This window comes from Pseudomonas sp. R5-89-07, from assembly GCF_003851685.1.
GTDB lineage: Bacteria > Pseudomonadota > Gammaproteobacteria > Pseudomonadales > Pseudomonadaceae > Aquipseudomonas.
In genome coordinates this window covers 515,859-746,544 of the sequence record NZ_CP027727.1, presented here as the reverse complement: position 1 = coordinate 746,544, position 230,686 = coordinate 515,859, and the positions used below count along the sequence as shown (strand labels likewise).

At 62.1% G+C, this 230,686-nt stretch carries 190 protein-coding genes, 2 tRNA genes, 3 pseudogenes and 1 riboswitch (2 of these 196 only partly in view); of the genes and pseudogenes, 92 read left to right on the top strand and 103 right to left on the bottom strand.

Annotation, left to right across the window (positions count from 1 at the left end):
• Positions 1-1,924: the 3' portion of a PAS domain-containing sensor histidine kinase gene (locus C4J94_RS03200; protein ID WP_124384943.1), read on the top strand. The gene continues 809 nt to the left of window position 1, outside the view; 1,924 of the gene's 2,733 nt are visible here — the last part of the coding sequence; the start codon falls outside the window, past its left edge; the stop codon is at positions 1,922-1,924.
• Here C4J94_RS03200 and C4J94_RS03195 read toward each other — a convergent pair.
• The 7 genes from C4J94_RS03195 to pbpC all read right to left on the bottom strand — a co-directional run bounded on the left by C4J94_RS03195 (position 1,921) and on the right by pbpC (position 10,050).
• The gene (locus tag C4J94_RS03195) at positions 1,921-3,903 is read right to left on the bottom strand and encodes a pilus assembly protein TadG-related protein (RefSeq protein ID WP_124384942.1); all 1,983 of its coding nucleotides are present in this window, start codon (positions 3,901-3,903) and stop codon (positions 1,921-1,923) included. The two genes, C4J94_RS03200 and C4J94_RS03195, sit on opposite strands and share 4 nt — an antisense overlap.
• Positions 3,904-4,001: 98 nt before the next feature.
• Positions 4,002-4,559, bottom strand: coding sequence for a DUF4136 domain-containing protein (locus tag C4J94_RS03190; RefSeq protein WP_124384941.1), 558 nt, complete (start codon positions 4,557-4,559; stop codon positions 4,002-4,004).
• A 45-nt stretch (positions 4,560-4,604) separates the two neighbouring features.
• Complete coding sequence (locus C4J94_RS03185; RefSeq protein WP_124384940.1) at positions 4,605-5,207, bottom strand: DUF4136 domain-containing protein; 603 nt, start codon at positions 5,205-5,207, stop codon at positions 4,605-4,607.
• Between the two features lie 24 nt (positions 5,208-5,231).
• The gene (locus C4J94_RS03180) at positions 5,232-5,981 is read right to left on the bottom strand and encodes a methyltransferase domain-containing protein (RefSeq protein ID WP_124384939.1); all 750 of its coding nucleotides are present in this window, start codon (positions 5,979-5,981) and stop codon (positions 5,232-5,234) included.
• Positions 5,974-6,282 (bottom strand): MazG-like family protein, encoded by a 309-nt coding sequence (locus C4J94_RS03175; RefSeq protein ID WP_058423592.1) that lies wholly within the window; start codon positions 6,280-6,282, stop codon positions 5,974-5,976. The genes C4J94_RS03180 and C4J94_RS03175 overlap by 8 nt, the downstream gene beginning before the upstream one ends.
• A gap of 132 nt (positions 6,283-6,414) precedes the next feature.
• Positions 6,415-7,563: an integrase core domain-containing protein gene (locus C4J94_RS03170; protein ID WP_124384938.1), complete on the bottom strand. Its 1,149-nt coding sequence runs from the start codon at positions 7,561-7,563 to the stop codon at positions 6,415-6,417.
• Between the two features lie 156 nt (positions 7,564-7,719).
• Complete coding sequence (gene pbpC / locus C4J94_RS03165; RefSeq protein ID WP_124384937.1) at positions 7,720-10,050, bottom strand: peptidoglycan glycosyltransferase PbpC; 2,331 nt, start codon at positions 10,048-10,050, stop codon at positions 7,720-7,722.
• Positions 10,051-10,140: 90 nt separating this feature from the next.
• Between pbpC and C4J94_RS03160 the strand changes: the two genes are divergently transcribed.
• Positions 10,141-10,434, top strand: a complete 294-nt coding sequence (locus C4J94_RS03160) for a hypothetical protein (RefSeq protein ID WP_124384936.1) — start codon at positions 10,141-10,143, stop codon at positions 10,432-10,434.
• Between the two features lie 121 nt (positions 10,435-10,555).
• On the opposite strand, the gene C4J94_RS03155 is transcribed toward C4J94_RS03160, so the two are convergent.
• Positions 10,556-15,454, bottom strand: a complete 4,899-nt coding sequence (locus C4J94_RS03155; protein ID WP_124384935.1) for an alpha-2-macroglobulin — start codon at positions 15,452-15,454, stop codon at positions 10,556-10,558.
• Between the two features lie 289 nt (positions 15,455-15,743).
• On the opposite strand from C4J94_RS03155, the gene C4J94_RS03150 reads away from it, so the two are divergent.
• Positions 15,744-17,087, top strand: coding sequence for an MATE family efflux transporter (locus tag C4J94_RS03150; protein ID WP_124384934.1), 1,344 nt, complete (start codon positions 15,744-15,746; stop codon positions 17,085-17,087).
• Positions 17,088-17,217: 130 nt separating this feature from the next.
• Here the strand turns inward: C4J94_RS03150 and speA are convergent, their stop codons facing one another.
• From speA to C4J94_RS03130, 4 genes are all read right to left on the bottom strand, one after another.
• Complete coding sequence (gene speA / locus C4J94_RS03145) at positions 17,218-19,131, bottom strand: arginine decarboxylase (protein ID WP_124384933.1); 1,914 nt, start codon at positions 19,129-19,131, stop codon at positions 17,218-17,220.
• 142 nt (positions 19,132-19,273) lie between these two features.
• The gene (locus C4J94_RS03140; RefSeq protein ID WP_049710213.1) at positions 19,274-19,645 is read right to left on the bottom strand and encodes a translation initiation factor Sui1; all 372 of its coding nucleotides are present in this window, start codon (positions 19,643-19,645) and stop codon (positions 19,274-19,276) included.
• A gap of 182 nt (positions 19,646-19,827) precedes the next feature.
• Entirely contained in the window at positions 19,828-20,364 is a 537-nt protein-coding gene (locus tag C4J94_RS03135) for an NUDIX hydrolase (RefSeq protein WP_124384932.1), read from the bottom strand.
• 2 nt (positions 20,365-20,366) lie between these two features.
• Positions 20,367-21,434, bottom strand: a complete 1,068-nt coding sequence (locus C4J94_RS03130) for a DUF2333 family protein (RefSeq protein ID WP_124384931.1) — start codon at positions 21,432-21,434, stop codon at positions 20,367-20,369.
• A gap of 299 nt (positions 21,435-21,733) precedes the next feature.
• On the opposite strand from C4J94_RS03130, the gene C4J94_RS03125 reads away from it, so the two are divergent.
• From C4J94_RS03125 to C4J94_RS03060, 13 genes are all read left to right on the top strand, one after another.
• On the top strand, positions 21,734-23,404 hold the full coding sequence (locus C4J94_RS03125; protein ID WP_124384930.1) for a PleD family two-component system response regulator: 1,671 nt from the start codon (positions 21,734-21,736) through the stop codon (positions 23,402-23,404).
• Positions 23,405-23,457: 53 nt separating this feature from the next.
• Positions 23,458-25,419, top strand: a complete 1,962-nt coding sequence (locus tag C4J94_RS03120; RefSeq protein ID WP_124384929.1) for a methyl-accepting chemotaxis protein — start codon at positions 23,458-23,460, stop codon at positions 25,417-25,419.
• A gap of 268 nt (positions 25,420-25,687) precedes the next feature.
• Positions 25,688-26,143, top strand: coding sequence for a type II 3-dehydroquinate dehydratase (gene aroQ / locus C4J94_RS03115; protein ID WP_065951442.1), 456 nt, complete (start codon positions 25,688-25,690; stop codon positions 26,141-26,143).
• Between the two features lie 24 nt (positions 26,144-26,167).
• On the top strand, positions 26,168-26,626 hold the full coding sequence (accB, locus tag C4J94_RS03110) for an acetyl-CoA carboxylase biotin carboxyl carrier protein (RefSeq protein ID WP_057724122.1): 459 nt from the start codon (positions 26,168-26,170) through the stop codon (positions 26,624-26,626).
• Between the two features lie 17 nt (positions 26,627-26,643).
• On the top strand, positions 26,644-28,005 hold the full coding sequence (accC, locus tag C4J94_RS03105) for an acetyl-CoA carboxylase biotin carboxylase subunit (protein WP_003188188.1): 1,362 nt from the start codon (positions 26,644-26,646) through the stop codon (positions 28,003-28,005).
• A gap of 279 nt (positions 28,006-28,284) precedes the next feature.
• A complete protein-coding gene (gene prmA / locus C4J94_RS03100; protein ID WP_124384928.1) occupies positions 28,285-29,163 on the top strand; it encodes a 50S ribosomal protein L11 methyltransferase in 879 nt (292 codons plus the stop codon).
• Positions 29,164-29,193: 30 nt separating this feature from the next.
• Positions 29,194-30,411 carry a DUF3426 domain-containing protein gene (locus C4J94_RS03095; protein ID WP_124384927.1) on the top strand — a complete coding sequence of 406 codons (1,218 nt, stop codon included), beginning with the start codon at positions 29,194-29,196 and terminating at the stop codon, positions 30,409-30,411.
• Between the two features lie 185 nt (positions 30,412-30,596).
• Complete coding sequence (gene dusB / locus C4J94_RS03090) at positions 30,597-31,610, top strand: tRNA dihydrouridine synthase DusB (protein ID WP_124384926.1); 1,014 nt, start codon at positions 30,597-30,599, stop codon at positions 31,608-31,610.
• Positions 31,607-31,927 (top strand): DNA-binding transcriptional regulator Fis, encoded by a 321-nt coding sequence (fis, locus tag C4J94_RS03085; RefSeq protein ID WP_002555375.1) that lies wholly within the window; start codon positions 31,607-31,609, stop codon positions 31,925-31,927. The genes dusB and fis overlap by 4 nt, the downstream gene beginning before the upstream one ends.
• Before the next feature lie 81 nt (positions 31,928-32,008).
• Positions 32,009-33,616, top strand: coding sequence for a bifunctional phosphoribosylaminoimidazolecarboxamide formyltransferase/IMP cyclohydrolase (gene purH / locus C4J94_RS03080; protein ID WP_124384925.1), 1,608 nt, complete (start codon positions 32,009-32,011; stop codon positions 33,614-33,616).
• Between the two features lie 150 nt (positions 33,617-33,766).
• On the top strand, positions 33,767-35,059 hold the full coding sequence (gene purD, locus C4J94_RS03070) for a phosphoribosylamine--glycine ligase (RefSeq protein ID WP_124384924.1): 1,293 nt from the start codon (positions 33,767-33,769) through the stop codon (positions 35,057-35,059).
• A gap of 101 nt (positions 35,060-35,160) precedes the next feature.
• The gene (locus C4J94_RS03065; protein WP_124384923.1) at positions 35,161-37,932 is read left to right on the top strand and encodes a hybrid sensor histidine kinase/response regulator; all 2,772 of its coding nucleotides are present in this window, start codon (positions 35,161-35,163) and stop codon (positions 37,930-37,932) included.
• A gap of 165 nt (positions 37,933-38,097) precedes the next feature.
• Positions 38,098-38,694 (top strand): MarC family protein, encoded by a 597-nt coding sequence (locus C4J94_RS03060; protein ID WP_003171467.1) that lies wholly within the window; start codon positions 38,098-38,100, stop codon positions 38,692-38,694.
• Here C4J94_RS03060 and C4J94_RS03055 read toward each other — a convergent pair.
• From C4J94_RS03055 to cobG, 5 genes are all read right to left on the bottom strand, one after another.
• Positions 38,691-39,470 carry a hypothetical protein gene (locus C4J94_RS03055; RefSeq protein ID WP_124384922.1) on the bottom strand — a complete coding sequence of 260 codons (780 nt, stop codon included), beginning with the start codon at positions 39,468-39,470 and terminating at the stop codon, positions 38,691-38,693. The two genes, C4J94_RS03060 and C4J94_RS03055, sit on opposite strands and share 4 nt — an antisense overlap.
• A gap of 237 nt (positions 39,471-39,707) precedes the next feature.
• Positions 39,708-41,345, bottom strand: coding sequence for a precorrin-3B C(17)-methyltransferase (cobJ, locus tag C4J94_RS03050; RefSeq protein ID WP_124384921.1), 1,638 nt, complete (start codon positions 41,343-41,345; stop codon positions 39,708-39,710).
• The gene (locus tag C4J94_RS03045; RefSeq protein WP_124384920.1) at positions 41,345-42,076 is read right to left on the bottom strand and encodes a precorrin-2 C(20)-methyltransferase; all 732 of its coding nucleotides are present in this window, start codon (positions 42,074-42,076) and stop codon (positions 41,345-41,347) included. The genes cobJ and C4J94_RS03045 overlap by 1 nt, the downstream gene beginning before the upstream one ends.
• Entirely contained in the window at positions 42,076-42,702 is a 627-nt protein-coding gene (locus tag C4J94_RS03040) for a precorrin-8X methylmutase (RefSeq protein WP_124384919.1), read from the bottom strand. The genes C4J94_RS03045 and C4J94_RS03040 overlap by 1 nt, the downstream gene beginning before the upstream one ends.
• Positions 42,695-44,041: a precorrin-3B synthase gene (gene cobG / locus C4J94_RS03035; RefSeq protein ID WP_124384918.1), complete on the bottom strand. Its 1,347-nt coding sequence runs from the start codon at positions 44,039-44,041 to the stop codon at positions 42,695-42,697. Before cobG ends, C4J94_RS03040 begins: the two co-directional genes overlap by 8 nt.
• Before the next feature lie 38 nt (positions 44,042-44,079).
• Between cobG and cbiE the strand changes: the two genes are divergently transcribed.
• Positions 44,080-45,285: a precorrin-6y C5,15-methyltransferase (decarboxylating) subunit CbiE gene (cbiE, locus tag C4J94_RS03030; RefSeq protein ID WP_124384917.1), complete on the top strand. Its 1,206-nt coding sequence runs from the start codon at positions 44,080-44,082 to the stop codon at positions 45,283-45,285.
• Positions 45,282-46,001, top strand: a complete 720-nt coding sequence (locus C4J94_RS03025; RefSeq protein ID WP_124384916.1) for a cobalt-precorrin-6A reductase — start codon at positions 45,282-45,284, stop codon at positions 45,999-46,001. Before cbiE ends, C4J94_RS03025 begins: the two co-directional genes overlap by 4 nt.
• A 133-nt stretch (positions 46,002-46,134) precedes the next feature.
• Here the strand turns inward: C4J94_RS03025 and C4J94_RS03020 are convergent, their stop codons facing one another.
• A complete protein-coding gene (locus C4J94_RS03020; RefSeq protein ID WP_124384915.1) occupies positions 46,135-46,386 on the bottom strand; it encodes a DUF6124 family protein in 252 nt (83 codons plus the stop codon).
• 433 nt (positions 46,387-46,819) lie between these two features.
• Here C4J94_RS03020 and C4J94_RS27750 point away from each other — a divergent pair, with 433 nt between their 5' ends.
• The 18 genes and pseudogenes from C4J94_RS27750 to ureC all read left to right on the top strand — a co-directional run bounded on the left by C4J94_RS27750 (position 46,820) and on the right by ureC (position 62,750).
• Positions 46,820-47,176, top strand: coding sequence for a DNA-binding protein (locus tag C4J94_RS27750; protein WP_256657742.1), 357 nt, complete (start codon positions 46,820-46,822; stop codon positions 47,174-47,176).
• A 261-nt stretch (positions 47,177-47,437) separates the two neighbouring features.
• Complete coding sequence (locus C4J94_RS03010) at positions 47,438-47,830, top strand: DUF2946 domain-containing protein (RefSeq protein WP_124384914.1); 393 nt, start codon at positions 47,438-47,440, stop codon at positions 47,828-47,830.
• A gap of 48 nt (positions 47,831-47,878) precedes the next feature.
• Positions 47,879-48,361, top strand: a complete 483-nt coding sequence (locus C4J94_RS03005) for a copper chaperone PCu(A)C (protein WP_124384913.1) — start codon at positions 47,879-47,881, stop codon at positions 48,359-48,361.
• A gap of 10 nt (positions 48,362-48,371) precedes the next feature.
• Positions 48,372-48,761, top strand: a complete 390-nt coding sequence (locus tag C4J94_RS03000) for a DUF2946 domain-containing protein (protein WP_124384912.1) — start codon at positions 48,372-48,374, stop codon at positions 48,759-48,761.
• A gap of 93 nt (positions 48,762-48,854) precedes the next feature.
• Positions 48,855-50,915: a TonB-dependent copper receptor gene (locus tag C4J94_RS02995; protein WP_124384911.1), complete on the top strand. Its 2,061-nt coding sequence runs from the start codon at positions 48,855-48,857 to the stop codon at positions 50,913-50,915.
• Positions 50,916-51,056: 141 nt separating this feature from the next.
• The gene (locus C4J94_RS02990; protein ID WP_124384910.1) at positions 51,057-52,418 is read left to right on the top strand and encodes a PepSY domain-containing protein; all 1,362 of its coding nucleotides are present in this window, start codon (positions 51,057-51,059) and stop codon (positions 52,416-52,418) included.
• 219 nt (positions 52,419-52,637) lie between these two features.
• Positions 52,638-53,903, top strand: a complete 1,266-nt coding sequence (gene urtA / locus C4J94_RS02985; protein WP_124384909.1) for an urea ABC transporter substrate-binding protein — start codon at positions 52,638-52,640, stop codon at positions 53,901-53,903.
• Positions 53,904-54,037: 134 nt separating this feature from the next.
• Positions 54,038-55,540 (top strand): urea ABC transporter permease subunit UrtB, encoded by a 1,503-nt coding sequence (gene urtB / locus C4J94_RS02980; RefSeq protein WP_124384908.1) that lies wholly within the window; start codon positions 54,038-54,040, stop codon positions 55,538-55,540.
• Positions 55,540-56,607, top strand: a complete 1,068-nt coding sequence (gene urtC, locus C4J94_RS02975) for an urea ABC transporter permease subunit UrtC (protein ID WP_124384907.1) — start codon at positions 55,540-55,542, stop codon at positions 56,605-56,607. Before urtB ends, urtC begins: the two co-directional genes overlap by 1 nt.
• Positions 56,604-57,437 (top strand): urea ABC transporter ATP-binding protein UrtD, encoded by an 834-nt coding sequence (gene urtD / locus C4J94_RS02970; RefSeq protein WP_164485548.1) that lies wholly within the window; start codon positions 56,604-56,606, stop codon positions 57,435-57,437. The genes urtC and urtD overlap by 4 nt, the downstream gene beginning before the upstream one ends.
• A 24-nt stretch (positions 57,438-57,461) precedes the next feature.
• Positions 57,462-57,548: pseudogene (locus C4J94_RS27745) on the top strand (outer membrane lipoprotein carrier protein LolA); the annotation flags it as partial.
• Between the two features lie 22 nt (positions 57,549-57,570).
• Positions 57,571-58,269, top strand: a complete 699-nt coding sequence (gene urtE / locus C4J94_RS02965; protein ID WP_124384905.1) for an urea ABC transporter ATP-binding subunit UrtE — start codon at positions 57,571-57,573, stop codon at positions 58,267-58,269.
• Between the two features lie 30 nt (positions 58,270-58,299).
• A complete protein-coding gene (locus C4J94_RS02960; RefSeq protein ID WP_124384904.1) occupies positions 58,300-59,139 on the top strand; it encodes an urease accessory protein UreD in 840 nt (279 codons plus the stop codon).
• Positions 59,140-59,282: 143 nt separating this feature from the next.
• The gene (gene ureA / locus C4J94_RS02955) at positions 59,283-59,585 is read left to right on the top strand and encodes an urease subunit gamma (protein ID WP_104501479.1); all 303 of its coding nucleotides are present in this window, start codon (positions 59,283-59,285) and stop codon (positions 59,583-59,585) included.
• 9 nt (positions 59,586-59,594) lie between these two features.
• Positions 59,595-60,107 carry a GNAT family N-acetyltransferase gene (locus tag C4J94_RS02950; RefSeq protein ID WP_124384903.1) on the top strand — a complete coding sequence of 171 codons (513 nt, stop codon included), beginning with the start codon at positions 59,595-59,597 and terminating at the stop codon, positions 60,105-60,107.
• 5 nt (positions 60,108-60,112) lie between these two features.
• A complete protein-coding gene (locus C4J94_RS02945) occupies positions 60,113-60,646 on the top strand; it encodes a GNAT family N-acetyltransferase (protein ID WP_124384902.1) in 534 nt (177 codons plus the stop codon).
• The gene (locus C4J94_RS02940) at positions 60,643-60,948 is read left to right on the top strand and encodes an urease subunit beta (RefSeq protein WP_124384901.1); all 306 of its coding nucleotides are present in this window, start codon (positions 60,643-60,645) and stop codon (positions 60,946-60,948) included. The genes C4J94_RS02945 and C4J94_RS02940 overlap by 4 nt, the downstream gene beginning before the upstream one ends.
• A 101-nt stretch (positions 60,949-61,049) precedes the next feature.
• Positions 61,050-62,750 (top strand): urease subunit alpha, encoded by a 1,701-nt coding sequence (gene ureC / locus C4J94_RS02935; protein ID WP_124384900.1) that lies wholly within the window; start codon positions 61,050-61,052, stop codon positions 62,748-62,750.
• A gap of 122 nt (positions 62,751-62,872) precedes the next feature.
• Here the strand turns inward: ureC and C4J94_RS02930 are convergent, their stop codons facing one another.
• Entirely contained in the window at positions 62,873-63,811 is a 939-nt protein-coding gene (locus tag C4J94_RS02930; protein WP_124384899.1) for a DnaJ C-terminal domain-containing protein, read from the bottom strand.
• A 236-nt stretch (positions 63,812-64,047) separates the two neighbouring features.
• On the opposite strand from C4J94_RS02930, the gene C4J94_RS02925 reads away from it, so the two are divergent.
• The gene (locus C4J94_RS02925) at positions 64,048-65,316 is read left to right on the top strand and encodes an Hsp70 family protein (protein WP_124384898.1); all 1,269 of its coding nucleotides are present in this window, start codon (positions 64,048-64,050) and stop codon (positions 65,314-65,316) included.
• Between the two features lie 141 nt (positions 65,317-65,457).
• On the opposite strand, the gene C4J94_RS02920 is transcribed toward C4J94_RS02925, so the two are convergent.
• The 3 genes from C4J94_RS02920 to C4J94_RS02910 form a co-directional block, all read right to left on the bottom strand.
• Entirely contained in the window at positions 65,458-66,471 is a 1,014-nt protein-coding gene (locus tag C4J94_RS02920; RefSeq protein ID WP_124384897.1) for an AI-2E family transporter, read from the bottom strand.
• Between the two features lie 174 nt (positions 66,472-66,645).
• Positions 66,646-66,945, bottom strand: a complete 300-nt coding sequence (locus C4J94_RS02915) for a PsiF family protein (RefSeq protein ID WP_124384896.1) — start codon at positions 66,943-66,945, stop codon at positions 66,646-66,648.
• Between the two features lie 71 nt (positions 66,946-67,016).
• Positions 67,017-67,805, bottom strand: coding sequence for a helix-turn-helix transcriptional regulator (locus tag C4J94_RS02910; RefSeq protein ID WP_124384895.1), 789 nt, complete (start codon positions 67,803-67,805; stop codon positions 67,017-67,019).
• 97 nt (positions 67,806-67,902) lie between these two features.
• On the opposite strand from C4J94_RS02910, the gene C4J94_RS02905 reads away from it, so the two are divergent.
• On the top strand, positions 67,903-68,793 hold the full coding sequence (locus C4J94_RS02905; protein ID WP_124384894.1) for a DMT family transporter: 891 nt from the start codon (positions 67,903-67,905) through the stop codon (positions 68,791-68,793).
• A gap of 97 nt (positions 68,794-68,890) precedes the next feature.
• Positions 68,891-69,421, top strand: coding sequence for a bacterioferritin (locus tag C4J94_RS02900; RefSeq protein WP_124384893.1), 531 nt, complete (start codon positions 68,891-68,893; stop codon positions 69,419-69,421).
• A gap of 132 nt (positions 69,422-69,553) precedes the next feature.
• On the opposite strand, the gene C4J94_RS02895 is transcribed toward C4J94_RS02900, so the two are convergent.
• On the bottom strand, positions 69,554-71,623 hold the full coding sequence (locus C4J94_RS02895) for an AsmA family protein (RefSeq protein ID WP_124384892.1): 2,070 nt from the start codon (positions 71,621-71,623) through the stop codon (positions 69,554-69,556).
• Between the two features lie 357 nt (positions 71,624-71,980).
• On the opposite strand from C4J94_RS02895, the gene C4J94_RS02890 reads away from it, so the two are divergent.
• From C4J94_RS02890 to C4J94_RS02860, 7 genes are all read left to right on the top strand, one after another.
• Positions 71,981-72,352, top strand: a complete 372-nt coding sequence (locus C4J94_RS02890) for a hypothetical protein (RefSeq protein ID WP_124384891.1) — start codon at positions 71,981-71,983, stop codon at positions 72,350-72,352.
• Between the two features lie 151 nt (positions 72,353-72,503).
• The gene (locus C4J94_RS02885; RefSeq protein ID WP_124384890.1) at positions 72,504-73,136 is read left to right on the top strand and encodes a TetR family transcriptional regulator; all 633 of its coding nucleotides are present in this window, start codon (positions 72,504-72,506) and stop codon (positions 73,134-73,136) included.
• A 297-nt stretch (positions 73,137-73,433) separates the two neighbouring features.
• A complete protein-coding gene (ureE, locus tag C4J94_RS02880) occupies positions 73,434-73,934 on the top strand; it encodes an urease accessory protein UreE (protein ID WP_124384889.1) in 501 nt (166 codons plus the stop codon).
• Complete coding sequence (locus tag C4J94_RS02875) at positions 73,931-74,605, top strand: urease accessory protein UreF (RefSeq protein WP_124384888.1); 675 nt, start codon at positions 73,931-73,933, stop codon at positions 74,603-74,605. Before ureE ends, C4J94_RS02875 begins: the two co-directional genes overlap by 4 nt.
• Positions 74,606-74,626: 21 nt before the next feature.
• Entirely contained in the window at positions 74,627-75,241 is a 615-nt protein-coding gene (gene ureG / locus C4J94_RS02870) for an urease accessory protein UreG (protein ID WP_003188109.1), read from the top strand.
• Positions 75,242-75,261: 20 nt separating this feature from the next.
• Positions 75,262-75,834, top strand: a complete 573-nt coding sequence (locus C4J94_RS02865; protein ID WP_124384887.1) for a HupE/UreJ family protein — start codon at positions 75,262-75,264, stop codon at positions 75,832-75,834.
• 169 nt (positions 75,835-76,003) lie between these two features.
• Complete coding sequence (locus C4J94_RS02860) at positions 76,004-77,101, top strand: AGE family epimerase/isomerase (protein ID WP_124384886.1); 1,098 nt, start codon at positions 76,004-76,006, stop codon at positions 77,099-77,101.
• A gap of 99 nt (positions 77,102-77,200) precedes the next feature.
• On the opposite strand, the gene C4J94_RS02855 is transcribed toward C4J94_RS02860, so the two are convergent.
• The 9 genes from C4J94_RS02855 to C4J94_RS02810 form a co-directional block, all read right to left on the bottom strand.
• On the bottom strand, positions 77,201-78,106 hold the full coding sequence (locus C4J94_RS02855; protein ID WP_124384885.1) for a cation diffusion facilitator family transporter: 906 nt from the start codon (positions 78,104-78,106) through the stop codon (positions 77,201-77,203).
• Between the two features lie 187 nt (positions 78,107-78,293).
• A complete protein-coding gene (locus C4J94_RS02850; RefSeq protein WP_124384884.1) occupies positions 78,294-79,058 on the bottom strand; it encodes an SDR family oxidoreductase in 765 nt (254 codons plus the stop codon).
• 773 nt (positions 79,059-79,831) lie between these two features.
• Positions 79,832-80,548, bottom strand: a complete 717-nt coding sequence (locus tag C4J94_RS02840; RefSeq protein ID WP_124365647.1) for an ABC transporter ATP-binding protein — start codon at positions 80,546-80,548, stop codon at positions 79,832-79,834.
• Positions 80,545-81,420 carry an ABC transporter ATP-binding protein gene (locus C4J94_RS02835; RefSeq protein WP_124384883.1) on the bottom strand — a complete coding sequence of 292 codons (876 nt, stop codon included), beginning with the start codon at positions 81,418-81,420 and terminating at the stop codon, positions 80,545-80,547. The genes C4J94_RS02840 and C4J94_RS02835 overlap by 4 nt, the downstream gene beginning before the upstream one ends.
• Positions 81,417-82,694, bottom strand: a complete 1,278-nt coding sequence (gene livM, locus C4J94_RS02830; protein ID WP_124384882.1) for a high-affinity branched-chain amino acid ABC transporter permease LivM — start codon at positions 82,692-82,694, stop codon at positions 81,417-81,419. The genes C4J94_RS02835 and livM overlap by 4 nt, the downstream gene beginning before the upstream one ends.
• Positions 82,695-82,696: 2 nt before the next feature.
• Complete coding sequence (locus C4J94_RS02825) at positions 82,697-83,611, bottom strand: branched-chain amino acid ABC transporter permease (RefSeq protein WP_003236186.1); 915 nt, start codon at positions 83,609-83,611, stop codon at positions 82,697-82,699.
• A 183-nt stretch (positions 83,612-83,794) separates the two neighbouring features.
• Entirely contained in the window at positions 83,795-84,931 is a 1,137-nt protein-coding gene (locus tag C4J94_RS02820) for a branched-chain amino acid ABC transporter substrate-binding protein (protein WP_124384881.1), read from the bottom strand.
• Between the two features lie 374 nt (positions 84,932-85,305).
• Positions 85,306-86,589, bottom strand: a complete 1,284-nt coding sequence (locus C4J94_RS02815) for an FAD-binding oxidoreductase (RefSeq protein ID WP_124384880.1) — start codon at positions 86,587-86,589, stop codon at positions 85,306-85,308.
• Positions 86,590-86,813: 224 nt separating this feature from the next.
• Positions 86,814-88,304 (bottom strand): aldehyde dehydrogenase family protein, encoded by a 1,491-nt coding sequence (locus C4J94_RS02810; protein ID WP_124384879.1) that lies wholly within the window; start codon positions 88,302-88,304, stop codon positions 86,814-86,816.
• A 154-nt stretch (positions 88,305-88,458) separates the two neighbouring features.
• Here C4J94_RS02810 and C4J94_RS02805 point away from each other — a divergent pair, with 154 nt between their 5' ends.
• The 3 genes from C4J94_RS02805 (at position 88,459) to nadE (ending at position 91,603) form a co-directional block, all read left to right on the top strand.
• On the top strand, positions 88,459-89,349 hold the full coding sequence (locus tag C4J94_RS02805; RefSeq protein WP_124384878.1) for a LysR family transcriptional regulator: 891 nt from the start codon (positions 88,459-88,461) through the stop codon (positions 89,347-89,349).
• 208 nt (positions 89,350-89,557) lie between these two features.
• Positions 89,558-90,772, top strand: a complete 1,215-nt coding sequence (pncB, locus tag C4J94_RS02800; RefSeq protein ID WP_124361042.1) for a nicotinate phosphoribosyltransferase — start codon at positions 89,558-89,560, stop codon at positions 90,770-90,772.
• Positions 90,773-90,775: 3 nt separating this feature from the next.
• Positions 90,776-91,603, top strand: a complete 828-nt coding sequence (gene nadE / locus C4J94_RS02795; protein WP_124384877.1) for an ammonia-dependent NAD(+) synthetase — start codon at positions 90,776-90,778, stop codon at positions 91,601-91,603.
• 136 nt (positions 91,604-91,739) lie between these two features.
• Here the strand turns inward: nadE and azu are convergent, their stop codons facing one another.
• Positions 91,740-92,186, bottom strand: coding sequence for an azurin (gene azu / locus C4J94_RS02790; RefSeq protein ID WP_124384876.1), 447 nt, complete (start codon positions 92,184-92,186; stop codon positions 91,740-91,742).
• Positions 92,187-92,518: 332 nt separating this feature from the next.
• On the opposite strand from azu, the gene C4J94_RS02785 reads away from it, so the two are divergent.
• The gene (locus C4J94_RS02785) at positions 92,519-92,701 is read left to right on the top strand and encodes a hypothetical protein (RefSeq protein WP_057724239.1); all 183 of its coding nucleotides are present in this window, start codon (positions 92,519-92,521) and stop codon (positions 92,699-92,701) included.
• 101 nt (positions 92,702-92,802) lie between these two features.
• Here C4J94_RS02785 and C4J94_RS02780 read toward each other — a convergent pair whose 3' ends face one another.
• The 15 genes and pseudogenes from C4J94_RS02780 to rnr all read right to left on the bottom strand — a co-directional run bounded on the left by C4J94_RS02780 (position 92,803) and on the right by rnr (position 111,678).
• Positions 92,803-93,693 (bottom strand): transglutaminase family protein, encoded by an 891-nt coding sequence (locus C4J94_RS02780; protein ID WP_124384875.1) that lies wholly within the window; start codon positions 93,691-93,693, stop codon positions 92,803-92,805.
• Entirely contained in the window at positions 93,693-96,179 is a 2,487-nt protein-coding gene (locus C4J94_RS02775; RefSeq protein WP_124384874.1) for a circularly permuted type 2 ATP-grasp protein, read from the bottom strand. The genes C4J94_RS02780 and C4J94_RS02775 overlap by 1 nt, the downstream gene beginning before the upstream one ends.
• 160 nt (positions 96,180-96,339) lie before the next feature.
• A complete protein-coding gene (locus C4J94_RS02770; RefSeq protein ID WP_124384873.1) occupies positions 96,340-99,630 on the bottom strand; it encodes a DUF2126 domain-containing protein in 3,291 nt (1,096 codons plus the stop codon).
• A gap of 187 nt (positions 99,631-99,817) precedes the next feature.
• Entirely contained in the window at positions 99,818-100,267 is a 450-nt protein-coding gene (locus C4J94_RS02765; RefSeq protein ID WP_124384872.1) for a hypothetical protein, read from the bottom strand.
• A pseudogene (locus C4J94_RS27740) lies at positions 100,264-100,410 on the bottom strand (NAD synthetase); the annotation flags it as partial. The pseudogene C4J94_RS27740 and the gene C4J94_RS02765, both read right to left, overlap by 4 nt.
• Before the next feature lie 11 nt (positions 100,411-100,421).
• On the bottom strand, positions 100,422-100,871 hold the full coding sequence (locus C4J94_RS02755; protein ID WP_124384871.1) for a hypothetical protein: 450 nt from the start codon (positions 100,869-100,871) through the stop codon (positions 100,422-100,424).
• A complete protein-coding gene (locus C4J94_RS02750; protein WP_124384870.1) occupies positions 100,859-101,788 on the bottom strand; it encodes an NAD synthetase in 930 nt (309 codons plus the stop codon). Before C4J94_RS02750 ends, C4J94_RS02755 begins: the two co-directional genes overlap by 13 nt.
• Positions 101,789-101,995: 207 nt before the next feature.
• Positions 101,996-104,299: a YgiQ family radical SAM protein gene (locus C4J94_RS02745; protein ID WP_124384869.1), complete on the bottom strand. Its 2,304-nt coding sequence runs from the start codon at positions 104,297-104,299 to the stop codon at positions 101,996-101,998.
• A gap of 96 nt (positions 104,300-104,395) precedes the next feature.
• Positions 104,396-105,793 carry a replicative DNA helicase gene (dnaB, locus tag C4J94_RS02740; RefSeq protein ID WP_003188079.1) on the bottom strand — a complete coding sequence of 466 codons (1,398 nt, stop codon included), beginning with the start codon at positions 105,791-105,793 and terminating at the stop codon, positions 104,396-104,398.
• 110 nt (positions 105,794-105,903) lie between these two features.
• A complete protein-coding gene (gene rplI, locus C4J94_RS02735; protein WP_003171376.1) occupies positions 105,904-106,350 on the bottom strand; it encodes a 50S ribosomal protein L9 in 447 nt (148 codons plus the stop codon).
• Positions 106,351-106,368: 18 nt separating this feature from the next.
• A complete protein-coding gene (locus tag C4J94_RS02730) occupies positions 106,369-107,262 on the bottom strand; it encodes a hypothetical protein (RefSeq protein ID WP_124384868.1) in 894 nt (297 codons plus the stop codon).
• Between the two features lie 36 nt (positions 107,263-107,298).
• Complete coding sequence (gene rpsR, locus C4J94_RS02725) at positions 107,299-107,529, bottom strand: 30S ribosomal protein S18 (RefSeq protein ID WP_002551829.1); 231 nt, start codon at positions 107,527-107,529, stop codon at positions 107,299-107,301.
• A gap of 28 nt (positions 107,530-107,557) precedes the next feature.
• Positions 107,558-107,980: a 30S ribosomal protein S6 gene (rpsF, locus tag C4J94_RS02720; protein WP_003236224.1), complete on the bottom strand. Its 423-nt coding sequence runs from the start codon at positions 107,978-107,980 to the stop codon at positions 107,558-107,560.
• Between the two features lie 306 nt (positions 107,981-108,286).
• Positions 108,287-109,048, bottom strand: coding sequence for a 23S rRNA (guanosine(2251)-2'-O)-methyltransferase RlmB (gene rlmB / locus C4J94_RS02715; protein WP_124365632.1), 762 nt, complete (start codon positions 109,046-109,048; stop codon positions 108,287-108,289).
• On the bottom strand, positions 109,045-111,678 hold the full coding sequence (rnr, locus tag C4J94_RS02710) for a ribonuclease R (protein WP_124384867.1): 2,634 nt from the start codon (positions 111,676-111,678) through the stop codon (positions 109,045-109,047). The genes rlmB and rnr overlap by 4 nt, the downstream gene beginning before the upstream one ends.
• A 224-nt stretch (positions 111,679-111,902) precedes the next feature.
• Between rnr and C4J94_RS02705 the strand changes: the two genes are divergently transcribed.
• From C4J94_RS02705 to C4J94_RS02690, 4 genes are all read left to right on the top strand, one after another.
• Positions 111,903-111,989, top strand: a tRNA-Leu gene (locus C4J94_RS02705).
• A 153-nt stretch (positions 111,990-112,142) separates the two neighbouring features.
• A tRNA-Leu gene (locus C4J94_RS02700) sits at positions 112,143-112,229 on the top strand.
• A 141-nt stretch (positions 112,230-112,370) separates the two neighbouring features.
• Entirely contained in the window at positions 112,371-113,396 is a 1,026-nt protein-coding gene (locus C4J94_RS02695; RefSeq protein ID WP_124384866.1) for an iron ABC transporter substrate-binding protein, read from the top strand.
• Positions 113,396-114,949, top strand: coding sequence for an iron ABC transporter permease (locus tag C4J94_RS02690; protein WP_124384865.1), 1,554 nt, complete (start codon positions 113,396-113,398; stop codon positions 114,947-114,949). Before C4J94_RS02695 ends, C4J94_RS02690 begins: the two co-directional genes overlap by 1 nt.
• Positions 114,950-115,046: 97 nt before the next feature.
• Here the strand turns inward: C4J94_RS02690 and C4J94_RS02685 are convergent, their stop codons facing one another.
• The 12 genes from C4J94_RS02685 to C4J94_RS02630 all read right to left on the bottom strand — a co-directional run bounded on the left by C4J94_RS02685 (position 115,047) and on the right by C4J94_RS02630 (position 129,392).
• Positions 115,047-116,981, bottom strand: a complete 1,935-nt coding sequence (locus C4J94_RS02685; RefSeq protein ID WP_124384864.1) for a methyl-accepting chemotaxis protein — start codon at positions 116,979-116,981, stop codon at positions 115,047-115,049.
• A gap of 139 nt (positions 116,982-117,120) precedes the next feature.
• A complete protein-coding gene (locus tag C4J94_RS02680) occupies positions 117,121-118,410 on the bottom strand; it encodes an adenylosuccinate synthase (protein WP_124384863.1) in 1,290 nt (429 codons plus the stop codon).
• 54 nt (positions 118,411-118,464) lie between these two features.
• Positions 118,465-119,652 (bottom strand): ATP phosphoribosyltransferase regulatory subunit, encoded by a 1,188-nt coding sequence (locus C4J94_RS02675; protein WP_124384862.1) that lies wholly within the window; start codon positions 119,650-119,652, stop codon positions 118,465-118,467.
• A gap of 293 nt (positions 119,653-119,945) precedes the next feature.
• Positions 119,946-120,812, bottom strand: coding sequence for a protease modulator HflC (hflC, locus tag C4J94_RS02670; RefSeq protein WP_003188064.1), 867 nt, complete (start codon positions 120,810-120,812; stop codon positions 119,946-119,948).
• Entirely contained in the window at positions 120,812-121,987 is a 1,176-nt protein-coding gene (hflK, locus tag C4J94_RS02665) for an FtsH protease activity modulator HflK (RefSeq protein WP_124384861.1), read from the bottom strand. The genes hflC and hflK overlap by 1 nt, the downstream gene beginning before the upstream one ends.
• 96 nt (positions 121,988-122,083) lie before the next feature.
• Positions 122,084-123,385 carry a ribosome rescue GTPase HflX gene (gene hflX / locus C4J94_RS02660; protein WP_124384860.1) on the bottom strand — a complete coding sequence of 434 codons (1,302 nt, stop codon included), beginning with the start codon at positions 123,383-123,385 and terminating at the stop codon, positions 122,084-122,086.
• A 12-nt stretch (positions 123,386-123,397) separates the two neighbouring features.
• Positions 123,398-123,658, bottom strand: a complete 261-nt coding sequence (gene hfq / locus C4J94_RS02655; protein ID WP_016976904.1) for an RNA chaperone Hfq — start codon at positions 123,656-123,658, stop codon at positions 123,398-123,400.
• A gap of 94 nt (positions 123,659-123,752) precedes the next feature.
• Positions 123,753-124,724, bottom strand: a complete 972-nt coding sequence (miaA, locus tag C4J94_RS02650) for a tRNA (adenosine(37)-N6)-dimethylallyltransferase MiaA (protein ID WP_124384859.1) — start codon at positions 124,722-124,724, stop codon at positions 123,753-123,755.
• A complete protein-coding gene (gene mutL / locus C4J94_RS02645) occupies positions 124,724-126,637 on the bottom strand; it encodes a DNA mismatch repair endonuclease MutL (RefSeq protein WP_124384858.1) in 1,914 nt (637 codons plus the stop codon). The genes miaA and mutL overlap by 1 nt, the downstream gene beginning before the upstream one ends.
• Positions 126,637-128,058, bottom strand: coding sequence for an N-acetylmuramoyl-L-alanine amidase (locus tag C4J94_RS02640; protein ID WP_124384857.1), 1,422 nt, complete (start codon positions 128,056-128,058; stop codon positions 126,637-126,639). Before C4J94_RS02640 ends, mutL begins: the two co-directional genes overlap by 1 nt.
• Before the next feature lie 15 nt (positions 128,059-128,073).
• Entirely contained in the window at positions 128,074-128,544 is a 471-nt protein-coding gene (gene tsaE / locus C4J94_RS02635; RefSeq protein ID WP_124384856.1) for a tRNA (adenosine(37)-N6)-threonylcarbamoyltransferase complex ATPase subunit type 1 TsaE, read from the bottom strand.
• Entirely contained in the window at positions 128,532-129,392 is an 861-nt protein-coding gene (locus tag C4J94_RS02630; RefSeq protein WP_124384855.1) for an NAD(P)H-hydrate dehydratase, read from the bottom strand. Before C4J94_RS02630 ends, tsaE begins: the two co-directional genes overlap by 13 nt.
• Positions 129,393-129,455: 63 nt before the next feature.
• Between C4J94_RS02630 and queG the strand changes: the two genes are divergently transcribed.
• Entirely contained in the window at positions 129,456-130,520 is a 1,065-nt protein-coding gene (gene queG / locus C4J94_RS02625) for a tRNA epoxyqueuosine(34) reductase QueG (RefSeq protein WP_124384854.1), read from the top strand.
• On the opposite strand, the gene C4J94_RS02620 is transcribed toward queG, so the two are convergent.
• Positions 130,517-131,134 carry a trimeric intracellular cation channel family protein gene (locus C4J94_RS02620; protein ID WP_177413468.1) on the bottom strand — a complete coding sequence of 206 codons (618 nt, stop codon included), beginning with the start codon at positions 131,132-131,134 and terminating at the stop codon, positions 130,517-130,519. The two genes, queG and C4J94_RS02620, sit on opposite strands and share 4 nt — an antisense overlap.
• A 192-nt stretch (positions 131,135-131,326) precedes the next feature.
• Positions 131,327-131,869 (bottom strand): oligoribonuclease, encoded by a 543-nt coding sequence (gene orn / locus C4J94_RS02615; protein ID WP_003171343.1) that lies wholly within the window; start codon positions 131,867-131,869, stop codon positions 131,327-131,329.
• 108 nt (positions 131,870-131,977) lie between these two features.
• On the opposite strand from orn, the gene rsgA reads away from it, so the two are divergent.
• Positions 131,978-133,009, top strand: coding sequence for a small ribosomal subunit biogenesis GTPase RsgA (rsgA, locus tag C4J94_RS02610; protein WP_124384852.1), 1,032 nt, complete (start codon positions 131,978-131,980; stop codon positions 133,007-133,009).
• A gap of 157 nt (positions 133,010-133,166) precedes the next feature.
• Here rsgA and motB read toward each other — a convergent pair whose 3' ends face one another.
• Positions 133,167-134,180, bottom strand: coding sequence for a flagellar motor protein MotB (motB, locus tag C4J94_RS02605; protein ID WP_124384851.1), 1,014 nt, complete (start codon positions 134,178-134,180; stop codon positions 133,167-133,169).
• 3 nt (positions 134,181-134,183) lie between these two features.
• A complete protein-coding gene (motA, locus tag C4J94_RS02600) occupies positions 134,184-135,035 on the bottom strand; it encodes a flagellar motor stator protein MotA (protein ID WP_124384850.1) in 852 nt (283 codons plus the stop codon).
• A 167-nt stretch (positions 135,036-135,202) separates the two neighbouring features.
• On the opposite strand from motA, the gene C4J94_RS02595 reads away from it, so the two are divergent.
• The 3 genes from C4J94_RS02595 to asd are packed head-to-tail and all read left to right on the top strand — an operon-like array spanning position 135,203 to position 138,488.
• Positions 135,203-136,738 (top strand): HDOD domain-containing protein, encoded by a 1,536-nt coding sequence (locus C4J94_RS02595; protein WP_124384849.1) that lies wholly within the window; start codon positions 135,203-135,205, stop codon positions 136,736-136,738.
• Positions 136,739-136,795: 57 nt separating this feature from the next.
• Complete coding sequence (rhdA, locus tag C4J94_RS02590; protein WP_124384848.1) at positions 136,796-137,611, top strand: thiosulfate sulfurtransferase; 816 nt, start codon at positions 136,796-136,798, stop codon at positions 137,609-137,611.
• A 16-nt stretch (positions 137,612-137,627) separates the two neighbouring features.
• Positions 137,628-138,488: an archaetidylserine decarboxylase gene (gene asd / locus C4J94_RS02585; RefSeq protein ID WP_124365614.1), complete on the top strand. Its 861-nt coding sequence runs from the start codon at positions 137,628-137,630 to the stop codon at positions 138,486-138,488.
• A 128-nt stretch (positions 138,489-138,616) separates the two neighbouring features.
• On the opposite strand, the gene serB is transcribed toward asd, so the two are convergent.
• Entirely contained in the window at positions 138,617-139,831 is a 1,215-nt protein-coding gene (serB, locus tag C4J94_RS02580; RefSeq protein WP_065951525.1) for a phosphoserine phosphatase SerB, read from the bottom strand.
• Between the two features lie 133 nt (positions 139,832-139,964).
• Between serB and C4J94_RS02575 the strand changes: the two genes are divergently transcribed.
• Positions 139,965-141,500 (top strand): AhpA/YtjB family protein, encoded by a 1,536-nt coding sequence (locus C4J94_RS02575; RefSeq protein WP_124384847.1) that lies wholly within the window; start codon positions 139,965-139,967, stop codon positions 141,498-141,500.
• Between the two features lie 188 nt (positions 141,501-141,688).
• Here C4J94_RS02575 and C4J94_RS02570 read toward each other — a convergent pair whose 3' ends face one another.
• The 8 genes from C4J94_RS02570 to C4J94_RS02535 all read right to left on the bottom strand — a co-directional run bounded on the left by C4J94_RS02570 (position 141,689) and on the right by C4J94_RS02535 (position 150,608).
• Entirely contained in the window at positions 141,689-142,399 is a 711-nt protein-coding gene (locus C4J94_RS02570; RefSeq protein ID WP_124384846.1) for a membrane integrity-associated transporter subunit PqiC, read from the bottom strand.
• 173 nt (positions 142,400-142,572) lie between these two features.
• Positions 142,573-144,837: a DNA topoisomerase IV subunit A gene (gene parC, locus C4J94_RS02565; protein ID WP_124384845.1), complete on the bottom strand. Its 2,265-nt coding sequence runs from the start codon at positions 144,835-144,837 to the stop codon at positions 142,573-142,575.
• 70 nt (positions 144,838-144,907) lie between these two features.
• A complete protein-coding gene (locus C4J94_RS02560) occupies positions 144,908-145,903 on the bottom strand; it encodes an esterase-like activity of phytase family protein (protein WP_124384844.1) in 996 nt (331 codons plus the stop codon).
• Entirely contained in the window at positions 145,903-147,807 is a 1,905-nt protein-coding gene (parE, locus tag C4J94_RS02555; RefSeq protein ID WP_124384843.1) for a DNA topoisomerase IV subunit B, read from the bottom strand. The genes C4J94_RS02560 and parE overlap by 1 nt, the downstream gene beginning before the upstream one ends.
• Positions 147,808-147,852: 45 nt before the next feature.
• Complete coding sequence (locus C4J94_RS02550; RefSeq protein WP_124384842.1) at positions 147,853-148,461, bottom strand: YqiA/YcfP family alpha/beta fold hydrolase; 609 nt, start codon at positions 148,459-148,461, stop codon at positions 147,853-147,855.
• A gap of 180 nt (positions 148,462-148,641) precedes the next feature.
• Positions 148,642-149,454, bottom strand: a complete 813-nt coding sequence (cpdA, locus tag C4J94_RS02545) for a 3',5'-cyclic-AMP phosphodiesterase (RefSeq protein ID WP_124384841.1) — start codon at positions 149,452-149,454, stop codon at positions 148,642-148,644.
• A gap of 96 nt (positions 149,455-149,550) precedes the next feature.
• Entirely contained in the window at positions 149,551-150,000 is a 450-nt protein-coding gene (locus C4J94_RS02540; protein ID WP_124384840.1) for a DUF1249 domain-containing protein, read from the bottom strand.
• The gene (locus tag C4J94_RS02535; protein ID WP_124384839.1) at positions 149,991-150,608 is read right to left on the bottom strand and encodes an NUDIX domain-containing protein; all 618 of its coding nucleotides are present in this window, start codon (positions 150,606-150,608) and stop codon (positions 149,991-149,993) included. The genes C4J94_RS02540 and C4J94_RS02535 overlap by 10 nt, the downstream gene beginning before the upstream one ends.
• Positions 150,609-150,802: 194 nt before the next feature.
• Here C4J94_RS02535 and C4J94_RS02530 point away from each other — a divergent pair, with 194 nt between their 5' ends.
• A complete protein-coding gene (locus C4J94_RS02530) occupies positions 150,803-151,549 on the top strand; it encodes an RsiV family protein (protein ID WP_124384838.1) in 747 nt (248 codons plus the stop codon).
• Here C4J94_RS02530 and cytX read toward each other — a convergent pair.
• Positions 151,518-152,807 (bottom strand): putative hydroxymethylpyrimidine transporter CytX, encoded by a 1,290-nt coding sequence (gene cytX / locus C4J94_RS02525; RefSeq protein WP_124384837.1) that lies wholly within the window; start codon positions 152,805-152,807, stop codon positions 151,518-151,520. The two genes, C4J94_RS02530 and cytX, sit on opposite strands and share 32 nt — an antisense overlap.
• A 143-nt stretch (positions 152,808-152,950) precedes the next feature.
• Positions 152,951-154,855: a phosphomethylpyrimidine synthase ThiC gene (thiC, locus tag C4J94_RS02520; protein ID WP_124384836.1), complete on the bottom strand. Its 1,905-nt coding sequence runs from the start codon at positions 154,853-154,855 to the stop codon at positions 152,951-152,953.
• 147 nt (positions 154,856-155,002) lie between these two features.
• Positions 155,003-155,108: riboswitch (TPP riboswitch) on the bottom strand.
• A gap of 194 nt (positions 155,109-155,302) precedes the next feature.
• Between thiC and C4J94_RS02515 the strand changes: the two genes are divergently transcribed.
• Complete coding sequence (locus C4J94_RS02515; protein ID WP_124384835.1) at positions 155,303-156,742, top strand: TolC family outer membrane protein; 1,440 nt, start codon at positions 155,303-155,305, stop codon at positions 156,740-156,742.
• A gap of 121 nt (positions 156,743-156,863) precedes the next feature.
• Here the strand turns inward: C4J94_RS02515 and waaA are convergent, their stop codons facing one another.
• Positions 156,864-158,141, bottom strand: coding sequence for a lipid IV(A) 3-deoxy-D-manno-octulosonic acid transferase (gene waaA, locus C4J94_RS02510; protein ID WP_124384834.1), 1,278 nt, complete (start codon positions 158,139-158,141; stop codon positions 156,864-156,866).
• A 23-nt stretch (positions 158,142-158,164) separates the two neighbouring features.
• Entirely contained in the window at positions 158,165-159,055 is an 891-nt protein-coding gene (locus tag C4J94_RS02505; RefSeq protein ID WP_124384833.1) for a LysR family transcriptional regulator, read from the bottom strand.
• 103 nt (positions 159,056-159,158) lie between these two features.
• Between C4J94_RS02505 and C4J94_RS02500 the strand changes: the two genes are divergently transcribed.
• The 4 genes from C4J94_RS02500 to C4J94_RS02485 are packed head-to-tail and all read left to right on the top strand — an operon-like array spanning position 159,159 to position 162,542.
• Entirely contained in the window at positions 159,159-159,494 is a 336-nt protein-coding gene (locus C4J94_RS02500) for a multidrug efflux SMR transporter (protein ID WP_124384832.1), read from the top strand.
• A gap of 55 nt (positions 159,495-159,549) precedes the next feature.
• A complete protein-coding gene (locus C4J94_RS02495) occupies positions 159,550-160,725 on the top strand; it encodes an FAD-binding oxidoreductase (RefSeq protein ID WP_124384831.1) in 1,176 nt (391 codons plus the stop codon).
• Positions 160,722-161,534, top strand: coding sequence for an aldo/keto reductase (locus tag C4J94_RS02490; protein WP_124384830.1), 813 nt, complete (start codon positions 160,722-160,724; stop codon positions 161,532-161,534). Before C4J94_RS02495 ends, C4J94_RS02490 begins: the two co-directional genes overlap by 4 nt.
• Before the next feature lie 42 nt (positions 161,535-161,576).
• Positions 161,577-162,542: a metal ABC transporter ATPase gene (locus C4J94_RS02485; protein ID WP_124384829.1), complete on the top strand. Its 966-nt coding sequence runs from the start codon at positions 161,577-161,579 to the stop codon at positions 162,540-162,542.
• A gap of 24 nt (positions 162,543-162,566) precedes the next feature.
• Here C4J94_RS02485 and hldE read toward each other — a convergent pair whose 3' ends face one another.
• Positions 162,567-163,991: a bifunctional D-glycero-beta-D-manno-heptose-7-phosphate kinase/D-glycero-beta-D-manno-heptose 1-phosphate adenylyltransferase HldE gene (hldE, locus tag C4J94_RS02480; RefSeq protein WP_124384828.1), complete on the bottom strand. Its 1,425-nt coding sequence runs from the start codon at positions 163,989-163,991 to the stop codon at positions 162,567-162,569.
• A gap of 210 nt (positions 163,992-164,201) precedes the next feature.
• Positions 164,202-166,007, bottom strand: coding sequence for a lipid A export permease/ATP-binding protein MsbA (gene msbA, locus C4J94_RS02470; RefSeq protein WP_124384826.1), 1,806 nt, complete (start codon positions 166,005-166,007; stop codon positions 164,202-164,204).
• 158 nt (positions 166,008-166,165) lie between these two features.
• Between msbA and C4J94_RS02465 the strand changes: the two genes are divergently transcribed.
• Positions 166,166-168,019, top strand: coding sequence for a bifunctional O-antigen ligase/aminoglycoside phosphotransferase family protein (locus C4J94_RS02465; protein WP_124384825.1), 1,854 nt, complete (start codon positions 166,166-166,168; stop codon positions 168,017-168,019).
• Positions 168,020-168,138: 119 nt separating this feature from the next.
• Here the strand turns inward: C4J94_RS02465 and C4J94_RS02460 are convergent, their stop codons facing one another.
• The 6 genes from C4J94_RS02460 to C4J94_RS02435 form a co-directional block, all read right to left on the bottom strand.
• Entirely contained in the window at positions 168,139-169,020 is an 882-nt protein-coding gene (locus tag C4J94_RS02460; RefSeq protein WP_124384824.1) for a glycosyltransferase, read from the bottom strand.
• On the bottom strand, positions 169,017-170,165 hold the full coding sequence (locus tag C4J94_RS02455) for a glycosyltransferase family 4 protein (protein WP_124384823.1): 1,149 nt from the start codon (positions 170,163-170,165) through the stop codon (positions 169,017-169,019). Before C4J94_RS02455 ends, C4J94_RS02460 begins: the two co-directional genes overlap by 4 nt.
• An 87-nt stretch (positions 170,166-170,252) precedes the next feature.
• Positions 170,253-171,659, bottom strand: a complete 1,407-nt coding sequence (locus tag C4J94_RS02450; protein ID WP_124384822.1) for a PIG-L deacetylase family protein — start codon at positions 171,657-171,659, stop codon at positions 170,253-170,255.
• A complete protein-coding gene (locus C4J94_RS02445; RefSeq protein WP_124384821.1) occupies positions 171,656-172,552 on the bottom strand; it encodes a GNAT family N-acetyltransferase in 897 nt (298 codons plus the stop codon). Before C4J94_RS02445 ends, C4J94_RS02450 begins: the two co-directional genes overlap by 4 nt.
• Positions 172,553-174,310 carry a carbamoyltransferase gene (locus C4J94_RS02440; protein WP_003187998.1) on the bottom strand — a complete coding sequence of 586 codons (1,758 nt, stop codon included), beginning with the start codon at positions 174,308-174,310 and terminating at the stop codon, positions 172,553-172,555. It abuts the gene before it with no gap.
• A gap of 132 nt (positions 174,311-174,442) precedes the next feature.
• The gene (locus C4J94_RS02435; protein WP_124388915.1) at positions 174,443-174,778 is read right to left on the bottom strand and encodes a YceK/YidQ family lipoprotein; all 336 of its coding nucleotides are present in this window, start codon (positions 174,776-174,778) and stop codon (positions 174,443-174,445) included.
• Positions 174,779-174,991: 213 nt separating this feature from the next.
• On the opposite strand from C4J94_RS02435, the gene C4J94_RS02430 reads away from it, so the two are divergent.
• On the top strand, positions 174,992-177,070 hold the full coding sequence (locus tag C4J94_RS02430) for a TonB-dependent receptor (protein WP_124384820.1): 2,079 nt from the start codon (positions 174,992-174,994) through the stop codon (positions 177,068-177,070).
• Between the two features lie 128 nt (positions 177,071-177,198).
• On the opposite strand, the gene C4J94_RS02425 is transcribed toward C4J94_RS02430, so the two are convergent.
• Genes C4J94_RS02425 through glnE form a run of 8 tightly spaced genes read right to left on the bottom strand, consistent with a single transcriptional unit; the run spans position 177,199 to position 187,151 of the window.
• Positions 177,199-178,650 carry a lipopolysaccharide kinase InaA family protein gene (locus C4J94_RS02425; protein WP_124384819.1) on the bottom strand — a complete coding sequence of 484 codons (1,452 nt, stop codon included), beginning with the start codon at positions 178,648-178,650 and terminating at the stop codon, positions 177,199-177,201.
• Positions 178,650-179,402, bottom strand: a complete 753-nt coding sequence (locus C4J94_RS02420) for a lipopolysaccharide kinase InaA family protein (RefSeq protein WP_124384818.1) — start codon at positions 179,400-179,402, stop codon at positions 178,650-178,652. The genes C4J94_RS02425 and C4J94_RS02420 overlap by 1 nt, the downstream gene beginning before the upstream one ends.
• Complete coding sequence (locus C4J94_RS02415) at positions 179,399-180,133, bottom strand: lipopolysaccharide kinase InaA family protein (protein ID WP_124384817.1); 735 nt, start codon at positions 180,131-180,133, stop codon at positions 179,399-179,401. The genes C4J94_RS02420 and C4J94_RS02415 overlap by 4 nt, the downstream gene beginning before the upstream one ends.
• Positions 180,133-180,939, bottom strand: a complete 807-nt coding sequence (gene rfaP, locus C4J94_RS02410) for a lipopolysaccharide core heptose(I) kinase RfaP (RefSeq protein ID WP_124384816.1) — start codon at positions 180,937-180,939, stop codon at positions 180,133-180,135. Before rfaP ends, C4J94_RS02415 begins: the two co-directional genes overlap by 1 nt.
• Positions 180,936-182,060, bottom strand: coding sequence for a glycosyltransferase family 4 protein (locus C4J94_RS02405; protein ID WP_124384815.1), 1,125 nt, complete (start codon positions 182,058-182,060; stop codon positions 180,936-180,938). The genes rfaP and C4J94_RS02405 overlap by 4 nt, the downstream gene beginning before the upstream one ends.
• A 5-nt stretch (positions 182,061-182,065) precedes the next feature.
• On the bottom strand, positions 182,066-183,121 hold the full coding sequence (gene waaC, locus C4J94_RS02400; protein ID WP_124384814.1) for a lipopolysaccharide heptosyltransferase I: 1,056 nt from the start codon (positions 183,119-183,121) through the stop codon (positions 182,066-182,068).
• Position 183,122: 1 nt separating this feature from the next.
• Positions 183,123-184,157: a lipopolysaccharide heptosyltransferase II gene (gene waaF, locus C4J94_RS02395; protein ID WP_124384813.1), complete on the bottom strand. Its 1,035-nt coding sequence runs from the start codon at positions 184,155-184,157 to the stop codon at positions 183,123-183,125.
• 54 nt (positions 184,158-184,211) lie between these two features.
• Positions 184,212-187,151: a bifunctional [glutamate--ammonia ligase]-adenylyl-L-tyrosine phosphorylase/[glutamate--ammonia-ligase] adenylyltransferase gene (glnE, locus tag C4J94_RS02390; protein ID WP_124384812.1), complete on the bottom strand. Its 2,940-nt coding sequence runs from the start codon at positions 187,149-187,151 to the stop codon at positions 184,212-184,214.
• A gap of 383 nt (positions 187,152-187,534) precedes the next feature.
• On the opposite strand from glnE, the gene aceE reads away from it, so the two are divergent.
• The 4 genes from aceE (at position 187,535) to msrA (ending at position 195,618) form a co-directional block, all read left to right on the top strand.
• Positions 187,535-190,180 carry a pyruvate dehydrogenase (acetyl-transferring), homodimeric type gene (gene aceE / locus C4J94_RS02385; protein WP_124384811.1) on the top strand — a complete coding sequence of 882 codons (2,646 nt, stop codon included), beginning with the start codon at positions 187,535-187,537 and terminating at the stop codon, positions 190,178-190,180.
• Positions 190,181-190,191: 11 nt separating this feature from the next.
• Positions 190,192-191,847 (top strand): dihydrolipoyllysine-residue acetyltransferase, encoded by a 1,656-nt coding sequence (gene aceF, locus C4J94_RS02380; protein ID WP_124384810.1) that lies wholly within the window; start codon positions 190,192-190,194, stop codon positions 191,845-191,847.
• A 357-nt stretch (positions 191,848-192,204) separates the two neighbouring features.
• Entirely contained in the window at positions 192,205-194,898 is a 2,694-nt protein-coding gene (locus C4J94_RS02370) for a bifunctional diguanylate cyclase/phosphodiesterase (RefSeq protein WP_124384808.1), read from the top strand.
• A gap of 72 nt (positions 194,899-194,970) precedes the next feature.
• Positions 194,971-195,618 (top strand): peptide-methionine (S)-S-oxide reductase MsrA, encoded by a 648-nt coding sequence (msrA, locus tag C4J94_RS02365; protein ID WP_124384807.1) that lies wholly within the window; start codon positions 194,971-194,973, stop codon positions 195,616-195,618.
• Between the two features lie 134 nt (positions 195,619-195,752).
• Here msrA and C4J94_RS02360 read toward each other — a convergent pair whose 3' ends face one another.
• The 4 genes from C4J94_RS02360 to putP all read right to left on the bottom strand — a co-directional run bounded on the left by C4J94_RS02360 (position 195,753) and on the right by putP (position 201,106).
• On the bottom strand, positions 195,753-196,589 hold the full coding sequence (locus tag C4J94_RS02360) for a 23S rRNA (adenine(2030)-N(6))-methyltransferase RlmJ (RefSeq protein ID WP_124384806.1): 837 nt from the start codon (positions 196,587-196,589) through the stop codon (positions 195,753-195,755).
• Between the two features lie 79 nt (positions 196,590-196,668).
• Positions 196,669-197,394, bottom strand: coding sequence for a DUF4123 domain-containing protein (locus C4J94_RS02355; protein ID WP_124384805.1), 726 nt, complete (start codon positions 197,392-197,394; stop codon positions 196,669-196,671).
• Positions 197,394-199,412: a type VI secretion system tip protein TssI/VgrG gene (gene tssI / locus C4J94_RS02350; protein WP_124384804.1), complete on the bottom strand. Its 2,019-nt coding sequence runs from the start codon at positions 199,410-199,412 to the stop codon at positions 197,394-197,396. Before tssI ends, C4J94_RS02355 begins: the two co-directional genes overlap by 1 nt.
• A gap of 209 nt (positions 199,413-199,621) precedes the next feature.
• Positions 199,622-201,106, bottom strand: a complete 1,485-nt coding sequence (gene putP, locus C4J94_RS02345) for a sodium/proline symporter PutP (RefSeq protein WP_124384803.1) — start codon at positions 201,104-201,106, stop codon at positions 199,622-199,624.
• A gap of 461 nt (positions 201,107-201,567) precedes the next feature.
• Between putP and putA the strand changes: the two genes are divergently transcribed.
• Together putA and C4J94_RS02330 are read left to right on the top strand one after the other, a co-directional pair.
• Complete coding sequence (gene putA / locus C4J94_RS02335) at positions 201,568-205,521, top strand: trifunctional transcriptional regulator/proline dehydrogenase/L-glutamate gamma-semialdehyde dehydrogenase (RefSeq protein ID WP_124384802.1); 3,954 nt, start codon at positions 201,568-201,570, stop codon at positions 205,519-205,521.
• A gap of 226 nt (positions 205,522-205,747) precedes the next feature.
• Positions 205,748-207,550, top strand: a complete 1,803-nt coding sequence (locus tag C4J94_RS02330; RefSeq protein WP_124384801.1) for an acyl-CoA dehydrogenase — start codon at positions 205,748-205,750, stop codon at positions 207,548-207,550.
• Here the strand turns inward: C4J94_RS02330 and C4J94_RS02325 are convergent.
• Together C4J94_RS02325 and C4J94_RS02320 are read right to left on the bottom strand one after the other, a co-directional pair.
• The gene (locus C4J94_RS02325; RefSeq protein WP_124384800.1) at positions 207,547-207,837 is read right to left on the bottom strand and encodes a cell division protein ZapA; all 291 of its coding nucleotides are present in this window, start codon (positions 207,835-207,837) and stop codon (positions 207,547-207,549) included. The genes C4J94_RS02330 and C4J94_RS02325 overlap by 4 nt on opposite strands.
• Positions 207,834-208,064: a hypothetical protein gene (locus tag C4J94_RS02320; protein WP_124384799.1), complete on the bottom strand. Its 231-nt coding sequence runs from the start codon at positions 208,062-208,064 to the stop codon at positions 207,834-207,836. The genes C4J94_RS02325 and C4J94_RS02320 overlap by 4 nt, the downstream gene beginning before the upstream one ends.
• A gap of 275 nt (positions 208,065-208,339) precedes the next feature.
• On the opposite strand from C4J94_RS02320, the pseudogene C4J94_RS28050 reads away from it, so the two are divergent.
• The 5 genes and pseudogenes from C4J94_RS28050 to selO form a co-directional block, all read left to right on the top strand.
• Positions 208,340-209,110, top strand: a pseudogene (locus tag C4J94_RS28050) (MCP four helix bundle domain-containing protein); the annotation flags it as partial.
• On the top strand, positions 209,093-209,965 hold the full coding sequence (locus tag C4J94_RS28045; RefSeq protein ID WP_372240889.1) for a methyl-accepting chemotaxis protein: 873 nt from the start codon (positions 209,093-209,095) through the stop codon (positions 209,963-209,965). The pseudogene C4J94_RS28050 and the gene C4J94_RS28045, both read left to right, overlap by 18 nt.
• 397 nt (positions 209,966-210,362) lie before the next feature.
• The gene (locus tag C4J94_RS02310; RefSeq protein WP_124384797.1) at positions 210,363-212,105 is read left to right on the top strand and encodes a potassium/proton antiporter; all 1,743 of its coding nucleotides are present in this window, start codon (positions 210,363-210,365) and stop codon (positions 212,103-212,105) included.
• A gap of 49 nt (positions 212,106-212,154) precedes the next feature.
• Positions 212,155-215,532, top strand: a complete 3,378-nt coding sequence (gene mscK, locus C4J94_RS02305) for a mechanosensitive channel MscK (protein WP_124384796.1) — start codon at positions 212,155-212,157, stop codon at positions 215,530-215,532.
• A gap of 48 nt (positions 215,533-215,580) precedes the next feature.
• A complete protein-coding gene (gene selO / locus C4J94_RS02300; protein WP_124384795.1) occupies positions 215,581-217,044 on the top strand; it encodes a protein adenylyltransferase SelO in 1,464 nt (487 codons plus the stop codon).
• 4 nt (positions 217,045-217,048) lie between these two features.
• Here selO and C4J94_RS02295 read toward each other — a convergent pair whose 3' ends face one another.
• Together C4J94_RS02295 and C4J94_RS02290 are read right to left on the bottom strand one after the other, a co-directional pair.
• Positions 217,049-217,450, bottom strand: coding sequence for a type II toxin-antitoxin system HigA family antitoxin (locus C4J94_RS02295; RefSeq protein ID WP_034125602.1), 402 nt, complete (start codon positions 217,448-217,450; stop codon positions 217,049-217,051).
• Positions 217,447-217,743, bottom strand: coding sequence for a type II toxin-antitoxin system HigB family toxin (locus tag C4J94_RS02290; RefSeq protein ID WP_043047206.1), 297 nt, complete (start codon positions 217,741-217,743; stop codon positions 217,447-217,449). The genes C4J94_RS02295 and C4J94_RS02290 overlap by 4 nt, the downstream gene beginning before the upstream one ends.
• A 223-nt stretch (positions 217,744-217,966) precedes the next feature.
• Here C4J94_RS02290 and trxC point away from each other — a divergent pair, with 223 nt between their 5' ends.
• On the top strand, positions 217,967-218,401 hold the full coding sequence (trxC, locus tag C4J94_RS02285; protein ID WP_124384794.1) for a thioredoxin TrxC: 435 nt from the start codon (positions 217,967-217,969) through the stop codon (positions 218,399-218,401).
• A 64-nt stretch (positions 218,402-218,465) separates the two neighbouring features.
• On the opposite strand, the gene C4J94_RS02280 is transcribed toward trxC, so the two are convergent.
• A complete protein-coding gene (locus C4J94_RS02280; RefSeq protein WP_177413439.1) occupies positions 218,466-218,684 on the bottom strand; it encodes a DUF6124 family protein in 219 nt (72 codons plus the stop codon).
• A gap of 464 nt (positions 218,685-219,148) precedes the next feature.
• A complete protein-coding gene (locus tag C4J94_RS02275; protein WP_124384793.1) occupies positions 219,149-219,919 on the bottom strand; it encodes a ParA family protein in 771 nt (256 codons plus the stop codon).
• Positions 219,920-220,234: 315 nt separating this feature from the next.
• Here C4J94_RS02275 and C4J94_RS02270 point away from each other — a divergent pair, with 315 nt between their 5' ends.
• The 12 genes from C4J94_RS02270 to C4J94_RS02215 form a co-directional block, all read left to right on the top strand.
• Positions 220,235-220,954, top strand: a complete 720-nt coding sequence (locus tag C4J94_RS02270) for a beta-ketoacyl synthase chain length factor (protein WP_124384792.1) — start codon at positions 220,235-220,237, stop codon at positions 220,952-220,954.
• On the top strand, positions 220,930-221,742 hold the full coding sequence (locus C4J94_RS02265) for a 1-acyl-sn-glycerol-3-phosphate acyltransferase (protein WP_124384791.1): 813 nt from the start codon (positions 220,930-220,932) through the stop codon (positions 221,740-221,742). The genes C4J94_RS02270 and C4J94_RS02265 overlap by 25 nt, the downstream gene beginning before the upstream one ends.
• On the top strand, positions 221,720-221,989 hold the full coding sequence (locus C4J94_RS02260) for a phosphopantetheine-binding protein (RefSeq protein WP_124384790.1): 270 nt from the start codon (positions 221,720-221,722) through the stop codon (positions 221,987-221,989). The genes C4J94_RS02265 and C4J94_RS02260 overlap by 23 nt, the downstream gene beginning before the upstream one ends.
• Positions 221,990-221,998: 9 nt before the next feature.
• Complete coding sequence (locus tag C4J94_RS02255; RefSeq protein WP_003209389.1) at positions 221,999-222,253, top strand: acyl carrier protein; 255 nt, start codon at positions 221,999-222,001, stop codon at positions 222,251-222,253.
• Positions 222,250-222,795 carry a hypothetical protein gene (locus C4J94_RS02250; protein WP_124384789.1) on the top strand — a complete coding sequence of 182 codons (546 nt, stop codon included), beginning with the start codon at positions 222,250-222,252 and terminating at the stop codon, positions 222,793-222,795. Before C4J94_RS02255 ends, C4J94_RS02250 begins: the two co-directional genes overlap by 4 nt.
• The gene (locus C4J94_RS02245; protein ID WP_124384788.1) at positions 222,792-224,462 is read left to right on the top strand and encodes an acyl-CoA synthetase family protein; all 1,671 of its coding nucleotides are present in this window, start codon (positions 222,792-222,794) and stop codon (positions 224,460-224,462) included. Before C4J94_RS02250 ends, C4J94_RS02245 begins: the two co-directional genes overlap by 4 nt.
• 158 nt (positions 224,463-224,620) lie before the next feature.
• The gene (locus C4J94_RS02240; RefSeq protein WP_124388912.1) at positions 224,621-225,355 is read left to right on the top strand and encodes a glycosyltransferase family 2 protein; all 735 of its coding nucleotides are present in this window, start codon (positions 224,621-224,623) and stop codon (positions 225,353-225,355) included.
• A complete protein-coding gene (locus C4J94_RS02235; protein ID WP_124384787.1) occupies positions 225,352-226,287 on the top strand; it encodes a glycosyl transferase in 936 nt (311 codons plus the stop codon). Before C4J94_RS02240 ends, C4J94_RS02235 begins: the two co-directional genes overlap by 4 nt.
• The gene (gene hutH, locus C4J94_RS02230; RefSeq protein ID WP_124384786.1) at positions 226,271-227,812 is read left to right on the top strand and encodes a histidine ammonia-lyase; all 1,542 of its coding nucleotides are present in this window, start codon (positions 226,271-226,273) and stop codon (positions 227,810-227,812) included. The genes C4J94_RS02235 and hutH overlap by 17 nt, the downstream gene beginning before the upstream one ends.
• Positions 227,805-228,230: a thioesterase family protein gene (locus C4J94_RS02225; RefSeq protein ID WP_124384785.1), complete on the top strand. Its 426-nt coding sequence runs from the start codon at positions 227,805-227,807 to the stop codon at positions 228,228-228,230. The genes hutH and C4J94_RS02225 overlap by 8 nt, the downstream gene beginning before the upstream one ends.
• 29 nt (positions 228,231-228,259) lie before the next feature.
• On the top strand, positions 228,260-228,910 hold the full coding sequence (locus C4J94_RS02220; RefSeq protein ID WP_124384784.1) for an outer membrane lipoprotein carrier protein LolA: 651 nt from the start codon (positions 228,260-228,262) through the stop codon (positions 228,908-228,910).
• A protein-coding gene (locus tag C4J94_RS02215) for an MMPL family transporter (RefSeq protein ID WP_124384783.1) crosses the window boundary here: on the top strand, positions 228,882-230,686 show its 5' portion. It continues 526 nt past the right edge of the window; the window shows 1,805 of its 2,331 coding nt (coding positions 1-1,805); it begins with the start codon at positions 228,882-228,884; its stop codon lies beyond the right edge, outside the window. Before C4J94_RS02220 ends, C4J94_RS02215 begins: the two co-directional genes overlap by 29 nt.

The following is a 230,686-nucleotide window of genomic DNA, read 5'->3' as shown; positions in this document are numbered from 1 at the left end:
CTGGCTGAACCTCGCCGCCGCCCTCGCCGCCCCGCTGCTCAGTCGCCTGCGCGAACACCGCCATCACTTGCAGCTGGAACGCCAGGAAGCCCTGCAGGGCTTGCTCGGCACCGGCTGGTGGGAGTTGCTGCCCGACAGCGGCGAGATCCAGCTCGCGCCGCAATTGATGCGCAACCTGGACCCCGAAGAAGGTCCGACCCGGCAAGCCCTGGACTCCTGGCTGAACCTCATCCACCCCGCTGATCGCCAGGAATTGCACAGCCGCCTGCGCGACCTGCAAGCCCTCGGCAAACCCTTGCTGACCAGCGTGCGCCTCAACCGTGGCGACAGCGACCAGCCGCCCACCTGGTACCGCGTGCAGGGCCAGGTGCTGGGCGCGGGTGAGCAGCGCCGCTGGATCGGCTTCATGCTCGATATCAGCGATATCAAGAACCAGCAACTGCAAGCCGACGCCGCCCGCGCCCGGCTGGACAACCTGATCGCCAGCTCACCGGCGGTGATCTACGTGCAGCGCTACGTCAACGGCGCCCTGCAACCGGTGTTTTTCAGCGACAGCCTGCTGCCGCTGCTGGGCCGCACGCTTGCCGAATGCAACCACGACAGCCTGGTGCAATGGGTCCACCCGCACGACCGTGACCTGTACTTCCAGCGCACGCGCCAGCTGTTGCGCGAAGGCAGCGTGCGCAGCCGCTATCGGGTGCAGGATAAACAGGGCGATTACCACTGGCTGCTCGACGAGGCCAAGCTGCTGCGCGACGACCTCGGCCTGCCGGTGGAGGCGGTCGGGCTGTGGCTGGACGTCACCGACGCCACGCTGGCCGCGCAGCAGGTCAAGGACAGCGAGGAGCGCTACCGCATTCTCGTGGAAGACTCGCCGGCGATGATCTGCCGCTACCGCCCGGACCTGACCCTGACCTTCGGCAACACGCCCCTGGCCAATTACCTGGAGTGCCTGCCCGGCCAATTGCCCGGACTGAACCTGGGCCACTGGCTGTCGGCCGAGCAACGCGCAGCCTTTGTGCTGCGCATCGAGCAACTGACGCCCGAGTTTCCCGTGAGCACGGCGGAAATCAGCCTGCAACTGCCCGGACGCGAGCATGCCTGGTGGGTGTGGTCAGACCGTGGCGTGTTCGATGAACGCGGCAATCTGCTCGAAGTGCAGGCCGTGGGCCGCGACAACACCGAAGTGCGCCGCTCCCAGCAACAGCTGACACAAAGCGCGAAAATGGCCACCCTCGGCGAAATGGCCACTGGTCTCGCCCATGAGATCAACCAGCCGCTGAACGTGATGCGCATGGCCATCGTCAACGTACTCAAGCGCCTGGGCAATGGCGACGCGCAAATCGACTACCTGACGGAGAAACTCCAGCGCATCGACGCCCAGGTACAACGCGCCGCGCGGGTGGTGGACCATATGCGCGTCTTCGGCCGCCGCTCGGAAGTCGAGCAGCAGCCCTTCGACCCGGCGCAGGCGGTGGAAGGCACCTTGTCACTGCTCAGCGAAGGCCTGCGCGGCAAGGGCGTGGAGGTCAAACTGACCCAGGCGGATATTCCCGTGCAGGTCACAGGCTACGCCGACCAGTTGGAGCAAGTGCTGATCAACCTGATGGTCAACGCCCGCGATGCGCTGTTGAGCCTGAAGGAACGGCACCCAGACCTGCGTCCGTGGATTGCCGTGCATACCGAACACGACAGCCGTCACGTACGCATCTGGGTCGAAGACAACGGCGGCGGGATTGACCCGCGCCTGCTGGAACGCGTCTTCGAGCCGTTCTTCACCACCAAGCCGATTGGCGTGGGCACCGGGCTGGGCCTGTCGGTGAGCTACGGCATCGTCGAGAACATGGGCGGCCGCCTCAGCGTCAACAACGGTGAGCATGGCGCGCGGTTTTGCGTGGAACTGCCCAGGGCTACCGAGGTTTAAATCACCAGATAGGCCTCGCCGCTCTGGCCGCAGCTCAGGTTGGCGCCCACCGTCACGTTTGCCAGGCTGATGCCGAGGCTGTTCAGCAGGTTGTTGAGGATTGGGTTGAGCAATGGGCTCAGGGCGTTATTCAACACGGGCGTTATCAGGGCGCTGACGCCGCTGAGCAACGACACCGTGTTGCCGACCAGGCTGCCCAATGGGTTGTTGCCCACCGGTTGATAGGCGCTAATGCCGACGCCATTGAGCGCAGCAGAAAGGCCACTCACCAGATCAGTAGCCGGCACGGCCGCCTGATAACTGGGCGCAAGCCCCACATTAGGCGGAGTGGCGAAGGGCGTGGAGCTGGAAAACACCAGGTTCTGCTCACTGTTGCTTCCTGCGATCGTGCTTTGCACGTTGATCGCTATACCGCCGCCGGCAAACGCCACACGAGTATCGCAACTGCCGACACCGAGGATCTTATGGCAGGTCTTGACGCCGATATCCACCAGCGGCAGGGGTGCCACGCTCATTGGCTGAGTGGAGGAAAACGCGTTGCTGATGTTGCCGACATTCAGCGACGCGATGGAGCTGATGGTATGAGCAGTCAGGCTCTTGGTGCCCGCGCTGCCTGTCGGGCAGGTGTAGCCAGTGACATAAGTGCTGGCGCCGCCGGCATCCAGCACGATCTTGAGCGGCACATTACCCGGCAGCGCAATGATGTCCAGTTGTTGGCAACCGGCGCCCAGCAGGCAAAAAGCCGAGTTGATCGTAGTGACCAGGTTCAAGCTCAGCAGGCCGTTGAGCACCGGCGTCAGCGGCCCCACCAAGTCGTTAACCGCAGTGGTCAAGCCGGACACACTGCTCAGCACCGGCAAACTCAGCGTTACCTGAGTGCGCAATTGCGCGGTACGCACATAGATTTTATTCGGGCCCAACGGGTTCGCTGCCGCGAGCATCGGATTGCCAATCGCGGACAGCTGCGGCGGCTCGATCACTTTGATCTGGGTGGTGATATTGGCCAGCCCTAACACGCTGATGGGCAAGGTCGCCGCCGCCGCGCTCTGGCTGCCGGATAGCAGCACCACGCCTTGAATCAATTGGAAGACTTGCAGGTTGGCATTCAGCGCAGCGGCGGTGGTGCCGGTCTGCACCTGCAGGATTTTGCCGAGGGTCAGCGGCACCGGGCTGGTCGCCCCTGCTTTGATAGTGCCCAGCGCGGTCACCGCATCGACCGTCAGCGGGTTGCTGCCCAGCACGGTAATCGCCGCTTGCAGCAGTTGCGAGGCGGTCGCCGTGGTGTTGAGCAACTGGGTGTAATCACCCGCGGTCACGTGCAGGTCCAGGGCCAGTTGGTCGAGGTAGCTGAGCAGGTTGATGTTGCTGTTGAGCAAGCCATTCCAGCCGAGCACCGACACATTCACCGCGCCGCCGAGCAGCCCGCTGAACACCGCGTTCAGCATGCCGGCACTGGCGCTATCGACGCTGACCAGGGTGCTCTTGATACTCAACTGAGCCATCGGCGGCGTAGGTTTGGCCGCCACTGCCTTGGCGGTCAAAAGGGTATTGAGACTGATCGGGTTACCGGACACCAGTGACCAGACGCCACCGGCGACGCTGGTGGTGACGGTTTTGCCGACCACCACCTCGATCGCCGATGACACGGCGGGGTTGGCCGTGAACAGGCGCTGGCCGGACGCACCGGTGGTGACGGCACCGCAACGGGTGGCCAGGGTGTTGCCGCTGCCCACGACAAACTGGTTACGTGCCACGCTTTGCGCCGCAAACGCCGCCGCGCTCAAGCCGGCTGCACAGCTACCGCCACGGCTGACCGCTTCCAGCGCCGCCGTGTCCGCCACCCCTTGCAGCCTGCGCTTTTCCAGGTAAAGCCGACCGCTGTCTACCGCCAGCAAGGTGAACGCCAATACCAGCGCCAACACACTGGCCGCCATCAAGCCGACGGCGCCGCGCTGCTTGCCATGAAGTCGGGGAGACATCGAGCACTCCTGTGCCGGCGAGTTGCCGAGCGCTTACTCTCCTGAGGGTATCGATGAGTGTAGACGCGCTGCCTGCGCAGCGCTTTTACAGAGCACGATCAGTGCGGCGGGTAGTTCGAGAGGATTTTGCTAACAGTGCTACGAATGGCGTTGCTGCGGTCCTGCGGGTTCGGCGAGCTGGCCATGATCTGCTCGTCGCTGCCGCGCCACACCAGCTTGCCGTCCTTGCCGTCGAGCAGGTCGATCTGGAGGGTCGCCACCTTGTAGGTGATGTTGCGCGTTTCGTTGTACATCGGCGCGCCCCAATAGCCATTCCACGGCCCGCCCCAGGCGCCGCCGTAGTTGGTGGTGACTTGCTGCTGGCGGTCTTCGACGATCAGGTAGGCCTGCACGTTCAGGTCGGCACGGGTGCCGGGCTCTGCGGGGCGCAGGCCGCGCTGGTCAAGCTGCTCGCCCACGGCCTGGCGGATACGTTGCTCGGTGAGGTCGCTCTTGATGCGCGGGTCATCCGGGCGGTATTGCAGCGCCGGGTCTTTCCAGGCCCAGTGACGGTAGGCGCCAAAGTCGCGGCTGGCGTCGAAGTCATGGTTGACCTGGTTGCTCTGGCAACCGCCCAGCAGCAGGACAAATGCAAGCGTAGCGATACGACGAAACATGGTGGCTCTCCAACGATCGATCCGGGCTTTAGATGAGAATAGCTGTTAACGCGCAGGATACGCCGCCATTGCCTTCTGCACCGCCTGGCGCAATGCATCCGCCCGTTCACTCAGGCTGCCCTGGCTGCCCGTTTCCGCGCTGGCGCTCCACACCGGCTGGCCGGTACGGGCGTCGAACAGATTGACCCGCACCACCACTACCTGCACTTCGTAGGTACGCACCACCGGCACCGAGTTGTACATGCCGTAGCCATTGCCATAGCGGTTGTAGCCGCCATAACCGTAGCCATAGTCGTCCTGCACTTGCCGCAAACGCTTCTCCAGACGCACATCGGCGCTGACCAGCAGGTCGGGCGCGCGATTGTCATGCAGCGGCCGCAGACCGCGCTGGTCCAGTGCACCGCTGACCGCTTCGGCCACCTGGGCCGAGTCCGCCCAGGCGGTGCCGGCCGGCAGTTGGCCGTTGCGCCACGCCCAGTTGCGATAGGCGCCGTAGTCGCGCACCGGCGCCGGGTACGCACTGGCATCAAAGGTGCTCGCCGCCTGGGCCGGGGCCGGCGGCATCGGCGCCGAAGCAGCCACATAAGGGTTGGGGCTGGAACAGGCCCCCAGCCCGAGAGACAACAGGATCAAACAGAGACGACGCATTTCGACCTCCGCAGGCTGGGCCGCTTAAACCGGACGGCATATCCAGTGCAAATAACGCCCAAGTCCGGCAAAGCTTGGGTGACGACGGTGAGCGAGCTCCATCTCCAGCAAATCCTGCAGGTCGGCGCGCGCCTGGAATTCCACCGGCATATAGTCGTGGAACACGCGCACGCCGCTTTGGCTTTCGACCTGCCAGAGCCCGTCGAGTTGCGCCGCCAGTTCGCGAGGGTCCAGCGGCTGTTGCGGCGTGAGGCTCTGCTTTTCGCCGGCCATGTCGTTCTTGCGCATCTTGCGAAAGTGGCCCTTGAGCAGGTTGCGGTAGATCAGCGCATCGCGGTTGTAGAACGCCAGGGACAACCAGCCGCCGGGCCGCGTCAACTGGTGCAGCACCGGCAGGATCGCATGGGGTTCGGCCAGCCATTCCAGCACGGCATGGCACAGCACCAGGTCGTAGGGTTCGGTGAGCTGGCCGAGCAGGTCTTGCCAGGGCGCATGGATGAACGTGGCGCTCTGACCGGCTTCGGCAAAACGCTGGCGTGCGCCTTCGAGCATGGGCTCGGCGGGCTCGGCCAGGGTCACCTGATGGCCACGTTCGGCCAGCCACAACGACATATGCCCCAACCCCGCGCCGATATCCAGCACGCGCAGCGGGCGGTCGGGCAAGGCTTCGGTAAGGTCGGCCTGCAACACGGCCAGGCGAATCGCGCCCTTGGCGCCGCCATAGATCTTTTCGGCGAAACGCGTGGCCAACTGGTCGAAATGCCGGTCACTCATGGGCAAACCGCCGTTCGCTGTCGGCCAGTTTGGCGCGCACGACTTCGTTCATGTCCAGGCCCAGCTCGCTGCACAGCAACAGCAGGTACAGCACGATATCGCCGACTTCCTGGCCGGCGTGCGCCAGCTTATCGGCGGGCAATTGGCGTGACTGGTCTTCGGTCAGCCATTGGAAGATCTCCACCAGCTCGGCCATTTCCACACTGGCGGCCATGGCCAGGTTTTTCGGGCTGTGGAACGGCTTCCAGTCGTTGGTATCGCGGATGCGGTGCAGGCGTTCGGTGAGGTGTTCGAGGTTCATTGGGGGCTCCTGAATGGGTATAGCTTCAGGGGGATGGGGATTGAAGGCAAGTGAATAGCGGTGGGGGTCTTGAGGACGCCATCGGGGTGTAGAACCGTAGACATCGTTTACATCTGAAACCGGGGACATCGTTTACACATTTGAGGCCTGGACGCGGGTCATACCTCGCCCAAGCCTCCCCAGGGGATAATCACACAGGTACAAATCCCAAACATCATCTTCAACTTCTTTGAGTCCTATCCTTTCCCCAGATAGTGCCTCGCTGACAAATAACAACTTGCCGTTCCATTTGATCGATCCGTCCTGTCTGACGCTGCGAACCCTCATTTCTGCGGGATACTCCACATCGGGCAAACAACCTGGGTAAAGTCGGGTAGACGGCACATATAGGTCTCCCGGACGTTTCATGCCGAGGGCTTCATGAGGGCGTACGTAATTGAACTCATGCCTGAAATGCTCCAGCAAAAGCTGCTGCTCGACTAAGTTTTTCCCTATGGGCAGCTCAAGTTTCAAACTACGGTGCATTCGCTCATGGCGACCATTCTGGGCGGGTCTTCCTGGCATGGTGCGCTCCGGATAGATGCCCAGACGAATCCACCAAACTGCCAATGTGGACATTCTTGCCAGACCCGGAGAGGCGAACGGAACCCCGTTGTCCGAACGGATAACTTCCGGCATGCCGTACTCCTGAAAAAGCCTTTCAAATGCTTGTTTTACTGGCTGGGTCTTGATCTGGGGATGGGCCCTGCACGCCAGAATCATCCGGGACGCGTGGTCTGTAACGGTCAAAGGGAAGCACATCTGCGCGTCAAGCATCTTGAATTGCCCTTTGTAATCAGCGCACCAAGTCTTGTTAGGTTCGTTGGCCTCTCGCATTTCTGCCTGGGAAATACTGTGCCGGCGCTTGAAACGTCGTTTGTTGACGAGCCCAAGTCGATCAAGCCACTGGCCCGCTGTACTTGGAGAAGGCCAGGCGACGGAAGGATCTTCAAGCCGTAATAGTTCGAGAAGCTTCTTAGGCCCCCATTTATCGTGGGCCTCCTTCATCGCCACCACACGAGCCAAAATCTCGTCGTCGGTTTTATTTGGGCTGTTGTGAGGTCGTCGGGACAGCTCGGATAAGGACTTTAAATCACCGTTGTGCCGGGCAATCCATTTGTCGACCGTAGGCCGACTAACGTCAAAGCGACGTGCCAACTGGCTTTTGGTGTAGTTGCCGGAAAGCCAGTCGGCGACCAGTCTGATTCGTTGATTCATCGGAGACTCTTGGTTCCAGGGCATGATCAGTTACCTCCTGATCATGCGTATTAACCTGTAAACCATGTCCCCGGTTAGAAATGTAAACGATGTCCCCGGTTTGTACCGGGGCAAGCCCCCTCCCACATTTGATTTGTGAACACAATCCACTGTGGGAGGGGGCTTGCCCCCGATAAGGCCCTAATCGACAACACTGAACTCAAGCCTGGCCGTCTGCCCCGCCTCATCCAGCACACTCAGTTGATAGCGCCCCAATCGCTCGAAACTGGCGTTGATGAAATCCTGATTGGCACTGTCCCCCAGCGGCGCCCCATTGAGAAACCACCAGCGCCGCCCGCTGCCGCCCAGGGCGGAAATTTTCAAACGCAGGGCTTGTTGGCTGGCGGCGGGCAAGCGCAGTTGGTCGCCCTCACGCACGCCAACGATGGACAGCGGCGATGACGCGGCCAGTGCCGGCGGCGGGCACTGCGGGTCGGCTGCCGGAATGCGCGCTTCACGGCGCTCCACCCTGGGCAGCCACGGCTCCAGCGGCGCCGGCCACAGCGCAATATTTTTCGGTTCGGCGCCAGGGCAATGGGCATCGACCCGCAACCCCTTGGCGTTGATCCAGATACTTTCCATCAACCCCACGCTCAGCGGTTGATCCAACGCCTGCAAGGTCGGCGGCGTGGTGTTGTCCAGGGTCCAGGCAAAGCGCTGGCGACGACAGTTGGGATCGCTGCGGCTCATCGGCTGGCCCAGCGGCCAACAGATCGCCGCCACGCCCACGTTGGCCGGCACCGGCTTGACCGCTGCGCTGATGCCGCGCTGGCTGTCGCGGTTGGTCAGCACGTCATGCACCTGCAACATCAATGGCGCCGCCGACGCCAGGCCGAACTGCCCTGGCACCGGCGTGCCGTCCGGTCGGCCGATCCACACACCGATCAGATAGCGAGGGCCCACGCCAATCGCCCAGGCATCGCGAAAGCCATAGCTGGTGCCGGTCTTCCAGGCCAGCGTCGGACGTTGCACCAGTTCGGCCCGCGGGTCCCGGTCGGGGCGCGCCTGGCCGCTGAGGATACGCCGCACGATCCAGGCCGCCCCCGGCGACAGTAACGGCCGCTCCCTCAGCGCGTCATCCGGCTGCAAACGCAGAGTGGCGCTCTTGCCCTCGCGGGCGAACGCACTGTAGCCGCTCACCAGATCTTCCAGGCGGCTGCCCGCACCGCCCAGGATCAACGCCAGGTTCGGTTCGGCCAGCGCCGGCAACGCCAGCGGCATGCCGCCGATGCGCATCTGCGCGGCAAAGCGTTTCGGCCCGTAGGCTTCCAGCAATTGCACCGCCGGCAGGTTCAGCGAGCTGGAGAGTGCCGTGCTCGCCGGCACCGCGCCGGTAAAACCCATGGAAAAATTGCCCGGCCGGTAATCGCCATAGCGTCGCGGCACGTCCTGCAGCAGGGATTCTGAATGAATCAGGCCATCGTCCAGGGCCATGCCATACAGGAAGGGTTTCAAGGTGGACCCGGGCGAGCGCAGCGCGCTGATCATGTCCACATGCCCGTAACGCTTGGCATCGTTGATATCGACCGAGCCGAGGTAGGCGCGCACGGCCATGGTCTCTTCCTCGACCACCAGGATGGCGGCGGAAGTGTGCTCGGGCAAACGCGCGCGCCAACCCAGCAGCAGGTCTTCCAGACGGCGCTGCAACGTGGCATCCACCGTGGTGCGGATCAGCGGCGGGCTGTCTGGGCGGTTCAAGCGGCGCGCCAGCAACGGTGCCAGGCTCGGTTCCAGGCGCGGTGCCAGCAGCAGCGGTTCTTCCAGCGCCTCATCCACCGCCGCCTGCGGCCAGACCTGGAACTCGGCGAGGCGGCGCAGCACTTTGTCCCGGGCCTGCTGGGCGCGCTGCGGGTGACGATCCGGGCGCAAGCGGCTCGGCGCCTGGGGCAATACCGCGAGCAGGGCCGCTTCAGCGTGGGTCAATTGAGCCGGGGGTTTGCCCAGGTACGCCCAACTGGCTGCCGCCACGCCCTGCAATGTGCCGCCGAACGGCGCGCGGTTCAGGTACAGGTTGAGAATCTGCTCCTTGGACAGGTGCCACTCCAACTGCGCGGTACGCCACAACTGACGCAACTTGCCGAGGAAGGTACGCGAATGCGGATCGAGCAAGCGCGCCACTTGCATCGACAAGGTACTGCCGCCCGACACCACCCGTGCACCGGTCAGGTTCTGCCACGTCGCCCGCGCCAGGGCCAGCGGGTTGACGCCGGGGTGGCGGTAGAACCAGCGGTCCTCGTAGGTCAGCAGCGCGTCCAGGTAATACGGTGATACTTCGCTGGTTTGCACCGGGTAGCGCCATACGCCGTTGGCATCGGCAAAGCGCCATAACGGCGTGCCGTCCTCGGCTAACACCACCCGGGCCAGGTCGTCCTGGGGCAACGGCAAGGGCCAGATGCGGTCGGCCAGCCATAGCAGGGCAATGACCAACAGCAGGCTCAGCAGTGTCGAGCGGGCAACAAAACGCAAATTCAACCGGGCAAACCTCTATGCTTGTAGGGAACTCGCCTGTCGCAACAACGACCAAAGGCACAGTTACGCCCACCTTCTTATCAGGACACGCACATGCAGGTAGAAAGCTTTTTCGAGTGGCTGGGCCAGGCGCTCGGCTCCGTCATCCGCTTTATCGTCGACGGTCTGAGCGGCTTGTTCGGAGCCCTGACCCACGCCGGCGGCAACTTTATCGATGGCTTGTCGCGCACCCTGGGCATGGACACCTCGATCATCAGCATCATCACCCTGATCGTCGGGCTGATGCTGCTGTATTCGGCCGTGCGTGCGTTCATGCGGGCGTCGATCATCATGGGAATTATCTGGTTGCTCCTGGGATTGTGGCTGCTCAGTTGGGTTGTGCACTAGGCCCAAGAATGTCCCCAACCCCATGTGAGAGGGGGCTTGCTCCCGATAGCAGTGTGTCAGTCAATGCATCCGGCAACTGACCCACCGCCATCGGGGGCAAGCCCCCTCCCACATTGGTTTTTCAGCGGCCCTTGATCACCATGTCCGCCGGGGTTTCGCCCACCGCCTGCCAGTTCGGCCGGTACATCGACTCCACCTGCGGCGGCGGCACACGGTAGGTGCCCGGCGTTACAGCCCGCGCCAGATACAGCAAGTGCGTGGTGCCGCCGTAGCCTTCCAGGTTCATCGCCGCCACGTAGCGGTCATCACGAAACTCCTGATGCTTGAGCGAGGCATTCTGCATCGACTCGCGCCATTCCTTCACCTGGCTGCTGGCGTTCTCCAGACTGGCCGCGCTTTGCGCCAGGTTCTGGTTTTCCAGTTCCAGGCCGGCGGGCAGCAGGTCGACCACCAGGGCGTCCGGCACCCGTTGCTTGGCGCTGACCGCCAGGTGCACCAACACCAGGTCGCCGCTGTTGAGGCTGTGCAGATTCAACGGCTGGCCGTTCATGCCCAGGTACTCGCGACGGATGCTCAGGTTCTCGCCGCCCGCTGCCGGTGGCATCTGCGGGTAACCGGAGATGGTCAGTTGCTGGTACACAGGGGTGTCACCCTGGTTGCTCAGGCTCAAGTCGCTGGACAGCAGCTTGCCGTCCAGTTGCAGGGTAGATTGCTGGTTGTTCAGCTCGTGCACCCCGCCACTGCCGGTCAGCGACACCTGCCAGCTCGCCTCCGGCCGGGCAAGCCCAAGCCGACCGGCGAGGAACAGCGAATTACGCTCCTGGGTCGACAGGTACGGGCTGGCCGCCAACTGGTCCGCCAACGTGAACAAGCGCTCCTCGCGCTTACCCTTGGCCAGGTCGTTTTCTTCCAGCAGGGCCAGGATCATCGCCTGGTCGCGCAACGGGCTGCCGTAGTCGGCCAACCACTCCTTGGCGCTGCGCTGCGCCGCCAGGCCTGCAAGCAATGCCTGGTCCGCCCGCGGTTGGTCACCCATCTTCTGCAGGGCGATGGCCAGTTGCACCAACGGCAAGCCGGACCGCGCATCGCTGCGACGCTCGAAGATACTGCGCAAGGCCCCCAACGGCGCCTGCTGGCTGCGCGCCAGGACCATGCCGGCGTAGGCCTGCACGGCAAAGCGGGTGTGCTCGGCGTTGTCGCTGTAATCGACTTCGATCAGGTTGCGCTCCTGCACATAGCGCAGCAGGCGTTCACTGGCTTTCTTCAGTGCCTCGGCCGGTACGGCAAAGCCCTGGTCGCGGGCGCGCAGCAGGAAGTCAGTGACATAGGCGGTCAGCCAGTATTCTTCCTCGCCATCCGCGCCCCACAAACCGAAACTGCCGTTGTAGCGCTGCATGCCCAGCAGGCGTTCGATACCCAGCTCGATCTTGCGTTTACGCTCGGCATCTGGCTCGCCCTTGATGCTCAGGCGTTTAAGCAACGCGTCATCGGCATACAACGAGGGGTAAAGCCCGCTGGTGGTTTGCTCCAGGCAGCCATAGGGATAAGCCTTGAGCGCACTGATTTGCGCACCGAGGTTCAACGGTGGCCGGCTGGACAGGCTCAGCAACGCCTCGCGCCCTGAGCTGTCGAACTGATCCAGCGTGCCCGCAGGCAAGCTCCACGGCTGATCCTTGAGCACGGCGCGGTAGTGCTTGAGCAGCGCCGGGTACGCAGGGCGCACGCCCAGGGTCCATTCACGGCTGAACGGCGGCAGGTTTTCACCGGGCAGGTCCAGGCCGTTGACGGTCACCCTGACTTTGCCCTGCCCCAGGCCGCCCCAGGCTTTGACCGGGATGCGCAAGGTGGTGCGCTGGCCCTGTTTCAGTTCTACGGTCTGCGCGCCATTGGCGGCCAGTTCCAGTTGCCCTTCGGCAGCCAGTTGTACGTCGAGTTTCTGCGCCTTGCCCGACAAGTTGGACAGGTCCAGCGCGAGGGTGGTTTGGTCCCCCCCGGCCAGGAAGCGCGGCGCCGACAGCTCGGCAATCAGCGGTGCGGCGATGACCGTCTTGGCTTCGGCCATGCCATAGCGATCATCGCTCCAGGCCTGGGCCATCAGGCGCAGTTCACCGTTGAAGTCCGGAATATTGACGCTGACTTCGCCCTCGCCCTTTTCGTTGAGGGTCACCGGTGCGCTTTGCAGGGCGACGATGGTCACGCTGGTGTCCGGGCGCTTGCCGCCCTTGGCCAGCGCCGCATCGCCACCGAACGCCAGGCTGGCCAGACGGCCTTGCCCGGCTTCGATCAACTGGCCGTAGATGTCGAACTGGTCGACGCCATAGCCCTTGCGGCCGAACAGGCTGGAGTACGGGTCCGGCGTCGGGTATTCGGTGATATTGAGAATCCCCACGTCGACCGCAGCCACCAGCACATGCACTTGCTTGGGCACACTGCCGTCGGCATTTTTCGCCGCGATTTTCACCGTGAGCGGCTGTTTGGGGCGCATTTTTTCCGGCGCGGTCAGCGTGACGCCAAGCTTGCGCTGGGTCCGATCCAACGGCAGGTGCAGCAAGCCCACCGCACGTTTGGGAGTGATATTGGCTTTGCGCTCGCCGGGACGGATCACCAGCGCGCTCACGTACAGGTCATGCCGCGACCATTTCGGGTCGAGCTTCACCGCGAAGCGCTTGCCTTCGGCCGGCACGTCGATTTCCTGCCACCACAGCGGCCCCTCGGCGGACTCCACCAGCAGGTAGCCCTTACCGGCAGCCGGCGGTGTGACGGTGACGTTGGCGGTGTCGCCATCGCCATAGGCGGGTTTGTCCAGCGCCAGCTTGACCTGGTCGGGGCGCACGGCGCCGCCTTCGGTGTTGTCCTGGGCCTGGTAGCCGGCCCAGAAGCGCAGGCTGCTGATCAGGCCGGTTTGCGGGTCTTCGACCTCGACGCGGTAAGGGCCCCACTCCACCTGGAAGCTGACCTTGGCGGTGTCGCCGGCCTTGATGTTCAGGGTCTGTTCGTCGAGGTTGAGGAATTTCTCGTTGTAGTGATAGCTCCAGCCGTCACTGTCGGAGTAGTTCCAGTAGTAGTCACGGCGCTCGCGCACCAGGCGCACCTTGAGGTTTTGCGCGGCGAGTTTCTGCCCGTCCTGGTTGGCGACCAGCACTTCGAATTCCGCCGGGCCGTCGCCGTTGGTTTCAGTGCCGTCGAACAGTCCGCGCAGGCCTGGCAATTGCTCGGCCGGCCAGATCGGCTGCACCAGGCGCCGGGTGATCGGCCGCCCGCCCGACTCTTGCAGGCTGGCCTGCACGATCAGTTGCAGCGGCGAGCGGGCCTCGGCCCACTTGCTTTCCAGGGTCAGTTCTTCCTGGCCCTTGGCGTCGAGCGTGCTTTCGTCCAGTTCGAAATCCTGGCTCAGCTCTTCTTCGGTAACCGAGCCAAATTGGTAGCCCGGCAGGGCCTTGACCGCCTCGCGCAGCGGGCGCACATAGACCTGCCCGCTGACCCGATTGCCGGAGGCCGGCGCGCCGTACAGATAGCGGCCGTTGACCTGGATCACCGGATTGTCCGCCGGGCTCAGCGCGGTATCGCTGCCCTTGAGTTCCAGCGCCAGGCGCTCCGGCAGGAAGTCTTCGACGAGAAACTCATACAGCTGCGGCTTGCCGTCGCCCAGGTCGAATACCAGCTGCCAACGCCCGGTCGGTGCTTCGCCGGCCAGTTGCAGTGAATATTGATAGAGGCCGGAAGCGTCGGCGTCCCACACGAATTTGCGGCTGACCTGTTCATCGGGGCGGCGCACTTCGACGCTCACCGGTTGCGGCTTGACGGTGTTGCCGTCCTTGTCGCGCAACAGGGCGTTGAGCAGAACGGTTTCACCGGGGCGATACAAGTCGCGCGGGCCGAACACAAAGAACTGCAGCGGGTGGGACGGCTGGCCACCAATGTCGAACTCGGCCAGGTCCAGCGCGGCGCTGTCCAGACGCAACAGGCTGGTCTGCTCACCTTGTTTGGCCAGCAGCACTTGGGCTTTTTTCGGCAACGGCAACTCGGCGTGGCCACCGTCTTCGGTCTTGCCCTGACCGAGCACGCGGCCTTCGGCATCGAGAATTTCCAGCTCGACGCCATTCAACGCCTTGCCGCCTTCCAGCGCCTGGGTAAACACATCCAGGCGATTGGCGTAGCGGTGCACCGACAGGCCGATGTCACTCAAGGTGAACAAGGTGGCCGGTTGCGAGTAGTTGTAGGTACCCGAGGCACGCATCACCGCCAGGTACACACCGGGCTGCTGCAACTGCTTGAGGCCGGCGATCGGCAGCAACAGGGTTTCGCGGGTATTGCGCGCCGGGTTCAAGTCAAAGCGCCCGCCGTAGACCAGGTCGGCCATCGGCAGCAACTCGCGGGACTCGTAACTTTGCAGGCTGGTGTTGCGCCCCCATTGCGCCAGGAACGACGGCAGGGACTCGGCCTTGATACGGAAGAATTCGACGTCGATCTTGTCGACGTTCAGCGCGATCACCGGCAAGCCTTCGGCCAGGCGCGTGGGCAGCAACGTGCCGCGGCTGGCGAAGCCGACGGTGGCTTGCAGGTCACGGGTTTCCAGGCGGGCGATGTACTCGGCGGGCAGCAGGGCGTTATTCACCGCCTTGACGCCAGGGTCCACCGTGAGCACCAGCTTGCGCTGTGGCTCCAGGTGACGCAGACGCAATTCCATCAGGTTGTCCGAAAGCTCCCAGGCGCCATCGACCTTGCCCGACTTGCTGTCCACCAGATGGACCTTGTCGGCGAACTTCTGATCGGGATCCAGAGGAATGGAAAAACTCACCGACAAGGTGCTGGCCCCGTCCAACTGCACCTCGGACACGTCCACCACGCTCAACTCGCGCCCGGCGTAACGCTGCTTCAACGCCGCCACATCCACCGCCGCCTTGGCCGGCTTGGGTGCCACGCTCGCCGCCGGAGCGGAGGGTGCGGACGGTTTATCGGAAGAATCGCAGGCGCTCAGCAGGGCCAGCGCGCAGGCCAGGAACAATCCTTTGTTAAGCATGGGGCACTCGTCGTCAGAGGAAACCGGGGGTGAACTATATATCAGCGCAAGCCAAGCCGCTGTGGCGGCGATCACATTGACCGACAGAGGGTGAGCGGGCCTGAATCCAAGCCCCGATGCCACAGCCACCGGAGATCAAAATGTGGGAGGGGGCTTGCCCCCGATAGCAGTCTTCCAGTCAATGCATCCAGCAACTGACCCACCGCCATCGGGGGCAAGCCCCCTCCCACATTGGATCTGCGGCGCGGTGGGTGGCCGGTTACAATGCGCCACCCTCGAAGGAGCCCGCATGCCCACCTTACTCACCGACTGGCGCCACCGCCCCACCCATCGTCGCGTCTGGGCCCTGGCCGCGCCGATGATCTTGTCGAATATCTCCGTGCCGCTGGTAGCCCTGGTCGACAGCATGGTCATCGGCCACCTGCCCCACGCCCACCAACTGGGCGCCGTGGCCGTCGGCGCCAGCCTGTATACGTTCCTCGCCTGGGCCATGGGCTTTCTGCGCATGGGCTCCACCGGTTTTGCCGCCCAGGCCGCCGGGCGCAATGACGGCGCGGCCTTGCGCCAGATCCTGCTGCAGGGCCTGCTGCTGGCGCTGGGGCTGGCGATGCTGCTGGGTACCGTGGGTATTCCGCTCAGCCATCTGGCGCTGGCGTGGATGCAGCCTTCCGCCGAACTGAACCAACTGACCCGTGAATTCTTCCATACACGCCTGTTCGGCCTGCCTGCCGCACTTGCCAGTTATGCGCTGGTCGGGTGGTTTCTCGGGACCCAGAACGCCCGCGCGCCGCTGGCGATCCTGCTGACCACCAACCTGGTCAACATCGCGCTGAACCTGTGGTTCGTGCTCGGCCTGGACTGGGGCGTGGTCGGTTCGGCCCGAGCCTCGGTGATTGCCGAGTGGACCGGCGCCCTGCTCGGCCTGGCCCTCACGCAAAAAGCCCTGCGCGCCTACCCTGGGCATATCGCCTGGGCGGCGCTGAAGATGTGGCAAAGCTGGCGCCCGCTGTTGGCGGTGAACCGCGACATCTTTATTCGCAGCCTGGCACTGCAGTCGGTGTTTTTGATGATCACCGTGCAAGGTGCGCGGCTGGGGGATGCGACCGTGGCTGCCAATGCGCTGCTGCTCAACGGCCTGCTGCTGACCGCCCACGCGCTGGACGGCCTGGCCCATGCAGTCGAAGCCCTGTGCGGCCACGCCATCGGCGCGCGCGATCGCCAGGCGTTAAGACGCTCGTTAGTGGTTGCCTGTGGCTGGTCACTGATCGCAAGCGTTGGTTTCGCGTTGCTGTTCACCTTCGCCGGCCATTTGTTCATCGCGATGCAAACCGATATCCCGAGCGTGCGCGAAACCGCCGACCGCTACCTGCCCTACCTTGCGGTATTGCCGTTGATTGCGGTGTGGAGTTATTTGCTCGATGGGCTGTTTATCGGCGCAACGCGGGCGCGGGAGATGCGCAACGGGATGTTGCTGACGGTGCTGTTGGTACTGCCGGTGGCGTGGGCGCTGCAGGGGTTGGGCAACCACGGGTTGTGGATCACCTTCCTGTTGTTCATGGCAGTGCGCAGCCTGACGCTGTGGGCGATTGCCTGGCGCTTGAATCGGCAAGGGCTGTGGCTGGGCGGTAGCTGAAGAAACCCGATCCAAATGTGGGAGGGGGCTTGCCCCCGATAGCGGTATATCAGCAACAAATCTGTTGCCTGACACTCTGCTATCGGGGGCAAGCCCCCTCCCACATTTTTTAGAGCTGTATCAGTTGCTATTACGAGGACAGGTACGAAGAACGGGTCAGGCCCAGACGCAAGGCGTCGAGGAACTGGGTACGCTCGGACGCCGAGATCTTCGCGCTGGCGCACTTGTCGCGGTAGTGCGTCATCAACTCCTCCGGCGACAAGTGCACATAGCGCAGCATGTCTTCGATGGTGTCGTGGGTCTCGATACCGGCGCTGTACACTGAACCGTCTTCACGCTGGTAGATGTTCACCGAGTCGGTGTCACCGAACAGGTTGTGCATGTCACCGAGGATTTCCTGGTAAGCACCGACCAGGAAAATACCCAGCAGGTAGTCTTCACCCTCGTTCAAGCCATGTACCGGCAGGCTGGTCTCGATGCTCTGCTCGTCGACGTACTGCTTGATCTTGCCGTCGGAGTCGCAAGTCAGGTCTTGCAGCACGGCGCGGCGCAGCGGCTCTTCGTCGAGGCGATGCAGCGGCAGGATCGGCAGGACCTGGCCGATGGCCCAGGTATCCGGCAGGCTCTGGAACACCGAGAAGTTGCAGATGTACTTGTCGGCCAGCTTGTCGTTGAGTTCGTCCAGCACCTGGCGGTGCGAGCGCTGGCGGGCTTTCAACGAGTTGTGCAGGCGACGGCACACGGCGAAGTAGCACTGCTCGGCCAGGGCTTTCTCGGCCAGGGTCAGTTTGCCATCGGCGTACTGGGTGGCCACGTCGCTCATGTAGTGAGTGGCGCGCCAGTAGGTTTCGGTGACCATCTCGATATCGGTCGGGCCGAGCAGGTCCACCAGCCATTGCACGGTTTCCGGCAGGCTTTCCTTGTTTTCGATGGTCGGGATTTCGTCGTTGTGTTTCTCGACGTCGGTCACCTGCACCACCAGCATGGCGTGGTGGGCGGTCAGCGAGCGGCCGCTTTCGGAGAAGATGTGCGGGTGTGGCAGGCTCTGCGCGTCGCAGAATTCCTTGAGCATGCCCACCACCACGCCAGCGTAGTCGTCCATGTCGTAGTTGATCGAGCTGGCGTTACGCGAGTGGGTACCGTCGTAGTCCACGCCCAGGCCGCCGCCCACGTCGATGTGGTCCACCGGCAGGCCGAGGTTGCGCAGCTCGCCGTAGTAACGAATGGCTTCCTTGAACCCGTGCTGGTAGTCGGCCAGGTTGGCGATCTGCGAGCCCATGTGGAAGTGCAGCAGGCGGATGCCCTGGTCCAGGCCGGCCGCGCGGAAACGCTCGACCACCGACAACAGCTGCGCCGCCGACAACCCGAACTTGGACTTCTCACCGCCGGTGTCCGCCCATTTGCTCGAAGCCAGCGACGACAAGCGCACACGCAAGCCCACCTGCGGCTTGACCTTGAGGCTGGCGGCTTCTTCGATCACCAGCCCCACTTCGGATTCTTTCTCGATCACGATAAACACGTTGTGGCCGAGCTTCTGGCCCATCAGCGCCAGGCGGATGAACTCACGGTCCTTGTAACCGTTGCAGACGATGGTGCCGCCTTTTGGCGCCAGGGCCAGCACAGCCAGCAGCTCGGGCTTGGAGCCGGCTTCCAGGCCGATGGAGACGTTCTGGGTAGCAATGATGTTTTCGATCACCGCTTCCTGCTGGTTCACCTTGATCGGGTACAGCGCGGTGTACTTGCTCTGGTATTCCAGGCGTTCGATGTTCGAATCGAAAGCGCCGGTCAGCTGGCGTACACGGTCTTGCAGGATATCGGGGAAGCGCACCAGCAAGGGCAACGACAGGCCGCTTTTGCGCAGCTCGTCAACTTGCTCGTACAGGTCGACGGGCGTGCTGTTCGGACCGTTCGGACGGACTTCTACGCGACCGGCTTCATTGATCGCGAAATAACCGGCCCCCCAATGGCGAATCCCGTAAACACTGCGGCTGTCCGCAACTGTCCATTGGCTGCCATCGTCTTTGCGTGTGCGTCGTACGGACATCGAAGTCCCCTATATATGAAGGCGAAGGCGCCACCTCAAGCGGAGGCTGGCGCAGTCTAAAGAATGAAAATGACGATTTGCCTGTAAGGGAGGTAGACCTCGCCAGCAGGACAGAGTTTAGACACAGGTTGGGAAGAGGCTTTCAGCCGCCGGACTTCTTGGCCTTGTAACCGAGCTTGATCAGCTCGGCCAACAGCAGTTCGACATGCTCGCCCTGGATCTCGATGACCCCGTCTTTCAACGCGCCACCGGTGCCGCAACGCTTTTTCAGCGTGGTGGCAAGCTCCTTGAGCGCATCTTCGGCCAGCGGCACGCCGGTGATGGTGGTCACCGTCTTGCCGCCACGGCCTTTGCTCTCGCGGCGCACGCGGGCAATGCCGTCGCCTTCGGGGATCAGGGTCTGTTTGCAGGTGCACGCGTCCACGGGCTGACGACAGTCCGGGCAGTGTCGACCTGCGTCGGTGGAAAATACCAGGCCACCAAGGGCGGCGAAGGATGCGGCTTTTTTGGCCACCGGCAATCCTCTTGGGAGGATGAAGACAGATCGGCGCCGCACAGGGCGGTGACCGACCGCGAAGCCCCACTCAGGCAGGGGCAGCGCTACCGAACCGCTCATGTGGTTCGGGTGAAAAGGCGCGCAGTGTAACGGCAAAAAGCGCCGTTGCTAAGAGCCAAATGGCGTCAATTTATGCAACTTTAACGACGCGAGGCGAGATAGCGCCGCAAGCCTTCCTGGGCGTCCGGGCAATAGGGCTTTTGCCCAGCCTGCGCGAGAATCGCTTCGATGGGCATGAAGCGCGCTTCCATCACCTCTTCAGGCTGCAGACACAGGGGTCCATCCCACACCGCCGAGTAGGATTTGCACCAGAGTCGGCTGTCCCCGTCTTCGAAGTAAAAGTGGTCGTGCTCGGTCAGTTCCACCCCGCTCACCCCCAGCTCTTCTTCCAGTTCGCGGGCCGCCGAAACCGCATAACTCTCGCCCGCCGCCACCATGCCGCCGGCCGCCGTGTCCCAGAACCCCGGGTACAGGGCTTTGCTCAGGGTGCGCCGATGCACGCACAACTCACCCTTGGTGTTGAACAGGAATATGAAGGTGCAGCGGCCGATCAGGCCGCGCTGGCGAAGGTCGGACCTGATCAGGTGGCCGAGCAGGTTGTCCTGCTCGTCGACCCAGCAGATCAGTTCAGCATCGGAGGCCGCGCGGTGAGCGGCCTCCCGTTGAGTAGCGTCCATCATCAACCCTGGTTGAGGAGCTGACGCAAGTCGATCACTGCAGCGTTGGCCCGGGAAATGTAGTTGGCCATCACCAGCGAATGGTTCGCCAGTACACCGAAGCCACTGCCATTGAGAATCATAGGACTCCAAACCGGTTCCTGCGAGGCCTCCAGCTCACGAATGATCTGGCGCACGCTGACGGTGGCGTTCTTCTTGGCCAGCACGTCGGCGAAATCGACCTCGATGGCGCGCAGCAGATGGGACAAGGCCCAGGCCTGGCCGCGGGCTTCGTAGAACACGTTGTCGATCTGCATCCACGGGGTTTCCACCACTTCTTCATCGACCTGCGGCACTTCACCCGGCGCCAGCGCTTCGGTTTTCAACGCGGTGTTCAGCTTGACCCGGCCCACGCTGGCCGACAGGCGTTGCGACAGCGAACCCAGACGGGTGGCGACGTCGCCCAGCCAGTTGTTCAGGTTGTCGGCGCGGGCATAAAACAGCGCTCCCTTCTGGTTAGGGTCGGACAGGCGTGCTTCGTAGCGGCTCAGGGAATTGATGCCTTCCTGATACTCCGACTCACTGGACGGCAGCACCCAGCTCCGGTTGTCGAAGTTGAAACGCGGCTCGGCCTTGGCCAGGTCAGCGTCTTCAGCCGACTGCGACTGGGAGCGGGCGAAGTCTTTACGCAGGGCGCGGGTCAGGTCACGCACCTGCACCAGCACGCCGTACTCCCAGCTCGGCATGTTGTCCATCCACAGGCCTGGCGGGAAACAGTCGTTGGAAATGTAGCCACCGGGCTTGTTCAGCAAGGTGCCAACCACGGTCTTGACGGTTTCGACGGTGGTGTAGCCGATCACCATTTGCTTGCCTTCCTTCTCGGCGGCAAGCTGGGCGTTTTGCTGGACCGGGAACAGCGCCGGCTCCTGGCTCCAGTACCAACCCAGGCCACCGGTGACCAGCAGGTACAAGCAGATCACGCTGAGCAAGGCTCGGCTCATCAGCAGGTTGCGCAGGTAGCTGCGGTTGGCCGACTTAGGCTCAGGGGCGGGGCCTTTGGCACTGCCTTCGCGGTTTTTCCAGTCCAGCATGGCGATATCCTTTCAATCACTTGAGTTCATGCACATCAATTGTCCGGGTGCGGTCAAACACTCCGACCACAACCCTACCCCATCGTGCCCGTCGCTGCGGGCTTTTAAACCAAATTGGCGCATACCAAAGGTTGGACTATAAAGGATGCACGCGTTTTACACAGCGCGACCATGAGGTCAGAAAATGAATGACACAGACACGTACTTAATTGACGTATGACACTCATGCAACAGAAAAAGAGGTGCTAGCATAAGGCCACCAGCCAACCTCAGCACGCACCCCTCACAGTAGTCAAGATATGACCGAGCCAGAAGACCCCAGCCGCGAGCGTCTCAAGCAGCACTTTGCCCAGCGGGTAATTCATCAGGCACGTCAAATTCTTGAGATCTGGCAGCGCCTGCAGCGTAGCGAATGGTCGAACGCCGACTTCTCCGAACTCAGTGAAGCCAATCTGCGCCTGCTGCGCTTTGCCGAGCGTTTTGAACAGCCCGAACACAGCCAACTGGCCCGGCACATTGGCGACTCCCTCAAGGCAGTGGACGAAAACCGTGGCCGCCTGAGCAGTCAACTGATCAGCGAGCTCAACCGCTTGATGCAGCGCCTGTCGCGCACGGGGCTGCGCCAGGGCGACCAGCTTGAGCAAACCCTGCTGCCGCCAATGCGCAAGCCGATCTACGTGATGTTGGCCGACCACGACCGCGCCGAGCGCCTGGCCAAGCAGTTGGAGTTCTTTGGCCTGAGCGCCCAGTCCCTGGACAGCGTGGCGGCCTTTCGCGCCTCCATGGCCGAACGCCTGCCGTCGGCCATCGTGATGGACGTGGATTTCTGCGGCACCGGGCAGGGGTTGAAACTCGCCGCCGAAGCCCAGCAGGGCCTGGAGCAAAAGCTGCCGCTGCTGTTTTTCAGCCTGCATGAAACCGACACCCCGACCCGCCTGGCCGCCGTGCGCGCTGGCGGCGAAGAATTCCTGACCGGCACGCTGGAAGCCTCAAGCCTCTTGGAAAAGATCGAAGTGCTGACCTGCGTCGCTCAATATGAGCCGTATAAAGTACTGATCATTGACGATTCCCGTGCCCAGGCGTTGCACACCGAGCGCCTGCTCAACAGCGCAGGCATTGTCACCCGCACGTTGATCGAGCCGATCCAGGCCATGGCCGAGCTGGCGGACTTCCAGCCCGACCTGATCATCCTCGACATGTACATGCCCGCCTGTACCGGAACCGAGCTGGCCAAGGTGATCCGCCACAATGATCGCTATGTCAGCGTGCCGATCATCTACCTGTCGGCCGAAGACGACCTGGACAAACAGCTGGATGCGATGAGCGAAGGCGGTGACGACTTCCTGACCAAGCCGATCAAGCCGCGCCATCTGATCACCACCGTGCGCAACCGCGCCGCGCGTGCGCGCAACTTGAAGGCGCGCATGGTGCGCGACAGCCTGACCGGGCTGTACAACCACACGCACATTTTGCAATTGCTCGAAGACTGCAGCTTCCGCGCCCGTCGCGAAAACAAGCCGCTGAGCTTTGCCATGCTCGATATCGACCACTTCAAGCGGGTCAATGACAGCCACGGGCATCCCATGGGCGACCGCGTGATCAAAAGCCTGGCGTTGTTTCTCAAGCAGCGCTTGCGCAAGACCGACTACATCGGCCGCTATGGCGGCGAAGAGTTCGCCATCGTGATGCCCGACACCGACCTCGAATCGGCCTGCAAAGTACTGGACGACATTCGTGGGCGCTTTGCGGAAATTCACTACCCGGCTCAGCCGCAGGATTTATGGTGCACCTTCAGCGCCGGGCTGGTGGAGCTGTGCGACGGCTCCGACAGCCTGATGATGGCCGCCCAGGCCGACGAGGCGCTGTACCGTGCCAAGGATGCCGGACGTAACCGCGTGCAAGCCGCGCGCACATCAAAGCAAAGTGCCATCTTTTCACCAGAATCCACTGAATCGGTCATAACTTTGTAACGCAAGCGCAATAAATTCAGGCACTTATCTCTTGCTGTCGGTTGAACCCACGCATGCGCCTGAAGCTGCTGACCAATTTCAATACCCTTCTACTGGTGGCCGTGTGCCTGGCCCTCGGGGCGACGCTGTGGTGGTCGCAACGGGCGCTGGAGCGCCCGTACCTGTTGATGGAACGCTATCTGGGGCTGTCCCAGGCCTTCGAAAACCAGGCTGCACGCAATATCGACGACTACCTGGCCAGCGGCGATGCCCTGCGCTTGAGCAGCGCCGGCCAGAGCCTGGAAAGCCTGTTGCAGCAGCTCGACGCCTTGCCACCCGAGCTGGCGCAGAACCTGCGCCCCAGCCTTGCGGACCTGGATGCCTTCAGCAAAACCGAGCTGCTCGCCGCCGGCAAACTGGCCGGCGACCCGCAAGCCCTGTTACTGCAAGCCGAACGCGAACTGGGGGCGAACCTGGAGCAACTGAGCCAGTACGCCGGCGCCGTCGATTCGGCGGACGCGGCGCGCTATCTGCCGCCACTGCTGGCCGCCGCGCAACACCTGGGCAAGCTGTCCCTGGCCCGGGACAAACTGGTCAGCAGCGGACGCGCCGAGCTGGCCGATGAGGTCGAACGTGAAATCGCCAGCATCCGTAGCCAGGCCGACCGGTTGGCGCAGCTGCCTTTGTTGGGGGTCAAAGCCAGCGCCGAATCCAGCACCGACGATTTTTCCGCCTTGATGGGCCTGGAAAACGGTGAAAAAACCGAAGCCCAGGACACCGGCGTCGACCTCAAGCGTGAACTCAACAGCCTGCTGACCCGCTACCCCGCTGAGCTCAAGCGCACCCGCGAACAGATCCAGCAACGCGCCGACCTTGCCGCCGCCACCCACATCAAGATCGCCCAGGTGAGGCAAGCCATCGCCGGCCTGGAGCCGGTGGTGCGCGCGCAACACGCCAGGATCCAGGGCGAAGTGCGCCTGATGCAAGGGCTGATGATTGGCCTGATCCTGCTGATTGCCCTATTGATCGATACCCTGCAGCGCCGCCTGGCGCGGGTGCTGACCAACCTCGCGCCGGCGCTGTCCACCTGGGCAGAAGGCAACTTCAGCCAGCCAATCACCTTGGGCAAGACCAACCGCGAACTGCACGATATCGAAGCCTCGCTCAACCGCCTGCGCGCCTACCTGGTGGACCTTGTCGGCACGATCCGCGGCAATGCCGAAGCCGTCGCTGGCAGCAGCCGCGCCCTCGCCGAACTGAGCAGCGGCTTGCACGACGGCGCCGAACGTCAGGCCGGGGACACCGCGCAGATCCGTGATTCCCTGGGCGAACTGGAGGCGACCATTCAGCAAGTGGCGGGCGATGCCAGCCAGGCCGCAGGCGCCAGTCGCAGCGCGGGCGTAGCCGTAGAACAAGGCCAGCGCGTCATTGGCCTGAGCTTGACCGGCCTGCATGCCCTGGTAGGTGAAGTGCAGCAAAATGCGCAGATGATCGAGAAACTTGCCGAAGAGTCCGCCACCATCGGCGGCGTACTCACGGTGATCCGCTCGATCGCCGACCAGACCAACCTACTGGCGCTCAACGCTGCCATCGAGGCGGCCCGCGCCGGTGAAGCCGGACGCGGTTTTGCCGTGGTCGCCGACGAAGTGCGCTCCCTGGCCCAACGCACCGCGGGCGCCACCGCCGAAATCCAGGGCCTGATCGCCGGCCTGCAAACCGCCGCCCACCAATCGGTGCACGGCATGCGCGCACAGGTCGAACACGCCGAAGCCACCGCCGCACAAGCGCAAGCTGCCGATGGCGCGCTGGATGAAATCGTCGGGGCGATCCAGACCATCTCCGAAACCGCCGTACGCATCGCGGATGTGACTGCCCAGCAAAGCGGGGCGGTGAGCGAGATCCGCGACAACAGCGAGCGGATTCACCAGTTGGGCGAGGACAACCTGCTGCGTATCGGCCAAGGCCGCCGCCAGGGCGAACACCTGCTGGTGCTGGGCGGGCAGCTCGATACGGCGGTGCAGGCCTTCCGCGTCTGATCTTCCATCCAGTGAAGATCAAAATGTGGGAGGGGGCTTGCCCCCGATTGCAGTGTGTCAGTCCCAGCATTTGTAACTGATGCACCGCTATCGGGGGCAAGCCCCCTCCCACACTTGATCTCCATGACCAGATCCAAGGCCACAGTCACAAATTTTTCGCTATCCTCGTTAATCGTGTTGGCTACTGCATAGAACTGGACAGTCACAAAGGCTTTGCGGCATAGTCGCCGGGTTCTGGCGTACCCCACCCAATAACAAGGAACAGCCGATGGCGACCTTACTGGTTCTTCACGGACCCAACCTGAACCTGCTCGGCACCCGTGAACCGGGCGTCTACGGGGCAGTGACCCTGGACCAGATCAACCTCGATCTGGAACAGCGGGCCCGTGTTGCCGGCCACCATTTGCTCTACCTGCAAAGCAATGCCGAGTATGAGTTGATTGATCGCATCCATGCCGCGCGTGGCGAAGGTGTGGACTTTATTCTGATCAATCCCGCCGCTTTCACGCACACAAGCGTTGCATTACGTGACGCGCTGCTGGCGGTGAGCATCCCATTCATCGAAGTGCATTTATCGAACGTGCACAAACGCGAAGCTTTCCGCCATCACTCTTACTTCTCCGACGTAGCGGTAGGAGTGATCTGCGGCCTTGGCGCCAGCGGTTACCGACTGGCCCTGGAGGCCGCCCTGGAACACGTTGAAGAACAGGCTAAACGCCCCTGACCGACCCTTGGGAGTTGATGATTCATGGATATCCGTAAAGTTAAGAAACTGATCGAACTGCTGGAAGAATCCGGTATCGACGAGCTGGAAATCAAGGAAGGCGAAGAGTCCGTACGGATCAGCCGCCACAGCAAGACCCCGGCTCAACAGTTCTATGCGCCACAGATGCAAGCACCGGCTCCAGCCGCTGCTGCCCCTGCCGCCGCTCCAGCGGCCGCGCCTGCCGCACCGGCAGCCCCTGCGCTGAACGGTTTCGTGGTCAAGTCGCCAATGGTGGGTACTTTCTACCGCACCCCGGCACCGACCTCGCCAGCCTTCGTTGAAGTGGGCAAGACCGTGAAAGTGGGCGACACCATCTGCATCGTTGAGGCGATGAAGATGATGAACCACATCACCGCTGAAAAAGCCGGCGTCATCGAATCCATCCTGGTAGAAAACGGTCAGCCGGTTGAGTACGACCAGCCGCTGTTCACCATCGTTTGAACCGCGGAGCGCCTTCGATGTTGAAACCTGCGAAGAAACTGCAAAAAGTCCTGATCGCCAACCGCGGCGAGATCGCGCTGCGTATCCTGCGCGCCTGTAAGGAAGAGGGCATCAAGACCGTCGCTGTTTACTCGACGGCCGATACCGAATTGATGCACGTGAAACTGGCGGACGAAAGCATCTGCATCGGCCCGCCACTGGCCACGAACTCGTACCTGAAAGTCTCGAACATCATCGCTGCGGCCGAAGTGACCGGCGCTGATGGCATTCACCCAGGCTACGGCTTCCTTGCGGAAAACGCCGATTTCGCCGAACAGGTGGAAAAATCCGGGTTTGCCTTCATCGGCCCGAAAGCCGAAACCATTCGCCTGATGGGCGACAAGGTATCGGCCAAGGACGCCATGATCGCGGCCGGCGTGCCAACCGTTCCTGGCTCCGACGGCCCGTTGCCTGAAGACGAGGAAACCGCTCTGCGCATTGGTCGCGAAGTCGGCTACCCGGTGATCATCAAGGCCGCCGGTGGTGGTGGTGGTCGCGGCATGCGCGTGGTGCACAAGGAAGAAGACCTGATCGAAGCCGCCAAGCAGACCCGCTCCGAAGCGGGCGCCTGGTTCGGCAACCCGATGGTCTACCTGGAAAAGTACCTGACCAACCCACGTCACGTGGAAGTGCAGGTACTGTCCGACGGCCAGGGCCACGCCATCCATCTGGGCGACCGCGATTGCTCCCTGCAGCGTCGTCATCAGAAGGTGTTGGAAGAAGCACCGGCACCCGGCCTGGACGAAAAAGCGCGCCAGGAAGTCCTGGCACGCTGCGTCAAGGCGTGCATCGACATCAACTACCGTGGCGCCGGTACCTTTGAGTTCCTCTACGAGAACGGCCGTTTCTACTTCATCGAGATGAACACTCGCGTGCAGGTAGAACACCCGGTTTCGGAGATGGTCACCGGTATCGATATCGTTAAGGAGATGCTCAGCATCGCCGCTGGCAACGTGCTGTCCTTCACCCAGGACGACGTGAAGATGCACGGCCACTCCCTGGAGTGCCGGATCAACGCCGAAGACCCGAAAACCTTTATCCCAAGCCCTGGCCTGGTCAAGCATTTCCACGCGCCCGGCGGCAACGGCGTACGTGTGGATTCGCACCTGTACAGCGGCTACAAGGTTCCGTCCAACTACGACTCGCTGATCGGCAAGCTGATCACCTGGGGCGCGACCCGCGACGAGGCCATGGCCCGTATGCGCAACGCCCTGGACGAAATCGTGGTCGACGGCATCAAGACCAACATCCCGCTGCACCGGGACCTGGTTCGTGATGAAGGCTTCTGCGAGGGTGGTGTGAACATTCACTACCTGGAACACAAGCTGGCCAACCAGTAAGTGCTCCACCCAACAAGGCCGCCTTCGGGCGGCTTTGTTGTTTCTGGAACCGCGATGTCCAAGATGTACACCGTTCAAATGTAGGAGGGGGCTTGCCCCCGATGGCGGTGGATCAGTTACAGATACTGAGACTGACGCACTGCAATCGGGGGCAAGCCCCCTCCCACATTTGGTCCGCATTCATTCAGTAATGTCGTCTTCTGCTGTTCGCTCGCGTAAACTTGCGCGCTTTCGCAGCCCCACCCCGGCTGCACACTCATTTTTTCAAAGGTGCCCGCCATGCCTTGGCTGCAAGTCCGTCTCGCCATCAGCCCAGAACAAGCCGAAACCTACGAAGACGCGTTCCTCGAAGTCGGCGCCGTGTCGGTGACCTTCATGGACGCCGAAGACCAGCCGATCTTCGAACCCGAACTCAACACCACCCCGCTGTGGTCCCACACCCATCTGCTGGCCCTGTTCGAAGACGGCACCGATGCCGCCAGCGTACTGGCCCATATGGAACTGCTCACCGGCGGCCCACTGCCGGAGCATCACAGCGAAGTGATCGAAGACCAGGATTGGGAACGCAGCTGGATGGATAACTTCCAGCCCATGCGGTTCGGTCAGCGCCTGTGGATCGTCCCGAGCTGGCACGCCGCCCCGGAGCCGGATGCGGTCAACCTGCTGCTGGACCCGGGCCTGGCGTTCGGCACCGGCACTCACCCCACCACCGCGCTGTGCCTGGAATGGCTGGACGGCCAGGACCTGACCGACAGCAACGTGCTCGACTTCGGCTGCGGCTCGGGGATCCTGGCCATCGCCGCTCTGCTGCTGGGCGCCAAGGAGGCCGTGGGCACCGATATCGACGTGCAAGCGTTGGAAGCCTCCCGCGATAACGCCGGGCGCAACCACATCCCTGAAGCCAAATTCCCACTTTATCTGCCTGAAGACCTGCCCCAGGTACAGGCCGATGTGCTGGTCGCCAACATTCTCGCCGGGCCGCTGGTGTCGCTGGCGCCGCAACTGTCGAGCCTGGTCAAGCCTGGCGGGCGCCTGGCGCTGTCGGGCATTCTCGCCGAGCAGGGTGAAGACGTCGCTGCGGCCTACGCCAAGGATTTCGAGCTGGACCCTATCGCCAACCGTGACGGCTGGGTACGCATCAGCGGTCGTCGGCGCTAGAATGAGCGCTTGTCTGAATCGGATGGCCGCATGACCGACAGTTTCGTCACCCAGTGCCCGCACTGCCAAGCACGCTTTCGCGTCAACCACGCTCAGTTGAGCGTGGCCCGTGGCGTGGTGCGCTGCGGCTCGTGCCTGCAGGTGTTCAATGCCGCTCGCCAGTTGCTGGAGCAACGGGCTCAGGCGTCGACGACGGAACCTGAGCAGCCCACCACGATTGAGCCAACGCCTGCGCCGCCGCGTGCAATAAGCCAGAAACAGTGGACCGCCGAAGAGCTGGATCTGGACAACCTGGACTTGGACGAGGAACTGGCCAAGCTCGAGCGCCGCGAGATTCAGCACACCCAGCCCGTCGGCGCAGAACGCCGCCAGCCCGGGGCCGACCGTCGGCACAAGGAAGAAACGCTCAGCGCCAGCCGCAACACGATCAAAGCCGAGGAAGAAAAGTGGGCCGCCAGCCTGTTCAGCGAGCCGCCGCAAGAGCGCGTGCAGCCTGATGAAGCCGAGCCGGAGCCAAGCGAGCGCACCGAACCGTCGTTGTCGTTTCACAGCGACGGCATCGACGACGAACCGCCACTGCGCTCGACCCCGCACGACGACGAGCCAGACCCACCGTTCACGCCCCTGACGCCATCGGCGGACGCACTCGATGACCGCCCGCCATCACGGCGCAAGCGACCCCGCGCCGAGTCCGGTGCCCATGACGACGTGTTCCAGGACCTGGAGGACGACCCGCTGCACCTGTATACGCAGAAACGCCCGTCCGGCTGGGGTCGGCGCCTGACCTGGATCATCCTCGTATTGCTCGCCGCCGCCGGCCTGGCGGGCCAGTACATCGCCTATCAATTCGACGAGCTGGCCCGGCAGGACGCCTACCGCCCATGGTTCCAGCAACTGTGCCCGAAACTGGGCTGCAGCGTGCCATCACGGGTCGATATCGCCCATATCAAGAGCAGCAACCTGGTGGTGCGCAGCCACCCGGAATTCGCCGGCGCGCTGGTGGTGGACGCGATCATCTACAACCGCGCCACCTTCTCCCAGCCCTTCCCGCTGCTGGAACTGCGCTTTGCCGACCTCAACGGCGGCCTGATCGCCAGTCGGCGCTTCAAGCCCGCCGAGTACCTCAGCGGCGAGCTGGCCGGGGTCAGCGAGATGCCTTCGCAGACACCGATCCACATTTCCCTGGACATCCTCGACCCAGGCAACAAAGCCGTGAATTACAGCCTGAGCTTCCATTCGCCCGAGTGAGGCCACGCCGCAACCAAGGTTTGACGGCAGATTATTGACTGCGCCGGCACCAACCAAACCGATGGCGATAAAAAAATAACTGTTCAGATTTTATCCAATTCAGCCTTTAACCCGTCATCGAGAGCGGGTATCATGCCAACCCTTTTTCGAACTCTAATGATCCGGCCCCACAACAGGGAAGTCCTATGTCGGCGGTACGCATCGGTCCATATACATTGCACAACGGCTTGATCCTCGCCCCGATGGCGGGTGTCACCGACCAGCCCTTTCGTCAGCTCTGCAAACGTTTGGGCGCGGGTCTAGTAGTCTCTGAAATGGTCACCAGCGACATGAGTTTGTGGAACACCCGCAAATCGCGGATGCGCATGATCCACGAAGGTGATCCCGAGCCGCGCTCGGTGCAGATCGCCGGCGGTGATGCGCAAATGCTGGCGGACGCAGCCCGGGCCAACGTGGAGCTGGGCGCGCAGATCATCGACATCAACATGGGCTGCCCGGCCAAGAAGGTTTGCAACAAGGCCGCAGGTTCCGCCTTGTTGAAAGATGAGCAGTTGGTTACCGAGATCCTGCAGGCCGTTGTCGCCGCAGTCGATGTGCCGGTAACCCTGAAGATTCGTACCGGTTGGGACCGGGACAACAAGAATGGCCTGACGGTGGCGAAGATCGCCGAACAGGCAGGGATTGCAGCGCTGGCGGTGCATGGCCGCACCCGCGCCGACCTTTATACCGGTGAAGCCGAGTACGACACGATTGCCGCGATCAAGCAGGCCGTGTCGATGCCGGTGTTTGCCAATGGCGATATCGACTCTGCCGAAAAGGCCCGGCGCGTGCTGTATGCAACCGGTGCCGACGGTTTGTTGATCGGCCGGGCCGCCCAGGGGCGGCCATGGATTTTCCGTGAGATCGAACATTTTCTGCGTACCGGCGACGTGTTGCCGGCACCGGAGTTGTCCGAGGTGGAACGTATTCTGCTAGAGCATCTGACCGCCCTGCACACCTTCTATGGGGATGTGATGGGCGTACGCATTGCTCGCAAGCATGTCGGCTGGTACCTCGCCACCTTGCCGGGCGCCAAGGAATTTCGCGCTCAGTTCAATCGTTTGGATGAAACGCAGGCACAGGTCGCCACCGTTCGTGAGTTCTTCGCCGAACGTGACAAGAGCCTGGGAACAGGGGATGGAGAAGGGGTGGCCGCATGACGATGATGACCGAGACTTTAGTGAGTGGAACAACACCCGTGAGCGACAACGTCAATTTGAAACAGCACCTCAACACGCCGAGCGAAGAAGGCCAGACCCTTCGCGGCAGTGTCGAAAAGGCGCTGCACAATTATTTCGCCCACCTTGAGGGTGCTTCCGTCACGGACGTGTACAACCTGGTGCTCTCCGAAGTCGAGGCGCCCTTGCTCGAAAGCGTGATGAACTACGTCAAGGGCAACCAGACCAAAGCCAGTGAGCTGCTGGGCCTCAACCGTGGCACCTTGCGCAAAAAGCTCAAGCAATACGATTTGCTGTAAGCATTCAATCAAACCAGAAAGGCGCCCGCGTAAAAACGGTCGCCTTTTTTGCTGACTCCTTTGCTTTTGATGGAAATTGAGATGACCGACCAGACTACCCGCCTGCCGATCCGCCGCGCCTTGATCAGTGTTTCCGACAAGACCGGGATCCTCGAATTTGCCCGGGAGCTGGAAGCCCTGGGCGTGGAAATCCTCTCCACGGGCGGGACCTTCAAACTGCTGCAGGACAACGGCGTGGCCGCAGTAGAAGTCGCGGACTACACCGGTTTCGCGGAAATGATGGACGGTCGGGTCAAGACCCTGCACCCGAAAATCCACGGCGGCATCCTCGGCCGTCGCGGTATCGACGACGCCATCATGAACGAGCACGGCATCAAGCCGATCGACCTGGTGGCCGTTAACCTTTACCCGTTCGAAGCCACCATCAACAAGCCAGGCTGCGACCTGCCGACCGCCATCGAAAACATCGACATCGGCGGCCCGACCATGGTTCGCTCGGCGGCCAAGAACCACAAAGACGTGGCCATCGTGGTTAACGCCAGCGACTACGCCCAGGTGCTCGAAAGCCTCAAGGCCGGCGGCCTGACCTACGCCCAGCGTTTCGACCTGATGCTCAAGGCGTTCGAACACACCGCGGCCTATGACGGCATGATCGCCAACTACATGGGCACCGTGAACCAGGCCGCTGAAACCCTGAGCACAGAAGGCCGCAGCCAGTTCCCGCGCACCTTCAACAGCCAGTTCATCAAGGCCCAGGAAATGCGCTACGGCGAGAACCCGCACCAGAGCGCGGCGTTCTACGTTGAGGCCAAGCCAGCCGAAGTGGGTATCGCCACCGCGACCCAGCTGCAAGGCAAGGAGTTGTCCTACAACAACGTGGCCGACACCGACGCCGCGCTGGAATGCGTGAAGAGCTTCGTCAAGCCGGCCTGCGTGATCGTCAAGCACGCCAACCCGTGCGGCGTAGCCGTGAGCCCGGACGCTGAAGGCGGGATCCGCCAGGCCTACGAACTGGCCTACGCCACCGACACCGAGTCGGCATTCGGCGGCATCATCGCCTTCAACCGTGAACTGGATGCCGAGACGGCCAAGGCCATCGTCGAGCGTCAGTTCGTTGAAGTGATCATCGCGCCAAGCGTCAGTGAAGAGGCCCGCGCCATCGTCGCGGCCAAAGCCAACGTGCGCCTGCTGGCCTGCGGCGAATGGTCGGCTGAGCGCGCCGCTGCCTGGGACTACAAGCGCGTCAATGGCGGCCTGCTGGTCCAGAGCCGCGACATCGGCATGATCGGCAGCGACGACTTGAAAGTGGTGACCAAGCGCGCCCCGACCGAGCAAGAGATCAATGACCTGATTTTCGCCTGGAAAGTGGCCAAGTACGTTAAATCCAACGCCATCGTCTACGCCAAGAACCGCCAGACCATCGGCGTCGGCGCTGGCCAGATGAGCCGTGTGAACTCGGCCCGTATCGCCGCGATCAAGGCTGAACACGCCGGCTTGCAAGTGGTGGGTTCGGTCATGGCTTCCGATGCGTTCTTCCCGTTCCGTGACGGTTTGGATAACGCCGCGAAAGCCGGCGTGACCGCCGTGATCCAACCGGGTGGTTCGATGCGTGACGCTGAAGTCATCGCCGCGGCCGACGAAGCGGGTATCGCCATGGTCTTCACTGGCATGCGCCACTTCCGCCACTAAACAGCACCGCTTCTCTACTGTAGGAGCGAGCTTGCTCGCGAAAAACTCAAAAACGCCACGGGGTGTCAGGTTCCCCTCGTCATCGTTCACGACCTTCGCGAGCAAGCTCGCTCCTACAAAGAAGCACAGCGTTTCTCAGAGGTTTTTGAAATGAATGTTTTGATCATTGGCAGCGGTGGCCGTGAACACGCCCTGGCCTGGAAAGTAGCCCAGGACCCACGCGTCCAGAAAGTCTTCGTTGCCCCCGGCAACGCCGGTACCGCCATTGAAACCAAGTGCGAAAACGTCGCGATCGACGTGCTGGCGCTGGAGCAGTTGGCAGACTTCGCAGAAAAAAACGTCTCGCTGACCATCGTCGGCCCGGAAGTGCCGCTGGTTGCGGGCGTCGTGGACCTGTTCCGCAGCCGTGGCCTGGATTGCTTCGGCCCGACCGCAGGCGCCGCTCAGCTGGAAGGTTCGAAAGCCTTCACCAAGGATTTCCTGGCGCGCCACAAGATCCCGACCGCCGACTACCAGAACTTCACCGAGATCGAGCCGGCCCTGGCTTACCTGCGTGAAAAAGGCGCGCCGATCGTGATCAAGGCCGATGGCCTGGCCGCCGGTAAAGGCGTGATCGTCGCCATGACCCTGCAGGAAGCCGAGGATGCCGTGCGCGATATGCTCGCCGGCAATGCCTTTGGTGATGCGGGTTCTCGTGTGGTGATCGAGGAGTTCCTCGACGGCGAAGAAGCCAGCTTCATCGTGATGGTCGACGGCAAGAACGTCCTGCCAATGGCCACCAGCCAGGACCACAAGCGTGTCGGCAACGGCGACAGCGGCCCGAACACCGGCGGCATGGGCGCTTACTCCCCGGCTCCGGTGGTCACCGCCGACGTGCATCAGCGCGTCATGGACCTGGTGATCTGGCCGACCGTGCGCGGCATGGCCGACGAAGGCAACGTCTACACCGGTTTCCTCTACGCCGGCCTGATGATCGACAAAGCCGGCAACCCGAAAGTCATCGAGTTCAACTGCCGCTTCGGTGACCCGGAAACCCAACCCGTCATGCTGCGCCTGCAGTCGAGCCTGGTGCTGCTGGTGGAAGCCGCGCTGGCCCAGGCCCTGGACAAGGTCGAAGCCCAGTGGGACCCACGCCCGAGCGTCGGTATCGTGCTGGCGGCCGGCGGTTACCCTGCCGATTACGCCAAGGGCGATGTGATCGAAGGCCTGGACGCCGCAGCGGCGCTGGAAGGCAAGGTGTTTCATGCGGGCACTGCGCTGAAGGACGGCAAGGTCGTCACCGCCGGTGGCCGCGTGCTGTGCGCCACCGCGATGGGCGCCAGTGTCGACGCCGCGCAGCAACAGGCATACAAGCTGGCCGCGAAAATCGACTGGAAAGGCTGCTTCTATCGCACCGACATCGGCTACCGCGCCATTGCCCGTGAGCGTGGCGAGAGCAACTGAGTAGCTATCCGTTCGGGTAGGCAAGGGCCTCTGGCCCTTGCCGTACTCATGCCGCCCCGCGCATAGTTAACCCGTGCATTCACCTACGAAGGGACTTCGCCGTGCGCTGGCTCAGGATCGCCATAGCTTTTACCGTCAGTCTACTGACCCTGCTCTGCCTGGCCCCGGCTCAAGCCGCTGCGCAAGGCAGTGGTTGGGCAGTATTGCTCGATGAACAGGCCGACCTGCAGCTGAGCGATATCCGTTCCTCGCGCTACACCAATCAATTCAGCCCCATCGAACTGGACCGCATTACCGCCGCGCAGCCGGACGGTGCGTTGTGGGTACGCTTCAAGCTGCAACCCGGCAAGCATGAACAAGTGCTGCGGGTGTTTGCGCCAGACCTCGCACACTTGAGCCTTTATGTGCTGGACGGCGACACCCTGGTGGAACAGCAAACCACCGGTACGCGCCAGCCCCAGGCCAACCGCCCGCTGCCAAGCAGTGACTTCATGCTGCCGATGCCGCAGAGCCAGCGCCCGCTGGAGGTTTACCTGCGCCTGGTGTCGGAGCACGAACTGCGCCCCTACATCACCCTTGAACCGGCTGTACTGGCCGCCGCCAACCAGAACCAGACGCTGGTCTACGGCCTGCTGTTCGGCGTGCTGTTGATGCTGATCCTGCATAATCTCACGCGCTTCGCCTACCACCGCTCGCGCAGCAGCCTGTGGCTGGCCGCCTGCGAATGCCTGTTGCTGCTCAGCCTGGCATTGCTGCTCAACGTGGTGGGGCCGTGGCTGCCGAACTGGCACGCGATCCAAACCCCCGGCGCCTATCTCGCCCTGCTGCTGACCGCTCCGTGCGGGCTGATGTTTGCCTATCGCTTCTTCATGCCCCTGGGCCCGCACCCACTGAACAAGCTGTTGATGGCCGACATCCTGTTGATCGTGCTGTGCGGCCTGTTGCTGTTGTTCGTCAACACCCTGCCGCTGAACATCATCACCTATGCCCTGGTGGCGCTGGCCGGCCTGAGCATGCTGTTTGTCTCGGCCTATCACTGGCAGAAAGGCTATCGCCCGGCGCGCCTGTTCGTGGCAGGGATGGTGGTGTTCAACATCGGCACGTTGATCATTCTTCCCGCCCTGCTCGGCCTTACGCTGGTGGCGCCGCAAGGCCTGATCGTGACCCTGCTCAGCTTCATCTGCCTCAGCGGCCTGCTGATGAGCCTGGCCCTGGGCGAGCGCCAGCGCGCCATTGTCGAAACCCGCTTCAGCCTCAGCCGCGACCTGGCCGCCAGCAACGCCGAAATCGCCGCCAAGGCCGAATTCCTGGCGAAGATCAGCCACGAAATCCGCACCCCCATGAACGGCGTGCTGGGCATGACCGAGTTGCTGCTGGGCACGCCGTTGTCGGTGAAACAGCGCGACTACGTGCAGACCATCCACAGCGCCGGTAACGAGTTGCTCACGCTGATCAACGAAATCCTCGACATCTCCAAGCTCGAGTCGGGGCAGATCGAACTCGACGATGTGCAGTTCGACCTCAACGCGCTGATCGACGACTGCCTGAGCATCTTCCGCGCCAAGGCCGAGCAGCAGAATGTCGAGCTGATCAGCTTCATCCAGCCCCAGGTGCCACGCGTGATCAGCGGCGATCCGACACGCCTGCGCCAGGCGTTGTTGAGCCTGCTGGAAAACGCCCTGCAGAAGACCGACGAAGGCGAAGTGCTGATCGTCGTGGCCCTCGACGAACGCAGCACCAAGCCGCGCCTGCGCATTGCCGTGCAAGACAGCGGCGTACCGATGGAGGCCGCCGAACGCGACGCTCTGCTGCACAGCGAACTGCACAGCAAGAATTTCCTCTCGGCGACACGCTTGAGCGGCCACCTGGGCCTGGTGATCGCGCGCCAGTTGATCTTGCTGATGAATGGCGAATTCGGTATCAAGAGCGGCAGCCATCAAGGCAGCACCCTGTGGCTGACCCTGCCATTGGACCCGGAGCGCCTCGAGCATCCGACCTCCGACCTCGACGGCCCGCTCAAGGACGCCCGCGTGCTGGTGGTGGACGACAACGACACCTGCCGCAAGGTGCTGTTGCAGCAATGCTCGGCCTGGGGCCTGAACGTCAGCGCCGTGGCGTCGGGCAAAGAGGCCCTGGCCCTGCTGCGCACCAAGGCGCACTTGCGCGATTACTTCGACGTGGTGCTGCTGGACCAGAACATGCCCGGCATGACCGGCATGCAACTGGCGGCGAAGATCAAGGAAGACCCGAGCCTGAACCACGATATCCTGCTGATCATGCTCACCGGCATCAGCAACGCGCCGAGCAAGATCATCGCGCGCAACTGCGGGATCAAGCGCATCCTCGCCAAACCGGTGGCCGGCTACACCCTCAAGACCACCCTGGCCGACGAACTGACCCAACGCAGCAAAGGCGCGGCTCACCCTCGCCCCACTCCTGCCACGCCCGCAGCCATTACGGTGCCCAGCGACTTCCGCATCCTCGTGGCCGAAGACAACAGCATCTCCACCAAAGTGATACGCGGCATGCTTGGCAAGCTCAACCTCAACCCGGACACCGCCAGCAACGGCGAAGAAGCGTTGGAGGCGATGAAAGCCCAGCGCTATGACCTGGTGTTGATGGACTGCGAAATGCCGGTCCTCGACGGTTTCTCCGCTACCCAGCAGTTGCGCGCGTGGGAAGTCAGCCATCAACGTGTGCGCACGCCGGTGGTAGCGCTGACCGCGCACATCCTCTCGGAACACAAGGAGCGCGCGCGCCAGGCCGGGATGGACGGACACATGGCCAAGCCGGTGGAGCTGTCGCAGTTGCGTGAATTGGTGGAGTTCTGGGTGGCGCAGCGCCAACAGCGGCCCGAACACGCCCCCTCCTGACTTGGAATGCGATCAAATGTGGGAGGGGGCTTGCCCCCGATTGCAGTGTGTCAGGCTCAGTATCTGTCACTGACAAACCGCTATCGGGGGCAAGCCCCCTCCCACATTTGTGTCATGTCGCCTGTTAGACTCTCGACACTTCTTCTACTGCCGCGAGCCGCGCTCATGCTCCACGTGTTATTCAGCGTTTACCTGAAGATGCTGGTGCTCTATAGCCCGTTCTTCGTGCTGTCCTGCTTTATCAGCCTGACGCGTGGCTATTCCAGCAAGGAGCGGCGGCGCCTGGCCTGGAAAGTCGCGCTGGCGACCCTGGTGTCGAGCGTGCTGTTGTACCTGTTCGGCCGGGTGATTTTCAGTGTGTTCGGCATTACCGTGGACGCGTTCCGCATCGGTGCCGGCAGTGTGCTGTTTATTTCCGCGCTGGGCATGGCCCAGGGCAAGTCGGCGGTGCAGACCGATAACGTGCAGCAGGACGTGACCATCGTGCCGCTGACCATCCCGCTGACGGTCGGCCCCGGTACCATCGGTGCGCTGCTGGTGATGGGGGTGAGCCAGCCCCATTGGGACGACAAGCTCACGGCCATCCTCAGCATCGCCCTGGCCAGCCTCACCGTGGGCGTGGTGCTGTACCTGTCCAATCGGATCGAGCGGATTCTCGGCGACCAGGGCTTGCAGATTGTCAGCCGGTTGATGGGGTTGTTCGTGTGTGCCCTGGCCGCGCAAATCATCTTTACCGGCGTGCGCGGTTACCTGGTGCCTTAGATCCGGTATTGGGCAATCGCCTGCTGCACCTTATCGCCCGCGCTCTCGCGCATCAGCTGGATAGTTTTCTCGTTGACCATCGAGGTATTCAGCACCAGGCAGGTTTGCCCGCTGAAAGCTTCGAACGAGGAACTGTCCCACTCCAGCAAGGGCAGCCCCACCTGCTTGTCCACACCGTGGGTGCTGTAGGTCACCAGCACCATCATCAATTCGCCGTCCTTCTCGGCGCAGGAAGCCAGGCCAAAATCGCCGCCCTCGTGCACCGTGCTGTTGCGTTTGAACAATTCGAAAGATGCCGGCTGTTGCTTCAAGGCCTCCAGCGCATCCGCCGCCAGTTTCGGCAGCATGCTCAGCAGCGGCCCCGAAACAGACATCGAGGCAAGCATCGCGCCGATGATATTGAGCGCCGCCAGTTGCACCGTCAGGCCCTTGCCCGAACGTGAGACCCGCTCGAAGCGGCTACGTATCGGCAACCAGCCCAAGCTGGTCATCACTTTAATGAATTCGTCGTACCAGGCCTCGCTGCCCCGGTTGATTTTCAATACATCGCTGACATAGCTGCTGGCCAACAGGTAGCTTTTGCGGATGTATTCGCGGTTGAGCCCGGAAAGCCCCTCGGCAAATGAAATCACGCCGTTGTTGACCACCGCCGCATTGCAGTCATCGTCGGTGTCCCGCGGTAGCGCTGCGGGACTTCCTGGCGCACCCGGCAATTTGTAGGCGGCGATCAGCTTGCGCCTCTTTTTAGTGTTGATCCTTCTGTGATGTCGCTCCATTTTCAACTCTCCACATACGCCCCGACTCGGGGCTTGTAACCACACTAGTCCACCCACCTCCAGGCTTTCCAGGCGACAAACATCCCTTGTCGCGGCGCGCCGGAACGTGACGCCCAGTAACAGCGCGGCATCAAGCAAGGGCTTCATTGTTTCTGCGTGAGAAAAAGAAAAAGCTCCGAACAACCGCAGGAAAATCCTTGAGTCATTCGGAGCTTTCCGGCCATCGCCTCGGCGTTTTCAGGAGGCGGGTTTATCACCGTACCAGCGCGGTGTGTACACCCACTCCCCGCCGCCGGCACGCGCAAACGTGCAGGTGGTGGACGAGCCGACCAGCACCATGGTGCGCATGTCCACCTGGCCCGGGGTGAGCTGCCCCAGCGTGGTGACGCGCAGTGTCTGGCCGGGACGACCGATATCGCGGCCCAGCACCACCGGCGTTTCAGGCGTGCGGTGCTGCGCGACGATCTCCAGCGCACGCCCCAGTTGCCACGGCCGCGCTCGGGAAATCGGATTGTAGAACGCCAACGCCAGGTCGGCCTGGGACGCGAGGTCCAGGCGCTTTTCGATGATCGACCACGGCTTGAGGTTGTCCGACAGCGACATCACACAAAAATCATGCCCCAGCGGCGCGCCGGCCTGGGCAGCGGTGGCCAGCGACGCCGAGACGCCAGGCAGGATCTGCAGGTCGACCTGGTGCCAGGCGGGGTCGCTGGACTCATGCAACGCCTCGATCACCGCAGCCGCCATGGCGAACACACCCGGGTCGCCGGACGACACCACCACCACCGAGCGCCCTTGGGCGGCCAGTTCGAAGGCGTGGCGGGCGCGCTGCATTTCTTCGCGGTTGTCGGTGCAGTGCTGCACCTGGTCATCACGGAACGGCCCGGCCATGCGCACGTAGGTTTCATAGCCCAGCACATCGGTGCAACGTACCAACTCGGCCTTGACGGCCGGCACCATCAAGTCGGCGGCGCCAGGGCCGAGGCCGATCACGGCGAGGCGCCCGCGTGGGCGGCCTATCTGTGGCAAATCCAAGGGCTGTTCAGCCACGCTGATGCTGATGTCTGCGTGCGGCGCAAGCGGGGCAAACCGCAGCGGCACGCCCAGCGCCAGCGCGGCCTCATGCAATGACGCTTCGGCCATCTGCAGGTCGCTCGCCAGCAGGCACGCCAGCGATTGCACGGCAATGCCCGCTTCGTTCAAGGCCGTGCGTACACGGGCCGCCAGGTGCTCACCCGGCTTGCAGGTGACGCACACCGTCTTCGGGTAAATCAGCAATTCGTTGGCGGCGGGCGCACGCTCGGCACTGCCGACATGAATCGCCAGGCGGGCGTGCGGGTCCTGCGGCAGGTTGGCCTGGTCCAGCCAGGGCGCCGCGCCTTCGATGCGCACGCTTTCACCGGCCAGCAGGTCCGAAACAAAGCGCTTGCCCAGTTCCAGGTCCGCCAATGCATATCCCTTGGGCGGGTTGAGCAGGCAGGTGCCGAAGCGCAACTCGCCGCTGGTGGTGATCGCTGCCGCCACGCCCAGCGCAGCGGCAATGTCCCGCGCCATCACGTTCACGCCGCCCAGGCCACCCAGCAGTGGCACCACGGCGCTGCCGTCTTCGGCGACGGCCAGCACTGCCGGCTCCTCACCTTTTTCGAGCAACAGCGGCGCAAGGGTACGGATGACAATGCCGGCGGCGCACAGCGCAATCAGCGGCGTGCCCTGCTGGTAGAGCTGGCGCAGCGTGGCGCCGAATTCGCTGTAGTTCTGGTCTGCACCTTCAACCCGACCGTCCAGGCCGTGGATCAGCGCAGCCGGGTAAAGCTGCTGGATCCGGCGCGCGGTTGCCAGGCTGCCCTGGCCCAGGATGACAATCGCCGGGCTCATCAACCTTGCCACCGTTCACCGGGCACGATGATCAACGAGAAATACGGCGACGACATCGGCTCCACCTGGTCCAGCGGCACGATCTTCTGGTTGGCCATGGTGGCGCGCTCCACGTACAGCGCACGCCCGGCCAGGCCGAGTTCTTCCAACACCTGGCGCACCTTGGGGAAGTTGCGCCCCAGCTTCATGATCACCGCCGCATCCGCGTCGGCCAGCCGGCGCTTGAGGTCATCGTGAGGCAACACGCCCGACAGCACCGACAGGCTCTGATTGCGATACACCAGCGGCGCGCCCAATACCGAAGCGCCGCCCAGCATCGAACACACGCCTGGAATCACTTGCGCTTCATAGCGCTCGGCGAGGCGGTCGTGCAGGTACATGTAGGAGCCGTAGAAGAACGGATCGCCTTCGCAGATCACCGCCACGTCGCGGCCCGCATCCAAATGCGCGGCCACGTCGACGCTGGCCGTGTCGTAGAAGTCGCTAATCACCTGTTCATAGGACAGCGGTGCCGGCAGCGCCTCGGTGGTCACCGGATACACCAGCGGCATCAGGGTTTGCTGGGGCACCAGATGGTCTTCGATGATGCCGAAGGCGTTACCCTTCTTGCCCTTGGCCACGAAGTACGCCACCACCGGCGACTCGCGCAGCAGGCGCAGCGCCTTGAGGGTGATCAGTTCCGGGTCACCGGGGCCCACGCCCAGGCCGATCAGACGTCCGCGTGCGTGCATTATTCAACCTCCGTGGCGAGCGCATTGACGGCGGCGGCGGCCATGGCGCTGCCACCCAGGCGGCCCTGCATGATCACGAACGGCACGCCGCGACTGTCAGCGGCGAGCATTGCCTTGGATTCGGCGGCACCAACAAAACCCACCGGAAAGCCCAGGATCAGCGCCGGTTTCGGCGCGCCGGCATCAAGCATCTCCAACAGGTAGAACAAGGCGGTCGGCGCGTTGCCGATCACCACCACGCTACCGGCCAGGTGCGGGCGCCATAGTTCCAGGGCTGCTGCGGAACGTGTATTGCCCAGCTCCCGCGCCAGCTCCGGCACGCTGTCGTCGCGCAAGGTGCAGATCACCGGGTTGTTGGCCGGCAGGCGCGCACGGGTCACGCCTTCGGAGACCATCCGCGCATCGCACAGAATTGGCGCGCCCGCCGCCAGCGCTTCGCGCCCGGCCTTGCCTGCGCCCTCGGAAAACTGCAGGCCGTCGATGGCCTCGACCATGCCGCAGGCATGAATCACCCGCACCGCGAGTTTTTCCAGATCGGCCGGGATACGCTCCAACTTGGCTTCCGCGCGAATAATGGCGAAGGAGTTGCGGTAGATCTCCTGACCGTCGCGGATGTAATCAATCATCGGTGTTGCTCCGTGGGCGAGCGCGCAGCAAGGCGCCCGTCGCTTCAATAGAAAGGGTGCGCGCGTGCAGCCGGCCAAAACCTGGATGGGCTGCGTCGCGAAAATAGAGGTCGTAGTGGCCGGGGCTCACCGCCAGCAAGGTCACCGGTGCGGTGTGCGCGGCGGCGCAGGAGCGCGGGCAACCGGACAGGTGAACGGCGTGACCAGGTTGCAGGGCGGCCAATTGCAGGGCGTCGGTCTTGGTATCCGCCAGGCCTTTGCCGCAGCCGCTGGAACCGGTGCAAGCGATCATGTGCGCCAGGGGTTGGTCGGCGGCGCAGAGAAAGCCCAATTGAGTTAATTGCTCGATCACCACATCGGGCTGGGTGAGGTTGGGCAGCAACAGGCCTTGCCAGGGAGTGAAACGCAAGGTGGCGTCGCCATGCTCGCTGGCAAGTTGCGCGGCGCCCTTGAGCATCGCCGGGTTCAGGCGGCCCAGGGGGGCGACGGCGGCGACATAGAACAGGTCTTGCTGGTGCTGTGGATAACTGCCCAGGTGGCCCGGCGCACTGCTGGCCGGGCGTTTGAACCCGTCCGCCGGCAGTAGCGGCACGTTCAGGCGGCTCAGTAACTTATCCACAGCCAGGTGGCGCATGCGCGTTTGTTCCGGCGTGGCCAGGTCGAGAAAGGCTTCCAGCACCGCCACCACCAGTGCATGGCCCTGGTCCAATCGCACCGCGGCCAACGGCGCATCCTGCCCAGGGCAACCGGCCAGGCCGAACGCCAGCAGGGTTTCACCGGCTTGCTCGAAGGCCGACAGCCACAGGTCGTGATGATGCTCCAGCATCGCCAAGGCCTCGAAGCCATCCAGTTGCACGGCGAATTTTGCCGACAGCTCATGAAAGCGCGGATGGTTTTCCAGGATGGCGAGGATCTGCCCGGCCAGCGGGCGGGTGTCGAACAGCATCTGTGGGTCGATGCCGGCGCTGGGGCTGAGCATCAGGTTGCGCACATCATCGCCGGCCGCGTGGCTCGGGCCGAGGCCTACCGCCAGCAGCATCGCGATGAGGGCGTCCTGCTCGGCGCCGATCCCGCGAATCTGCAGGTTGGCGCGGTTGGTCGCCTCGATCACCCCGCCCGCGTAAGCCTGGGCAGCGTCCGCCACGGCGTTGGCCTGGGCTGCACTGATGGCGCCACCGGCCAGTTTGACCCGGCAGATGCCGCCGTCCAGCGCCTGGACGATACGCAACAACCCCGGACAAGCCGAGGGGCGCAAGGTATTCAGAGCGGGCGTTGGGTTCACGGGGCTACCGGTTGACGGGTAAAGGCGCGGTATTATGCCTGCTTTGTCCGGCGGCATGAAAAGCCTGCCCGTCGGATGTCGTTCAAGGAATTGATATGTCGCCCTGGCTGACGGTAGTAGGCATCGGTGAAGACGGCTTCAAGGGCCTGGGCAGAAACGCCCGGCATGCCCTGCTGCGCGCCACGCGGATTATAGGGGCTCAGCGCCAGTTGGACCTTTTACCACTGTGTATCAGTGGTGAGCGCCAGTTATGGCCAAGCCCGTTTTCCCTGGCGCCGGTGCTGGCGCGGCGCGGTGAGCCGGTGTGCGTACTGGCCAGCGGTGATCCGATGTTCTACGGCGTGGGCGCCAGCCTGGCGCGGCAGGTGGCGACTGAAGAACTGTTGATCTTGCCGGCGCCCTCCTCCGTATCCCTGGCGGCGGCGCGGCTGGGCTGGCCGTTGCAGGAGGTGGTGAGCGTGTCTGTGGTGGCCCGGCCGTTGGCGGCGATCCATGCGCACCTGGCCAGTGGCGTGCGCTTGCTGGTGTTGAGCAATGACGGCAGCAGCCCGGCGTTGATTGCCGCATTATTGGCCGAGCGCGGCTATGGCCCCAGCCGGTTGAGCGTGTTTGAACACCTGGGCGGCGCGCAGGAGCGACGTATCGACGGCATCGCGCAGTCGTGGGGTGAGCCAGCGGTGGCCGACCTTAACCTGCTCGCCATCGACTGCCTGGCCGATCCCGACGCACCGCGCCTGTCGCGCCTCGCCGGCCTGCCGGATGCGGCCTTCAAACACGACGGCCAACTGACCAAACGCGATGTGCGCGCCATCACCCTAGCCCGCCTCGCCCCGATGCCCGGCGAGCTGCTCTGGGACGTGGGCGCGGGCAGCGGCTCCATCGGCATCGAATGGATGCGCGCACATTCAAGCTGCCGGGCACTGGCGATCGAAGCCGACGAAGGCCGCCAAGCCTTGATCGAATATAACCGTGACGCGCTCGGCGTACCCGGCCTGCAACTGGTTCGCGGCACCGCGCCGCAGGCATTGGACGGCCTGGAAGCCCCGGACGCGATCTTTATCGGTGGCGGCGTCACCCGTGATGGCGTACTCGATACCTGCTGGCAACGGCTGCGTCCGGGGGGGCGCTTGGTTGCCAATGCCGTCACCCTGCAGAGCGAAATGACCCTGATGAACTGGCGCGCGGAGCACGGCGGTGAACTGACGCGCGTTCATGTGGCCCAGGCGCAGCCGTTGGGCGAGTTCGATACGTGGCGCCAGGCATTGCCGATTACCTTGCTGGAAGTGGTCAAGCCGCTATGAACAAGATTCTGCTGCTGGGTGGCGTGACGGAAGCGCTGGCCATCGCGCGAACCTTGGGGCCTGGGCATATCTACAGCCTGGCCGGGGTTGGGCGGGTGCCTACCGATCTCACCTGCCAAGTGCGGGTCGGTGGTTACGGTGGCGCCGCAGGCTTGGCGCAATTCGTTCGCGATGAACAGATCAGCCTGATCCTCGACGCGACCCACCCGTATGCAGCGCAAATCAGCCGCAATGCAGCCGAGGCAGCGAAGCTGTGCAGCGTGCCATGTTGGGCATTGCGCCGACCCGCGTGGCAGCCGCAGGCCGGTGATGATTGGCGTGAGGTGAGTGACTGGGCCGAGCTGATCGAAGCGCTTGAGCCTTTCAAGCGGCCACTGTTTACCCTGGGACGCGAACCGTTACAGCACCTCGAGGAAATCCCTGAGGGGCAATTCTGGACATTGCGCGCACTGGATGTGTATCCGGGCAATGGGCGTTGTGAAGTGATCGGCGCCCGCGGGCCGTTTTTGATCGACGAAGAACGTGCGCTGTTTGAGCGCCGCCAGATCGACGTGCTGATCAGCAAGAACAGCGGCAGCACGGCTACCGAACCGAAGCTCGAAGTGGCGCGGGAACAGGGGCTACCGGTGTTGGTGTTGAAGCGACCGGTGTTGGCGGCGGTGGATCGAGAATTCACCAACGTGGCTGAGGTGCTGCTGGCAATCCGTTCTCGCTGAACAACAGCGATCCAATGTGGGAGGGGCGGTGCGACGGTTCGACTTGCTCCCGATTGCGGCGTGTCATTCACTGAATTGTTGGCTGATCCACCGCTATCGGGAGCAAGCCCCCTCCCACATTTGGACTGGGTTATCAGCTGCCTGCCGCTGTAGCCTGCCCGACACCATCATGAGCCCGTTCGGCTAACAACTGGGCAAGCTCAATCAACTGCGCGACGCCCAGCAACTCCTCTCTTTTCGATCCTTCCAGGTCAAAGGCCAGGTCGCAACTCAGCGCATTGGCCGAGGCGAGTGTTTCGCTGAGATTGACCAGCAGGTCTTCGGTGCTGATGCCGTCGGCCACGGTGAACAGCCGGACGGGGGGATTGGGGGTGAGTTTGATCATGGTGGAGCTCCTTAATCTAAGTGGAGCTGCCAACTAATCGCCGCGATGCGATGGGGGTGGCAGCTGTGCGCAGGTTCGCGGACCGGAGATTAAGGAAGCCGGCATACCCGAAGGTATCCCGCGCACAGCCACCATATCGCCGCACAGTAGACGATAAAAAAGCGTCAACTGAAAGGAGGCAATGCTTAATCAATCCGAGCCGCGACGCCCGTCCGCTGAGTTTGCAGCGGTGTACGGAGCCTAGTGATTGAGTTTCCTACCGGCAACCTCAAAGAGTTGTCGGAGATTTCTGTGCACGAATTCATATTCGGACTGCGTAACGGATCAAGGAGACTTTACCTACATGCGCAACGGAACTCGCTGACTACCTAGAACTGCATACCCTTGGCGATGATCCTCAACACTTCGTCCACCGGCGTAACATGAGGTTCACATGACTAACAAACCCCGTACGCAGAACCCGACTCGGCCTGCTGAAAGTACGATTATCGAACACATAATCGCGAATCCCGAGTTCGCACACGCGCTAAGCCTTGAGGCCGACGAACTAAAACGGGATGAACCCAAAGTCGCAGCCCGATTGACCCAATGGCTGAAAAAAGCCCAATACCTGCCTGATAGACAGGCAAAATTCACAAATTTCGACACTGCGGACCATCTTCAAACACAAGAAGATATGGATGCTTTCCTCGAAGCCTGCATCGAAGAAGACCCGGGCGATGGTTCATTGATCAAAATGGCGCAAGCCGATATTGCCCGCGCAACTCGCAGGCTCAACGCCACTTCATAGCCAAACACAATCCAAATGTGGGAGGGGGCTTGCCCCCGATGGGTACGTGTCAGCCATACATGGGCTGACTGGCACTCAGCTATCGGGGGCAAGCCACCCTCCCACATCGGACTGTGTTGCCTTGTTGATCGGCATCCCCTCGATTCCCCGTCTATCCTCACACCCGGCACTGCGACACCAAACCACACCGCCGCTTTTTACTTATCCCCCTCGATCAGGCTAAATACCCGTCTGATCGATTAACCCCACGGATTATCCGCCATGGCCCGTCAACGCTTTGCAATTGCCTGGATCGCCTGCCTTGCAGTGCTGTTCAATGCGTTTGCCATGCCGTTGGCCAGTGCGATGCAGCAGACGGATGACCCGGTCAAGCGGCTGATGTGGGGCAGTTTTTGTTCTTCCAACGGCGCCAGCCTGAAGACGATCGCCCTGGGTAAGCTGGAAGTTCCGGCGCCGCAGGATGATCATTCCGCCATGCAGCATTGCTGGTGTTGCTCGGGCTCCGCGCAGTTGCTGGCGTTGCCGGGGCATGTGCCGCAGTTGTATGTCACGCGGTTCGAAGCACTGCGCAGCCTGCCCGCGCCTGCCTTGCAGAACCCCACGCCACGCCAGCAATGGCCGAGCCTCAATCCCCGCGCCTCTCCAACGGTCTGATCCTCTTCGCAAGTGAACTGCGTTTTAGAACCGTTCTGGAGAACTGCCATGCTTAAATCTTCCCTGCTTCTGGCGGCGTTGCTGCTGCCGGTGTTCAGTGCCGCCAATGCCGATGACTACAAGGCCGGCGACCTGCTGGTCAGCGATCCCTGGTCCCAGGAGTTGCCGCCGAATGCGCCCACCGTTGCGGCGTATTTCGTGATTCATAACACCGGTGCTGCCCCCGATCGCCTGCTCGGCGTTGAAACCAGCGTCGCCGAAAAAGCCGAGCTGCACGAGCATGTAATGCAAGGCGACTTGATGAAGATGCAACAAGTGCCCAGCGTCGCCGTGCCGGCCAAGGGCGAGCTGACCTTCGCGCCGATGGCTTACCACGTGATGCTGCTGGGCCTCAAGGACCGCAGCCTGCTGGCCGACGGCAAGCAATTCCCGCTGACCCTGATCTTTGAAAAGGCTGGCAAGGTTCAAGTGAACGTGTCGGTCCAGAAGACGCCGCCGATGGCCGCCCACGAGCATCAGCACGCCCAGTAGGCCTACCTCGATGGGCGCCCCTCGCGCCAGGTTGTCTCAACGCCCGCGCCTGATGCGCGGCAGTTGGATCAGCCTGTTCGCCATGTTGATGATCTTTATCGGTCCGCTGATTTCCCAAGCGATGCCGATGGACCATCACGCCGGTATGTCGATGGACATGCCCAGCTGCCATGGCGAGCCCACACCCACCAAAGCCCCCGACGAGCACCACGTCCTCTGGGAAAAGTGCGGCTATTGCAGCCTGCTCTTCAGTTGCCCGGCCCTGCCCGGCGGCGTGTCTTTCATCAGCCTCGACACCCCGCCGCCCGCCAACGCCCTGCCCTGCGCGCCGCGCCTGGGCCATGCCCGGCAAAACATCTTCCCCGGCGCCCGCAGCCGCGCGCCGCCCATCGCCTCGTAAGCACTTCATCGCGTTACTTCACTCCGGCCGACTTTAGACAGACAGCCGCAGGCTGCTGGCCGTGTTGTTTACGATTGATTGATGGAATTTTTCATGTCCAGGTTTCCTGCCGACACCCGTTTGGGCGCTGCCCCGGTTTTCGCCGCACTGTGCGGCGCACTGCTTGCCCCCTGCGCTCACGCGGACGAACACGCGTTGAGCCCCACGGTGATCACGGCGATTGCCCCCAGCTCGCCCCTCACCGTTGTCACCCACCCGAAAGACCCACGCCAACCGGTGCCCGCCAGCGATGGTGGCGACTACCTCAAGACCATCCCCGGCTTCGCCCTGGTACGCAACGGCGGTACCAATGGCGACCCGGTGCTGCGCGGCATGTTCGGCTCGCGCCTGAATATCCTCACCAACGGCGGCATGATGCTCGGCGCCTGCCCCGGCCGGATGGATGCGCCCACCTCGTACATCTCGCCGGAGACCTACGACAAGCTCACCGTGATCAAGGGCCCGCAAACCGTGCTGTGGGGCCCCGGTGCCTCAGCCGGCACCATCTTGTTCGAGCGTGAGCCGGAGCAGTTCGGCGAGCTGGGTACGCGGGTCAACGCCAGTGTGCTGGCCGGCTCCAACGGCCGTTTCGACAAGGTCATCGACGCCGCTGCCGGCGGGCCATTGGGCTACGTGCGGGTGATCGGTAACCAGGCCCATGCCGACGATTACAGAGACGGCAACCACGACACCGTCGCTTCGCGCTACGACAAATGGAATGGCGACGTTGCCCTAGGCTTCACCCCCGACGCGGATACGCTGCTGGAACTCACCGCCGGCCGTGGCGATGGCGAGGCGCGTTATGCCGGGCGCGGCATGGACGGTTCGCAGTTCCTGCGCGAGAGCCTGGGGTTGCGCTTCGAGAAGTCCAACCTCGGCGAGGTGCTGGACAAGGTCGAGGCTCAGGTCTACTACAACTACGCCGACCACGTGATGGACAACTACAGCCTGCGCGTACCGTCCGGCACCGGGATGATGGCCGGGCCGATGGCTTCCAACGTCGACCGCCGCACCCTGGGTGCCAGGATCAAGGCGACCTGGCGCTGGGCCGATGTGCAACTGATCGGCGGCCTCGATGGGCAGACCAACGAACACCGCGCGCGCAGCAGCATGGGCGTCGACACGTACAAGGACCTGCCGCGCGACAAGGACGCCAACTTCCATAACTACGGCGTGTTCGGCGAGTTGACCTGGTACGCCGCCGACCGCGACCGCCTGATCAGCGGTGCGCGCCTGGACCGTGCTTCGGCCAAGGACTTCCGGCAACGCACCGGGTCGGCAATGATGTCGCGCCCCAACCCCACCGCCGGTGACACCCGCGCCGATACCCTGCCCTCCGGCTTTGTACGCTACGAGCACGATCTGGCGGACACCCCCACCACGCTGTATGCGGGCCTGGGCCACGCCGAGCGCTTCCCGGATTACTGGGAGTTGTTTTCCCCCAACACCGGCGCGGTCGGGTCGGTGAATGCCTTTGACGGCGTAAAGCCCGAGAAGACCACCCAGCTGGACGTCGGTGCACAATACAAAAGCGCCGACCTGGAAGCCTGGGTCTCGGGTTACGTCGGCCAGGTGCGTGACTTCATCCTGTTCGACTACCGGCCGGGCATGATGGGCACCACCTCCCAGGCGCGCAACGTCGACGCCCGCATCATGGGCGGCGAACTGGGCGCAGCCTACCAGCTGACCACTCACTGGAAAGCCGACGCCAGCCTCGCCTACGCCTGGGGCAAGAACAGCAGCGACGGCAAGGCCCTGCCGCAGATGCCGCCGCTGGACGCGCGGCTCGGCCTGACCTACAGCGAAGATGACTGGAGCGCCGGCGCGTTATGGCGCGTGGTCGCGGCGCAGAACCGCATCGACCCGAACAAAGGCAACGTGGTGGGCAAGGATTACGACACCAGCAGTGGCTTTGGCGTGTTCTCGCTGAACGCCGCGTACCGAATCAATAAAAACTTCAAGGTCAGTACCGGTGTCGACAATTTGTTCGGCAAGGCTTACGCCGAGCATTTGAACCTGGCCGGCAACGCCGGGTTCGGCTACCCGGCGAACGACCCGCAGGCCATCAAGGAGCCGGGGCGCACCCTGTGGACCAAGGTGGACATGAGCTTCTAAGAGCATCGGGGGCAAGCCCCCTCCCACATTGGACTGGGTTCACAGATTGAGCATTGTGAACACAGTCAAGTGTGGGAGGGGGCTTGCCCCCGATAGCGGTGTAACTGACACAAAAAAATCAAAAGCCTTGCGGAGCACCCAATGAGCACTCAAACCGTTTCCTTCTACAACCTGGCCTGGCGCTGGCACTTCTACGCCGGGCTCTTCGTCGCCCCCTTCATGGTGCTGCTGGCCCTGACCGGCATCATCTACCTGTTCAAACCCCAGCTCGACCCGCTGATGTACGGCGAGCTGCTCAACGTACCCGTGGCCGAGCACGCACTGAGCGCCGACGAGCAGCTGCAACGGGCCAAGGCCGCTTACCCCCAGGCTGCAATCAGCAAATACCTGCCACCCGCCGACGCCACCAGCAGCGCGCAGTTCGTGATGCAGCACCAGGGCCGCGAAATCAGCGTATTCGTCGACCCGTACCGCGGCACCGTGCTCGGTGAACAGGACGCCAAGAACAATCTGCAAGCCATCGCCCGCGCCCTGCATGGCGAGTTGATGATCGGCACCACCGGTGATCGTCTGATTGAACTCGCCGCCGGTTGGGGCGTGATGCTGGTGGTGTCCGGCCTGTACCTGTGGTGGCCGCGCGGGCGGTCCCCGGCGGGGGTGTTATGGCCACGTTTGAACAGCCGAGGCCGTTTGTTCTGGCGCGACCTGCATGCCGTCGCCGGTTTCTGGGGCGCGGCGTTCCTGCTGGTGATGCTGCTCAGCGGCATGACCTGGACGGGTTTCTGGGGCAAGCAATACGCCGACTTGTGGAACACCTTCCCGGCTGCCATGTGGAACAACGTGCCGCAATCCGACCAACAGGCGCGCACCCTCAATACCGCCAGCCAGCAAACGGTGCCCTGGGCCATGGAAAACACGCCGATGCCGATGTCGGGTGACCATGCCGAACACATGAACCACGGCGCCCTGCACGCAGGCCCCCCCGCACCCGGCATCCGCCTGCAACAGGTGGTCGACCTGGCCACCGCGCGCCAGGTCGAACCCGGCTACAGCATCACCTTCCCCACCACCGCCACCGGCGTGTTCACCATCGCCGTATTCGCCAACGACCCTCGCAACGACGCCACGCTGCATGTGGACCAGTACACCGGCAAGGTCCTGGCCGACGTGCGTTGGGAGCATTACAACGGCGTCGCACGTGCCACCGAAACCGGGGTGATGCTGCACGAGGGCAAGATGTTCGGCTGGGTCAACCAACTGATCGTGCTGGTGATCTGCCTGATGATTCTGCTCAGCGCGGTGAGCGGCGTGGTGATCTGGTGGAGGCGTCGACCACAGGGCGGGCTGGGTGTGCCGCCGTTGCGCCATGACCTGCCCAGGTGGAAGACCGCGATGGCGATCATGCTCGGGCTGGCGATCATCTTCCCGCTGGTGGGCGCCTCGCTGGTCGTGGTGTGGGTGCTGGACCGCGTACTGCTGTCACGGGTCGGCGTCACCGCCTAATACCGGGTTGCGCACCGCCGACACGGCCTGGTGCGCAACGCCCTGTTTTGAAGCTTGCCGTGCACTCGGCAACGGAACGTGGCGCCATCCTGGTGCGCCACGGTGCCGACTCGCCTCGCTAAACCGCCCGTAATCCCGCGCCTCGCGTAGCAGGCACAGCCTTTGCAAAGTCGTGTGTATCTGCCCAACAAAAACTATCGGTTTTACGGAGATCGCACCATGAAGCGTCGCAGCTTGATCAAGGCTTTCACTTTGTCGGCATCCATTGCCGCCATGGGCTTGACCTGGACCGTCCAGGCCGCCGAGACCATCAAGGTCGGCATCCTGCACTCGTTGTCCGGGACCATGGCCATCTCCGAAACCTCGCTCAAAGACATGGCGCTGATGACCATCGACGAGATCAACGCCAAGGGCGGTGTGAACGGCAAGATGCTCGAGCCGGTGGTGGTGGACCCCGCATCCAACTGGCCGCTGTTCGCCGAGAAAGGCCGCCAGCTGCTGACCCAGGACAAGGTCGCCGTGGTGTTCGGCTGCTGGACCTCGGTGTCGCGCAAATCGGTATTGCCGGTGTTCGAGGAACTCAACGGCCTGCTGTTCTACCCGGTGCAATACGAAGGCGAAGAGATGTCGCCCAACGTGTTCTACACCGGCGCGGCGCCCAACCAGCAAGCGATCCCGGCGGTGGAATACCTGATGAGCGAAGAAGGCGGCGGCGCCAAGCGCTTCTTCCTGCTCGGCACCGACTATGTGTACCCGCGCACCACCAACAAGATCCTGCGTTCGTTCCTGCACTCCAAAGGCGTGGCGGACAAGGACATCGAAGAGGTCTACACCCCGTTCGGCCACAGCGATTACCAGACCATCGTCGCCAACATCAAGAAGTTCTCCGCCGGCGGCAAGACGGCGGTGGTGTCCACCGTGAATGGCGACTCCAACGTGCCGTTCTACAAGGAGCTGGCCAACCAGGGCCTGAAGGCGACCGATGTACCGGTGGTGGCCTTCTCGGTGGGTGAAGAAGAATTGCGCGGCATCGACACCAAGCCGCTGGTGGGCAACCTCGCGGCGTGGAACTACTTCCAGTCGGTGGAGAACCCGGTGAACCAGAAGTTTGTGGCCGACTGGAAAGCCTACGCCAAGAAACACAACCTGCCGGGCGCAGACAAGGCTGTGACCAACGACCCGATGGAAGCCACCTACGTGGGCATCCACATGTGGGCGCAGGCGGCAGAGAAGGCCAAGTCCACCGACGTCGACAAAGTGCGTGAAGCGCTGGCCGGCCAGACCTTCGCCGCGCCGTCCGGTTTCACCCTGACCATGGACAAGACCAACCACCACCTGCACAAGCCGGTGATGATCGGCGAGATCCAGGCCGACGGGCAGTTCTCCGTCGTGTGGCAAACCAACGAGCCGATCCGCGCACAGCCGTGGAGCCCGTACATCCCTGGCAATGACAAAAAGCCGGACTACGCCGTGAAGAGCAACTAAGCCCCACCACAGGCCAAATGTGGGAGGGGGCTTGCCCCATAGCTGAGTATCAGGCACTGCCATGCTGACTGATACACCGCAATCGGGGGCAAGCCCCCTCCCACAATTGACCGCGTACGATCAGGACAATTTGTATGCCCACTGCCCTGCACCGTTTCATCCTTACAGCCCTGCTATTGCTGCCCTTGGGCGCACACGCCAGCGATGCCGAAGACTTCATCAACGCCAACCCGGCGCAGCAAGCCAAGCTCCTCCAGGACTGGGCCGCCCGGCCAGATCCTGCGCGTATCGAACTGGTGGACGCGCTGCAACAAGGCCAGCTCACGCTCAACGGGGAAACCAAGACCCTGCGCCTGAACAACCGCCTGCGTGGCCTGATCGACAATGTGCAGGCCAGCCAGCAATTGCTCGCGGCTGACCCCAAGGTGCGCCTTGATGCCGCGCGCACCCTGCAAAAAACGGCAGTGCCAGCCCAGCTGAAATTCCTCGACCAGCAGGTCGCCGCCGAGACCGATGAGGATGTGCACAGCGCCCTCAGCCTGGCCCTGGCCAACCTGCAACTGGTGGATACCGACCCGGTGGTGCGCCTCGCCGCCGTGCGCCTGCTTGGCAACACCGGTGACCCGCTGGCCCGCACGCGCCTGGAAACCTTGCTCGCGCCCGGCGTCGAAACCGATACCACCGTGCACACCGCCGCCGAGACCAGCCTGGCCCAGGTCAAACGTAAATTGATGGTCGGTGAGATCCTCGGCCAGGCCTTCAGCGGCATGTCGCTGGGTTCGATCCTGTTGCTCGCGGCGTTGGGCCTGGCGATCACCTTCGGCCTGCTGGGCGTGATCAATATGGCCCACGGCGAGATGCTGATGCTCGGCGCTTATTCCACCTATGTGGTGCAAATGCTGATGCAGCGCTACGTACCTCAAGCGATTGAATTCTATCCATTGATCGCGCTGCCGGTGGCGTTCTTTGTGACGGCTGCCATCGGCATGGCGCTGGAGCGTACGGTGATTCGTCACCTGTATGGCCGCCCGCTGGAAACCCTGCTCGCCACTTGGGGCATCAGCCTGATGCTGATCCAACTGGTGCGGTTGGTGTTTGGTGCACAGAACGTCGAAGTGTCCAACCCTGCCTGGCTCTCGGGGGGCATTCAGGTATTGCCTAACCTGGTGCTGCCGTACAACCGCATCGTGATCATCGCCTTTGCGCTGTTCGTGGTGGTGCTGACCTGGCTGCTGCTGAACAAGACGCGCCTGGGCCTGAACGTGCGCGCCGTCACCCAGAACCGCAACATGGCCGCCTGCTGCGGTGTGCCCACCGGGCGAGTGGACATGCTCGCCTTTGGCCTGGGCTCCGGCATCGCGGGGCTGGGCGGCGTCGCCCTGAGCCAGATCGGCAATGTCGGCCCGGACCTGGGCCAGAGCTACATCATCGACTCGTTCCTGGTGGTGGTGCTGGGCGGTGTAGGCCAGCTTGCCGGCAGCGTCACAGCGGCCTTCGGCCTGGGCATCGCCAACAAGATTCTCGAACCGCAGATCGGCGCCGTGCTCGGCAAGATCCTGATCCTCGCGCTGATCATTCTGTTTATCCAGAAACGCCCGCAGGGACTCTTCGCACTGAAAGGACGGGTGATCGACTGATGAACCAGCCACTGATGCTTACGGCCACGCAGAAAGCCGGCCCCAAGGTGACGATTGCCATCGGCGCGCTCCTGCTCGCGGTGCTGCTGGCGCTGCCGTTGCTGTCGCTGTTGCCGGCGGAAAATGTGTTTCACATCTCGGCCTATACCTTGACGCTGGTCGGCAAGATCCTCTGCTACGCCATCGTCGCCCTGGCGCTCGACCTGGTGTGGGGCTACGCCGGGATGCTGTCCCTGGGCCATGGGCTGTTCTTTGCCCTGGGCGGTTATGCGATGGGCATGTACCTGATGCGCCAGGCCTCCGGCGATGCGTTGCCGGCGTTCATGACGTTCTTGTCGTGGACCGAATTGCCCTGGTACTGGGCGGGCACCCAACACTTCTGGTGGGCGCTGTGCCTGGTGGTGCTGGCGCCGGGGCTACTGGCCCTGGTGTTCGGTTTCTTCGCCTTCCGCTCGCGGATCAAGGGCGTGTATTTCTCGATCATGACCCAGGCCCTGACCTTCGCCGGCATGCTGCTGTTCTTTCGCAACGAGACCGGGTTTGGCGGCAACAACGGCTTTACCAACTTTCGCAGCATCCTGGGCTTTGGCATCACCGAACCAGGCACCCGGGCGGTGCTGTTCGTGGCCACGGTGCTGCTGCTGGTGGCGAGCCTGTACATCGGCTGGCGCCTGGCCCGCAGCAAATTCGGGCGGGTGCTCACCGCCCTGCGGGACGCGGAAAACCGCCTGATGTTCTGCGGCTACGACCCGCGTGGCTTCAAGCTGTTCGTGTGGGTATTGAGCGCGGTGCTGTGCGGCTTGGCGGGGGCGTTGTATGTGCCGCAGGTGGGCATCATCAACCCCAGTGAAATGTCCCCGACCAACTCCATCGAAGCCGCCGTCTGGGTGGCCCTGGGCGGGCGTGGCAGCTTGATCGGCCCGTTGCTCGGCGCCGGCGTGGTCAATGGGATGAAGAGCTGGTTCACCGTGGCTTTCCCGGAATACTGGCTGTTCTTCCTCGGGGCGTTGTTCATCATCGTCACCCTGTACCTGCCCAAGGGCGTTATCGGCCTGCTGAAGAAATGAGGAACGTCATGCTTGAACCTATTTTCGACGCGGGCAGCGGCCGCGAGGCCATCGGTATCGGCCAGGCCGCGGGCAAAGGCCTGAACACCCGCCACGGCACCCTCCTGACCCTGGAAGACATCAGCGTCAGCTTCGATGGTTTCAAGGCGCTGAACGACCTCAACCTCTACATCGGCGTCGGCGAACTGCGCTGCATCATCGGCCCCAATGGCGCGGGCAAGACCACCTTGATGGACGTGATCACCGGCAAGACCCGGCCCAGCCATGGCAAGGCCTGGTTCGGCGAGACGCTGGACTTGACCGGCATGAGCGAAGTGCAGATCGCCCAGGCCGGCATTGGCCGCAAGTTCCAGAAACCCACGGTGTTCGAAGCCCTCAGCGTGTTCGAAAACCTTGAGCTGGCGCAGAACACCGACAAGTCCGTATGGGCCAGCCTGCGTGCGCGCTTGAGCGGTGAGCAGAAAGACCGCATCGACGAGGTGCTCGACACCATCCGCCTCACCGCCTCGGTACAGCGCCCGGCCGGGTTACTGTCCCACGGCCAGAAGCAGTTTCTGGAGATCGGCATGCTGTTGATGCAAGACCCACAACTGTTGCTGCTGGACGAACCGGTGGCCGGCATGACTGACGCCGAAACCGAATTCACCGCCGAACTGTTCAAGGGCCTGGCGGGCAAGCATTCGCTGATGGTGGTGGAGCATGACATGGGCTTTGTCGGCTCGATTGCCGACCATGTCACCGTGTTGCATCAGGGCAGCGTGCTGGCCGAGGGGTCGCTGGAACAGGTGCAGGAAAATGAGCGAGTGATCGAGGTGTACCTCGGTCGCTAAGGTGGTTTTCCTGTAGGAGCGAGCTTGCTCGCGAAGATCGTCAACGATAACGCGGGCATTCTGAATGCACGCGGCGCCCTCAGGTTTTTCGCGAGCAAGCTCGCTCCTACAGGGGATTGAGGAGGTTTTGAGAATGCTGCAAGTCGACAAGCTGCACCAATATTACGGCGGTAGCCACATCCTGCGCGGGCTGTCGTTTGACGTGAAGATCGGCGAAGTCACCTGCCTGCTCGGGCGTAACGGCGTGGGCAAGACCACCCTGCTCAAGTGCCTGATGGGCCTGCTGCCGGCCAAGGAAGGCGCGGTGAATTGGGAGGGCAAGCCGATCACCGGCTTCAAGCCGCACCAGCGCGTGCATGCAGGCATTGCCTACGTGCCCCAGGGCCGGGAAATTTTCGCGCGGCTGACGGTGGAAGAAAACCTGCTGATGGGCCTTTCGCGCTTCCCAGGCTCGCAAGCCAAGGAAGTGCCCGCCTTTATCTACGAACTGTTCCCGGTGTTGCTGCAGATGAAACACCGGCGCGGCGGCGATTTGTCCGGCGGCCAGCAGCAACAGCTGGCCATCGGCCGCGCCCTGGCCAGCCGCCCGCGACTGTTGATTCTCGATGAGCCCACCGAAGGCATCCAGCCGTCGGTGATCAAGGAGATCGGCGCGGTGATCAAGAAACTTGCGGCACGCGGCGATATGGCAATCCTGCTGGTGGAGCAGTTCTACGACTTCGCCGCTGAATTGGCCGACCAGTACCTGGTGATGTCCCGGGGCGAAATCGTGCAGCAGGGCCGTGGTGAAAATATGGAAAGCGAGGGTGTGCGCGGCCTGGTAACCATCTAATCTGTAGCGTCCTAACGATAAGCAAACACCATGAACCTGCCCGTTACCCCTGCCCTGTTCACCCCCAGCTGGCACGCCGCGCTGGAACTCGGCTACGCGCGTTTCGGCGACACCACACGCCCGGTACTGCGCCGCCACCTGGGCCCGCTGCGGGTGCAAAAACACCTGTACGCCGAAGGCCCCGAGGTGTGCCAGCACATCATCGTGCACCCGCCCGGCGGCATTGCCGGCGGCGATCGCCTCGATATCAGCGCGCACCTGGCCGAAGGCGCCTGGGCCCAATTGACCAGCCCCGGCGCGGCCAAGTGGTACCGCGCCAGCGGCCCTGCCTTCCAGCAGCTTGAGCTGACCGTGCAAGCCGGTGCGACGCTGGAATGGCTGCCCCAGGAAACCATTGTGTTCAGCGCCGCCCAGGCCGAACTGACCACCCGCATCGAACTGCACGGCGACGCGCGGTTGTTCTACTGGGACGTGGTCGCCCTCGGGCGTCCGGCCAGTGGCGAACGCTTCAACCTCGGCCACTTTCAATCACAGCTGGATATCCGTCGCGACGGCCAGTTGCTCTGGCACGAGCGCCAGCGCATTGTGGGCGACGATGGGCTGCTGGATTCGCCTATCGGGCTGGATGGGCAGCCGGTGTTTGCCACCTTGCTGGTGACCGGAGAAATCGACGCTCAACTGCTGGAACGCTGTCGCTCACTGCCCCACGCGGTGCGCGGTGACCTGACCCAACTGCCCGGTTTGCTGGTTGCACGCTGCCTGGCCAGTGAAGCGCTGCAGGCGCGGGGTTGGTTGATTGATTTATGGCGGCTGTTACGCCCGGCGCTGCTTGGCCGCGAAGCAGTCGCACCACGAATCTGGAGCACATGAAGATCAATGTGGGAGGGGGCTTGCCCCCGATGGCTGAGTGTCAGGCAATGCACCTGCTACTGACCCCCCGCTATCGGGGGCAAGCCCCCTCCCACATTTGATCTTCATTGTATTTATGAATGTATTTCACGACGGACTGAACCATGGACCTGACCCCACGGGAAAAAGACAAACTGCTGATCTTCACCGCAGGCCTGGTGGCTGAACGCCGCCTGGCGCGGGGTGTGAAGCTCAACTACCCGGAAACCATCGCCTATATTTCCGCCGCACTGATGGAAGGCGCCCGCGATGGCCGCACCGTGGCTGACCTGATGCACTACGGCACCACCCTGCTCAACCGTGAACAAGTAATGGAAGGCATCCCGGAAATGATCCCGGATATCCAGGTGGAAGCCACCTTCCCGGACGGCACCAAGCTGGTCACCGTCCACCAACCCATCGCTTGAGGCACGGCCATGATTCGTGATGCAACCGAACACGACCTGCCGGCGATCCGCGACATCTACAACGATGCCGTGCTGAACACTACCGCGATCTGGAACGAACAACCGGTGGACCTGGCGAACCGCCAGGCCTGGTTCAGTGCACGCCAGGCCCAGGGCTATCCAATCCTGGTGGCCGTGGAAAACGCTGAGGTCACCGGCTACGCCTCATTCGGCGACTGGCGGCCCTTCGAAGGTTTCCGCTACAGCGTCGAACACTCGGTGTACGTGCGCAACGACCAACGCGGCAAGGGCCTCGGCCCGCGCTTGATGGCGGCCCTGATCGAACGCGCGCGCGGCTGCGACAAGCATGTGATGGTCGCGGCCATCGAAAGCGGCAATCTGGCCTCGATCCGCCTGCACGAACGCCTGGGGTTCATCACCACCGGGCAGATGCCGCAAGTGGGTATCAAGTTCGGCCGCTGGCTCGACCTGACCTTTATGCAACTGGCCTTGAATCCGGGCGCCGAACCGCCCAAGGAGTGAGATCGATGAGCGCTGCGCAACTGCGTCGAGTCAACGCTGAAAGCTTTGCCCACTACCGCCTCGGCTTGATCGAGCTGTTGCTGGACGCGGTCCGGCATGGCGCCTCGGTGGGCTTCATGGCCGACTTCGATGAAGCCCAGGCACGCGAGTACCTGACCGGCGTGCAAGCCGGCATCGAAGAGGCCAGCCTGCTGCTGTGGGTGGTGGTGCGCGATGAGCAAGTGATCGCCAGCGTGCAGTTGGCGCTGTGCCAGAAAGCCAATGGGTTGAACCGCGCCGAGGTGCAAAAACTGCTGGTGCACAGCAGTGCGCGGCGCCACGGCCTGGGCCAGCAATTGATGAATGCCCTGGAGCTCGCCGCCCGCCAGCATAAGCGCGGCTTGCTGTACCTGGACACCGAAGCCGGCTCCGGCGCCGAGGCCTTCTACCAGTCGCTGCGCTACACCAAGGTCGGCGAATTGCCCGACTACTGCCAAAGCCCGGACGGGCGCTACAGCCCGACCGCTATCTACTTCAAGACCCTGGGGCAACCTGCATGATTCCTGGCGAATATCAGATCCAGCCTGGCGAGATCGAACTGAATGTGGGCCGGCGCACCCTCAGCCTGAGCGTGGCCAACAGCGGCGACCGGCCGATCCAGGTGGGCTCGCACTATCACTTTTTCGAGACCAACGATGCACTGGAGTTCGATCGTGCGGCCAGCCGTGGCATGCGCCTGAATATTCCGGCGGGGACGGCGGTGCGGTTTGAGCCGGGGCAGAGTCGGCAGGTGGAATTGGTGGATCTTGGCGGTGGAAGGCGGGTGTTCGGGTTTGCCGGGCGGGTCATGGGCGACCTTTAGGGCCTCATCGGGGGCAAGCCCCCTCCCACATTTAAAGGTGGGAGGGGCTTGCCCCCGATCGCGATCTCACATTCAACACATTTCTATCAGGGCAACCACACATGAAAATCACCCGCCAAGCCTACGCCGACATGTACGGCCCCACCGTTGGCGACAAGGTGCGCCTGGCTGACACCGAGCTGTTCGTCGAAGTGGAGCAGGACTTCACCGTCTATGGCGAAGAAGTCAAATTCGGTGGCGGCAAGGTGATCCGTGACGGCCAGGGCCAGAGCCAGTTGCTCGCCGATGAAGTGGTCGACACCCTGATCACCAACGCGCTGATCATCGACCACTGGGGCATCGTCAAGGCCGATGTGGGCTTGAAGAACGGCCGCATCCACGCCATCGGCAAAGCCGGCAACCCCGACATCCAGCCCGGCGTGACCATGGCCATCGGCGCCAGCACCGAAGTGATCGCCGGTGAAGGCATGATCCTCACCGCCGGCGGCATCGACTCCCATGTGCATTTCATCTGCCCGCAGCAGATCGAAGAGGCACTGACCAGCGGCGTCACCACCATGATCGGCGGCGGCACCGGTCCGGCCACTGGCACCAACGCCACCACCTGCACCTCGGGGCCCTGGCACCTGGCGCGCATGCTGCAGGCCAGCGATTCGTTCCCGATGAACATTGGCTTTACCGGCAAGGGCAACGCCAGCTTGCCGCAGCCGCTGGTGGAGCAGGTCAAGGCCGGCGCCATTGGCCTGAAGCTGCACGAAGACTGGGGCACCACGCCCGCCAGCATCGATAACTGCCTGAGCGTCGCCGACGAATACGACGTGCAGGTGGCGATCCACAGCGACACCCTCAACGAATCCGGCTTCGTCGAAACCACCCTCGCCGCGCTCAAGGGGCGCACCATTCACACCTACCACACCGAAGGCGCCGGTGGCGGCCACGCACCGGACATCATCAAGGCTTGCGGTTTCGCTAACGTGCTGCCCAGCTCCACCAACCCGACACGGCCGTTCACCCGCAACACCATCGACGAACACCTGGACATGCTGATGGTCTGCCATCACCTGGACCCGAGCATTGCCGAAGACGTGGCCTTCGCCGAAAGCCGCATCCGCCGCGAAACCATCGCCGCCGAAGACATCCTCCACGACCTCGGCGCGTTCTCGATGATCAGCTCCGACAGCCAGGCCATGGGCCGCGTCGGCGAAGTGATCACGCGCACCTGGCAGACCGCCGACAAGATGAAAAAGCAGCGCGGCCCGCTGCCGGGTGATGGCGTGGGCAACGATAACTTCCGCGCCAAGCGCTACATCGCCAAGTACACCATCAACCCGGCGATCACCCATGGCATCAGCCATATCGTCGGCTCCATCGAAGTCGGCAAATGGGCAGACCTGGTGCTGTGGCGCCCGGCGTTCTTCGGGATCAAGCCGACGCTGATCCTCAAGGGCGGCGCGATCGCTTCCAGCCTGATGGGGGACGCCAACGCCTCGATCCCGACACCGCAGCCGGTGCACTACCGACCGATGTTCGCCAGCTTCGGCAGCTCGCTGCATGCCACCAGCCTGACCTTTATCAGCCAGGCGGCACAGGACGCCGGCCTGCCTGAAGCGCTGGGTTTGAAAAAGCAGATTGCGGTGGTCAAGGGCTGCCGTGAAGTGCAGAAAACCGATCTGATCCACAACGACTACCTGCCCGATATCGAGGTGGATCCGCAGACGTATCAGGTCAAGGCTGACGGCGTGTTGCTATGGTGCGAGCCGGCCGACGTGCTGCCGATGGCACAGCGATACTTCCTGTTCTGACACCCGCCTCACTGTAGGAGCGAGCTTGCTCGCGAAGAACGTCAACGATAACGCGTACAAACTGAATAAACGCGGCGTCCTTGAGTGCTTCGCGAGCAAGCTCGCTCCTACAGTGAGTCAGCTTAGAAGTTCTCGCGCGGATTGAAGTTGGCTTTCTTGGCCAGCTCCTGCCACAACACTTTCACGTCGTCGTTGCCTGCCGGCGGCATCACCGCCTTGAGCTGAACGAACAAGAAGCCCCGCTGACCAGCCTTGTTCAGCAAACCGTGGCCCTTGGCGCGCATGCGCTGGCCGTTCTGGCTGCCGGCCGGTACCTTGAGGTTGATCTTGCCGGTCAACGTAGGCACCGTGACTTCCGCGCCCAGCGCCAATTCCCACGGCGCCAGCGGCAGGTTGATCACCAGGTTTTCGCCATCGACTTCAAATTTCGAGTGCGGCGCAAACTTGATGATCAGGTACAGATCACCATTGGCGCCTCCGCCAATACCTGGCGCGCCCTGGCCCTTGAGGCGGATGCGTTCACCGTCGGCCACACCGGCCGGAATCTTCACGTTCAGGCTCTTGACGGTATTGCTGACATGCCGGCCCGAGGCGTCGTATTGCGGCACTTGGAAGCTGATCTGCTTGGACTCCGTGGACAGCGTCTCCTCAAGGGACACCGACAACTGCATCTCCACATCCTGGCCCTTGCGCCCGGCGGGGCGACGCTGGCCACCGCCAAACCCGTCGCTGCGCGAGCCGAAGATGGAGCTGAAGAAGTCCGAGAAATCCTCAGTGCCCGCACCACCGCCAAAGCCGCCACGGCTCTGCCAGCCAGGTGGCCCCTGGAACGGCTGGCCATGCTGGCCATATTTGCGCAGCTCGTCATACTCGGCGCGCTTGTCGGCGCTCTTGAGCGCTTCATAGGCTTCGGACGCGTCCTTGAACTTGGCTTCGGCGTCCTTTTCCTTGCTCACGTCGGGGTGATATTTGCGCGCGAGCTTGCGATAGGCGGCTTTGATTTCCTTGTCATCGGCGCTCGGCTCGACACCCAGAATCTTGTAGTAATCTTTGAAATCCATCGGCGGTTCACCATCCTTAATCGAGATCGCACAGCCCGGACACAAGGTGCGCTGCTTTGCACGTGTTGAGTCTTGCGCCCTGGGGTGCGTCAAAGTGTTATCGGCACTTGCCGTATGCACCAGATGTGGGGGCAAATCCCACACTTTCAAGCACGATTTAACAGATGGTCGGCCTACGCATCCGGCGTCGACTGGCATACACTGCGCGGCCGTTTTTCGACCGGAACCCGATAGACATGAAAAACTCATCCCCAGCCCGTGCCTGCGGCATCGACTTCGGCACGTCCAACTCCACCGTCGGCTGGATCCGCCCCGGCGAGGAGACGCTTATTGCGCTGGAGGACGACAAGATCACCCTGCCGTCGGTGGTTTTCTTCAACTTCGAGGAGCGCCGCCCGGTGTACGGTCGCCTGGCGCTGCACGAATACCTGGAAAACTACGAAGGCCGCTTGATGCGCTCGCTCAAGAGCCTGCTGGGCTCCAAGCTGATCAAGCACGACACCAGCGTGCTCGGCACCGCAATGCCGTTCACCGACCTGCTGGCGCTGTTTATCGGCCAGCTCAAGAGCCGCGCCGAGGCCACCGCTGGCCGCGAGTTCGAAGAAGTGGTGCTGGGGCGCCCGGTGTTTTTTGTCGATGACGACCCGCTGGCCGACCAGGAAGCGGAAAACACCCTGGTCGACGTGGCCCGCAAGATCGGCTTCAAGGACATCTCGTTCCAGTACGAACCGATTGCCGCCGCGTTCGACTACGAGTCGACCATCGAGAAGGAAGAGCTGGTGCTGATCGTCGACATCGGCGGCGGTACGTCTGACTTTTCTTTGGTACGCCTGTCACCTGACCGTCGTCATAACGACAACCGCCAGAGCGACATCCTCGCCACCGGCGGCGTGCACATCGGCGGTACCGACTTCGACAAACAGCTCAGCCTGCAAGGCATGATGCCGCTGTTCGGCTATGGCAGCCGCATGAAAAGCGGCGCCTACATGCCCACCAGTCACCACATGAACCTGGCCACCTGGCACACCATCAACTCGGTGTACTCGCAAAAATCCCAGCTGGCCCTGGGCAGCATGCGCTATGACATCGAAGACACCGGCGGCATCGACCGCCTGTTCAAGCTGATCGAACAGCGTGCCGGGCACTGGCTGGCGATGGAGGTCGAAGAGACCAAGATCCAGCTGACCCACGAAGACAGCCGCCTGGTGTTGCTGGACCGGGTTGAGTCTGGATTGAGCGTGGAATTGAGCCGCACGCTGTTCGAGTCAGCCATCGACGGGCTGCTGGAACGGGTACGCGGCAGCGTTACCCAGTTGCTCAATGATGCATCGGTGGGCGTGGCCCAGGTGGACACAGTGTTCTTCACCGGCGGCTCCAGCGGCATCCCCGCCCTGCGCCACAGCATCTCGGCGATGCTGCCGAACGCGCGGCATTTGGAAGGCAACATCTTTGGCAGTATTGGCAGCGGGTTGGCGATTGAGGCCAGCAAACGTTACGGTTGCTGAGTTCCAGCTGAAATACCGTGGTGACTTCATCGGGGGCAAGCCCCCTCCCACACTGACCGTGTTTCACAAGTTGATCTGTGTAAACACAGTAAATGTGGGAGGGGCTTGCCCCCGATGGCTTCAGCCCAGGCGACACAGGACCTAAACCATTCCCCCCAGCTTCAACTCACTCTTCAAATACGCATAATAAATCGGCCCCGCCACCACCCCCGGCAAGCCGAACGCGGCTTCGAACACCAGCATCGCCAGCAGTAATTCCCACGACTTGGCACTGATCTGCCCACCCACGATGCGCGCGTTGAGGAAGTACTCGACCTTGTGGATCACGATCAGATACCCCAACGCCGCCACCGCGACCCAGATCGACAGCGACAAGGCGACAATCGTGATCAGGGTGTTGGACATCAAGTTGCCGATCACTGGCAGCAGGCCGAGCAGGAAGGTCAGCACGATCAGGGTTTTGGTCAGCGGCAGGTGAATGCCGCACAACGGCAGCACCACGGCGAGGAACACGGCGGTGAAGGCGGTGTTGAGCGCGGCGATCTTGATCTGGGCGAAGACGATGTTGCGAAACGCCTGGACCAGCAGGTGCAGGCGGTCGAACAACGCGGCGGCCAGGGGCTTGCGCTTGGTCAGGTCGGGCACGCGCTGCAGGGCGATGATCGCGCCGAGCACCATGCCGATCAACAAAGTGACGAACATATGGGCGGCATCTTTGCCCACCAGCTGCAGCTCGCTCAGGTGCTTGCTCAGCCAGTCGCCGATGGCCACGCGAAATTCGGCGGCGCTGGCGGGCAGGTAAGCATCGATGGACGGCGGTAACTGGCCGCGTGCACGGTCGACCACATGCATGAACTTATCCAGCGAGGCGCCGGGATTTTCCGCTTCGTGAAGCAGGAAGCTGATGGCGCCGGCAAAGATCAGCGTGAGTACGCTGACGATCAAGGTGCCGAGCAAGGCCACCGCCAGCCAGCGCGCACGCCGCCCTTCGATCAGCCGTTGCAGTTGGGGCGTGAGCATGTTGACCAGTTCATAGACCAACAGGCCGGCCAGCAGGCTGGGCAGCAGCTTCAGCGGCAGTACCAGCAGCAATCCGCCGAAAATGATGATGTAGCTGGCCAGCAACAACACATGACGCTGAGAAAACGTTGGCATACAGCCTCAAAACGAACGGCGTTAAAGGATATGTAGGAGCGAGCTTGCTCGCGAAGGTCGCCAACGATAACGCGTTTATTCTGAATAAACGCGGGGTAATTGAGTTCTTCGCGAGCAAGCTCGCTCCTACAGTGGGCTGTGTGCGAGTGTCTCAGCCTCTATGGCCTGGGGCCATCAATTCTTCAGGCAAGTGCTCATGAAGGTTTTGCGCGCATCACCGGCCAGCGCCTTGGTTTTCGCCGAGGCATTGCAGTCCTTCATTTTCTGCTGCTGCGGGGTCAGGGTCTTGGCGTCATTGGCCGCTGGGGCCGACAGGCAGGTCTTCATGAAGGCCTTGCGGTCGTCGCCCTTGAGGGTCTTGGTGGAGGCTTCGGCATTGCAGGTGGTCATTTTGTTTTGCTGGGCGGTGGCGGCAAAACCCTGGGAACACAGCAGCAGGCCCATCATCAACAGCGGAATACGCAGCATCTTCATGGAGTTTTCTCCCTGTTACCGCACCGAAGGGCGCGGCCTACAGCGCAGTGTAGTCAAAAGCTGTTACAACTTCACCGGCCACGAATATTCGTCCTGCGGTACTGCTCAGGCGTGCAGCCGGCATGGCGCTGGAACATCGCGATAAAAGCCGAAGCGCTGCTGTAGCCCAGGTCAAACGCCACATGCTGCACGCTGTGCTCGCTGTCGAGGGCTTCGATGGCCGCCAGGTAACGCAGGCGCTGGCGCCACTCACCAAAGCTCATGCCCAGTTCACGCACAAACTGACGCGCCAGGGTGCGCTCGCTCACATGCACCTGCTCGGCCCATTGCGCCAGCGGGCGGTTATCGCCAGGTTCGGCCTGCATGCCTTCCAGCACACCCAGCAGGCCGGCATGACGGGCGTAAGGCAGGAAGCCATCGTGGATCGGCGCCTGCTTGAGCTGGTCCACCAGTACCTGGGCCAGGCGAATATCGGCGTCGGTCTGCGGCTGATTGACATCGCGCAGGGCAAAATCCTTGAGGATGGCCTTGAGGATGTCACTGATCGCCAGGGTGCAAGGCTGCCGGGGCAGTTGCTCGCAAAGCTGCGGCGCCAGGCCCACCGAGTGGTAGACAATTGCCTCGGCGTTGTAGGAGCTGTGCTCGGTATGCGGCGGCACCCATACCGCGTACTGCGGCGGCGACATGAAACGACTGCCGGCCACTTCCATGCGCATCACCCCGCTGGCCGAATAGTCCAGCGAACCCCAGGCGTGCTGGTGCGGGGTGCATTCAGTGTCCGGGGCAAAGTCGGAGTAACGGAAGTACACGGGGCTGGGCAGGCTGGCGAAATCGGGCAGGCGTACGGTGTGTCTGGACATATTGTCTGGATTCAGCGGTGGGTTGTCTGGATCGCAGTATAGGCTTCGATCCAGACAGGGGATAATCCCGCCTCATCAACACACTGGATTGTTTTCGATGCAATACGCGTATCCCCTGCTGGCCATTTTTATCTGGGCAGGCAACACCGTGGTCAACAAGCTGGCGGTGGGTTCGATCTTCCCCGCTGAAATCGGCTTTTACCGCTGGCTGTTCGCGGCGCTGCTGTTTACCCCGTTCATGCTCAAGCCGGTGATCGCCAACTGGCCGCTGATCCGCCCGAACCTGGGCAAGATCTTCATCCTCGGCGTGCTGGGCATGGCCGTGTACCAGAGCCTGGCCTATTACGCGGCCACGCTGACCAGTGCCACCAACATGGGCATCATTCTCTCTCTGATGCCGCTGATGGCGCTGACCGCAGCCATCATCAGCCTGGGCCAGCGCCTGACCTTTGGCGCGCTGACGGGCGCCGTGCTGTCGTTCGCCGGCGTGGTGGTGGTGGTGTCATCCGGCAGCCTGGGCACGTTGCTGCAACATGGGGTCAACCTGGGTGACGGCATGATGTTGGTCGCCACCCTGGCCTACGCGGTCTACAGCACCTTGCTGAAAAAATGGCAGCTGCGCTTGCCGCCGTTGGTGCTGCTGTATTTGCAGGTGCTGGTGGCGGTGGTGGTGCTGTTGCCACTGTTCCTGTTCTCCACCAAGGCGGGCCTCGGCTGGGCGAACATTCCGCTGGTGTTGTATGCGTGTCTGCTGGCTTCGATGCTGGCGCCGCTGGCGTGGATGCATTCGGTGAAAGCCCTGGGCCCAAGCCGTACCACGTTGTTTTTCAACTTGCTGCCGTTGATTACCGCGTTGATTGCGGCGGTGGTGCTCAAGGAGGAGCTGGCGCTGTATCACGTGGTGGGTGGATTGCTGACCCTGGGCGGGGTGATCCTGTCGGAGCGCTGGACGACACCGGTCAGGCACTCTGCTGACACATCCGGTTAAATCCGATAAAACTTTTCGCCCCTGGCGGCACTCACAACCTGGAGCGACCACACCGGCAGAGCGTGGCGCAAAACCGGATTAGCCCCAGGAGATTGAGATGACTGAAGCACACTTGACTGACGTTGCGACCCTGCGCAGCCGCGCCCGCCAGAACGTCGAAAACGGTGCCGTGACCGAAGGCTATGACGCCGACCGCGAAGAAATCATCCGCCTGCTCAACGAAGCGCTGGCCACTGAACTGGTTTGCGTGTTGCGCTACAAGCGTCACTACTTCATGGCCAGCGGCCTGAAAGCCAGCGTCGCCGCCGATGAATTCCTGGAACACGCCACCCAGGAAGCCGAACACGCCGACAAACTTGCCGAGCGCATCGTGCAACTGGGCGGCGAGCCGGAATTCAACCCCGACCTGCTGTCGAAGAATTCCCACGCACAATACGTGGCGGGCAACTCGCTCAAGGAAATGGTCTACGAAGACCTGGTGGCCGAGCGGATTGCGGTGGACAGCTATCGCGAGATCATCCAGTACATCGGCGACAAAGACCCGACGACCCGTCGCATCTTCGAAGACATCCTGGCTCAGGAAGAAGAACACGCCGATGACATGGCGGATATTCTGCAGGACCTGTAACCCGCAACACCGAAAAACCAATGTGGGAGGGGGCCTGCTCCCGATGGCGGAGTGTCAGTCACTGGAGATATGGACTGCACCACCGCTATCGGGGGCAAGCCCCCTCCCACATTTGGTTTTACGTATTGCCAGTTAGCCTTTGACGGTCTTCGGCGCCTTACCTTCTTTCATTTGTTGCAGCAACGGTGCGCACTCATTGGGCTCGCCGCCACTTGGGGCAACCAGTGCGAGCAACCCGGCAGCCGGGCCGGCGATCACACCCAGGGCGACCATGCCCGCCCCGCGTAGCGCCAGGGGGATGGCCTTGACCCCGGCATTGGGTTTGATGAACGGCCCGTTCACATACAACGGCGAGCGCAGGGAGAACAGACGGAAGCCCTTGGACTCCGGCGTAATGGTCAAGTCCAACTGCTCGGTCGCCATATTCGCCGTGCCATCGACGTAGATGATCGCGTTCTCGGTATCGAACACGAACAAGCGTGTAGTCGCCAGGCCGGTCTTGATACCGAAGTTCGCCGCCGCGCAGTTGATCTTCACTTCTTTGTCACCAAACAGACGCCCTACCACGTAGTTGCCCACGTTGAGGCCGGCGATCTCCATCAGGCCACGGCTGATGGCGCCGTCGTTGATCAGCATCTTCAGGTCACCGTTGGAGGTGCCGAGCAGCGCCGCCACGGAGTTGCCGCGCCCGGAGATATCGGCGTCGCCGTTGAGCTCACCAAAGCTGGTTTTCATCGGTTCGAAGGTCGGGAACAACTGTTTGAGCTTGAAGTTGCGCGCCGTGAGTTTCGCCCGGCCTTCCATCGGTGTGGTGCGGCCATTCAAGCGGATCTGCGCGTCGAGCTTGCCGCCGGCCACGCCGAAGCGCAGAGGCTCAAGGCTCAGCTCGCCATCGTTGAGCACCAGGTGCGTATAGAGGTCGGTGAAGGGCAGCTCGGCGCTGTGCACAATGCGTTTGCCGGTGAACTCCACGTCGGCATCCATATCGCGCCAGCGCTCGGTGCGGAACTCCTCAACCGGTAGCACCTTGGTGGCCGGCTGCTTGCTTTCACCGCCGCGGGCTTTCTGCTTGGCGTTGGAGTCGGCGCCGATCAGGGGCGCCAGGTCATCCATCAGCAGCTGGTTGGATACCAGCGCGCCGCTGAGCTTGGGCCGTGGCTGGCTGGCGATGTAGGCCAGGTTGCCGTGGATGTCGCTGTTGCCGATCTTGCCGTTGAAGTTGTCGTAGCGAAAGGACGCGCCGCTGGCTTCATGCAGCTTGGCGATCAAATGGCCGTCGGTTGAATACGCCGGCGAATCCGGCAGCGTGACGCCGGTCAGCGGGTAGAGGTTGCCCAGGCTTGCACCGGCGAGCTTCAGGCGCAGGTCCAGGGCGCCGAGGTTAAGCGGGTCGGTCAGGGTGCCGGCCAGGGCGATGCTGGTGTCGGCGATCTTGACCTGGGCCTGCAGCGGGAACGGCTTGGCTGCGTCCTGCAAGGCGAGCAGGCCGCCGATCTTGCCAGTGCCGGCCAGAGCCTGACCGTGGTACTGGCCTTTGACCTTGAGGCCGAACGCATAGTCTTGCGGCGCCGAGCCTTTTTCCAGGGCCTTTTTCGCATCGGCGTCACCAACGATGTCACCGAAGGGAATCGGCTTGCCCAGCGGGTCGATGATCACATCGAGGCGGGTCTTGAGGGTCTGGTCGTCGAGGGTGACGTGGCCCTTGTCGAAGCCAATGGCGCCGATATCCACCTCCCAGCTGGAGGGCTCGGCGTTGGGGTCCTTGGGGTCGAACGTGAAGGTCCAGTTGGCCCGGCCATCGGCCAGGCGCTGCAGGTCGGCGCTCGGTTCGGTGAGGTCGATACGCGGAATCACGACGCGCTGCGCCAGCAACGCCAAGGGCGAAATACGCAACTCGACTTTCTTCAGCGTGACCATCTGCGGTTGCTTGGACCAGTCGGGGTTACCCAGGCTCAGGTCTTCGGCAATCACATGGGGCCATGGCACCCACGCCCGCCAGCCGCCTTCGTCGGGCTCACGCTGCCACACCACCGCCAGGTTGCCGTTGATGGCGAATGGGCGGTGCAACTCTTCGGAGACCTTGGCATTGAGGGGTGGCTTGATGCGGTTCCAGTCGAAGAACACCAGCACCAGTACCGCGATGGCTATTAACAGAACGAAGCTGGCGCAGCTCCAGGCGACGATTTTGCGAGTGCGCGTCATTGCACAAAACTCCTGAATACGACTGGCTGGTCAACAGCCTTTGACACAGCTTATAGGACTAGGACTGGCAAAGTGCCCGAGCGTTTAACGCAACGGCGGATTTAGCCGAAAAAAGCGATTTTCCTGATCAAGCAGACAAATTTTCTTCTGCACAGCGCACCGTTGTTACCCAGGTTCGTGTCGAAAATACCCACACCGGTGCAAAACCGCGTGCTTGAGAGACGCGTCCTAGAGCCTCCCGAGGGAACAATCAATTCTGTTGATTATTACCATTGTGTTTATGAACTTTTATATCGACTTATCAAGAGTAGCATTAGCCCTGTACCCACTTTATCGCCCTCCCAAGGAGCAACCCTCATGAAACGCCAAGTAATTGCTACCGTGCTGTTATCCATCCTGGCTTCCAGTGCCTTCGCCCTGCCAGCCGCCGAACAGGCCACGCCACAGAACAAGGCCCAAGCCGTCCAGTCCAGCCAGACCCTGGCTCGCAGCGGTTCGCAAGAAGATGAAAACCGTGACTACGCCAAAGGCGCTGTCGCTGAAAACGGTTCGGAACAGGCCAACAAACGAGCCTACACCGAAGGCCTGACCGAAGGTGGCAACGACCGCCTGCAAGAAAAAGGTCTGGTCGAAGGCGGCGCTGAACAAGCCAATGACCGCGCCTACACCCAGGGTATTGCCGAAGGCGGTGCCGACCGTCTGGAAGAACTGCATCAAGCACAGAGCTAAGCCCATGGTGGCCCATAAAAAAGCCCGATCAGTCGATCGGGCTTTCGCTTTTATATAGACCGCGTCACGTCTGCCCCCCGCCAGGTTCGACGCCGGCGAAGCGGTTTTGCTAGAGTGCGTCGCTGTACTTGCCGACAAAGCCCATCCGCTCATGCTGCCCCGTGCCGAACAAAAGCAACAGACTCGCCTCGCCTTGATGGACGCTGCCCGCCATCTGATGGAGTGCGGCCGTGGGTTTGGCAGCCTGAGCCTGCGTGAAGTGGCCAAGACAGCAGGCATCGTGCCCACCGGCTTCTATCGCCATTTCGCCGACATGGACCAGCTCGGGCTGGTATTGGTCAGTGAAGTCGGCCAGACCTTCCGCGCCACGATTCGCCTGGTGCGCCACAACGAATTCGTCATGGGCGGGATCATCGACGCGTCGGTGCGGATCTTTCTCGATGTGGTCTCGGCCAACCGTTCCCAGTTCCTGTTCCTGGCCCGCGAACAATACGGCGGCTGCCTGGCCGTGCGCCAAGCCATCGCAGCCCTGCGCGAAGACATCACCACCGACCTTGCGGCCGACCTCACGCTGATGCCCAAGCTGCAGCACCTGGATGCCGAAGGTTTGCACGTAATGGCCGACCTGATCGTTAAAAGCGTCTTCGCCACCCTGCCGGATATCATCGACCCGCCCGCCCACGCCTTGCCTGCCCACCTCACGCCCCAGGCGAAAATCACTCAGCAGTTGCGCTTCATCTTTATCGGCCTCAAGCATTGGCAAGGGCTGGGCAGCACCGAGTAGCCAGATCAGCCCGCCATGTAGAAGCGCTTGGCGGTGGATGTAGTCTGGAAAAACCTAAAAGTCGCTGCCACGAAAAAGATGAAAGAAGTTTCATGTAACCGCCGACTTCCTTCGGCGTAAACGCCCTCCTTCGGTGCTATAAATTTCAACACGCACCAATTTTAAACATTTTGTAAACGAGCTGACGCCCTATTCGGTGGCAAACCCGCGCCTGCCTACGGGTAATTCCTACATGCGTACGCGGTTGGCAAGGCCCTTGCTCTAGCTCCCTTATCGCTCTTAGCTGGAAACCTTCCGATGCTGGTGATCCACCGCCGAATCGCACCGCAACCCCTCTGGGCCGCCGAACTGCTGCTGAACTTCGAAGCCCGCAGCAAAAGCCGCCTGCGCTGTTTCAGTGCTGACGGAGAAGACGTCGGCCTGTTTTTGGAGCGCGGGCAACCACCGCTGCATGATGGCGAATTCCTACAGGCCGAAGACGGACGTGTCGTACGCGTCTGCGCCCGTCCTGAACACCTGCTGCACGTCACCTGCCGCAACGCCTTTGAACTGACCCGCGCCGCCTATCACCTGGGCAACCGCCATGTAGCCTTGCAGGTCGGCGATGGCTGGCTGCGCCTGCTCGATGACTATGTGCTCAAGGCCATGCTTGAACAGCTGGGCGCCGATGCACAAACCATCGAGGCGCCCTTCCATCCCGAACACGGGGCCTACGGCGGCGGTCATCATCACTCGCGCCATGGCGATGAAGATTTCAACTACGCGCCCAAGCTGCATCAGTTCGGCGTGCGCCCATGAACCCGGCCTGGGCGCTGTTGCGCCTGGCCAGTCCGCAATTGCCAATTGGCGGCTACAGCTATTCCCAGGGCCTGGAAATGGCCGTGGAGAACGGCCGCGTCAACGATGCCGCCAGCGCGCGACGCTGGATCAGCGATCAGTTGCTGCTCAACCTCGCGCGCTTCGAAGCGCCGTTGCTGCTCGCCCACTGCCGCGCCGCCGCTGACCAGGCCTGGCCACGCCTGGCGCAGCTGTGTGAAGAACACCGTGCCAGCCGCGAAACCCGCGAGCTGTATCAGGAGAGCCGGCAGATGGGCTACTCCCTGCAACAACTGCTCGCGGGCTTGCCGGAGCTGGACACCGCCGCCCGCACTTTTCTTGAGCAGCAACCTGAACCCCATCTGGCCCTCGGCTGGGCGCTGGCCGCGCGGGCCTGGGCAATCAGCCCCGACGACGCCCTCGCCGCCTGGCTATGGAGCTGGCTGGAAAATCAATTGGCCGTACTGATGAAGACCTTGCCGCTGGGCCAGCAAGCCGCACAGCGCCTGACCAGCGAGCTGCTGCCGTTGTTGCAGCAGGCCCAGCAGGCGGCCGGCCACATCGAACCCGATCATCTGGGCAGCGCCGCCTTTGGCCTGTCTTTGGCGTGCATGGCCCATGAACGCCAGTACAGCCGCCTGTTCCGTTCCTGAGGCTTTTTTGGAGAACCCGCTATGAACACACAACCCCTGCGCGTCGGCATCGGCGGCCCGGTAGGCTCCGGCAAGACCGCCCTGACCCTGGCCCTGTGCCTGGCGCTGCGCGACCGCTACAACCTGGCGGTGGTCACCAACGACATCTACACCCGCGAAGACGCCGACTTCCTGGTGCGCAACCAGGCCCTGGCGCCGGAGCGCATCATCGGCGTGGAAACCGGCGGCTGCCCGCACACGGCGATCCGCGAAGATGCCTCGATCAACCTGGAGGCCGTGGACCAGCTCAACCGCCGCTTTCCAGGCCTGGACCTGATTCTGGTGGAGTCTGGCGGCGACAACCTGTCCGCCACGTTCAGCCCCGAACTGTCAGACCTGACCATCTACGTCATCGATGTATCCGCTGGTGACAAGCTGCCGCGCAAGGGTGGGCCCGGTATTTGCAAATCCGACCTGCTGGTGATCAACAAGATCGACCTCGCGCCGCTGGTGGGTGCCTCGCTGGAATTGATGAACAGCGACACCCAACGCATGCGCAACGGCAAACCCTTTGTGTTCAGCAACCAGAAAACCGGCGTCGGCCTGGATGACATCGTCGCCTTCATCGAACGTCAAGGCCTGCTGACTGCTGCCTGATTTCCCTACGGAGCCTGTTTATGAACCTCAAGAAACTGTTCGCTGCCGCTGCTTTGCTGCTGGCCCCCGCCCTCGCCTTCGCTCACCCGGGCCACGGCGACAACGGCCTGGTCGCCGGCATCAGCCACCCGCTGGGCGGTCTTGACCACCTGCTGGCCATGGTTGCGGTCGGGCTGTGGGCGGCGCAGCAAAAAGGCAATGCACGTTGGGCGCTGCCTTGCGCGTTTGTCGGCACTATGTTGATCGGCGGCATGTTGGGTTTCGAAGGCCTCCAATTGCCGGCGCTGGAAAGCGGGATTGCCGCCTCGGTGCTGGCCCTGGGCCTGGCGGTGGCACTGGCGGTGCGGCCACCGTTGTTTGTGGCGGTGGGCGCGACGGCACTGTTTGCGCTGTTTCACGGCGTGGCCCATGGCTTGGAGCTGCCGGACATGTCCAGCCCCTGGGCGTATGCGGCCGGGTTTGTCGGCGCGACCGCAGCGCTGCACGCGGCGGGTTATGCCGTGGTGCGCTTGCTGCCAGCGGCGGCCGCGCCGTTGGTGCGAGTGGCGGGGGCTGCTTCCGCAGCGACTGGGGTCTGGTTGCTGGCAGGCTGATCTTCAGCGCTGCTGGGGCCTCATCGGGGGCAAGCCCCCTCCCACACTGTGATGTGTGAATACATTCAAATGTGGGAGGGGGCTTGCCCCCGATAGCGGTGCCACAGACAACACAGTTCCCAAGCCTGATACCATGCGCGCCACACCCCTGCCGTGACGACGCCAGCCGATGCCCCAACCTCTCTTGAATTCCGTGCTCACGCACTTCCACGACCTGATCGTGCCGCTCTGGCAAGGCCCGGGCTGGAATGCCGACCTGGCGTTGCCATACGAAGCTCTGGACGCCGACCACCACCCACTGCCCCCGCAACGCTACCGCGCCATGGCCTGCGCCCGGCAGTTGTACCTGTTCGCCAGCCTGATCGGCGAGCCCGGTGCAGCCTTTGCCGAGGAACGCGCCGCCGCGCTGTTTCGTTCACTGCAGCGGCACTTCCACGACGCCGAGCATGGCGGCTGGTTCTACAGCATCGACCCGGCCGGGCAGCCGCTGGATAAACGCAAAGACCTCTACACCCACGCCTTCATCATCTTCGCCTGCGCCCATTACTGGGCCAAGGTACGCGAACCCTTGGTGGAGTCGGTGCTCAATGCCGCGCTGGCGGTGGTGGCCGAACGCTTTGCCACGGGCGACGGCCTGTACGAGGCGGTGCTGGAGCGCAACTGGTCAAGCCTCGACTCCGGCCCCTTGCAGAACCCGCTGATGCACCTCGCCGAAGGCTTTCTCGCCACGCTGGCAGTGCGTGAAGATGCCATCACGCGCGACGCCCTGCTGGACCTGGCCAGCGCCCTGCAAAAGCGCTTTATCGACCGCCAGCACGGCGTGATGATGGAAAAACCCTTAGGCGCTGTGGATAACTGGTTCGAGCCAGGGCACCAGTTCGAATGGTTCTTTTTGCTCGAATCGTCGGATGTGCTGCGGGGTACGCCGCTGCATGCCTCACTGACGCGAGCGTTCGAATATGCCGAGCAATGCGGTGTGGATAAGAGCGGTGCGGTCAGCGGCATGCTCGCCCTGGACGGCAGCGTGCGCGACGGCACGCAACGTATCTGGGCCCAGGCAGAATACCTGCGGGCCTTGACCTTGCGGCCCGGCAGTGAAGCGGTGTTACAGCGCCAGTTGCTGGCGCTGCAAAGCAACTTCCTGCATGACAAGGGCTGGCACGAATGCCTGGATGCCCAGGGCTTGGTGAGCCGGCGGGACATGCCTTCTACCACGCCTTATCATTTGGCTACTTGCTATCAGGGGCTGATCCGGCATCTGGGCTGAGCTTCAGGGCCTCATCGGGGGCAAGCCCCTCCCACACTTTGATTTGTGAATACATTCAAATGTGGGAGGGGGCTTGCCCCCGATAGCCTCACCTCGGTCTCACGCAATCCACTTGCGATCCCCGGTAAAGCTGATCGTCAGCCAGCGCGCCGCATCCGGCGTGCCGAGCCCTGTGGATATCTCTTCGCGCAGCCGGTCCAGGGTGGCGACGTTATCTACCGGGTAATCCGCCGGCAACACCACATGGATTTCGATGAACCGCGCGCGCCCGTGCTTTTGCACATAGGACACGTAATCGTCGAAGCCATGCCTGGCCTGGGCCGCATCCATCACTTCGCGCACTGTGTCATCCAGGTGGTCCGGGGCAATCCCCAATACTTCACGCAACGCCGGGCGCAGGATCTTGAACGCCGGCGCCAGCATGCTCAGGGCCAGCAGAATCAGGATCAGCGGGTCGACATACACCGCCCACTCGCCATAGCCCTGGGACTTGAGTAGCAGTGCCGCCAGAAAGCTGATCAACAAGCCCACCGACAGCATCGCGTCCACCAGCCAACTGATGTTGTCGAACTGGATCAGCGAGGATTTCAAGCGGCGATTGCGGTAGCGCACGTAGAAGAAGTAGGCAAACTCCACCACGGTAAACAACGCCGCGTAAACAATCACCAGGCCCAGCTCGATCTCGCGCCCGCCATTGATGATGCCGAACACGCCGTTGAGGAACGCATAGATGGCGATCAACAACAGAAAGCTGCCTTCGATCAACAGCACCATGGGCTCCAGGTGCCAGTAGCCGAACTGGAAACGCTCGTTGCTTTTCTTGGCGATCAGCTTGGCCGTGATCAGCATCAGCACCTTGATGGCGGTGGCGATCAGCGAGAAAAAGCCGTCGAACAGAATGGATTGGGCGCCGGATATCACACCCGTGACAATCCCGGCGATCGCGACCGCGAACATCAGGATGGTCGATTGTTTGAGCAGTGCCTGCTCACCTCGGTTACTCACATTTCCTCCCGTCAAAACCTTTAAACCGCACAGTGCGGAGGGTTTTCAGGAGTGGAGTGTACCTTATGCCCTGTTTTTGGCAGTTTTGACGCCATCGGGGGCAAGCCCCCTCCCTCCTTTTGATTTGTGAATACATTCAAATGTGGGAGGGGGCTTGCCCCCGATGCAGACGACTCGGTGTAAAGCCTTACTTGGCCCCACGCTCAATCGCAAACCCAGCCCAGGTCTGGCTCACCGGCATCAGCTCCAAGCGGTTGATGTTCACGTGCGCCGGCGTGTTCATGACCCAGAAGATCGTGTCAGCAATATCCTGCGGCTGGATCGGCTCGGCACCGGCATAGGTCGCGTCATAGCGCGCCTGATCGCCGCCGAAACGCACCAGCGAAAACTCGCTCTCGCACAAACCCGGCTCGATGTTGGTCACCCGCACGCCAGTGCCTTGCAGGTCGCAGCGCAGGTTCAGCGAGAACTGCTTTACGAACGCCTTGGAGCCGCCGTACACATGGCTGCCCGGATAAGGGTAATTACCGGCGATGGAACCCAGGTTGATGATCCCGGCGCCACGGCCGTGGGCGATCAGGCGTGGCAGCAGCAGGTTGGTGGTGGTCAGCAGCCCCTTGATGTTGGTGTCGACCATGGTTTCCCAATCGTCGAGGTTGCACTTGGGCGCAGGGTCGGTGCCCACGGCCAGGCCGGCGTTGTTGATCAGCCCGCGCAGCGTGGCGAACGACGGCGGCAGGCTTGCGATGGCCTCTTCCATGCCTTTGCGGTCACGTACGTCCACTACCAGGCCATGCACTTCGGTCTGCTTGGAGAGCTCTTCGACCAGCGCATTCAGGCGCTCGGCCCGCCGGCCAGTGAGCACCAGCTTCCAGCCAGCTTCGGCAAAACGACGGGCACAGGCTTCACCGAAACCTGAAGTGGCGCCAGTAATAAACAGCGTGTCGGACATGGTGTTCTCCTTGCGGGCAACGGGAAAAAGTTGCCAGCAGAATGCCCTTACGCCGTCTTCGCGGCAACCGCTACGCACGCACCTTCACGTTTGCCTGGTCACTTTTTAACCGTACCGGGCAGAGCCGGGCAAATCGTGGCCTGCAGCCATGTACGCGCAGGTTATCCACAACTGCGCCCACAGTCTTTGGGGGCAAGTGCAAAACGCCACGGGCCACGTTATACAAGGCTTGCAGCTGATTTTAGAAAGTTTTTTGCTTGACCTGGACCGGGGCGTATGTAGGGGTTTTCCGCGCTGACAATCTGGACGATGGCTCCAGGCCAGTCATTCCGGCCTCTGCGGCAGTCTTTCCAGAGTTTAGTCACAGACTTATCCACAGGCTTTGATGACATGAAACCGTCATATACCTGTGACTTTAAACAGGTTGACAAACGGCTCGTCAGGTCGCGAAAAAACCCATGATCAAATAATAACCAACCGCCTACAAGCCACGTTTTACGGGGCTTTCAGCCAGCTATTCCCACGTTACCCACAGCCGGTTCCACAGCGGATGGGGACAAGTCAAAACTGTGACAAAACAGGGATTTGCGGCGGCTATATGTCGCGCTTTGGAGGGAGGCTGGATTTGTTTTCCACAATTTCGAAATGAACTCAAAAACCAATGTGGGAGGGGGCTTGCTCCCGATAGCGGTGGCTCAGTCAGTACAGTTGATACTGACATACCGCCATCGGGGGCAAGCCCCCTCCCACAGGGGACCGAGGTGTTAGTTAGATCAGTGGCCGCCGAGGTAGGCGTTGCGCACTTCCTCGTTCACCAGCAGTTCCTTGCCGGTGCCTGTCAGGCGAATCTCGCCGTTGACCATCACGTACGCCCGATCCGACAGGCGCAGGGCGTGGTTGGCGTTCTGTTCCACCAAAAAGATGGTCATCCCGGTGGATGCCAACTCGCGCAGGGTAGAAAAGATCTGCTTCACCACAATCGGTGCCAGGCCCAGGCTGGGCTCATCGAGCAGCAACAGCTTGGGCCGGCTCATCAGTGCGCGGGCGATGGCGAGCATTTGCTGTTCGCCACCGGACATGGTCATCGCGCGCTGGTTACGCCGCTCCTTGAGCCGTGGAAACAGCTCGAACATGCGCTGCATGTCTTCCTGCGCGAACTTGTCGCCAATGGGGATGGTGCCCATCAGCAGGTTTTCCTCGACGGTCATGTCGGGGAATACCCGGCGCCCTTCCGGCGACTGCGCGATGCCATTGGAGGCGATGTAATGAGACGACTTGTGGGTAATGTCCACGCCGTTATAGAGGATCTGCCCCGACTCGGCCCTTGGCTGGCCAAAGATCGACATCAGCAGCGTGGATTTGCCCGCGCCGTTGGAGCCGATCAGGCTGACGGTCTCGCCTTCGTTGATGTGCAGCGAGACTTTTTTCAGGGCCTGGATCGGGCCGTAGAACACGTCCAGGTCCTTCATTTCGAGGATAGGCCCGTTCATACGAGTTCCTCTTCGTCCGCGCCCAGGTAGGCGGCAATCACTTTCGGGTCGTTGCGGATCGCGTCCGGCCCGCCTTCGGCGATCACGTTGCCGTGGTCCAGCACCACGATGTGGTCGGAAATACTCATCACCATGCCCATGTCGTGTTCGATCAGCACCACCGTGAGGTCGTGTTCGTCGCGCAACAGGCGAATCATCGCGCTGAGGGCTTCGGTTTCCTGGGGGTTGAGGCCGGCTGCCGGTTCATCCAGGCAGATGATCTGCGGCCGCGTGCACATCGCGCGGGCGATTTCCAGGCGGCGCTGCTGGCCGTAGGAAAGCTCACCGGCCAGGCGGTTGGCGCAGTCCACCAGGTCCACCACTTCCAGCCAGTAGAACGCATGGTCAAGGGCATCGCTTTCAGCCTTGCGGTAGCCCTTGGTGTTGAGGATACCCGCGAGCATGTTGCGGTTGACCCACATGTGCTGGGCCACCAGCAGGTTTTCCAGCACCGACATTTCCTTGAACAGGCGAATGTTCTGGAAAGTGCGCGCCAGGCCGGCGCGGTTCACCAGGTGAGTGCCGCCGAACATCTTGTAGTACACCCGGCTGAGAAAGCTTTTCGGCGACACGAAATCGGTGGCCTGGAAGCGCTCGCCCAGCAACTGGATGACATTGGTCTGCTTGCCACGCACGTTGAGTTCGATCTTGCCGCCACTGGCCTTGTAGAAACCGGTGAGGCAGTTGAACACGGTGGTCTTGCCTGCGCCGTTGGGGCCGATCAGGGCGAAGATCGAGTTGCGCTTGACCTTGAGGCTCACATCGCTCAAGGCCTTGATGCCACCGAAGTGCATCATCAGGTGCTCAACGGAAAGGACGACTTCCTTGCTCATGGCGCCACTCCTTTACGTGGTGTCACACCGGTACGGCTGATGCGGATCAAACCGCGCGGTCGCCAGATCATCATCACCACCATCAACACGCCAAACAGCAGCACGCGGTATTCGGAGAAGCTGCGCAGCAGCTCCGGCGCAACGGTCAGCACGAACGCCGCGATCACCACACCAACCGTGGAGCCCATGCCGCCCAATACCACGATGGCCAGGATCAACGCCGACTCGAAGAAGGTGAACGACGACGGGTTGACGAAGCCCTGGTAGCTGGCGAAGAACACCCCGGCCAAACCGGCCGTGGAGGCACCGATGGTGAACGCCGAGAGCTTGACCAGCACGTGGTTCAGGCCCATGGAGCGGCAGGCGATCTCGTCTTCGCGCAGGGCTTCCCAGGCGCGGCCGACCGGCATGCGCGTCAGGCGGTGCTTGATGTACAGCACGGCCAGCACCACCAGGAACAGCACGATGTAGATGAACATGAACTTGATATTGGGGTTGTAATCGATGCCGAAGAACTCGTGGAACGGGACGCCGCCATCCTTGGCACGCTTGCCGAATTCCAACCCGAGGAAGGTCGGCGAAGGCACCGGCATGCCATTCGGGCCACCGGTGAACGACAGCCAGTTGTTGAGCACCAGGCGAATGATTTCACCGAAGCCCAGGGTCACGATGGCCAGGTAGTCACCGTGCATTCGCAATACCGGGAAGCCGAGTATGCACCCCGCCAGCGCCGCCGCGATGGCTGCCAGCGGCAGCACCGTCCAGAACCCCAGGCCAAGGTATTGGTAACCCAGCGCCAGGCCGTAGGCGCCGATGGCGTAGAACGCCACGTAACCCAGGTCGAGCAGACCGGCCAGGCCCACCACGATGTTCAGGCCCAGGCCGAGCAAAACGTAGATCAGCCCGAGGATCACCACGGTCAGCAGGTACTTGTTGGCAAAGATCGGGAACACGATAGCGATCACGATCAAGGCCGGGATGATCCAGCGCAGCCGCGACTTGTAGTCTGGCGGCAACACGTGCACGCCGGAGCCGCTGCTTTCGAAACCCTGCAGGATCTTCACGCCCTTGGGGGTTTGCAGGAACAGGCTGAGGGCAAAGCGCCCGATCATCACAATGGCCACCAGCGTGGCCACGCGCGCCGGTTCCAGGTTGAAGCTGTAGCCGTCGAGTACCACGCCGACGATCGGACCGAACACGATCAGGGAAATCAGCCCGGCGAGGACCGTATCGACCACACTTTTCTTGATATCGATAGATTTGGCAGCAGACATGTTTACACCTTCGCCACGAGTGGGCGACCAAGCAGGCCCTGGGGACGGAAAATCAGAATCACCACCAGCAGGGAGAAACTGAACACGTCTTTGTAGTCAGAGTTGATCAACCCCGAGAACAGCGACTCGGAAATACCCAGGATGATCCCGCCCAGCATCGCCCCAGGCAGGGAGCCAATGCCGCCGAGTACCGCTGCGGTAAATGCCTTGATGCCAATGATGAAGCCGGCATAGAAGTCGAAGGTGCCGTAATTGAGGGTGATCAGCACGCCGGCCAGCGCGGCCATGGCGGCGCCGATGACGAATACGTAGGAGATCACGCGGTCGGTGTTGATGCCCAGGATCGAGGCCATCTTGCGGTCTTGCTGGGTGGCTCGGCACATGCGGCCAAGCTTGGTGTATTTGATGATGTAGGTGAGCAACGCCATGCCGGCGAATGCCGCCACGAGGATGAACACTTTGGTGTAGGTCAGCTGCACGAACCCGCTGCCGATATCGACACGCCAGGCGCCGGCCAGCAGGGTGGGAATGCCTTGTTGCTTGGCGCCCTGGGCGATTTGCGCGTAGTTCTGCAGGATCAGCGAAATGCCGATGGCGCTGATCAGCGGAGCCAGTCGGGTGGAGTTACGCAGCGGCTTGTAGGCGACACGCTCGATGACCCAGCCGTACACGCCGGTGACGACGACGGTGAAGATCAGGGTGCCGAGAATGAGCAGCGGGAAGGATTCGATGCCGAAGTAAGCCAGCAGTGCCAGACTGATCGCCGCGAGATAAGCGGAAATCATATACACCTCGCCGTGGGCGAAGTTGATCATGCCAATGATGCCATAGACCATCGTGTAGCCGATGGCGATCAGGCCATAGACTGACCCGAGGGTCAGGCCATTGACCAGTTGCTGCAGGAAAATACCATCCATAACGCAATCTCACGCGGTGAGCACCTGCACACCGGTGGGTGTGCGGCGCTTCTGGAGGAAAAGACAGATCTCAATAACAACACTGTCCCAATGTGGGAGGGGGCTTGCCCCCGATGCGGCAGGTCAGCTAGACATCTAATGACTGACACACCGCTATCGGGGGCAAGCCCCCTCCCACATGGCTTACTTCTGCTTTTCCAGCTGGTGGTATTTACCGTCCTTGTCCCACTGGTACACCACGTAGTCGGAGATTTTCAGGTCACCCTTGGCATCCCAGGCTTTTTCGCCCATGACGGTTTTGACCGGGTGAGCCTTCAACCATTTGGCGGCGTCCTCGCCCTTGTTGGACTTGGCACCGTTGAAGCCGGCGGCCAGGGCCTGGATCGAGGCGTAGGCGTACAAGGTGTACCCTTCCGGCTCGGTACCGTTTTTGCGGAACTGTTCCACTACCGCCTTGCTGTCCGGCAGCAGACGCGGGTCGGCGCCGAAGGTCATGTAGACGCCGTCCACGTACTGCGCACCACCAGCAGTCGCCACCAGCTCGTCGGTCACGATGCCGTCGTCGGACATGAACTTGACGTCTTTCAAGCCAGCTTCACGGATCTGGCGAACCAGCGGGCCGGCTTCCGGGTGCAGGCCACCGAAGTACACGACGTCGGCGCCCAGGGAGCGGATCTTGGTGACCAGGGCGCTGAAGTCTTTTTCGCCACGGGTCAGGCCTTCTTCCAGCACCGGCTTCACGCCGCGCTTGGTCAACTGGGCAGCGGTGGCATCGGCCAGGCCTTTGCCGTAGGTGTCCTTGTCGTTGATGACCGCGACTTTCTTGCCCTTGAGCACGTCGACGATGTAGTCGCCGGCAACGATGCCCTGCTGGTCGTCACGCCCGCACATGCGGAACATGGCGCCAAGGCCCCGCTCGGTCACCTGTGGGTTGGTGGAGCCTGGGGTGATCGCGATGATGCCCGCTTCGTCATACACCTCGGAGGCCGGGATGGTGTTGGACGAGCAGAAGTGCCCGACCACGCCGATCACTTTGTCCTGGTCGGCCAGGCGGTTGGCCACGGCCACCGCTTGTTTGGGCTCGCAGGCGTCATCGCCGGCCACCAGCACGATCTTCTCGCCGTTGATGCCACCGGCCTTGTTGACCTCATCGGCAGCCGCCTGGGCACCCTTCATGTACTGCTCACCGAAAGCGGCGTTGGCGCCCGTCATCGGGCCTGCCACGCCAATTTTCACATCAGCTTGAACAAACGTAGAAACACCCAGCGCCGCTGCAACGGCGAGGGCCAGAAAACCTTTCTTGTAAAACGTCTGGGACATGAGTGGTGCTCCGATATTTTTGATTTTTGGCACGACAACTTGCATTCAAACCTTTCACCGAAAGCTCAGAGCAAGCCGCGTGCCATTACGTTTTTATTCTTCAAAAAGACACGGTGTCATTGTAATTACAGGCGTTTCGAGTCCCTTTGCCAGGACGTGCAACCGCCTAGCCCCGACAGGTGCAACCAGTCAGTCAAAAAAGTACAACCTTTAGCGGTGGCACCTGCAACCGTAGCGATAAACGACAGCTCCACTACCTGTAACCCCGTGCGTAACGGAAGTGCACATTTACAGTGCGCGACTGCTACGACTTGCACCAATACAGATGGATAGCCGGCTAAGAAAATGCCGGCTTTTGAGGTGTATTTCACGGATCAGATCACGATCCGCAAGCATTGGCCCGCGTGATACAGCGAAAAACCCGCTTCATACAGGCAACTGCGCAGGCCTGCACCCGCCAGGGGTTGCATCGGTGCGAAGGGGATCGGCAACGCTTGGGGATTCTGGTGACACAAATAATCGGCGAACGCCTTGCCGACGACGCTGCCGGTAGTCACCCCGCGCCCGTTGTAACCGGTGACCGCCACCAGACCGGGTGCCGGTTCGAACAAACGCATCAAGTGATCGGGCGTAAAGGCGATGCAGCCGGTCCAGGTGTATTCCCACTGCACCGATTTGAGATACGGGAAGTAGTGCTGCTGCACTCGATCGGCCCACGCCTTGAGGAACCAGGCCGGTTTCTGGTTGCCGTTGCCCAGGCTGCCGAGCAACAGGCGACCCTCGGCATCCCGGCGGATGCTGCTCAGCACCTGGCGCGTGTCCCATGAGCCCTGGCCGCCAGGCAGGATGCGCGTGGCGGCGTCATCGGTGAGCGGCGCCGACGCAACTTGATAGTAATAACCGGGGAAGAAGTTACGGCGCAGCTCGGTCCATTCACCTTCGGTGTAGGCATTGGAGGCGATCACCACCTGTGCAGCGCGCACCGCGCCCTGGGCGGTCTGCACCAGCCAGTCGGCGCCCTGGCGCTCAAGCTGGGTGACAGGAGAATGATCGAATAACTGCCCGCCCAAGCCGACGGCTGCATTCGCCAGGCCGCTGGTGTAGGCCATGGGGTTCAAGGTGCCGGCGCGCCGATCCAGCAGCGCGGCGGCGATTTTGCTGGTGCCGGTGGCTTGCTCGCAGGCCTGCCCGGTCAACAACTCGACCGGCGCGCCCCGGCGCTTCCATTGTTCTTCACGACTGCGCAAATCCGCCTCGCCACGGGCGTTGTGCGCCATGTGCAGGGTGCCCTCGCGGCGCAATTGGCAATCGATGTTGTATTTGTCGATCAGACTGAACACCAGCGACGGCGCCGCGCCCAACATGCGGTTGAGCTGACTGCCCACGGCTTCGCCGAAACCGGCTTCGATCTCGTCCGGCGGGATCCACAGACCGGCGTTGACCAGCCCGACGTTGCGTCCCGAACCGCCGTGACCGGTGCGATGGGCCTCCAGCACGGCGACGCTTTTACCCTGCTCGAGCAAATGAATAGCCGCCGACAAACCGGTGATACCGGCGCCGATCACGCACACATCCGCCTTGATCTCGCCCTTGAGCGCGGCGCGATCCGGACGGCTGGGGGTGAGGTGTTCCCACAAACATGTTTCGCGTAATGCCATTGCCAGACTCCAGGATGAAACCTAACAAACAACGATTATTTTGACGTGCAAACCCAATCAACTGTGGGAGGGGGCTTGCTCCCGATGGCGGCGTGTCAGCTAACCAATGCACAGCTGATCCACTGCTATCGGGGGCAAGCCCCCTCCCACACTGACCTCACTATCAACAACAATCAGTTTGACCTGCAAACCCTCCCACATTGCCTTGACTTCGACTTGAGGCTTCAGTCGAAGGTGATGCCTTGGGCCAATGGCAATTCCAGCGAGTAGTTCACGGTATTGGTCTGGCGACGCATATACCCGCGCCATGCATCCGAGCCTGATTCACGCCCGCCGCCGGTCTCTTTCTCGCCGCCGAACGCACCGCCAATTTCCGCGCCACTCGGGCCGATGTTGACGTTGGCAATCCCGCAGTCGCTGCCCACCGCCGACATGAACTGCTCGGCTTCGCGCACGTCAGTGGTGAAAATGCACGACGACAAGCCTTGTGGCACCGCGTTGTTCAGGCGCAGGGCTTCGGCGAAGTCGGTGTAGCCGATCACATACAGAATCGGCGCGAAGGTTTCGGTGCACACCACGTCGCTCTGCTCGGGCATTTCCACAATCGCCGGCGATACGTAGTAAGCGTTGGGGAACTGGTCTTCCAGCTGGCGCTTGCCGCCGAACACCTTGCCGCCCTCGCTCAGGGCTTGCTCCAGGGCGTCCTGCATGTTGTCGAAGCCGTGCTTGTCGATCAGCGGGCCGATCAGGTTGCCTTCCAGCGGGTGGCCGATGCGCACCTTGGCGTAGGCGGCCTTGAGGCGGGTGACGATTTCGGCCTTGACCGACTCGTGGGCGATCAGCCGGCGCAGGGTGGTGCACCGCTGCCCAGCGGTGCCGACCGCACTGAACAGAATGGCGCGTACCGCCATGTCCAGGTCGGCGCTCGGGCCGAGGATCATCGCATTATTGCCGCCCAGCTCAAGGATGCTGCGGGCAAAGCGCGCGGCAACTTTGGGCGCGACTTCGCGGCCCATGCGCGTGCTGCCGGTGGCGCTGATCAGCGCCACGCGCGGGTCGTCCACCAGCGCGGCGCCGGCGTCGCGGCCGCCGATAATCACTTGGCTGAGGTACGGCGGCGCCTCCTTGAAATCCTTCAGCACGCGCTCGAACAGCGCCTGGCAGGCCAGCGCGGTGAGCGGGGTCTTTTCCGAGGGTTTCCAGATCACCGCGTTGCCGCACACCAGCGCCAGCGTGGTATTCCACGCCCACACGGCGACCGGGAAGTTGAACGCGCTGATCACGCCGACCACGCCCAGCGGGTGCCAGGTTTCACGCATATGGTGGCCGGGGCGCTCGGACGCGATGGTCAAGCCGTAGAGCTGGCGCGACAAGCCGACGGCGAAATCGCAGATGTCGATCATTTCCTGCACCTCGCCAAGGCCTTCCTGGGTGATCTTGCCGGCTTCCCAGGAGACCAGCTCGCCCAGGTCGGCCTTGTACTGGCGCAACACATCGCCGAACTGACGCACCAGCTCGCCGCGACGCGGGGCCGGTACCTTGCGCCAGGCGTCGAATGCATGCTCGGCACGACTGACCTGCTGCTCCACCTCGGCGGCACCTTCCCAGTGCACACTGCCGATGCGGCTGCCATCGATCGGCGAATGCACGGGCTGGGTGCCCGCCTGGTACAGCGCCGGGTTTACCCCTAGACGGTCAAGCAATGCGGCAACCATGGGTCACTCCTTCAATCACAAACAGAAAAATGTGCGCCGCGTCCGGCACGGCGATCCAGACCTTATTTGTAGCTGGCCCAAGACTTGCCAACAAACGACGATTAGGCGAGATATCATTCCGTTTATTCATGCAAAGAATAAAAAGAGGCAGGCCGTGCTGAACAAAAGACATTTGCCCTCGATCACTGCGCTGCAGTGTTTCGAAGCCGCCACCCGCCACCTGAGCTTTACCCGCGCCGCCGAGGAGCTGAACCTCACGCAAAGCGCGGTGAGCAAACAGGTGGCGCAACTGGAAGAATTGCTGCAACACCTGCTGTTTCGACGCGTGCGGCGCCGCTTGCAGATGACCCCGGCGGGCGATTTGTACCTGGTGGAAGTGCGCAAGATCCTCACCCAGGTGGAGATGTCCACCCACTACCTGCGTTCCTACGGCGGCGAGACCGAAGTACTGCGCGTGTCCACGCCCTACACCTTCGGCGCACGCTGGCTGGTGCCGCGCCTCAAGGGCTGGCGCCTGCGCCACCCGCAGATCCACCTGGACCTGTGCAACGAGCAGGAACCGGATGAACTGCTGCAAGGCAAGGCCGACTTGGCGTTCTATTTCGGCCAGGGTTCACGCCCCGGCACCGAGAGCCTGAAGTTGTTCAGCGAAGAGCTTGTACCGGTATGTTCGCCAGAGAGCCTGCCGGAAGCGCCGTTCAGCGACCCCACCCAACTGAGCGAGCTGGTGCTGCTGCAAAACGCCTCGCGCCCCCAGGGCTGGCATGACTGGTTCGCCAGCCAGGGTTTGCACACCGAGCACAGTTACCACGGGCCGCGCTTTGACACCTTTTATATGTGCATTCGCGCGGCGCAAGTCGGCTGCGGCGTGGCATTGCTGCCCAGGTTTCTGGTGGAAGAGGAACTGGCCGACGGCAAGCTGGTGATTCCCTGGCAGCATGCGATGCCGAGCCAGGATGCCTATTACCTGGCTTATCCGGAGCACGCGGCGGAAGTGCCGAAGGTGCGCGAATTTGTGAAGTGGATGATGGAGCAGGTTGTGTAGTGCCTGGAATACCGCTATCGGGGGCAAGCCCCCTCCCACAGGTTGGAATGCATTTCAAACTGTGGGAGGGGGCTTGCTCCCGATGGCGCCAGTGGCCTTGGCAAAAAAATCACTGGCAAAACCCCACGGGTCTATGCGCCACTAGCCCCCTACCCCAATCGTGCGTAAAGGCCGGCGCCCCTCGCCGACCCGTCTGGAGATTCCCGTTATGAGCGAGAGTGTGTTTGCCGATCGCATCGTGCAGAACCTGCTCGACACCGACTTCTACAAGCTGACCATGATGCAGGCGGTGCTGCACAACTACCCGAACGTGGAAGTTGAATGGGAGTTTCGTTGCCGTAACAGCGAAGACCTGCGCCCCTACCTGGCGGAGATCCGCTACCAGATCGAGCGTCTCGCCGAGTTGAGCCTGAGCCCGGACCAGTTGGGTTTCCTGGAACGCATCAGCTTTATGAAGCCGGATTTCCTGCGCTTTCTGGGACTGTTCCGCTTCAACCTGCGCTATGTGCAGACCGGTATCGAGAACGGCGAGCTGTTTATCCGCCTGCGCGGGCCGTGGCTGCATGTGATCCTGTTTGAAGTGCCGATGCTGGCCATCGTCAGCGAAGTACGCAACCGCTACCGCTACCAGACCGTGATCCTGGAACAGGCCCGCGAACAGCTGTACCGCAAGTTCGACTGGCTGACGGCCAATGCCAGCAGCGACGAACTGTCGGAGCTGCAAGTGGCCGACTTCGGCACGCGCCGGCGCTTCTCGTACCGGGTGCAGGAAGAGGTGGTCAGCGTGCTCAAGCACGACTTCCCCGGGCGTTTTGTCGGCACCAGCAACGTGCACCTGGCCCGCGAATTCGACATGAAGCCGCTGGGCACCATGGCCCATGAATGGATCATGGCCCACCAGCAACTCGGCCCGCGCCTGATCGACAGCCAGATCGCCGCCCTCGATTGCTGGGTGCGCGAATACCGTGGCCTGCTGGGCATCGCCCTGACCGACTGCATCACCACCGATGCATTCCTCGGCGACTTCGATCTGTACTTCGCCAAGCTGTTCGATGGCCTGCGCCACGACTCCGGCGACCCGGTGCAGTGGGCGGAAAAAGCCATCGCCCATTACCACAAGCTGGGCATCGAACCGATGAGCAAGACCCTGGTGTTCTCCGACAGCCTGACGCTGCCCAAGGCCCTTGAGATTTTCCGCGCGCTGCGTGGCCGCATCAATGTGAGCTTTGGCATCGGCACCAACCTGACCTGTGACATTCCAGGGGTGGAACCGATGAGCATCGTGCTTAAAATGACCGCCTGCAATGGCCAGCCCGTCGCCAAGATTTCCGACGAAGCGGGCAAGACCCACTGCACCGATCCCAATTTCGTCGCCTATTTGCGTCACGTTTTCAAAGTACCTGCCCTATCCAGCAAGGAGTGAATCATGCAAGCCGTACAGCGTGAGATTGCGCAGCAGCTCAAGGTGCAAGCACCGTTCAAAGACCAGGCCGCGCTTGAAGCAGAAGTCGCCAGGCGGGTGGCTTTTATTCAGGACTGCCTGCGCAATTCCGGGCTCAAGTCGTTGGTACTGGGCATCAGTGGCGGTGTCGACTCCCTGACCGCCGGCCTCTTGGCCCAGCGCGCCGTGCAGCAATTGCGCGCCAGCAGTGGCGATGAGGCCTATCGCTTTATCGCCGTGCGCCTGCCCTACGAAACCCAGTTCGATGAGCACGAAGCCCAGGCATCGGTGGACTTTATCGAGCCGGACGAGCGCCACACCGTCAACATCGGCCCGGCGGTCAAAGCCCTGGCCAATGAAGTCGCGGCGTTCGAGGGCAAGCCGGTGGCCTCCCGCGACTTCGTGCTGGGCAACACCAAGGCGCGCATGCGCATGGTCGCGCAGTACACCATCGCGGGCGCGGCCGGTGGGTTGGTGATCGGGACCGACCACGCGGCGGAAGCCGTGATGGGCTTTTTCACCAAGTTTGGCGATGGCGCCTGCGACCTGGCGCCGCTGAGCGGGCTGGTGAAAAACCAGGTGCGCGCCATTGCGCGGCATTTCGGCGCGCCGGAGTCGTTGGTGGAAAAAGTCCCGACCGCCGATTTGGAAGACCTGTCGCCGGGCAAGCCGGACGAAGCGTCACATGGCGTGACCTATGCCGAGATCGATGCGTTCCTGCACGGGGAGCCGGTGCGTGAGGAAGCATTCAGGATTATCAGCGAGACCTATCGCAAGACGGAGCACAAGCGGGTGATGCCGTTTGCGCCTTGAGGTGAGGCCGATAGTTTTGTGTTGATTGTCAGAATGCTATCGGGGGCAAGCCCCCTCCCACATTCAACCGCGTTCTTATGCTGGAACTCGGTCAACTGTGAGAGGGGGCTTGCCCCCGATGAACGATAACGCGGTGTTATTTAACGACCACAGTGCCTTTCATCATCGAAATGTGGCCCGGGAACGAGCAGAAAAATGCGTAATCGGTACCCGCAGCCAGCTTGGACACATCGAAGGTCACCGAATCTTTCTCGCCGGCACCAATGATTTTGGTGTGGGCGATGATGCGGTCGTCGCCTGCCTTGAGGTAATCCTTGTCAATGCCGGCGGCCATGCCGTCGGTGGCCACTGGCTGCATGTTGGCGGCGCTGGTCAGCACCCAGTTATGGCCCATGACGTTTTTCGGCAGGTTGCCGGAGTGGGTCAGCTCGACGGTGAACTGCTTGCAGCTCTTGTCGATGGTGATTTCTTTGGTGTTGAACGACATCTGGTCGGTGGAGTCGACAGTGACCTTGCACTCTGAAGCAAGCAACTGGCCGCTAGCCAGAGTCAGCAGGGAAACAGCAACGAGTTTGGCGAACATGTGAATCTCCAAGGCAGGGTTGAATAACGCGTATTGCGACAAGGGTGCCTCAATCAGGCTTGAGTTCTTATGATCTGCATCAACAGATTGTATACAACTTTAGGCTATCAGACTGATCAACACAATCTACCAGCCAATCGCGCAGCAACTGAATATCATCGGCCTATCACTCATTGGAGCCCCAGCCATGCACCTCAATCAACTGTTCAACGGCCTGCTCGCCGCTTACGCCAGCGGTAAGTGAAGGCCAACCGCGCTGCTAAGCTGCTACCATAGCGACCCAAGGCAGCCGCGCGCCGCCCACCCTCACCTTCGACCCTAGAGGATCGCCCATGGCCAAACCTAATTACTCCTTCGCCAAACGTCAGAGAGACTTGGCCAAGGAACAGAAGAAAGAGGAAAAGCTGCAACGCAAGAAAGCCGCTGCAGATGAAGAAGCGGGCGCACTGAACCCGGATGCGGAAGGTGAAGTGGCAGCAGACGAGACTGAAACCCCGAAAGACCCGGCTGAATAATTGATCGTTTCCACGCTCTGCGTGGGAATGCAGCCTTGGACGTTCCGCGTCCCGGCGCACAGTGAGCGGGCGTTCCCACGCAGAGCGTGGGAACGATCCCGTTACATCAGCGGCATCACCGTCACCCGCACTTCCGGGTCATGGTTCCCCCCTCCCAGAATCACCCCTCGCAACGGCGACACATCGGAAAAATCCCGGCCCCAGGCCAGAGTGATGTGCTCCAGTGCCGGCTGCACGTTATTCGTCGGATCGAAATCCACCCAACCCGATACCGGGCAGAACACCGAAACCCACGCATGCGAGGCATCGGCGCCGATCAGCCGTGGCTGGCCGGGCGGTGGCTGGGTCAGCAGGTAACCGCTGATATAGCGCGCCGCCAGGCCCCGCGAGCGCAGGCAGGCGAGCATCAAGTGAGCAAAGTCCTGGCACACGCCGCGACGGCGCTCCAGCACTTCCACCAGCGGCGTGGCGACCTGCGTGGCTTCGCCATCGAACGTGAATTCGCTGAAGATCTTTTGCATCAGCGCCTGCACGCCCAGCAATAAGGGCTCGCCAGGCGGAAAGCAGCTTTCGGAGAACTCGACGAAGATTTTTTTCAAGTGCACGTAAGGTGATTCGAAGCGATAGCGGCAAGCTTCGATCACTTCAAGCGACAGCGGCTGGCTGCTGTAGGTGAAGCTGTCACGGGTACGGTCCCACGGCGGTGACTGGCGCACGTCCAACACAGGTCGTGCCAGCACCTCCACGGTCAGCCCGGCATTGACCAGCAACTCATCATGGGGCCGCTCGAACGCCAGGCGCGTGATCGGGTTGCCGAACACGTCCAGCTCATCGCGGCGTGAAGAGGGCTGCGGGCTGATATCCAGGGTTTGCCAGGTGCAGCGTTGCCACGCACAGGGCCGTGGCCATAGATGCGCCAGTTGCTGGGCCAGGGACACCGGGCTGTCATAGTGATAATGGGTGTCATGGAAAATCTGGTAGCGCGCACTCATCACAGCGACACCGTTTGCTGGCTGACATCATCCACATGGGCAAAGTGGCGCAAGGCCAGGCGATCCGACACTTGCCCGCTCTCATCGGCGACCGCTTGCAGCAGGTCGGCCAGGCCGTCCAATGCGGCACGCACGCTGGCTTCGCCGAACAGCGGGTTCTCCAGGCAGCCCAGGTCGAAGCGCGCCAACCGCACCACCAACGGTCCCAGGCCGGTTTCCCGTGGCACGCCGAAATCATCGTTCAAGCGCCGCAGGGTGCGGCTCACCAGTTTGAGCTGGAACAACACTGCATGGGGGTTTTGCTCGTCGAGCAATAGCAGATCGAGCACCGGAATCAGTTGCGGTACCGCCAGGTAACGCGAGCGGTAGGTGATGCTGCTGTTGCCCAGCTCCAGCAGCCATTCCAGCCCGGCCTGATCGAACACCGCCACACCGCGCAGGAACGCGGCAAGGCTGCTGCTCAGAAACTGCAGGCGCTCGATGCGCCGGCCCATCATCAAGAAGCGCCAACCTTCATCGCGGGTCATGTCGTCCAGGGCAAACCCCGACAGCGCCGCGAGGGACATCACCAGGCGGTTGAGAAAATCCAGCAACTCGCCGAAGTCCGGGGTTTCGCGCTCCAGCTCCATGGCTTCGCGCTGCAATTCCACCAGGGCCTGCCAGTTTTCCCGGGACAACTTGCCGCGCACCTGGGACGCCGCCCACTGCAAGCGCTGCAGATTGGCGCGCAGGCTCGAGGGCCAGTCATCGCCGAGCAACGCGGCCAGCAAGCGCTCGGGGAGTGGCCCTTCATCCGGCAACAGCCGCAGGCTTTCACCCAGCTCCACGGCCGCCTGCAACGCCAGCGGATCGTCGCCGTCGACATAGCGCGCCAGCACGATGCGCAGCCAGCGCGCGCTGTCATCACAGCGTTCGCAATAACGGCCAAACCAGAACAGGTTTTCCACCACCCGTGACGGCAGGTAAGGATCGCGGCGCACCAGGTCGTGCGCCCCAATCGTGCGCTGGGCCCGCCATTGCTCGCTACCGGGCGCACCTTCGCCGAGTACCCAGGTGTCCTTGCTCGCGCCACCCCGCTGCATCGACACCACTTCGGCATCGGCTTCGGCGGCCACGCGGGTCAGGCCGCCGGGCAGTACCCGGTAGCCGTCGTCACTGGCCACGGCGTACACGCGCATGCCGATGGCGCGGTGTTGCAGGTGGTCATCCACGGTATGCCACACCGGCGCCTGGGACAGTTGCGCCAACTCCTGGGCGACGTAGGCATAGGGCCGTGCGCGCATGCGATCGGCCAGGGCCTGGCGTTGTTCGGCGTTCAGGTCGCGACCGAATACCGGGGCGAAACTTTGCGAGGGGAACGCCGGTTTGATCAGCAGCTCCGGCAGCTTCTCCAGCGCCTCGGCCAGCACCGGCGCCTCACCGCACCACCAGGTGGCGATGGACGGCAGGATCAGTTCCTCACCAAACAAGAATTCGTTGATCTTCGGCAGGAAACCCAGCAACCCCGGCGACTCCAGCACGCCACTGCCCAGGGCATTGGCCACCAAAACATTGCCTTGGCGCACGGCATCGAGCAGGCCAGGCACGCCGAGGGCTGAGTCGGTGCGCAGCTCCAGGGGGTCGCAGAAGTCGTCGTCCAGGCGACGCATGATTGCGTTTACGCGGCGCAGGCCACTGAGGGTTTTCAGGAACACCGTACTGTCGCGCACAGTGAGATCGCCGCCTTCCACCAGCGGGTAACCGAGCTGGCGCGCGAGGTAGAGGTGTTCGAAATAGCTTTCGTTGAAGCGCCCCGGCGTGAGCAGCACGATCAGCGGTGGCTGGTCATCGCCGGGCGCCTGGCGGGCCAGGGTTTCCTGGAGGGTGCGGAAGAAACCGGTGAGGTGTTGCACCTGCAGGTCCCGATACAGGTCCGGGAAGGCCCGGGACACGATGGTACGGTTTTCCAGGGCGTAGCCGGCACCCGACGGCGCCTGGGTGCGGTCGGCCGTCACCCACCAACGACCATCCGGCGTGCGCGCCAGGTCTACCGCGTACAGGTGCAGGAAGGCACCGTCCGGCGGCTGGATGCCCTGGCACGGCCACAAAAAGTTGTTATGCCCGAATACCAGCTCGGCGGGCAGCAGGCCTTCTTTGATCAGGCGCTGCGGGCCATAGAGGTCAGCCAGGACTGCATTGAGCAAACGCGCGCGCTGGGCAATACCGGCCGCCAGGTGCTGCCACTCATCGGCCGCCAGCACGTGGGGCAGCAGGTCCAGCTCCCAGGGACGATCGGCGCCCTTGGGGTCGGCGTAGACGTTGTACGTCACGCCGTTTTCCTGGATCTGTCGTGTCAATAACGCCTGGCGCTGGGCCAGTTGGGCCGGCGTGCTGCGTTGCAGGTGGTCGAGCAAGCGCTGCCAATGGGCCCGTACCGCGCCGCTGTCATCCAGCAGTTCGTGATAGGTGCCCGCGGTCAGCGGATAGCGGTCGAGCAAATCGGACATGGAACGCTCGGCAGAGGCAAGGGAAGTCAGGCTAACTCAACAAACACTGCAAATCCCCTGTCAGAGGGGGCTTGCTCCCGATGGCGGTGGGTCAGTCAACTCATGTATCGGCTGATACTCGGCCATCGGGAGCAAGCCCCCTCCCACATTTGGATCGCATTCAGTCATTTTTATTGGGGAAACGCCGCAGGTCGAGGGTCATCGGTAACTCATCGTTGATGACGACAGGTGGCACGTCCAGCTTGCCTGGACTATGCCCCAAGCGGAAAAACCGCGCCATCCGCCGGCTCTCGGCTTCATTGGCATTCACCGGCAAGCTGTCGTAATTGCGCCCGCCCGGATGGGCCACGTGGTATTGGCAGCCGCCCAGCGAGCGTTGCATCCAGGTGTCCAGCAAGTCGAACACCAGCGGCGCATGCACCCCGATGGTCGGTTGCAGGCAGTTGGACGGTTGCCAGGCACGGTAACGCACGCCGGCGACGAACTCGCCGACCCGGCCAGTCGGCTGCAGCGGCACCGGGATGCCGTTGCAGGTCAGCAGGTACCGTTGCGGCGCCAAGCCGCTCACCTTCACCTGCAGGCGCTCCAGGGACGAATCCACATAGCGCACCGTACCGCCCGCCGTGCCCTCTTCGCCCAGAACATGCCAGGGCTCCAAAGCCTGGCGCAGTTCCAGCTCGATCCCGCTGACGGCATAGTCGCCGACCTTGGGGAAACGGAACTCCAGGTGCGCGGCAAACCACTCGGCGCGCAGCGGATAACCGGCGGCGTTCAGTTCGACGATTACGTCAGCGAAATCCTGCTCGATAAAGTGCGGCAGCAGGAAGCGGTCATGCAGCTCGGTGCCCCAACGCGCCAGTTTCGGCGGCGCGTAGGGCTCACGCCAGAAACGCGCGACCATCGCCCGCAACAGCAACTGCTGGGTAAGGCTCATGCGCGCATGGGGCGGCATTTCAAACGCGCGCAGCTCCAGCAGGCCCAGGCGGCCGGTGGCGCCGTCGGGGGAATAGAGCTTGTCGATGCAGAACTCGGCACGATGGGTATTGCCCGTCACGTCGATCAGCAGGTTGCGCAGCAAGCGGTCGACCAGCCAGGGCGGGCATTCTTCGCCCGGTGCGGGCATTTGTGCAAAGGCGATTTCCAGCTCATAGAGCGCATCGTTGCGCGCCTCATCTACCCGTGGCGCCTGGGAGGTCGGCCCGATGAAGAGTCCGGAAAACAGGTACGACAGCGAGGGGTGGTTATGCCAGTAACTGATCAAACTGCGCAGCAAATCCGGGCGCCGCAAGAACGGTGAGTCCTTGGGCGTGGCGCCGCCGAGCACGAAGTGGTTACCGCCGCCGGTGCCGGTGTGACGACCGTCGATCATGAATTTCTCCGTGGTCAGGCGGGTTTGCCGCGCTTCTTCGTAAAGAAACTCGGTGCGCTCCACCAACTCGTCCCAGGTGGCGGATGGCTGCACGTTGACCTCGATCACGCCGGGGTCCGGCGTGATGCGAAAGTTGCTCAGGCGCGTATCGGCCGGCGGCTCATAGCCCTCCAGCAACACCGGACAATGCAGTTCTTCGGCGGTCGCCTCGATGGCCGTCACCAACTCAAGATAGTCCTCGACACGCTCCAGCGGCGGCATGAACAGATAGAGGCGCCCTTCCCGTGCTTCGGCGCACAGCGCGGTGCGGGTCAGCCAGTCGGCAGATTCATCCAGCTTTGGCACACGCTCTTCACTGGCTGCAGGCTCGCCATGGCTTTGCAGTTGGTCGGTGCTCGGCAGCTGCGGGTGGTCCTGATTCGGGTCGGTGGGGTGCACAAACGGATATTCCGCCGCCGTCACCCATGGCTGCGAGGCCAGCGGCAGCCGATAACCCAACGGCGAATCGCCCGGCACCAGGCGGCAGTGGTTGTCGCGCAGGTACCAGCGCCCACTCTGCCAGCGGTCATTGGCGGCCGTGCGCGCCAGCGGCAGCACCTGGCCGATGACTTTATCCAGGCCTTGGCTGAAGACCTTGCGCAGACGTTCGCGCTCCAGGTCATCGCCAAGGCGCGGGTCTTGGGCGGTGACGTTTTGCGGTAGTGCGCCTTCGCGCCACAGGTAGTAGAAATTGTCTTCGTAGGCCGGGAACACAAACCGTGCCGGCAGCTTGAGGCGTTCGGCGACGCTGGCCAGGAAGCGCCCGGCCATCGCGCCGTCAGCGCCATAGTCCTCTTGCTCATCGGCAATCAGCGCGCTGTTGTGCCAGATCGGCACGCCGTCGCGGCGCCAGTAGCAGTTGAGCGACCAGCGCGGCAGTTGCTCGCCGGGATACCACTTGCCCTGGCCGAAGTGCACCAGGCCCTTGGGCGCGTAGTGGTTGCGCATGCGCTGGAACAGCTCGGCGGACAGGCGCCGCTTGTCCGGGCCGAGGGCGGCGGTGTTCCATTCGGCGCCGTCGGGGTCGTCGATGGAGACGAAAGTCGGCTCACCGCCCATGGTCAGGCGCACATCATCCCTCTGCAAGTCACCATCGATCTGCCGACCCAGGGCCTGGATCGCCAGCCACTGCTCTTCGGTGTAGGGCTTGGTCACCCGTGGGGCTTCCCAAATGCGCTCTACCGACATTTCGTGGGTGAATTCGCACTCGCAGGGTTCCACCAGCCCACTGATCGGTGCGGCGGAGGACGGATCGGGACTGCAGGCCAACGGGATATGTCCTTCACCGGCGAACAACCCGGAGGTGGCATCCAGGCCGATCCAGCCGGCGCCGGGCAAATACACTTCGCACCAGGCGTGCAGGTCGGTGAAGTCCACTTCGGTGCCAGAGGGGCCGTCGAGGGCTTTGACGTCGGCGGTGAGCTGGATCAGGTAGCCGGACACAAACCGCGCCGCCAGTCCCAGGTTGCGCAGCAGCTGCACCAACAGCCAGGCCGAATCGCGGCACGAGCCGCAGGCGTTTTCCAGGGTGAATTCCGGGGTTTGCACGCCTGGTTCCATGCGAATCAGGTAGCCGATATCAGCGGCCAGGCGCTGGTTGAGACCGACCAGAAAATCCACCGCCGGCAACGGCGTGCGGTCGATACCGGCCAGGTAGGCGGCAAACTTCGGCGTCAGCGGCAAGGTTTCCAGATACGGCGCCAGCTCGCGCTGCTCATCGGCGGCGTAGCTGAAAGGGATGTTTTCGGCGTAGGGCTCGAGGAAAAAGTCGAAGGGGTTGAACACCGCCATCTCGGCGACCAGATCGACTTCGATGCGCAGCTCACTGGTTTTTTCCGGGAATACCAGACGCGCCAGGTAGTTACCCTGGGGATCCTGCTGCCAGTTGATGAAATGTTGCTCGGGCAACACTTTCAGCGCGTAGGACAATATCCGCGTACGGCTATGGGCCGCCGGGCGCAAACGCACGATCTGCGGGCCGAGTTCAACAGCCCGGTCGTAGCGGTAATGCGTAACGTGGTGCAACGCGACATGAATCGACACGGCGGCCTCCTGCGAGCCAGGGCATGGGCACAACGCGCGCAAGACTTATGCCAGAGCGGCAGTCATTGCGCTTTATCGTGGAGCCCGGTGCAGTACAGCACCAAAACGACGCCAGTGGGCGTGCCGTGGTGCAAGTGACGCACATATTTGTAGCGCCGGTGTGAAGGTGGGTGGGGAATCTACCCAATCACAGGGATTTTTGGCGGGCAATCACGGCTTCACGCAGGTGACGCACTTCGCGCAATTTCTGACGCATTTCGCGATGGCGCTGGCTGTTGAGCAGTAGCAGCCCGAGTAACGGTAACAGCAAGCCCAAGCCATACATGAGCCGGTGCGGTTGATCACTGAAGGTTGGCAATACACCCAGAAAGCAGAGCCCCAGTAGCCCCACCAGCGGCCATACCCACTGCGGACGTCCACGGGCGATCATGAAGTTGCAATGCACAATGACCAAGGTCAGTGCTATGCCTCCCAGGAAGGAATACTTGGCGTTGTCCTCCATGGAAAGGCTGGGTAAATAACTGTCGAAAAACTGTGGCACCGCAAACACCAAGGTAAAAATGGAGGCGAATATCGCCCCCATGAAGACAGGGAAATAGGACGATAGAAAGCTGCGGATACTGGGAAATTCACTCATTGATCAGCTTCCTCATACAACCCCACGGCAATCGTGCGCACGTTCCCTGAAACCGCACTGCCGGTGAACCCGATAGCAGCGCCCAAGGCATCCTTGATTTGCGTCACAGTCGCGTGCTTGACCTCGGTGGACGTGAACCGTTTTGGCTACCCAGTCATGGGGCCTTGTGCCTGGCGCCGAGGGCTTGGCGCAGGTGGCGAATTTCAACGAGTTTGGCCCGCATCTCGCGCTGCCCCTTGCTGTTGAGTATCAGCAGCCCGAACAGTGGAAAAACCAGCGCCAACCCATAAAGAACACGATGAGGGTCGTATTGGATCATCGGCAACACAAACAGCAGGCAAGCGACGTAGATACCGACCATCAACCCTGTCCAAGAGGGTTTGCCGCGCAAGATCATAAAGTTGCTATGCACCGTCAGCAGCGTGAACACTGCCCCGGCCAGCATGATCTTGAGCCCGACCTGAGCAAGGGGCGCATCATCAAAATAGGTGACGAACGCCAGCGCCATGGCCAACGCCACTGAAAAATACGCCGCAAATACGCCGCCCAGAAATGTCAGAAAGTAATGCCTGAAAAAGTCCCGGAGCGTCATCAATTCGCCCATTCTTTTACTTCCTCGTACAGCCCGATCGCGATGGTATTGACGTTTCCAGAGTAGGCGCTCCCACCGAACCCTACGACTGCGCTCAGGGCGTCCTTGATCTGGGTCGTTGTGCCGTGCTTGAGCTGCGTAGGGGTGAAACGCTTGGTGAGTTCACCCGACGCTTGCCGCAACTTGAGCATCTTCGCGGTCAAGCTGGGATGGTTGATGCTCAGCAGCTCTTTCGTGAGCCTGGCTCTTTCCTGCCGATTCAAACCGCGAAGCACATCCCGCAGGCTCTTGCCCGTCGAGGCTTTGGCGGCCCTGACCAGCTTGATCGTCGTCAGGGTCGAAGCACCCACGCCGACCAGCGACGCTGCGTCGAGCACAATGGAAGCATTCTGGTACCAGCCTTCACTGTCGAGCCAATCGTTAACCTCAGGCTTGGCCACTTCAAGCGTCGTGCGGGCAATGCCATTGATGCATTGCAGCGAACTCGCGCCCGCCGCCGCGTACCCTATCACCACAACGACGGAACTGGCGCCCGCACTGAACGGCACCAGGAGGGCGCCGCTGGCAATCGCAGCCCAACTGATGACAGCGCCCAGACAAGAGATCCCGGTGTTCACGGCCTCGCCGATCAGCCTGGACTCTCTGGGGTTGCTCGTCACATGTTGAGCGAATTGTGTCGGTGCAACGTATTTCTGCGCCTCCCGCAGGATGATGCGCTTGGGCTGGATGCTGCAAATGGGCTTGAATTCGCGCAGGGTAATGACGTTGAAGTCGGCGTCGATGTATACAACGCCCGCGCCAACGATACCTGGATCGGCATCGATGGCGGCAAACAGGCGCGGCAGGTTGATCTGGCTCTCAATGCGCTGGCGCGCCATGAATTGGGAGCGGTTGGAGTCCATGCCGATGCCGGCCAGGGGGTTGCCCATGGGCGTTCTTCCTTGAAGGGGTGGAAACTGGACTGACGCCATCGGGGGCAAGCCCCCTCCCACAGTTTGAATGTAGACACAGTCCAAATGTGGGAGCGCTTGCCCCCGATAGCGCTTCAATGGCCGCCACCTTACCAAACAGGCTCACCACCGGCCAGAAAGCAAAACGCCAGCACGAGGCTGGCGTTTGGCATGTTCAGGCTGCGATCAACGCGGCACAACCGGTTTGCGCGCAGGCTTGCCGCCCTTGCCCTTGGCCGCATCCGTGCGCTCTTTGGCTGCCTGCTTGTTGCGCGCCTGGGCTGCGGCCTTGGCTTGTTCGCGCTTGTCCCACGGGTTGCTGCCGTCGCTGCCGCGAGGGGGCAGGCCGGTGTGCTGGGTGAGGATCCTGGTGGTGGTTTCCTTGGCGACCTTGTGGCTGCCGGCCGGCGTCGAGTTTTTGCGACGTGCGCTCTGGTAGCTGTCGGTGGACGGCTGGTGCAGCGGGATCAGTTGGTCCTTGCCCGGCCCGATCAGGTCGGCGCGGCCCATGCGGGTCAGCGCTTCACGCAGCATCGGCCAGCCCTTCGGGTCGTGGTAGCGCAGGAACGCCTTGTGCAGACGGCGCTGCTCTTCGCTCTTGACGATGGTCACCGCATCGCTCTTGTAGGTGACCTTGCGCAGCGGGTTCTTGCCCGAGTGGTACATCGCGGTGGCGGTGGCCATCGGCGACGGGTAGAACGCCTGCACTTGGTCGGCACGGAAGCCGTTGCCCTTGAGCCACAGGGCCAGGTTCATCATGTCTTCATCGGTGGTGCCGGGGTGGGCGGCGATGAAGTACGGGATCAGGTACTGTTCCTTGCCCGCTTCCTTGGTGTACTTCTCGAACATGCGCTTGAACTTGTCATAGCTGCCGATGCCCGGTTTCATCATCTGGTTGAGCGGACCTTCCTCGGTGTGTTCCGGGGCGATCTTGAGGTAGCCACCCACGTGGTGGGTGACCAGCTCCTTGACGTATTCCGGCGACTCGACGGCAAGGTCGTAACGCAGGCCGGAGGCAATCAGGATCTTCTTCACACCCGGCAAGGCACGGGCGCTGCGGTACAGCTGGATCAACGAGGAGTGATCGGTGTTCAGGTTCGGGCAGATGCCGGGGAACACGCACGACGGCTTGCGGCACGCGGATTCGATTTCCGGGCTCTTGCAGGCGATGCGGTACATGTTCGCGGTCGGGCCGCCGAGGTCGGAAATCACCCCGGTAAAGCCAGGCACCTTGTCGCGGATCTCTTCGATTTCGCGGATGATCGATTCTTCGGAACGGTTCTGGATGATGCGGCCTTCGTGCTCGGTGATCGAGCAGAAGGTGCAGCCGCCGAAGCAGCCACGCATGATGTTCACCGAGAAACGGATCATGTCGTAGGCTGGAATCTTCTCTTTGCCATACGCCGGGTGCGGTACGCGGGCGTACGGCATGCCGAACACGTAGTCCATTTCTTCGGTGGTCATCGGAATCGGCGGCGGGTTGAACCACACGTCGACTTCGCCGTGTTTCTGCACCAGGGCGCGGGCGTTGCCGGGGTTGGTTTCCAGGTGCAACACGCGGTTGGCGTGGGCATAGAGCACCGCATCGCCACGGACCTTTTCCACCGAAGGCAGGCGGATCACAGTCTTGTCGCGGGTCATGCGCGGGCTGGCCAGGATCTGTACGACCTTGGCTTCTTCAGGGTCATCCACCGGCCCCTTTTCCTGCTCGATGGCGCAGGCCTGGGTGTCCTGGGTGTTGACGTACGGGTTGATGATCTTGTCGATCTTGCCCGGACGGTCGATGCGCGTGGAGTCCACTTCGTACCAGCCGGCTGGCGTGTCACGGCGAATGAACGCGGTGCCGCGCACATCGGTGATGTCTTCGATCTTGTGGCCCCACGACAGGCGCTGGGCGACTTCGACGATGGCCCGCTCGGCGTTACCGTACAGCAGGATATCGGCGGCGGCGTCGATCAGGATCGAGTTGCGCACGCGGTCCTGCCAGTAGTCGTAGTGGGCGATGCGGCGCAGGGAGGCTTCGATGCCACCGAGCACGATCGGCACGTTCTTGTAGGCTTCCTTGCACCGCTGGCTGTACACCAGGCTCGCACGGTCAGGACGTTTGCCGGCCATGCCGCCAGGGGTGTAGGCGTCGTCGGAACGGATTTTCTTGTCGGCGGTGTAGCGGTTGATCATCGAGTCCATGTTGCCGGCCGCGACGCCGAAGAACAGATTCGGCTCGCCGAGCTTCATGAAGTCGTCTTTGGACTGCCAGTTCGGCTGGGCAATGATCCCGACGCGAAAGCCCTGGGACTCCAGCAGCCGGCCGATGATCGCCATACCGAACGACGGATGGTCAACGTAGGCATCACCGGTGACGATGATGATGTCGCATGAATCCCAGCCAAGCTGATCCATCTCCTCCCTGCTCATCGGCAGGAATGGCGCAGGGCCGAAACATTCGGCCCAGTACTTGGGATAGTCAAATAACGGCTTGGCTGTTTGCATGACGGTGACCGGTGTTGAGATGAAAAATCGCGGGCGCGGAATATAGCACAAATTTTGACCAATTCCGACGGTAATGGTCGGAATTGAGCAGAAGCGTTATTCGTCGTCGTCGAAGTTATAGCTGCCCGGCGCGAGGTTTTCGAAACGGGTGTATTTACCGATGAACGCCAGGCGGATAAAGCCGATCGGCCCGTTCCGCTGCTTGCCGATGATGATCTCGGCAATGCCTTTGTGTTCCGTCTCGGGGTGGTACACCTCGTCGCGGTACACGAACATGATGACGTCGGCGTCCTGCTCGATCGCTCCGGACTCACGCAAGTCGGAGTTCACCGGGCGCTTGTTGGGACGTTGCTCCAGGGAACGGTTGAGCTGGGACAGCGCCACCACCGGGCAGTTGAATTCCTTGGCCAGGGCCTTGAGGGACCGGGAGATTTCGGAAATTTCGTTGGTGCGGTTGTCGCCGCTGGAACCCGGGATCTGCATCAACTGCAGGTAATCGATCATGATCAGCGCGATGTCGCCGTGCTCACGCACCAGGCGACGGGTACGCGCGCGCATCTCCGACGGGCTGATACCGGCCGTGTCATCGATGAACAGCTTGCGGTCATTAAGCAGGTTAACCGCCGAGGTCAGGCGCGGCCAATCGTCGTCTTCGAGCTGGCCGGAACGCACTTTGGTCTGATCGATGCGGCCCAGCGACGAGAGCATACGCATGATCAGCGATTCGCCTGGCATCTCGAGGGAGTACACCAGCACCGCCTTGTCGCTGCGCAGTACGGCGTTTTCCACCAGGTTCATCGCGAAGGTGGTCTTACCCATCGACGGACGACCGGCAACGATGATCAAGTCGGACGGCTGCAGGCCGCTGGTCTTCTCGTCGAGGTCGGTGTAGCCGGTGGAAATACCGGTAATCGCGGCATCGGTGTTGAACAAGGTGTCGATGCGGTCAATGGCCTTGGTCAGCAGGTCGTTGACGCTGACCGGGCCACCGGTCTTGGGTCGTGCTTCGGCGATCTGGAAGATCTGGCGCTCGGCTTCGTCGAGGATCTCGGCGGCGGTCCGGCCTTCGGGGTTGAAGGCGCTGTCGGCGATTTCGGTGCTGATGCCGATCAGCTGGCGCAGGGTGGCGCGCTCGCGGACGATCTGCGCATAGGCCTTGATGTTGGCGACGGACGGCGTGTTTTTTGCCAGCTCGCCGAGGTATCCCAGGCCGCCCACTTGGGAGGTCTGGCCTTCCTTGTCCAGTTGTTCGGCCAGGGTCACCACGTCGATCGGTGAGTTCTGGTCGGCCAGCTTGGCGATGGCGCGGAAGATCAGGCGGTGGTCATGACGATAGAAGTCCCCGTCCGAGACTTGATCCAGCACGCGTTCCCAGGCGTTGTTGTCCAGCATCAAGCCACCGAGCACGGCCTGTTCGGCCTCGATGGAATGCGGCGGCACCTTCAGGGCAGCGGTTTGCAGATCGTATTGCTCAGGAGCGGAGATTTCGTTCATGGCCACTTGAAATTAGGGGTGTGTAAAAAAACAAAAGGCACGACCTGTAAACAGGATCGTGCCCGATGTTAACCGGCTGACACGCGAGGTGCCAGTCAGTTAGGTGCGGCTTAAGCTGCTACCACGACAACGCGTACGGTGGCTTCAACTTCGGCGTGCAGGTGCACGGCTACGTCGAATTCGCCTACGTTGCGGATGGTGCCGTTCGGCAGACGAACTTCGCTCTTCTGCACTTCAACGCCGGAGGCGGTCAGTGCATCAGCGATGTCGTGGGTGCCGATCGAACCGAACAGCTTGCCTTCGTCACCAGCGGTGGCAGTGATAGTCACTTCCAGCTCAGCCAGTTGGGCAGCGCGAGTTTCGGCCGAAGCTTTTTTGTCTGCTGCGGCTTTTTCAAGCTCAGCACGACGCTCTTCAAACGCAGCCAGGTTGGCAGCGGTTGCAGCGGTGGCTTTGCCGTATGGCAGCAGGTAGTTACGACCGTAGCCGGCCTTAACGTTCACTTTGTCGCCCAGGTTGCCCAGGTTGGCGACTTTTTCCAGAAGGATCAGTTGCATGTGAAAATCCTCTAACTTTTAACCTTCACCGTTCGCGCTATCGGCATCTTTCGACGCCAGACGTCCGCGAAAATCAATCAGGCCGTCGACAATGGCCAAGACCACGAGTAACGGATAAATCAGCTGCATGAACAGCAACAGCGTGACGTACAACCCCACCAGCCAAAACTTGGCCAGGCGCTTGCGCGCAACAAGCCCATGAATCAGGGCCAATCCGGCAAACACCAGCGGTACGCTGCAAATCGGCGCCAGCAAGGCCATCTGTGGACCGAAGTTCGGTCCGACAACCATGCACGCCAGCAGCAACATCGCCGGCCCCGCTGGGATTCTGATACTGCGAAACTCGCGACCAAAACCACCCGGGTTGTACAACAACGCCTGCCAGTAACGCCCAAGAATCAGGCTCAGCACGCTGACGACCTGCAGCAAAGCCGCAATCAGGCCGGTCAGGACCGGAGCAATCAGTGACGCAAACCGCGCTCGCTCATCTACCGACAATTGCTGGTAGAGATCCCCGAGGGCCAGCGGCAGGATCTTGACGATTTCCTGCGACAGCGCCTCGATTTGCGGGCGGAAAGCCGCGCCAAGCATCACTGAGTACACCAACCCCAATGCCACGCTGACCAGCAGCGTACGGACCCAGGACTCGCTTGCGCGTAAAACCAACGCAAGGCTCGATGACCCCAGCAGTACCAGAAGTACCCGTGGATCACCCATTTGCAGCCACCAGATCAAGGCCGGCAACAAACCCAGGGCAAGAACGCCAAGGGCGTCCTTCAAACCGCGCCGCAGGAGCACAAGGCAACCGGCGGCAGCACCCAACCAATAAAGCAACGGCAATGCCGCACAGCCAGCCACTACCAGAGTGGCCTGCATACGACCGCGCATGATGAACTCAGCTAAGGCGCGCATGCATTCAATCCCTTACTACTTGTCGACTGCCCGGTCTCAGCGGCCGTGGCTGTCGGTGTAGGCCAGCAGGGCCAGGAAGCGGGCGCGCTTGATAGCGGTGGCCAGCTGACGCTGATAACGTGCTTTGGTACCGGTGATACGGCTTGGAACGATTTTGCCGGTCTCGGATACGTAGGCTTTCAGAGTGTTGAGATCTTTGTAATCGATCTCTTTCACGTCTTCAGCGGTGAAGCGGCAGAATTTACGACGACGGAAGAAACGTGCCATTTGATAGGCTCCTTAAAAGGTCCGTGGATTACTCGTCAGCGTTATCGCTGTTGTCGCTGTCATCACTATCAGCGCTATCAGCGCCTTCGTGCTCAGGACGGTCGCGACGCTCACGGCGCTCACTGCGGTTTTCTTCAGCCTTGAGCATCTCGGATTGGCCGGTAACGGCTTCTTCGCGACGGATGACCAGGTTACGGATCACTGCATCGTTGTAGCGGAAGTTGTCTTCCAGCTCGGCCAGGGCCTTGCCAGTGCACTCAACGTTCAGCATCACGTAGTGAGCCTTGTGAACATTGTTGATTGCGTAGGCCAGTTGACGACGGCCCCAATCTTCCAGACGGTGGATTTTGCCGCCGTCTTCTTCGATCAGCTTGGTGTAACGCTCAACCATGCCGCCGACTTGCTCGCTTTGATCCGGGTGGACCAAAAAGATGATTTCGTAATGACGCATGAATGCTCCTTACGGGTTGTAGCCTGCCGCTCAAAAACGGTCAGACAAGGAGTGAATGACACTTATGGATCTTGCCGCAGGGGAGGCACATGCGTGCCTGCCAGGTGGGCAAGGGGCGCAATTGTAGAGAAGGGGAAGGAGCGGCGCAAGGTGATTGGTGATTATTTGAACAATCGCCCAAACACCACAAAAACAATGTGGGAGGGGGCTTGCCCCCGATTGCAGTGGGTCAGTCACAACCTCTGCAACTGAAAAACCGCTATCGGGGGCGAGCCCCCTCCCACATTTTGACCTGCATCAACCTGATTACTTCTTGGGCTTGGCCTTGGCCTTCGCCCCGCGCTGACGCTGGGCTTCGAACAGGCACACGCCCGTCGCCACCGACACGTTCAGGCTGCTGACGCTACCGGCCATCGGCAGGTGCACCAGGTAATCGCAATGCTCACGGGTCAAGCGACGCATGCCCTTGCCTTCGGCGCCCATGATCAGGATGGTCGGGCCGGTGAGGTCCTGGTCATAAATACTGACTTCGGCCTCCCCCGCCGTACCGACAATCCACAAGCCGCGCTGCTGGAGCTTTTCCAGGGTGCGCGCCAGATTGGTCACGGCTACCAGCGGAATCACTTCCGCCGCGCCGCAGGCGACTTTACGCACGACCGGCGTGAGGGTCGCCGACTTGTCTTTAGGCACGATCACCGCCAGCGCGCCGGCAGCGTCGGCCGAACGCAGGCAGGCGCCGAGGTTGTGCGGGTCGGTCACGCCGTCCAGCACCAGCAGCAATGGCGCACCTTCGGTACGGTCGAGCAACTCGTCGAGCATGGCTTCGCCCCACACCTGGCTCGGACTGACGTCAGCAACCACGCCCTGGTGAACGCCTTCTACCCACACGTCCATTTCACGGCGCTCAGCCTGGCCGATGGCAACCTTGTTCTGGTTGGCCAGCTCGACCAGTGCCTGCACGCGCGGCTCGCTGCGACCTTCCGCCAGCCAAACCTGCTTGACGCGCTTGGGATGGTGACGCAGCAGTGCTTCTACGGCGTGCACGCCGTAGATTTTTTCCAGACTCATGACTTGGCCTTAGGTTTGCGCGACCCGCCGCTTTTTGCGGGGGCCGAACCCGCTTTCGGCGGGCCTTTACGGTGTTTACTGGGTTTGTTCGACGGTTTTTCCGCCCCTTGGGACTTTCCCCCAGACGCCGCTTTACCACCGCTTTTGGCTTCGTTGAGCAACTGCTGCTTCAACTCGCGGCTCTTGCGCAGTTCGGCGTTCTTCGCCGCGGCATCGCTAGGGCGATAGGCCTCAGGAGCTTTTTCCTTGGCAGAGGAACGACGACCGGCCTTGGCAGGCGCAGCCTCGACGGCCGCCGCTTTCGCTGCAGTCCCTTTGCCTTTGCTGGCTGGAGCTGCCGTTTCAGCACCACGCTTTTTACGGCCAACCGGTTCAGCGGGTTTGTCAGGCATGCCGAAGTCGATCTTGCGTTCGTCGAGGTCGACACGCATGACCTGCACTTCCACCGTGTCACCCAGGCGGAAACTGCGACCGGTGCGCTCGCCCGCCAGGCGGTGATGCACAGGATCGAAGTGGTAGTAGTCGCCCGGCAAGGCGGTGACGTGCACCAGGCCCTCGACGTAGATGTCGGTCAGCTCGACGAACAGGCCGAAACCGGTCACGGCGGTGATCACACCTGGGAACGACTCGCCCACGCGGTCCTTCATGAATTCGCACTTGAGCCAATTGACCACATCGCGGGTGGCTTCATCGGCGCGGCGCTCGCTCATGGAGCACTGCTCGCCCAACTGTTCCAGGGCCGCTTCGTCGTACGGATAGATCCGTGCCTTCGGAATGGTCATGGCACCGGCGCGCTTGACGTGCGGGGTGTTCTGCTTGGAATGGATCACGCTGCGGATCGCGCGGTGCGTGAGCAAGTCGGGGTAACGACGGATCGGCGAGGTGAAGTGGGTATACGCTTCGTAATTGAGGCCGAAGTGGCCCTGGTTATCGGCGCTGTACACCGCCTGGCTCAGCGAGCGCAGCATGACGGTCTGGATCACGTGGTAATCCGGACGGTCCTTGATGCTGGCCAGCAAGGCCTGGTAGTCCTTCGGCGTCGGGCCGTCCTTGCCTTTGTGCAGGGACAGGCCGAGCTCACCGAGGAACGCGCGCAGTTTTTCCAAGCGCTCCGGCGGCGGGCCGTCGTGCACCCGGTACAGAGCCGGAATCTCGTGCTTTTTCAGGAATTCAGCGGTGGCCACGTTGGCCGCCAGCATGCACTCCTCGATCAGCTTGTGCGCATCGTTACGCGTCGTCGGGGTGATCGCGGCGATCTTGCGCTCGGAACCGAAGACAATCCGGGTTTCCTGGGTTTCAAAATCGATCGCGCCACGGGTATGACGGGCACCCAACAACACTTTGTACAGCGAGTACAGTTGCTTGAGGTGCGGCACCACGCCGGCGTACTCGGTACGCAGGGCCTTGGCTTCGCTGGTCTTCGGCGTTTCCAGGATGGTGCTGACCTTGTTGTAGGTCAGGCGCGCCTGGGAGTGGATCACCGCTTCGTAGAACTGGTAGTCGGTCATTTCACCGGTTTTCGAGATGGTCATCTCGCACACCATGGCCAAACGGTCGACTTTCGGGTTCAGGGAGCACAGGCCGTTGGACAGCTGCTCGGGCAGCATCGGGATCACGCGCTCAGGGAAGTACACGGAGTTGCCGCGCACCTGGGCTTCGTTATCCAGGGCCGAACCGATCTTCACGTAGCTGGACACGTCGGCAATCGCGACGAACAACTTCCAGCCGCCGGAGAACAGGCGCAGTTTGCCAGGCTTGGCTTCGCAGTAGACCGCATCGTCGAAGTCGCGGGCATCTTCGCCGTCGATGGTGACGAACGGCAGATGGCGCAGGTCGATGCGCTTCTCTTTGTCTTTGTCTTCGACTTCCGGCTTGAGCTTGGCGGCTTCCTTGAGCACAGCCTCGGGCCAGACGTGAGGAATATCGTAGGTGCGCAGCGCAACGTCGATTTCCATGCCCGGCGCCATGTAGTTGCCGACCACTTCAACGATATCGCCTTGGGGCTGGAAGCGCGCCGTTGGCCAGTGGGTGATTTTCACCTCGACAAACTGGCCGACCTTGGCGGCGCCATTGCGGCCCGGGGTGATCAGCACTTCCTGCTGGACCTTCGGGTTATCCGGCACAACGAACCCAATGCCGCCTTCTTCGAAGTAACGGCCAACGATGGACTCGTGGGCACGGGACACCACTTCGACGATCACGCCTTCGCGGCGACCACGACGGTCCAGCCCGGAAACACGCGCCAGTGCGCGGTCGCCGTCGAACACCAGGCGCATTTGCGCAGGGCTCATGAACAGGTCGTCACTGCCGTCATCCGGAATCAGGAAGCCGAAGCCGTCCCGATGGCCGGCGATGCGGCCGAGGATCAGGTCGAGCTTGTCGACCGGCGCGTAGGTGCCTCGGCGGGTGTAGATCAACTGAGCATCGCGCTCCATCGCACGCAAACGGCGGCGCAGGGCTTCGATCTGGTCTTCGGTGGTCAGACCGAATTCTTCAACCAGTTGCTCGCGGCTAGCAGGCGAACCACGATCGGCGAGGTGCGCCAGGATCAGTTCACGGCTAGGAATAGGGTTTTCATATTTTTCCGCTTCACGAGCGGCCTCGGGATCGAGGGACTGCCAATCGGCCATTAGAGAGTTTTCACCTTGTCTATATGCGGGTTAGTTTGGCATACGCGTATTGAAACGGGAAATTTCAGGCATCAACAAGTGTTTAAAAGCCTTTTGTAGCCCCCTGCGAGCACCTTGCACGACCAATGGTGAGATTTTCCAGGTTTTTTTCATACCAGGGGTTTACAGCTGAAAAGGGCCTCCGTATAGTGCGCGCCATCGACGACGGCAACGTTGTTGATGCTGCCCAGGTGGTGAAATTGGTAGACACGCCAGCTTCAGGTGCTGGTGATCGCAAGGTCGTGGAAGTTCGAGTCTTCTCCTGGGCACCAAATTCAGATCAAACCCGCGAAAGCGGGTTTTTTCGTTTCAGGTCTTTGATTTTTAACGGAAAACTTGATTTATTTTTTTGAATCAGGGGTTTACAGATCAAAAAGCCCGCCGTATAGTTCGACCCATCAACAGCGGCAACGTTGCTTGATAATGCCCAGGTGGTGAAATTGGTAGACACGCCAGCTTCAGGTGCTGGTGATCGCAAGGTCGTGGAAGTTCGAGTCTTCTCCTGGGCACCAAATTCAGATCAAACCCGCGAAAGCGGGTTTTTTCGTTTCTGGGGTTTAAAACGTGGCAGTGATGCCTGCTCATCCGCACATGAGAAGTTTTATCGTTTATCCTTGTAAGAATTTGTATCTTACAAGTGAGGAAAACCCCGGATGATCATCCGCGATACCCGTCTCAAGACCTCCCTTCTGCGTGGCCTGACCATCACTCTGCTCGGCCTGACCCTGCTCTCGCCCACCGCCTATTCTGCCGACAAGGTCTCCCTGACCCTCTATAACGGCCAGCACAAGGAAGTCGGCGACGAACTCGCCAAAGCCTTTGAAGCCAAGACCGGCATTCACGTCAATGTACGCAAAGGCAGCAGCAACCAGCTGGCCAGCCAAATCGTCGAAGAAGGCGACCGCTCGCCCGCCGACGTGATCTACACCGAAGAGTCGCCGCCCCTGAACAAACTGGGCGAGCAAGGCCTGCTGGCCAAAATCGATGCCAGCACCCTCGACGTGCTGCCCAAGGAATACGTCGGCAGTAACGGCGATTGGATGGGCGTGACCGCACGCACCCGCGTGGTCGCCTTCAACCCCAAACTGATTGCCGAAAAAGACCTGCCCAAGTCGGTGCTGGATTTCGCCGGCCCCGAGTGGCAAGGCAAGGTTGGCTTCGTACCCACCAGCGGTGCGTTCCAGGAACAGGCGGTGGCGATCATCAAGCTGCACGGGCGTGAAGCCGCAGAAGAATGGCTGACCGGACTGCGCGCATTCGGCAAGGTGTACAGCAACAATATGGTGGCGCTCAAAGCCGTGGAAAACGGCGAAGTGGCGACTGTACTGGTGAACAACTATTACTGGTTTGCCCTGAAGAAAGAGAAAACCAACCTCGACTCCCAACTGCACTATTTCACCGACGGCGATGCCGGCGGCCTGATTACGGTGTCTTCCGCTGCCGCGCTGAAATCCAGCAAGCACCCCAAGGAAGCCCAGCAACTGTTGGCGTTCATGGCCAGCGAAGAAGGCCAGCGCGTGATCACCAACACCTCGGCTGAATACCCGCTGCGCAAAGGCATGCAGTCCAATCGTGGCCTCAAGCCTTTCAGCGAACTGCAGCCGCCGAAAGTCACCCCTGCGGACCTTGGCAATGCGGAAGAAGCCCTGGACCTGGAACGTGACGTTGGCCTGAACTGATGACCCCATCGCTCAGCGCCGCAGGTTTTCGTCCCCGGCGCAAACGCCCTTCCATCTGGCTACTGCTGCCGGTGCTGTTGCTGGTTGGTCTGAGCCTGTTGCCACTGGCCTATGTCGGGCTCAAGACCTGGCAAGCCGGCTGGGCGCAGGCGGTGCATCTGCTGTGGCGGCCTTATGTCTTCGGGCTACTGCGCAACACCTTGGCGCTGATGGTCGGCGTGACGGTGGTGTGTGGCGTGGTCGGCTTGTCCCTGGCCTGGTTGTTGGAGCGCAGCAATCTGCCTGGGCGCCGCCTTTGGGGGGTGATCCTGTGCCTGCCGTTTGCGGTGCCGGCGTTTGTCAGCAGCTTCACCTGGGTGTCGCTGAGCGCCAACTTCGAAGGCCTTGGCGGCGCGATCCTGGTGATGAGCCTGTCCAAATATCCGCTGGTATTCCTGCCGGTGGCCGCGACGCTGCGCAATCTTGATCCCGCCCTGGAAGAATCGGCGCGCACCCTGGGGCTGAATCGCTGGGGCGTGTTTCGGCGCATTACCTTGCCGCTGCTGTGGCCCTCGCTGGTGGCCGGCGCCCTGCTGATTGCGCTGCACATGCTGGTGGAGTTCGGCGCTCTGTCGATCATCGGCCTGCAGACTTTTACCACCGCGATCTATCAGCAATTCGAGCTGGAATTCAGCAACGCCAATGCGGCGATGCTCTCGGCGGTGCTGTTGGCGATGTGCCTGACCTTGTTGTGGCTGGAGCTGCGCATGCGCGGCAAGGGCCGCCATGTGCGCATCGGCCAGGGCGCGGCGCGGCACGCCGAACAGGTGAAGCTGGGCAAGTGGGCGCCGCTTGGCCAACTCTATTGCCTGACGCTGGCGATCATTGGCAGCGGCATTCCGCTGGGGATGCTCGGCTACTGGCTGGCCGTGGGTTCGTCGGCGGCATTTCCAGTGGCCGAGATCAGTGAAGCGTTGTTATCGTCCCTGGCGCTTTCCCTGGGTGGCGCAGCGTTGTGCCTGGTGCTGGCCGTGCCGGTCGGCTTGCTGGTGGTGCGCTATAAAGGCCGACTGGCGATCTGGGCTGAACGCCTGCCGTACCTGCTGCACGCCCTGCCCGGCCTGGTGATTGCGCTGACGCTGGTGTATTTCGCATTGCATTATGTGCCGGTGCTGTATCAGACCTCGGCACTGTTGCTGATCGCCTATGCGCTGTTGTTTCTGCCGCTGGCCCAGGCACCGATTCGCACCGCGTTGAACAAGGCCGCGCCCCAGCTGGAAGAAGCGGCGCGCACGCTCGGAGCATCGTCATTCAGTGCGTTTTGCCGGGTGACACTGCCGATTATCTTCCCGGCACTGGGCGCGGCGTTTGCGCTGGTGTTTCTGGATGCGATGAAGGAATTGACGGCGACCTTGCTGCTCAGTCCGACCGGGCTGAATACCTTGGCCACCGCCGTGTGGGCGCATACTTCGAATGTGGAGTTTGCGGCGGCGGCGCCTTATGCGGCGTTGTTGATTCTGGTGTCGGGGTTGCCGGTTTATCTGCTGACGACTCGGATGTATTTGAGTCGCTGAGATCGCTATCGGGGGCAAGCCCCCTCCCACACTTGATTTGTGCACACATTCAAATGTGGGAGGGGGCTTGCCCCCGATGAGGCCGGCACAGACAACCCTAAGCCCGAAACTGCCCCAGACTCGCCTTCAACTGCGCCGCCAACCCATCCAGCACCTTGCCACTGGCCGTGGTTTCCACCACCGCCTGCGCCGCACGCTCGGCCTGGGCATGGATCACCTCGACCCGCCCACGCACCGCATGCGCGCCCTGAGCCTGATGCTCGGCCGCGCGGGTCGCCAGGCCGATCGCCGCGTGCACTTGCTCCACCGACGCCTGCACCGTCTGTTGCAGGCGCACGCTGTCGCGCAGCACCAGCAGCCCTTCACTGGCCTGGCGCCCGGCCTTGCCGATGGTTTCTACCGCCTCACGCGCGCCCTGCTGCAACGCCACGATATGCGCCTGGATGTCACCGGTGGAGCTTTGGGTTTTGCTGGCCAGCGCACGTACCTCGTCCGCCACCACCGCAAACCCGCGTCCCGTTTCACCGGCACGCGCCGCTTCGATGGCCGCGTTCAGGGCAAGCAGGTTGGTTTGCTCGGCGATACCGTGGATCACCGTCAGTACCACTTCGATCTGCTCGCTCTGTTGAGCCAGGCGCTCGATAACCTGCGACCCCGCCTGCACTTGCCCGGCCAGCGCCTCGATCAAACTGCCGACTTCGGCCGAGGTGCGTGAGTTTTCATCCGTCGCCTGGCGAATATCCACCACCTGCTGCAGCGCCGCCTGCATGGCATGGCTTTCGGCCTGGGCCTCATCAGCCATTTGCGACAAGGCACGCAGACTCTCTGCCACCTCATCACGCTGCAACCCGGCCGCCGCATCGGCACCCGCATTGCGCAAGGTCATCGCGCCGATTTCCACACCGGTGCGCTGGGCGACGTCTCCCGCCTCGCGCACGATGGGCTGCAACTTATCCACAAAACGATTGACCGCCGAAGCCATGTCGCCGATTTCGTCCTTGCTGCTGATTTGCACGCGCTTGGTGAGGTCGCCCTCACCCGCCGCCAGATCATCCATGGCGGCGATCAACAGTTTCAGGCGGTTGACCACGCGGCGACCGAGCACGATGGCGATCAGCAGCAATACACCAAGACCCACCAGCGCCAGGCCCATGCCGATCCGCCAGCGCAAGGTGCCGGCAGCCTCCTGAACCGCGCTGGTGGTGTTGGCGGTCATCTGGGTGGCAGTGGCTTGCGCTGACTGCAGGCGCGCGCCCATGGCGGCAGCGCTATCGGCCGCTGCGCCTTTGAGGCTGTCGCCGACCAGTTGATCACCGCTGGCGATCAACGCGGCGAAACGCTTGTCCAGTGCCTGCAGGTCAGCTTCAACCGAAGCGGTGGAAACCCCCATGCGAACCTTGCCGATCTCCACGCCGTTGGGGCTGATCGATGCTTCGACGTAATACACCGAAGGATCAGCCTTGGCCGCGTCGAGCACCTTATCCAGAGCCCGCTCCCCCGCGCCTTTTGCCAACAAGGCCTGGTTGATCGGGTTTTCACGGTTCAAGTAACGGGTCAGGTGCTCGCCCGCCGCGTCGTCATAGACCACGAACAACACGTTGGGATTGCGCTGCGCACGCCGGGCAAATTCGGACAATGTCGGCACGTCGCTGTCCCACATGGCACGCGGCGCCACCGACGCCAGCAACTGCGCCATGTCATTGGCTGAGTCCTGCAAGTCCTTCTCCAGAGTCGCACGCAACTGCTTCTGCTCCCCCTGAAGACGGGTGGAAAGCCCAGCGGTAAGACGCTGACGAGTACTGGAGGACAAACTATCCAGGCTCGACGTGACTTCCTTGCCGGCCTGGGCCAATTCGCCGGACAACTTCTGGCTATCAACGCCCAGGCGGTTACCCAAATCGGCCTCCAGGGCGGTGACGGTGCTCCGCGTCAGCGCGACGGCCACCAGCACTTGCACCAAAAGAGCGATACCGAGGGTAACGAACACCGGCCGCAACAGACGGCTTTGTAACAACGAGAGAACGGCAGACACTGGAAATCCCTCCACCACGGGTGCCATTAATTTGATAGCACCTCGAAAGATGGAAATACAGCAAGGGTCGTGCCGTTTGCCCGACAGAAACGACAAAGGGCTCCCGAAGGAGCCCTTTGCTTTTTACATCAACAGCTTATTACGCGAACGGGTGACGCAGCACGATGGTCTCGTTACGGTCAGGGCCCGTCGAAATAATGTCGATCGGTGCGCCAATCAGCTGTTCAACGCGCTTGATGTAAGCACGGGCATTGGCTGGCAGCTCTTCCAGGGTCTTGGCCCCCACGGTCGATTCGGTCCAGCCCGGCACTTCTTCGTACACAGGCTGCAGGCCCACGTAGCTGTCTGCGTCGGTTGGCGCCACGTCGTTGCCCTCTGCATCCTTGTAACCGATGCAGATGTTGATGGCTTCCAGGCCGTCGAGTACGTCCAGCTTGGTCAGGCAGATGCCCGAGATGCTGTTCACATCGATAGCACGACGCAGGATAACGGCGTCGAACCAGCCGCAACGACGGGCACGGCCGGTGGTTGCGCCGAACTCGTGACCTTGCTTGGCCAGGTGGGCGCCGACTTCGTCGAACAGCTCTGTCGGGAACGGGCCAGAACCTACACGCGTGGTGTAAGCCTTGGTGATGCCCAGGATGTAGTCCAGGAACATCGGGCCAACGCCTGAACCGGTGGCAACGCCGCCAGCGGTGGTGTTGGAGCTGGTCACGTACGGGTAGGTGCCGTGGTCGATGTCGAGCAACGAACCCTGGGCGCCTTCGAACATGATGTCCTTGCCGGCGCGGCGCAGGTCGTGCAGCTCGGCGGTCACGTCCAGCATCAGCGGCTTGAGCAGCTCAGCGTATTCCTTGCACTCGGCCAGGGTCTTTTCGAACTCGATGGCAGGCTCTTTGTAATAACCCACCAGCATGAAGTTGTGGTATTCCACCAGTTCACGCAGCTTGTCTTCAAAGCGCGGCATGTTGAGCAGGTCGCCCACACGCAGGCCACGACGCGCCACCTTGTCTTCGTAGGCCGGGCCGATGCCGCGACCGGTGGTGCCGATCTTCAGCTCGCCACGGGCCTTTTCACGGGCCTGGTCCAGCGCTACGTGGAAGGACAGGATCAGCGGGCAGGAAGGGCTGATACGCAGGCGCTCACGCACCGGTACGCCTTTCTCTTCCAGCTTGGTGATCTCGCGCAACAGGGCGTCCGGTGCAACCACCACGCCGTTGCCGATCAGGCACTGCACGCCTTCGCGCAGAACGCCCGAAGGGATCAGGTGCAAGACGGTTTTTTCGCCATCGATGACCAGGGTGTGGCCCGCGTTGTGGCCACCCTGGTAGCGCACTACGGCGGCAGCATGTTCGGTCAGCAGATCAACGATCTTGCCTTTGCCCTCATCACCCCACTGGGTGCCCAGGACTACGACATTCTTACCCATAACACTTGTCCTCATTCGCGCAAACTTGGTGCCGGCGATGGCCGGCAGGAAAACTCAAGAAGCCAGTGGCGATACTTGCCAAAGCCCGTTCTGCTGAATCAATTGCCGGTCGCAGTCCGCTTCACGGGCGGCGGCCAATGGCTGCCCAGGCAAGGCCTGGACGACACGCTGACCCTCACTGCGCAACTGGCAAACCTGCTGCCAGAGTGCCGCGTCCGTACTGTCGGGCATCCATATGCCACCAGACGGCAGCTCGACCTCAGCACGCCCCAGGGTCACCAGGGTTTTCAAATCGGTGGAAAAGCCGGTCGCCGGACGGGCGCGACCGAAGTCGGCGCCGATATCGTCATAGCGACCGCCTTGGGCGATGGCCTGGCCAACACCCGGTACGAACACCGCGAACACCACACCGGTGTGGTAGTGGTAGCCGCGCAACTCGCCCAGGTCAAAGTACAGCGGCAGCTCCGGGAAGCGCGCCGACAGTTGCTCGGCAATCGCCAGCACATCGTCCAGCGCAGCCAGCACCGGTGCTGGCGCATTGGCCAGACGCTCACGTGCAGCCACCAGCACTTCACGGCCACCGCACAGGTTGACCAGCGCCCGCAGCATGTCGGCCAGTTCAGCTGGCACGCCGGCGGTCAGGGCGATGACTTCATCGATGGCCTTGCGTTGCAGGGCATCGAACAACTGTTGCTCAACTTCACCGGACAAGCCGGCCGCACGGGCCAGGCCACGGTAGATACCGACGTGGCCAAGGTCCATGTGTACGTCCGGCACGTCAGCCAGTTGCAACATCGCCAGCATCAGGCTGATCACTTCAACGTCGCTGCTCGGGCTCGCATCGCCATACAACTCGGCGCCCAACTGGATCGGGCTACGGGAAGAGGACAAGGCACGCGGCTGGGCATGCAGCACGCTGCCGGCGTAGCACAGGCGACTCGGGCCTTCGCGGCGCAGGGTGTGCGCATCGATACGCGCCACCTGCGGCGTGATGTCGGCCCGGAAACCCATTTGCCGGCCCGATTGCGGGTCGATGACCTTGAAGGTGCGCAGATCCAGGTCCTGGCCCGCGCCGGTCAGCAGGGATTCCAGGTACTCGATATGGGGGGTCACGACAAACTCGTAACCCCAGCTCTGGAACAGATCCAACACCTGGCGACGCGCTACTTCAATGCGCGCAGCCTCTGGTGGCAGTACTTCTTCGATGCCATCTGGCAGCAGCCAGCGGTCTACCGTTGCCATTACGCCATTCCCCTATGATCCGGGCGGCCAGCCCTCGGCCGAGCCTTGAGTGAAGCAGAAAATACCCGCTGCCTGCATAAACCACGCGCAAGAGCGACGTGACGAACGACCTGTAACCGGCCTCGTCGGGCACTTTCCTCGAAAAACCTGTCACGCCTGCCGAATCGAACATGCAGACGCAAAAAAGCCGGGAATTTCCCGGCTGCCGCATCATACACCCGTTTTCTGAAAGGATCACCCCGCCAGGCACTTTAGCCGCCCGACGGAGTGGTTCCTACACAGTCACAGGCCTGTTACTTGGACTTTTCCAGGTAGCGGAAGAAGTCGCTGCTTGGGTCCAGCACCAGCACGTCAGTCTTGTTCGCGAAGCTTTCACGGTAGGCACGCAGGCTACGGTAGAACGCGTAGAACTCCTGGTCCTGGCCGTAAGCCTTGGCGTAGATCGCCGCGGCTTGAGCATCACCATCACCACGGGCCTCTTCAGACTCGCGATAGGCTTCGGCCAGCAGTACACGGCGCTGACGATCGGCATCCGCACGGATACCTTCGGCCAGCTCGTTACCCTTGGCGCGGTGCTCACGGGCTTCACGCTCACGCTCGGTGCTCATGCGCTCGAACACGCTGCGGTTCACTTCCTTCGGAAGGTCGATAGCCTTGACCCGGACATCGACCACTTCGATACCCAGCTCTTTCTCGGCCATGGTGTTCAGCGAACGGGTGATGTCAGCCATCAGCGCGTCACGTTCACCCGATACCACCTCGTGCAGGGTGCGCTTACCAAACTGGTCACGCAGGCCCGATTCCAGACGGCGCGACAAACGCTCGTCGGCAATCTGCTTGAGGCCGGAAGTCGCGGTGTAGAAGCGCTCGGCATCCTTGACGCGCCACTTGGCGTAGGCGTCAACCATCACGGCTTTCTTTTCCAAGGTCAGGAAGCGCTGTGTCGGTGCATCCAGGGTCATCAGGCGGGCGTCGAACTTGCGCACCTGGTTGACGTAGGGGACTTTCACGTGCAGGCCCGGCTGGACATCCGCCTGGACCACGCGACCGAATTGCAGCAGCACCGCACGCTCGGTCTGAGCCACGATGTAGAAGCAGTTCCAGGCAGCGATGACCACGACGACGCCCACAATCAGGGCGGTCAGCGATTTATTGCTCATCAACGACTCTCCCTGGTACGTGCTTGCTGTTGCAGCAAGTCAGCGGCCGCACGGGCGCTCGCTTCATTGGCAGCGGCATTCGAACCGGTGGACGGCGCGCTGGCGCCGCTACGACCACCTTCGATCATCTTGTCCAGCGGCAGGTACAGCAGGTTGTTCTGCCCACCCTTGCTACCGGTCACGAGAACCTTGCTGGTGTTGCTGAAGACTTCCTGCATGGTGTCCAGGTACAGACGCTCACGGGTCACCTCAGGGGCCTTGCGGTACTCGGCAACCAGTTTGGTAAAGCGATCTGCCTCACCCTTGGCGCGGGAGACCACTTCGTCGCGGTAACCGTTGGCATCTTCAAGGATGCGCTGGGCCTGACCACGGGCTTCCGGCACCACGCCGTTGGCGTAGGTTTCAGCCTGGTTGCGCGAGCGCTGCTCGTCTTCACGGGCACGGATCACGTCATCAAAGGCTTCCTGCACTTCACGCGGGGCAGCAGCGCTCTGTACGTTGACCTGAGTGACGGTAATACCGGTGCGATAGGTATCAAGGAACCGTTGCAGGCGCTCCTTGATTTCGCTGGCCATCAGTTCACGCCCTTCGGTCAGTACCTGGTCCATGGCGGTAGAACCTACCACGTGGCGCAGGGCACTTTCGGTTGCGTGTTGCAGGCTGATTTCCGGCTGATCGACGTTCAGCACGAAGTCCTGCAGGTTGCTGATCTTGTACTGCACGGTCAGCGGCACCTCGACGATGTTCTCGTCTTCGGTGAGCATCTGGCCCTGCTTGGTGTAGGCACGCTCACGCGTGACGTTCTCCATGTACTTCTTGTCGATCGGCGGGAAGTAGATGTTCAGGCCCGGCCCGACAGTCTCGTAGTACTTGCCGAAGCGCAGCACCACGGCTTGCTCCTGCTCGTCCACCACGTAGACCGCGCTGTACAGCCAGACGGCCGCGAGCACGACAAGGCCCAGGCCCAGCAAGCCATAGCCGCCGCCCTTGCTTGTGCGACCACCCTCGTCACCACCGCGTTTTTTACCACCACCGAACAACCCATTCAGGCTTTCCTGCAGCTTTCGGAAGGCCTCGTCGAGATCCGGCGGCCCCTTGCGGTCGCCGTTATTGCGGCGCTTACCACCCCAAGGATCCTGATTATTCGAGTTGCCACCCGGCTCATTCCAAGCCATAGCGCTCTCCATCTGATAAAGCAAAGACGCACCCACGGCGCGCCGACCAATGCTACAGAATGCCTGCTACTGCGGCACAACCGCTTTCTCAGGCTTTTATTGCAAAGTGTGTTGCTCGATGAACTCTGCCGGTACAACACCCTCGCGACTGACCAGTCGATTGAGCTCCGAGCGTGGCAATCGAACGTCCAGCAAGCTGACACCTTCTTCGTCGTGTTCTTCTTTCTGTACCGCACCCAGCTCGAAAAACTGTGCACGCAGTCGAGCAAAACGCTGCGGCAAGCGCAAGGTGCCCACGAACAAATCGCTGCCGAGCAATTCGGCAATGGCCTGTTCAAGTAGCTCCAGACCACTGCCATCGCGCGCCGACAGCCAGACCCGCTGGGGCTTGCCGTTCTCGTCACGCTGGATTTGCGGCTCTACGCCTTCAAGCAAATCGAGTTTGTTATAGACCTCCAGGATCGGCAAGTCTTGTGCACCAATCTCGCCCAGCACCACCATCACCTGCTCGATCTGCAGCAGGCGATCCGGTTCGGCCGCATCGATCACGTGCAACAGCAGGTCGGAATTGCTCGACTCTTCGAGCGTAGACCGAAATGCCTCGACCAGCTTGTGCGGCAGATGCCGGATGAAACCCACGGTATCGGCCAGGACGATCGGCCCCAGGTCGCCGATATCCAGGCGGCGCAGGGTCGGGTCGAGCGTGGCGAACAGTTGGTCTGCCGCGTACACGTCCGATTTCGTCACGTTGTTGAAGAGTGTGGACTTGCCGGCGTTGGTGTAGCCCACCAGGGACACGGTAGGGATATCCGCACGGGAACGGCCACGTCGCGATTGCTCGCGCTGGCTGCGCACTTTTTCGAGGCGACCCTTGATCTGGCGCAGGCGGACCCGCAGCAGACGTCGGTCGGTTTCGAGCTGGGTTTCACCCGGGCCACGCATGCCGATACCGCCACCTTGACGCTCAAGGTGAGTCCAGCCACGTACCAGCCGGGTACTCATATGGTCAAGCTGGGCCAGTTCAACCTGGAGCTTGCCTTCATGGGTACGCGCGCGTTGGGCGAAAATATCCAGAATCAGACCGGTGCGGTCGATCACGCGACACTCGAAAACACGTTCGAGGTTACGTTCCTGACTGGGCGTGAGGGTGTGATTGAAGATCACCAGATCGGCTTCTTCAGCGTGGACCAGGTCGCGCAGTTCCTCGACCTTGCCGCTGCCAATCAGGTATTTGGCGGTTGGCCGATGACGCGGCACGTTAAAAAACGCGACGGTCTCGGCGCCGGCCGAATTTGCCAACTCCTGAAACTCCTGCGGATCTTCGCGCGCCTCAGGGTCCTGTCCATCCAAGTGAACGAGGATTACTCGCTCACCACCACCGTGGCGCTCAAAGAACAAAGGAGACTCCTATCAGGCGTTACCTGGCTCAGCGTCAGCTGCTTCATCACCTGCTGCACTAGGCAGACGGATTGGACGAACAGGGACGACTGTCGAGATAGCGTGTTTGTAAACCATCTGGCTGACGGTGTTTTTCAACAGGATTACGAACTGGTCGAACGACTCGATCGTACCTTGCAACTTGATACCGTTGACCAGATAGATGGAAACCCCCACTTTCTCTTTACGTAAGGTATTCAAGTAAGGGTCTTGTAGCGAATGCCCTTTTGACATGTGCCGCACTCCTTTAAGGATCAATAATAAAAAATCGGAAAATAATTAGCGCATGGCCGTCACACCCCCAAGGATAGACGGCAATTGCAAGGACTCAGCTCAATATGGAGACCGTTCCCAAGTATTTCAAGGCGCGTGACAGATTGTCGCTGTCCAGGCTGTCCAACCAGTGCAAATCGCTCCAGCTGCGCAGCCAGGTGAACTGGCGCTTCGCCAATTGGCGCGTGGCAATGATGCCGCGCTCCTGCATTTCGGCTGACGTCAGCTTGCCATCCAGATGATCCCAGACTTGGCGGTAGCCTACAGCACGTATCGAAGGCAATCCTGGGTGCAGATCACCTCTGGAACGCAGTGCTACGACCTCCTCCACAAACCCCTGTTCCAACATAATTGTGAATCTTTGTGCAATTCGTTCATGCAGCACCTGGCGGTTTGCCGGAGCGATGGCCAGATTCGCCACAGTATAGGGCAATTGTGACTGACCAGATGCGCCTGCATCAGCACTTTGCGCAGTTTGTTTCAGCCTGTGTTCAGTCATGGTCTGGCCGCTGACACGCCAGACTTCCAGTGCGCGGGTAAGGCGCTGGGGGTCATTGGGGTGGATGCGCGCCGCGGACACCGGGTCTATCGCCGCCAGTTGGTCGTGCAGGGCTTGCCAGCCAAGGCGTGCCGCTTGATCTTCAAGCTCGGCGCGCACCTGGGCGTCAGCAGGCGGCATATCCGCCAGGCCCTCCTGCAACGCCTTGTAGTAAAGCATCGTGCCGCCGACCAGCAGCGGTATGTTGCCCCGCGCAGTGATTTCGGCCATGGCGGCCAGGGCGTCGGTACGGAAATCTGCTGCCGAATAGCTCTCGGCGGGATCGATAATGTCGATCAAACGATGGGGATGCTGGGCCAATACCTCTTTCGAAGGCTTGGCGGTGCCGATGTCCATGTCCCGGTAAACCAGGGCAGAATCGACACTGATCAGCTCGCATGGCAAGACCCTGGTCAGCTCGATGGCCAGGTCGGTCTTGCCGGCGGCCGTCGGGCCCATCAGGAAGATTGCGGGGGGCAAGGCACTCATCAGCGACCGCGCAGGAACAGTTTGTCCAGATCATCCAGGCCCATCTGGGTCCAGGTCGGCCGGCCATGGTTGCACTGGCCGCTGCGCTCGGTGTTTTCCATGTCTCGCAGCAGGCCATTCATTTCTGGCAGGGCCAGTCGACGGTTGGCGCGAATGGCGCCGTGGCAGGCCATGGTGCCGAGCAATTCGTTGATATGTGCCTGGATACGGTCGCTGGTGCCGTATTCCATCAGGTCCGCCAGCACGTCGGCCACCAGACGGTTGGCTTCAGCCTGTTTGAGCAGCGCGGGAATCTGGCGGATCGCCAGGGTTTCCGGGCCCAGGCGCTGCAGTTCGAAGCCCAGCTTCTGGAACACGCCATGGTGTTCCTCGGCGCAATCGGCTTCACGCTGGCTGACTGCTAGGGATTCGGGCACCAGCAGTGGCTGGCCACTGAGCCCTTCACTGGCCATGGCGATCTTCAAACGCTCGTACATGATCCGCTCGTGGGCGGCGTGCATGTCCACCAGCACCAGGCCGTGGGCATTTTCCGCAAGAATGTAGATGCCCTTGAGTTGCGCCAATGCGTAGCCCAGCGGCGGAATGTCCCCGCCGCCTTCGGGCAGGACAACTGTGCCCGACTCGGCCCCTGGCAGCGGTGCGAAAAATTCACGGTAGGCCGCCTGCGCCTCCGCCACCGGCACGGTCGATTGCGGCCGCGGGGTGTATTGATACTGATAACCCGCACCGGCTCCCGCGTTGGGTGCCGTGTAACTTGGCTGTGGCTGCGGGGATTGCAACAGGTTACCGGCGAGGCTCATTTCGCCCTGGGGGCCGAACTCACCGGCCTCCGGACCGCTTGGGCGAACCACTGCGGTTACGATGGGCGCAGACAACTGATCATCCGGACGCACGTCGCCCAGGGCACGATGCAAGGTGCCGTAGAGAAAGTCATGCACCATGCGCCCATCACGGAAGCGTACTTCGTGCTTGGTAGGATGCACATTGACATCGACCACCGAAGGGTCGACCTCGAAAAACAGCACAAACGTCGGGTGCCGGCCATTGAACAACACGTCGCGATACGCCTGGCGCACCGCGTGGGCCACCAGCTTGTCGCGCACTGCACGGCCATTCACGAAGAAGTACTGCAAGTCGGCCTGGCTGCGGGAGAACGTCGGCAAACCGACCCAACCCCATAGACGCAGGCCATTGCGTTCGATTTCTATCGGCAGCGCCTGCTCCAGGAACCCGCCGCCGCACACTGCCGCCACCCGCCGAGCACGCGCAGCGTCGTCATTGGCTTCGTGCAGGCTGAGGATGGTCTTGCCGTTATGGCGCAGATGGAATGCCACATCGAAACGCGCCAGGGCCAGGCGCTTGATCACTTCTTGCAGGTGATCGAATTCGGTTTTCTCGGCCTTGAGGAATTTGCGTCGCGCCGGGGTGTTGAAGAACAGGTCGCGCACCTCCACCGAGGTGCCCACCGGATGGGCTGCCGGCTGAACCCGGGGCGCCATGTCGCGACCTTCGGTTTCCACTTGCCAGGCCTGTTCGGCGCCGCGCGTGCGGGACGTCAGGGTCAGGCGGGCCACGGAGCTGATGGAGGCCAGGGCCTCACCGCGAAAGCCCAGGCTCATCACCCGTTCCAGGTCTTCCAGGTCGCGGATCTTGCTGGTGGCGTGACGGGCCAGGGCCAGCGGCAAGTCATCCGAAGAGATGCCGCTGCCATCGTCACGTACCCGCAGCAGCTTGACGCCGCCTTGCTCCACGTCCACGTCGATACGCTTGGCGCCGGAGTCGATGCTGTTTTCCAGCAGCTCCTTGATCACCGACGCCGGGCGCTCAACCACCTCGCCCGCAGCGATCTGGTTAGCCAGGCGCGGGCTGAGCAGTTCGATGCGCGAGCCGCTATTCAAGACAGATTCGCTCATTACTGCGCCGCCAATTCGGTGCCAGGGATGGTCAACACCTGGCCGATTTTCAACTCGTCGGTTTTCAGGCTGTTGGCGCTGCGCAAGGCGGCGGGGGTGACCTGGAAACGCACGGCCAGCATGGCCACGGTGTCACCGGGCTGCACGCGATGGTCACGCGGACCCTGGGCAATCTTGCCGGAGTCACGCAACCAGGCGATGTAGGTACCCGGCGGCGGGTTCTGCTGGAAGAACTGGCGCACGCCGGCACTGATCGAGCGTGCCAGGGCCTGCTGATGGCTGGCACTGGCCAGCTTCGAGGCCTCGTTGGCGTTGGAAATGAACCCGGTCTCGACCAGGATCGACGGGATGTCCGGCGACTTCAACACCATGAACCCGGCTTGCTCCACGCGCTGTTTGTGCAGCGAAGTGACCCGGCCGATGTTGCTCAGGACCTTCTGGCCGACGTTCAGGCTGGACGTCAGCGAAGCGGTCATCGACAGGTCGAGCAGTACGCCGGCGAGCATTTTGTCCTTGTCGTCCAGGGATACGTTGCCGGCCCCGCCGATCAAGTCGGAACGGTTTTCGCTGTCGGCCAGCCAACGGGCGGTTTCGGACGTGGCGCCACGATCCGACAGGGCAAACACCGACGCGCCGAAGGCGGCGGAGGAAGGGGCGGCGTCGGCGTGGATCGATACGAACAGGTCCGCGCCCTTCTTGCGGGCGATTTCAGTACGCCCGCGCAACGGGATGAAGTAGTCACCGGTACGGGTCAGCTCGGCGCGATAACCTTTCATGCCGTTGACCTGACGTTGCAGTTCGCGGGCAATGGCCAGCACCACATCTTTCTCATGCTGGCCGCGCGAACCGGACGCGCCGGGGTCTTCACCACCGTGGCCTGCGTCGATCACCACGATAATGTCGCGCTTGCCTGCCGGAGCGGGCGGCGGTGGTGGCAGCTTGACCTGCGGTTGCGAGGGGTTGACCGGCACCGCAGGCACCGTCGCCACGCTGGGCGTCGGCGCAGGCGGCGGTGCGGCATCGGCGGGATTGTCGAACAGGTCGACCACCAGGCGGTTACCATATTGAGCGTTGGGCGCCAGAGAGAAGCTTTTGGGGGTGACCGCCTTTTTCAGGTCGATGACCACGCGCAAATCGGTTGGCGTGCGCTGGGCCGAGCGCATCATCGTAATCGGGGTGTTGGCGGTGGAGACTTTCAACGGCGCGGCCAGGGTCGCACCGTTGATATCGATCACCAGGCGATCAGGCGCCGTGAGGGTAAAGACGCTGTGCTGAACCGGGCCCGACAGGTCGAACACCAGTCGCGTGTTATCCGGCGCTCGCCACAGGCGGACACTCTTGACCTGTGAAGCAGCCACAGCATTGACAGTCATTGCCGCAAGCAACACCCCCACGACAGCAACCAACGCGCGAAAGCGCATACCTAACCCCACCAATTATTTGAATTCCAATGCCAGAGCCTCACGCCACGCTTCACCGCGCGGGCTCTGGGGCAACAACTTCAACCGACGTCCGTGCTCGTGCGGCGTAATGGTAATGGTCATGTCAGGCTTTGGCAAAAAGCCTGTGCCTTTATCTGGCCACTCGATCAGGCATAACGCATCTTCGTCGAAGTAATCACGGATGCCCATGAATTCCAGCTCTTCAGGGTCCACCAGCCGATAGAGGTCGAAGTGGAAGGCGCGAACGTCACCGATCTCGTAGGGTTCGACCAGGGTGAACGTCGGGCTTTTTACCGCACCGGCATGGCCCAGGCCACGAATGATGCCCCGGGACAGGGTGGTCTTGCCTGCCCCCAGATCACCTTCGAGAAAGATCAGGCCCGCCCCGCCGGTCACCCGCGCAATAGCGTGACCGAGCGCGACCATCGCGTCTTCATCGGCCAGGAAAAGAGTTACTTCAGGCACGGCGAGTGTTCCTCCAGCAATTGACGAATGGCAGGTATCAGGTCGCTCGCGGCAAGCCCGCGACCGAAGGTGCCCTGACGGTCCCCGGCCGTGGCGTGCAGCCACACGGCCAGGCAGCTTGCCTCATACGCCGGCATGCCCTGGGCGAGCAAGGCGCCCACCAGGCCAGCCAATACGTCACCGAGCCCGGCCGTCGCCATGGCGGGATGGCCCTGGTCACAACGGGAAACGCGCCCGTCCGGGCTTGCAATCAAACTGCCAGCACCTTTGAGGATAGCCACTGCGTTGAATTGGCGGCTCAATGCGCGCGCCACCTTAAGGCGGTCGGCCTGAACCTCGGCTGTCGAAATGCCCAGTAAGCGCGCAGCTTCGCCCGGATGCGGCGTGATCACGCAATGGGCCGGCAGGGTCACGCCACCAGCAGCCAGTTGATTGAGCGCATCGGCGTCCCAGACTTGTGGCAACCGGGCATTGGCCGCCACGGACAACAGGCTTTTACCCCAGGACGCTTCGCCAAGGCCTGGGCCAATAACGATCACCGAGATTTTTTCCAGCAACCCCATCAACTGGTTGGCCGAACTCACGCCGACGGTCATGACTTCCGGCAAACGGGTCAACGCGGCCGGCACGTGCTCGGCGCGGGTTGCCAGCGACACCATACCGGCACCGCTGCGCAATGCACTTTCGGTACTGAGCAGCGCCGCGCCGCCAAAGCCGCGGTCGCCGCCAATCACCAACAGATGGCCAAACTGGCCTTTATGGGCGTCTACAGAACGCGCAGCCAGTTGCGGCAAGTGGCCTGGCAAAAGAAGCTGAACGTCGGTTATTTCGTGTTTTGTCTGAGGCATGCGTCTTCAAGCTCCGATGTCTGGCAGAATTATACGCATCTAACCTGTGGTTTCCCGTGTCTCATGCCCGCTATTACCTCCGATCTGCCCGCCCTTGCCCAATCGATCAAAGACTGGGGCCGCGAGCTGGGCTTCCAACAAGTCGGCATCAGCGGCCTGGACCTGGCCGAGCATGAACAGCACCTGCAACGCTGGCTCGACGCGGGCTATCACGGCGAGATGGACTACATGGGCGCCCATGGCAGCAAACGTTCCCACCCCGAGGAGCTGGTGCCTGGCACCTTGCGCGTGGTGTCACTGCGCATGGATTACCTGCCCGGTGATACTCAAATGGCGCAACGGCTGGCCGAGCCGGAAAAAGCCTATGTCTCGCGCTACGCCCTGGGCCGTGACTATCACAAGCTGATCCGCAAGCGTGTGCAGCAACTGGCCGACCGCATCCAGGCCCAGATCGGGCCGTTCGGCTTTCGTGCCTTTGTCGACAGCGCACCGGTACTGGAAAAAGCCATCGCCGAACAGGCCGGCCTTGGCTGGATCGGCAAGAACACCCTGGTGCTCAATCGCAAGGCCGGCAGCTATTTCTTCCTGAGCGAACTGTTTGTGGACTTGCCGTTGCCGGTAGACCCACCCCATGCCACCGAACACTGCGGCCGCTGTACGGCGTGCCTGGACATCTGCCCCACCAACGCATTCGTCGGCCCTTACGTGCTGGATGCCCGGCGCTGTATTTCCTACCTGACCATCGAACTCAAAAGCGCCATCCCCGAGGACCTGCGCCCGCTGATCGGCAATCGGGTATTTGGCTGCGATGACTGTCAGATCGTTTGCCCATGGAATCGTTTCGCCCGGCCCAGCGACGAAAGCGATTTCAAGCCACGGCACAACCTGGATAACGCAGAACTGGCTGAACTGTTTATGTGGGATGAGGATAAATTCCTCAGCAGCACCGAAGGCTCACCCTTGCGCCGTGCCGGGTACGAGCGTTGGCTGCGCAACCTGGCAGTGGGCCTGGGTAACGCCCCTTCGAGCATTCCGGTACTGGAAGCCTTGAAGGCGCGGCGCGACTATCCATCGGAACTGGTGCGTGAGCATGTGGAATGGGCGCTGAACCAGCACGCTGCTCGCTAGTGGACGTCGTCGTTGTAGACAAACTTGGGCATTTCCCAATGAAACCGGATCGCCAGCAGGCGCAGTAGAAAGCCGCTGAACAAGGTCAGCAGAATCGACTGTTCGCTGGGCAGTTCCAGATACAGGCACAGCAAGTAGAACCAGGCGGCGAGGAACGACACACTGGCATACAACTCACGGCGGAAGATCAGCGGGATATCGTTACAGAAGATATCCCGCAGGATGCCGCCGAATACGCCGGTAATCACGCCGCTGACCGACGCGACCAGCATGCCATGCCCCATTTCCAGGGCGGTCATGCAGCCGATCAAGGTAAACGCCACCAGCCCCACGGCATCCAGCGCCAGGAACAGCGAGCGCAGGTGGCGCATCAGCGGTGCGATAAAGATGGTCACCAGCGCGGCGACGGAGGTCAGCACCAGGTATTCGGGGTGCTTGACCCAGGTCAGCGGGTAATGCCCCAGCAGCATATCGCGCACCGACCCGCCACCCAGCGCCGTCACACAGGCGATCAGCACCACGCCAAACCAGTCCATGCCGCGTCGACCGGCGGACAAGGCGCCCGTCATGGCTTCGGCGGTGATGGCGATGAGGTAGAGCATCAGCAGCATGATGGCGATCCTTGCAGAGAGGCCGGCAGTCTAATCATTTGCTGATGGCACCAAAAGGGGGCGCCTGGCGATAAACCGAGTCGCCAGCCATCGGGGGCAAGCCCCCTCCCACATTTGACCGCGTTGGCATGACGAACGCAGTACAAATGTGGGAGGGGGCTTGCCCGCGATAGCGCCAGCCCAGGCGCTACATCATCAAGCCTTGATGAAATGCTTGCGGTAATGCTGCAACTCGGCGATCGACTCGCGGATGTCATCCAGTGCCAGGTGGGTACTGCCTTTATGGAAGCTGTCCTTGACCTCCGGCGCCCAGCGCGCCGCCAGCTCTTTCAAGGTGGACACGTCCAGGTTGCGATAGTGGAAGTAGCTCTCCAGCCCCTTCATGTGCGTATAAAGGAAGCGACGGTCCTGGCAGATGCTGTTGCCGCAAATCGGCGACTTGCCCTTGGGCACCCATTTTTCCAGGAAGGCGATGGTTTCGGCTTCGGCTTCGGCCATGCTGATGCGGCTGTCGCGTACACGCTGGGTCAGGCCCGAGTTGCCGTGAGTGCGGGTATTCCACTCGTCCATGGTGGCCAGCACAGCATCGCTGTGGTGGATGGCGATGACCGGACCTTCAGCCAAGGTGTTGAGGTTGCTGTCGGTGACAATCGTCGCCATCTCGATGATGACGTCGGTGTCGGGGTTCAGACCGGTCATTTCCAGATCGATCCAAATCAGGTTCTGTGGGTTTTGCATGGCTTGATTCTCTTGGCACCTTGGCGTAGCCGGGCAGTTTAGCAGGCGCCGCCGTGCTAGACTCGCGACCGTTTCACCCAACTTTTGCATTATCGACACGGAACACCAATGGCCAAACGCCAGCTCAATCGTCGCCAAAACTGGCGCATCGAAAAGATTCAAGGCGAGCGCGCAGCACGCGCCGCCAAACGTGAATCCTCCGCCGTGGAAGCGCTTGAAGGCGGCGACCTGGGGCCTGAACAAACCGGCCTGGTGATCGCGCACTTCGGCGTGCAGGTCGAGGTCGAGGCGCTGGAAGGCGAGCTCGCCGGCCAGGTCTTCCGCTGCCACTTGCGCGCCAACCTGCCTGCGCTGGTGACCGGCGACAAGGTGGTATGGCGCGCCGGCAACCAGGGCATCGGCGTGATCGTCGCCCAGTTGCCCCGCAGCACCGAACTGCGCCGCCCCGACAGCCGGGGTCAGCTCAAGCCGGTGGCGGCCAACGTCGACATGATCGTGATTGTGTTCGCGCCGCTGCCCGAGCCCCACGCCAACCTGATCGACCGCTACCTGGTCGCCGCCGAGCACGCCGGTATCCGCCCACTGCTGCTGCTGAACAAATTCGACTTGATCGACGAGCACAACGCTCCTGCGCTCAATGCCCTGCTGGCGGTCTACCGCACCCTGGGTTACCCGGTGCTGGAAGTCTCGGCCCATCACGGCAACGGCATGGAACAGCTGCAACAGCAATTGGACGGGCGTATCAGCGTGTTTGTCGGCCAGTCTGGCGTGGGCAAGTCGTCGCTGGTCAACAGCCTGCTGCCGGAAGTCGACACCCGCGTCGGCCCGCTGTCGGAGCTGTCCGGTCAGGGCACGCACACCACCACCACTGCACGGCTGTTCCACTTCCCCGGTGGCGGTGAGTTGATCGACTCCCCGGGCATCCGTGAATTCGGCCTCGGCCACGTCAGCCGCAGCGACGTGGAAGCAGGCTTTATCGAGTTCAACGACCTGATCGGCACCTGCCGCTTCCGCGACTGCAAACACGACCGCGAACCGGGTTGTGCGTTGCTCAAGGCCTTGGAAGATGGCCGCGTGCAGCAGCAGCGGATGAACAGCTACCGGTCGATTATTGCGAGCTTGCCTGAGAGCAGTTACTAAGCCGCCAGCCTCTGTAGGAGCGAGCTTGCTCGCGAAGCTGCCAAGCGCAACGCGGGCATCCTGAATACATGCGTTATCGTTGACGTTTTTCGCGAGCAAGCTCGCTCCTACAATGACAACAGGGCCGCGATTATCGCGGCCTTCTTGTATCTGGCGTTCAGGACCCCGGCGCAGGCGCCGTCGGTTCTTTCACACCACCGTCATCAAACAGGTTCAGCTTCTGGCGCAGCTCATGGGCCGGCAGCGGCTCCTGCCCTGGCGGCAGCGCATTCGGGTCCGCCGGTACTTCACCGGGGGCGCCTTCACCCTGGGCCGGCGGTGGCGGTTGATCGCCCTCAATCGCACGCTGGGCCTTTTTGGTCAGCACGACGATATCGATGCGACGGTTGATCGGGTTGAACGGATCCTTGGGATCGAACAGCTGCGATGAAGCAAAGCCCACCACCCGCGCCACTTGCGGGTCCGGGTAGCTGCCAGCCACCAGCGCACGTCGGGCGGCGTTGGCGCGGTTGGCCGAGAGTTCCCAGTTGCCGAAGTCGCCCTGCCCCGCATAAGGCTTGGCATCGGTGTGGCCGCTGATGCTGATCTTGTTCGGCACCGCCTTGATGGTGTCAGCCATGGCCAGCAGGATATCTTCGAAGTACGGCTTCAAGCGTGCGCTGCCGGAATCGAACATCGGCCGATTGGCGGCGTCGGTGATCTGGATACGCAAGCCTTCCGGGGTGATCTCGAACGAAATCTGGTCCTTGAACTTGAGCAGTTGCGGGTTTTCTTCAACCTTGGTCTGCAGTTCTTGCAGCAACAGCTCCAGGCGCTCTTTCTCGACCTGCTCGGCCATGGTTTCGACCGTATCGCGCTCGATCGGGATTTTTTCCTGGGGCGATTCGGTCTGTACTTCCGGGTTGATGGTGCGCTCCGGCGCCAACTGCGGCGAGCCGCCCAGATCGATGACGAAGGGTGTGCCACTTTCCGAAAAACCGATCGGGTCCTTGAAGTAGCCCGCGATGGCGATCTTTTGTTCCGGCGTAGCGGTGGACATCAGCCACAGCACCAGGAAGAACGCCATCATCGCCGTCGCGAAGTCGGCGAAGGCGATTTTCCAGGCACCGCCATGGTGCCCCGCGGCGAAGCGCTTGACGCGCTTGATGATGATCGGCTGGTTGTTTTCCATGGCTTAGCGACCGCGAACCGCTTGTTCCAGCTCGGCGAAGCTTGGGCGATGTTTCGGGTACAGCACTTTGCGCCCAAACTCGACCGCCAGCGATGGCGGCATACCGGATGCCGATGCCACCAGGCACGCCTTGATCGCTTCGTAGAGGTTGACCTCTTCCTTGGCATCGTGGGCCAGCGACGTCGCCAGCGGGCCGAAGAAACCATAGGCCGCGAGGATACCGAAGAAGGTGCCCACCAGTGCCGCGCCGACGTGCATACCGATAGCCGCCTGGTCGCCCTCGCCGAGGGAAGCCATGGTGACCACGATACCCAGTACCGCCGCGACAATACCGAAACCGGGCATGCCGTCGGCGATCCCGGTCACGGCGTGTGAAGGGTGCTCCAGTTCTTCCTTGAGGCTGAACAGTTCCATGTCGAACAGGCCTTCGAGTTCATGGGGCGCCATGTTGCCGGAAGACATGATGCGCAGGTAATCGCAGATATAGGCGGTCATACGCTCGTCTTTGAGCACGGCCGGGTACTTGGCGAAGATCGGGCTGGCGGCGGCGTCTTCGATATCCCCTTCAATCGCCATCATGCCTTCGCGGCGGCTCTTGTTGAGGATCTCGTAGACCAGCCCCAGCACTTCCAGATAAAACGTGTGCGAGAAACGCGAGCTGAACATGCCCAGCGACTTCTTGATCACGTGCATGGTCATGTAGCCGGGGTTGGCCTGCAGGAAGGCACCAAATGCAGCGCCGCCAATGATCATCACTTCAAAAGGCTGAATCAGCGCGGCGATTTTACCGTGGGACAGGACGTACCCACCGAGCACACTTGCGAGGACGACAATGATGCCGATAATTTTAGCCATAGGGGATCTGTACTTGCGCCGTCGGGTTCATGGACATAGTGGGTGCAGCTGAAAAACTCTTGTTCTACTTATCGGCAAAACTGCGCCAGACTATAGCCCGTTAAGGCGAAAAGCCAATTGAGCCCGTTCCGGGTGTGTTGAACCCACGTGATGATCGCGCCCCAATCATGGCTAATGAAACGACAGTCCCAACTGCAAGACCCACCACCCTCGCCGCCTGGATCAAGCGCCTGGACGATGTGCTGCTGCCCGTCCCCCAGGCCAGCCACGAGCGCGTGTGCAAAGCCATCCGCGACAGTCGCAGCTCATTGAGGGACATTGCCGAGCTGATGCAGAACAGCCCGGCCCTGGTGCTCAGCGTGATGCGTGAGGCCAACAGCCACACTCACGGTAGCCTCGCGGAACCGGCGGAAAACCTCGAAGTGGCGCTCAACCGCCTCGGCCTCAAACGCGCCGAGGAGCTGCTGGCGCGCCTGCCTTCAGTGCCGGCCGCTGAAATTCCCGTGGCGCTGCGCCAATTGCTGCTGGTCAGCCAGCATGCCTCGCAGCAAGCCAACGGCTTGTTCGGCAGCCGCCTGGCGCGTTTGTGGCAGGACATCCATTGGGGCAGCCTGCTGTTTCTGTCACCGTTGTGGCCGATGGCCGTCGCGTATCCCAAGCTTCTGGAAGAATGGGAGCTGCGGGTGATCCATAAGGGCGAGTCGGCGCGCCAGGTCGAGCAGCAATTGTTTGGCGTGCGCCTGCTGGACCTGTGCCTTGGCCTGACCGCAGCCTGGCACCTGCCGATCTGGGTGTCCCAGGGCTATAACCTGCTGCTGGGCGAGCAGCGCCTGCTGGTCAAGGCATTGCGTATCGCCCGCGAGGACGACCCTCTGCGTCACCAGCAATTGCTCGACGCCGAACCCAACCTGCGCCGCTGGCTGAATCAGCCGGCCAATACCGTGCTATTGGCCAACGGCCTGGCGATGTCGGCGCAAGAGTCCTGGACCTGCCCGCACACCGAACGCTGGCAGTACCTCACGGCACTGTACCTGCAGGAACCATTGGGCGAAGTGCAGCAGCAGGTCCACCAGCAAGCGGTGACCAGCGCCCGCAGCACCCTGATGCCCGACCTCTGGCACCCGGCCTTGTCGCTGATCTGGCCGTGGCATGTGCAAAAGGTCCACCGCGGCTTGTTGCCCGCGCCGCCTCCCACGGCCGAAGCCCTGGCAGTGTGGCGCAGCCGCTGCACCGAGCTGCTGGTGGAACCGAGCCGCTTTGCCAACGCGATGCACCTGACCACCTGCGCCAAGGAAGCCCTGGTCGCCAGCGGCATGCAGCGCGTGTTGCTGTTCATGGCGGATCGCGCCTTGAGTACCTTGCGTGTGCATCAGGCCGATGGCCTGCCCAAGGACGCTGCCAACCTGAGCCTGGACGTCGTCAACAGCACGCTGCTGCAACGACTGCTGGAAAAATCCGCCCAGGTGCGTCTCGGTCCGGACAACCATGCGCAATTCTCTGCCCTGCTGCCGCCGATCCTGCGCCGCCTGTTTACCGGCGAGCACCTGCTGCTGCGCTCGCTGAGCTGCAATGGTCGCGTGGTGATGCTGATGGTGGCGGACCAGGGCGGCGGGCCATTCTCGGAAACCACCGTGCAAGCCTTCGGCAAAACCGCGCAATGCATCGAAAAAGCCCTGCACAGCTTTACCAACCGCAGCACCTGATGCTTGCGCTACAATCGCCCTCCTTTATCGCCAACATTTGTGCCCAGGAGACCTCACATGCCTGACTTCTCTGGCTTGCCGCTGGTGATCGAATGCAGCGACCTGCAAGGTCGCCTGGATGCCGACCACCTGATTCTGGTGGACCTCACCAGTGCCGCCCGCTACGCCGAAGGGCATATCCCCGGCGCGCATTTCGTGGACCCCAAGCGCACCCAATTGGGCCAGCCCCCCGCGCCGGGCCTGCTGCCGCACAAGGCCGACCTGGAAAAGCTGTTCGGTGAGCTGGGCCACACGCCCGACGCCACCTACGTTGTCTATGACGACGAAGGCGGCGGCTGGGCCGGGCGCTTTATCTGGCTGCTCGACGTCATCGGCCACCAGAAGTATCACTACCTCGACGGCGGCCTTCTGGCATGGCTGGAGGAAAAACACCCGGTTTCCACCGAAATACCCGCGCCAGCCGGCGGGCCGGTGAGCCTTACGCTGCACGACGGCCCCACCGCCACCCGCGAATACCTGCAAAGCCGGCTCGGTGCGGCCGACCTGGGGATCTGGGACGCGCGCGGCCCGCTGGAATATTCCGGCGAAAAAGTGCTCGCGGCCAAAGGGGGGCACATCCCCGGCGCAGTGAACTTCGAGTGGACCGCCGGCATGGACAAGGCGCGCAGCCTGCGCATCCGCCGCGACATGCCGCAAGTGCTCGAAGACCTCGGGCTGACCCGCGATAAAGAAATCATCACCCACTGCCAGACCCACCACCGCTCTGGCTTCACCTACCTGGTGGCCAAGGCGCTCGGTTATCCACGAGTCAAAGGTTATGCCGGTTCCTGGGGCGAATGGGGCAACCACCCCGACACCCCCGTCGAGATTTGAAGTTCAAGGACATTTAATGAAAAAGCAGTTGTTTATCCTCAGTCAGTACCTGCTGCCGCACCACCTGCTGTCGCGCTTGGCCGGCTGCATCGCCGAATGCCGCGTGCGCTGGTTCAAGAACGCTTTCACCCGTTGGTTCGCCAAGCGTTACCAAGTGGACATGTCCCAGGCGCTGGTGGAAGACGTGACCGCCTACGAGCACTTCAACGCCTTCTTCACCCGCGCGCTGAAAGACGGTGCGCGCCCGCTGGATCAAACCCCTGGCGCCGTACTGAGCCCGGCCGATGGTGCGGTCAGCCAGCTCGGCCCGATCGAACACGGCCGTGTGTTCCAGGCCAAGGGCCACAGTTTCAGCGTGCTGGAACTGCTGGGCGGCGACGCAGCGCTGGCGGCGCCGTTCATGGGTGGCGACTTCGCCACCATCTACCTGTCGCCCAAGGACTATCACCGCGTGCATATGCCACTGGCCGGTACCTTGCGCGAGATGGTCTATGTGCCGGGGCGGATTTTCTCGGTAAACCAGACCACCGCCGAAAACGTACCGGAGCTGTTTGCGCGTAACGAGCGGGTTGTCTGCCTGTTCGATACCGAACGCGGCCCGATGGCTGTGGTGTTGGTGGGCGCGATGATCGTGGCGTCGATTGAGACGGTGTGGGCCGGGCTGGTAACGCCACCCAAGCGCGAGCTGAAAACCTTCCGTTACGACGAGGCTGCTCGCGCACCTATTCACCTGGAAAAAGGCGCGGAGCTGGGTCGCTTCAAGCTGGGTTCGACCGCTATTGTGCTGTTCGGACCGGATCAGGTGCAGTGGGCGCAGGAGCTGGCGGCGGGTACGCCGGTGCAGATGGGCCAGGGTATCGGCTCACCTAAAGCCTGAAGCCTGACGCAAAACCAATGTGGGAGGGGGCTTGCCCCCGATAGCGGTGGATCAGTGAGCGATGTGCTAACTGATACTCCGCTATCGGGAGCAAACCCCCTCCCACATTTTTTACCGCACTGAGTCAGTTAAAGCTGACCGTCGCGGTCGCGCAAACCCAGCAGGTACAGCACCCCATCCAACCCCAAGGTCGAAATCGCCTGCTTGGCCGATTGCTTGACCAATGGCTTGGCGCGGAACGCCACACCCAACCCCGCAATCGCCAGCATCGGCAAGTCATTCGCGCCGTCGCCGACCGCAATGGTCTGTTCCAGACGCAAGCCTTCCTTGTGCGCCAACTCCTTGAGCAGGTCTGCCTTACGCTGTGCGTCGACAATCGGCTCAACGGCCACACCGGTCACTTTGCCATCCACCACTTCCAGCTCGTTGGCGAACACATAGTCAATGCCCAGCTTGGCCTGCAGCTGCTTGGCAAAGTAGGTGAAGCCGCCGGACAGGATGGCGGTCTTGTAGCCCAGGCGCTTGAGTTCGGCGAACAGGGTTTCGGCGCCTTCGGTCAGGCGCAGGGAGGCGCCGATTGAATCCAGCACGCTCACATCCAGGCCTTTGAGCAGCGCCAGGCGTTCCTTGAAGCTGGCACGAAAATCCAGCTCGCCGGCCATCGCGCGCTCGGTAATTTCCGAGACTTGCTCGCCCACACCGGCGGCCTTGGCCAGTTCGTCGATGACTTCGGCTTCGATCAGCGTGGAGTCCATGTCGAACACCGCCAGGCGACGATTGCGCCGGAACAGTGAATCTTCCTGGAAGGCGATGTCGACATTCAGCTCCTGGGCCACGCTGAGGAACTCGGCGCGCAGCGCTTGCGCATCGGCCGGCTCGCCCCGCACGGAAAATTCAATGCAGCCCTTGCCTTTGTCTGCTGGCGTGTCCAGCGGCATGCGACCCGACAGGCGGTCTATATGGTCGATGTTCAACCCGTAATGCGCGGTGATCGAGCTGACGCGCTGCAGCTGTTCGGCCGTGACCTTGCGGGTGAGCAGCGTGACGATATGGCGTTTCTTGCCCTGGCCTTCGACCCAATGCTGGTAATCGGCCTCGGACACCGGTGTGAAGCGCACCTGCTGATCCAGCTTGTACGCCGTAAACAGGATGTCCTTGAGTACCGAGGAGGCCTGCTCGGTGCTGGGAATTTCCACCAGGATGCCGAACGACAGGGTGTCGTGGATCACCGCCTGGCCGATGTCGAGAATGTTCACACCACCCTGGGCCAGAACGCCGGTAATGGCCGCGGTGAGACCCGGTCGGTCAAGACCTGTGATATTGATCAGGACAATTTCGCGCAAGGCGCACCCCCAGGCTGGAAAAAAACCGCATTCTACCCACTTTCAGTGACCATCGGGCACAGCCAGCGCTTTGCCGGTCATGGGCCTGTCGCTATACTGCGCGTCAACTTCACGGACCAAGAGCCGAGCGCAAGTGAACCGGCCCACGCCAGTAAAAACCGATAACTTCTTCCTGCTGATCTTCCGGGCACTGCGCCATCGCCGTGTACCGATCGCATTACGCATCGCCAGCCATAACGTGATCCTGGTCGCTCTGGCCCTGGTGATCTACGCCTGCGTGATGGGTTTGCAGTTCAAGCAGGCCATGCACGAGCAGGCCGATGCCCTGGGCGAGAGCCTGACCACCCAGACCGCCACCTCGGCGACTGAGTTGCTGGTGTCCAACGACATCCTCAGCCTCAACGTGCTGCTCAACAACCTGACCAAGAACCCGTTGGTGGCCCACGCGGCTATTTATAGCGTGGACAACCGGATCATGGCCGAAGCCGGGCAACGTCCGAAAAACGGCCTGCTGGGCGAAGCCGAAGGTTTGTATCAGAGCAATATCACGTTCCAGGATGTGAAAGCCGGCCAATTGCGCATCAGCCTGGACATGCAACAGTTCCAGCAGCCGATGACCATCAGCCTGCAAAGCATGGGCATCCTCAGCGCGATCCTGCTGGCCCTGGCCCTGGCGTTGAGCCTGCGCCTCGGGCGGCATATCTCCACGCCGCTGATGCAGTTGCGTATCTGGCTGCGCGATATCGACGAACACACCCCGGCCACCGACCGCCAGGACGAAATCGGCGACCTCGCGCGCCAGCTGCATGCCAGCTTCGCCCCGGAGCCGACCGTGCCTGAGGTTCAACCCGAGCCCGAGCCGGAGTACGACGACGCTGACTACGGCGACGAGCCTGAGTTTGAAGTGCGCGACCTGCGTGACCCAGGCTTTGACGAAAGCGCTCCGGTCGCGGGTTTGAAGCCTGCGCCGCGGCACGTGATCAAGGCCGAAGAAGACGAGCTGGACGACGAAGACCCGTTTGCCGACCTGCGCGACACCGCAGATGCCGCGCCCGCCGTGGCGTCGAAGCCGCTTCCGGCCAAGAGCACCGAGCCCCAGTACAGCGCAGTACTCGCCGTGCAACTGGGTGCCCAGGACCAACTGCGCCGCCTGCCCCGCGCGCGCTTGACGGAACTGCTGGAACGCTACCGCGACTGCCTCGACCAGGCCGCCTCGCTCTACCAGAGCGAATTGCACACCCTGAATGATGGCAGCACGTTGATGCTGTTCCACAGCGAAGACAGCGGTGAAGACTACCTGACCAACGCCATCTGCTGTGGCGAGTTACTGCGCGCCCTGGGCCATGCCCTGCAGATCGAAGTGGCGGACAGCGGCATTACCCTGCAATTGCAGTTGGGCCTGACGGTAGGTGACGACCTGTTCGGCATCAGCCAGATCGATTTGCTGCTGACCGAGATCGCCCAGGACGCTTTGGCCTTGTCGCAACACAGCCGCAACCTGCTGCTGGTGGAGCGCAAGATCAGTGAAGACACGCTGATCCGCCAACGCGCACGCATCCGCCCGATTGCAAGCCCCGAGGGTGCCAGCTGTGTGGAGCGCTTGATGGAGCCGTACCCGTCGATGCTGGAACGCCAACTGGCGCGAATGCACGAGACGCGCAAGCCCTGAAGCACACCGCAAAAACCTTGTGGGAGGGGGCTTGCTCCCGATAGCGGTGGGTCAGCCAATACTGAGGTGGCTGATACACAGCAATCGGGGGCAAGCCCCCTCCCACATTTGAACTGCGCCATGGCTTCTATTTTAGATACAAAAAGGCCCGCTTACTCAGCGGGCCTTTTGTTTGTCTGCCGTTCAGATCAGAACCTGAACACTTCCAGATCCGTGCGAATCGGTGTGGCCATCGGCATCTTGGGCTTTTCCGGGGTTGCTGGCTTAGCCTGTGCCGGCGCCTGTTTGCGCGGAGCCTCGGCAATCGGCGGCTGGTTGGCCAATGGCTTGAGCGCCACCGACAGCTGTTGCGCCAGGTGCTGCAGCAACACGCCCTGGGCCTGGACCTGGGACGCCGTGGTGCCGGCATGTTCTTCCTGCAGGTGCACGATACGGTTGTCGCGCACTTGCCCGCGACGGTCGATCAAACGCCACTGCGCATCCAGGATCGCCGGTTGTGACGTGCCGGAGTCGAGCCGCGTAATCGTCAGCAGCACCTGCACATCCGGAGTAAACCCGGAAGGCCCTGGCGCCAGGACCACGCGCTGGCTGTCCAACTGGCCGGCCACCTGACGCAACATCAATTGATTGATATCCGAGGAAAGGCTACCCGCCCAACGGCCATCAGTGGAACCTTGCAGGCTGCCGTCGTTCTGACGTTGCAGCAGGGTTTCGCGTTGCAGGTAGTCAGCAACGACTACCGGACCCAGAAGAACAGCCATGCCAGCGGTTTGTGCTGGCTGAGCCGGACTTCCGCTGTCCAGCTGGTACAGCGACACCGGCTGGTGCGTGCTGCAACCCGCCAGCCCTAACAGGCCAGCGAGCATCAAAAATAGAGGAAGGCGTGGAGCAGTCATCATCCCATCCAGGTGGCTGCCACAAGGCGAACCACAATGTAATACTAAAAATAACCTAAACACGCTCGGCCACGCCGGCGCTGGAAAGGCCATATCATCCGTGAATATGCGCCATGACTCCAGCGCCAAAGCGTCGATCTACGCGTTAAATCGTAGATCGAGGCCTCTAGTACGCCTTAAGCAGGCGTTTCTACCAACAAAGCATCCACTCTCTGGAAGCCCCGAGGCAGTTTGTTACCGCGTCGACCACGCTCGCCCTTGTAGTGTTCAAGGTCGTCGGGGCGCAGGGACAACGTGCGCTTGCCGGCCTGGAGCACCAGGGTTGAGCCTTCGGGGATAACAGCGATGTCAGTCACGTACTCTTCGCGACTGGCCACCCGCTCCCCTGGGATACCAATGATCTTGTTGCCCTTGCCCTTGCCCAACTGCGGCAGGTCGCTGATCTTGAACACCAGCAGGCGCCCTTCGGTGGTCACCGAGGCCAGCCAGTTGTGCTCGCGATCCTCCACTGGTCGCGGCAGAATCACCTTGGCGTTGTTCGGCAGGCTCAACAGCGCCTTGCCCGCCTTGTTCTTGGCCTGCAGGTCTTCACCCTTGACCACGAATCCGTAACCGGCGTCGGAGGCGATGACGTACAGCGAATCATCGTCCGGCAGCAGCACGCACTCGAAATTCGCCCCCGGTGGCGGCGTGAGGCGCCCGGTCAACGGCTCGCCCTGCCCGCGTGCAGACGGCAGGGTGTGGGCCGGCACCGAATAACTGCGCCCCGTCGAATCAATAAACACCGCAAACTGGTTGGAACGCCCGGCCGCTGCGGTCTTGAAGCCATCCCCGGCCTTGTACGACAGGCCAGTAGCATCAATATCATGCCCTTTGGCGGAACGAACCCAACCCTTTTCCGACAGAACGACGGTAATTTTCTCGTTAGGCAACAGCTCGGTTTCTGTCAGAGCTTTCGCTTCAGCGCGCTCGACGATAGGCGAGCGGCGGTCATCGCCGTAGGTTTCGGCGTCTTTGATCAGTTCGCTGCGCACCAGCTTCTTGAGCTTGGCTTCGCTGCCCAGCAACGCCTGCAGCTTGGCTTGTTCCTTGAGCAATGCATCCTGCTCGTCGCGCAGCTTCATTTCTTCCAGGCGTGCCAACTGGCGCAAGCGGGTGTCGAGAATGTAGTCAGCCTGGATCTCGCTCAGCTCGAAGCGCGCGATCAATTCGGCCTTCGGGTGCTCGGCGGTACGGATGATATGGATCACTTCATCCAGGTTGAGGTAGGCAATCAACAAGCCGTCCAACAGGTGCAGGCGGCGCTCGACCTTGTCCAGGCGGAATTGCAGGCGGCGGCGCACGGTCTGCACGCGGAACTCCAGCCATTCCACCAGCAGATTGCGCAGGTTCTTGAGCTGTGGCTTGCCGTCCAGGCCGATGATATTGACGTTGACCCGGTAGCTGGACTCAAGGTCGGTGCTGGCGAACAAATGCTGCATCAGCACTTCATGGTCAACCCGGCTGTTGGTCGGGATGATCACGATGCGACAAGGGTTCTCGTGGTCGGACTCATCGCGCAAGTCGGCGACTTGCGGCAATTTCGACGGTTTGGCCTGCATCAACGCAGCGATCTGCTCCAGCACCTTGGCGCCGGACACCTGATGCGGCAAGGCGGTCACAATAATGTCGCCGTCTTCGACGTGGTACACCGCGCGCATGCGCACCGAGCCCTTGCCGGTTTCGTACATCTTCAGCAGGTCGGCGCGCGGCGTGATGATTTCCGCCTCGGTCGGGTAATCCGGGCCCTGGATATGCTCGCACAGCTGTTCGACCGTGGCTTTTGGCTCGTCCAGCAAACAAACACAGGCCGTGGCGACTTCGCGCAGGTTGTGCGGCGGCACGTCGGTGGCCATGCCGACCGCGATGCCGGTGGTGCCATTGAGCAGGATATTCGGCAAACGTGCCGGCAAAACCAGGGGCTCGTCGAGAGTACCGTCAAAGTTCGGCCCCCAGTTCGCGGTGCCCTGGCCCAGCTCGCTGAGCAACACTTCCGAGTAGCGCGACAGACGCGCCTCGGTGTAACGCATGGCGGCGAAGGACTTGGGATCGTCCGGCGCACCCCAGTTACCCTGGCCATCGACCAGGGTGTAGCGGTAGCTGAACGGCTGGGCCATCAGCACCATGGCTTCATAGCAGGCCGAATCGCCATGGGGATGGAACTTGCCGAGCACGTCGCCGACGGTACGCGCCGACTTTTTGTGCTTGGAATCGGCGTCCAGGCCCAACTCACTCATGGCGTAGATGATGCGCCGTTGTACCGGCTTCAGGCCGTCGCCGATATGCGGCAGCGCACGGTCCATGATCACGTACATGGAGTAGTTGAGGTAGGCATTTTCGGTGAAGTCAGCCAGCGATCGGCGTTCTACGCCATCTAAGCTGTCTGCGAGGATGTCACTCATGCGGGCCTCATCATTGGGTAAGGCGCAGCGGAACTGCCGCTGCGCTGATGCAATTCAAAAAAGTCGCGGCTCACGGCTGGGCACTCCAACCGCCGGCCGGGGCGGCAAAACGATAGACCACCGGGCGTTTTTCACCGTCGGCACGCGCGCCGAAATTATTGTCGATGCCAATCCAGGCGCCGTCGGCGTCCACCACCAGGGCTTCAGCCAGGCCATAGGGCTGGGGGTAACGCCGCTGGGGCGTCAGGGTTTCGTCGGCAAACGACCAGCACCGCTCGACTTTGGCCGTCAGCATATCGCGCCGGCAGATCTGAAACGCGTTGCGCTCCAGGGTAAACAGCTTGCCGTCGAACAGCGCCAGGTCGGCAAAATCCTTCGACACGGCCTTGGCGTTGGTGAACTGCGCCGGCTGCACTTCCAGGCCCGCCTCGCTCAGCAACACACAAGGGCCGTCGCAATCCCACACGCTCTGGCCGCGCTTGATCGAGACCAGCCCACGGCGCTCACGCTCGGCGGCCAGCCAGAGCTGGTTGCCTTGCGGATTCACCGCAAGGCCCTCCAACAACGCGTTGAAGTGCAGCAACAGGCCACTAGCCCGCGCTTCGCGCACCATGCCAGGGGCAATTTTCAACCACTCGGGCGCGCCCTCCGCGGGCACCTGCAACACCGCCGCATGGGCTTCGCTGACGATGTAGCGGTTACCTGCGGCATCACAGCTGATGCCTTCGAAATCCAGGTCTCCACCGCGAATGAACGAGGCCGCCTTGGTGCGCGAGCGCAACCCCCACGGCAGGCCCGATTCGGGCACGGGTGGTACGTCGATCTTCACCACCTCGGCTTTCCAGGCCGGCTCGCGGGTGTCCAGACGATAGATCTGGTCATCATCGCGATCCGACACGGTCCACAGCGCCTTGCCACACAGCGCCAGGCCCGACAGGTTGCCGCCGCGCATGCCGCCTACCGGATGCTCCGACACCAGCTTCAATTCAGCCACGGGCGCGGCAACCACATCGGTGGTTACCAGCCCGCACACCATCAGGATCGCCAGGGCGACGCCTGTGCGCATCAGCCCAGAACCTCGGCCAGGTTGCCTTTGGATTCGAGCCAGGCTTTGCGATCCGGTGCACGCTTTTTCGCCAGCAGCATGTCCATCATTTCCGACGTGCCGGCGAAGTCTTCCAGGGTCAACTGCACCAGGCGCCGGGTGTTCGGGTCCATGGTGGTTTCGCGCAGTTGCGGCGGGTTCATTTCACCCAGGCCCTTGAATCGCGTGACCTGTGGCTTGCCGCGCTTCTTCTCGGCCACCAGGCGATCAAGAATGCCGTCGCGCTCGGCCTCGTCCAGGGCGTAGAAAATCTCCTTGCCCAGGTCGATACGGTACAGCGGCGGCATGGCGACGTAGACGTGGCCGGCATCCACCAGTGGGCGGAAGTGCTGCACGAACAGCGCGCACAGCAGGGTTGCGATGTGCAAGCCGTCGGAGTCGGCGTCGGCGAGGATGCAGATCTTGCCGTAGCGCAACTGACTCATGTCCGCGGCGCCCGGGTCGACGCCGATCGCCACGGCGATGTTGTGAACTTCCTGGCTGGCCAGGACTTCGCTGCCGTCGACCTCCCACGTGTTGAGGATCTTGCCGCGCAACGGCAGGATCGCCTGGAATTCCTTGTCCCGCGCTTGCTTGGCGGAACCGCCGGCGGAATCGCCTTCCACCAGGAACAGCTCGGAACGCATCGGGTCCTGGCCGGCACAGTCGGCCAGCTTGCCGGGCAATGCCGGGCCCTGGGTGATGCGCTTGCGCTCGACCTTCTTGCTGGCCTTGAGACGACGACCGGCGTTGTTGATCGCCAATTCGGCCAGGGCCAGGCCCAGTTCCGGATGTTCGTTGAGCCACAGGCTGAAGGCGTCCTTGACCACACCCGAGACAAACGCCGCCGCCTCGCGGGACGACAGGCGCTCCTTGGTCTGGCCGGAGAATTGCGGCTCCTGCATTTTCATCGACAGCACGAACGCGATGCGCTCCCACACGTCTTCCGGCGCCAGCTTCACGCCGCGCGGCAGCAGGCTGCGGTATTCGCAGAATTCGCGCATGGCATCCAGCAGGCCCTGGCGCAGGCCATTGACGTGGGTGCCGCCCTGGGCGGTGGGGATCAGGTTGACATAGCTTTCCTGCACGCTGTCGCCACCTTCGGGCAACCACAACAGCGCCCAGTCGACGGCTTCCTTGTTACCGGCCAGGCTGCCGCAGAACGGCTCGTTGGGCAGGCGTTCGAAGTCGCTGACGGAATCTTCCAGGTAGGAGCGCAGCCCGTCCTCGTAATGCCACTCGACCTTCTCGCCGGTGCCTTTGTCTTCAAAGCTCACCAGCAGGCCGGGGCACAGCACGGCCTTGGCCTTGAGCACATGCTTGAGGCGGCTGATGGAGAATTTCGGCGAATCGAAGTATTTCGGATCCGGCGCGAAGTACACGCTGGTGCCGGTATTGCGCTTGCCAACGGTGCCGATCACTTCGAGGTCGGTGGCCTTGTAGCCATCGGCGAATGTCATCTGGTACTCGTTACCGTCGCGCTTGACCTTGACCCTGACCTGCGTGGACAAGGCGTTGACCACGGAAATACCCACGCCGTGCAAGCCGCCGGAGAACTGGTAGTTCTTGTTGGAGAACTTGCCGCCGGCGTGCAGCTTGGTGAGGATCAACTCGACGCCCGACACACCCTCTTCAGGGTGGATGTCCACCGGCATGCCGCGACCGTCGTCGGACACTTCCAGGGAATGGTCGGCGTGCAGAATGACCTGCACCGACTTGGCGTGCCCGGCCAAGGCTTCGTCGACGCTGTTGTCGATGACTTCCTGGGCAAGGTGGTTCGGCCGACTGGTGTCGGTGTACATGCCGGGGCGTTTGCGCACCGGGTCGAGGCCCGAGAGGACTTCGATGGCGTCTGCGTTATAAGAGCTAGCGCTGGGAGTGGCCATGGGGTCTCGTCGTGAGTCGTTCGATTAAAAAATGACCTGCGATTTTTACAGTGACGCAAAATCGAAGGATTGATACTGGTCAGCGCCAATGCCGGCAAAGCTCAACAGGGCCGGCAATTGCTGGGCGAACCCTTGGAAACCATGGTCGCCACCGGCCTGGATGCGCAAGGCACAGGCCCGGTAATACTGCTGGGCGAGGCGATAATCCAGGGTTTCGTCCCCGGTCTGCAACCACACCTGATACCGCGCGGCGTCTTGAGGGGCCGGCACTTCCAGCTCGGCCAGGGCCGTCACGTGGTCGTGGGTCAGTTCCCAGGTTTCATCGGTGTAGAGGTTCTTCTGGGTCCCCAGGTAACCGTCAAACATCCGATGCGGGCTGACCGCCGGGTTGACCAGCAGCGCCTTGAGGCCATGGCGTTCGGCAAGATGGGTTGCATAGTAGCCGCCGAGCGAGCTGCCGACCAGCAGTGGCCTGCCGAGTTCTGCGATGGCCTGCTCCAATTGAGGAATCGCCTGACGCGGGTGGTGATGCAGCGCCGGCACACGCAACTGCCCGGACAGGCCAAGGTTGTCCATGACGGTGATCAACTGGCTGGCCTTGTTGGAGGCCGGCGCACTGTTGAAACCGTGGATATAGAGGATCGAAGCGGACATGCCGGGCTCTCCGTGCATCAGCCAAAGAGGCGCAGTTTACAGGGATCGGGGGCCTGTGTGAGAACCCATGTGGGAGGGGGCTTGCTCCGGATAGCGGTGTGTCAGCTGCCACATGGGCTGACTGACACTCAGCCATCGGGGGCAAGCCCCCTCCCACATTTGATCAGTGTTTGCAGCTTTCTAATAGCCGTTGCTGCCGTAGTCGACGGTGAAGGCAAAATCCTTGACCCGCTCCACGCCCGTCTCCAACCGCCCGTCGGCATGCAGACGCAGCCAGCGATACCCTGGCGCCTGTTCACTGACCTGGAAGTCCTCGCTGCCCGGCGCGAACTGGATGCAGGTGGAAGGAGCAGCCAGCAGGCGCACGCCCTCGCGTTCACGGTCGATTTCCTGGTGTACGTGGCCCCATAGCAGCGCCTTCACCTGGGGAAAGCGGTCGAGCACGGCAAAAAGCGCCTCGGGATTGCGCAGGCCGATAGGCTCCATCCAGGCACAGCCGATCGACACTGGGTGATGATGGAAGCACACCAGATGATGCCGGTTCGGTGCTTCACTCAGGGCCTGGGCGAGCAATTGCAGTTGCTGGTCCTGCAGGTAGCCAGGCACGGAGCCGGGTACGGCGGAGTCCAGCAGGGTGATGCGCCAGTTGCCGATATCCACCACCGGCTCCAGCAGATCGCTGTGCACGGCGGCCTGGGCCATGATCTGCGGCTCATCGTGATTGCCGGGAATCCAGCGCGCAGGAGCGCCCAGGGGCGCCGTCATATCGCGAAATTGCTGATACGACGCCAGCGTGCCGTCCTGGGACAGATCCCCGGTGGCCAGCACCAGATCGATGTGCGGCTGCTGTTCGTGCACCCGTTCGATCACCCGCTGCAGGCTCTCGCGGGTATTCATGCCCAGCAGCATGCCGTCGGCCTCGGCAAACAGATGGCTGTCGGACAGTTGCACCAGCAGCGCAACGTCAGGGTTCACAGTGGATACGCTCGGCAAGGCGCTCTCCCTGGCAATCACAGGATTAGATAGTTGGGGTGATTATGCTGGGGCAGGACACAAAGAGGGAAGCCAGGAAACGGGCGCAATGCACATCTATCGCACAACTTCGAACTCATGGCCCAAGGCCAGGCAGTGGCTCAACCATTCGCCGAGGAACACATTGAGCTGTGCTTTCTCATCGGGCTGGTGCATGAACACATTCGGGTAAGGATAGATGCTGCGAAAGCGCCGCGCATGTTCGGCGCTGATCACTTCGGCCATGCGCGCATCGTGGTACACCTGCACTTCCAGCTGCGGCACCGGCAGCCACGGCAGGCTGTGTTCCTGGCGCACGCGCAGGGTGGTGGTGTACGGGCAATTGACGATGACTTCCAGGGTCAGCACGCCGAGCATCTGGTCGCCGTGGGTCACGGCGATGCGCCGCGCTTCGGGTGCGTGGCGCATGTCGGGCAGCAGGCGCATCAGCCGCGCATAGTTGGCCTCGCACGCAGCTTGCAGCCCGATCAGGTCGACCCGATAACGTTCCCGTGCCTTTATTGCCATAACCCCCTCACTTCCGCGCGATTAAGCGCAAGCCATTGCAGGGCGATGATGCTGGCTGCGTTGGAAATCTTACCGTCGCGCACCGCCTGAAAGGCATCTTCGAAAGCCCAGGTGGTGACACGGATATCTTCTGCCTCTTCTTCCAATCCATGGATGCCACCGGCCTGCGAGCTGTCGCAACGGCCCAGGTACAAGTGGACGAATTCGGTACTGCCGCCCGGCGAGGGGAAATATTTGGTGATCGGCCATAGCGCAGAGAACGTCAGCCCAGCTTCCTCCTCGGCCTCGCGGTGTGCAACCTCCTCCGGCTGCTCATCCTTGTCAATCAGGCCGGCGACCATCTCCACCAGCCAGGGGTTGTCGGTACGGCCCATGGCACCCACGCGGAACTGCTCGATCAGCACCACTTCATCGCGTTGCGGGTCGTAAGGCAGCACACACACCGCATCGTGACGCACGAACACTTCACGATTGATCACGCGGCTCATGCCGCCGTCGAACTTCTCGTGACGCAGTTGCACGCGATCAAGCTGGTAGAAACCTTTATAGGCATGGTCGCGCTGAACAATTTCGATCTTGTTCGGCGTCGACTTCGTCAAATCGGTCATAGTCTTCCTCGTCATAAGCCGCGCAATGGGCGCCATCCTAACGCGCCGATGCCGGTTGGCGCAGCCCCTTTCCGGTTGCCGGGATAGACGGCGGACGTCAAACTCACTCTAATCAGTCTAGTGGCGAACTGGCGGCCCTGTTGGCAGTCCAAGCGCTACTCTTTTAGCTTTCCATCGATTTACGAAGGACACCCATGTCGCTTTTAAAAATCGCCTCCGTGGCTTGCATTGCCTTGGCCCTGGGCGCCTGCCAGAGCCTGTTCCAACCCAGCCAGCTCAAGCCGCTGGAGGTCACCACCGACAAATCGGAACAAACCAAACCCGGCTGCGGCAGCCCCGATTGCCCGCTGGTGAACATCGATACCGTGCATTTCCCCGCCGACCCGCAACTCGACAGCCTGGTGGAGCAGCGCTTGCTGCAGATGGCCCGCACCACGCCCGGCGCCGCCACGCCTGCGACGCTGACTGCCTATCGAGACAAATTCCTGCGGGAGTCCGCCGACCGCCACAGCATGTATTTGCAGGCCAAGGTACGTGAGCAGCATGACGGACTGGTGATCGTTGAAGTGTCCAGCTACCTGGACACCGGCGTGGCCCACGGCGAACCTGGCCGCGGCTTCATCAACTATTCACGGGTGCTGCACAAAGAGTTGGGCCTGGCCGACATGTTGCTGCCCGGCCAGGAACAGACCTTCTGGAATACCGCAAAAGTTGCGCACAACAGCTGGTTGATCAACACCAAGATGGACCGCGACCCGGAGTTCGTGAAGAACTGGCCGTTCCAGAAAACCCCGAACGTGGCCCTGACCAGTGGCGGCGTAGTGCTCAAGTACAACGTTGCCACCATCGCCCCCTACGCACAGGGGTTGATCGAAATCACCCTCCCCTATGCGCGCCTGACTGGCGTGATCAAGCCTGAGCTGATGCCCGCACGCCACTGACCGCCCGCCCCAGGATCCACTGCAACAGCCCTGCCAGCAGCAATGCCGGCAGGGTAGCGCCGACATCCGGATAAAGGTTGGCCAGCAGATGATAGGTCGCGATGCCGCCCAGCCAGGCGACCAGCGCCGGCCAGTGCAGCAGGGTCACCGCGCCCTGGGCCCGACGGCGCAGGATGAAGTGGTCCACCAGCACCACGCCGAACAGCGGCGCGAACACCGAACCGATCAGCAACAGGAAGTTCTGGTATTGCGCCAACGGCGCAAAGCAGGCGATCAAGGTGCAAACCACGCCAATGACCAACGCCAGGTGCTCGACCTTCAAGCGCAGCAGAATCCCACTGGACACCGCCGCCGAGTGAATATCGGCAAACGCGTTTTCCGACTCGTCCAGCAGGATCAGCAGCAGCGGAATACCCAGGCCGGCACCGGCCAGGGCCAGCAGCAATGCATTCACCTCACCGCTTGGCGCAAATGCCAGGGTGTAGGCCACGCCCAGGCTCATCAGCCAGAAATTGCCGATAAAGAACCCCAGCGCAGTACCGCCGAACACGCTTTTGGCGCGCTTGCCGAAGCGTGAGTAGTCGGCGATCAGCGGCAGCCAGGACAGCGGCATGGCGATGGCAATGTCGAAGCCCACCGCAAACGGCATCGAGCCATCACCGGCCTGCGCCCACAGGGCGGCGAGGTCGGCCTTGGCGAAGAGGTTCCAGGTTAGCCACAGGCAGGCCGCTAGCAGCAGCCAGATGCCCCATTTGCGCAGGATCTGCCGCACGAAGGTCAGCGGGCCACTCACCGCCAGCAAGGTTGCGAGGCCGCCGAAGAACAGCGTCCACAGCAAGGGGCTCGCCAGCAGGCTGCCTTCGCTGAACGCGCGCGCGCCCAACAAACTGGCGGCATCGCGCATCACGATGATCTCGAACGAGCCCCAGCCAATCAACTGCAGCAGGTTCAACAGCGCCGGCAGGCTGGCGCCTTTGGCACCCAGGCTGAGCTTGAGCGCGGCCATGGCGGACAGGCCGGTGTCGCTGCCGATCACGCCGACGGCGGCCAGCAGCAACACGCCCACCAGGGTGCCGAGGAAAATCGCCAGCAAGGCGCCGGACAAGCCCAGGCCCGGCGCCAACAGCGCGCCGGTTTGCAGCACCATCAGGCCGATGCCGAGGGAAAACCACAGGGAGAACAGGTCGCGGGCGCCGAAGACACGTTTGTCGGTGGGCACCGCGAGGTAGGGGGAGTAGGTACTCGGTTGAATGCTCAAGGGGGGTATCTCTGAGGGGCATTTTTTGTTTGGGAGATAGCTATCGGGGGCAAGCCCCCTCCCACCTTTGATTGTGTGAACCCGATCAATGTGGGAGGGGGCTTGCCCTCGATGAGGCCCTTACAGGCCCCTGAAATCCCGAATCAGACCTTCTTGTAAAGCTGGCTGCCTTCCTGCTTGAAACGCTCCGCCTGCTCGGCCAGGCCCTTGGCCACGTCCACGTCCACCGCATCAATGCGCTGGTTGGCCGCGTACTCGCGCACTTCCTGGGTGATCTTCATCGAGCAGAATTTCGGCCCGCACATCGAGCAGAAATGCGCGACCTTAGCCGAGTCCTTCGGCAGGGTTTCGTCGTGATAGGAGCGCGCGGTGTCCGGGTCCAGGCCGAGGTTGAACTGGTCTTCCCAGCGGAACTCGAAGCGCGCCTTGCTCAGCGCGTTGTCGCGAATCTGCGCACCCGGATGGCCCTTGGCAAGGTCGGCGGCATGCGCCGCGATCTTGTAGGTGATGATGCCGGTCTTCACGTCGTCCTTGTTCGGCAAGCCCAAATGCTCTTTGGGGGTGACGTAGCAGAGCATGGCGCAGCCGAACCAGCCGATCATCGCCGCACCGATACCGGAGGTGATGTGGTCATAACCTGGCGCGATGTCGGTGGTCAGCGGGCCGAGGGTGTAGAACGGCGCCTCGTCGCAGCACTCCAGCTGCTTGTCCATGTTTTCCTTGATCAGCTGCATCGGCACGTGGCCAGGGCCTTCGATCATGGTTTGCACGTCGTGCTTCCAGGCGATCTTGGTCAGCTCGCCGAGGGTTTCCAGTTCACCGAATTGCGCGGCGTCGTTGGCGTCGGCGATCGAACCTGGGCGCAGGCCATCGCCGAGGGAGAAGCTGACGTCGTAGGCCTTCATGATTTCGCAGATTTCATCGAAATGCGTATAGGTGAAGTTCTCTTTGTGGTGCGCCAGGCACCACTTGGCCATGATCGAGCCGCCGCGGGAGACGATGCCGGTGACGCGCTTGGCGGTCAGTGGTACATAGCGCAACAACACGCCGGCGTGGATGGTGAAGTAGTCGACGCCCTGCTCGGCCTGTTCGATCAAGGTGTCGCGAAACAGCTCCCAGGTCAGGTCTTCAGCGGCGCCACCGACTTTTTCCAGAGCCTGGTAAATCGGCACCGTACCGATCGGCACTGGCGAGTTGCGAATGATCCACTCGCGGGTTTCGTGGATGTGCTTGCCAGTGGACAGGTCCATCACCGTGTCCGAACCCCAGCGAATGCCCCAGGTCAGTTTCGCCACTTCTTCTTCAATGGACGAACCCAGTGCGCTGTTGCCGATATTGCCGTTGATCTTCACCAGGAAGTTACGGCCGATGATCATCGGTTCCAGTTCGGTGTGGTTGATGTTGGCCGGAATGATCGCGCGGCCACGGGCGATTTCTTCACGCACGAATTCCGGGGTGATGATTTTCGGCACGCTGGCGCCGAAGCTGTGGCCGGCATGCTGCTGGTCGAGCAAGCCACTGGCTCGGGCTTCTTCAAGCTTCATGTTCTCGCGGATGGCGACGTATTCCATCTCGGCGGTGATGATGCCTTTGCGCGCATAGTGCATTTGCGTGACGTTGGCCCCGGCCTTGGCGCGGCGCGGGTTTTTCACATGGGCGAAACGCAGGGCGGTCAACTCGGCATCGCTCAGGCGCTGTTGGCCAAAGTGCGAGCTCAAGCCCGACAGGCGTTCGGTGTCGCCGCGCGATTCGATCCAGGGCGAGCGCACATCGCCCAGGCCTTTGCGTACGTCGATGATTACGTTGGGGTCGGTGTAGGGGCCGGAGGTGTCGTAGACCACCACGGGCGCGTTGATTTCACCGCCGAAATCGGTGGGGGTCACGTCCAGGCTGATCTCGCGCATCGGCACACGAATGTCCGGGCGGGTGCCTTGCACGTAGATTTTCTGCGAGCGGGTAAACGGCTGCACGGAACCGGAGTCGACCTGGGCCGATTCACTCAGGTGCACGGTGTTTTTCAGTTTTGTACTTTTTATTTCTGCGCTCATCACGGGCTCTCCAACTGTCCAGGCGGTGGATGTTTGTCGGAGCGAACCTGTGACGGACGGATGCACTGAGCCAGTGCTGTGCTTGGCGCACGAGGGCTGTTCGATTGTCGAACAACATCCCGGACGAAGCACAAGAGGACTCGCCGGGTGACGAGAAATCTTGTTCCCTACGCAGGCGCTAACCTGATCAGGTTCAACGGGATCCGGTATTTACCGATCTCAGCCTTCCAACAAGGCACCCCGACAAGAACGCGGCCAGTCTAGACCATGGTGTGGGCAAATTGCCAATAGCGCTGCATTCGGCGTGATAAATGGCGTGATTGCAGGATTGTTGTGCCGTGGTGTGACCACTACACTCGTGAGCGGCCTCAAGGCTTGACGCTCCGGTTGTGCCACCGTAGCCTTGGGCTCCAAATTATCATCGTAATATTATTCAGGGATCGACTCATGCTGCGCAAACTTTCACTGGCTGTTGCCGTGTCTTGTGCGACCACCACCATGGTCTGGGCAGCTGAGGCGCCCTTGTCTGCCAGGACCGACCTGGTCAGCGTCTACCAGGAAGCGGTGGACAACAACGCCGACCTGGCCGCCGCACGGGCCCAGTACGGCGCGCAGAAGGAAGTGGTGCCCCAGGCCCGCGCCGGGTTGCTGCCCAACCTGACCGGCGGTGCGGATATCAACAATGTGCGCACCCAGATCGACACGCCGGCCGCCACCGCCAACCGCGATGCGCATTCCTGGCGCGCCACCCTGAGCCAGCCGCTGTTCCGTGCCGACCGCTGGTTCCAGCTGCAAGCCGCCGAAGCCACCAACGAGCAAGCGGCGCTGCAACTTTCGGCGACCGAACAGAACCTGATCCTGCAGAGCGCCGAAAGCTACTTCGCCGTGCTGCGCGCCCAGGACAACCTGGCCTCGACCAAGGCCGAAGAAAATGCCTTCAAGCGCCAGTTGGACCAATCCAACGAACGTTTCGATGTGGGCCTGTCGGACAAGACCGACGTGCTGCAATCCCAGGCCAGCTATGACACCGCGCGGGCCAACCGCATCCTTGCCCAGCGCCAGGTGGAAGACGCCTTCGAAGCGCTGATCACCCTGACCAACCGCCAATACAATTCGATCCAGGGCATTGTCCACACACTGCCGGTGCTGCCGCCGCTGCCGAACGACGCCAAGGCCTGGGTCGAAACCGCCGGCCGCCAGAACCTCAACCTGCTGGCCAGCAACTACGCCGTCACCGCTGCCGAAGAAACCCTCAAGCAGCGCAAGGCCGGCCACGCCCCCACCCTGGACGCGGTGGCGCAGTACGAAAAAGGCGATAACGATGCCCTGGGCTTCAGCAACCCGAATGCGTTCGGCACGCCTTATCGCGGTGACGTCGAACAGCGCACCATCGGCCTGCGCCTGAACATTCCGATATACAGTGGCGGGCTGACCAGCTCCCAGGTACGTGAGTCCTACTCGCGCCTGGGCCAGACCGAGCAGCAACGCGAAGGCCTGCGCCGTCAGGTCGTGGAAAATACCCGCAACCTGCACCGTGCAGTGAACACCGATGTGGAGCAGGTCCAAGCGCGCCGCCAGTCGATCATCTCCAACCAGAGCGCGGTGGAAGCCACGGAAATCGGCTATCAGGTGGGCACGCGCAATATCGTCGACGTGCTGGACGCACAGCGCCAGCTCTACTCGTCGGTGCGCAACTACAACAACAGCCGCTACGACTACATCCTCGACAACCTGCGCTTGAAGCAGGCGGCGGGCACCTTGAACCCGGGGGATCTGCAGGAGCTGACGCGCTATCTGAAGGCTGACTACAACCCGGACAAGGACTTCCTGCCACCGGACCTGGCCAAGGCCGCCGCCGAGCAACTGAAGGCCCGCCCCGGCTCCTGAAAACAACACAAACCAATGTGGGAGGGGGCTTGCCCCCGATGGCAGTCTGTCAGTTCAAGTAGTGTTGACTGACACTCCGTCATCGGGGGCAAGCCCCCTCCCACAACTGATCTGCGTTGGGTCAGTGAGTCATCAGCCTATCCAGGCCATCCAACAAGCGCTTCAACGCCCCCTGATTGGCCCGCATCACCTTCAGTCCCGACTCGGCCATCCTGCGCGCATCCTGCGGCAGCTCGAACAGCTGCCGTACCGCTTCGGCCAACCCGTCTGCATCATCCACTTCGCGCAACGCCCCGGCCTCGCGCATCATCGCGCTGATTTCGAGGAAGTTGAACAGGTGCGGGCCCATGATCACTGGCTTGCCCAGCGCCGCCGGTTCCAGCGGGTTGTGCCCTCCGGTCGGCACCAGGCTGCCGCCGACAAAGGCGCTGTCGGCCAAGGCGTAGAGAAACAGCAACTCGCCCATGGTGTCGCCCAGCAGCACCGAGGTGTGCGCGGTGACCGCTTCGCCACTGGAGCGCCGCACCGTGGCAAAGCCTTGCTGCACGCACCGTTCGAAGGTCGGGCCGAAACGCTCCTGATGACGGGGCACCAGAATCAGCAGCGCGTTGGGGTAGCTGGCCAGCAGTTGACGATGGGCCGCGAGCACGATGTCGTCTTCACCTTCGTGGGTGCTGGCGGCGATCCACACTGGGCGCTCGCCGGCCCCCCATTGTTCGCGCAGGGCGGCGGCGCGCTCCGGCAGCTGCGGGTCGATGGTCAGGTCGAATTTGATCGAGCCGGTCACTTCAACGGTTTCAGCACGCGCGCCCAGGCTGCGAAAACGCTGGGCCTCGGTTTCGGTCTGTACCGCAAACAGGCTCATTTGCGCCAGCATCGGCGCCGTGAGCCTGGCAAAGCGTGCGTAGCCCTTGGCCGAGCGCGCCGACAACCGCGCGTTGGCCAGGGCTACCGGGATACCACGCTGGGCACAGGCGTGGATATGGTTGGGCCACAACTCGGTTTCCATGATCACCGCCAGCCTGGGCTGTACCCGGTCGAGGAAACGCCTGGCCGCGCAGGGTAAATCGTACGGCAGATAACAATGCTGAACGCGCGGTTCATGGGCGAACAGTGCCTGGATGCGCTCGGAACCGGTGGGCGTCATGCAGGTGACGGTCATCGGCAACTGCGGATAACGCTCAAGCAAGGCGCGGATCATCGGCGCGGCGGCGATGCTTTCGCCCACCGACACCGCATGCACCCAGATCCCGCCTGGCTGCATCGCCGGCAAGCCATAGGAAAACCGCTCGCCCACGCGCTTGGCATAGGCCGGCGCCTTGCGTGCACGCAGCCACAGACGTAAAGCCACCAACGGCAGCGCCAGGTAAAACAGACAGGTGTAGAGAGTTCTATTCATGGCGGCGGAGTTTATCGGCTTTTTCAGTCAATCGCCTGCAAGCACTCGGCAAAACGTTTAGCCAAAAAGCGCGCGGCCGGCCCGAGGTGCTCATCGCGGCGCCACACCAGCTCTACCACCAGCGCCGGCGGGGTCCATTCGCTGTCCAGCTCGACCATTTGTTGTTGATAGGTGGGGTACTGCACGATATGCCGCGGCAACCAGGCCCAACCGAGGCCGCTCATCAGCCATTCGGCCAGCACATAGAAGCTGTCGGCCCGCCACACCAGCGGGCTGGCGGCTTCACTGCCAGGGTAGACACTCGTCTGGGTCGACATCAGCAACTGGCGAAACTGCGCCAGCCGTTGGCAATCCACGTACTTCTGCTTGGCCAGTGGGTGATTCACACCGCACACCGTGACCATTTCCACACTGCCCACCACCCGCCGCTCAAGGGCTTCGGGGATCTGGTCGTGATAGAACAGCAGGCCCAGGTCGGCCTGGCGCTCCACCAGCTTGCGCGCTACATCGCCCTGGGCGGCGCTGGACAACTGCACCTCAAGCAGCGGATAGCGCACCGCCAGCGCCTCAAGGCTATCAAGCACCGGCTGGAACAACATCGCCTCGTCCTGAGCCAGGCGCAAGCAAGCCTCCTCGCCACGGGTTAACGACAACGCCCGCCCCGTCAGGCGCTCGCACTGGCGCAGCACTTCACGCGCTTCCTCCAGCAACACACTGCCGGCTTCGGTCAGGCGCGGCTGGCGGCCACTGCTACGCTCGAACAGGCTGAAGCCGAGGTCCGCCTCCAGCATCGCAATCGCATTGCTGACCGCCGATTGCGCCTTGCGTTGCCCGCGCGCGACGGCAGAGAACGAACGCTGCTCGGCGACACTGACAAACAGGCGCATCTGCTCCAGATCCCACTGCACGCTCATGGCTGAACCTATCTTGAATACGGATAGGTAATGACTTTACCCCATCTGTTGAACCTCTAGAATGCCGACCTTATCAAACGCGCTACACCTTGAGGAATGCACCATGAACGTCGCCTACTATTACCTGGCCATCGCCATCTGTTCGGAAGTGATCGCGACCGTTTCGATGAAAGCCATCAAAGGCTGGAGCACGCCTATCCCATTGCTGCTGGTGATCGTCGGGTACGGCGTGGCGTTCTGGATGCTGACCCTGGTGGTGCGCACGGTGCCGGTTGGCGTGGCTTATGCCGTCTGGGCGGGGATGGGCATCGTGATGGTGAGCATTGCGGCGCTGTTTATCTACGGGCAGAAGCTGGACATCCCGGCCATGCTGGGAATGGCGCTGATTGTGCTGGGCGTGGTGGTGATTCAGCTGTTCTCGAAAACCGCCGGTCACTGACCACCACTCAACAGCCTGTATACTGCGCCTCTTGTCTAGAACATTGAGGTCGCCGATGCCATCCGTTATTTCCACCGACGTTCTGATTGTCGGCGCCGGGGTTGCCGGCCTCTGGCTCAATGCGCGCCTGCGCCGCCAGGGGTTTTCCACGGTACTGGTGGAAAGCGCGACCCTGGGCGGCGGGCAAAGCGTGAAGTCCCAGGGGATCATTCACGGCGGCGCGAAATACGCCCTGCATGGCGCCCTCACGGGCGCCTCCGAAGCGATTGCCGACATGCCGCGCCGCTGGCGTGAAGCCCTGGCCGGCCAGGGCGAGCTGGACCTGTCCGGCGTGCGCCTGCTCTCGCAGGCCCATTACCTGTGGTCCCCCGGCACCCTCGCCGGCAATCTCACCAGCTTTTTCGCCAGCAAGGCCGTGCGCGGTCGCGTCGATCAGGTCAAGGGCGACGAACTGCCGCTGGCGCTGCAAGACCGCCGCTTCAAGGGCAAGGTCTATCGCCTGGCGGAGTTGGTCGTTGACGTACCGAGCCTGATTGAACGCCTGGCGCACCTGGCCGGTGACGGTTTGCTCGCAGGCCAACACATCGAACCGCTGCGCGAAGGCGAAACGCTGGTGGGCTTGAAGGTCGATGGTCGTGAAATCCGCGCCCAGCGCATCGTGCTGAGTGCCGGAGCCGGCACGGCGGATCTACTGGGTGCCCTGGGCTTGAGCCAGCCAGCGATGCAGACCCGCCCGCTGCACATGATTCTCGCCAAAGGCCCGGGGTTGAAGCCGTTGTATGCTCACTGCCTGGGCGGCGGCACCAAGCCACGCCTGACCGTGACCACCCACCCGGCGGCCGACGGTAACTGGGTGTGGTACATCGGCGGCGATATCGCCGAATCCGATGGCGTGGCACGCACGCCGCAAGAGCAGATCGCCACCGCCCAGAAAGAGCTGGCTCAATTGTTGCCGTGGATCGACATGAGCCAGACCCAGTGGGCCACCCTGCGCGTCAGCCGCGCCGAGCCACTGCAATCGGGCCTGACCCGTCCCGACAATGCTTTCCTTGCCGAACAGGGTCGCCTGTTGGTGGGCTGGCCGACCAAGCTGGCCCTGGCACCGGATTTCGCCGACCGCGTGATCAACAGCCTGGAACGCGATGGCATCCGCCCAAGCGTCAGCGAGCCGCTGCCCGACTTGCCCAAGCCGGCTATCGGCCAACCCGCCTGGGAGCAATTGTTGCCATGAGCCTGCCAACCCTGCACGACCTGCATCGCCCGCTGGGCAGCACCGGCTTGCTGGTGTCCCCACTGGGCCTGGGCACCGTCAAGCTGGGCCGTGACCAAGGGGTGAAATACCCCAGCGGCTTCAAGATTCCGGATGACGACGAGGCGCGCATGCTACTGCGCCAGGCGCGCCAGCTGGGCATCAACCTGATCGACACCGCACCCGCCTACGGCCGCAGCGAAGAGCGCCTGGGCCCGCTGCTGCGTGGCCAGCGCAAGGACTGGGTGATCGTCAGCAAGGTCGGTGAGGAGTTCGAAGACGGCGTATCCCGCCACGATTTCAGTGCCGCGCATACGCGTCTGTCAATCGAGCGCAGCCTGAAACGACTTGAAACGGATTTTATCGACCTGGTGCTGGTGCACTCCGATGGCAATGACCTGCATGTCCTCAACGATTGCGAGGTGTACCACACCCTGGAGGCGCTGAAGAAAGAGGGCAAGGTCCGCGGTTTCGGCTTTTCCGGCAAGACCGTCGAAGGCGGGGTGAAGGCGCTGGAGCGAGGTGATTGCGCAATGGTCACCTACAATCTGAACGAACAGGCCGAAAAAGCCGTCATTGATTATGCGGCGGCCCATGGCAAGGGCATCCTGGTGAAAAAAGCCCTGGCCAGCGGCCATGTTTGCCTGGAACCTGGAATGGATCCAATTCAGGCGAGTTTCATGCTGTTGTTTGCGCAAACGGGCGTCGCCAGTGCTATTGTCGGGACCATTAATCCGCTGCACCTGGCCCATAACGTGGCAACCGCTGCCCGGGTCATTCGTCAACTCTGATGCCGCCCCACGCGGCCGACCCCGTCGCAAAAAGGAGCCGACATGCCGCGTACGCTCATAAGAAAGAACCCCAGCAACTTCAAGACACTGCCGCTGCACGTCGAAGCTACCCCCGAAGGCCTGAGCTACCAGAGCGTCGGCATGCCGCTCAACTTCGCCCAGACCCTGCAACGGCGCAAGCCGGTCGAGGTGCCGGACGCCGAACGCTTCGCCCTGGAACTGGCGAACCTGGGCGTCTCGGTGCGCCTGACGCTGCACTGGCAGAACAAGGATTACTGGGTGCTGGTGCGCCAGCGTCGTCAGGATCGCGGCGATGTGGTGCTCAAGCTGATCTCCGGCTACGTCCCGGCCCATGAACTGAACCTGCCGCTGCACACCGCCATCCAGGAAATTGCCGAAGAGTGCCTGCTGGAAACCCCCGAAGGCTGGCTCGGCGGGCGCTTCAACGACACGTGGCTGCCGGCGCCCTACTCCGCCGCGCTGCATTATCGCGAAGCCCTGCCGTTTCGCCTGAGCCCACTGTCCGGCGCCGCACGCCCGGTGCGTTGCGCGACCACGCAGTTGATCGAGCGGCCACGAGCCTATGTGCACCTGCCCACGGCATCACTGCAGCTTATTTACGATTTGCGCCTGGAAGTGCCGAAGGAAGCCAAGTCTCTGAGCCTGTTTCACGTGGATGAGCGCCTGGAAGGTGATCAACTGGTCGCACGCCTGGACCGCCAGCGCCCGGACCTGTACCTGATGCCGCTCAAGGACGGCGAACCGCTCGCCGAGCTGTACACCGTCAAGAAAGATCAGCTGTACCCCGCGAGCACGCGCGGTTTGTACCTGGCCGAAAGCTTCGCCCAGCAGGAAGGCTGGCTGGTGCGTGATGAGCGGATTCGCTGGAAGGACTGGCTGCGCCAGCAAGGCCTGGCAGAACCGGAAAAAGAGTCGAAGCTCAAGCGCCTGACCGGCAAGGCGCAGCAGATGCTGCGCAAGATCGTGCCGAGGAAAACCAGCCGCTAGGCGCGAGCCCAGCGGCCACAGGTTTTACTCGTTGTTGCGGATTTTCTCGACGATTGCGGTGGTCGAGCTGTTTTCCACCAACCCCAGCACTTTGACCGTGCCGCCGTAGGCGCTGACGATGTCGGCACCCACCACCTGGTCGACGGAATAGTCACCGCCCTTGACCAGCACGTCCGGCTTGACCTGGGCCAACAGGTTTTCCGGGGTGCCTTCAGAAAAGCTGATCACCCAGTCCACCGCACCCAACCCGGCCAGTACCGCCATGCGCCGGTCGACGCTATTGATCGGACGACCCGGACCTTTCAAGCGGCTGACGGAGGCATCATCGTTGACCGCAACGATCAGGCGGTCGCCCTGGGCGCTCGCTTGCTCAAGGTAAGTCACGTGACCGGCGTGCAGGATGTCGAAGCAGCCATTGGTGAACACGATGCTTTCGTTGTGGGCGCGGGCGTCATCGATCGCAAGCAGCAATTGCTCGAGCCCCAATACGCCGCGTTCCGAACCTTCGGAGCGTTGGATGGCGCGACGCAACTCGGGAGCGCTGATGGCAGCAGTACCCAGCTTGCCGACTACGATGCCCGCCGCCAGGTTGGCCAGGGCCACCGCGTGAGGCAGTTCCTCACCGGCGGCGATGGACGCGGCCAAGGTGGAAATCACCGTATCACCGGCGCCGGTAACGTCGAACACTTCCCGCGCACGGGCCGGCAGGTGCATCGCCGGGTGGTCCGGACGCAGCAGGGTCATGCCGTGCTCGCCGCGGGTCACCAGCAGCGCACCGAGCTCGAGATCGGCCATCAGCGCGGCGCCCTTGCTCACTAGCTCGTGCTCATCGGCGCAACCACCGACGACCGCTTCGAACTCGCTGAGGTTTGGCGTGATCAGGCTGGCGCCCCGATAAATCGAGAAGTCCTTGCCCTTGGGATCGGCCAGTACCGGGATGTTACGGGCCTTGGCGGCCTGGATCAGCATCTGGTGATTCTTCAAGGCGCCCTTGCCGTAGTCGGACAACACCAGCACCTTGATGCCTTCGAGCAACTCCTCGACCTGGCCACTGAGCGCCAGGGCATCGGTGGCGAAGGGTTCTTCGAAATCGATACGCAGCAATTGCTGGTGACGGCTCATGACCCGCAGCTTGACGATGGTCGGCTGATGGGCGATGCGCTGGAACAACGCGCGCACGCCAGCGCCGCGCAGGCTGTTGGCCAGGCTGTCGGCCGCTTCGTCGTCACCGGTCACACCCACCAGGGAAGCCGGGGCGCCGAGCGCGGCGATATTGAGCGCAACGTTGGCAGCGCCACCTGGGCGGTCTTCGATTTGCTCGACCTTGACCACCGGCACCGGCGCCTCAGGGGAAATCCGTGAGGTACCACCATGCCAGTAACGGTCGAGCATGACATCGCCGACCACCAAGACAGGGGCTTGATTGAATCGCGGCATGGACAACTTCATGGAGCAACCCACATACAAAATGAACAGGGGCGCGATATTAGCACAGGGTTTGCAGTGGCTTGCGACTGGCGCGACCTCGAATCAAGCGCAGGGCAAAATGTGGGAGGGGGCTTGCCCCCGATGGCGGTGGGTCAGCTGGCATTTGTGCAGGCTGACACTTCGCTATCGGGGGCAAGCCCCCTCCCACAGTGGTGCTGTGTGTAACTCAGATCAGGTGATATCGGCCAATACCGGCGCATCCAGGCCCATGGCGTGCAGGCGGGCGTAATAGCCGTTCTGCGCCAGCAGTTCGCCGTGGGTGCCACGCTCGACGATGCGACCATCGTCCATTACCAGGATCAGGTCGGCCTTCTCGATGGTGGACAAACGGTGCGCGATCACCAGCGTGGTGCGGCCCTGCATGACCTTGTCGAGGGCGGCCTGGATATGCCGCTCGGACTCGGTGTCAAGGGCCGAGGTGGCCTCGTCGAGAATCAGCACAGGCGCATTCTTGAGCAGCGCACGGGCAATTGCCAGGCGCTGGCGCTGGCCACCGGACAACAGCACGCCGTTCTCGCCGACCTGGGTATCGAAGCCCTTGGGCAACTGGTCGATAAAGTCCCTGGCGTTGGCATCCGCCGCCGCCGCCTCGACGTCTTCCCGTGGCGCGCCAGCCAGGTCACCATAGGCAATGTTGTTGGTCACGGTGTCGCTGAACAGGGTCACGTGCTGGGTGACCTGGGCAATGTGCTTGCGCAGGTTCAGCAGTTTGTAGTCTTCGATCTCGATGCCATCGAGCAGGATTTCGCCGCTTTCATGGTGATAGAACCGCGGAATCAGGCTGGCGAGGGTCGACTTGCCACTGCCCGAACGCCCTACCAGGGCGATCATCTGCCCAGGCTCGGCGGTAAAGCTGATGTCCTTGAGCACGTGGCGCTCGGTGCCGGGGTAGGTGAAGTTCAGGTTGCGCACTTCCAGGCGTCCGCTGACCTTTTCACGCTCGAGGGTGCCGTGGTCGACTTCCACTTCTTCATCCAGCTGCTCGAAGATGCTTTCTGCACCGGCCACGCCTTTCTGGATAGTCGAGCTGACTTCGGACAGTTGGCGGATCGGCTTGGGCAACAAACCAGCCAGGGTGATGTAGGCCACCATGTCACCGGCCGACGCATCGCCGCGCAGGTACAGGACCAGGAACATCAGCACCGCCATCGCGGAGTAGATCACCAGCTGCAGCGCCGGCGTGTAGATGGCCCCCGTGCGGGTCATGCGCAGTTGCTTGTTGGTGTTGCTCTGGCTGGCCTTGAGAAAACGCTTCTCTTCATAGACCTCGCCACCGAAGCTGCGCACCACGCGGTAGCCCTGGATGGTTTCCGAGGCTACGTGGGTCACGTCACCCATGGCCACTTGGATCTTCTTGCTCTGCTTGCGGAATTTCTTGCTGGCCGTGCTGACCATGACCGCGATCAACGGCAGGATGGCGATCATGACCAGCGTCAGGCGCCAGTTCATGAACAGCAGCGAGGCGAACAGGAAGATCACCGTCATGCCTTCGCGGATCACCACCTTGATCGCATCGGTCGCCGCGCCCGTGACCATGGTCACGTTGAAAGTGATGCGAGAAATCAGGTGGCCGGAGTTGTGGTTGTCGAAGTACCGGTTAGGCAGCGTCAGCAGGTTGTTGAACAACTGCACGCGCAAATCGTGGACCAGCCCCAGGGACACCTTGGCCAACAGGTAGTTGCCCAGAAATGAGCCCAGGCCCTGCCAGGCCGCGATCAGAATGATCAGCAGCGGCACCGCTTGCAGCAATTGCAGGTCGCGCAGGACAGGCACAGTCGGAAATAGCACAGCTTCCGGGTTGGAGAGGCCGTCGACGAAGTATTTGAGGATGTAACCCAGCATCGGTTGGGTCGACGCGAAAATCAGAAATCCAAGGATGCTCAACGCGAACAAGCCCATATAAGGCTTAACGTAACTGAGCAGGCGGAAGTATATTTTCAAGCTCGAAGGGCTTGCGCTCGGACTGGAGTCGGTCATATCACGCGGCGTTTTGAAAAAGGAGGCTGACTTTAGCACAGCTTCTCTGTTGTACTTGCACGCGGTGTAGCCCGCAGCCCGGTTGGATCAGACGGGCGACATTACATAGCCACTACCTTAAGATGGTCGGCTTTCTCTTTCTGGAATGGCTTTATCGTATGCACTCCAAGCGCCTTACCTATGGCTCGAATCGCGTTTTTGACTTCCTGGTCCTGTGGATTTTGCCTGTTGGCTTGCTGCTGCTCTTGAGTGCACTGTTCTTCGTCGGCAACCGTAATGTATTGCACCGAGTCTTCTACATCCTGTTCAGCGTGCCGACCTTGTTCCTGTTGTGCATGCGTCCCAGGGAACTCAGGGACCTGCTGCGCGAGCCTATCGCCCTCGCGTTCCTGGCGTTTTCTGCCTGGGCCTTGACCAGTCTGCTCTGGAGCCCCGAGCACAGCACCGACACCGACCTGTTCAAACGCCCGCTGAACACCTTCATGTTGTTTGGCGGCTGCGGGCTGCTGCTGCATTACCGCAACGAGCTGTTCAAACCGATCTTCTTCAGTGCCGCGGTGATCGCATTGGCGGTGTGCGTGGGGAATCTGGTGGCGTTCGCCAAGGGATACCAAGCCGGCATGCGCATGATCGGCGGCCTGGGTGCCCTCGATAATCCCCTGCTCAGCTCGCATCTGTTTGGTTTTTTCACCGTGTACTGGCTGTACGTGTGCATGACGACCCAGCGCCTGAAGGTGCTGTGGTTCAGCGTGCCGGCCCTGGTGGTCATGACCATGGCAGTTCTGGCAACGGGTTCACGTACGCCGTTGGTGGCGTTGACGCTGGCGATAGTGTGGATGGCGTTTATCAGCCGCAACCTTCGTTCAGGGCTGCTTATCGCCGTTACGGTGGTGGGAGCCGCAGTGCTGGTCGTGTTCTATCCCGAATGGATCATCTCGCGTGGCAGCTCGTTTCGTCTCGAACTGTGGAGCATGTCGCTGCGGCTTATCGCCGAACATCCCTGGATCGGCTATAGCTATGACTCCGAGCTGTACCTGACATTGGCTGACGGCTATCAACTGCGCGAACCCCACAGCTTCGCCCTTGGCGTGCTCTATTATGTCGGTATCATCGGCTTCATCCCCTGGATATTCATGATCGGCTGGGCCCTGTACAAGAGCTTGCAGCAACGCGCGCAGCCGTTGTTCATTCTGGCATCGTCCCTGCTGGCCTACGGCATCGGTGCCGGCCTTACCGAAGGCGGTGGCATCCTGTCACGGCCCAAGGAGCACTGGTTCCTGCTGTGGATTCCACTGGCAATCATTGCAGGCCTGAGCATCGCCCAGCGCCACCGCAGCCTGCTGCGCATGCCTGTGCAATCGATCAAGCCCCAGGCGTTCGACCAGCTGTGCAGCAATGCCCATGTGATTGAAGCCGATGGCCTGGGGCCGAAAGTCCTACGCCTGGAAGACGGCAGCTTCCTCAAGCTGTTCCGCCCACGCCGTTGGTACACCTCCGGTAGCTTCAACCCGTATTCCGAGCGCTTTGCCAGCAACAGCGAGCAGTTGCGCACCCTGGGCATCCCGACGCCGGAAATCCTCGCGCTCTATGGTTTGCCCGATGCCAGCAGCGCCGTGACCTATACGCCCCTGCCCGGCCTGACCCTGCGCCAGGCCCTGCAAAGCCTGGACAGCAGCCTGCGTGAATCGCTGGTCGAGCGTTTTGGTCGGTTCATGGCGCAACTGCATGAGCGTGGCGTGTATTTCCGCTCGCTGCACCTGGGCAACGTATTGCTGATGGACGATGGCGAGTTCGGTCTGATTGACGTCGCTGATCTGCGCATCTACCCGTCGCCCCTGCGCTACGCGTTGCGCCAGCGTAATCTGCGCCACATGCAACGCTATCCGCAGGACCGCAACTGGCTGTTCGAAACCCACTTCGAGCAGTTGGTAAAAGGCTACGCAACGGTTGCCAGCCCAACGGCCACTGCGAAAATCCGCGAGCAGGTACAAAGCCTGGCCTGCGGGAAATAAACACGTGTAGGAGCGAGCTTGCTCGCGAAGAACGCCAAGACGACGCGGGGCGCCAGGATGCCCGCGTCATCGTTAACGTTCTTCGCGAGCAAGCTCGCTCCTACAGGGGTCGCGCCGTTTCAGCTTTTCAGCGGCGCCAAGTAGAGCCGCACCAAGCCGCGCAAGGTCTTGCGGCCCCAGAACTTCAGCGGGATCTGCTTGAGAATCTCCCGCGCCAGCGGCCGGTCACGCTGGGCGGTCTTCAAGAACATCGAGTTGAGGAAGTTGTAGCGCACCGCGTCATAGGCCGGGTGGTCGCTGAACTTGGCGTAGGTCTTGAGGATGTTCTGGATCATGTAGCGGTGGTTCTTGTAGGTGTTGCTGCCGTGCTGCCGATACTGCGCCATCACCACGTCAAGGGCGTCGATGGTGTAGCCCGCCGCTGTGATCTTCAATTGGATCAGCAAATCCTCCAGGGGAATCTGCGGGTCGAAACCGCCGACTTCCTCCAGCACTTCACGGCGAATCAGCATGGTGGGCGCCGGTGGGAACGGCTTGCGGTCCATGAACATGTCGTCAAAATCGAGGCTGCGAAACGGCACATCACGGCGTTGCTTCTTCTCCGGATGCAGGTTGCCATCGCCATCGATCAACTCGATGTTGCCAGCGCACATCCCCACCTTCGGCTTGCCGTCCATGTAGGCCACTTGAGTAGCGATACGGTCCGGCAGCATGATGTCATCCGAGCCAAACGGCGCGATCAGGCTGCCCTTGGCGCGAGCGATCGCACCATTGAGCGTGGCGCTGAGGCCCTGGTTCTGTTGCACCTGGAAATCAAAACCGTGCTCGGCCTGCAAACGCCGGATGCGCTCGACGCTGTCATCCTTGGAGCCGTCGTCCACCACCAACAACTCGATGTTGGGGTAGGTCTGCCCCAGCACGCTCAGGATGCTTTGCTCGATGTACTGGGCATGGTTATAGGAAGCAATGATCACCGAGACCAGGGGTTGCTGCTGACTCATGCTCTACCTACTTCACGCAAACCGGTTTCAATCAGGGTCAGGTACTTGTGCTTGAACTCGTCGAGGGTGTGGTTGGCTTCCAGATAGCGGAACACCTCTTCACCCTTGGCGCGCAATTGTTCGTCGCTCAGCGCCAGATAGGTGTCCAGCGCCTCGGCCAACTGCTCGACATTGCCTGGGTCGTGAGACAAGCCGCCAGCGCCCTGCACCAACGGCAGCATCGCCGGGCCATTGGAGGCAATCACCGGCAAGTGACCGCTCATGCCTTCCAGCAGCGCAAGGCCCAGGCCTTCGAACAGCGAGGGCATGGTCCAGATGTCGAAGCCGCGCACATACTGCATGCCGTCTTCGCGAAAACCCAGCAAGTGCGCACGGCCAGTCAGGCCCAGGCGCTCGATATCGGCACGCAGATCGGCTTCGGCACGCCCGGAACCAATGATGCCCACCTGCGCCTCGGGGTATTTGTCCTTGAGGGTGGCAAAGGCCTGCAGCAAATGGGTGTGGCCCTTGATTGGCACCAGGCGGCCCAGGGCGCCGATCATCCGTGCGTCCATCGGCAGGCCCAGGGCTTTGCGGGCATCCTCGCGGGACAGCTGCAACGCCTCGGCCTGAGGGATGTCGATTGCGTTGGTCACGTAGGTGGTGTTCTCACGGGTGAAGCCGCAGTTGAGGTCTACCAGGTAGTCCTTCACCGCCTCCGACACACCGACAAAACGCCATGCCGGGCTGACCCAGCGCCGGGTCTGGCGCCGACGATAACCACGGGCGTATTCGCCGAAACCATGGGAGATGCCGATGCACAGCGGGATCTTCAGCCAGCGATTGAGCGACAGCATCATGTTCACCGATTTGAAGCGGTTACAGATGACCACGTCGAACTTCTGCTCACGGCAATACTTGTAGATTTGCCACATGGCGCCGAAGCGGATGCCCTTGAGGGACTTCTCCGGCAACTCGAAATAGTGCGAATGCTCGGCCACGCTCAAGGGCTGGCCAGGCTGCGGACGCCCACTGAGAAACCCGGAGGTCACCTCGAAACGCTCAACCGGCAGGGATTTGACGATCTGCTCACCCAGGTCGGCGAAGTCATGGGTCTTGACGTTGTAGTCCGGCTGTAACTGCAAAACCTTGAAACGCGGCTTCATAACTCTCCATGCAGCGATCTGGCTACGGGCACGCGGCCCGGCAAAAAAGGAGCGACAGGCCCATGCCGGCCTGCCTTCGATAGGGTCTCAGTCCTGCTTAAGGACCCACAACAGCTCGTGACGACGCACGGCCTTGCGAAAGAATTCGTTCTCGCCATAAGGCGATGGGCGACGGCCCGCCAGCACTTGCTGCAACCACCTGCGCACACGACGCTTGAACGGCGCTCGCGGCTGCAGGTCGTGCATCATGCCCAGGGCCATGGCCTTGTCCTGTTGCTGGCGCAGGGTGAGGCTAAAACTGCACGGAACCAGCGCTACGGCTGAATCGAAACGCGGCGGCAGCGCCACCCCGGCCCCGGAATCGCCCATTGGCCAGCGGTCGTTATCATGCAGGTGATTGGCATAGCCGAGCAATGTGTCGGGCTGCCATGCCAGGCCCTGCAGCGCTTCAAGCACCGCCGCATGGGCGCAGATATGATCGGCGTGGGGGTCGAGCAGCGGCGTGGGCAACACGATCACCTGCGGCTGCGCCTTGAGCAGCAGGGCGCGCAGGTCGGCGATCAAGTTGTGCCAGGTCGGTGCGCCGTCCACATCCCCCGGCAACGCAAAGCCGTTGAATTGACGGAACAACCGCGTATCGGCCAAGTCGGCTTCACGCGAGGCCTGAGGCTGATCCGGCGCGGCCTGCATGGCCTGCAACTGCATGCAGAAATAACCCAATTGCACGCACTGCGACTCGGGCACACCGGCCCAGCGCGGCACGGCAATGCTGTCCCAGGCACGCAAGCGGCCTTTGAGCTGTGCCGCCTCGGCCTTGGGCAAGCCCATGTGCTGGTAATGCTCGGCTTCGATTTCGCCAGCGGTCAGGGTCACGATCCAGCTTTGCTTTGCCTGGCTGTAGAGGCTGAACGCGGCCAGCTCGGCATCGTCGGCGTGAGGAGCGATCACCATGACGCGCTGCTGGCGATAGTCCGGATGGCGCCAGCGCCATAGCGTCGGCTGCCCCTTGATCCGGCAGAAGCGCCCACGCAAGCTGATTTGGCCCGCAGCCAAGGCTTCAGCGGCGCCGGTCAGGTTGAGGTAGCGCCGCCCGGCGACACCCCGTTCGAAAGCTTGCCGGTCCGGGGCCTCCAGACCCAGCACGTCCAGCGCCGGGTCAAGGAAACGCCCCAGCCAGGTGCTTTTCAACTCGACGCCGACGATCAGCGTTTCATCGGCCGCCAGCGGCGCATCCAGCAATAGCCGCCCGCCATCCAGGCGCAAACCTGGCTGCTCGTTGTCCTTGGGAAACGTATAGGCGTAGCTGTCTTTGGCCGAGTAGAACAGGTGATCGGCAAACCAGGCTTCATGGGCCGCCCACAGCAATACCGCAAGGATCAGCGGCAGCCACCAGGCTACCAGCACGCCGCTGGCGACCAGCACCAGCAGGCCAATCAGCAAGGCGATGCGCTTGTTGCGCCGATGGCGCTTGAGCAACTGCTGTTTGCGGCTCATACGCTGAACACCGGCACCGGGTTGCACCAGCGCTCCTTGTATTCGCGGTCGGCACGGCCGAAGGAAAAGCGCAGCGACTTGTCGGCCGCGCGCGCCTGCTCCCAGGCACTCTGGGTATTGAGAAAGCTCAATACGCTGCCGGGGCTGAACGCGCGGGTTTCAGGGTCGACTCCACCATTGACGTATTCGGCGCTGAACCAGTCGCGGGACTGCACCTGGTACACCAACTGCACGGCAATCGGGGCATCATTGAGAAACAGCACCGAGCCGAACAGGAACTCCTTGAGCAGCTCCAGCACCTCGGCCAGGCGCGCCGCACCGGCCGCCGGGAATCCCCAGCGGCGCTGGAACAGGTCGCAATAGATCGCCGCCAGTTCCACGCTGGAAAACTCGCTGACCGCCCGCACCACGCCGCCCGCTTCTTCCAGCAAACGCAATTCACGCCGCTGGTTGTAGCGAAACTTTTTCGACAGTTCTTCAGGGGTGCGCGCCATGGCCAGTTGCTCGGCCTGAGGCTTGAGGGTGCTGACGCGCCCTTCGTTCAGCGCCGACAGGTAACGCCCACGGTGGCGCAGCGGCACCTGCGCATCGGCGGCGATCGGCAGGATGATCTCGGCATTGCCCAGGTCAAACAGGCCTTTCTTGCCGGTGCGCTTGAGTACGTCCTTGGACAGGGCCAGGTCGCGCCCCCAAGTAGCAATCGCCCCCTTGAGTTCGCCATCCTGTTCCCACCCCAGGTAGCGCACCGGAAGCTGCGCCATGCCGGCCAACCGCTCGATGACTTGCGGATGGGTCGCCACACTGCCGCCATAACGCTGCCAGGCCTGGGCGTAAACCTCGGCCTCGACAGGCGTCCAGCCACGTTCACGCCAGCCCCGCAAGCGGTTCAGCATTTAAACCACAGCGTCATAGGGGTCCACGCCATCCTTGACCACCAGGATGTCTTCCATGATCAGGTACTGCAGGTCGGAGCCGAAGAACATGTTCAGCGCGTCGGTCGGCGAGCAGATCATCGCTTCGCCACGACGGTTGAGCGAAGTGTTCAGGGACACGCCGTTACCGGTCAGGACTTCCAGCTCTTTCATCATGTCGTAGTAGCGCGGGTTGTATTCACGCTTGAGCACCTGGGCACGGGAGGTACCGTCTTCATGCACCACCTCCGGCACGCGGGTCTTCCACTCTTCCGACACTTCAAAGGTGAAGGTCATGAACGGCGCCGGGTGATCGACCTTGATCATCTGCGGGGCCACGGTGTCGAGCATCGACGGGCAGAAAGGCCTCCAGCGCTCGCGGAACTTGATCTGGTGGTTGATACGGTCGGCCACGCCGGTGGCGCTGGGGCAACCGATGATCGAACGACCGCCCAGGGCACGCGGGCCGAACTCCATGCGGCCCTGGAACCAGGCCACGGGGTTGCCGTCGACCATGATCTTGGCGATGCGCTTGGGCATGTTTTCGATCTTGCGCCAGTTCGGCTTGCTCTCGTGCTTGGCGCACGCTGCGATGACGTCTTCGTTGCTGTAGGACGGGCCGAGATAGACGTGCTCCATCTTCTCCACCGGCACACCACGGGCGTGGGAAACATAGGCGGCCGCACCCACGGCAGTGCCGGCATCGCCGGACGCCGGCTGCACGAACAGCTCTTTCACATCATCGCGGGCGATGATCTTCTGGTTCAGCTTGACGTTCAGCGCACAGCCGCCGGCGAAGGCCAGCTTGCCGGTGTCCTTGAGGATGTCGCCCAGGTAATGGTCGATCATCTGCAAGGCCAGCTTCTCGAACAGTGCCTGCATGCTGGCCGCGTAGTGGATGTACGGCTCGTCGGCAATATCGCCTTCGCGCTTGGGGCCCAGCCACTCGATCAGTTTTGGCGAGAAGTAGAAACCCTTGCCCTTTTCCTTGTAGCGACGCAGGCCGATGACGTTGGCGTAATCGGTGTTGATCACCAACTCGCCGTTTTCAAAGGAGGCCAGGCGCGAAAAATCATACTTGCTGGCATCGCCATAAGGCGCCATGCCCATGACCTTGAACTCACCGTCGAGCATCTCGAAACCGAGGAACTCGGTGATCGCGCCGTACAGGCCGCCCAGGGAGTCCGGATCGTAGAATTCCTTGATCTTGTGGATCTTGCCGTTTTCGCCGTAGCCGAAGAACGTGGTGGCGTACTCGCCTTTGCCGTCGATGCCCAGGATCGCGGTTTTTTCCTGAAAGCCCGAGCAGTGGTAGGCACTGGAGGCGTGGGCCAGGTGGTGTTCAACCGGTTCGATCTTGATTTTCTTCGGATCGAAGCCCAGTTGCTCCAGGCACCAGACGATCTTGTTGCGATAGCGCTTGTAGCGGCGGTTGCCCATCAGGATCGCGTCGAGCGCGCGATCCGGGGCGTACCAGTAACGCTTGGCGTAATGCCAGCGCGCTTCGCCGAACAGGCTGATCGGAGCGAATGGAATCGCCACCACGTCAACGTCGGACGGCTTGATACCGGCTTGCTCCAGGCAGAACTTCGCCGACTCGTAAGGCATGCGGTTCTTTGCATGTTTGTCGCGTACGAAGCGCTCTTCTTCGGCGGCCGCAATCAGCTTGCCGTCGATATACAGGGCCGCGGAAGGATCATGGCTAAGGGCGCCGGACAGGCCAAGAATCGTCAATGCCACTGGGGTCTAGCCTCTTTTAGTCTGCATGCAGGCGGGTCGCGCCTGAAAAAAGTGTGCCTCCCGCCCGGGCGGGAAACAGCTAAAGGGCGGGATTATAGCTTAAAAGCAGTGGGAAGCTGTTAGCGGCAAGGGCTAGCGAAGCTCAAGGCTACCATCGGCGCTTTGCCGGTAGAGGGTGTAAGGCAGGACGAGCGTATCCAGGACACCGGAGACGGGTATGTCGAGAACGGCCCACGGAATGCCGTTCAGCGAGAGACCGCCTGCGGAATTGGGCGGCCCATGCAGCACACACAAGTCATAGGCCACGCCGCTGTAGATCCGTGAAACAGACTGGCAATAGGTTTTCTTGCCCCTGAGTTCTCGAACCGTGACGTCATCACCGCGCAGCACGGTGGTGGTGGTACCGCAGCCTCCCATCAGCATGGATATTCCCAGCAACACCGATAACCGCACGACAAGGTTTCGCATCATTTGCTTCTTCTGTTTTGTTGAATGGAGAGATCGAAAAGCTAACACCACAGAGCCCGGTGACTCAGCTTTCCGCCGCCGTCGCTTAGCGTAGGAAACCTCTCATTCAGGCCAACGGCAAGGAACCAAGTAATTCCAAGAGTGACTCGTTAAACTGGCGAGTCTTTGCATCCGCCCGCCTGATTGGGGTGGCGCCACGGACCTGACCTCTTCATGAACGCATCCACCCCCGCTTGCCTCGCCCTGCTCCTGGGCCTGGCCAATACCGCCCTGGCCGACGATACACCGGTGATCCTCGACCCCAGCGTCGTCACCGGCTCGCGCAGCGCCAGCCCCAGCTTTGACCTGCCGTACTCGGTAGACGGCATCAGCCGTGAACAGATCAGCGACGGCCAGCTCGGCATCAACGCCTCCGAAGCCCTGTCCCGCGTGCCCGGACTGGTGGTGCAGAACCGTCAGAACTACGCGCAGGACCTGCAGATTTCCTCCCGTGGCTTCGGTGCCCGCTCAGCCTTCGGCGTGCGTGGCATCAAGCTGATTGCCGACGGCATTCCCGCCAGCACCCCGGACGGCCAGGGCCAGGCTGCAACCTTCAACCTGGACACCGCCGAACGCATCGAAGTGTTGCGCGGCCCGGCGGCGACGCTCTACGGCAGTAACGCCGGCGGGGTGATCCAGATGTTCTCCCGCGACGGCGAAGGCCCGCCGCGCATCGGTGCCGAAACCCTGGTCGGCAGCGACGGCCTGAACAAAAACCACCTCACCGCCGAAGGCGCGGCCAACGGTGCCGGTTTCGTGCTCGACGCCTCGCGCATGGACACCGATGGCTACCGCGACCACAGCAGCGCACGCCGCGACCAAACCTTCGCCAAGCTCAACCTCGAGCCGGATAACGACAGCAAGCTGGCGTTGATCTACAGCAGCCTTGAGCAGAATGGCACGCAGGATCCGCTGGGCCAGACCTGGGCGGCGTACAAGGCCGACCCTCGCTCGGTGAGCGCCAACGCGCTGACCTACAACACGCGCAAAAGCATCGACCATCAGCAAGTGGGCATGAATTACGAACGCTATTTTGGCGGGGCGACCTTGCAGGTGAATGCTTATACCGGTCGGCGAAGTGTGATTCAGTATCTGTCGATCCCCAAGGGCACACCCGCAAACGAGCGTGGCGGTGGCGTCGTGCAATTCGACCGCAAGTTCTACGGTGGCAGCGTGCGCTGGATGCAGCCTATCGAGCGCGCACCGGGCGAGTTGATGATCATCACCGGCCTGGATTTCGACCAGAGCGAAGACAGCCGCCACGGCTATCGGAACTACAGCGGCAACACCCTCGGCGTGAAAGGCGAGTTACGCCGCGATGAAATCGACACCGCTCGCAGCCTCGACCCGTACATCCAGGCCAACTGGGCATTGGATCGCTGGACCCTGCAAGCCGGCATCCGCCATAGCACCATGCAGATGGACGTCGACGATCAGTTCCTGAGCAATGGCGACGCCAGCGGCAACAAGACCTACCAGAAGAACACCCCGTCGATGAGCGTGATGTACGCGTTCACGCCCGACCTGCACGGTTACGTCAGCGCAGGCAAAGGCTTCGAAACGCCCACCCAGGCCGAGTTGGCTTATGCACCGGGCAATGTCGAGGGCTTCAACTTTGGCTTGAAGCCGTCTGAAAGCACCCAATACGAAATCGGCTTGAAGGCTCAGTTGGGCAATACCCGCGTCAACGCCGCCGTGTTCCAGATCACCACCGACGACGAACTGGTGGTGCAGCAATCCGTCGACGGTCGCACCAGCTACCAGAACGCCGGCCGAACCTTGCGTCGCGGCTTCGAGCTGGGCCTGGAAAGCCAGCTCAGCGAGCACTGGAGTACCAGCCTGGCCTATACCCGCCTGCAAGCCACCTACGACAGCGATTTTGCCAGTGGCGCGAACACCATCGACAAGGGCAACTACCTGCCCGGCGTTCCACAAACCACGCTGTTTAGCGAGCTGAACTGGAAACCACGCGACTGGGTCAGCACCGCCATCGAAGGTATGTACCGCAGCAAGGTCTACGTCGAAGACACCAACCGTCAACAGGCCGCACCGGGCTACAGCGTCTTCAACTGGCGTGCGCGGTTCGAGCAGAAGGTGGAGCACTGGACCTTTCACCAGACCTTGCGCCTGGACAACCTGCTAGACCGCCAGTACGTGGGCTCGGTGATCGTGGGCGACGGCAATGGCCGCTACTACGAGGCGGCGCCGGGGCGGTCCTGGTATGCGGGGGCTGGGGCGCAGTATCAGTTCTGAACGCAGCGCCTGAGCGGGCGCCATCGGGGGCAAGCCCCCTCCCACACTGACTGTGTTCACACCTTCAGATGTGTAAATACAGTCAAATGTGGGAGGGGGCTTGCCCCCGATAGGGCCGAAGGCCCGCTTCAACCGGCGGCGCTGACTTCTTTGGGCAAACGCTGGTCGATTACCTGATACAGCGCACTGCCCTGCGGCCAATTACGCATGAACCGCGCACGGTCCTTGGCATACGCCGCAGCGAAGCTGGCGGCAGAGGTGTGTTGGCACATGGCGTCCAGGTCGATCATCGCCCAGCGGCCTTCGCTCCAGAACAGGTTGTGGCCCTTGAAATCGCCATGGCTGATGCGTTCGCGAATCAACTCGGCAAACAAATGGTCCAGCGCCAGCAGCTCAGCCTCAGGCGCATCGCCACGCTCAACATAGGGCGCAAAGCGCTCGATAATGTCCGGCCCAGGCAGGTATTCAGTGATCAAATACGCACGGCTGCGCAACCACAAAAAACGCTTCTCCAGCACCGCCAACGGCTTGGGCGTGGCGATCCCGAGGAACGCCAGGCGGTTGCCTTCACGCCAGGAGTGCCAGGCACGGCTCGGGCGCCAGAAGCGCTTGAGCCAATGGGCGAAGCCCTTGATGTTGTAGCGCTTGATCACCAGCGGCCGGCCGCCTACCTCGACCTTGGCGACGCTCGCCGCGCCGCCGGTCTTGTACAAATGGCCCTGGTCGAGCAGCGCATCGGCCTGCTCCAGCACCGGCAGCATGGCGGCCTCTTCCTCACGCCGAATCGCGCGCAGGCCGAAGGCACCACGCGCCACACTGAACAACGTGCAGTCGCGACCGACCTTGTTCAGATAGTCCTTCAAGCGCCAGGCGCTGACTTTGCGCACCTGTTTTTCCAGAGCTTCCAGAGGCAAGGCGTGTTCGCCGTTGGCCAGCAGGTAGTACACCAGCAATTCTTCGGTAAACGGCTCGAGGTTTTTTGGCAACTGGGCAAAGAACACCCCGAGGTTTTCCAGCACGCGAGTGCGCGACAGCGGCTTGCCCGCGACTTCGACCCGAATACCGGCGCCATCGATCAAATACAGTTTGCCGCCCTGGCGCAGCAGGTTGTCCAGGTGCAGGTCTTCCTGCCACAGCCCCTTGGCATGCATCTGCGCAATCGCGCCCAGCGCTTCGGCGAGCACGGCGGTTTGTTCGTCGGCCAACGGCGGCAAGCCTTCGACGGCGAGCCAGGCGTCGGCCAGGCTCTGGGCGCCCTCCACAAATTCGAACAGCAGCCAGCCGCCCTCGCCTTCCTGCAGGCCGTCGGCCAGCAACAGCGGCGTGGTCAGGCCCTGCTCGGCCAGCAGGCGCACACCGCTGAGCTCACGCTGAAAATGCCGCGCCGCCTTGCTACCCACCAGCAACTTGGCCAGCACCGGGCGCCCACGCCATACCGCGGCGCCGACGTAGCGCTGCCCCGGCAACACCCGCAGCAGGCTGAGCAGTTGCAACTGCCCCGGGCCTGCCGCATCCGCCAAGTCGAGGGTCAACGGCAGGCTGGGTGCACGACCGGCCTTTTTCAGCTCGGACAAACGCATCAGCGGTTCTCCTTGTGGCTGCGGCGTGCCGTCAGGCGTTGGTGCCAGGTGGACACCAGCGCACTGTCTGCGGGCTGCTCAAGGTAAGCCGCCAACAGCTGCCGCACTTGGGCGTCCGTCCACTGCGGTGCGCGGCGCAGCAGGGGTTCAAGGTCCTTGACCCGGTCACGCCAGCCGAACAGCAACGGCCGCGTCTTTTCCAGGTCGATCAATTGCGCGGCATAACCGTCACCGCGCGCCTGCAGGAAAATATGCTTGGGGTAAAAGCAGCCGTGAACCTGGCCGACGCTGTGCAGATGACGCGCAAGCTTGCCGCAGGCGATCAGGATCGCGCGTTGCTGGGCGTCGCTCAATTGCGCCCATTGTTCCAGCAACGAGTCCAAGTCATTCCAGCCATCCAGGGCTCGGGTGAGCAGCATGGCGCGGCGTTCGCCCGCAACCTTGCGCTCGCCGAAAAATGCCGCCTGCAAGGCCGGGATACCCAGCTTTCGGTACAGGCTGATATTGCGAAATTCGCGGGCAAAACTCGGTTCGCCAAACGGCCGGTGCAAGGTGCGCGTCAGGTAGTTGCTCTGGCGCTTGAGGTAGTAACCCTGACCTTCAAGTTCCAGGCGATACACGCTGCTCCAACCGTCGCCACTGGTGTTCGGCTCATCCACCGCATCCAGTTGCCTGGCCCACAGTGAGTCGAAGGTAGCCAGGCCGTTGCGCTCAAGCAAAGCGCGGTCTTCGGCCGCCAGGAAGTCACTCATTCGCGTCCCTCGAAAAACTTCACCACATGGCGAATTCGTTGTTTGTCCGACGCCGTCAGGTGCGTGCGCTGGCGGTATTGCAGGTAGAAGCGCAGGCGCTGGGTGGCCGACAGATGATATTTGGCAACCTTGTCCAGGCAGGCCAGGTCCTTGGTGATGCGGTACTTGAGCCAGAAACCGCGCCAGAAATCGCCGTTGGGGCAGTCGATCAGATACAAGGTGCGCTGGTCATCGACCAGCAGGTTGCGCCACTTCAAGTCGTTATGGGTGAAGCGGTGATCATGCATGGTGCGCGTGTACTCAGCCAGCTGGCGGCTGATTGCATCGACCCACTTGGGGTCCTTGAGGCGCGGATCGTTGCGTTCCGCCAAGGCCGACAGGTCTTCGGTCTTGGGCAGTTCGCGGGTGATCATCGCGCCACGATCGTAGGCCAGCCCGCTGCGTTGCAGGCCCCAGGCGACCACCTCGGCGGTGGGAATGCCCCACTTGGCAAAGCGCTTGAGGTTCTGCCACTCGGACTTTACCCGCGGCCTGCCCAGGTAGCGGCGCAGGCCCTTGCCGGCCCCGACATAGCGCTTGACGTAATAATTGACCCCGCCGCGCTCCACTCGGATCACCTCTGACAGCGGGTCGCGGGTCAGGCGCTCGCCTTGCAGGGCAAACACCGCTTCCAGGCTTCCAAAGTCATCCGCAAGAGCGGCGTAGGCAGGTTCCAGAATCCAACCCGCCATCAGAGCGCATCCCCATAGCGTTGCTTGCGCGCATAGAGCTTGGCGGCCATGCGTTCCAGTTCGCGCAGCAGCGCGGTTTGCTCCGCCAAAATCTGGCGCAGCGGCTGCTTGAAGTAATGCTTGAGAAAACGCAGCTTGTCGCGCTGGGTCAGGCCGATTTCCAGGGCGGAGTAATACAGCCCGGCCAGGTCTTTGTTGCGCCAGCGCATGGGGATCGTCGCGCGCACCTGGGCACGGTGCAGGTCGATCACCGACAGCTTGAGGGTGTCGACCGTGATCGGCCGGTCGGTGTGCAGCAGGAAGTGGCACAGGTAGCAATCGCGATGATTGACGCCGCCGCGGTGCATCGCACCGACGGTGCTCGCCAACTCTACGGTCAAGGCATGCTTGATCGCCGGCACCGGCGGTTGCTTGACCCAATCGAGGGTCAAGTCTTCCAGGCTGATGATCGGGGTCAGCTCCTGGGTGATGATGAACGAGTGCTGGTCGGCCGGGTTGCTGCCTTTTTCGCCAAAGGCCACGGCGGTCATGGTCGGCACGCCCAGTTCCTGCAAGCGTTGGATCGCCCGCCACTCCTGGCCCGCACCCAGCACCGGCAATTTGGCGGTGACCAGGTTCTTGAGGATTTCGCCCCAGCCGATGCCACGGTGGATTTTCACAAAATAGGGTTCGCCCTGCACCACCGTACGCAACGTACGACGAGCGGCCAGCTCGCGGAACACCTGGCCTTGCAGCTTCTCGACCTCGGCGAACGCATCGCGTCCGGCCCAGAGGGTCTTGAAGGGTTCGGCAAGAATCAACTTCATCGGTTTGGCTCCGCCAGAATCAGGTCCGCAGCGTACTGCGGCATGCTAAACAGGTCGGCCGTCTCAGCGAAGGCCAGACCATTGCGACTCCAGGTCGCGCGCGCGTGTGGATCCTCAAGCATCTCCACCAGGTACTGGTTGAGCTGGGCCTGCTCGAACGGTTCGTCCAACACCCGGCCGCTCTGGGCCTTGTCGATGTAAAACGCGTAGCCGCAGACCTGGCTCACCAGTACCGGGAGGCCGGCGACCACCGCTTCGACCAGCACCATGCCGGCCGCCTCGTTGTAGGCAGGGTGAATCAGCAGGTCCGCACCCAGCAGGAAACGCGGGATATCGTTGCGGCCCTTGAAGAACTGCACCTGGTCGCCCAGGCCCAGCGCGGCACTCTGCAGTTGGAATACTTTGGGGTCGTCCTGGCCAATTACAAACAGGCGGGTGCGTTTCTTCAGTCTCGATGGCAGCGCGGCCACGGCCTTGAGGCTGCGGTCGACGCCTTTGGTCTTGAAGCCCGAACCGATCTGCACCAGCAGCAAGTCATCCTCGGCCAGGCCGAACTCACGGCGAAACTGCGCGCGAATGTCGGCGGCGTTCGGCGGTGCGCGCCGGTCACGGGCGATGCCCGGCGGCAGCAGGTGAAAACGCTCGGCCTGGGTGCCGTAATACTGGCTGAACAGTTGCTGCTGGCGCTCGGACAGCACCATGATCCGGGTCTTGGCGTTCTTGTCGAACACCGCGCGCTCGTATTCGGCAAAGTGCTTGTAGCGCCCGAACCAGCGGTACATCGGGTAGCGCAGGGTCTGGGCCTTGTCCTCGAACACGCCGTCGGCGGCGAAGTACAGGTCCAGCCCCGGCATCTTGTTGAAACCCACCACGCGGTCCACCGGGCGCTTGGCCAGGTCGGCCTGGATCCAGGCGTAGAGCTTTTCGTTGCGGCGATGGTTGACCAGCGCCTTGACCGGCGCCACCAGCACTTCGAAGCCGGGCGGGATATCGCCCTCCCAGATCAGGGTGTACACACGGATCGCATGACCGCGCTGCTGGCACTCCAGGGCGATGCGCATGAAGTCGCGCTGCAGGCCACCGAAGGGAAAGTATTTGTAGAGGACGAAGGCCAGTTGCATCAGTGCTACTCCTCAGCCAATAACAACGCGCTCAGTCGGCTGGCGACGCGTTCGGGGTTCAGGCGCGTGAAGCACAGCGGCGACTCGCGCTTGACGTCGAAGCGCTGCAGGTCATCGGCGGTGGGTTGATAGGTGCATTGCTTCTGCAGGCATGGCGCACATGGCCAGTCGCTGGCCAAGTGGACCTGGCCTTTGCCATAGGCGCCGGTGAGGCCCGGATTGGTCGGCCCGAACAAAGAAATGGTCGGCACATCCAGCGCAGCCGCCAAGTGACCGAGGCCGGTGTCCACCGCCACACAGGCACGAGCACCAGCCAATACACGGGCCACGCCGGCCAGGTTCAGCTTCGGCAGCACTTCGGCGTTAGGCAGGCCTTGCGCCAGGCGCTCGGCACGGGCTTTTTCGTCGGCGTTGCCCCACGGCAGTTTCACGTCCACACCCAGGCGGCCCATGCGTTCGGCCAGTTCGCGCCAATAGACTTCTGGCCAGTGCTTGGTGTCCCAGGTCGTACCGTGCAGCAGCAGCACGAAGGGCTTCTTCGGCGGCAGGCCCAGCAGTTTCTCGACGCTCAGGCCGTAGTCGCCCAGCCCTTTGGGCAGGTCGTAGCCCAGCGCCACGGCAAACAGCTGGCGCAACCGCTCCACCGCATGTTGCCCACGGGCCACGGCCAGGCGTCGCGAATAGAAACGCGCCGCCAGGGGCTCGCGTGCCGAGGTCTTGTCGAACCCGGCGACCGGCGCCCGCACGTAACGGGTCAGCCAGGCACTTTTGAGCAGACCCTGGGCGTCGATCACCAGGTCATATTTGGTCGACTGCACGGCCTGTTTAAAACGCCGCCATTCGCCGCTCTTGATGGTTTGCCAGAGGTTCTTGCGCCAGCGACGAATCGCCACCGGGATCACCCTGTCCACCGCCGGGTGCCAGGTCGGAATTTCGGCGAAGCCTTCTTCCACCACCCAATCGAAACGGATGCCGGGGATCGCCCGCGCGGCGTCGGTAAGTGCCGGCAAGGCGTGGATCACGTCGCCCAGGGATGAGGTCTTGACTACCAGTACCCGCAACTCAGTGAACCTCGACCACGTCGCCCTGCAACCGCTGCAAGGCATCGGTTACCGGCTGCGGCAGCAATTGACGCAGGCAGTTGTAATGGCCGAAACGGCAGGTGCGGTCAAAACAGGGGCTGCACTCAATGCCCAGGCGCACCACTTCCACCTGGTCGGCCAGGGGCGGGGTGAAGCCTGGGGATGTCGAGCCGTACACCGCCACCAACGGACGGTTCAGCGCGGCGGCGACGTGCATTAAACCCGAGTCGTTGGACACCACCGCGTCGGCGCACGACAGCAAGTCGATAGCCTCGGCCAGGGACGTCTCGCCACTGAGGTTCACCGCTTCTTCGCGCAGGCCAGGAATCAGGCGCTGGCGAATGTCTTCACCCACCGAGTGATCGTTTTTCGAGCCAAACAGCCACACCTGCCAGCCTTCGCGGATCTTGGTCTCGGCGACTTTGGCGTAGTGCTCCGACGGCCAGCGCTTGGATTCGCCGAATTCGGCGCCCGGGCACAACGCCAATACCGGGCGGTCCAGGGTCAGGCCGAACTTGGCCAGAGCCGCCTCGCGGGTCAGCGGGTCGATCTGCAAACTGGGGCGCGGGTATGGCGTCGGCAACTCGGCGCCCGGCTCATAGGCCAGGGCCATGAAGCGCTCGATCATCAGCGGGTAGCGTGCCTTGTCCAGGGTGCGTACATCGTTGAGCAGCACGTAACGAAACTCGCCGCGCCAGCCGGTACGCTTGGGGATACCGGCAAAAAACGGCACCAGCGCCGACTTCAGCGAGTTGGGCAACAGGATCGCCTGGTCGTACTGGCCGGCCATGGCTTTGCCGATGCGACGGCGGGTGGCCAATTCCAGCGCGCCATGACCGAGCGGAAAGCTCAAGGCCTTGCGCACTTGTGGCATACGCTCAAGGATCGGCCGGCTCCACTCAGGGGCGAGCACGTCGATCTGGCAATCCGGATAGCGCAGCCGCAGGCACTGGAACAGTGTCTGGGCCATCACCATGTCACCGACCCAACTGGGCCCAACGATCAGAATATTCATGTAGTTTCCACAAACGATGCGGGGAGGCTTATGCCTCCCCGCCCTAATAGTGTTTCAGCTCAAACCCAGCGCCTGCCAGATTCGCATCACCTGGCGCCGTTCGTCGGCGAACTGGTCCCCGGGCACCGTGCCCGCCTCGTTCTGCAAGGCTTGGCGGTGCGCGGCGGAGCGGTAAGCCTTATACACCTCACGCAACAAATGGGCATCGGCGGCGGGCATCAGCCCGACCTGCTCCAGGCCTTCCAGAATGCGGATATTGTCGGTATAGCGCAGCAACGATGGATGTTGCGCAGACCACGCCAAAGCCGCGTATTGCACCATAAATTCAATATCGACGATACCTCCCGCGTCCTGCTTGAGGTCGAACAGCGCCGTGGCGTCGAAGGCATTGGCCGCCATACCGGCCGCTGTGCTCTTGGTCCCCAGGTTGTCACGCATCTTGGCGCGCATCTCGCTGACCTCCTGGCGCAGCTTGACCAAGTCCCGCTCACGCCCCAATACCTTAGCGCGTACCTGCTCGAACGCCTGGCCGACATCCTGGCTGCCCACCAACACACGTGCGCGAATCAGCGCCTGATGCTCCCAGGTCCAGGCTTCATTTTGCTGATAGCGGTCAAACGCCCCCAGCGAACTCACCAGCAAACCGGACGCACCTGAAGGCCGCAGGCGCATGTCCACTTCATACAACTGTCCCGAGTTGGTCTGGGTGGTCAGCAAGTGAATGATGCGCTGGCCCAGGCGGGTGAAAAATTGCGCGCCGTCGATCGGCTTGGCGCCGTCGGTCTCGGCGTGCGGGTCGCCGTCGTGGATAAACACCAGGTCCAGGTCCGAACCATGCCCCAGTTCGATCCCGCCGACTTTCCCATAACCGACGATGATGAACCCAGGATCGCACAGGCTGCCATCCAGCCGTTGCGGCGAACCGTGACGAGCAACGGTCTGGCGCCAGGCCAGGGCCAGCACCTGTTCGAGAATGGCTTCGGCCAGCCAGGTCAGGTAGTCGCTGACTTTCATTAACGGAAGGCTGCCGGCTATTTCCGACGCGGCCACCCGCAGGCGGTGCGCCAGCTTGAAATGGCGCAGGGCTTCCATCTGCTGCTCAAGATCGTCTTCGGGGATACGCGTGAGGCGCTCGCGCAACTCGGCGGCCAGCTCCGGCGCCAACGGTGGCTTGAACAGACGCCCTTCGTTGAGCAGCTCATCGAGCAACAGCGGAAAGCGCGTGATCTGCTCGGCGATCCACGGGCTCGCGGCGCACAGGGTCAGCAGACGGCGCAGGGCGTCGGGGTTTTCGGTGAGCAGCACCAGGTACGCCGAACGGCGAGCGACGGCCTCGACCAGCGGCAATACGCGTTCCAGTACCAGGTCCGGGTTGGCGTGTTCGACCGCCTGGGCCAGCAAGCGCGGAATAAACGCATCCAGCCGCTCGCGACCCAGACGCTGCATGGCACGCAGCTGCGGGCTGCCGCGCAGGCCAGCCAGCGCCTTGAGGGCCTTGGGCGCATCGGTGAAGCCGCCCTCACTCAATTGGCGGCAGGCGGCGTCGTCATCCTGGGATTCTTCCCACAGCGGCAACCATTCCCCGCCGACGACCAATTCGCTTTCTTCGCCCTCTTCCTCATCAGGGTCGGCAATCACCTGGCGGAAGTGCCAGTCCACCCGACCCCGCCAATACATCAGGCGCTCGTGGAACGCGGCCCAATCGGCAAAGCCCAGCATAAAGGCAATACGCGCCTGATCTTCCGGGGTGTCCGGCAGCATTTGAGTCTGGCGGTCGGCAATCGCCTGGATCGCGTGTTCGGTGTAGCGCAAAAACTCGTAGCCATTGCGCAGCTCGCTGATCACGGCGGCCGGCAAATAGCCCTGGCCTTCCAGGGTGCCGAGTACTTTCAATAGAGGACGTTGTTGCAGGCTAAGATCGCGCCCGCCGTGGATCAGCTGAAACGCCTGGGCGATGAATTCCACCTCGCGAATACCGCCAGAACCCAGCTTGATATTGTCGGCCATGCCTTTGCGTCGCACTTCCTGCTGAATGAGCTGCTTCATGGTGCGCAGCGCTTCGATGGCGGAGAAGTCCAGGTAACGGCGATAGACGAACGGGCGCAGCATGTCGAGCAATTGCGCACCGGCCACCTGGTCACCGGCGACGACGCGGGCCTTGATCATGGCGTAACGCTCCCAGTCGCGGCCCTGGTCCTGGTAGTACTGCTCCAGCGCATTGAAGCTCAGTACCAGCGCGCCGGCCGAACCGTAGGGACGCAGGCGCATGTCGACACGGAAAACGAAACCGTCGACCGTCATCGGGTCGAGAGCCTTGATCAATTTTTGACCAAGACGAATGAAAAATTCCTGGTTATCCAGGGAGCGCTTGACCCCCACTGTCTCGCCGCCTTCGGGGTAGGCGAAGATCAAGTCGATATCCGACGACAGGTTCAGCTCCACCGCCCCCAGCTTGCCCATGCCGAGAATGACCATGTGCTGCGCCTCACCGCTGCGCCGCCCGGTCGGTGTCCCGAACTGCACACAATGGCGCTGGTACAACCATTGGTAGGCCTGGTCGATGCAGGCGTCGGCCATGTCGGACAGGTCGCGGCAGGTTTGCACCAAGTCAGCCTGGCGGGTCAGATCGCGCCAGATAATGCGCACCTGCTGGCGCGTCCGCTGACGGCGCAGCACGCGGCCCATTTCGTCTTCTGTTTCGGCTTGTTGCACGGCACCGGCGATCTGCCCGCACAGCTCACCCGGCGCAAAGCCTCGGTCCAGCTCGCCCCAGGCCACCAGTTCGAGCAACATCAAAGGGTCACGAACGCTCTGTTCAATCACGAAATCACTGGCTGCGCACACCCGCGCGAAGTCGGCCCACCGTTGCGGCGTCCACTCAGAAAGGCCATGATCGTCCTCCAGCGCGGCCACGGCGTCACGAAATGACTGCTCGGCCCGGCTGGCGTAAGGCAGGAGAATGGCCGGCAGTTCGGCCAGCAATGGAAGGCTCATGGTCTATCCTTGATCGGCGGGTAAATGGCGTGTAGTTGTGAACGCAGGAGCCCTGCTCGATGAAGGACTGTCGAACAAAAGTTAGAAATAGCTGAAATTAAATTAATCTTGGCAGGCAACATCAAACTTTCACCTTTTCTTGTTCGCAATAGACCAACAATAACGATTATGCTCACCAGCCAGACCGAGTCATACACTCGGTCTTGTGTAGTTTTACTACTCGTATATACATTCGAAAGGCTGAAATGGCCGACGATTTGTAGTAAAACTACAGGACGCCGAAGCAACCTTCGGCCATCCAAGAATTTATGTCGTCTGCCCACAAGGCCAGTCGCAAACTTCAGGCAACCGATTCTGGTAGCCTTTCCGCCCTGGAGCAAGCCATGCAAGACCTCGATCCCGTCGAAACCCAGGAATGGCTGGACGCCCTGGAATCGGTTCTCGACAAAGAAGGCGAAGACCGTGCTCACTACCTGATGACCCGTATGGGCGAACTCGCGACCCGCAGCGGCTCACAATTGCCTTACGCCATCACCACGCCATACCGCAACACCATCCCCGTTACCCACGAAGCACGCATGCCTGGCGACCTGTTCATGGAACGCCGCATTCGCTCGCTGGTACGCTGGAACGCCATGGCGATGGTAATGCGCACGAACTTGAAAGATTCGGACCTGGGCGGTCACATCTCCAGCTTCGCTTCCAGCGCTACCCTGTATGACATCGGCTTCAACTACTTCTTCCAGGCCCCGACCGACGAACACGGCGGCGACCTGATCTACTTCCAGGGCCACACCTCGCCAGGCGTCTACGCCCGTGCGTTCATGGAAGGTCGCATCACTGAAGACCAGATGAACAACTTCCGCCAGGAAGTGGACGGTGGCGGCTTGTCGTCCTACCCGCACCCTTGGTTGATGCCTGATTTCTGGCAGTTCCCGACCGTTTCCATGGGTCTGGGCCCGATCCAGGCGATCTACCAGGCACGCTTCATGAAGTACCTGGAAGCTCGAGGTTTCATCCCTGAAGGCAAGCAGAAAGTCTGGTGCTTCCTGGGTGACGGCGAGTGCGACGAGCCGGAATCCCTGGGCGCCATCTCCCTGGCCGGCCGCGAGAAGCTGGACAACCTGATCTTCGTCATCAACTGCAACCTGCAGCGCCTCGACGGCCCGGTTCGCGGCAACGGCAAGATCATCCAGGAACTCGAAGGCGTGTTCCGCGGAGCGCACTGGAACGTGACCAAAGTCATCTGGGGCCGTTTCTGGGACCCACTGCTGGCCAAGGACGTCGACGGTATCCTGCAACGTCGCATGGACGAAGTCATCGACGGCGAGTACCAGAACTACAAGGCCAAAGACGGCGCGTTCGTGCGTGAACACTTCTTCAACACGCCTGAACTCAAGGCGATGGTTGCCGACCTGTCCGACGACGAGATCTGGAAGCTCAACCGTGGCGGCCACGACCCGTACAAGGTCTACGCGGCATACCACGAAGCGGTCAACCACAAGGAACAACCCACCGTCATCCTGGCCAAGACCATCAAGGGTTATGGCACCGGTGCCGGCGAAGCGAAGAACACCGCGCACAACACCAAGAAAGTCGATGTCGACAGCCTGAAGTTGTTCCGCGACCGCTTCGACATCCCGGTCAAGGACGAAGAGCTGGAGAACCTGCCGTTCTTCAAGCCGGAGCCAAACAGCGCCGAAGCCCGTTACCTGGCCGAGCGCCGCTCTGCACTGGGTGGTTTCGTACCTCAGCGCCGCGCCAACAGCTTCAGCGTTCCGACGCCAGACCTGAGCACCCTCAAGGCCATCCTTGATGGCTCGGGCGACCGTGAAATCTCCACCACCATGGCCTTCGTGCGGATCCTCGCGCAGCTGGTCAAGGACAAGGACATCGGCCCGCGTATCGTCCCGATCATCCCGGACGAAGCCCGTACCTTCGGTATGGAAGGCATGTTCCGTCAGTTGGGCATCTACTCCTCCGTCGGCCAGCTCTACGAGCCAGTCGATAAAGACCAGGTGATGTTCTACAAGGAAGACAAGAAGGGCCAGATCCTCGAAGAAGGCATCAACGAAGCGGGCGCCATGAGCTCCTTCATCGCTGCCGGTACTTCGTACTCCAGCCACAACCAGCCGATGCTGCCGTTCTACATCTTTTACTCGATGTTCGGCTTCCAGCGCATTGGCGACCTGGCTTGGGCAGCAGGCGACAGCCGTACCCGTGGCTTCCTGATCGGCGGTACTGCCGGCCGTACCACACTCAACGGCGAAGGCCTGCAACACGAAGACGGTCACAGCCACATCCTGGCTGCCACCATCCCTAACTGCCGCACCTTCGATCCAACCTACGGCTATGAGCTGGCGGTGATCATCCAGGACGGCATGAAGAAGATGACCGAAGAGCAGCAGGACGTCTTCTACTACATCACCGTGATGAACGAGTCCTACCAGCAGCCAGCCATGCCGGCCGGCGTGGAAGAAGGCATCATCAAGGGCATGTACCTGCTCGAAGAAGACACCAAGGAAGCAGCACACCACGTACAGCTGATGGGCTCCGGCACCATCCTGCGCGAAGTGCGTGAAGCGGCGAAGATCCTGCGTGACGAATTCAACGTCGGTGCCGACGTGTGGAGCGTTACCAGCTTCAACGAACTGCGTCGCGACGGCCTGGCCGTAGAGCGCAGCAACCGCCTGCACCCTGGCCAGAAGCCAGCCAAGAGCTACGTCGAAGAGTGCCTGGCCGGCCGTAAGGGTCCAGTCATCGCCTCTACCGACTACATGAAACTGTTTGCTGAACAAATTCGCCAGTGGGTCCCGTCCAAGGAATTCAAAGTCCTGGGCACCGACGGTTTCGGTCGCAGTGACAGCCGCAAGAAGCTGCGTCACTTCTTCGAAGTCGACCGTCACTTCGTGGTGTTGGCAGCCCTGGAAGCCTTGGCTGACCGTGGTGAGATCGAACCGAAGGTGGTGGCTGATGCCATCGTCAAGTTCGGGATCAACCCGGAAAAACGCAACCCACTGGACTGCTGAGGAGACTTTTTGTGAGCGAACTCATTCGCGTACCTGACATCGGCAGCGGTGAAGGTGAAGTAATCGAGCTGTTTGTGAAGGTTGGCGACACCGTCGAAGCCGACCAGAGCATCCTGACCCTGGAGTCGGACAAGGCGAGCATGGAAATCCCTGCTCCCAAGGCCGGCGTGGTCAAAAGCCTGAAAGTGAAGCTGGGCGACCGCCTGAAAGAAGGCGACGAACTGCTGGAGCTGGAAATCGAAGGTGCTGCCGATGCAGCTCCTGCGGCTGCCGCTCCGGCCGCCGCTGCACCTGCTGCTGAAAAGCCTGCCGCTGCTGCCGAGGCTGCTTCAGCCCCGGCCGCTGCACCTGCCGCCGCCACCGTCCAGGACATTCACGTTCCGGACATTGGCTCGTCGGGCAAGGCCAAGATCATCGAGTTGCTGGTCAAGGTCGGCGACACCGTCGAAGCCGACCAGTCGCTGATCACCCTGGAGTCCGACAAGGCCTCCATGGAGATCCCGTCGCCGGCTGCCGGCGTGGTGGAAAGCATCGCGGTCAAGCTGGAAGATGAAGTCGGCACTGGCGACTTTATCCTCAAGCTGAAAGTACAAGGCGCTGCGCCTGCAACCGCTCCAGCACCGGCCGCCGCTCCGGCCGCCGCTCCGGCTGCCAAGGCTGAAGCTGCTCCGGCTGCTGCCGCCCCTGCGCCTGCTGCAAAAGCTGAGGCCGCTCCGGCCCCTGCTGCTGCCGCACCTGCGCCAAGTGGTGCCAAGGTTCACGCCGGCCCTGCCGTGCGTCAATTGGCCCGTGAATTCGGCGTTGAGCTGAATGCTGTGTCGGCAACCGGCCCTCACGGCCGCGTGCTGAAGGAAGACGTGCAGGTCTACGTCAAATCCATGATGCAGAAGGCCAAGGAAGCGCCAGCTGCTGGCGGCGCTACCGGCGGCTCGGGCATTCCGCCGATCCGTACCGTGGATTTCAGCCGCTTCGGCGAAATCGAAGAAGTGCCGATGACCCGCCTGATGCAAATCGGCGCGGCAGGTCTGCACGCGAGCTGGCTGAACATCCCGCACGTGACTCAGTTCGACCAGGCCGATATCACCGACCTGGAAGCGTTCCGCGTTGCGCAGAAAGCCGTGGCCGAGAAAGCCGGTGTGAAACTGACCGTGCTGCCCCTGCTGCTCAAGGCCTGTGCACACCTGCTCAAGGAACTGCCGGACTTCAACAGTTCGCTGGCGCCAAGCGGCAAAGCGATCATTCGCAAGAAATACGTGCACATCGGCTTTGCCGTCGACACGCCTGACGGCCTGCTGGTACCGGTCATCAAGAACGTCGACCAGAAGAGCCTGCTGCAACTGGCCGCCGAGGCTGCTGCGCTGGCCGCCAAGGCCCGCGACAAGAAGCTCACCCCGGACGACATGCAGGGCGCGTGCTTCACCATCTCCAGCCTCGGGCACATTGGCGGTACTGGCTTCACGCCAATCGTCAACGCGCCGGAAGTGGCGATTCTGGGGGTGTCCAAGGCAACCATCCAGCCTATCTGGGACGGTAAAGCGTTCCAGCCGAAGCTGATGCTGCCACTGTCGCTGTCCTACGATCACCGCGTGATCAACGGCGCCGCGGCGGCACGCTTCACCCAGCGCCTGAGCCAGTTGCTGAACGATATCCGCACCATCCTGCTGTAAGCCGCAACGGCCTCCCCTTATCGGGAGGCCTTGCCGCATCGATTTCCGAGCGCCACGCTCGTACCTCAACCCCGCCACTTGGCGGGGCTTTTTTTGCGCTGAACTTTGTAGGAGCGAGCTTGCTCGCGAAAAACTCCGGGGCACCGCGTTTATCCAGAAGGCCTGCGTTATCGTTGACGATCTTCGCGAGCAAGCTCGCTCCTACAGAAATCCCCCGCGCGGCCGATAACAACGTTATAGCACTTAGCCTTCATCCTCTCTTGTCAGTGCGTGCCGCATGATGCAACCTTGCCGCAGGTAACCGTAAAGAGGGCGTGAGCCCGGCGCCGTGCGCATTTTCCCAAGCGAGTCTCCCCCATGAAAAGCCAACCCGATGTCGCCCGAACGGCGGCCGAGGTAGTGACGCAATTACCGGTGCCTTCGCGCCTCGGTATGCTGCGTTTCGAGCGGCTTAATGAGGCAAGCTGGGCGCTGCTCTACCTCGACCCCAATTGCGAACGCCAATTCGGCCTGCCAGCGGTCGAACTCTGTGCCCTGATCGGCACGCCGTATGCCAGCCTGATGGAACCTCGGGCACGCTATCAATTGCATGATGCGATCCAGCAGCAACTGGCCCACAGCCCTCACTATCTGGTGCGCTACACCCTGCACACCAACGATGGCCCGCTGAGCCTGCTGGAAATGGGCGAGGCCTACAAACAACACAACCGTCACCTGCTGCGCGGCTACCTGATGGTGGTCGATGGCCTGTTCAGCGAAATTCCCACAGCAGCACCAACCGCCGATCTGGAGAACCAGAACAGCCGCCTGCAAATCGCCCTGGAACTCAATCAGCGCGCGCAACAGGAGCAACTGCAGCATCTGGAGCGGGTACGCGCCCAGCAGGAACTGATCCTGCTGTTGGCCCGCCAACGCTACACCACGCCCAATTCGCTGCAGGAAGCCGCAGAACTAATCACCCGCAGCGCCTGCGACATCTACCAGATCGACTGCGCCAGCATCTGGAACCTGGAAGGCCAGCGCCTGGTGCCGATTTCGGCCTACCACCGCGCCGATCAACAACACCACTTGCCTGAAGCGATCGACGCCAGTTGCTTCCCCGATTACCTCGAGGCCCTGCACAGCAGCCGCGCGATCGATGCCACCAATGCCATCCGCGACCCGCGCACCCGGGAAATGGCCGAAAGCCTGCTCGCCAAGGACGTCCACGCCATGCTCGATGCGAGCATCCGGGTGGATGGCCAGGTGGTCGGCGTGCTTTGCCTGGAGCAAAGCGGCAGCGCGCGTGCCTGGCAGGCCGATGAAATCGCCTTTGCCGGTGAGCTGGCGGACCAGTTCGCCCAAGTCATCAACAACCACAACCGACGCACCGCCACCAGCGCCCTGCACCTGTTCCAGCGGGCAGTGGAACAAAGCGCCAACGCCTTTCTGCTGGTCAATTGCGACGGCGTGGTGGAATACGTCAACCCCAGCTTTACCGCGATTACCCAATACAGCGCCGAAGAGGTGCACGGCCATCGCCTGGCGCAGTTGCCGGCCCTGGAGAACCTCAGCGAGTTGTTGTTCGATGCGCCGTCGAGCCTGGCCAAGAGCAACAGCTGGCAAGGTGAGTTCAAAAGCCGACGCAAAAACCTGGAACCCTACTGGGGCCAGCTATCGATTTCCAAAGTGTATGGCGACAACCGTGAGCTGACCCACTACATCGGCATCTACGAAGACATCACCCAGACCAAGCTGGCGCAGCAGCGCATCGAACGTCTGGCCTACACCGACAACCTGACCAACCTGGGCAACCGCCCGGCCTTCATCCGCAACCTCGACGAGCGCTTTGCCCGCGACAGCGACAGCCCGATCAGCCTGCTGCTGGTGGACATCGACAACTTCAAGCGGATCAACGACAGCCTCGGGCACCAGACCGGTGACAAGCTGCTGATCAGCCTGGCCCGTCGTCTACGCAACAGTTTGAGCAGCGGCGGCAGCCTGGCGCGCTTTGCCAGTAACGAATTTGCGGTGCTGCTGGACGATGCCGACCTTGAAACCGGCCAACAGGTCGCCAGCCAGTTGCTGACCACCCTCGACAAGCCGATGTTCGTCGACAACCAATTGATCAGCGTGACCGGCTCCGTGGGCCTGGCCTGCGCGCCGCTGCATGGGCGCGACCCGCAAACCCTGATGCGCAACGCCGGGCTGGCCCTGCATAAGGCCAAGGCCAACGGCAAACATCAGGTGCAGGTGTTTACCGAAGCCCTGAATGCCGAGGCCAGCTACAAGCTGTTCGTGGAAAACAACCTGCGCCGCGCCCTCACGCAGAACGAGCTGGACGTGTTCTACCAGCCCAAGCTGTGCCTGCGCAGTGGCCGCCTGCTGGGCATGGAAGCGCTGCTGCGCTGGAACCACCCGGAAAAGGGCATGATCCGCCCCGATCAGTTCATCAGCGTGGCCGAAGAAACCGGCTTGATCATCCCCATCGGCAAATGGATCGCACGCCAGGCCTGCCGCATGAGCCGACAGTTGACGGCGGCGGGCCTGGGCAACTTGCAGGTGGCGATCAACCTGTCGCCCAAGCAGTTTTCCGACCCGGATCTGGTGGCTTCGATTGCCACGATCCTCAAGGAAGAACAACTGCCGGCCAACCTGTTGGAGCTGGAGCTGACCGAAGGCCTGCTGCTGGAGGCCACCGAAGACACACGCCTGCAACTGGACCAGCTGAAGAGCTTTGGCCTGACCCTGGCCATGGACGACTTCGGCACCGGTTATTCGTCGCTGAGCTACTTGAAAAAATTCCCCATCGACATCATTAAGATTGATCGCAGCTTTATCCACGAAATCCCGGACAACCAGGACGACATGGAAATCACCTCGGCGGTCATCGCCATGGCCCACAACCTCAAGCTCAAGGTGGTGGCCGAAGGCATCGAGACCGCCGAGCAACTGGCGTTCCTGCGCCGGCATCGTTGCGACGTGGGCCAGGGCTACCTGTTCGACCGGCCAATCCCCGGCGCAGAGCTGCTGGAGAAGCTTAAACGCTACCCACGCGGGCCAATCGCCTGACAGCGCTGTAACACTCGGGCACACTGGCTGTCTGACAATTTACTGCTACTCAACCTGACGAGAGGACTGATCATGGTCTTGCGCTCGGAAATTCTGGTGAACAAAAACGTGCTGCCTACTCAAGAACAAGCTCTGCCTGGCCGTGAAACCCCGATGAACCTGCCGCAAACGCATTTCGTCAACGGTAACCCGCTGCTGGGCCCGTTTACCGACGACGTCGGCTTCGCGATCTTCGGCCTCGGTTGCTTCTGGGGCGCGGAACGCAAGTTCTGGCAGCGCGACGGGGTGGTCAGCACCGTGGTCGGCTACGCCGGCGGCTTCACGCCGAACCCGACCTACGAAGAAGTCTGCTCAGGCCTCACCGGCCACAGCGAAGTGGTGCTGGTGGTGTATGACCAGGCCAAAGTGAAATACGAAGACCTGTTGAAGATGTTCTGGGAACTGCATAACCCAACCCAGGGCATGCGCCAGGGCAACGATATCGGCAGCCAATACCGCTCGGTTATCTACGCCACCACGCCGGAGCAACTGGCGGCGGCCAAAGCCAGTGCCCAGGCATATCAGCAAGAGCTGACCAAGGCAGGCCTGGGCGAAATCACCACCGAAATAGAAGAAGCACCGACCGTGTACTTCGCCGAGGCGTATCACCAGCAGTACCTGGCGAAGAACCCGCAGGGCTACTGCGGCATCGGCGGCACTGGCGTGACCTGTCCGATCTAAGGCGACACCAATCAAAAATGTGGGAGGGGGCTTGCCCCCGATGGCGGTGGATCAGTGACAGATGGACTGATTGACACCCCGCTATCGGGGGCAAGCCCCCTCCCACACTGATTTTGGGTTTGACTGGAAGGCATTTACTCAGCAATAAGCCAATCCATCTGCCACCCACCCTGGGTCTGGCCTAGCTGTTTGGACAGCCACGGCAGCAATTCACGCAACTCTTCTTCCAGACCCCACGGCGGGTTGGCAATCGCCAGGCCCGAACCGGTCAGGGTGTTGGGCGTGTCCAGTGGATGCACCAGCAATTCCACGCGCAACAGTTTCGGCGCACCGGTGCCGGCCAGGTCCTGGTAGAAGCGGCGCAACAGGCGCTGGTCTTTCACCGGGTACCAGATGGCCGCGACCGTCTGGCGCATGCGGCTGACGGCTTCCTTGAGGGACGCCGCGCAACGCTGCATTTCGTCGAGCTTTTCAAACGGTGGGTCGATTAGCATCAGCGCACGTTTTTCCGGCACCGGCAACAGGGCGCGCGGCACATGCCAGCCTTCGCCGAGGTGTACCTTGACCCGGCGATCGCCCTTCATGTTGTCCTTGAGCAACACGCCGTCTTCCGGGTGCTTTTCGTTGAGCAGTACTCGGTCCTGAGGCCGCGTCAGGCGCCGCGCCAGTTCCGGCGAGCCGGGGTAGTAGCGCAACTGGCCATCCGGGTTCATCTCGTGCAGCACACGCATGTAATCGGCGGTGAGCGGCGGCAGGTCGTTTGCGCCCCACAGGCGGGCGATGCCTTCCAGGTATTCACCGGTGCGGTTGGCCTGGTCACCCTGCAGGTCGTACAGGCCGATACCGGCATGGGTGTCGAGGTAGGCGAACGGCTGCTCTTTACGCGACATCAGGGTGATGAGGCGGGTCAAGGTCAGGTGTTTGAAGACATCGGCGTGGTTGCCGGCGTGAAAGGCGTGACGATAGTTCATGGTTGCTCCTGCGCAGGGGGCGAAGTTTACCTTCTACCGGCGTAAAGGTGCAGGGCCGCATGGCGGGTGGTGTTTTTGTTTAACTCAACTGCGAGGCGAGGTAATCGACCAACGCTGCATGGCTGATCCCCGGCCTGCGCGCGAGCCAGGTGAGCTTGTGCTGCAATGTGCTCGGCGTGAAGGCGGCATGCAGATCGGGACGCTGCTCTTGCAGCCATTGCAGCAGGTTGTCGACAAGTACCTGTGGCGACTGCTCAGCCAGGTGCCTGAACAATGGTTCAGGCACCCGCCACCAGGGCCAGGCTTTCGCGGGTGTCATCGGGCCAGTCGCCACTGTCAGCGGCTGGCCATTGATCAGATAACGCCCAAACACCGGCAACACCGTCCCTGCCTCATCGCCCAAGTGCTGCCACATCGGCTGAAACTGAGCGCCATCCCAGAAGCGTAAAAACACCGCCTGGCCATTGGGCATGAGGACCTGAGTCAAGCTTTGCAGATGGGCCACCACGGCTTCCAAAGCGCTGGACGATACCGCCAGCCAACCCCAATCCGCGGCTTGCACAGTGGTTACCCAATCAAGAAACGCGCTGCCCGGCTCGACGATGCCCACGTAGGGCATCACCTCATCCCAAGCGTGGTAGGCCGTACCGGCCCAGATCGGTTGCGGCGGCGGCCCTGCTTTCATGGCTTGCCAGGCGGCCAGTGGCTTGGCGTCGCTGGTAGTGCCCAGCACCGCAAAGATTCGCTCGTCGGTAAGCAGGGGGAACTGCGCCAGCCAAGTGTGGGGATCCATAGGCGTCTGCATCAGGGAGCGCTCCGTGCATGCTCGACGATACTGCACTGCCCGTCACGGCAGCGTTCGCACTCTTCACAAAAAGGCGCGCGCCGTTTCAGGCTCTCTATCTGCACAGCGCTCAGAGGGAGCGGGATCGCCGTCAGTGCTGCCTCCTTCAAACCCGGCTTCAAGGGCGCCGCCGCAGGGGCTGGCGCCCCGCCAAGCTGGATCGGCACGCTGCTGAAAATACCGCCCGCCGACAGCGTGACCGACTGCCCTCCCGCCTGAATCGTAACGCTGGCCCCCGCGTCGATGACGATGCTTTGTCCAGCCGCCAGTTGAAGCGTGTGACCAGCACGCATGTGCTGCGAACCGCCGACCACCAGATGGTCATCCTGCTTGAGTTCAGTCAGGCGGTTGCCATGGGTGATGCGCTGCTCTTCGCCCAGCAACTCATGGTGCGACTCGCCGCCCACCGTTACCCGGCGCTGGTTATCGACCTGCACCTGCTGGTCGTGTAACACGTGCTGGGTCCAGTCCCGCTGAGCGCGCAGGTAGATTTCCTCGGCACCCTTGCGGTCTTCGATGCGCAGTTCGTTATAGCCTCCGCCACCGGGGCTGCTCTGGCTGCGAAAAAGACTGCGGGTCTTGTCCGCCGGCAGGTCGAGCGGCAAGCGATTTGCCGCATTGGGCAGGCAGCCCATGACCAGCGGCATGTCCATGTCGCCATCGACGAAGCCCACCAGCACTTCCATGCCGACTCGCGGAATCAGTACCGCGCCATAACGGTCATGGGCCCAGCCGCTCGCCACGCGCAGCCAACAGCTGGAATGATCGTTGTGCTCGCCGTCGCGATCCCAGGCCATCTGCACTTTGACACGACCGTATTCGTCGCAATGGACCTCACTGTCGACAGGCCCGGTGACCACCGCGTTCTGGTAGCCGCTAAAGTGCGGCCGGGGCATGACCAGAGGCGTTCGAAACGGCACATCCCAGGGCGTCGCTACAAAGTCGTTGCTATAGCCCGTCGGCAAGTCATCCCCATAGGCGTCAGGCGCAGACTCCTCCAACACCTGCGGCTGCTGCCCGGCATGGTGCAACTGGGTCACCAGCCACAGGTCATTCCACTCCTGGCGCGGATGGCCGGCCATCTTCAGAAGCCGCCCAGTGACCAAGGCCGGCTGGTCACTGATACCGCTGGCTTGACGAAAATCACTGCGGTGCCGCTCCAATACGCGCTGCGCCAGGTGCTTGCCGTGCGCGCGATCGGTAAAGTTTCCAGGATAGCGTTGCTCGTCCAAGGGCAGGCGTTGCCCACTGGAAGCTGTGCTTTCCAATACCAGGCTGGGCTTTTTGAAGTCGTAGGCCCGCAGGTCGACACCGGTGGTACGGGTTTCCAGCCGCAGGATAAAGCGCTTGATCGCAGGCCCCTCGGCCACCATGCCGGAGCCGGCCAGGTAGGGAGTGACCTGGTCCGGCTGGCCAAACACACTCTGGTCATCACCAAACACCAGCAGGTGACGCTCGGGACTGTGCTGAAAGTGATAGTGGATGCCCGATTCAACGCACAAACGCTGGATGAACTGCAGATCGGTTTCATCGAACTGAACACAGTACTCGCGCTCGGGATAGTCGCTGCTGAGGCGAAACACGAAGGTATCACCCTGAATATCCTGAGCCTCCAACACTCGTTCGATGATCTGCGGCACCGTCTTGTTCTGGAAGATCCGTTGGTGCGTGCTGTGCTCCAGATAGGCCAATTGGGGCACAAGGGTGATCTGGTAACGGGTCAGCCGCTTGCCCGAATCGCCTTGCGCGACCCGGTACACCCGACCATGAATGCCGTGCCCTTCAGCGTCAAACCCAAGGAACGCCTGACGGTGCAGTAGGCTGTCCAGGTCCAGATCGGGCTGCTCGCTGACCAACTCAAGGTCAAAGCGAAAGGGCAGGCTGATAAATTCATCGCCCATGAACCCTTGAACCTTCAGATCACAAGGTTCCCCATCCAGGGTCAGGTTAAAGGCACTTTCATTGGCAGGAGCGAACATCCGGTGTTTCTCTGCGAAGGGTGGACGAGCGATTCTGCATCAGCCGTTTGCCGATTCGAGCGCTGCGCCGGCAAATCAGTAAGGTCCTACGTCGGCAGTGCCGAAATCCTCAGATACCCGCAGGGCCGATCTTCTTCATAAAAAAAGGCCCAGCATCCGCAGGACGTGGGCCTTCTTTTCAGGTACCGGGCGATCAACGCCCAGCGCTGTTACTTGTTGAGGTTGTAGTCTTTTTCCGCCGCATCAAAGCGCTCGACCATACCAGCCGTCGGCGCGCCCATCTTGCTGACGAAGTAGATCGCCAGGCTGGCGAAGATGAAGCCTGGGATGATTTCGTACAGGCCCAGCAACTCGAAGTGTTTCCACACGATCACAGTGATCGCGCCAACCAGGATGCCGGCCAGTGCGCCGTTGCGGGTCATGTTTTTCCAGATCACCGAAATCAGCACCACCGGACCGAAAGCGGCACCGAAACCGGCCCAGGCGTAGCTGACCAGGCCCAGTACGCGGTTTTCCGGGTTGGCGGCCATGGCGATGGCGATCAACGCCACCAGCAGCACCATCAGGCGACCGACCCACACCAGCTCAAGCTGGGAGGCGCCCTTGCGCAGGAAAGCCTTGTAGAAGTCTTCGGTCAGGGCGCTGGAGCACACCAGCAACTGGCAGCTCAGGGTGCTCATGACGGCCGCCAGAATGGCCGACAGCAACACGCCGGCAACCCATGGGTTGAACAGGATCTTGGCCAGTTCGATAAACACACGCTCAGGGTTTTCAGTCACTGGGCCTGCCACTTCCGGGTGTGCCGAGAAATAAGCGATGCCGAAGAAGCCCACTGCCACGGTGCCGCCCAGGCACAGGATCATCCAGGTCATGGAGATGCGACGCGCATTGGCAATCGATTTCACCGAATCCGCTGCCATGAAGCGCGCGAGGATGTGCGGCTGGCCGAAGTAACCCAGGCCCCAGCCCATCAGCGAGATAACGCCGATGAAGGTGGTGTTCTTGAGCATGTCGAAGCTGGTCGGGTCCTTGGCTTCGATGGCCAGGAAGGTGGTATCAACGCCACCGGTGGCCAGCAATACGATGATTGGCGTCAGGATCAACGCGAAGATCATCAGCGTGGCTTGTACGGTGTCGGTCCAGCTGACCGCGAGGAAACCGCCGATAAAGGTGTAGGCGATAGTCGCTGCGGCACCGGCCCACAGCGCGGTCTCGTAAGACATGCCGAAGGTGCTTTCGAACAGGCGGGCACCGGCCACGATGCCGGAGGCGCAGTAAATGGTGAAGAACACCAGAATCACCACCGCAGAGATGATTCGCAGCAGCCCGCTTTTATCTTCGAAGCGGCTGGAGAAGTAATCCGGCAGGGTCAGTGCGTCGCCATTGTGTTCGGTCTGCACGCGCAGGCGGCCGGCCACGAACAGCCAGTTGAGGTAGGCACCGACGATCAGGCCGATGGCAATCCAGCTTTCCGACAGGCCAGACATGTAGATGGCGCCCGGCAGGCCCATCAGCAACCAGCCGCTCATATCGGAAGCACCGGCGGACAAAGCCGTCACCACGCTACCGAGGCTGCGACCGCCCAGGATGTAATCGGAAAGGTTGTTGGTGGAGCGATAAGCCATCAGGCCGATCAGCACCATTGCTGCGATGTAGATCACGAACGTGATCAGGGTGGGATTACTAACGCTCATAGAAGTGATGCCCTGGCTTTGTTTTTATGTGGCGACGGTCTGTCAGCCCGTTACCCGTTGATGCTCGGATAAACGAGGCTGCGTGCCGCGCATTTATGACTGGCGTTTCCCCAGGAAAGCCGCCAGCCGATGAACGCACCCGTGAAGGTGGTTGCACCTTGATGCGCGAATGCTATTCAACAAAGCAAATAAGGTGCAACCAGTTTCTTGCGAATAAGTTGCACCCGAGGACATTTCAGGACAAACGCCGAGTTTTTGCTCCTTTTCGGAGCAAAAAATGCCGAACCCAGAATTAAATGCACCAGCTTGAAGCTGATTCCGTTGAAGGCCGGTTTTTTTCCGATCAACCGTCGAAAATTTCCTGAACAAAAGGGTTGCACCCGGTTGCACCTCTTCATGGGCAAAGCTAATCTTGCCGCCAGCAGATGCCACTCGGTAGTGGCACCCATGAGGATAAGAAAATGGCTACGACCACCCTTGGGGTCAAACTCGACGACCCAACCCGCGAGCGCCTGAAGGCCGCCGCGTCCTCCATTGATCGCACGCCGCACTGGCTGATCAAACAGGCGATTTTCAATTACCTGGAGAAACTGGAGGGTGGTGCAACCCTTTCCGAACTCAATGGTTCGGGCAGCAAGGATGCCGACGACGCTGGCGAAGTCCAGAATGACCACGCCCATCAGTGCTTCCTTGAGTTCGCCGAAAGCATCCTGCCGCAATCGGTTCTTCGTGCCTCGATCACCGCCGCTTACCGTCGCCCTGAGCCAGAAGTAGTGCCAATGCTGATCGAGCAGGCTCGCCTGCCGGCAGCGATGGCCGAAGCCACCAACAAGCTGGCCGCTACGATTGCCGAAAAACTGCGCAATCAGAAGAGCGCCGGTGGCCGTGCCGGTATCGTTCAGGGCCTGCTGCAGGAATTTTCACTGTCTTCCCAAGAAGGCGTGGCGCTGATGTGCCTGGCCGAAGCGCTGCTGCGCATCCCGGACAAAGGCACTCGCGATGCGCTGATCCGCGACAAGATCAGCACCGGTAACTGGCAGCCGCACCTGGGCAACAGCCCGTCACTGTTCGTCAATGCCGCCACTTGGGGCCTGCTGCTGACCGGCAAACTGGTCGCCACCCATAACGAAGCAGGCTTGACCTCGTCCCTGAGCCGCATCATCGGCAAAAGCGGCGAACCGATGATCCGCAAGGGCGTCGACATGGCCATGCGCCTGATGGGCGAGCAGTTCGTCACCGGCGAAACCATCGCCGAAGCGCTGGCCAACGCGAGCAAGTTCGAAGCCAAGGGTTTCCGCTATTCCTACGACATGCTCGGGGAAGCCGCACTGACTGAGCACGATGCCCAGAAGTACCTGGCCTCGTACGAACAAGCCATTCACTCCATCGGCAAAGCCTCCCACGGCCGTGGGATCTATGAAGGCCCAGGCATTTCCATCAAACTTTCCGCCCTGCACCCGCGCTACAGCCGCGCCCAGTACGAGCGTGTGATGGACGAGCTGTACCCGCGCCTGCTGTCGCTGACCCTGCTGGCCAAGCAATACGACATCGGCCTGAACATCGATGCCGAAGAAGCCGACCGCCTCGAATTGTCTCTGGACCTGCTCGAGCGCCTGTGTTTCGAGCCGCAACTGACCGGCTGGAACGGTATCGGTTTCGTGATCCAGGCTTACCAGAAGCGTTGCCCTTATGTGATCGACTACGTGATCGACCTGGCACGCCGCAGCCGCCACCGCCTGATGATCCGCCTGGTCAAAGGCGCGTACTGGGACAGCGAAATCAAGCGCGCCCAAGTCGAAGGCCTGGAGGGCTACCCGGTATACACGCGCAAGGTGTACACCGACGTTTCCTACATCGCCTGCGCACGCAAACTGCTGTCGGTGCCGGAAGTCATCTATCCGCAGTTCGCTACGCACAACGCCCACACGCTGTCGGCCATTTATCACATTGCCGGTCAGAACTATTACCCCGGCCAGTACGAGTTCCAATGCCTGCACGGCATGGGTGAACCGCTGTACGAACAGGTGGTGGGCAAGGTTTCCGAAGGCAAGTTGAACCGTCCGTGCCGCGTGTACGCACCGGTCGGCACTCACGAAACCCTGCTGGCGTACTTGGTGCGCCGCCTGCTGGAAAACGGCGCGAACACCTCGTTCGTCAACCGCATTGCCGACCAGTCCATCTCGATTCAGGAGCTGGTGGCCGATCCGGTGGCGAGCATCGAGCAGATGGCCACGGTGGAAGGCGGCTTCGGCCTGCCGCACCCGCGCATCCCGCTGCCGCGTGACCTGTATGGCAGCGACCGCGCCAACTCGGCCGGTATCGACCTGGCCAACGAGCATCGCCTGGCGTCGTTGTCCTGCGCCCTGCTTGCCACCGCTCACAACAACTGGAAAGCCGCGCCGATGCTCGGTTGCGCCTCCAGCGAACAACCGGCTGCCGCAGTGCTGAACCCGTCCGACCTGCGTGATGTGGTCGGTCACGTTCAGGAAGCCACCGTCGAAGACGTCGACAATGCCATCCAGTGCGCCATCAGCGCTGCCCCGATCTGGCAGGCCACCCCGCCCGCCGAACGCGCCGCGATCCTGGAACGCGCCGCCGACCTGATGGAAGGCGAAATCCAGCCACTGATGGGCCTGCTGGCCCGTGAAGCCGGCAAGACTTTCTCCAACGCCATCGCCGAAGTGCGCGAAGCCGTGGATTTCCTGCGCTACTACGCGGTGCAGGCGCGCAACGATTTCACCAACGACGCCCACCGCCCGTTGGGCCCGGTGGTGTGCATCAGCCCATGGAACTTCCCGCTGGCGATCTTCAGCGGCCAGGTCGCTGCGGCACTGGCCGCCGGTAACCCGGTACTGGCCAAGCCTGCCGAACAAACCCCGCTGGTCGCCGCCCAGGCGGTACGCATCCTGCTCGAAGCCGGTATCCCACAGGGCGTGCTGCAATTGCTGCCGGGCCAGGGCGAAAGCGTCGGTGCCCGCCTGGTCGGTGATGAGCGCGTCAAAGGCGTGATGTTCACCGGCTCTACCGAGGTTGCGCGCTTGCTGCAACGCAATGTCGCTGGCCGCCTGGATGCCCAGGGCCGTCCGATTCCGCTGATCGCCGAAACCGGCGGCCAGAACGCGATGATCGTGGATTCCTCGGCGCTCACCGAACAAGTGGTGATTGACGTGGTGTCGTCGGCTTTCGACAGCGCCGGCCAGCGTTGCTCGGCCCTGCGCGTACTGTGCCTGCAGGAAGATTCGGCAGACCGCGTCATCGAAATGCTCAAGGGCGCCATGGCCGAATGTCGCCTGGGCAACCCGGAGCGCCTGTCGGTGGATATCGGCCCGGTGATCGACGCCGAAGCCAAGGCTGGCATCGAGAAACACATCCAGGCCATGCGTGACAAAGGCCGCAACGTTTACCAGGTGGCGATTGCCGACGGCGAAGAGATCAAGCGTGGCACCTTCGTGATGCCTACCCTGATCGAGCTGGAAAGCTTCGACGAGCTGCAACGTGAAATCTTCGGCCCGGTGCTGCACGTGGTGCGTTACAAGCGCAAAGAGATCGACCAGCTCATCGGCCAGATCAATGCCTCCGGCTACGGCCTGACCCTGGGCGTGCACACCCGCATCGACGAGACCATCGCCAAGGTGATCGACAACGTCAATGCCGGTAACGTCTACGTCAACCGTAACATCGTGGGTGCCGTGGTCGGCGTGCAGCCGTTCGGCGGCGAAGGCCTGTCGGGTACAGGCCCGAAAGCGGGTGGCCCGCTGTACCTGTACCGCCTGCTGTCGACTCGTCCTACCGATGCGATCGAGCAATCCTTCGTACGTGGCGACGCATTGACAGCACCTGACCTGCGCCTGCGCGACGCCATGAGCCAACCGCTGACCGCCCTGAAAACCTGGGCCGACAGCCAAAAGTTCAGCGAACTGAGCGCCCTGTGCACGCAATTCGCTGCACAGTCGCAAAGCGGTATCACTCGCCAACTGGCCGGCCCGACCGGCGAGCGCAACAGCTACGCCATCCTGCCCCGCGAGCACGTGCTGTGCCTGGCGGAAGTAGAAGGCGATCTGCTGACTCAGTTGGCTGCGGTATTGGCAGTAGGCGGTTCGGCGGTATGGCCGGAAACCGACCTGACTAAAGCCTTGTTCCCACGCCTGCCGAAGGATATTCAGGCGAAGATCAAGCGTGTGGCCGACTGGGCCAAGGACGAGGTGGTGTTCGACGCAGTGCTGCATCACGGCGACTCCGACCAATTGCGTGCGGTATGCAAGCAAGTGGCGCAGCGCGGCGGTGCGATTGTTGGGGTGCATGGTTTGTCCCAGGGTGAGACATCCATTGCCTTGGAACGGTTGGTGATCGAGCGTGCATTGAGCGTTAACACCGCCGCGGCCGGCGGTAACGCCAGCCTGATGACCATCGGCTAACAAACGCAGTTCAACCATGTGGGAGGGGGCTTGCCCCCGATAGCGGTGAATCAGGCAACTTATCTTTGGCTGACACACTGCTATCGGGGGCGAGCCCCCTCCCACATTTGATTGCATTTCAATTCCCCTTCTTGTGTTCTGGCCCTCCATCACCCAGATCAATCTTGCTATCCACCCTCCATTCGCGCACTTAGACTCGGGCCAATTCCTTCAAAGGTAAGCCGCCATGTCCGAGACGCTGCTCAGTTCCCGCAATCTGGCTTTCGAGCTATATGAAGTCCTCGATGCCGAGGGCCTGACCCAGCGCGAGCGGTTTGCCGAGCACAACCGCGAAACCTTCGACGCCGCCATCAGTACAGCGCGCAGCATCGCGGAAAAATATTTCGCGCCTCATAACCGCAAGAACGATGAAAACGAACCGCGCTACGAAGACGGCAAGGCGATCCTGATTCCGGAAGTGAAACCGGCGGTGGATGCCTTCCTGGAAGCCGGTTTCCTGAATGCTGCCCGCAGCTTCGAAGCCGGTGGCATGCAGTTGCCGACCCTGCTATCCCAAGCCTGCTTCGCTCATTTCCAATCTGCCAATGCGGCCTCTACGTCTTATCCGTTCCTGACCATGGGCGCCGCCAACCTGATAGAAAGCTTTGGCACCGAGGAGCAGAAACAGCGCTTCCTGCAACCGATGATCGAAGGCCGCTTCTTCGGCACCATGGCCTTGACCGAGCCCCACGCCGGCTCGTCCCTGTCGGATATTCGTACCCGTGCAGAGCCTGCAGCTGACGGCACCTACCGGCTGAAGGGCAACAAGATCTTCATTTCCGGCGGCGACCACCCGCTGTCGGAAAACATCGTGCACATGGTGCTGGCCAAGCTGCCCGACGCGCCGGCCGGGGTGAAGGGCATTTCGCTGTTTATCGTACCCAAATTCCTGGTCAACGATGACGGCAGCCTGGGTGAGCGCAACGACGTGCTGCTGGCCGGGCTGTTTCACAAGATGGGCTGGCGCGGCACTACCTCCACAGCGCTTAACTTTGGCGATAACGGCCACTGTGTCGGCTATCTGGTGGGCCAACCGCACCAGGGCCTGAGCTGCATGTTCCAGATGATGAACGAAGCGCGGATTGGCGTCGGCATGGGCGCGGTGATGCTCGGTTATGCGGGTTACCTCTATTCGCTGGAGTACGCCCGCGAACGTCCGCAAGGCCGCCTGCCGGACAGCAAGGACCCGAGTACCGCGCCGGTGTCGATCATCCAGCACGCCGACATCAAGCGCATGCTGCTCACGCAAAAAGCCTACGTGGAAGGTGCCTTCGACCTCGGCCTGTACGCCGCTCGCCTGTTCGACGACACCACCACATTGCCCGGCGAAACCGAACGCAAACAGGCCCATGAGCTGCTGGATTTGCTGACCCCTATCGTCAAATCCTGGCCGTCGGAGTTCTGCCTCAAGGCCAACGAGCTGGCGATCCAGATTCTCGGCGGGCATGGCTACACCCGCGAATACCCGGTGGAGCAGTACTACCGCGACAACCGCCTGAATCCGATCCACGAAGGCACACATGGCATCCAGTCCCTGGATCTGCTCGGACGCAAGCTGGCGCAGAACGGCGGTGCCGGGCTCAAGCAGTTGATTCGACTGATCGCCGAGACAGGCGCTCGAGCCCAGCACTACTCGTCACTCACTGCATTAAGGGAGCCGCTGGAGCAACTGGTTGATCGCCTGCAAGGCGTCACCCTCGGCCTGCTGGGCGATCTCGCCCAGGGCAAGGTCAACAGCAGCCTGGCGAACTCGGCGCTGTACCTGAAAGTGTTTGGGCACACGGTAATTGGCTGGCGCTGGCTGGAACAGGCGATTCGCGCCGAAGAAGGGCTGGCCAAGGGCAATGCGGCCGATGTGGCCTTCTATAAGGGCAAGCTCCAGGCCGCCCGGTACTTCCTGACCTGGGAAGTACCAAGCTGCCATCATGAACTGGCGATTCTGGAGGCACGCGACGATACGTGCCTGGGGATGCAGGAGGCGTGGTTCTAAGGCTGGATAGCCTTGGAAATCACCTCGACCGTGGCGCTGACTTGCTCTTGGTAACGGTCGAGTTCCTGTTGGTGAGCCTGCTGCATTTCGATCTGCTCGGCGCACAGGTTCAGCGCGGCCAATACCAATAGTTTGTCACCGATGAGGGTCGGGTATTTTTTCTTGGTAGTCGCCAGGGAGGCCTTGAGCATGGTCACGGCGTGCATCAGGGTCTGGTCTTCCCCGGCTGGCGCCTTGATCGAGTAATCCTCTCCGAGAATCGAAACGACCTTTATCCCTTCACTCATGCGCCGACAGGCCCTGCGCTCACACGCTCAACCAGTGCCTGGATGCGAGCAGCGGTGGCGCCGTGCTTTTCTTCCTGCTCCATCAGGTTCAGTTGCAGGCTGTCGTTTTCGTCCTTGGCCTGGGCCAGCTGCGCCTTGAGGGATTCGTTGCTGCCCAGCAGGTCTTGATTCTGTTGTACCAGGTCGCTGACCAGTTGTTCCAATTGGCTGAGGGATGCTTCTAACATTTTGATTTCTCTTGCTTTTAAAAGGGCGGTGACGATAAAGAAAATTCACCTCGGATGCCAGGGTTATCCCCGGCGCGCAGCCCGATTCTTATGGGCCGGGCCGCACTTTCGAGCCTTAGTGACTGCAATTACCCGATCTGGTTCCTGAATCAATCCAACCCCTGGTCAGATGCGACAAAAGCGCGCGCCCCCTTAAGACTTTAGTCGCATGGCCGATACGCGATGCACACCCCGTCTCATGGCCGCACGGATCGCGCTTCCCCCAGGATTCCAGCATGTCTCTTCGTAATATGAATATCGCCCCGAGGGCCTTCCTCGGCTTCGCGTTTATTGGCGCCCTGATGCTGCTTCTCGGCGTGTTCGCCCTGAACCAGATGAGCAAGATCCGCGCTGCCACTGAAGACATCACCCTGTCCAGCGTGCCCAGCATCCGTGCCCTCGACGAATTCACCCAGCTGACCCTGCGCCTGCGCGTGTTGTCGTACCGCTTGCTCACCAATCGCGAGCCGGACGTACAGCAAAAGACCCTCGAAGCCTTCGATGTGCGCAACCAGCAGATTCGCACCGCGCAGGGCGTCTACGAGAAGTTGATCGAGAGCAGCGAAGAGCGCTCGACCTACAATGAATACGTGCGGTTACTGGCTCAATATCATCAGATTGAAGAGCGCATGAAGAGCCTGTCACGGGCCAACCAGGTCGACGAACTGCGCGGCCTGCTCAACACCGAGCTGCTGAACAACTCCGAGCAGGTCAATGCGGTGCTCAACCGCCTGCTGGAAATCAACAACACCATGGCCCTGGCCACCAACCAGCAGGCCGAAGACCAGTACAACCTGGCCTTTGACCTGGTCGTAGGCTTGCTGGTGATCGCCACCGCGCTGACCCTGCTGTTCGCCTGGCTGCTGACCCGCAGCATCACCGTGCCGATTTCCCAGGCACTGGAAGCAGCCGAAGAAGTGGCCGAAGGCAACCTCTCGCGCCCGATCAAAGTAGACGGCAACGATGAAGCCGGCCGCCTGCTTGCCGCCATGGCCAAGATGCAGGACAAACTGCGCGACACCCTGCAGCGCATCGCCGGCTCCGCCACGCAACTGGCCTCGGCCGCCGAAGAGCTCAACGCCGTGACCGACGAAAGCGCCCGCGGCCTGACCCAGCAGAACAACGAGATCGAACAAGCCGCCACTGCCGTCAATGAGATGACCAGCGCGGTCGAGGAAGTCGCACGCAATGCAGTGAGCACCTCCGAAGCTTCGCGCAACGCCACCACCTCCGCCGGCGACGGCCGTGACCTGGTGCAGGAAACCGTCAGCGCTATCGAGCGCATGAGCGGCGACGTGCAAGCCACCGCCACCCTGATCGGTGAGTTGGCCAATGAATCACGCGATATCGGCAAAGTGCTGGACGTGATCCGTGGCCTGGCCGACCAGACCAACCTGCTGGCCCTCAACGCGGCCATCGAAGCGGCGCGGGCCGGAGAGGCCGGGCGTGGCTTTGCCGTGGTGGCCGACGAAGTGCGGGCGTTGGCCCATCGCACCCAGCAATCCACCAGCGAGATCGAGCGCATGATCGGCAGCATCCAGGCCGGCACCGAGCATGCGGTGGATTCGATGCGCAACAGCACCGAGCGCGCCGAATCGACGCTGAACATCGCCAAGGGCGCAGGGATGTCGCTGGACACCATCAACACGGCGATCATCGAGATCAACGAGCGCAACCTGGTGATCGCCAGCGCGGCGGAAGAACAGGCGCAGGTGGCGCGGGAAGTCGACCGTAACCTGGTGAATATCCGTGACCTGTCGGTGCAATCGGCCACAGGCGCCGGCCAGACCAGCGCGGCGAGCAGCGAGTTGTCGCGCCTGGCGGTGGACCTCAACGGGATGGTAGGACGCTTCCGCCTCTAGAAAATGTGTGAGGGGGCTTGCCCTGATGCCAGTCAGGCTTTTTGTAGGAGCGAGCTTGCTCGCGAAGAACCCAGGCCCACCGCGTTTAGCCAGAATGAACGCGCTGCCTGGGCGTTTTTCGCGAGCAAGCTCGCTCCTACAATAAACATCGTTCGCTTAACTGAATTGCATTAGGGCTTGCCCGTGATGGCGGTGGGTCAGTCATAAATAAGCTGACAGATCCACCGCTATCGGGGGCAAGCCCCCTCCCACATTTGGAGCCAGGTGGAAACCTTCATAATGGGATTCCCCCCACAAAAGCTTTTTGACAGGGTAGCAATTCAACAGGTTAGAATCCCTGGCACGCAGACTGCATGGTCAGTTTGCGCCCTGTCTTTCCTGCTCTGGAGTACTGCCTTTGAATGCGACGACCATCAACAGCCTGTTCTTGATCGGCGCGTTGCTGGTGAGTGCGAGCATTCTGGTGAGTTCTCTTTCCTCGCGCCTGGGCATTCCGATCCTGGTGATCATCCTGGCCGTGGGTATGATCGCCGGCGTCGATGGCGGCGGCATCATCTTCGACAACTACCCGACCGCCTACCTGGTGGGCAACCTGGCACTGGCGGTGATTCTGCTCGACGGCGGGTTGCGCACGCGGGTGGCGAGTTTTCGCGTGGCACTCTGGCCGGCCTTGTCCCTGGCCACGGTGGGGGTGTTGATCACCACCGGCCTCACCGGCATGGCCGCGGCCTGGCTATTTGACCTTAATATCATCCAAGGCTTGCTGATCGGTGCGATTGTCGGCTCCACGGACGCCGCGGCGGTGTTCTCACTGCTGGGCGGCAAGGGCCTGAACGAACGGGTCAGCGCCAGCCTGGAAATCGAATCGGGCAGCAACGACCCGATGGCGGTGTTCCTCACCGTGACCCTGATCGACATGCTCGCCAGCGGCCAGACCGGCCTGCATTGGAGCCTGCTGACCCACTTGATCCGCGAATTCGGCATCGGCGGCCTGGTCGGCCTCGGCGGCGGCTGGTTGATGCTGCAGATGGTCAACCGTATCAACCTGGCGACTGGGCTGTACCCGATCCTGGTGATCGCCGGCGGCCTGTTCGTGTTCGCACTGACCAACGCCTTGCACGGCAGCGGCTTTCTCGCCGTGTACCTGTGCGGCCTGGTGATCGGCAACCGTCCGGTGCGCAGCCGCCATGGCATTCTGCATATGCTCGACGGCATGGCCTGGCTGGCGCAGATCGGCATGTTCCTGGTGCTGGGCCTGTTGGTTACGCCCCATGATTTGCTGCCGATTGCCCTGCCCGCATTGGGCCTGGCGCTGTGGATGATCCTGTTTGCGCGGCCGCTGTCGGTGATGATTGGCCTGCTGCCCTTCAAAGCGTTCCACGGCCGCGAAAAAACCTTTATCGCCTGGGTCGGTCTGCGCGGCGCGGTGCCGATCATTCTCGCGGTGTTCCCGCTGATGGCCGGCCTGCCCCACGCCCAGCTGTACTTCAACCTGGCGTTCTTTATCGTGCTGGTGTCGCTGCTGGTGCAGGGCACCAGCCTGCCGTGGGTGGCCAAGTTGCTCAAAGTCACGGTACCGCCGGACCCGGCGCCGATTTCCCGCGCCGCCCTGGAAGTGCACGTCACCAGCGAGTGGGAGCTGTTCGTCTATCGTCTGGGCGCGGAGAAATGGTGCATCGGCGCCGCCCTGCGCGAGTTGAAAATGCCTGAAGGCACGCGGATCGCAGCGCTGTTCCGTGGCCAGCAACTGCTCCATCCGTCGGGTAGTACGGTGCTGGAAGTCGACGATCTGCTTTGCGTCATCGGCCATGAACACAACCTGCCGGCGCTCGGCAAACTGTTCAGCCAGGCACCGCAACGCGGCCTCGACCTGCGCTTCTTCGGCGACTTCGTACTCGAAGGCGACGCCCAGCTGGGCGCGGTGTCGGCCCTGTACGGGCTCAAGCTCGAGGGTATCGACCCGGACATGCCACTGAGCCGCTTCATCACCCAGAAAGTCGGCGGCGCGCCGGTGGTGGGCGACCAGGTGGAGTGGAACAACACCATCTGGACCGTCGCGGTCATGGACGGGAACAAGATTGGCAAAGTCGGCGTCAGATTCCCCGAAGGAAGTCGCCCGGGCCCCGGACTCTTCCTCTAAACTGCGGGGCGACAACGCCCCGATTCTTCATCCAGCTCAACCGGTCTCTATGCCAACCCTGCGCACTTTTCTCGCCACTGCCCTGCTGGGCCTGACCCTTTGTGTCGGCACCGTTCACGCCGCCGACCCGCCCAGCGCCGACGCTGTCCAGCAAACCCTGGACAAGCTGCCCGACCGCAAGCTGCCCGACGCCGACATGAAGGCGTTGCAGGGCATCCTGCAACAGACCCTGACGTACCTGGATAACAAGCAGGACTACGAGCAGCGCCTGGCAGATTTGAAACGCCAGCTGGACGATGCGCCGCGCCAGACGACAGAGAACCAGCGCGAGCTGACCCGGCTCAAGGCCACCAAAATCGTCCCGGTGGCCCAACGCTACGCCAGCCTGCCCGTGCCGCAGCTTGAACAATTGCTGGTGCAACGCACCACCCAGCAAGGCGACTTGCAAAAAGAGCTGGCCGACGCCAATAGCCTGACCATCGCTGCCCAAACCCGTCCCGAGCGCGCGCAGACCGAAATCAGCAGCAGCCAGACGCGCATCCAGCAGATCAATGCCACCCTCAAGGCCGGCAAAGACAACGGCAAAGCCCTCAGCGGCGACCAGCGCAACCAGCTCAACGCCGAACTTGCCGCCCTCAATGCACTGATCCCCCTGCGCCGTCAGGAACTGGCCGGCAACAGCCAGCTGCAGGACCTGGGCAACAGCCAGCACGACCTTATCCAGGAAAAAACCGCGCGCCTGGAGCAGGAAATCCAGGACCTGCAAACCCTGATCAACCAGAAACGCCTGGCCCAGTCCCGGCAAACGGTGACCCAACAGTCCATCGAGGCGCAGAAAGCCGGCGGCAGCAGCCTGCTGGCCACGGAAAGCGCGGCCAACCTGAAGCTCTCCGACTACCTGCTCAAGAGCACCGACCGCCTTAACGACCTGACCCAGAAAAACCTGCAGACCAAGCAGCAGCTGGACACCGTCACCCAAAGCGATTCGGCGCTGGACGAGCAGATCAACGTGCTCAAGGGCAGCCTGCTGCTGTCCAAGATCCTCTACAAACAGAAACAGGCGCTGCCACGCCTGACCGTCGACCGAGACCTGGCCGACGACATCGCCAACATTCGCCTGTACCAGTTCGAGGTCAACCAGCAACGCGAGCTGATCAGCTCCCCCAGCGCGTATGTGGATAACCTGCTGGCCAACCAGCCGCCGGACGATGTCACCCCGCAATTGCGCCGCACCCTGCTGGAACTGGCAATCACCCGCAGCGACCTGCTGGAGCGCCTGAGCCGTGAATTGAGCGCACTGCTCAACGAATCCATCACCCTGCAACTGAACCAGAAACAACTGCTCAGCACCGCCACCACCCTGCGCGCCACGCTCGATGAGCAGATGTTCTGGATCCCGAGCAACAAGCCGCTGGACACCGAATGGCTGGAAACCGTACCGGCGCACTTGAGCAAGCAAATCACCACCCTGCCCTGGGCTTCCAGCGTCAGCGAACTGTATGACGGCCTGACCCAGCGCCCATTGCTGTTCCTGCCGCTGCTGCTGTTGATCGGTGCGCTGTTGTGGCGGCGCAAGGCGCTGTATCAGCGCCTTAATAAAGTCCACCTGGACATCGGTCACTTCAAGCGCGACAGCCAGTGGCACACGCCGCAGGCGATCCTGATCAACATCCTGCTGGCGATGCCGGTATCCCTGGGCCTGGCGCTGTGCGGCTATGCGCTGCAGATCGACGCCCGTGGGCAAAACGCCAACCTGGGTTCGGCCCTGCTGCAGATCGCCCAGGCGTGGCTGGTGTTCTACACCGCTTACCGCATCCTGGCGCCCGGCGGCGTGGCCGAGCTGCACTTTCGCTGGGAAAAACCCCAGGTCGAATTCCTGCAGGGCTGGGTACGCAAGCTCGGCCTGGTGGTACTGGCGCTGGTGGCGGTGGTGGCCATCGCCGAACACCAGCCGGCGGCACTCGCCGAAGACGTGCTGGGCATCGCCGTGGTACTCACCTGCTACGCCCTGATGGCGTGGTTGCTCAGCCGCCTGCTGCTGAACAGCCCCACCCATGAAAAAGCCTCGCTGTTTCGCAAGGCCGTGGGCCTGTTGTTCACCGCCCTGCCCATTGCGCTGTTTATCGCGGTTTGCTTCGGCTACTACTACACCGCGCTCAAGCTCAGCGACCGCTTGATCAACACCCTGTACCTGCTGATGTTCTGGCTGGTGATCGAAGCCACCTTCGTACGCTGGCTGAGCGTCGCCGCCCGACGCCTGGCCTATGCCCGCGCCCTGGCCAAGCGCCAGGCCGCCAAGGAAGCCGGTGACGGCGAAGCGGTGGTTGAAGAGCCGACCCTGGACATCGAAAAGGTCAATGAACAGTCCCTGCGCCTGATCCGCCTGGCCTTGCTCGGCGGCTTCATTGCAGCCCTTTACTGGGTATGGTCGGACCTGATCTCGGTATTTTCCTACCTGGATAATGTCACGCTGTACGAATACACCAGCGGTACCGGTGCGAACATCAGCATGGTGCCTATCAGCATCGGCGACTTGCTCGGCGCGCTGATCATCATTGGTATCACCTTCGCCCTGGCGCGCAACCTGCCAGGCTTACTCGAAGTGCTGGTGCTGTCCAAACTGGAGCTCGCACAAGGCAGCGCCTATGCCACCACGACGTTGCTGTCGTATGTGATCGCCGGTGTGGGTTTTGTCTCGACGCTGTCTACCCTCGGCGTCAGCTGGGACAAGTTGCAGTGGCTGGTGGCGGCGTTGTCGGTGGGCCTGGGCTTTGGCATGCAGGAGATCTTCGCCAACTTCATCTCCGGCATCATGATCCTGTTCGAGCGCCCGGTGCGCATCGGCGACACCATCACCATCGGCAATCTGTCGGGCACGGTGAGCAAGATCCGCATCCGCGCCACCACCATCACCGACTTCGACCGCAAGGACATCATTGTCCCGAACAAGACGTTCATCACCGGGCAACTGATCAACTGGTCGCTGACCGACACCATCACCCGGGTCACCCTGAAACTGGGGGTGGACTACGGCTCCGACCTGGATCTGGTGAGGGAACTGTTGCTCAAAGCCGCCAGGGAAAACCCACGGGTATTGAAAGAACCGGAACCCCACGTGTACTTCCTCAACTTCGGCGAAAGCACCCTCGACCATGAGCTGCGCATGCATGTGCGCGACCTGGGCGACCGCAACCCGGTGCTGGACGAGGTCAATCGCTACATCAACCGTGAGTTCAAGAAGCAGCACATCAACATCTCGTTCCGGCAGATGGAGGTGTACCTGAAGAACATGCACGGCCAGGAATACAAATTGGTGCCAGTGGAAGACGAGCGCAAGACCCTCGTCGCGCCCGAGCAGGATACCCCCGAGCCGCCCGCCGGAAAGGTCGAAGACGCGCCTGAACCACCGCCGAGCAAACTCGACTAACGAACTCAGCCCCAGCAAAATGCTGGGGCATCCTGCTGGAGATCGCCGGTGAAAGCCCTCGACGAACTGACCTTCGACAACCGCTTCGCACGCCTGGGCGATGCGTTCTCAACCCATGTGCTGCCCGAGCCCCTCGACGAGCCGCGCCTGGTGGTGGCGAGCAATGCCGCCATGGCCCTGCTCGACCTCGACCCGGCCGTGGCCGAAACACCGGTGTTTGCCGAACTGTTCGGCGGGCACAAGCTGTGGGCCGAAGCGCAGCCGCGGGCGATGGTCTATTCCGGGCATCAGTTCGGCGGCTACACACCGCAATTGGGGGATGGCCGAGGGTTGTTGCTGGGCGAGGTGTATAACCAGGCGGGCGAGCATTGGGACCTGCACCTCAAGGGCGCCGGCATGACGCCCTACTCGCGGATGGGCGACGGGCGTGCGGTATTGCGCTCCTCGATCCGTGAGTTTCTCGCTTCAGAAGCGCTGCATGCCCTGGGCATACCCAGCAGCCGCGCTTTGTGCGTGATCGGCTCCAGCACGCCGGTGTGGCGCGAGAAGCAGGAACGCGGGGCGATGGTGCTGCGCCTGGCACCCAGCCATATCCGCTTCGGACATTTCGAATATTTCTACTACACCAAGAAACCCGAGCAGCAGGCCGAGCTGGCTGAACACGTGTTGAACCTGCACTACCCCGAGTGCCGCGAGCAACCGGAACCCTACCTGGCGATGTTCCGCGAAATCGTCGAGCGCAATGCTGAAATGATCGCCAAATGGCAGGCCTATGGCTTCTGTCATGGCGTGATGAACACCGACAACATGTCGATCCTGGGCATCACCTTCGACTTCGGGCCGTTTGCGTTTCTGGATGACTTCGATGCGCACTTCATCTGCAATCATTCCGACCACGAGGGGCGTTATTCCTTCAGCAACCAGGTACCGATCGGGCAGTGGAACCTCAGCGCCCTGGCCCAGGCGCTCACGCCATTCATCAGCGTTGATGCGCTCAAAGAAGCCCTCGGCCTGTACCTGCCGCTGTATCAAGCCCACTACCTGGACCTGATGCGTCGCCGGCTGGGCCTGACCACGGCCGAAGACGAGGACCAGCAGCTAGTGGAACGACTGCTCAAGCTGATGCAAAACAGCGGCGTGGACTACACGCTGTTCTTCCGACGCCTCGGCGATGAGCCGGCAGCGTTGGCGGTTACCCGGTTGCGCGATGACTTTGTCGACATGGCCGGCTTCGACACCTGGGCCGAACGGTACACGGCGCGGGTCTTGCGCGACGGTGATTACAGCGAAGAACAGCGCCGTGCGCGAATGCATGCCGTGAACCCGCTGTACATCCTGCGCAATTACCTCGCACAAAACGCCATCGCCGCCGCCGAGCAAGGCGACTACAGCGAAGTGCGACGACTGCATGAAGTGCTGAGCAGGCCGTTCGAGGAACAAGCGGGTATGGAGCAGTACGCGCAACGGCCGCCGGATTGGGGCAAGCATCTGGAGATCAGTTGTTCGTCTTGAGCGCTTAGATAAAGGTCTCCACAGACACCCCGAAACGCTCGGCCAGCCAACGAATCTGGCGCACGTTGAGCTGGCGTTTTCCGCTCAATATCTCCGAGACGACTGACTGCGCCCCAACCCCCGGAAGGTCGCTCTGGGTGAGATTGTGCTCGCGCATCATGTAGCGCAGCACATCGACCCCGCTGGCGACGGGCATAGGGCGATGCTCACGATCATAAGCTTCAATCCAGTCGCTCAGAATGTCGACCAGGCTCATCAGTGGACTGTCCTCGTCTTCACCCACCAGGCTCAACAACTCATCCAAACCACATACCAGTGCGTCGTAGTCCGCCTCGTTTTCCGGCTTGCGCAGCACAGGCGAAACGAATTGCCAGTGCTCTGCCGCCACTCGCATAAGTGCGCTCATCTGATTTTTTCCTTCCATTTGTCCTTCTCATAATCGCGATGGTCAAGCAGGTGCTTGATGTAAACGCGCTGCATTCGATACTGCACCGACGCAATCAACCTCAGCTTGTTACCGCCAATATCAAACACATGAAATTCACCTACCTTATCCGTGGCGGGAAACATGGCTTTCATTGCAGCGAAGTCCTTGGGAGCGTTGCGTTTGATCACGCGATACCACTGATCCAAAGCTGTTGCCGAGCGCGGCCATTTTCCCTTTGCTTCCCAGATCCTGCTTTCACTGATGACTCGCATGCAACGTCCTTATCGCATCTTGCTATGAAGGTTAAACCTGAATTCGAACTATCGCAATTTGCTATAGCCGCAAACAGACCGGTGGCGCACACGAAATAGCCTAGACAGTCGACTCACCGGGGCGCCGGCAAAACTGTGAGCGAATGAGTCTCTGCACCCAGCCTTGATAAATCTCAGCCCCGTCACCAGATACCCCCTATTGGCCAGTCCCCAGGAGCCTCCGATGTCTGAACCTCTCGTAATCCCCTGCCCTCATTGCAACGGTCTCAACCGCATCCCAGGCGAACGCCTGGGGGATGCGCCGAAATGTGGGCGCTGCAAGCAGCCTGTGTTGCTGAACACGCCCTTTGAATTGAAACAAGGCGACTACGCCAGCCAGATCAAGGGCGACCTGCCATTGCTGGTGGATGTGTGGGCGGATTGGTGCGGGCCGTGCAAGTCGTTTGCGCCGGTATTCGAGCAGGCGGCCGGGCAGTTGGAAGGCAAGTGCCGGCTGGCCAAGCTCGACAGCGAGGCCAATCAGCAGCTGTCGGCGCAATTGGGGATTCGCTCGATTCCCAGTTTGATTCTGTTCAAGAACGGCCGCGAAGTGGCGCGCCAGAGCGGGGCGTTTCCGTTGCCGCAGTTGATGAGCTGGTTGCGCAGCCAAGGCGTGTAACCGGCCCATCAGAACAACACCAACCCATGTGGGAGGGGGCCCCCTCCCACATTTTGACCGTGTTTCAGCCTTGGGCCAGTGGGGCTTGGCGGTCCATCATCTGGCTGACCAGCATAACGCCAAGCTCGCTCAATTGATGGATAGCCAGGGCCACGTCGCGATGTTCGCCGGTGAGGTCGTTGGACAGGTTGAGCAATAAGGTGCGGACTGAGGCGAAGGTTTCGTAGCTGTTGATGACCAGCGCTTCGGTGGGAAGGTTGGGTGTAACGGTAAATAAATTCATATTTTCGTTCTCTGCCAGGGCCATCGCCTGCTTGCTACTAAACAAGGGGCGGCAGCTGTACGCAGGTTAGTAGACCGGTAGAACGAAAGCGAAACCCGGCGCACCCGAAGGTGCCCTGCGCACAGCTACCATCGGCAGGCAAGAAACGCCATGGTTTGGAGCGGTGCACATGCTTTCGTCTGAGTGGGCTACTAAACCCGATCACTGAACATTCAGCGACCGGCAAACCTTAGAGACGCCCATCCAGACGCACAAGCCGGCGGATTCTGGCGTAGCTGTAGGCAAGGTTACAAGGCCAATCCCCTGCTGCCAGACACTTCCTACAGACCCTGTGGGAAAATTCCAAATCCAAATGTGGGAGGGGGCTTGCCCCCGATAGCGGTGGGTCAGCTACAAATAAGCTGGCTGACATACCGCATCGGGGGCAAGCCCCCTCCCACATTGGATCTGTGCACTGCTTGAGGTCAGGTGTTTTCCAGCAAGTTGTGCAGTTCCACAAACTGCAGCGTCAACTTATGCCGTGGGTCCAGGTGGATCAGCGGCTTGCTCTCCTGGTGCGACTCGCGCATGCGCACGGAGCTGGCCAGGTACACCGGCAATACCGGCAAGCCTTCAGCGATCAATTCATCCAGGATCTGCTGCGGCAGGCTCGCCCTCGCCTGGAACTGGTTGACCACGATGCCTTCCACTTCAAGACCTTCGTTATGGTCATCCTTCAATTCTTCGATTTCCGCCAACAGGCCGTACAGGGCCTGGCGCGAGAAGCTGTCGCAATCAAAGGGAATCAATACCCGATCGGCGGCGATCAGCGCCGAAACCGCATAAAAATTCAAGGCTGGCGGCGTGTCCAGGTAAATCCGGTCGTAATCCTCGCTCAACTCATCCAACAGCTTCCGCAGCTTGTTGATCTTGTGCTTGGCCTCAAGCTTGGGCTGCAGGTCGGCCAGTTCCGGCGTGGCGGTGATGACGTGCAGGTTGTCGAACGGCGTTTCGTAGATGTCCACCTTGTTCTTCTTCGAAAACGGCCCGGAAGACAGGGTTTGCTTGAAAAAATCGGCGATCCCCATGGGAATATCGTCGCCCGTCAGGCCGGTGAGGTACTGGGTGGAGTTGGCCTGGGCATCGAGGTCCACCAACAGGGTTCGATAGCCTTCACTGGCGCTGACCGCCGCCAGGTTGCAGGCGATGCTGGACTTGCCCACGCCGCCTTTTTGATTGAACACCACGCGCCGCATGGGAAAACCTCCGTGTATCAATGAATGACCGAGTGTAGAGCGCAAAAGCGCCGGTTAGCTACCTCGTTCATCCATCCCCAGTGTCTGGCCCACAAATGAATGGGAACGCTCCGACAATCCAACTCGGCCCTCAATCGCCCACAATCTGTAATTCCCTCCCACTTATTTGTAATTGATAGTGAACAAATTCTTACCAAAATTTGCTAGAACCCCACGGCACCCGGATAATGCGCGCCATTCGGCCATTGCCCTCTGTCCCGGAATCCGGGGCCATCGGCCGCACACGGAAGCCCGCAGGGGCGGGATAACTTCTCAGTGATCAACTTCAACATCGCCCAATGGCGCGCCTGGGCTCCTGGCCTGGAGAGTGCGGATGACTGGCACGCCTGGTGCCGGGACCCGGTGTTGCTGCCCGCCAGCGACGCATCCCCGGATGTGTCATTTCTGCCAGCCATGCAACGCCGACGCTTGAGCCGTCTGGCGCGCATGGCGTTCAGCGTGGGCTGGCCACTGGCCGAGGGCCTTGAAGCGCTGCCACTGGTGTTTATTTCCCGCCACGGCGAAACCCCGCGCACCCTCGACATCCTCAGCGACTTGGCCAACGAGCAGCCGCTGTCGCCGACCCAGTTCAGCCTGTCAGTGCATAACGCGGTGATTGGCCTGTGGTCGATCCTGCGCAATGAAACCAGCGAAATGACGGCACTCGCCGCCGCCGGTGATGGCCTTGAGCACGGTCTGCTCGAAGCCGCCGCGCTGCTCAATGAAGGCGCCCCTGCCGTCTTGCTGATCATTACCGAAGAACAACCGCCCGAGGCGTATGCCAGCTGGATCGCTGACGTGCCCTTCCCCTACGCCCTCGGCCTTTTGCTGACGCCGGGCGACGAGTGGCGGTTGGAACTGAACAGCGGCACTGTCCAACTCACTCAAACCCAGTGGCCCCACGCCCTGAACCTGCTGCGCACCCTGTTGACCGAACAGGGTGCCTGCCAACATGCCTGGAAGAACCGAGTATGGAACTGGCGACGCAAGCCCTGACTGACAAACCACGGCAGGCCTATTACTGGCGCCTGTTCGCCACGGCCGCCAGCTTCTTTGTGTTCGGTGTCGGCGGGCTGTGCCTGCGTTTGCTGGTATTCCCGCTGCTCAGTTGCCTGCCGGGTAACGCCGAACAGCATCAACGACGCGCGCGCCACACCATCAGTTGCCTGTTCTGGTTTTTTATTCGGCTGATGAAATTCCTGGGCATCCTCACGTACAGCGTCGAAGGCGCGGAAAACCTCGGCCGCCCTGGCCAAATGATCGTCGCCAACCATCCGTCGCTGATCGACGTGGTGTTCCTGATCGGCCTGATGCGCCAGACCAACTGCGTGGTCAAGCAGAGCCTGTTTCAAAACCCGTTCACCCGTGGCCCGGTGCGCGACGCGGGCTACATCAGCAACGACGGCAGCGCCGACATGCTCGATGCGGCCGCCGACGCCCTGCGCACAGGCCAGACCCTGATCATCTTTCCCGAGGGCACCCGCACCACACCCGGCGCGGCACCTGCCTTTCATCGCGGCGGCGCGGCCATTGCGCTGCGCGGTGCGACAATCATCACCCCGGTGGTGATCAAGGTCAGCCCCACCACGCTGACCAAGGCCGAGCCGTGGTATCGCATTCCCAAATGCCGATTCCACTTCAGTTTGCGCGTCGGTGCCGATATAGAACCACACGCGTTTGCCGCACAGGGCCCCGCGCCCCAGGCGTCACGCAAGCTCAACGATTACCTGCATCACTATTTCATTAAGGAGCTCGCCGAAGATGAGCGACCAACAACGCCTTGAGCACGACATAAAGATGCTGATCATCGAGGCCCTGGGCCTGGAAGACATCAGCGTCGACGACATCGGCAGCGACCAGACCCTGTTCGGCGAAGGCCTGGGCCTGGATTCGGTGGACGCCCTGGAACTGGGCCTGGCCATCCAGAAAACGTACGGCATCAAGATCGACGCCGACGCCAAGGACACGCGCAATCATTTCACCAACGTGGCCAGCCTTGCGGCATTCGTCACGGCCAGACAGGCAGCTTGAGACCGGACCATGCAAACTCGTGACGATATTTTCAACACCCTGCGCGACGCCTTGGTGGAACTGTTTGAACTGGAACCTGAACGCGTCACCCTCGATGCCAACCTGTACCAGGACCTGGAAATCGACAGCATCGATGCCGTGGACCTGATCGACCACATCAAGCGCCAGACCGGCAAGAAAATCGCCGCTGAAGAATTCAAGGCGGTGCGCACCGTGAACGACGTGGTAGAGGCGGTGTACCGTCTGGTCCAGCCCGCCGCATGAGCCGGCTGATCGGCCTTGGCCTGTTGTTGGCGGGGCTGCTGTACCCCTTTGCGGTGTATTACGGCACCGAGCATTTCGCGCCCTGGCAATTCGGCCTGCTGCTGGGCAGCCTGTGGCTGCTGCGCGCATTCACTGCTGCGCGACGCCCCGGCAGCCGCTGGATGGCGGTGGTGGTGATTGTGTTCTGCCTGGCGCTGGCCTGGTTCGACAACCCGCAGTGGCTGCGTTGGTACCCTAGCCTGGTCAGTGCGTTCATGCTGGCACTGTTCGGCCTGAGCCTTAAATACGGGCCGCCGATGGTCGAGCGCTTGGCGCGCATGAGCGACCCGCAGTTGCCGCCGCATGCAGTGGTGTACACGCGCCAGGTCACCGTCGTGTGGAGTGTGTTTTTTCTGTGTAATGGCCTGCTCGCCGCCGCCCTCACCTTATGGGCGCCATTGAGCTGGTGGACGTTGTACAACGGCCTGATCGCCTACGGGCTGATGGGGCTGTTGTTTGCCGTGGAATGGCTGGTACGACAAAGGGTTCGAGGCCGCATATGAAAGGTTTGAAACTTGAGCATCTACTGCTCGAGCCGCAGGAACAACGCCAGGTCACCACTGAGCCGGCACTGGATCATGCACAACTGGTGGAGCAATCGCTGCGCCTGGCGGCAGGCCTGCGAGCGCGTGGCATACAGCGCCTGGCGGTGCACCTGGAAGACGCGGGCGTGCTGGCGATTGCCTTGCTCGGCGCCTGGCGTGCCGGGGTCAGCGTGCTATTGCCCGCCGACCTGCAACCCCAGACCCGTCAACGCTGGGCCGACGCCGTCGATGCCTGGCTGACGCAAGCATCGGAACTGGAGGCGCTGTACCAGACGCCTCTCACCCCCGCCGCACTTGACCTGGATACCTGCCAACTGAGCCTGTGCACCTCCGGCTCCAGCGGCGAACCCAAGCGTATCGACAAGTCCCTGCGTCAGCTGGCCAATGAAGTGCAGGCGCTGGAAGCGCTGTGGGGCGCCGATCTGAAAGAGGCCTGCATCATCGGCAGCGTCGCTACCCAACATATCTACGGCTTGCTGTTCCGCGTGCTGTGGCCGCTGTGCGCCGGTCGCACCTTTGTGCGCAGGCAACTGGCCTTCCCCGAAGACATGCAGCGCGCCAGTCGCGAGCATCCGCAATTTGCCTGGGTCGCCAGCCCGGCGCTGCTCAAGCGCATGGGCGATAACCTCGACTGGCCGGCACTGAGCCAGGTGTGCCGAGTGTTTTCCTCCGGTGGCGCCTTGCCTGTCGAGGCCGCCGGCAGCCTCTACGACCGCTTGCAGCAATGGCCGACGGAAATCCTCGGCAGCTCGGAAACCGGCGGTATCGCCTGGCGCCAGGGGGCCCAACCCTGGCAGCCGTTTGCCGATGTGCAACTGAGCCAGGATGCCGACGGCGCCCTGCGCATTGCCTCGCCGTACCTGCCCACCGGGCATATCGAACAGACCGCCGACGCCGCGCGCATCCATGCCGATGGCCGCTTCGAACTGCTCGGCCGCCTGGATCGCATCGTCAAGCTGGAAGAAAAACGCATCTCCCTGCCGATGCTCGAACAGGCGTTGATCACCCATCCCTGGGTCGCCGAAACGCGCCTGGGCGTGGTGCAGGAAAACCGCGCCTCGCTCGGTGCCCTGGTGGTGCTGAGCGCCGCGGGGCTGCATGCGCTGCGCAATCAGGGCCGGCGCACGCTGACCCAAACCCTGCGCGAGCACCTGAGCCAGCATTGCGAAGCCCTGGCCCTGCCCCGCCGCTGGCGCTTGCTGCGCCAACTGCCGCTCAACAGCCAGGGCAAGCTGCCCCAGGCCGATATCGAGGCCCTGCTGCTGGCGCCGCGCCCCAAGGCGCCGGAGGTACTGGAGCAGGTCGAAACCGACGGCGAATGGACGTTGCAACTGAGCGTTCCGCCGGACCTGGCCTATTTCAGCGGGCATTTCCCGGTAACGCCGGTGCTGCCAGGTGTGGTGCAGGTGGAATGGGCGTTCGACCTGGGCCAGCAACTGCTGGACCTACCGCCGACGTTCGCCGGTATGGAAGTGCTCAAGTTCCAGCAACTGGTGCGCCCCGGCGACCGTATCGAACTGCACCTGCGCTTCGATCAGGAGCGCGGCAAATTGTATTTCGCCTACCGCAATGGCGTCGCCGCCTGCTCCAGCGGCCGAATCCTGCTGGAGACACCCTATGAATAGGCTTTTGTGGCGAGGGAGCTTGCTCCCGCTGGAGTGCGCAGCACTCCCAACCCATGCAGTGCAATTTTCCAGAGCCATCCCGGTCGCCTGCATTGGGTCTGCTTCGCAGCCCGGCGGGAGCAAGCTCCCTCGCCACCAGGTTTGCCGAGACTCTCATGATGCATAACCCCTGCGCCCTGATCCCGGTCTACAACCACGAGGCCGCCGTGCCCGCCGTGGTCCACAGCCTGCTGCACAGCGGCCTGCCGTGCCTGCTGGTGGACGACGGCAGCAGCTCAGCCTGCGCAGCGGTGTTGGCGCAATTGGCGCTGCTGGACAACGTCACCCTGCTGACCCTGCCGAGCAATCAGGGCAAGGGCGGCGCGGTGATGGCGGGCTTTCGCGAAGCCGCGCGCCTGGGCTTCAGCCACGCCTTGCAAGTAGACGCCGACGGCCAACACGACCTGCGCGAAGTCGAGACCTTTATCGACACCTCCCGCCGGCACCCCGACGCCATCATCTGCGGCTACCCCGAATACGACGACAGCGTGCCCAAAGGCCGCCTCTACGCACGCTACCTGACCCACGTGTGGGTGTGGATCAACACGCTGTCGTTGCAGATTCGCGACTCGATGTGCGGCTTTCGCGTGTACCCGCTGGCCCCCACGCTGGCGCTGATGGACTCGGCCTACATCGGCACGCACATGGATTTCGACTCGGACATCCTCGTGCGCCTGGCCTGGCGCAACCAGCCCATGCGCTGGCTGCCCACCCAGGTGCATTACCCTGCCGACGGCCTGTCGCACTTTCGCTTGTTCCGCGACAACGTACGCATCAGCGCCATGCACACGCGACTGTTCTTCGGCATGCTGGTGCGCGCGCCGGCTATCCTGTGGCGTCGGTGGCAGGCATGAGCGACAGCGGCAAACACTGGGCCGACCGCGAGGAACGCGGCAGTTTCTGGCTGATGAAGCTCACGGCAGTCGCGGCAAAGGTGCTTGGCCGCCGCCTGTTGAGCCCGCTGCTGTACAGCATCGTGTTGTACTTTTTCCTGTTTGGCCGCACCGCGCGCCAGAGTGCCTGGCAGTACCAGCAGCGCCTGGCGCAGTGGAGCGCGCGCGACGATTTGCTGCCAACCCACAGAAAAGTCTTTGGCCAGTTCATGGCGTTCGCCGACTCAATGCTCGACAAGCTGGACGTGTGGAACGGCAAGCTGCGCCTGGAGCAGATCGACATCAACGACCCGGCGCAACTGCGCGGCCAACTGCGTGGCGAGCGCGGGCAGATGCTGGTGGGCGCACACCTGGGCAACCTGGAAGTGTGCCGCGCACTGGCGGAGATCGGCGAACAAGTCACCATGAACGTGCTGGTGCACACCAAGCATGCCGAGCGTTTCAATCGCCTGCTGGGCGAAGCGGGGGCGACCCACCTGCGCCTGATCCAGGTCAGCGAGCTGGACCCGGCCACCATGCTGCTGCTCAGCCAGCGCCTGGACGACGGCGAATGGCTGGCGATTGCCGGCGACCGCATCCCGCTGCACGGCGGGCGCACGGTGCGCGTCGATTTCCTCGGGCACGAGGCCGCGTTTCCCCAAGGCCCATGGCTGCTGGCCGGCTTGCTCAAATGCCCGGTCAACCTGCTGATGTGCCTCAAGCACCAGGGCCGCTATCACCTGACCATCGAGCCCTTCGCGCAATTGATCGAATGGAAGCGCAGCACCCGCGAGCAAGTCATTGCCCTGTGGACCGCCCGCTACGCCGCGCGCCTGGGCCAGTTCTGCCTGCAAGCGCCTCAACAATGGTTCAACTTTTACCCTTTCTGGAAGACCGATGACCACGCCTCTTGAGCCGATCACCTTTGGCGAACGCCCCCTGCGCATCGAAGACGTACTGGCTCTGGCCAACCGTCAGGTGCCCACCCGCTTGCAGGACGATGCCGCGTATCGCCAGCGCATCGCCAAGGGCGCGCAGTTCCTTGACTCGCTGCTGGACAAGGAAGGCGTGATCTACGGCGTGACCACCGGCTACGGCGACTCATGCGTGGTCGCGGTGCCCTTGCAGCATGTCGAAGCACTGCCGCGTCATCTGTACACCTTCCACGGCTGCGGCCTGGGCAAGTTGCTCGACGCCCAGGCCACCCGCGCCGTGCTGGCGGCGCGCTTGCAGTCGCTGTGCCACGGCGTGTCCGGGGTGCGCGTGGAACTGCTGGAGCGCCTGCAGGGCTTCCTCGAACACGACGTGCTGCCGCTGATCCCTGAAGAAGGCTCGGTAGGCGCCAGCGGCGATCTGACGCCGCTGTCGTATGTGGCGGCAACCTTGTCCGGCGAGCGTGAAGTACTGTTCCGTGGCGAGCGCCGCCAAGCCGCCGATGTTCATCGCGAACTGGGCTGGCAGCCATTGGTACTGCGGCCCAAGGAAGCCCTGGCGTTGATGAACGGCACGGCGGTGATGACCGGCATCGCGTGCCTGGCCTTCGCCCGCGCCGACTACCTGCTGCACCTGGCCACGCGCATCACTGCGCTGAATGTGGTGGCGCTGCAAGGCAACCCGGAGCACTTCGACGAACGCCTGTTCGCCGCCAAGCCCCACCCAGGGCAGATGCAAGTCGCCGCCTGGTTGCGCGAAGACCTGGCCATCGATGCACCGACTGCCCCGCTGCACCGCCTGCAGGACCGCTACTCACTGCGCTGCGCGCCCCACGTGCTCGGCGTGCTGGCCGACAGCCTGAACTGGCTGCGCTCGTTTATCGAAATCGAGCTCAACAGTGCCAACGACAACCCGATCATCGACGCCGAAGCCGAACGCGTGCTGCACGGTGGGCACTTCTACGGTGGGCACATCGCCTTTGCCATGGACAGCCTCAAGACCCTGGTGGCCAACGTCGCCGACCTGCTCGACCGCCAACTGGCGCTGCTGGTGGACGTGCGTTACAACCACGGCCTGCCGAGCAACCTGTCGGGCGCGCCGGCCGACCGCGCCATGATCAACCATGGCTTCAAGGCCGTGCAGATCGGCACCAGCGCCTGGACCGCCGAAGCGCTGAAAAACACCATGCCGGCCAGCGTGTTTTCGCGCTCCACCGAATGCCATAACCAGGACAAAGTGAGCATGGGCACCATCGCCGCCCGCGACGCTGTACGCGTGCTGGAGCTGACCGAACAGGTCGCCGCCGCCACCTTGCTCGCCGCCCACCAGGGCGTGTGGTTGCGGGCCCAGGCCGAGGACGCTCGGCCGTTGCCGCCGGCACTGGCGGCGATGCATGAAGAGCTGGCCAAGGACTTTGCGCCCGTCATTGAAGACCGCGCCCTGGAAGGCGAACTGCGCCTGTGCCTGCAACGCATTGCCGAGCAACACTGGAGGCTGCATGCGTAGCCCCGGTGTATTGCACAGCGACACTGAAATCCTCGTGCCGTTTTTCGATGTCGACACCATGAACGTGGTGTGGCACGGGCATTACGTAAAGTACCTGGAGGTGGCGCGCTGCGCGCTGCTGGACAAGATCGGCCACAACTACACCGCGATGCTCGAAGCCGGCTACGCCTGGCCGGTGATCGACCTGCAGTTGCGCTATGTGCGCGGCGCCACCTTCGGCCAAACGATCAACGTACGCGCCAGCCTGGTGGAATGGGAGAACCGTTTGAAGGTCAACTACCTGATCACCGACCTGGCCAGCGGCGAACGCTTGACCCGCGCCAGCACCGTGCAAGTGGCGGTAGAGATCGCCAGCCGCGAGATGCAATTGGCCTCCCCCAAAGTATTCACCGATGCCGTAGAAAGGGCCCTGAAATGAGATCCCATGTGGGAGGGGGCTTGCCCCCGATGGACGTCAACGATAACGCGATCCGCCTGACACTGCGCAGTGCTCTGAGGTTCTTCGCGAGCAAGCTCGCTCCTACAGTGGCCGCCGCATTGCTGAGCTTCAGCGCCCATGCTTTTGACTTGCAGCAACTGAGCGATCAACTGGCCAAACCCAGCGTGATCCACGGCCACTTCACCCAGGAAAAACACCTGCGTGCCCTGCCCCAGCCGCTGGTCAGCAAAGGCAGCTTCGTGCTCGCCAAGGACCACGGTTTGCTGTGGCTGCTCAAAACCCCGCTGCAGCAGGACTACCGCATCAGCGCCCAGGGCATCGCTCGGCGTGACGCCAACGGCTGGCAATTGCTGCCCACCAAGAGCGCCGGCACCGAGCAGAATCGTTTGTTCCTCGCCGTGCTGGGGGGCGACAGCAGCGGCTTGCAACGCGACTTCGAGCTGCAACTGCAAGGCGAGGCTCGACAGTGGAAGCTCACGCTGATCCCGCGTTCGCTGTTGCTCAAGCAAGTCTTCACGCGGATCAATATCGACGGCGGCGCACTGGTGAACACCATCGAGTTGCTGGAAACCCAGGGCGACAGCACGGTGTTGCGCATGCAGGACAGCAGCGCCGACCAGCCACTGAGCGATGCGGAGCAACACGACTTTGCCCAATGAACGCCTGCTGCCGCGCCTGTTCCTGATCCTGCTGGTGGCCGTGCTGGCCCTGGCCGGCTGGCAGTGGCGCCAGGGCGCGCCACTGTCGGCCAACCTGATGGAGCTGGTACCCGGCAGTACGCCGGACGCCCTGGAGCTGCAAGCCGAGCAGCGCATGCAGGAACCGCTGAACCGCGAAATGCTGGTACTGGTGGGGCATGCCGACCGCCAGCAAGCGCTGGCCGTGGCGCAGCAACTGGCCGAGCACTGGCAAGCCAGCGGCCTGTTTGAAAAGGTGCAATGGAACCTGCAAGCCGACTTGCCGGCGCTGCGCGAGCAGCTGCTGCGCGGCCGGCTGGCGATGCTCTCGGCCAAGGACCGCGAGCAGTTGATCCAGCAGCCTGACGCCTTCATTCAGCAGCGTGTGCAGTCACTGTTCGACCCCTTCACCGGCTTCAGCCTGGTGCCGAGCCAGGACGACTGGCTGGGCCTGACCGGGCGCATCCAGAACAGCCAGCCACAACATGGTGCGGTACAGCTGGATATCGGCAGCGGCGCGTTGATTGCCGATGCCGACGGCAAAAGCTGGGTGCTCCTGCGAGCGCGCACCACCGGCAATGCATTCGACATGAAGCTGCCGCTGCAAGTGGCGGATTTGCTCCAGGCCAGCCGCGCCGAGGCCGACAGGCAAGGTGTGCAACTGCTCGCCGCCAGCGGCTTGCTCTATGCGGCCAGCGGACAGCAGCAAGCCACCCGAGAAATCACCTGGGTCGGCGGCGGCGCAACCGTGGGCATCCTGCTGTTACTGCTGCTGGCGTTCCGGCGCTGGCGCGTGCTGCTGGCGTTCGTGCCGGTCATCGTCGGCATGCTGTTTGGGGCAGTGGCCTGTGTGGCGCTGTTCGGCCATATGCATGTGATGACCCTGGTGCTGGGCTCGAGCCTGATCGGCGTGGCGGTGGACTACCCGCTGCACTATCTGTCGAAAAGCTGGAGCCTGCAACCGTGGCGCAGTTGGCCGGCATTGCACCTGACCCTGCCGGGGCTGAGCCTGAGCCTGGCCACCAGTTGCATCGGCTATCTGGCGCTGGCTTGGACGCCGTTCCCGGCGCTGACGCAGATCGCCGTGTTTTCCGCAGCCGGGCTGGTCGGCGCGTATCTCTCAGCCGTGTGCCTGCTGCCGGCGCTGCTTAGCGGTGTCGAACTGCGCCCGGCGCAATGGCCGCTGCGCATCGCCGAACGCTTGTGGCAGTGGCGAGCGGCATTGATCAAGCGCGTGCCAGGCGCGGTGCTGCTGGTGGGCGTGCTGGTGTTCTGCGCCGGCGGCCTGTGGCAGCTCAACAGTAAAAACGATATTCGCCAATGGATCGGCGCGCCGCCGCAGTTGCTGCAGCAAGCCCAGGCCGTGGCGCGCATTACCGGGTTCCAGCCCACCAGTCAGTTCTTCCTGGTGCGTGCCGATAATCAGCAGCAGTTACTGGAACGCCAGGCCGCTCTGGGCCAGCGCCTGGATCAGCTGGTGAACATGGACAAGCTGCAGGGATACCTGGCGTTGAATCAACTGGTCAACCTGCCCGCCGAGCAACAGCAACTGCGCGATGCGCTCAATACACTCGCGCAGCACTGGCAACCACTGCTGGACCTCGGCGTTCCCGCCGAGGCGCTGCAAGCCGAAGTCGCGCAACTGCAGGCGCTGCCCACCGAAGACATCGACGCCGCGCTCAAAGGCCCCCTGGCCGAGCCGTGGCGCACGCTGTGGCTGGGCCCGGTAGACGGCGGCGTGGCGGCGATGGTCAGCCT

Excerpts from the sequence above, each read along its gene's own strand:
- speA (WP_124384933.1), bottom strand. The coding sequence starts at position 19,131 with ATGTCCGTACGACGCACACGCAAAGACGATGGCAGCCAATGGACAGTT.
- hutH (WP_124384786.1), top strand. The coding sequence starts at position 226,271 with ATGACCACGCCTCTTGAGCCGATCACCTTTGGCGAACGCCCCCTGCGC.
- C4J94_RS02840 (WP_124365647.1), bottom strand. The coding sequence starts at position 80,548 with ATGAACGGGCCTATCCTCGAAATGAAGGACCTGGACGTGTTCTACGGC.
- C4J94_RS02765 (WP_124384872.1), bottom strand. The coding sequence starts at position 100,267 with ATGAGTGAATTTCCCAGTATCCGCAGCTTTCTATCGTCCTATTTCCCT.
- C4J94_RS02690 (WP_124384865.1), top strand. The coding sequence starts at position 113,396 with ATGACCCCATCGCTCAGCGCCGCAGGTTTTCGTCCCCGGCGCAAACGC.
- C4J94_RS02430 (WP_124384820.1), top strand. The coding sequence starts at position 174,992 with ATGAACGCATCCACCCCCGCTTGCCTCGCCCTGCTCCTGGGCCTGGCC.
- urtB (WP_124384908.1), top strand. The coding sequence starts at position 54,038 with ATGCCCACTGCCCTGCACCGTTTCATCCTTACAGCCCTGCTATTGCTG.
- C4J94_RS02780 (WP_124384875.1), bottom strand. The coding sequence starts at position 93,693 with ATGAGTGCGCGCTACCAGATTTTCCATGACACCCATTATCACTATGAC.
- C4J94_RS02260 (WP_124384790.1), top strand. The coding sequence starts at position 221,720 with ATGAGCGACCAACAACGCCTTGAGCACGACATAAAGATGCTGATCATC.
- C4J94_RS02415 (WP_124384817.1), bottom strand. The coding sequence starts at position 180,133 with ATGGCGGGTTGGATTCTGGAACCTGCCTACGCCGCTCTTGCGGATGAC.
- C4J94_RS02445 (WP_124384821.1), bottom strand. The coding sequence starts at position 172,552 with ATGCTGAACCGCTTGCGGGGCTGGCGTGAACGTGGCTGGACGCCTGTC.
- hflC (WP_003188064.1), bottom strand. The coding sequence starts at position 120,812 with ATGAGCAATAAATCGCTGACCGCCCTGATTGTGGGCGTCGTCGTGGTC.
- C4J94_RS02875 (WP_124384888.1), top strand. The coding sequence starts at position 73,931 with ATGAACCCGGCCTGGGCGCTGTTGCGCCTGGCCAGTCCGCAATTGCCA.
- miaA (WP_124384859.1), bottom strand. The coding sequence starts at position 124,724 with ATGAGTGCCTTGCCCCCCGCAATCTTCCTGATGGGCCCGACGGCCGCC.
- C4J94_RS02745 (WP_124384869.1), bottom strand. The coding sequence starts at position 104,299 with ATGCAAACAGCCAAGCCGTTATTTGACTATCCCAAGTACTGGGCCGAA.
- C4J94_RS03195 (WP_124384942.1), bottom strand. The coding sequence starts at position 3,903 with ATGTCTCCCCGACTTCATGGCAAGCAGCGCGGCGCCGTCGGCTTGATG.
- C4J94_RS02325 (WP_124384800.1), bottom strand. The coding sequence starts at position 207,837 with ATGAGTGAAGGGATAAAGGTCGTTTCGATTCTCGGAGAGGATTACTCG.
- parE (WP_124384843.1), bottom strand. The coding sequence starts at position 147,807 with ATGGCCACTCCCAGCGCTAGCTCTTATAACGCAGACGCCATCGAAGTC.
- rhdA (WP_124384848.1), top strand. The coding sequence starts at position 136,796 with ATGCCTGACTTCTCTGGCTTGCCGCTGGTGATCGAATGCAGCGACCTG.
- C4J94_RS02755 (WP_124384871.1), bottom strand. The coding sequence starts at position 100,871 with ATGGGCGAATTGATGACGCTCCGGGACTTTTTCAGGCATTACTTTCTG.
- waaF (WP_124384813.1), bottom strand. The coding sequence starts at position 184,157 with ATGAATATTCTGATCGTTGGGCCCAGTTGGGTCGGTGACATGGTGATG.
- urtD (WP_164485548.1), top strand. The coding sequence starts at position 56,604 with ATGAGGAACGTCATGCTTGAACCTATTTTCGACGCGGGCAGCGGCCGC.
- C4J94_RS02370 (WP_124384808.1), top strand. The coding sequence starts at position 192,205 with ATGAAAAGCCAACCCGATGTCGCCCGAACGGCGGCCGAGGTAGTGACG.
- C4J94_RS03160 (WP_124384936.1), top strand. The coding sequence starts at position 10,141 with ATGCAGGTAGAAAGCTTTTTCGAGTGGCTGGGCCAGGCGCTCGGCTCC.
- parC (WP_124384845.1), bottom strand. The coding sequence starts at position 144,837 with ATGAGTGACATCCTCGCAGACAGCTTAGATGGCGTAGAACGCCGATCG.
- C4J94_RS03000 (WP_124384912.1), top strand. The coding sequence starts at position 48,372 with ATGGGCGCCCCTCGCGCCAGGTTGTCTCAACGCCCGCGCCTGATGCGC.
- C4J94_RS02485 (WP_124384829.1), top strand. The coding sequence starts at position 161,577 with ATGCCGCGTACGCTCATAAGAAAGAACCCCAGCAACTTCAAGACACTG.
- prmA (WP_124384928.1), top strand. The coding sequence starts at position 28,285 with ATGCCTTGGCTGCAAGTCCGTCTCGCCATCAGCCCAGAACAAGCCGAA.
- pncB (WP_124361042.1), top strand. The coding sequence starts at position 89,558 with ATGAGCGAGAGTGTGTTTGCCGATCGCATCGTGCAGAACCTGCTCGAC.
- cbiE (WP_124384917.1), top strand. The coding sequence starts at position 44,080 with ATGTCGCCCTGGCTGACGGTAGTAGGCATCGGTGAAGACGGCTTCAAG.
- C4J94_RS02540 (WP_124384840.1), bottom strand. The coding sequence starts at position 150,000 with ATGGCAATAAAGGCACGGGAACGTTATCGGGTCGACCTGATCGGGCTG.
- C4J94_RS02905 (WP_124384894.1), top strand. The coding sequence starts at position 67,903 with ATGCAATACGCGTATCCCCTGCTGGCCATTTTTATCTGGGCAGGCAAC.
- urtA (WP_124384909.1), top strand. The coding sequence starts at position 52,638 with ATGAAGCGTCGCAGCTTGATCAAGGCTTTCACTTTGTCGGCATCCATT.
- C4J94_RS03190 (WP_124384941.1), bottom strand. The coding sequence starts at position 4,559 with ATGTTTCGTCGTATCGCTACGCTTGCATTTGTCCTGCTGCTGGGCGGT.
- azu (WP_124384876.1), bottom strand. The coding sequence starts at position 92,186 with ATGTTCGCCAAACTCGTTGCTGTTTCCCTGCTGACTCTGGCTAGCGGC.
- C4J94_RS02320 (WP_124384799.1), bottom strand. The coding sequence starts at position 208,064 with ATGTTAGAAGCATCCCTCAGCCAATTGGAACAACTGGTCAGCGACCTG.
- C4J94_RS02960 (WP_124384904.1), top strand. The coding sequence starts at position 58,300 with ATGAACCTGCCCGTTACCCCTGCCCTGTTCACCCCCAGCTGGCACGCC.
- C4J94_RS02505 (WP_124384833.1), bottom strand. The coding sequence starts at position 159,055 with ATGAGCGTGCAGTGGGATCTGGAGCAGATGCGCCTGTTTGTCAGTGTC.
- hflK (WP_124384861.1), bottom strand. The coding sequence starts at position 121,987 with ATGGCTTGGAATGAGCCGGGTGGCAACTCGAATAATCAGGATCCTTGG.
- C4J94_RS02420 (WP_124384818.1), bottom strand. The coding sequence starts at position 179,402 with ATGAGTGACTTCCTGGCGGCCGAAGACCGCGCTTTGCTTGAGCGCAAC.
- C4J94_RS03170 (WP_124384938.1), bottom strand. The coding sequence starts at position 7,563 with ATGCCCTGGAACCAAGAGTCTCCGATGAATCAACGAATCAGACTGGTC.
- C4J94_RS02885 (WP_124384890.1), top strand. The coding sequence starts at position 72,504 with ATGCTGCCCCGTGCCGAACAAAAGCAACAGACTCGCCTCGCCTTGATG.
- C4J94_RS02240 (WP_124388912.1), top strand. The coding sequence starts at position 224,621 with ATGCATAACCCCTGCGCCCTGATCCCGGTCTACAACCACGAGGCCGCC.
- C4J94_RS03135 (WP_124384932.1), bottom strand. The coding sequence starts at position 20,364 with ATGGACGCTACTCAACGGGAGGCCGCTCACCGCGCGGCCTCCGATGCT.
- ureC (WP_124384900.1), top strand. The coding sequence starts at position 61,050 with ATGAAAATCACCCGCCAAGCCTACGCCGACATGTACGGCCCCACCGTT.
- urtE (WP_124384905.1), top strand. The coding sequence starts at position 57,571 with ATGCTGCAAGTCGACAAGCTGCACCAATATTACGGCGGTAGCCACATC.
- C4J94_RS03025 (WP_124384916.1), top strand. The coding sequence starts at position 45,282 with ATGAACAAGATTCTGCTGCTGGGTGGCGTGACGGAAGCGCTGGCCATC.
- C4J94_RS03060 (WP_003171467.1), top strand. The coding sequence starts at position 38,098 with ATGCTCCACGTGTTATTCAGCGTTTACCTGAAGATGCTGGTGCTCTAT.
- C4J94_RS02990 (WP_124384910.1), top strand. The coding sequence starts at position 51,057 with ATGAGCACTCAAACCGTTTCCTTCTACAACCTGGCCTGGCGCTGGCAC.
- thiC (WP_124384836.1), bottom strand. The coding sequence starts at position 154,855 with ATGAGCGCAGAAATAAAAAGTACAAAACTGAAAAACACCGTGCACCTG.
- hldE (WP_124384828.1), bottom strand. The coding sequence starts at position 163,991 with ATGAAGTTGTCCATGCCGCGATTCAATCAAGCCCCTGTCTTGGTGGTC.
- C4J94_RS02890 (WP_124384891.1), top strand. The coding sequence starts at position 71,981 with ATGAAACGCCAAGTAATTGCTACCGTGCTGTTATCCATCCTGGCTTCC.
- C4J94_RS02515 (WP_124384835.1), top strand. The coding sequence starts at position 155,303 with ATGCTGCGCAAACTTTCACTGGCTGTTGCCGTGTCTTGTGCGACCACC.
- fis (WP_002555375.1), top strand. The coding sequence starts at position 31,607 with ATGACGATGATGACCGAGACTTTAGTGAGTGGAACAACACCCGTGAGC.
- C4J94_RS03020 (WP_124384915.1), bottom strand. The coding sequence starts at position 46,386 with ATGATCAAACTCACCCCCAATCCCCCCGTCCGGCTGTTCACCGTGGCC.
- ureA (WP_104501479.1), top strand. The coding sequence starts at position 59,283 with ATGGACCTGACCCCACGGGAAAAAGACAAACTGCTGATCTTCACCGCA.
- cobJ (WP_124384921.1), bottom strand. The coding sequence starts at position 41,345 with ATGAGCCCGGCGATTGTCATCCTGGGCCAGGGCAGCCTGGCAACCGCG.
- C4J94_RS02595 (WP_124384849.1), top strand. The coding sequence starts at position 135,203 with ATGGCTAATGAAACGACAGTCCCAACTGCAAGACCCACCACCCTCGCC.
- rplI (WP_003171376.1), bottom strand. The coding sequence starts at position 106,350 with ATGCAACTGATCCTTCTGGAAAAAGTCGCCAACCTGGGCAACCTGGGC.
- C4J94_RS03175 (WP_058423592.1), bottom strand. The coding sequence starts at position 6,282 with ATGAACCTCGAACACCTCACCGAACGCCTGCACCGCATCCGCGATACC.
- C4J94_RS02450 (WP_124384822.1), bottom strand. The coding sequence starts at position 171,659 with ATGAGCCGCAAACAGCAGTTGCTCAAGCGCCATCGGCGCAACAAGCGC.
- C4J94_RS02940 (WP_124384901.1), top strand. The coding sequence starts at position 60,643 with ATGATTCCTGGCGAATATCAGATCCAGCCTGGCGAGATCGAACTGAAT.
- purD (WP_124384924.1), top strand. The coding sequence starts at position 33,767 with ATGAATGTTTTGATCATTGGCAGCGGTGGCCGTGAACACGCCCTGGCC.
- C4J94_RS02915 (WP_124384896.1), bottom strand. The coding sequence starts at position 66,945 with ATGAAGATGCTGCGTATTCCGCTGTTGATGATGGGCCTGCTGCTGTGT.
- C4J94_RS02245 (WP_124384788.1), top strand. The coding sequence starts at position 222,792 with ATGAAAGGTTTGAAACTTGAGCATCTACTGCTCGAGCCGCAGGAACAA.
- C4J94_RS27750 (WP_256657742.1), top strand. The coding sequence starts at position 46,820 with ATGACTAACAAACCCCGTACGCAGAACCCGACTCGGCCTGCTGAAAGT.
- mscK (WP_124384796.1), top strand. The coding sequence starts at position 212,155 with ATGCCAACCCTGCGCACTTTTCTCGCCACTGCCCTGCTGGGCCTGACC.
- C4J94_RS02405 (WP_124384815.1), bottom strand. The coding sequence starts at position 182,060 with ATGCAACTGGCCTTCGTCCTCTACAAATACTTTCCCTTCGGTGGCCTG.
- C4J94_RS03130 (WP_124384931.1), bottom strand. The coding sequence starts at position 21,434 with ATGCTGGACTGGAAAAACCGCGAAGGCAGTGCCAAAGGCCCCGCCCCT.
- waaA (WP_124384834.1), bottom strand. The coding sequence starts at position 158,141 with ATGAATAGAACTCTCTACACCTGTCTGTTTTACCTGGCGCTGCCGTTG.
- aceE (WP_124384811.1), top strand. The coding sequence starts at position 187,535 with ATGCAAGACCTCGATCCCGTCGAAACCCAGGAATGGCTGGACGCCCTG.
- C4J94_RS02530 (WP_124384838.1), top strand. The coding sequence starts at position 150,803 with ATGTCGCTTTTAAAAATCGCCTCCGTGGCTTGCATTGCCTTGGCCCTG.
- C4J94_RS02235 (WP_124384787.1), top strand. The coding sequence starts at position 225,352 with ATGAGCGACAGCGGCAAACACTGGGCCGACCGCGAGGAACGCGGCAGT.
- C4J94_RS02895 (WP_124384892.1), bottom strand. The coding sequence starts at position 71,623 with ATGACGCGCACTCGCAAAATCGTCGCCTGGAGCTGCGCCAGCTTCGTT.
- C4J94_RS02640 (WP_124384857.1), bottom strand. The coding sequence starts at position 128,058 with ATGCGCTTTCGCGCGTTGGTTGCTGTCGTGGGGGTGTTGCTTGCGGCA.
- dnaB (WP_003188079.1), bottom strand. The coding sequence starts at position 105,793 with ATGAACGAAATCTCCGCTCCTGAGCAATACGATCTGCAAACCGCTGCC.
- C4J94_RS03005 (WP_124384913.1), top strand. The coding sequence starts at position 47,879 with ATGCTTAAATCTTCCCTGCTTCTGGCGGCGTTGCTGCTGCCGGTGTTC.
- orn (WP_003171343.1), bottom strand. The coding sequence starts at position 131,869 with ATGCAAAACCCACAGAACCTGATTTGGATCGATCTGGAAATGACCGGT.
- C4J94_RS28045 (WP_372240889.1), top strand. The coding sequence starts at position 209,093 with ATGGCCAAGATGCAGGACAAACTGCGCGACACCCTGCAGCGCATCGCC.
- queG (WP_124384854.1), top strand. The coding sequence starts at position 129,456 with ATGCCCGCTATTACCTCCGATCTGCCCGCCCTTGCCCAATCGATCAAA.
- C4J94_RS02490 (WP_124384830.1), top strand. The coding sequence starts at position 160,722 with ATGAGCCTGCCAACCCTGCACGACCTGCATCGCCCGCTGGGCAGCACC.
- trxC (WP_124384794.1), top strand. The coding sequence starts at position 217,967 with ATGTCTGAACCTCTCGTAATCCCCTGCCCTCATTGCAACGGTCTCAAC.
- C4J94_RS02860 (WP_124384886.1), top strand. The coding sequence starts at position 76,004 with ATGCCCCAACCTCTCTTGAATTCCGTGCTCACGCACTTCCACGACCTG.
- C4J94_RS03180 (WP_124384939.1), bottom strand. The coding sequence starts at position 5,981 with ATGAGTGACCGGCATTTCGACCAGTTGGCCACGCGTTTCGCCGAAAAG.
- C4J94_RS02820 (WP_124384881.1), bottom strand. The coding sequence starts at position 84,931 with ATGTCCCAGACGTTTTACAAGAAAGGTTTTCTGGCCCTCGCCGTTGCA.
- putP (WP_124384803.1), bottom strand. The coding sequence starts at position 201,106 with ATGAGCGTTAGTAATCCCACCCTGATCACGTTCGTGATCTACATCGCA.
- C4J94_RS03010 (WP_124384914.1), top strand. The coding sequence starts at position 47,438 with ATGGCCCGTCAACGCTTTGCAATTGCCTGGATCGCCTGCCTTGCAGTG.
- C4J94_RS03155 (WP_124384935.1), bottom strand. The coding sequence starts at position 15,454 with ATGCTTAACAAAGGATTGTTCCTGGCCTGCGCGCTGGCCCTGCTGAGC.
- C4J94_RS02925 (WP_124384898.1), top strand. The coding sequence starts at position 64,048 with ATGAAAAACTCATCCCCAGCCCGTGCCTGCGGCATCGACTTCGGCACG.
- C4J94_RS02930 (WP_124384899.1), bottom strand. The coding sequence starts at position 63,811 with ATGGATTTCAAAGATTACTACAAGATTCTGGGTGTCGAGCCGAGCGCC.
- C4J94_RS02815 (WP_124384880.1), bottom strand. The coding sequence starts at position 86,589 with ATGGCATTACGCGAAACATGTTTGTGGGAACACCTCACCCCCAGCCGT.
- C4J94_RS02730 (WP_124384868.1), bottom strand. The coding sequence starts at position 107,262 with ATGCGCGCCTTAGCTGAGTTCATCATGCGCGGTCGTATGCAGGCCACT.
- ureE (WP_124384889.1), top strand. The coding sequence starts at position 73,434 with ATGCTGGTGATCCACCGCCGAATCGCACCGCAACCCCTCTGGGCCGCC.
- C4J94_RS02265 (WP_124384791.1), top strand. The coding sequence starts at position 220,930 with ATGGAACTGGCGACGCAAGCCCTGACTGACAAACCACGGCAGGCCTAT.
- C4J94_RS02750 (WP_124384870.1), bottom strand. The coding sequence starts at position 101,788 with ATGGGCAACCCCCTGGCCGGCATCGGCATGGACTCCAACCGCTCCCAA.
- rfaP (WP_124384816.1), bottom strand. The coding sequence starts at position 180,939 with ATGAAGTTGATTCTTGCCGAACCCTTCAAGACCCTCTGGGCCGGACGC.
- accC (WP_003188188.1), top strand. The coding sequence starts at position 26,644 with ATGTTGAAACCTGCGAAGAAACTGCAAAAAGTCCTGATCGCCAACCGC.
- C4J94_RS02950 (WP_124384903.1), top strand. The coding sequence starts at position 59,595 with ATGATTCGTGATGCAACCGAACACGACCTGCCGGCGATCCGCGACATC.
- C4J94_RS02250 (WP_124384789.1), top strand. The coding sequence starts at position 222,250 with ATGAGCCGGCTGATCGGCCTTGGCCTGTTGTTGGCGGGGCTGCTGTAC.
- C4J94_RS02920 (WP_124384897.1), bottom strand. The coding sequence starts at position 66,471 with ATGCCAACGTTTTCTCAGCGTCATGTGTTGTTGCTGGCCAGCTACATC.
- C4J94_RS02900 (WP_124384893.1), top strand. The coding sequence starts at position 68,891 with ATGACTGAAGCACACTTGACTGACGTTGCGACCCTGCGCAGCCGCGCC.
- motB (WP_124384851.1), bottom strand. The coding sequence starts at position 134,180 with ATGGAAAACAACCAGCCGATCATCATCAAGCGCGTCAAGCGCTTCGCC.
- C4J94_RS03125 (WP_124384930.1), top strand. The coding sequence starts at position 21,734 with ATGACCGAGCCAGAAGACCCCAGCCGCGAGCGTCTCAAGCAGCACTTT.
- livM (WP_124384882.1), bottom strand. The coding sequence starts at position 82,694 with ATGTCTGCTGCCAAATCTATCGATATCAAGAAAAGTGTGGTCGATACG.
- putA (WP_124384802.1), top strand. The coding sequence starts at position 201,568 with ATGGCTACGACCACCCTTGGGGTCAAACTCGACGACCCAACCCGCGAG.
- C4J94_RS02455 (WP_124384823.1), bottom strand. The coding sequence starts at position 170,165 with ATGAAGCCGCGTTTCAAGGTTTTGCAGTTACAGCCGGACTACAACGTC.
- C4J94_RS02225 (WP_124384785.1), top strand. The coding sequence starts at position 227,805 with ATGCGTAGCCCCGGTGTATTGCACAGCGACACTGAAATCCTCGTGCCG.
- C4J94_RS03040 (WP_124384919.1), bottom strand. The coding sequence starts at position 42,702 with ATGATTGATTACATCCGCGACGGTCAGGAGATCTACCGCAACTCCTTC.
- C4J94_RS02330 (WP_124384801.1), top strand. The coding sequence starts at position 205,748 with ATGTCCGAGACGCTGCTCAGTTCCCGCAATCTGGCTTTCGAGCTATAT.
- C4J94_RS02495 (WP_124384831.1), top strand. The coding sequence starts at position 159,550 with ATGCCATCCGTTATTTCCACCGACGTTCTGATTGTCGGCGCCGGGGTT.
- C4J94_RS03045 (WP_124384920.1), bottom strand. The coding sequence starts at position 42,076 with ATGCACGCACGCGGACGTCTGATCGGCCTGGGCGTGGGCCCCGGTGAC.
- mutL (WP_124384858.1), bottom strand. The coding sequence starts at position 126,637 with ATGAGCGAATCTGTCTTGAATAGCGGCTCGCGCATCGAACTGCTCAGC.
- C4J94_RS03185 (WP_124384940.1), bottom strand. The coding sequence starts at position 5,207 with ATGCGTCGTCTCTGTTTGATCCTGTTGTCTCTCGGGCTGGGGGCCTGT.
- glnE (WP_124384812.1), bottom strand. The coding sequence starts at position 187,151 with ATGAGCCTTCCATTGCTGGCCGAACTGCCGGCCATTCTCCTGCCTTAC.
- C4J94_RS02435 (WP_124388915.1), bottom strand. The coding sequence starts at position 174,778 with ATGCGAAACCTTGTCGTGCGGTTATCGGTGTTGCTGGGAATATCCATG.
- C4J94_RS02850 (WP_124384884.1), bottom strand. The coding sequence starts at position 79,058 with ATGTCCGACACGCTGTTTATTACTGGCGCCACTTCAGGTTTCGGTGAA.
- C4J94_RS02680 (WP_124384863.1), bottom strand. The coding sequence starts at position 118,410 with ATGGGTAAGAATGTCGTAGTCCTGGGCACCCAGTGGGGTGATGAGGGC.
- C4J94_RS02995 (WP_124384911.1), top strand. The coding sequence starts at position 48,855 with ATGTCCAGGTTTCCTGCCGACACCCGTTTGGGCGCTGCCCCGGTTTTC.
- msrA (WP_124384807.1), top strand. The coding sequence starts at position 194,971 with ATGGTCTTGCGCTCGGAAATTCTGGTGAACAAAAACGTGCTGCCTACT.
- C4J94_RS02275 (WP_124384793.1), bottom strand. The coding sequence starts at position 219,919 with ATGCGGCGCGTGGTGTTCAATCAAAAAGGCGGCGTGGGCAAGTCCAGC.
- C4J94_RS02560 (WP_124384844.1), bottom strand. The coding sequence starts at position 145,903 with ATGCGCACAGGCGTCGCCCTGGCGATCCTGATGGTGTGCGGGCTGGTA.
- rpsF (WP_003236224.1), bottom strand. The coding sequence starts at position 107,980 with ATGCGTCATTACGAAATCATCTTTTTGGTCCACCCGGATCAAAGCGAG.
- dusB (WP_124384926.1), top strand. The coding sequence starts at position 30,597 with ATGTCGGCGGTACGCATCGGTCCATATACATTGCACAACGGCTTGATC.
- msbA (WP_124384826.1), bottom strand. The coding sequence starts at position 166,007 with ATGACCGACTCCAGTCCGAGCGCAAGCCCTTCGAGCTTGAAAATATAC.
- tssI (WP_124384804.1), bottom strand. The coding sequence starts at position 199,412 with ATGTTCGCTCCTGCCAATGAAAGTGCCTTTAACCTGACCCTGGATGGG.
- C4J94_RS02910 (WP_124384895.1), bottom strand. The coding sequence starts at position 67,805 with ATGTCCAGACACACCGTACGCCTGCCCGATTTCGCCAGCCTGCCCAGC.
- C4J94_RS02355 (WP_124384805.1), bottom strand. The coding sequence starts at position 197,394 with ATGCAGACGCCTATGGATCCCCACACTTGGCTGGCGCAGTTCCCCCTG.
- rlmB (WP_124365632.1), bottom strand. The coding sequence starts at position 109,048 with ATGAGTCTGGAAAAAATCTACGGCGTGCACGCCGTAGAAGCACTGCTG.
- C4J94_RS02295 (WP_034125602.1), bottom strand. The coding sequence starts at position 217,450 with ATGAGCGCACTTATGCGAGTGGCGGCAGAGCACTGGCAATTCGTTTCG.
- motA (WP_124384850.1), bottom strand. The coding sequence starts at position 135,035 with ATGGCTAAAATTATCGGCATCATTGTCGTCCTCGCAAGTGTGCTCGGT.
- C4J94_RS02220 (WP_124384784.1), top strand. The coding sequence starts at position 228,260 with ATGGACGTCAACGATAACGCGATCCGCCTGACACTGCGCAGTGCTCTG.
- C4J94_RS03120 (WP_124384929.1), top strand. The coding sequence starts at position 23,458 with ATGCGCCTGAAGCTGCTGACCAATTTCAATACCCTTCTACTGGTGGCC.
- cobG (WP_124384918.1), bottom strand. The coding sequence starts at position 44,041 with ATGCCGCCGGACAAAGCAGGCATAATACCGCGCCTTTACCCGTCAACC.
- C4J94_RS02865 (WP_124384887.1), top strand. The coding sequence starts at position 75,262 with ATGAACCTCAAGAAACTGTTCGCTGCCGCTGCTTTGCTGCTGGCCCCC.
- C4J94_RS02675 (WP_124384862.1), bottom strand. The coding sequence starts at position 119,652 with ATGGCAACGGTAGACCGCTGGCTGCTGCCAGATGGCATCGAAGAAGTA.
- C4J94_RS02425 (WP_124384819.1), bottom strand. The coding sequence starts at position 178,650 with ATGCGTTTGTCCGAGCTGAAAAAGGCCGGTCGTGCACCCAGCCTGCCG.
- C4J94_RS02360 (WP_124384806.1), bottom strand. The coding sequence starts at position 196,589 with ATGAACTATCGTCACGCCTTTCACGCCGGCAACCACGCCGATGTCTTC.
- C4J94_RS02550 (WP_124384842.1), bottom strand. The coding sequence starts at position 148,461 with ATGTCCGCTTCGATCCTCTATATCCACGGTTTCAACAGTGCGCCGGCC.
- C4J94_RS02570 (WP_124384846.1), bottom strand. The coding sequence starts at position 142,399 with ATGATGACTGCTCCACGCCTTCCTCTATTTTTGATGCTCGCTGGCCTG.
- C4J94_RS02465 (WP_124384825.1), top strand. The coding sequence starts at position 166,166 with ATGCACTCCAAGCGCCTTACCTATGGCTCGAATCGCGTTTTTGACTTC.
- C4J94_RS02280 (WP_177413439.1), bottom strand. The coding sequence starts at position 218,684 with ATGAATTTATTTACCGTTACACCCAACCTTCCCACCGAAGCGCTGGTC.
- C4J94_RS03095 (WP_124384927.1), top strand. The coding sequence starts at position 29,194 with ATGACCGACAGTTTCGTCACCCAGTGCCCGCACTGCCAAGCACGCTTT.
- C4J94_RS02290 (WP_043047206.1), bottom strand. The coding sequence starts at position 217,743 with ATGCGAGTCATCAGTGAAAGCAGGATCTGGGAAGCAAAGGGAAAATGG.
- C4J94_RS02460 (WP_124384824.1), bottom strand. The coding sequence starts at position 169,020 with ATGAGTCAGCAGCAACCCCTGGTCTCGGTGATCATTGCTTCCTATAAC.
- C4J94_RS02500 (WP_124384832.1), top strand. The coding sequence starts at position 159,159 with ATGAACGTCGCCTACTATTACCTGGCCATCGCCATCTGTTCGGAAGTG.
- ureG (WP_003188109.1), top strand. The coding sequence starts at position 74,627 with ATGAACACACAACCCCTGCGCGTCGGCATCGGCGGCCCGGTAGGCTCC.
- C4J94_RS02255 (WP_003209389.1), top strand. The coding sequence starts at position 221,999 with ATGCAAACTCGTGACGATATTTTCAACACCCTGCGCGACGCCTTGGTG.
- C4J94_RS03055 (WP_124384922.1), bottom strand. The coding sequence starts at position 39,470 with ATGGAGCGACATCACAGAAGGATCAACACTAAAAAGAGGCGCAAGCTG.
- C4J94_RS02945 (WP_124384902.1), top strand. The coding sequence starts at position 60,113 with ATGAGCGCTGCGCAACTGCGTCGAGTCAACGCTGAAAGCTTTGCCCAC.
- C4J94_RS02775 (WP_124384874.1), bottom strand. The coding sequence starts at position 96,179 with ATGTCCGATTTGCTCGACCGCTATCCGCTGACCGCGGGCACCTATCAC.
- urtC (WP_124384907.1), top strand. The coding sequence starts at position 55,540 with ATGAACCAGCCACTGATGCTTACGGCCACGCAGAAAGCCGGCCCCAAG.
- rsgA (WP_124384852.1), top strand. The coding sequence starts at position 131,978 with ATGGCCAAACGCCAGCTCAATCGTCGCCAAAACTGGCGCATCGAAAAG.
- aroQ (WP_065951442.1), top strand. The coding sequence starts at position 25,688 with ATGGCGACCTTACTGGTTCTTCACGGACCCAACCTGAACCTGCTCGGC.
- C4J94_RS02630 (WP_124384855.1), bottom strand. The coding sequence starts at position 129,392 with ATGCCTCAGACAAAACACGAAATAACCGACGTTCAGCTTCTTTTGCCA.
- hfq (WP_016976904.1), bottom strand. The coding sequence starts at position 123,658 with ATGTCAAAAGGGCATTCGCTACAAGACCCTTACTTGAATACCTTACGT.
- rnr (WP_124384867.1), bottom strand. The coding sequence starts at position 111,678 with ATGGCCGATTGGCAGTCCCTCGATCCCGAGGCCGCTCGTGAAGCGGAA.
- C4J94_RS02695 (WP_124384866.1), top strand. The coding sequence starts at position 112,371 with ATGATCATCCGCGATACCCGTCTCAAGACCTCCCTTCTGCGTGGCCTG.
- purH (WP_124384925.1), top strand. The coding sequence starts at position 32,009 with ATGACCGACCAGACTACCCGCCTGCCGATCCGCCGCGCCTTGATCAGT.
- nadE (WP_124384877.1), top strand. The coding sequence starts at position 90,776 with ATGCAAGCCGTACAGCGTGAGATTGCGCAGCAGCTCAAGGTGCAAGCA.
- C4J94_RS02785 (WP_057724239.1), top strand. The coding sequence starts at position 92,519 with ATGGCCAAACCTAATTACTCCTTCGCCAAACGTCAGAGAGACTTGGCC.
- C4J94_RS02835 (WP_124384883.1), bottom strand. The coding sequence starts at position 81,420 with ATGAGCAAGGAAGTCGTCCTTTCCGTTGAGCACCTGATGATGCACTTC.
- C4J94_RS03150 (WP_124384934.1), top strand. The coding sequence starts at position 15,744 with ATGCCCACCTTACTCACCGACTGGCGCCACCGCCCCACCCATCGTCGC.
- C4J94_RS02825 (WP_003236186.1), bottom strand. The coding sequence starts at position 83,611 with ATGGATGGTATTTTCCTGCAGCAACTGGTCAATGGCCTGACCCTCGGG.
- accB (WP_057724122.1), top strand. The coding sequence starts at position 26,168 with ATGGATATCCGTAAAGTTAAGAAACTGATCGAACTGCTGGAAGAATCC.
- C4J94_RS02810 (WP_124384879.1), bottom strand. The coding sequence starts at position 88,304 with ATGGTTGCCGCATTGCTTGACCGTCTAGGGGTAAACCCGGCGCTGTAC.
- asd (WP_124365614.1), top strand. The coding sequence starts at position 137,628 with ATGAAAAAGCAGTTGTTTATCCTCAGTCAGTACCTGCTGCCGCACCAC.
- C4J94_RS02535 (WP_124384839.1), bottom strand. The coding sequence starts at position 150,608 with ATGACCGATTTGACGAAGTCGACGCCGAACAAGATCGAAATTGTTCAG.
- rpsR (WP_002551829.1), bottom strand. The coding sequence starts at position 107,529 with ATGGCACGTTTCTTCCGTCGTCGTAAATTCTGCCGCTTCACCGCTGAA.